Origin of the sequence: Winogradskyella sp. SYSU M77433, from assembly GCF_029911945.1 — a bacterium.
Classification (GTDB): Bacteria; Bacteroidota; Bacteroidia; order Flavobacteriales; family Flavobacteriaceae; genus Winogradskyella.
Genome location: NZ_JARYTG010000004.1, coordinates 57,672 through 288,357, shown reverse-complemented (window position 1 = coordinate 288,357; position 230,686 = coordinate 57,672). Strand labels below are relative to the sequence as shown.

General features: G+C 32.3%; 227 protein-coding genes, 2 tRNA genes and 1 pseudogene (2 of these 230 only partly in view). 148 read left to right on the top strand and 82 right to left on the bottom strand.

Going from position 1 to position 230,686, the window contains the following annotated elements; genetic code table 11:
- The 3 genes from QGM60_RS10135 to QGM60_RS10125 all read left to right on the top strand — a co-directional run.
- Nucleotides 1–212 carry the end of a type I phosphomannose isomerase catalytic subunit gene (locus QGM60_RS10135; protein WP_281140131.1) on the top strand. Its footprint begins 760 nt before the window's first position, so the window shows 212 of its 972 coding nt (coding positions 761–972); its start codon lies beyond the left edge, outside the window; it ends in the stop codon at nt 210–212.
- A 72-nt stretch (nt 213–284) separates the two neighbouring features.
- Complete coding sequence (locus QGM60_RS10130; RefSeq protein WP_281140130.1) at nt 285–554, top strand: hypothetical protein; 270 nt, start codon at nt 285–287, stop codon at nt 552–554.
- 48 nt (nt 555–602) lie between these two features.
- Nucleotides 603–676, top strand: a tRNA-Thr gene (locus QGM60_RS10125).
- A gap of 89 nt (nt 677–765) precedes the next feature.
- On the opposite strand, the gene QGM60_RS10120 is transcribed toward QGM60_RS10125, so the two are convergent.
- The 8 genes from QGM60_RS10120 to QGM60_RS10085 all read right to left on the bottom strand — a co-directional run bounded on the left by QGM60_RS10120 (nt 766) and on the right by QGM60_RS10085 (nt 6,756).
- Nucleotides 766–1,476, bottom strand: a complete 711-nt coding sequence (locus QGM60_RS10120) for a DUF4369 domain-containing protein (protein ID WP_281140129.1) — start codon at nt 1,474–1,476, stop codon at nt 766–768.
- A 51-nt stretch (nt 1,477–1,527) separates the two neighbouring features.
- Entirely contained in the window at nt 1,528–2,790 is a 1,263-nt protein-coding gene (locus tag QGM60_RS10115; protein WP_281140128.1) for a DUF819 family protein, read from the bottom strand.
- Between the two features lie 67 nt (nt 2,791–2,857).
- Nucleotides 2,858–3,037: an Arc family DNA binding domain-containing protein gene (locus QGM60_RS10110; RefSeq protein WP_281140127.1), complete on the bottom strand. Its 180-nt coding sequence runs from the start codon at nt 3,035–3,037 to the stop codon at nt 2,858–2,860.
- A complete protein-coding gene (locus QGM60_RS10105; protein ID WP_281140126.1) occupies nt 3,030–3,545 on the bottom strand; it encodes a hypothetical protein in 516 nt (171 codons plus the stop codon). The genes QGM60_RS10110 and QGM60_RS10105 overlap by 8 nt, the downstream gene beginning before the upstream one ends.
- The gene (locus QGM60_RS10100; RefSeq protein WP_281140125.1) at nt 3,545–3,712 is read right to left on the bottom strand and encodes a DUF4177 domain-containing protein; all 168 of its coding nucleotides are present in this window, start codon (nt 3,710–3,712) and stop codon (nt 3,545–3,547) included. Before QGM60_RS10100 ends, QGM60_RS10105 begins: the two co-directional genes overlap by 1 nt.
- 1 nt (nt 3,713) lies before the next feature.
- On the bottom strand, nt 3,714–4,574 hold the full coding sequence (locus QGM60_RS10095; protein ID WP_281140124.1) for an SPFH domain-containing protein: 861 nt from the start codon (nt 4,572–4,574) through the stop codon (nt 3,714–3,716).
- A gap of 286 nt (nt 4,575–4,860) precedes the next feature.
- Nucleotides 4,861–5,787, bottom strand: coding sequence for an alpha/beta hydrolase (locus QGM60_RS10090; RefSeq protein ID WP_281140123.1), 927 nt, complete (start codon nt 5,785–5,787; stop codon nt 4,861–4,863).
- 363 nt (nt 5,788–6,150) lie between these two features.
- Nucleotides 6,151–6,756 carry an alpha-ketoglutarate-dependent dioxygenase AlkB gene (locus QGM60_RS10085; RefSeq protein WP_281140122.1) on the bottom strand — a complete coding sequence of 202 codons (606 nt, stop codon included), beginning with the start codon at nt 6,754–6,756 and terminating at the stop codon, nt 6,151–6,153.
- A gap of 32 nt (nt 6,757–6,788) precedes the next feature.
- On the opposite strand from QGM60_RS10085, the gene QGM60_RS10080 reads away from it, so the two are divergent.
- Complete coding sequence (locus QGM60_RS10080; protein ID WP_281140121.1) at nt 6,789–7,469, top strand: M15 family metallopeptidase; 681 nt, start codon at nt 6,789–6,791, stop codon at nt 7,467–7,469.
- Between the two features lie 5 nt (nt 7,470–7,474).
- Nucleotides 7,475–8,479: a hypothetical protein gene (locus tag QGM60_RS10075; protein ID WP_281140120.1), complete on the top strand. Its 1,005-nt coding sequence runs from the start codon at nt 7,475–7,477 to the stop codon at nt 8,477–8,479.
- A gap of 16 nt (nt 8,480–8,495) precedes the next feature.
- Here QGM60_RS10075 and QGM60_RS10070 read toward each other — a convergent pair whose 3' ends face one another.
- The 3 genes from QGM60_RS10070 to QGM60_RS10060 all read right to left on the bottom strand — a co-directional run bounded on the left by QGM60_RS10070 (nt 8,496) and on the right by QGM60_RS10060 (nt 10,381).
- Complete coding sequence (locus tag QGM60_RS10070) at nt 8,496–8,852, bottom strand: DoxX family protein (RefSeq protein WP_281140119.1); 357 nt, start codon at nt 8,850–8,852, stop codon at nt 8,496–8,498.
- The gene (locus QGM60_RS10065) at nt 8,845–9,819 is read right to left on the bottom strand and encodes a hypothetical protein (RefSeq protein ID WP_281140118.1); all 975 of its coding nucleotides are present in this window, start codon (nt 9,817–9,819) and stop codon (nt 8,845–8,847) included. The genes QGM60_RS10070 and QGM60_RS10065 overlap by 8 nt, the downstream gene beginning before the upstream one ends.
- Nucleotides 9,820–10,039: 220 nt before the next feature.
- Complete coding sequence (locus QGM60_RS10060) at nt 10,040–10,381, bottom strand: DUF6249 domain-containing protein (protein WP_281140117.1); 342 nt, start codon at nt 10,379–10,381, stop codon at nt 10,040–10,042.
- A gap of 138 nt (nt 10,382–10,519) precedes the next feature.
- On the opposite strand from QGM60_RS10060, the gene QGM60_RS10055 reads away from it, so the two are divergent.
- Complete coding sequence (locus tag QGM60_RS10055; RefSeq protein ID WP_281140116.1) at nt 10,520–11,086, top strand: sigma-70 family RNA polymerase sigma factor; 567 nt, start codon at nt 10,520–10,522, stop codon at nt 11,084–11,086.
- Between the two features lie 3 nt (nt 11,087–11,089).
- Complete coding sequence (locus QGM60_RS10050; RefSeq protein WP_281140115.1) at nt 11,090–11,494, top strand: hypothetical protein; 405 nt, start codon at nt 11,090–11,092, stop codon at nt 11,492–11,494.
- Here QGM60_RS10050 and QGM60_RS10045 read toward each other — a convergent pair.
- Entirely contained in the window at nt 11,491–12,807 is a 1,317-nt protein-coding gene (locus tag QGM60_RS10045) for a hypothetical protein (RefSeq protein ID WP_281140114.1), read from the bottom strand. The genes QGM60_RS10050 and QGM60_RS10045 overlap by 4 nt on opposite strands.
- A 121-nt stretch (nt 12,808–12,928) precedes the next feature.
- Between QGM60_RS10045 and QGM60_RS10040 the strand changes: the two genes are divergently transcribed.
- From QGM60_RS10040 to QGM60_RS10025, 4 genes are all read left to right on the top strand, one after another.
- Complete coding sequence (locus tag QGM60_RS10040; protein ID WP_281140113.1) at nt 12,929–13,477, top strand: RNA polymerase sigma factor; 549 nt, start codon at nt 12,929–12,931, stop codon at nt 13,475–13,477.
- Nucleotides 13,461–13,973, top strand: a complete 513-nt coding sequence (locus QGM60_RS10035) for a hypothetical protein (protein WP_281140112.1) — start codon at nt 13,461–13,463, stop codon at nt 13,971–13,973. The genes QGM60_RS10040 and QGM60_RS10035 overlap by 17 nt, the downstream gene beginning before the upstream one ends.
- Complete coding sequence (locus tag QGM60_RS10030) at nt 13,957–15,114, top strand: hypothetical protein (protein WP_281140111.1); 1,158 nt, start codon at nt 13,957–13,959, stop codon at nt 15,112–15,114. The genes QGM60_RS10035 and QGM60_RS10030 overlap by 17 nt, the downstream gene beginning before the upstream one ends.
- 95 nt (nt 15,115–15,209) lie before the next feature.
- A complete protein-coding gene (locus tag QGM60_RS10025) occupies nt 15,210–15,911 on the top strand; it encodes a hypothetical protein (protein ID WP_281140110.1) in 702 nt (233 codons plus the stop codon).
- 133 nt (nt 15,912–16,044) lie between these two features.
- Here the strand turns inward: QGM60_RS10025 and QGM60_RS10020 are convergent, their stop codons facing one another.
- The 9 genes from QGM60_RS10020 to htpG all read right to left on the bottom strand — a co-directional run bounded on the left by QGM60_RS10020 (nt 16,045) and on the right by htpG (nt 25,927).
- Nucleotides 16,045–17,280, bottom strand: a complete 1,236-nt coding sequence (locus QGM60_RS10020; RefSeq protein WP_281140109.1) for a DEAD/DEAH box helicase — start codon at nt 17,278–17,280, stop codon at nt 16,045–16,047.
- Between the two features lie 83 nt (nt 17,281–17,363).
- Nucleotides 17,364–18,320, bottom strand: a complete 957-nt coding sequence (gene rlmF / locus QGM60_RS10015) for a 23S rRNA (adenine(1618)-N(6))-methyltransferase RlmF (RefSeq protein ID WP_281140108.1) — start codon at nt 18,318–18,320, stop codon at nt 17,364–17,366.
- A 212-nt stretch (nt 18,321–18,532) separates the two neighbouring features.
- A complete protein-coding gene (locus tag QGM60_RS10010; protein WP_281140107.1) occupies nt 18,533–19,108 on the bottom strand; it encodes a Crp/Fnr family transcriptional regulator in 576 nt (191 codons plus the stop codon).
- Between the two features lie 366 nt (nt 19,109–19,474).
- A complete protein-coding gene (locus QGM60_RS10005) occupies nt 19,475–19,906 on the bottom strand; it encodes a hypothetical protein (RefSeq protein WP_281140106.1) in 432 nt (143 codons plus the stop codon).
- Complete coding sequence (locus QGM60_RS10000) at nt 19,907–20,239, bottom strand: PadR family transcriptional regulator (RefSeq protein WP_281140283.1); 333 nt, start codon at nt 20,237–20,239, stop codon at nt 19,907–19,909.
- Nucleotides 20,240–20,335: 96 nt separating this feature from the next.
- A complete protein-coding gene (locus QGM60_RS09995; protein WP_281140105.1) occupies nt 20,336–21,355 on the bottom strand; it encodes a transglutaminase domain-containing protein in 1,020 nt (339 codons plus the stop codon).
- Between the two features lie 12 nt (nt 21,356–21,367).
- Nucleotides 21,368–22,051, bottom strand: coding sequence for a carboxypeptidase-like regulatory domain-containing protein (locus QGM60_RS09990; protein ID WP_281140104.1), 684 nt, complete (start codon nt 22,049–22,051; stop codon nt 21,368–21,370).
- Nucleotides 22,052–22,228: 177 nt separating this feature from the next.
- A complete protein-coding gene (locus tag QGM60_RS09985; RefSeq protein ID WP_281140103.1) occupies nt 22,229–23,881 on the bottom strand; it encodes a serine hydrolase in 1,653 nt (550 codons plus the stop codon).
- A gap of 138 nt (nt 23,882–24,019) precedes the next feature.
- Nucleotides 24,020–25,927, bottom strand: a complete 1,908-nt coding sequence (gene htpG, locus QGM60_RS09980; RefSeq protein WP_281140102.1) for a molecular chaperone HtpG — start codon at nt 25,925–25,927, stop codon at nt 24,020–24,022.
- A gap of 204 nt (nt 25,928–26,131) precedes the next feature.
- Between htpG and QGM60_RS09975 the strand changes: the two genes are divergently transcribed.
- The 4 genes from QGM60_RS09975 (at nt 26,132) to QGM60_RS09960 (ending at nt 30,792) form a co-directional block, all read left to right on the top strand.
- Nucleotides 26,132–27,142 (top strand): beta-ketoacyl-ACP synthase III, encoded by a 1,011-nt coding sequence (locus QGM60_RS09975; protein ID WP_281140101.1) that lies wholly within the window; start codon nt 26,132–26,134, stop codon nt 27,140–27,142.
- Between the two features lie 11 nt (nt 27,143–27,153).
- Complete coding sequence (locus QGM60_RS09970; protein ID WP_281140100.1) at nt 27,154–28,440, top strand: serine hydrolase domain-containing protein; 1,287 nt, start codon at nt 27,154–27,156, stop codon at nt 28,438–28,440.
- A 198-nt stretch (nt 28,441–28,638) separates the two neighbouring features.
- Complete coding sequence (locus QGM60_RS09965) at nt 28,639–30,153, top strand: hypothetical protein (protein ID WP_281140099.1); 1,515 nt, start codon at nt 28,639–28,641, stop codon at nt 30,151–30,153.
- Nucleotides 30,154–30,165: 12 nt separating this feature from the next.
- Nucleotides 30,166–30,792 (top strand): DUF6705 family protein, encoded by a 627-nt coding sequence (locus tag QGM60_RS09960; RefSeq protein ID WP_281140098.1) that lies wholly within the window; start codon nt 30,166–30,168, stop codon nt 30,790–30,792.
- A gap of 285 nt (nt 30,793–31,077) precedes the next feature.
- Here the strand turns inward: QGM60_RS09960 and QGM60_RS09955 are convergent.
- Nucleotides 31,078–33,504: pseudogene (locus tag QGM60_RS09955) on the bottom strand (outer membrane beta-barrel family protein).
- Nucleotides 33,505–33,623: 119 nt separating this feature from the next.
- Between QGM60_RS09955 and QGM60_RS09950 the strand changes: the two are divergent.
- Nucleotides 33,624–33,986, top strand: coding sequence for a CoA-binding protein (locus tag QGM60_RS09950; RefSeq protein ID WP_281140097.1), 363 nt, complete (start codon nt 33,624–33,626; stop codon nt 33,984–33,986).
- Here the strand turns inward: QGM60_RS09950 and QGM60_RS09945 are convergent.
- On the bottom strand, nt 33,983–35,428 hold the full coding sequence (locus QGM60_RS09945) for a sodium:solute symporter (RefSeq protein WP_281140096.1): 1,446 nt from the start codon (nt 35,426–35,428) through the stop codon (nt 33,983–33,985). The genes QGM60_RS09950 and QGM60_RS09945 overlap by 4 nt on opposite strands.
- A gap of 70 nt (nt 35,429–35,498) precedes the next feature.
- On the opposite strand from QGM60_RS09945, the gene QGM60_RS09940 reads away from it, so the two are divergent.
- The 4 genes from QGM60_RS09940 (at nt 35,499) to QGM60_RS09925 (ending at nt 41,322) form a co-directional block, all read left to right on the top strand.
- On the top strand, nt 35,499–38,039 hold the full coding sequence (locus QGM60_RS09940; protein WP_281140095.1) for a T9SS type A sorting domain-containing protein: 2,541 nt from the start codon (nt 35,499–35,501) through the stop codon (nt 38,037–38,039).
- An 83-nt stretch (nt 38,040–38,122) separates the two neighbouring features.
- The gene (gene recR / locus QGM60_RS09935; protein ID WP_281140094.1) at nt 38,123–38,740 is read left to right on the top strand and encodes a recombination mediator RecR; all 618 of its coding nucleotides are present in this window, start codon (nt 38,123–38,125) and stop codon (nt 38,738–38,740) included.
- Nucleotides 38,741–38,747: 7 nt separating this feature from the next.
- Nucleotides 38,748–39,848 carry a glycosyltransferase family 2 protein gene (locus QGM60_RS09930; RefSeq protein ID WP_281140093.1) on the top strand — a complete coding sequence of 367 codons (1,101 nt, stop codon included), beginning with the start codon at nt 38,748–38,750 and terminating at the stop codon, nt 39,846–39,848.
- Between the two features lie 91 nt (nt 39,849–39,939).
- Nucleotides 39,940–41,322 carry a dihydrolipoamide acetyltransferase family protein gene (locus QGM60_RS09925; protein WP_281140092.1) on the top strand — a complete coding sequence of 461 codons (1,383 nt, stop codon included), beginning with the start codon at nt 39,940–39,942 and terminating at the stop codon, nt 41,320–41,322.
- A 95-nt stretch (nt 41,323–41,417) separates the two neighbouring features.
- Here QGM60_RS09925 and QGM60_RS09920 read toward each other — a convergent pair whose 3' ends face one another.
- Nucleotides 41,418–42,071 carry an ATP-binding cassette domain-containing protein gene (locus tag QGM60_RS09920; RefSeq protein WP_281140091.1) on the bottom strand — a complete coding sequence of 218 codons (654 nt, stop codon included), beginning with the start codon at nt 42,069–42,071 and terminating at the stop codon, nt 41,418–41,420.
- A 432-nt stretch (nt 42,072–42,503) separates the two neighbouring features.
- Between QGM60_RS09920 and QGM60_RS09915 the strand changes: the two genes are divergently transcribed.
- The 10 genes from QGM60_RS09915 to QGM60_RS09870 all read left to right on the top strand — a co-directional run bounded on the left by QGM60_RS09915 (nt 42,504) and on the right by QGM60_RS09870 (nt 49,751).
- Entirely contained in the window at nt 42,504–43,280 is a 777-nt protein-coding gene (locus QGM60_RS09915; RefSeq protein WP_281140090.1) for a 3'-5' exonuclease, read from the top strand.
- A 111-nt stretch (nt 43,281–43,391) separates the two neighbouring features.
- Entirely contained in the window at nt 43,392–44,003 is a 612-nt protein-coding gene (locus QGM60_RS09910) for a fumarylacetoacetate hydrolase family protein (RefSeq protein WP_281140089.1), read from the top strand.
- Complete coding sequence (locus QGM60_RS09905; protein ID WP_281140088.1) at nt 44,004–44,345, top strand: Hpt domain-containing protein; 342 nt, start codon at nt 44,004–44,006, stop codon at nt 44,343–44,345.
- Nucleotides 44,345–45,589 (top strand): competence/damage-inducible protein A, encoded by a 1,245-nt coding sequence (locus tag QGM60_RS09900; RefSeq protein WP_281140087.1) that lies wholly within the window; start codon nt 44,345–44,347, stop codon nt 45,587–45,589. The genes QGM60_RS09905 and QGM60_RS09900 overlap by 1 nt, the downstream gene beginning before the upstream one ends.
- 79 nt (nt 45,590–45,668) lie before the next feature.
- Nucleotides 45,669–45,905, top strand: a complete 237-nt coding sequence (rpmB, locus tag QGM60_RS09895) for a 50S ribosomal protein L28 (protein ID WP_281140086.1) — start codon at nt 45,669–45,671, stop codon at nt 45,903–45,905.
- 26 nt (nt 45,906–45,931) lie between these two features.
- Entirely contained in the window at nt 45,932–46,114 is a 183-nt protein-coding gene (gene rpmG / locus QGM60_RS09890) for a 50S ribosomal protein L33 (protein ID WP_076616981.1), read from the top strand.
- A gap of 8 nt (nt 46,115–46,122) precedes the next feature.
- Nucleotides 46,123–46,275, top strand: coding sequence for a DUF4295 domain-containing protein (locus QGM60_RS09885; RefSeq protein ID WP_076616978.1), 153 nt, complete (start codon nt 46,123–46,125; stop codon nt 46,273–46,275).
- A gap of 141 nt (nt 46,276–46,416) precedes the next feature.
- On the top strand, nt 46,417–47,391 hold the full coding sequence (gene ftsY, locus QGM60_RS09880) for a signal recognition particle-docking protein FtsY (RefSeq protein WP_281140085.1): 975 nt from the start codon (nt 46,417–46,419) through the stop codon (nt 47,389–47,391).
- 29 nt (nt 47,392–47,420) lie between these two features.
- Entirely contained in the window at nt 47,421–48,053 is a 633-nt protein-coding gene (locus QGM60_RS09875) for a hypothetical protein (RefSeq protein ID WP_281140084.1), read from the top strand.
- A gap of 33 nt (nt 48,054–48,086) precedes the next feature.
- The gene (locus QGM60_RS09870; RefSeq protein WP_281140083.1) at nt 48,087–49,751 is read left to right on the top strand and encodes an amidase family protein; all 1,665 of its coding nucleotides are present in this window, start codon (nt 48,087–48,089) and stop codon (nt 49,749–49,751) included.
- Here QGM60_RS09870 and QGM60_RS09865 read toward each other — a convergent pair.
- Nucleotides 49,748–50,827, bottom strand: coding sequence for a serine hydrolase (locus QGM60_RS09865; protein ID WP_281140082.1), 1,080 nt, complete (start codon nt 50,825–50,827; stop codon nt 49,748–49,750). The two genes, QGM60_RS09870 and QGM60_RS09865, sit on opposite strands and share 4 nt — an antisense overlap.
- 85 nt (nt 50,828–50,912) lie before the next feature.
- Between QGM60_RS09865 and rimO the strand changes: the two genes are divergently transcribed.
- The 10 genes from rimO to QGM60_RS09815 all read left to right on the top strand — a co-directional run bounded on the left by rimO (nt 50,913) and on the right by QGM60_RS09815 (nt 65,099).
- Nucleotides 50,913–52,217: a 30S ribosomal protein S12 methylthiotransferase RimO gene (rimO, locus tag QGM60_RS09860; RefSeq protein ID WP_281140081.1), complete on the top strand. Its 1,305-nt coding sequence runs from the start codon at nt 50,913–50,915 to the stop codon at nt 52,215–52,217.
- A 202-nt stretch (nt 52,218–52,419) separates the two neighbouring features.
- The gene (locus QGM60_RS09855) at nt 52,420–54,606 is read left to right on the top strand and encodes a tetratricopeptide repeat protein (protein WP_281140080.1); all 2,187 of its coding nucleotides are present in this window, start codon (nt 52,420–52,422) and stop codon (nt 54,604–54,606) included.
- Complete coding sequence (locus QGM60_RS09850; protein ID WP_281140079.1) at nt 54,606–55,343, top strand: LytTR family DNA-binding domain-containing protein; 738 nt, start codon at nt 54,606–54,608, stop codon at nt 55,341–55,343. Before QGM60_RS09855 ends, QGM60_RS09850 begins: the two co-directional genes overlap by 1 nt.
- Nucleotides 55,344–55,567: 224 nt before the next feature.
- Nucleotides 55,568–56,158 (top strand): hypothetical protein, encoded by a 591-nt coding sequence (locus QGM60_RS09845; RefSeq protein ID WP_281140078.1) that lies wholly within the window; start codon nt 55,568–55,570, stop codon nt 56,156–56,158.
- 90 nt (nt 56,159–56,248) lie between these two features.
- Nucleotides 56,249–58,612, top strand: a complete 2,364-nt coding sequence (locus QGM60_RS09840; RefSeq protein WP_281140077.1) for a leucine-rich repeat domain-containing protein — start codon at nt 56,249–56,251, stop codon at nt 58,610–58,612.
- Between the two features lie 281 nt (nt 58,613–58,893).
- The gene (locus QGM60_RS09835; RefSeq protein ID WP_281140076.1) at nt 58,894–60,456 is read left to right on the top strand and encodes a DNA mismatch repair protein MutS; all 1,563 of its coding nucleotides are present in this window, start codon (nt 58,894–58,896) and stop codon (nt 60,454–60,456) included.
- A gap of 61 nt (nt 60,457–60,517) precedes the next feature.
- Nucleotides 60,518–61,846 carry a hypothetical protein gene (locus tag QGM60_RS09830; protein ID WP_281140075.1) on the top strand — a complete coding sequence of 443 codons (1,329 nt, stop codon included), beginning with the start codon at nt 60,518–60,520 and terminating at the stop codon, nt 61,844–61,846.
- A complete protein-coding gene (locus QGM60_RS09825) occupies nt 61,843–63,096 on the top strand; it encodes an erythromycin esterase family protein (RefSeq protein WP_281140074.1) in 1,254 nt (417 codons plus the stop codon). The genes QGM60_RS09830 and QGM60_RS09825 overlap by 4 nt, the downstream gene beginning before the upstream one ends.
- 17 nt (nt 63,097–63,113) lie before the next feature.
- Entirely contained in the window at nt 63,114–63,869 is a 756-nt protein-coding gene (locus QGM60_RS09820) for a hypothetical protein (RefSeq protein WP_281140073.1), read from the top strand.
- A 3-nt stretch (nt 63,870–63,872) separates the two neighbouring features.
- A complete protein-coding gene (locus tag QGM60_RS09815) occupies nt 63,873–65,099 on the top strand; it encodes a GNAT family N-acetyltransferase (protein ID WP_281140072.1) in 1,227 nt (408 codons plus the stop codon).
- On the opposite strand, the gene QGM60_RS09810 is transcribed toward QGM60_RS09815, so the two are convergent.
- The 4 genes from QGM60_RS09810 to QGM60_RS09795 all read right to left on the bottom strand — a co-directional run bounded on the left by QGM60_RS09810 (nt 65,096) and on the right by QGM60_RS09795 (nt 71,620).
- Complete coding sequence (locus QGM60_RS09810) at nt 65,096–65,467, bottom strand: VOC family protein (protein ID WP_281140071.1); 372 nt, start codon at nt 65,465–65,467, stop codon at nt 65,096–65,098. The genes QGM60_RS09815 and QGM60_RS09810 overlap by 4 nt on opposite strands.
- 43 nt (nt 65,468–65,510) lie before the next feature.
- On the bottom strand, nt 65,511–66,185 hold the full coding sequence (locus QGM60_RS09805; RefSeq protein ID WP_281140070.1) for an inorganic diphosphatase: 675 nt from the start codon (nt 66,183–66,185) through the stop codon (nt 65,511–65,513).
- On the bottom strand, nt 66,186–69,023 hold the full coding sequence (locus QGM60_RS09800; RefSeq protein ID WP_281140069.1) for a pitrilysin family protein: 2,838 nt from the start codon (nt 69,021–69,023) through the stop codon (nt 66,186–66,188).
- A gap of 116 nt (nt 69,024–69,139) precedes the next feature.
- Nucleotides 69,140–71,620, bottom strand: coding sequence for a M14 family metallopeptidase (locus tag QGM60_RS09795; protein ID WP_281140068.1), 2,481 nt, complete (start codon nt 71,618–71,620; stop codon nt 69,140–69,142).
- Between the two features lie 119 nt (nt 71,621–71,739).
- On the opposite strand from QGM60_RS09795, the gene bshC reads away from it, so the two are divergent.
- From bshC to QGM60_RS09770, 5 genes are all read left to right on the top strand, one after another.
- Complete coding sequence (gene bshC / locus QGM60_RS09790) at nt 71,740–73,341, top strand: bacillithiol biosynthesis cysteine-adding enzyme BshC (RefSeq protein WP_281140067.1); 1,602 nt, start codon at nt 71,740–71,742, stop codon at nt 73,339–73,341.
- Nucleotides 73,342–73,417: 76 nt separating this feature from the next.
- Nucleotides 73,418–74,953, top strand: coding sequence for a glutamine-hydrolyzing GMP synthase (gene guaA, locus QGM60_RS09785; protein ID WP_281140066.1), 1,536 nt, complete (start codon nt 73,418–73,420; stop codon nt 74,951–74,953).
- Nucleotides 74,954–75,008: 55 nt separating this feature from the next.
- Complete coding sequence (locus QGM60_RS09780) at nt 75,009–76,916, top strand: LysM peptidoglycan-binding domain-containing protein (RefSeq protein ID WP_281140065.1); 1,908 nt, start codon at nt 75,009–75,011, stop codon at nt 76,914–76,916.
- A 37-nt stretch (nt 76,917–76,953) separates the two neighbouring features.
- Entirely contained in the window at nt 76,954–77,496 is a 543-nt protein-coding gene (locus QGM60_RS09775) for a DUF922 domain-containing protein (RefSeq protein WP_281140064.1), read from the top strand.
- Between the two features lie 2 nt (nt 77,497–77,498).
- Entirely contained in the window at nt 77,499–77,726 is a 228-nt protein-coding gene (locus QGM60_RS09770; protein ID WP_281140063.1) for a DUF3820 family protein, read from the top strand.
- A gap of 4 nt (nt 77,727–77,730) precedes the next feature.
- Here QGM60_RS09770 and QGM60_RS09765 read toward each other — a convergent pair whose 3' ends face one another.
- Complete coding sequence (locus QGM60_RS09765; protein WP_281140062.1) at nt 77,731–78,096, bottom strand: DUF2200 domain-containing protein; 366 nt, start codon at nt 78,094–78,096, stop codon at nt 77,731–77,733.
- A 204-nt stretch (nt 78,097–78,300) separates the two neighbouring features.
- On the opposite strand from QGM60_RS09765, the gene QGM60_RS09760 reads away from it, so the two are divergent.
- Both QGM60_RS09760 and yidC read left to right on the top strand, forming a co-directional pair.
- Nucleotides 78,301–79,917, top strand: coding sequence for a CTP synthase (locus QGM60_RS09760; protein ID WP_281140061.1), 1,617 nt, complete (start codon nt 78,301–78,303; stop codon nt 79,915–79,917).
- 112 nt (nt 79,918–80,029) lie between these two features.
- Nucleotides 80,030–81,937 (top strand): membrane protein insertase YidC, encoded by a 1,908-nt coding sequence (yidC, locus tag QGM60_RS09755; RefSeq protein ID WP_281140060.1) that lies wholly within the window; start codon nt 80,030–80,032, stop codon nt 81,935–81,937.
- Between the two features lie 125 nt (nt 81,938–82,062).
- Here the strand turns inward: yidC and QGM60_RS09750 are convergent, their stop codons facing one another.
- On the bottom strand, nt 82,063–83,052 hold the full coding sequence (locus tag QGM60_RS09750; RefSeq protein WP_281140059.1) for a fasciclin domain-containing protein: 990 nt from the start codon (nt 83,050–83,052) through the stop codon (nt 82,063–82,065).
- A 67-nt stretch (nt 83,053–83,119) separates the two neighbouring features.
- Between QGM60_RS09750 and QGM60_RS09745 the strand changes: the two genes are divergently transcribed.
- The 17 genes from QGM60_RS09745 (at nt 83,120) to QGM60_RS09665 (ending at nt 97,145) form a co-directional block, all read left to right on the top strand.
- Nucleotides 83,120–83,830, top strand: a complete 711-nt coding sequence (locus QGM60_RS09745; protein ID WP_281140058.1) for a toxin-antitoxin system YwqK family antitoxin — start codon at nt 83,120–83,122, stop codon at nt 83,828–83,830.
- A gap of 159 nt (nt 83,831–83,989) precedes the next feature.
- Entirely contained in the window at nt 83,990–85,183 is a 1,194-nt protein-coding gene (mnmA, locus tag QGM60_RS09740; RefSeq protein ID WP_281140282.1) for a tRNA 2-thiouridine(34) synthase MnmA, read from the top strand.
- A gap of 86 nt (nt 85,184–85,269) precedes the next feature.
- Nucleotides 85,270–86,883, top strand: coding sequence for a S8 family serine peptidase (locus QGM60_RS09735; RefSeq protein ID WP_281140057.1), 1,614 nt, complete (start codon nt 85,270–85,272; stop codon nt 86,881–86,883).
- A 133-nt stretch (nt 86,884–87,016) separates the two neighbouring features.
- On the top strand, nt 87,017–87,958 hold the full coding sequence (locus QGM60_RS09730; RefSeq protein ID WP_281140056.1) for a nitronate monooxygenase: 942 nt from the start codon (nt 87,017–87,019) through the stop codon (nt 87,956–87,958).
- 11 nt (nt 87,959–87,969) lie between these two features.
- Nucleotides 87,970–88,902, top strand: a complete 933-nt coding sequence (locus QGM60_RS09725) for a hypothetical protein (RefSeq protein ID WP_281140055.1) — start codon at nt 87,970–87,972, stop codon at nt 88,900–88,902.
- 27 nt (nt 88,903–88,929) lie between these two features.
- Nucleotides 88,930–89,250 carry a hypothetical protein gene (locus QGM60_RS09720; protein WP_281140054.1) on the top strand — a complete coding sequence of 107 codons (321 nt, stop codon included), beginning with the start codon at nt 88,930–88,932 and terminating at the stop codon, nt 89,248–89,250.
- Nucleotides 89,251–89,334: 84 nt separating this feature from the next.
- Entirely contained in the window at nt 89,335–90,093 is a 759-nt protein-coding gene (bla, locus tag QGM60_RS09715) for a subclass B1 metallo-beta-lactamase (protein ID WP_281140053.1), read from the top strand.
- 68 nt (nt 90,094–90,161) lie between these two features.
- Nucleotides 90,162–90,551: a DUF1428 family protein gene (locus tag QGM60_RS09710; protein WP_281140052.1), complete on the top strand. Its 390-nt coding sequence runs from the start codon at nt 90,162–90,164 to the stop codon at nt 90,549–90,551.
- Between the two features lie 23 nt (nt 90,552–90,574).
- The gene (locus QGM60_RS09705) at nt 90,575–90,895 is read left to right on the top strand and encodes a hypothetical protein (protein ID WP_281140051.1); all 321 of its coding nucleotides are present in this window, start codon (nt 90,575–90,577) and stop codon (nt 90,893–90,895) included.
- A 21-nt stretch (nt 90,896–90,916) separates the two neighbouring features.
- The gene (locus QGM60_RS09700; RefSeq protein WP_281140050.1) at nt 90,917–91,390 is read left to right on the top strand and encodes a hypothetical protein; all 474 of its coding nucleotides are present in this window, start codon (nt 90,917–90,919) and stop codon (nt 91,388–91,390) included.
- On the top strand, nt 91,390–92,091 hold the full coding sequence (locus QGM60_RS09695) for a hypothetical protein (RefSeq protein ID WP_281140049.1): 702 nt from the start codon (nt 91,390–91,392) through the stop codon (nt 92,089–92,091). The genes QGM60_RS09700 and QGM60_RS09695 overlap by 1 nt, the downstream gene beginning before the upstream one ends.
- Nucleotides 92,092–92,110: 19 nt before the next feature.
- Nucleotides 92,111–92,275: a hypothetical protein gene (locus QGM60_RS09690; protein ID WP_281140048.1), complete on the top strand. Its 165-nt coding sequence runs from the start codon at nt 92,111–92,113 to the stop codon at nt 92,273–92,275.
- Between the two features lie 123 nt (nt 92,276–92,398).
- A complete protein-coding gene (locus QGM60_RS09685) occupies nt 92,399–93,859 on the top strand; it encodes a potassium/proton antiporter (protein ID WP_281140047.1) in 1,461 nt (486 codons plus the stop codon).
- Nucleotides 93,860–94,028: 169 nt separating this feature from the next.
- The gene (locus QGM60_RS09680) at nt 94,029–94,538 is read left to right on the top strand and encodes a DUF3124 domain-containing protein (RefSeq protein ID WP_281140046.1); all 510 of its coding nucleotides are present in this window, start codon (nt 94,029–94,031) and stop codon (nt 94,536–94,538) included.
- Nucleotides 94,539–94,842: 304 nt separating this feature from the next.
- Nucleotides 94,843–96,216: an MATE family efflux transporter gene (locus QGM60_RS09675; protein WP_281140045.1), complete on the top strand. Its 1,374-nt coding sequence runs from the start codon at nt 94,843–94,845 to the stop codon at nt 96,214–96,216.
- 96 nt (nt 96,217–96,312) lie between these two features.
- Complete coding sequence (locus QGM60_RS09670) at nt 96,313–96,540, top strand: hypothetical protein (RefSeq protein WP_281140044.1); 228 nt, start codon at nt 96,313–96,315, stop codon at nt 96,538–96,540.
- A 14-nt stretch (nt 96,541–96,554) separates the two neighbouring features.
- Nucleotides 96,555–97,145 (top strand): phosphatase PAP2 family protein, encoded by a 591-nt coding sequence (locus QGM60_RS09665; RefSeq protein WP_281140043.1) that lies wholly within the window; start codon nt 96,555–96,557, stop codon nt 97,143–97,145.
- 2 nt (nt 97,146–97,147) lie between these two features.
- On the opposite strand, the gene QGM60_RS09660 is transcribed toward QGM60_RS09665, so the two are convergent.
- The 5 genes from QGM60_RS09660 to QGM60_RS09640 form a co-directional block, all read right to left on the bottom strand.
- A complete protein-coding gene (locus QGM60_RS09660) occupies nt 97,148–98,767 on the bottom strand; it encodes a glycosyltransferase (RefSeq protein WP_281140042.1) in 1,620 nt (539 codons plus the stop codon).
- Nucleotides 98,760–99,383 (bottom strand): lipid-A-disaccharide synthase N-terminal domain-containing protein, encoded by a 624-nt coding sequence (locus tag QGM60_RS09655; RefSeq protein ID WP_281140041.1) that lies wholly within the window; start codon nt 99,381–99,383, stop codon nt 98,760–98,762. The genes QGM60_RS09660 and QGM60_RS09655 overlap by 8 nt, the downstream gene beginning before the upstream one ends.
- Nucleotides 99,384–99,393: 10 nt before the next feature.
- Entirely contained in the window at nt 99,394–100,110 is a 717-nt protein-coding gene (locus QGM60_RS09650) for a glycosyltransferase (RefSeq protein WP_281140040.1), read from the bottom strand.
- A gap of 80 nt (nt 100,111–100,190) precedes the next feature.
- Complete coding sequence (gene meaB, locus QGM60_RS09645; protein WP_281140039.1) at nt 100,191–101,276, bottom strand: methylmalonyl Co-A mutase-associated GTPase MeaB; 1,086 nt, start codon at nt 101,274–101,276, stop codon at nt 100,191–100,193.
- A 15-nt stretch (nt 101,277–101,291) separates the two neighbouring features.
- Nucleotides 101,292–101,867, bottom strand: coding sequence for a DUF2911 domain-containing protein (locus QGM60_RS09640; RefSeq protein ID WP_281140038.1), 576 nt, complete (start codon nt 101,865–101,867; stop codon nt 101,292–101,294).
- Nucleotides 101,868–102,147: 280 nt separating this feature from the next.
- On the opposite strand from QGM60_RS09640, the gene QGM60_RS09635 reads away from it, so the two are divergent.
- The 4 genes from QGM60_RS09635 (at nt 102,148) to QGM60_RS09620 (ending at nt 105,655) form a co-directional block, all read left to right on the top strand.
- Nucleotides 102,148–102,705 carry a sigma-70 family RNA polymerase sigma factor gene (locus tag QGM60_RS09635; RefSeq protein WP_281140281.1) on the top strand — a complete coding sequence of 186 codons (558 nt, stop codon included), beginning with the start codon at nt 102,148–102,150 and terminating at the stop codon, nt 102,703–102,705.
- On the top strand, nt 102,689–103,264 hold the full coding sequence (locus QGM60_RS09630) for a hypothetical protein (RefSeq protein WP_281140037.1): 576 nt from the start codon (nt 102,689–102,691) through the stop codon (nt 103,262–103,264). The genes QGM60_RS09635 and QGM60_RS09630 overlap by 17 nt, the downstream gene beginning before the upstream one ends.
- A gap of 42 nt (nt 103,265–103,306) precedes the next feature.
- Complete coding sequence (locus QGM60_RS09625) at nt 103,307–104,863, top strand: hypothetical protein (RefSeq protein WP_281140036.1); 1,557 nt, start codon at nt 103,307–103,309, stop codon at nt 104,861–104,863.
- Between the two features lie 96 nt (nt 104,864–104,959).
- Nucleotides 104,960–105,655, top strand: coding sequence for a peptidoglycan DD-metalloendopeptidase family protein (locus QGM60_RS09620; RefSeq protein WP_281140035.1), 696 nt, complete (start codon nt 104,960–104,962; stop codon nt 105,653–105,655).
- Between the two features lie 3 nt (nt 105,656–105,658).
- Here the strand turns inward: QGM60_RS09620 and QGM60_RS09615 are convergent, their stop codons facing one another.
- The 10 genes from QGM60_RS09615 to QGM60_RS09570 all read right to left on the bottom strand — a co-directional run bounded on the left by QGM60_RS09615 (nt 105,659) and on the right by QGM60_RS09570 (nt 116,831).
- Nucleotides 105,659–106,945, bottom strand: coding sequence for an APC family permease (locus tag QGM60_RS09615; RefSeq protein WP_281140034.1), 1,287 nt, complete (start codon nt 106,943–106,945; stop codon nt 105,659–105,661).
- Nucleotides 106,946–106,957: 12 nt separating this feature from the next.
- Nucleotides 106,958–107,485 carry a nuclear transport factor 2 family protein gene (locus tag QGM60_RS09610; RefSeq protein WP_281140033.1) on the bottom strand — a complete coding sequence of 176 codons (528 nt, stop codon included), beginning with the start codon at nt 107,483–107,485 and terminating at the stop codon, nt 106,958–106,960.
- Nucleotides 107,478–107,891: a hypothetical protein gene (locus tag QGM60_RS09605; RefSeq protein WP_281140032.1), complete on the bottom strand. Its 414-nt coding sequence runs from the start codon at nt 107,889–107,891 to the stop codon at nt 107,478–107,480. Before QGM60_RS09605 ends, QGM60_RS09610 begins: the two co-directional genes overlap by 8 nt.
- 212 nt (nt 107,892–108,103) lie before the next feature.
- Nucleotides 108,104–108,658: a hypothetical protein gene (locus tag QGM60_RS09600; protein ID WP_281140031.1), complete on the bottom strand. Its 555-nt coding sequence runs from the start codon at nt 108,656–108,658 to the stop codon at nt 108,104–108,106.
- Nucleotides 108,659–108,742: 84 nt separating this feature from the next.
- On the bottom strand, nt 108,743–112,102 hold the full coding sequence (gene secA / locus QGM60_RS09595; protein ID WP_281140030.1) for a preprotein translocase subunit SecA: 3,360 nt from the start codon (nt 112,100–112,102) through the stop codon (nt 108,743–108,745).
- Between the two features lie 170 nt (nt 112,103–112,272).
- Entirely contained in the window at nt 112,273–112,494 is a 222-nt protein-coding gene (locus QGM60_RS09590; RefSeq protein ID WP_006989959.1) for a DUF2795 domain-containing protein, read from the bottom strand.
- Nucleotides 112,495–112,648: 154 nt separating this feature from the next.
- Nucleotides 112,649–113,224, bottom strand: coding sequence for a cob(I)yrinic acid a,c-diamide adenosyltransferase (locus QGM60_RS09585; RefSeq protein ID WP_281140029.1), 576 nt, complete (start codon nt 113,222–113,224; stop codon nt 112,649–112,651).
- A gap of 159 nt (nt 113,225–113,383) precedes the next feature.
- Nucleotides 113,384–114,070 carry an ABC transporter ATP-binding protein gene (locus QGM60_RS09580; protein WP_281140028.1) on the bottom strand — a complete coding sequence of 229 codons (687 nt, stop codon included), beginning with the start codon at nt 114,068–114,070 and terminating at the stop codon, nt 113,384–113,386.
- Nucleotides 114,071–114,197: 127 nt separating this feature from the next.
- Nucleotides 114,198–114,968, bottom strand: coding sequence for a class I SAM-dependent methyltransferase (locus QGM60_RS09575; protein WP_281140027.1), 771 nt, complete (start codon nt 114,966–114,968; stop codon nt 114,198–114,200).
- Nucleotides 114,969–116,831, bottom strand: a complete 1,863-nt coding sequence (locus tag QGM60_RS09570) for an ABC-F family ATP-binding cassette domain-containing protein (RefSeq protein ID WP_281140026.1) — start codon at nt 116,829–116,831, stop codon at nt 114,969–114,971.
- A gap of 102 nt (nt 116,832–116,933) precedes the next feature.
- Here QGM60_RS09570 and QGM60_RS09565 point away from each other — a divergent pair, with 102 nt between their 5' ends.
- From QGM60_RS09565 to QGM60_RS09485, 17 genes are all read left to right on the top strand, one after another.
- Nucleotides 116,934–117,734, top strand: coding sequence for a polysaccharide biosynthesis/export family protein (locus tag QGM60_RS09565; RefSeq protein WP_281140025.1), 801 nt, complete (start codon nt 116,934–116,936; stop codon nt 117,732–117,734).
- A 1-nt stretch (nt 117,735) separates the two neighbouring features.
- The gene (locus QGM60_RS09560; protein WP_281140024.1) at nt 117,736–120,216 is read left to right on the top strand and encodes a tyrosine-protein kinase family protein; all 2,481 of its coding nucleotides are present in this window, start codon (nt 117,736–117,738) and stop codon (nt 120,214–120,216) included.
- A gap of 12 nt (nt 120,217–120,228) precedes the next feature.
- On the top strand, nt 120,229–120,819 hold the full coding sequence (locus tag QGM60_RS09555) for a sugar transferase (RefSeq protein WP_281140023.1): 591 nt from the start codon (nt 120,229–120,231) through the stop codon (nt 120,817–120,819).
- The gene (locus QGM60_RS09550; protein WP_281140022.1) at nt 120,816–122,111 is read left to right on the top strand and encodes a nucleotide sugar dehydrogenase; all 1,296 of its coding nucleotides are present in this window, start codon (nt 120,816–120,818) and stop codon (nt 122,109–122,111) included. The genes QGM60_RS09555 and QGM60_RS09550 overlap by 4 nt, the downstream gene beginning before the upstream one ends.
- A 20-nt stretch (nt 122,112–122,131) precedes the next feature.
- On the top strand, nt 122,132–123,109 hold the full coding sequence (locus tag QGM60_RS09545; protein WP_281140021.1) for an SDR family oxidoreductase: 978 nt from the start codon (nt 122,132–122,134) through the stop codon (nt 123,107–123,109).
- Nucleotides 123,110–123,187: 78 nt separating this feature from the next.
- The gene (locus QGM60_RS09540; protein WP_281140020.1) at nt 123,188–124,054 is read left to right on the top strand and encodes an ABC transporter permease; all 867 of its coding nucleotides are present in this window, start codon (nt 123,188–123,190) and stop codon (nt 124,052–124,054) included.
- Nucleotides 124,055–124,057: 3 nt separating this feature from the next.
- Nucleotides 124,058–125,320 carry an ABC transporter ATP-binding protein gene (locus QGM60_RS09535; RefSeq protein WP_281140019.1) on the top strand — a complete coding sequence of 421 codons (1,263 nt, stop codon included), beginning with the start codon at nt 124,058–124,060 and terminating at the stop codon, nt 125,318–125,320.
- Nucleotides 125,289–125,837 carry a DapH/DapD/GlmU-related protein gene (locus tag QGM60_RS09530; RefSeq protein WP_281140018.1) on the top strand — a complete coding sequence of 183 codons (549 nt, stop codon included), beginning with the start codon at nt 125,289–125,291 and terminating at the stop codon, nt 125,835–125,837. Before QGM60_RS09535 ends, QGM60_RS09530 begins: the two co-directional genes overlap by 32 nt.
- A gap of 32 nt (nt 125,838–125,869) precedes the next feature.
- The gene (locus tag QGM60_RS09525) at nt 125,870–126,619 is read left to right on the top strand and encodes an FkbM family methyltransferase (protein ID WP_281140017.1); all 750 of its coding nucleotides are present in this window, start codon (nt 125,870–125,872) and stop codon (nt 126,617–126,619) included.
- Nucleotides 126,582–127,643: a hypothetical protein gene (locus QGM60_RS09520; protein WP_281140016.1), complete on the top strand. Its 1,062-nt coding sequence runs from the start codon at nt 126,582–126,584 to the stop codon at nt 127,641–127,643. Before QGM60_RS09525 ends, QGM60_RS09520 begins: the two co-directional genes overlap by 38 nt.
- 56 nt (nt 127,644–127,699) lie before the next feature.
- On the top strand, nt 127,700–128,629 hold the full coding sequence (locus QGM60_RS09515) for a glycosyltransferase family 2 protein (RefSeq protein WP_281140015.1): 930 nt from the start codon (nt 127,700–127,702) through the stop codon (nt 128,627–128,629).
- A gap of 2 nt (nt 128,630–128,631) precedes the next feature.
- Complete coding sequence (locus tag QGM60_RS09510; RefSeq protein ID WP_281140014.1) at nt 128,632–130,071, top strand: MBOAT family O-acyltransferase; 1,440 nt, start codon at nt 128,632–128,634, stop codon at nt 130,069–130,071.
- A gap of 10 nt (nt 130,072–130,081) precedes the next feature.
- Nucleotides 130,082–131,008, top strand: coding sequence for a hypothetical protein (locus tag QGM60_RS09505; protein ID WP_281140013.1), 927 nt, complete (start codon nt 130,082–130,084; stop codon nt 131,006–131,008).
- On the top strand, nt 131,005–131,949 hold the full coding sequence (locus QGM60_RS09500) for a glycosyltransferase family 2 protein (protein WP_281140012.1): 945 nt from the start codon (nt 131,005–131,007) through the stop codon (nt 131,947–131,949). The genes QGM60_RS09505 and QGM60_RS09500 overlap by 4 nt, the downstream gene beginning before the upstream one ends.
- Complete coding sequence (locus tag QGM60_RS09495) at nt 131,946–132,833, top strand: sulfotransferase (RefSeq protein ID WP_281140011.1); 888 nt, start codon at nt 131,946–131,948, stop codon at nt 132,831–132,833. The genes QGM60_RS09500 and QGM60_RS09495 overlap by 4 nt, the downstream gene beginning before the upstream one ends.
- Before the next feature lie 55 nt (nt 132,834–132,888).
- Nucleotides 132,889–133,764 carry a glycosyltransferase family 2 protein gene (locus QGM60_RS09490; RefSeq protein ID WP_281140010.1) on the top strand — a complete coding sequence of 292 codons (876 nt, stop codon included), beginning with the start codon at nt 132,889–132,891 and terminating at the stop codon, nt 133,762–133,764.
- A 3-nt stretch (nt 133,765–133,767) separates the two neighbouring features.
- Nucleotides 133,768–134,775, top strand: coding sequence for a glycosyltransferase family 2 protein (locus tag QGM60_RS09485; RefSeq protein ID WP_281140009.1), 1,008 nt, complete (start codon nt 133,768–133,770; stop codon nt 134,773–134,775).
- Here QGM60_RS09485 and QGM60_RS09480 read toward each other — a convergent pair.
- Entirely contained in the window at nt 134,772–135,536 is a 765-nt protein-coding gene (locus QGM60_RS09480) for a class I SAM-dependent methyltransferase (protein WP_281140008.1), read from the bottom strand. The two genes, QGM60_RS09485 and QGM60_RS09480, sit on opposite strands and share 4 nt — an antisense overlap.
- A gap of 197 nt (nt 135,537–135,733) precedes the next feature.
- Here QGM60_RS09480 and QGM60_RS09475 point away from each other — a divergent pair, with 197 nt between their 5' ends.
- The 14 genes from QGM60_RS09475 (at nt 135,734) to QGM60_RS09410 (ending at nt 151,071) form a co-directional block, all read left to right on the top strand.
- Nucleotides 135,734–136,651: a hypothetical protein gene (locus QGM60_RS09475; protein ID WP_281140007.1), complete on the top strand. Its 918-nt coding sequence runs from the start codon at nt 135,734–135,736 to the stop codon at nt 136,649–136,651.
- Complete coding sequence (locus tag QGM60_RS09470) at nt 136,629–138,020, top strand: asparagine synthase-related protein (RefSeq protein ID WP_281140006.1); 1,392 nt, start codon at nt 136,629–136,631, stop codon at nt 138,018–138,020. Before QGM60_RS09475 ends, QGM60_RS09470 begins: the two co-directional genes overlap by 23 nt.
- Nucleotides 138,017–139,075, top strand: a complete 1,059-nt coding sequence (locus QGM60_RS09465; RefSeq protein ID WP_281140005.1) for a glycosyltransferase family 4 protein — start codon at nt 138,017–138,019, stop codon at nt 139,073–139,075. The genes QGM60_RS09470 and QGM60_RS09465 overlap by 4 nt, the downstream gene beginning before the upstream one ends.
- A gap of 4 nt (nt 139,076–139,079) precedes the next feature.
- Nucleotides 139,080–139,928: a sulfotransferase domain-containing protein gene (locus tag QGM60_RS09460; protein ID WP_281140004.1), complete on the top strand. Its 849-nt coding sequence runs from the start codon at nt 139,080–139,082 to the stop codon at nt 139,926–139,928.
- Between the two features lie 6 nt (nt 139,929–139,934).
- Entirely contained in the window at nt 139,935–141,122 is a 1,188-nt protein-coding gene (locus tag QGM60_RS09455; protein ID WP_281140003.1) for a glycosyltransferase family 4 protein, read from the top strand.
- Between the two features lie 67 nt (nt 141,123–141,189).
- Nucleotides 141,190–142,251 (top strand): exostosin family protein, encoded by a 1,062-nt coding sequence (locus QGM60_RS09450; protein WP_281140002.1) that lies wholly within the window; start codon nt 141,190–141,192, stop codon nt 142,249–142,251.
- A 147-nt stretch (nt 142,252–142,398) separates the two neighbouring features.
- Nucleotides 142,399–142,818: a DapH/DapD/GlmU-related protein gene (locus QGM60_RS09445; protein WP_281140001.1), complete on the top strand. Its 420-nt coding sequence runs from the start codon at nt 142,399–142,401 to the stop codon at nt 142,816–142,818.
- Nucleotides 142,811–144,133: a glycosyltransferase family A protein gene (locus QGM60_RS09440; RefSeq protein WP_281140000.1), complete on the top strand. Its 1,323-nt coding sequence runs from the start codon at nt 142,811–142,813 to the stop codon at nt 144,131–144,133. Before QGM60_RS09445 ends, QGM60_RS09440 begins: the two co-directional genes overlap by 8 nt.
- Before the next feature lie 2 nt (nt 144,134–144,135).
- Nucleotides 144,136–145,209 carry a glycosyltransferase gene (locus QGM60_RS09435; protein ID WP_281139999.1) on the top strand — a complete coding sequence of 358 codons (1,074 nt, stop codon included), beginning with the start codon at nt 144,136–144,138 and terminating at the stop codon, nt 145,207–145,209.
- 5 nt (nt 145,210–145,214) lie between these two features.
- Entirely contained in the window at nt 145,215–146,342 is a 1,128-nt protein-coding gene (locus QGM60_RS09430; RefSeq protein ID WP_281139998.1) for a glycosyltransferase, read from the top strand.
- Nucleotides 146,343–146,543: 201 nt separating this feature from the next.
- Entirely contained in the window at nt 146,544–147,275 is a 732-nt protein-coding gene (locus QGM60_RS09425) for a hypothetical protein (protein ID WP_281139997.1), read from the top strand.
- Between the two features lie 116 nt (nt 147,276–147,391).
- Complete coding sequence (locus QGM60_RS09420) at nt 147,392–148,660, top strand: O-antigen ligase family protein (RefSeq protein WP_281139996.1); 1,269 nt, start codon at nt 147,392–147,394, stop codon at nt 148,658–148,660.
- Nucleotides 148,614–149,621, top strand: coding sequence for a glycosyltransferase family 4 protein (locus QGM60_RS09415; protein WP_281139995.1), 1,008 nt, complete (start codon nt 148,614–148,616; stop codon nt 149,619–149,621). The genes QGM60_RS09420 and QGM60_RS09415 overlap by 47 nt, the downstream gene beginning before the upstream one ends.
- Before the next feature lie 55 nt (nt 149,622–149,676).
- Nucleotides 149,677–151,071, top strand: coding sequence for a sugar transferase (locus tag QGM60_RS09410; protein WP_281139994.1), 1,395 nt, complete (start codon nt 149,677–149,679; stop codon nt 151,069–151,071).
- A 3-nt stretch (nt 151,072–151,074) separates the two neighbouring features.
- On the opposite strand, the gene QGM60_RS09405 is transcribed toward QGM60_RS09410, so the two are convergent.
- A complete protein-coding gene (locus QGM60_RS09405) occupies nt 151,075–152,241 on the bottom strand; it encodes a DUF4105 domain-containing protein (RefSeq protein WP_281139993.1) in 1,167 nt (388 codons plus the stop codon).
- A 7-nt stretch (nt 152,242–152,248) separates the two neighbouring features.
- Nucleotides 152,249–153,235, bottom strand: coding sequence for a PorV/PorQ family protein (locus tag QGM60_RS09400; protein ID WP_348634906.1), 987 nt, complete (start codon nt 153,233–153,235; stop codon nt 152,249–152,251).
- A gap of 227 nt (nt 153,236–153,462) precedes the next feature.
- Between QGM60_RS09400 and QGM60_RS09395 the strand changes: the two genes are divergently transcribed.
- The 3 genes from QGM60_RS09395 to QGM60_RS09385 are packed head-to-tail and all read left to right on the top strand — an operon-like array spanning nt 153,463 to nt 155,391.
- Complete coding sequence (locus QGM60_RS09395; RefSeq protein ID WP_281139991.1) at nt 153,463–154,221, top strand: CDP-alcohol phosphatidyltransferase family protein; 759 nt, start codon at nt 153,463–153,465, stop codon at nt 154,219–154,221.
- Between the two features lie 40 nt (nt 154,222–154,261).
- On the top strand, nt 154,262–155,077 hold the full coding sequence (locus QGM60_RS09390; protein WP_281139990.1) for a tellurium resistance protein TerC: 816 nt from the start codon (nt 154,262–154,264) through the stop codon (nt 155,075–155,077).
- 8 nt (nt 155,078–155,085) lie between these two features.
- The gene (locus QGM60_RS09385) at nt 155,086–155,391 is read left to right on the top strand and encodes a hypothetical protein (protein WP_281139989.1); all 306 of its coding nucleotides are present in this window, start codon (nt 155,086–155,088) and stop codon (nt 155,389–155,391) included.
- Here the strand turns inward: QGM60_RS09385 and lptB are convergent.
- The 4 genes from lptB to QGM60_RS09365 all read right to left on the bottom strand — a co-directional run bounded on the left by lptB (nt 155,388) and on the right by QGM60_RS09365 (nt 158,357).
- On the bottom strand, nt 155,388–156,128 hold the full coding sequence (gene lptB, locus QGM60_RS09380) for an LPS export ABC transporter ATP-binding protein (protein ID WP_281139988.1): 741 nt from the start codon (nt 156,126–156,128) through the stop codon (nt 155,388–155,390). The two genes, QGM60_RS09385 and lptB, sit on opposite strands and share 4 nt — an antisense overlap.
- A gap of 73 nt (nt 156,129–156,201) precedes the next feature.
- On the bottom strand, nt 156,202–156,549 hold the full coding sequence (locus QGM60_RS09375) for a carboxymuconolactone decarboxylase family protein (protein ID WP_281139987.1): 348 nt from the start codon (nt 156,547–156,549) through the stop codon (nt 156,202–156,204).
- A 9-nt stretch (nt 156,550–156,558) separates the two neighbouring features.
- Nucleotides 156,559–157,392, bottom strand: coding sequence for a twin-arginine translocase subunit TatC (tatC, locus tag QGM60_RS09370; protein WP_281139986.1), 834 nt, complete (start codon nt 157,390–157,392; stop codon nt 156,559–156,561).
- Complete coding sequence (locus tag QGM60_RS09365) at nt 157,392–158,357, bottom strand: KpsF/GutQ family sugar-phosphate isomerase (RefSeq protein ID WP_281139985.1); 966 nt, start codon at nt 158,355–158,357, stop codon at nt 157,392–157,394. The genes tatC and QGM60_RS09365 overlap by 1 nt, the downstream gene beginning before the upstream one ends.
- 88 nt (nt 158,358–158,445) lie before the next feature.
- Here QGM60_RS09365 and recQ point away from each other — a divergent pair, with 88 nt between their 5' ends.
- Nucleotides 158,446–160,647 carry a DNA helicase RecQ gene (recQ, locus tag QGM60_RS09360; RefSeq protein WP_281139984.1) on the top strand — a complete coding sequence of 734 codons (2,202 nt, stop codon included), beginning with the start codon at nt 158,446–158,448 and terminating at the stop codon, nt 160,645–160,647.
- 348 nt (nt 160,648–160,995) lie between these two features.
- Here recQ and QGM60_RS09355 read toward each other — a convergent pair whose 3' ends face one another.
- Nucleotides 160,996–161,451: a hypothetical protein gene (locus tag QGM60_RS09355; protein WP_281139983.1), complete on the bottom strand. Its 456-nt coding sequence runs from the start codon at nt 161,449–161,451 to the stop codon at nt 160,996–160,998.
- A gap of 172 nt (nt 161,452–161,623) precedes the next feature.
- On the opposite strand from QGM60_RS09355, the gene QGM60_RS09350 reads away from it, so the two are divergent.
- The 3 genes from QGM60_RS09350 (at nt 161,624) to QGM60_RS09340 (ending at nt 163,861) form a co-directional block, all read left to right on the top strand.
- Nucleotides 161,624–162,556, top strand: a complete 933-nt coding sequence (locus tag QGM60_RS09350) for a peptidylprolyl isomerase (protein WP_281139982.1) — start codon at nt 161,624–161,626, stop codon at nt 162,554–162,556.
- A 106-nt stretch (nt 162,557–162,662) separates the two neighbouring features.
- Complete coding sequence (locus tag QGM60_RS09345) at nt 162,663–163,367, top strand: tetratricopeptide repeat protein (protein WP_281139981.1); 705 nt, start codon at nt 162,663–162,665, stop codon at nt 163,365–163,367.
- 74 nt (nt 163,368–163,441) lie between these two features.
- Complete coding sequence (locus QGM60_RS09340) at nt 163,442–163,861, top strand: hypothetical protein (RefSeq protein ID WP_281139980.1); 420 nt, start codon at nt 163,442–163,444, stop codon at nt 163,859–163,861.
- Nucleotides 163,862–163,910: 49 nt separating this feature from the next.
- Here QGM60_RS09340 and QGM60_RS09335 read toward each other — a convergent pair whose 3' ends face one another.
- Entirely contained in the window at nt 163,911–164,471 is a 561-nt protein-coding gene (locus QGM60_RS09335) for a type 1 glutamine amidotransferase domain-containing protein (RefSeq protein WP_281139979.1), read from the bottom strand.
- 288 nt (nt 164,472–164,759) lie between these two features.
- On the opposite strand from QGM60_RS09335, the gene QGM60_RS09330 reads away from it, so the two are divergent.
- Nucleotides 164,760–166,232: a T9SS type A sorting domain-containing protein gene (locus QGM60_RS09330; RefSeq protein WP_281139978.1), complete on the top strand. Its 1,473-nt coding sequence runs from the start codon at nt 164,760–164,762 to the stop codon at nt 166,230–166,232.
- 57 nt (nt 166,233–166,289) lie between these two features.
- Here the strand turns inward: QGM60_RS09330 and QGM60_RS09325 are convergent, their stop codons facing one another.
- The 6 genes from QGM60_RS09325 to QGM60_RS09300 are packed head-to-tail and all read right to left on the bottom strand — an operon-like array spanning nt 166,290 to nt 171,427.
- Complete coding sequence (locus QGM60_RS09325) at nt 166,290–166,646, bottom strand: hypothetical protein (RefSeq protein WP_281139977.1); 357 nt, start codon at nt 166,644–166,646, stop codon at nt 166,290–166,292.
- Nucleotides 166,639–169,050, bottom strand: coding sequence for a penicillin acylase family protein (locus QGM60_RS09320; RefSeq protein WP_281139976.1), 2,412 nt, complete (start codon nt 169,048–169,050; stop codon nt 166,639–166,641). Before QGM60_RS09320 ends, QGM60_RS09325 begins: the two co-directional genes overlap by 8 nt.
- A 57-nt stretch (nt 169,051–169,107) precedes the next feature.
- Nucleotides 169,108–169,590 (bottom strand): CIA30 family protein, encoded by a 483-nt coding sequence (locus QGM60_RS09315; protein ID WP_281139975.1) that lies wholly within the window; start codon nt 169,588–169,590, stop codon nt 169,108–169,110.
- Between the two features lie 29 nt (nt 169,591–169,619).
- Nucleotides 169,620–169,916 carry a DUF721 domain-containing protein gene (locus QGM60_RS09310; protein ID WP_281139974.1) on the bottom strand — a complete coding sequence of 99 codons (297 nt, stop codon included), beginning with the start codon at nt 169,914–169,916 and terminating at the stop codon, nt 169,620–169,622.
- A gap of 9 nt (nt 169,917–169,925) precedes the next feature.
- Entirely contained in the window at nt 169,926–170,351 is a 426-nt protein-coding gene (locus QGM60_RS09305) for a lipocalin family protein (RefSeq protein ID WP_281139973.1), read from the bottom strand.
- Nucleotides 170,348–171,427, bottom strand: a complete 1,080-nt coding sequence (locus QGM60_RS09300) for a DNA replication/repair protein RecF (RefSeq protein WP_281139972.1) — start codon at nt 171,425–171,427, stop codon at nt 170,348–170,350. The genes QGM60_RS09305 and QGM60_RS09300 overlap by 4 nt, the downstream gene beginning before the upstream one ends.
- Nucleotides 171,428–171,566: 139 nt before the next feature.
- Between QGM60_RS09300 and QGM60_RS09295 the strand changes: the two genes are divergently transcribed.
- The 8 genes from QGM60_RS09295 (at nt 171,567) to QGM60_RS09260 (ending at nt 178,218) form a co-directional block, all read left to right on the top strand.
- Entirely contained in the window at nt 171,567–172,331 is a 765-nt protein-coding gene (locus QGM60_RS09295) for a tetratricopeptide repeat protein (protein ID WP_281139971.1), read from the top strand.
- A gap of 3 nt (nt 172,332–172,334) precedes the next feature.
- The gene (gene ribH, locus QGM60_RS09290; RefSeq protein WP_281139970.1) at nt 172,335–172,841 is read left to right on the top strand and encodes a 6,7-dimethyl-8-ribityllumazine synthase; all 507 of its coding nucleotides are present in this window, start codon (nt 172,335–172,337) and stop codon (nt 172,839–172,841) included.
- A gap of 241 nt (nt 172,842–173,082) precedes the next feature.
- Nucleotides 173,083–173,298 carry a hypothetical protein gene (locus tag QGM60_RS09285; protein WP_281139969.1) on the top strand — a complete coding sequence of 72 codons (216 nt, stop codon included), beginning with the start codon at nt 173,083–173,085 and terminating at the stop codon, nt 173,296–173,298.
- 7 nt (nt 173,299–173,305) lie between these two features.
- Nucleotides 173,306–173,590, top strand: a complete 285-nt coding sequence (locus tag QGM60_RS09280; protein WP_281139968.1) for a riboflavin synthase subunit beta — start codon at nt 173,306–173,308, stop codon at nt 173,588–173,590.
- Complete coding sequence (mutL, locus tag QGM60_RS09275) at nt 173,590–175,452, top strand: DNA mismatch repair endonuclease MutL (protein ID WP_281139967.1); 1,863 nt, start codon at nt 173,590–173,592, stop codon at nt 175,450–175,452. The genes QGM60_RS09280 and mutL overlap by 1 nt, the downstream gene beginning before the upstream one ends.
- A gap of 3 nt (nt 175,453–175,455) precedes the next feature.
- Nucleotides 175,456–176,277 carry a rhomboid family intramembrane serine protease gene (locus QGM60_RS09270; RefSeq protein WP_281139966.1) on the top strand — a complete coding sequence of 274 codons (822 nt, stop codon included), beginning with the start codon at nt 175,456–175,458 and terminating at the stop codon, nt 176,275–176,277.
- On the top strand, nt 176,277–177,167 hold the full coding sequence (locus QGM60_RS09265) for a rhomboid family intramembrane serine protease (RefSeq protein WP_281139965.1): 891 nt from the start codon (nt 176,277–176,279) through the stop codon (nt 177,165–177,167). Before QGM60_RS09270 ends, QGM60_RS09265 begins: the two co-directional genes overlap by 1 nt.
- Before the next feature lie 25 nt (nt 177,168–177,192).
- On the top strand, nt 177,193–178,218 hold the full coding sequence (locus tag QGM60_RS09260; protein ID WP_281139964.1) for an endonuclease/exonuclease/phosphatase family protein: 1,026 nt from the start codon (nt 177,193–177,195) through the stop codon (nt 178,216–178,218).
- A 1-nt stretch (nt 178,219) separates the two neighbouring features.
- Here QGM60_RS09260 and QGM60_RS09255 read toward each other — a convergent pair whose 3' ends face one another.
- Genes QGM60_RS09255 through QGM60_RS09220 form a run of 8 tightly spaced genes read right to left on the bottom strand, consistent with a single transcriptional unit; the run spans nt 178,220 to nt 184,145 of the window.
- On the bottom strand, nt 178,220–178,528 hold the full coding sequence (locus QGM60_RS09255; protein WP_281139963.1) for a DUF6122 family protein: 309 nt from the start codon (nt 178,526–178,528) through the stop codon (nt 178,220–178,222).
- Nucleotides 178,529–178,530: 2 nt separating this feature from the next.
- On the bottom strand, nt 178,531–179,142 hold the full coding sequence (locus QGM60_RS09250; protein ID WP_281139962.1) for a WbqC family protein: 612 nt from the start codon (nt 179,140–179,142) through the stop codon (nt 178,531–178,533).
- Nucleotides 179,143–179,169: 27 nt separating this feature from the next.
- On the bottom strand, nt 179,170–180,783 hold the full coding sequence (lepB, locus tag QGM60_RS09245) for a signal peptidase I (RefSeq protein ID WP_281139961.1): 1,614 nt from the start codon (nt 180,781–180,783) through the stop codon (nt 179,170–179,172).
- A 35-nt stretch (nt 180,784–180,818) separates the two neighbouring features.
- Nucleotides 180,819–181,175 (bottom strand): four helix bundle protein, encoded by a 357-nt coding sequence (locus tag QGM60_RS09240; protein WP_281139960.1) that lies wholly within the window; start codon nt 181,173–181,175, stop codon nt 180,819–180,821.
- Nucleotides 181,176–181,188: 13 nt separating this feature from the next.
- A complete protein-coding gene (gene dapB / locus QGM60_RS09235; RefSeq protein ID WP_281139959.1) occupies nt 181,189–181,893 on the bottom strand; it encodes a 4-hydroxy-tetrahydrodipicolinate reductase in 705 nt (234 codons plus the stop codon).
- A 1-nt stretch (nt 181,894) separates the two neighbouring features.
- Complete coding sequence (locus QGM60_RS09230) at nt 181,895–182,485, bottom strand: DUF5683 domain-containing protein (RefSeq protein WP_281139958.1); 591 nt, start codon at nt 182,483–182,485, stop codon at nt 181,895–181,897.
- Complete coding sequence (locus tag QGM60_RS09225) at nt 182,475–183,377, bottom strand: ParB/RepB/Spo0J family partition protein (protein ID WP_281139957.1); 903 nt, start codon at nt 183,375–183,377, stop codon at nt 182,475–182,477. Before QGM60_RS09225 ends, QGM60_RS09230 begins: the two co-directional genes overlap by 11 nt.
- Nucleotides 183,378–184,145, bottom strand: coding sequence for an AAA family ATPase (locus QGM60_RS09220; protein ID WP_281139956.1), 768 nt, complete (start codon nt 184,143–184,145; stop codon nt 183,378–183,380).
- A gap of 244 nt (nt 184,146–184,389) precedes the next feature.
- Here QGM60_RS09220 and QGM60_RS09215 point away from each other — a divergent pair, with 244 nt between their 5' ends.
- Entirely contained in the window at nt 184,390–187,152 is a 2,763-nt protein-coding gene (locus tag QGM60_RS09215) for a pitrilysin family protein (protein ID WP_281139955.1), read from the top strand.
- 76 nt (nt 187,153–187,228) lie between these two features.
- Here the strand turns inward: QGM60_RS09215 and QGM60_RS09210 are convergent, their stop codons facing one another.
- The 7 genes from QGM60_RS09210 to QGM60_RS09180 are packed head-to-tail and all read right to left on the bottom strand — an operon-like array spanning nt 187,229 to nt 193,705.
- Nucleotides 187,229–188,158, bottom strand: coding sequence for an alpha/beta fold hydrolase (locus QGM60_RS09210; protein ID WP_281139954.1), 930 nt, complete (start codon nt 188,156–188,158; stop codon nt 187,229–187,231).
- A 21-nt stretch (nt 188,159–188,179) separates the two neighbouring features.
- The gene (gene scpA / locus QGM60_RS09205; RefSeq protein ID WP_281139953.1) at nt 188,180–190,297 is read right to left on the bottom strand and encodes a methylmalonyl-CoA mutase; all 2,118 of its coding nucleotides are present in this window, start codon (nt 190,295–190,297) and stop codon (nt 188,180–188,182) included.
- Nucleotides 190,294–190,932 carry a hypothetical protein gene (locus QGM60_RS09200; protein WP_281139952.1) on the bottom strand — a complete coding sequence of 213 codons (639 nt, stop codon included), beginning with the start codon at nt 190,930–190,932 and terminating at the stop codon, nt 190,294–190,296. Before QGM60_RS09200 ends, scpA begins: the two co-directional genes overlap by 4 nt.
- Before the next feature lie 9 nt (nt 190,933–190,941).
- Nucleotides 190,942–192,297: a methylmalonyl-CoA mutase subunit beta gene (locus tag QGM60_RS09195; protein ID WP_281139951.1), complete on the bottom strand. Its 1,356-nt coding sequence runs from the start codon at nt 192,295–192,297 to the stop codon at nt 190,942–190,944.
- Entirely contained in the window at nt 192,290–192,616 is a 327-nt protein-coding gene (locus QGM60_RS09190; RefSeq protein WP_281139950.1) for a septum formation initiator family protein, read from the bottom strand. The genes QGM60_RS09195 and QGM60_RS09190 overlap by 8 nt, the downstream gene beginning before the upstream one ends.
- The gene (udk, locus tag QGM60_RS09185; RefSeq protein ID WP_281139949.1) at nt 192,616–193,221 is read right to left on the bottom strand and encodes a uridine kinase; all 606 of its coding nucleotides are present in this window, start codon (nt 193,219–193,221) and stop codon (nt 192,616–192,618) included. The genes QGM60_RS09190 and udk overlap by 1 nt, the downstream gene beginning before the upstream one ends.
- A 46-nt stretch (nt 193,222–193,267) precedes the next feature.
- The gene (locus QGM60_RS09180; protein WP_281139948.1) at nt 193,268–193,705 is read right to left on the bottom strand and encodes a cytochrome c; all 438 of its coding nucleotides are present in this window, start codon (nt 193,703–193,705) and stop codon (nt 193,268–193,270) included.
- 103 nt (nt 193,706–193,808) lie between these two features.
- On the opposite strand from QGM60_RS09180, the gene QGM60_RS09175 reads away from it, so the two are divergent.
- From QGM60_RS09175 to QGM60_RS09025, 31 genes are all read left to right on the top strand, one after another.
- A tRNA-Pro gene (locus QGM60_RS09175) sits at nt 193,809–193,883 on the top strand.
- A 232-nt stretch (nt 193,884–194,115) separates the two neighbouring features.
- Nucleotides 194,116–195,369 (top strand): site-specific integrase, encoded by a 1,254-nt coding sequence (locus QGM60_RS09170; RefSeq protein ID WP_281139947.1) that lies wholly within the window; start codon nt 194,116–194,118, stop codon nt 195,367–195,369.
- 37 nt (nt 195,370–195,406) lie between these two features.
- A complete protein-coding gene (locus QGM60_RS09165; RefSeq protein WP_036124042.1) occupies nt 195,407–196,315 on the top strand; it encodes a helix-turn-helix domain-containing protein in 909 nt (302 codons plus the stop codon).
- 155 nt (nt 196,316–196,470) lie between these two features.
- Nucleotides 196,471–197,484 carry an efflux RND transporter periplasmic adaptor subunit gene (locus QGM60_RS09160; RefSeq protein WP_281139946.1) on the top strand — a complete coding sequence of 338 codons (1,014 nt, stop codon included), beginning with the start codon at nt 196,471–196,473 and terminating at the stop codon, nt 197,482–197,484.
- A gap of 15 nt (nt 197,485–197,499) precedes the next feature.
- Nucleotides 197,500–200,700, top strand: coding sequence for an efflux RND transporter permease subunit (locus tag QGM60_RS09155; RefSeq protein ID WP_281139945.1), 3,201 nt, complete (start codon nt 197,500–197,502; stop codon nt 200,698–200,700).
- Between the two features lie 107 nt (nt 200,701–200,807).
- Nucleotides 200,808–202,088 (top strand): TolC family protein, encoded by a 1,281-nt coding sequence (locus QGM60_RS09150; protein ID WP_281139944.1) that lies wholly within the window; start codon nt 200,808–200,810, stop codon nt 202,086–202,088.
- Nucleotides 202,089–202,116: 28 nt separating this feature from the next.
- On the top strand, nt 202,117–202,728 hold the full coding sequence (locus tag QGM60_RS09145) for a hypothetical protein (protein WP_281139943.1): 612 nt from the start codon (nt 202,117–202,119) through the stop codon (nt 202,726–202,728).
- Nucleotides 202,729–202,780: 52 nt separating this feature from the next.
- Nucleotides 202,781–203,545, top strand: a complete 765-nt coding sequence (locus QGM60_RS09140; protein ID WP_036124035.1) for a patatin-like phospholipase family protein — start codon at nt 202,781–202,783, stop codon at nt 203,543–203,545.
- A gap of 37 nt (nt 203,546–203,582) precedes the next feature.
- The gene (locus QGM60_RS09135) at nt 203,583–204,110 is read left to right on the top strand and encodes a DUF4833 domain-containing protein (RefSeq protein ID WP_036124034.1); all 528 of its coding nucleotides are present in this window, start codon (nt 203,583–203,585) and stop codon (nt 204,108–204,110) included.
- Between the two features lie 45 nt (nt 204,111–204,155).
- Nucleotides 204,156–205,262: a mechanosensitive ion channel family protein gene (locus QGM60_RS09130; protein ID WP_036124031.1), complete on the top strand. Its 1,107-nt coding sequence runs from the start codon at nt 204,156–204,158 to the stop codon at nt 205,260–205,262.
- Nucleotides 205,263–205,297: 35 nt separating this feature from the next.
- Nucleotides 205,298–206,956 (top strand): AarF/UbiB family protein, encoded by a 1,659-nt coding sequence (locus QGM60_RS09125; RefSeq protein WP_281139942.1) that lies wholly within the window; start codon nt 205,298–205,300, stop codon nt 206,954–206,956.
- A 15-nt stretch (nt 206,957–206,971) separates the two neighbouring features.
- The gene (locus QGM60_RS09120) at nt 206,972–208,207 is read left to right on the top strand and encodes a Pycsar system effector family protein (protein WP_281139941.1); all 1,236 of its coding nucleotides are present in this window, start codon (nt 206,972–206,974) and stop codon (nt 208,205–208,207) included.
- 149 nt (nt 208,208–208,356) lie between these two features.
- A complete protein-coding gene (locus QGM60_RS09115; RefSeq protein ID WP_281139940.1) occupies nt 208,357–209,238 on the top strand; it encodes a lysophospholipid acyltransferase family protein in 882 nt (293 codons plus the stop codon).
- A 14-nt stretch (nt 209,239–209,252) separates the two neighbouring features.
- Nucleotides 209,253–209,885 (top strand): TetR/AcrR family transcriptional regulator, encoded by a 633-nt coding sequence (locus QGM60_RS09110; protein WP_281139939.1) that lies wholly within the window; start codon nt 209,253–209,255, stop codon nt 209,883–209,885.
- A 276-nt stretch (nt 209,886–210,161) separates the two neighbouring features.
- Nucleotides 210,162–211,277: a hypothetical protein gene (locus QGM60_RS09105; RefSeq protein ID WP_281139938.1), complete on the top strand. Its 1,116-nt coding sequence runs from the start codon at nt 210,162–210,164 to the stop codon at nt 211,275–211,277.
- 291 nt (nt 211,278–211,568) lie between these two features.
- Nucleotides 211,569–212,015 (top strand): hypothetical protein, encoded by a 447-nt coding sequence (locus tag QGM60_RS09100; RefSeq protein ID WP_281139937.1) that lies wholly within the window; start codon nt 211,569–211,571, stop codon nt 212,013–212,015.
- 56 nt (nt 212,016–212,071) lie between these two features.
- Entirely contained in the window at nt 212,072–213,388 is a 1,317-nt protein-coding gene (locus QGM60_RS09095; RefSeq protein ID WP_281139936.1) for a TolC family protein, read from the top strand.
- 19 nt (nt 213,389–213,407) lie between these two features.
- Complete coding sequence (locus QGM60_RS09090) at nt 213,408–214,475, top strand: HlyD family secretion protein (RefSeq protein ID WP_281139935.1); 1,068 nt, start codon at nt 213,408–213,410, stop codon at nt 214,473–214,475.
- A gap of 4 nt (nt 214,476–214,479) precedes the next feature.
- Nucleotides 214,480–216,090 carry an MFS transporter gene (locus QGM60_RS09085; protein WP_281139934.1) on the top strand — a complete coding sequence of 537 codons (1,611 nt, stop codon included), beginning with the start codon at nt 214,480–214,482 and terminating at the stop codon, nt 216,088–216,090.
- Between the two features lie 32 nt (nt 216,091–216,122).
- Nucleotides 216,123–216,881, top strand: a complete 759-nt coding sequence (locus tag QGM60_RS09080; RefSeq protein ID WP_281139933.1) for a glucose 1-dehydrogenase — start codon at nt 216,123–216,125, stop codon at nt 216,879–216,881.
- Nucleotides 216,882–216,904: 23 nt separating this feature from the next.
- Nucleotides 216,905–217,378: a glutathione peroxidase gene (locus QGM60_RS09075; RefSeq protein ID WP_281139932.1), complete on the top strand. Its 474-nt coding sequence runs from the start codon at nt 216,905–216,907 to the stop codon at nt 217,376–217,378.
- A 77-nt stretch (nt 217,379–217,455) separates the two neighbouring features.
- The gene (locus QGM60_RS09070; RefSeq protein WP_281139931.1) at nt 217,456–218,226 is read left to right on the top strand and encodes a patatin-like phospholipase family protein; all 771 of its coding nucleotides are present in this window, start codon (nt 217,456–217,458) and stop codon (nt 218,224–218,226) included.
- Nucleotides 218,227–218,263: 37 nt separating this feature from the next.
- Nucleotides 218,264–218,791 carry a DUF4833 domain-containing protein gene (locus QGM60_RS09065; protein ID WP_281139930.1) on the top strand — a complete coding sequence of 176 codons (528 nt, stop codon included), beginning with the start codon at nt 218,264–218,266 and terminating at the stop codon, nt 218,789–218,791.
- Nucleotides 218,792–218,916: 125 nt separating this feature from the next.
- Nucleotides 218,917–219,765, top strand: coding sequence for an RteC domain-containing protein (locus tag QGM60_RS09060; protein WP_036124023.1), 849 nt, complete (start codon nt 218,917–218,919; stop codon nt 219,763–219,765).
- A gap of 146 nt (nt 219,766–219,911) precedes the next feature.
- A complete protein-coding gene (locus tag QGM60_RS09055) occupies nt 219,912–220,190 on the top strand; it encodes a helix-turn-helix domain-containing protein (RefSeq protein ID WP_036124021.1) in 279 nt (92 codons plus the stop codon).
- 147 nt (nt 220,191–220,337) lie between these two features.
- Nucleotides 220,338–220,874, top strand: a complete 537-nt coding sequence (locus QGM60_RS09050) for a hypothetical protein (protein WP_281139927.1) — start codon at nt 220,338–220,340, stop codon at nt 220,872–220,874.
- The gene (locus tag QGM60_RS09045; protein WP_281139926.1) at nt 220,871–221,554 is read left to right on the top strand and encodes an ATPase; all 684 of its coding nucleotides are present in this window, start codon (nt 220,871–220,873) and stop codon (nt 221,552–221,554) included. Before QGM60_RS09050 ends, QGM60_RS09045 begins: the two co-directional genes overlap by 4 nt.
- A gap of 83 nt (nt 221,555–221,637) precedes the next feature.
- Nucleotides 221,638–222,543, top strand: a complete 906-nt coding sequence (locus QGM60_RS09040) for a sce7726 family protein (protein ID WP_281139925.1) — start codon at nt 221,638–221,640, stop codon at nt 222,541–222,543.
- Nucleotides 222,504–223,439 (top strand): sce7725 family protein, encoded by a 936-nt coding sequence (locus tag QGM60_RS09035; protein WP_036124010.1) that lies wholly within the window; start codon nt 222,504–222,506, stop codon nt 223,437–223,439. Before QGM60_RS09040 ends, QGM60_RS09035 begins: the two co-directional genes overlap by 40 nt.
- Before the next feature lie 2 nt (nt 223,440–223,441).
- Nucleotides 223,442–224,482 (top strand): RES family NAD+ phosphorylase, encoded by a 1,041-nt coding sequence (locus QGM60_RS09030; RefSeq protein WP_281139924.1) that lies wholly within the window; start codon nt 223,442–223,444, stop codon nt 224,480–224,482.
- Between the two features lie 28 nt (nt 224,483–224,510).
- Nucleotides 224,511–225,545, top strand: a complete 1,035-nt coding sequence (locus QGM60_RS09025; RefSeq protein WP_281139923.1) for a DUF4238 domain-containing protein — start codon at nt 224,511–224,513, stop codon at nt 225,543–225,545.
- A 705-nt stretch (nt 225,546–226,250) separates the two neighbouring features.
- Here the strand turns inward: QGM60_RS09025 and QGM60_RS09020 are convergent.
- From QGM60_RS09020 to QGM60_RS09000, 5 genes are all read right to left on the bottom strand, one after another.
- The gene (locus QGM60_RS09020) at nt 226,251–226,577 is read right to left on the bottom strand and encodes a YegP family protein (RefSeq protein WP_281139922.1); all 327 of its coding nucleotides are present in this window, start codon (nt 226,575–226,577) and stop codon (nt 226,251–226,253) included.
- A gap of 65 nt (nt 226,578–226,642) precedes the next feature.
- The gene (locus QGM60_RS09015; RefSeq protein ID WP_281139921.1) at nt 226,643–226,825 is read right to left on the bottom strand and encodes a hypothetical protein; all 183 of its coding nucleotides are present in this window, start codon (nt 226,823–226,825) and stop codon (nt 226,643–226,645) included.
- Nucleotides 226,815–227,057, bottom strand: a complete 243-nt coding sequence (locus tag QGM60_RS09010; RefSeq protein WP_281139920.1) for a hypothetical protein — start codon at nt 227,055–227,057, stop codon at nt 226,815–226,817. The genes QGM60_RS09015 and QGM60_RS09010 overlap by 11 nt, the downstream gene beginning before the upstream one ends.
- The gene (locus tag QGM60_RS09005; protein WP_281139919.1) at nt 227,035–227,457 is read right to left on the bottom strand and encodes a DUF5675 family protein; all 423 of its coding nucleotides are present in this window, start codon (nt 227,455–227,457) and stop codon (nt 227,035–227,037) included. Before QGM60_RS09005 ends, QGM60_RS09010 begins: the two co-directional genes overlap by 23 nt.
- A 2-nt stretch (nt 227,458–227,459) precedes the next feature.
- On the bottom strand, nt 227,460–228,215 hold the full coding sequence (locus QGM60_RS09000; RefSeq protein ID WP_281139918.1) for a hypothetical protein: 756 nt from the start codon (nt 228,213–228,215) through the stop codon (nt 227,460–227,462).
- 224 nt (nt 228,216–228,439) lie between these two features.
- Between QGM60_RS09000 and QGM60_RS08995 the strand changes: the two genes are divergently transcribed.
- Complete coding sequence (locus QGM60_RS08995) at nt 228,440–228,637, top strand: hypothetical protein (protein WP_084176766.1); 198 nt, start codon at nt 228,440–228,442, stop codon at nt 228,635–228,637.
- A 295-nt stretch (nt 228,638–228,932) separates the two neighbouring features.
- Here QGM60_RS08995 and QGM60_RS08990 read toward each other — a convergent pair whose 3' ends face one another.
- Nucleotides 228,933–230,686: the 3' portion of a glycoside hydrolase family 3 protein gene (locus QGM60_RS08990; RefSeq protein ID WP_281139916.1), read on the bottom strand. Its footprint extends 877 nt past the window's final position; the window shows 1,754 of its 2,631 coding nt (coding positions 878–2,631); its start codon lies off the right edge, out of view; its stop codon occupies nt 228,933–228,935.

Here is a 230,686-nt window from a genome sequence, read left to right as displayed (position 1 = left end):
CTACTAACTTTTTAGAGTTAGATGCTTCAATGGAAATTAAAAACAAGCAGGATTCTTTCATGATTTATATGTGTGTAGATGGTGAAGTAGAAATATCAAATGATAATTTCAAAGAAACAATATCAAAAGGAGAAACTATTCTTGTTCCTGCTGCCATAGAGACATACAAATTAAGGTCAGGCTATGCTAAATTGTTACAAGTTTATATTTAGAAAACTTCAAAATAAATTAGATTAAATAACTAAAAGGATTTAGTACTTTTGCACAAATAAATTTTACGAATTATGGCGAATAAAAGAGATTTAAAAAAGGATATAAACTACGTTTTAGGTGATATTATAGAAGCAGTTTATGTTTGGGAGTTAGCTAATGCGCAGAAACCTACAAAAGAAAGTGAAGCTATTATTGACGAAGCTATAGCTACTTTTGATGAGCTTATAGCACGTGTAAACGATAGAAGTGTTGAAAATAAACAGGCACACTTTAAGGCTATAAATAATGATCTTGAGTCTAAAGGAAAAGATCTTATTGAAAAAATCAACAAATTAAAATAAATTGATTTGCAAATTTAAATTTCTAGTTTAAATTTGCGCTCTCAATTCGCCGATGTAGCTCAGCTGGCTAGAGCAGCTGATTTGTAATCAGCAGGTCGTGGGTTCGAGTCCCTCCATCGGCTCTAAAAAATAAAAAATCCAATCTGAATAAGATTGGATTTTTTTTATATAGGATTGTTTAGATTCTGAAATAAATTCAGAATGACAAAAGTTATTCTACAGAATTTCGTTTCGAAATCATATCTCCTAACTGCTTTCCATAAAGAGAACTCTTAACAGGCTCAGTTAAACTATTGTAAATGGAATCAATAAACTTAGGATTGGCTGCAGGAATTTCATAAACAGCTAAATATGGTGCTACTTCGCTATCTCTATTATTTAAAGCATATTGAATTGTAAATGAGTATTTGCGTTTTACCAGTTGATCGGCTTTTCGGTTTAATGAATCTATAACCAAACTATCATTATCTCTTTGAGCTAAAAAACTAGCTTCTATCAGGTCTAAATTTTGATTTTTAAAACCATCCATAATATCAAGGTATTCTTCTAAAACCTCTTGTTGTTTTGAACCTGAAATTTCAGCATCAAAATTGAAATTTTTCAAAGATGTATTGATTTCTGTAAGTCCTTTATCTGCAAAAAATGGGATGTAATGTTCTTCACCATCATTTTTAAAAAGCTTTAAATAAAGTAGACGAGGTTCTTCTAAATTAGTATGCAAAGTGAATTCTGATTCGCCAGAAATTTTCATGGAATCTAAATCTATTACAGAAGAATCACCATCTTTTTGAAGGTAAACAACTCCCTTTTTTAAACCTTTCACAGTCCCTTTTAAAGTAAAGTTTTTGTCCGAGTCTTTAGAGCAAGCCATCATTAATAGGGCTAAAATTACAAGGCTTAAATGTTTAGTGTATTTATTCATTTTAAAATTTAAAAATTGGTGCGCAAATATCATATTTTAGATTAAAAATTACTAACCTCCAGCAGCAATTTTCATCAACTCTGCACAAAGAATAGCTCCATAGGTTCCAACAACATAGCCAAAGACAGCTAATAAGGCACCTACAGTTGCTAATGATGGGTGGAATGCTGCTGCTACTACTGGAGCTGAAGCTGCACCACCAACGTTAGCCTGACTTCCAACGGCCAAAAAGAAATAAGGAGCTTTTATTAATTTAGCTATTAAGATTAATAATCCGGCGTGGATTGCCATCCAAACAAGACCAATAAGTATTAAACCAGGATTATCAAGAATTTTTCCTAAGTCCATCTTCATACCAATAGTAGCTACAAGAATATAGATAAAAACACTACCAACTTTACTTGCACCAGCACCTTCAAAATTTTTAGCTTTAGTAAAGGATAATAAAACACCTATTAGAGTAGCAATAGAAATTAACCAAAAGAAACTACTTCCGAATGATGATAAAGCACTTTTAGGATTTCCAACAGCATCAAATGTATCTTTTAAATAAGTGGAAATATGTTCTGAACCAAAATGGGCAATACCAACAGCACCAAAAGCGAATGCTAGAATAATCATTAAGTCTGGTACGCTAGGATTTCTGGTCACTTTTTCGCTAAAAGCTTGTACTTTATTTTGAAGGTCATCTATAGCTGAGTTATCAGCTTTTAGCCAATTATCAATTTTTTTGCGTTTACCGATACCTAGTAAAATAATAGCCATCCAGATGTTAGCAACGACAATATCTACAAGTACCATTCCTCCATAAAGTTCTTGATTGAACTCATAAATTTCTAACATTGCAGCTTGGTTGGCTCCACCACCAATCCAACTTCCAGCTAAAGTGGCTAAACCTCTCCAAGTGGCATCAAGACCAATACCACCAACGGTTTCTGGTGAAAAAGTAGAAATTAGTAATATGGCTAACGGTCCACCAATAATAATTCCAATAGTTCCTGTAAAAAACATAACTAAAGCTTTCCAACCTAAATTAAAAATGGCTTTTAAGTCGATACTTAAGGTTAATAAAACTAATGAAGCAGGTAATAAATAACGGCTTGCTATAAAATAAGTTTGAGATATTTCATCTGATATTAAACCAAAAGAGTTGAATATAGCAGGAATAAGATAGCACATTAGTAATCCTGGTATTATACGGTAAAATTTATACCAAAATCCAGATTTTTTAGATTCTGTAAAAAAGACAAAACCTAAGGCTACCATGAGTAAACCAAATACAATAGCGTCGTTAGAAAATACAGGTTGATTCATATAAGTGTTAGTTTAGACTCTGCAAAATACCAAATTAATAGCGCATAAAAAAAGTGATCATTTCTGATCACTTTTCACCCTTTGGATTATCTTTCTTTTTTGGTTGTCTATTGTGCTCTTTAAGGTATTGCATTAGCATCCATTCTATCTGGCCGTTAGTACTGCGAAATTCGTCTGCAGCCCATTTTTCAACAGCTTTTAGCATATCTTCATTGATTCGTAATGCAAATGCTTTTTTCTTAGACATCGTTAGTTTGTATTGTTTGTGTTTTATAATATGAAAGAACCGCTTCAACTTCACTTTGTTTTTGAGTGCCAATGAGTAATTTTTTGCCATCTTTTAATTCGAGCTGTATACCAATATCACCTGAAACATTAATGGCTTTGCCTTTCTCTTTTTTCCAGAAAAAACCACCTCTTAAACCCCAACCACCATATTCACCAATTGGATCGTAAGTTCTGATATAGATTTTATGAATGTCTTTCCAAGGTATCGTTTTAAATTTAAGATAAAAAGGGAAAAACTTATAGTGAATCCCAAAGTCATCAATCCTAGTGGTAAGTTTGAAAATAAAGATAAAACAAGGAGCAGCTATCATTAAACTCATAAAAATCATTAACTCACCAACAGAATGTTTTGAAGGATCTTTTAAATATTCATTTAGATATATGCCAATTGGGACTATAGTACTTGAAACGATAAGTACTATAATCCATAATTGGGTAAAGCGTTGCTCTTCTTTAAAAATTCTCATTATCTATTTTTATCACGTTCAAAAACAATGAAGGAAATCATATGCTGATTCGGTGTAATTTCTAACAATCGCCATCCTTCTTTGGCATATTTATTTAACAGTTCCTCCAACTTTTCGGTTTGGCTTCTCCAACCTAATTTTGGTTTTATAACTTTATATTCTTTCATTTTAATGGCTTAAGGTTCCTGTGTTAACAACTGGAGAAGCGTCTTTATCACCACAAAGTACAACCATAAGATTACTTACCATAGCGGCTTTGCGTTCTTCATCTAAAACAACAACGTCTTTTTTATTGAGTTCTTCAATCGCCATCTCTACCATACTTACAGCACCTTCAACAATTTTATGTCTAGCAGCAACAATGGCAGTAGCTTGTTGGCGTTTTAGCATGGCATTTGCAATTTCGTTAGCATAAGCTAAATAACCTATTCTAGCTTCTAGAACTTCAATACCAGCAATGGTAAGCCGTTCATCAATTTCTCTTTCTAAAGCTTCGCTAACCTCATTTACACTAGAGCGTAATGTAATGTCTTCATCTACTCCTTCATCTGCAAAATTATCATAAGGATACATACTTGCCAATTTACGAACCGCAGCATCAGTTTGTACTCTAACAAAGTTTTCGTAGTTATCAACGTCAAAAGCTGCTTTGTAGGTGTTTTGAACACGCCAAACCAAAATGGTGCTTATCATAACTGGGTTGCCAAGTTTGTCGTTTACTTTGAGACGTTCACTATCAAAATTACTGGCTCTAAGCGAAATTTTCTTTTTAGTGTAAAATGGGTTTACCCAATAAAACCCATTCTTTTTTACAGTACCAACGTATTTGCCAAATAGCAATAAAACGCGTGATCCGTTAGGTTGCACCATTAAAAAACCAAAGGCAAGTATTATTGCGCCAACAATACCAAATACAGACCAGCCAGTCATTGTAATTGGAATAAGCGCAATGCTTCCAAAGAATAATATTAAAAATAAAAATAGCATTAAGTAGCCATTAGCCGGAACAATAATTTTCTCTTCTTTCATGAGTTCTAAATTTAATTGGTTAATCATTTAATAATTTATATTGATATTAAAATGATATCATAAAGATATAATTTATATAATTAGTATCCAAATCAAAAATTTTGTTACAGATTTAGAAAAAATAAAGTTTGGCATGGGTATTGTATGTGTAAAAGTGTAATGGTTACAGCGAGAGTTACGATAGTAACAACACTACAAATCGCGACATTACATTTTGGTTGGTTAGTTAATAAAAAAGCATCTCAATTTTGAGATGCTTTTTTTATTTAGTAATGTGTTCTGTAGATTATTCTTTGATAAAATCCGTGATACTTACAATAAGCTCTTCAGAAATTGGTCTAAAAGATTCGTTATAGGATTTAGAGTTTTCTAAATCATCACCTTCTATAATAAATAATACGTGATTCATGTTTTCTACAATTTTTAACTCGGCATTTTCATTCGCTTCTTTTAATAGTTTAGCTTCTTCTTCAGAAACTTGCAGGTCTTTTGTACCATTAATAATAAGTACAGGCATTTTTAAGCTTTCAATAACTTCAGTAGGGTTATATGTCATCCAATTAATCATGAATGGTTGTAAGTCTGGTCCAAATAATGATCCAAGAGCAGGAGGGTAGTCGGTTGTTGTTTTCCCATTTTTTAATGTGTCAACTACGCGTTGTGCTTCCTCTCCAAGTTTAGGTGCCATTTTTGTGACTTGCTCAACTAAAACATCACCAATATTATTTCCAGCACCAGCTAAGGATATAAATCCATCAGTTTTTTCTTTTGCGGCTATCATACCTACTAAACTTCCTTGGCTATGGCCTATAACATAGATTTTTGCAAAATCATTTGATGTTTTAAAATAGTCTATAACATCTGAAGCGTCATTAACAAAATCATTAAACATTATATCTTTATCAACATTGCCTTGTCGAATTTGTTTTACGATTCGCTTATCATATCTAAATGATGCAATACCATTATTAGTAAGACTTTCGGCTAGCTTTTTTAACGAGTTATTTTTAACAAAGTTCTGATTGCCATCTCTGTTTGTAGGACCTGAGCCAGCAATAATAATGGCTAAACTAGGCTTTTCAACTTCTGATGGTACTAGCAAAGTTCCATCTATCCATTTAGAAATTGATATATCTTTTTCAGAATAACTTTTTTCCTGTCCTATAATAATGGATGACCAAATAATACATAAGAAGATTAAGTACTGTTTCATTTTTTATTTTTTAAATCCGAATTAAAATTAAATGATAATGTTTAAACGTAAAACTTTATAGGAAATTTTAAAGAGAATTGAGGTGTACTTATTTAAATTTTAACTTGCATTTTATCGTTGAAATGCATGATTTCATCTAAAAATGTTAAAATTAAATGTATTTCATCGATTAAATGTGTTTTTTAGCGTTGAATTTAAAACCTAATTTTATATTTGACTCGTACTAAAATTTAGTTTTTAGTTCAATGGATTAATTAATTAATATTTGCATTATGTTGTGTTGACTTAGAGACCCTAAATCTACTTACATAATAAAAAGCAAATTAAGAAAAACCGAGATTGAGGGATCTCGGTTTTTTGTTTTTAGACCTTAACCAAACTTCTAAATGTAAGGTTAATTCTAGGTTGTATTTGTCGTTTTGTTTTAGCGATTTGGTGTAGCCAATAATGTTGCATTTTGCCTTTCATAAGCAATAAACTACCGTGTTGTAATAGTAACTTGTGACGCTCAGTTTTAATGGTTCTGTGTTTAAAATGAAAAGGACGTTCTTCACCAAAACTAACCGAAGCAATTACAGGATTTTTACCTAATTCTTTTTCATTATCTGCATGCCAACCATTGCTGTCGTTTCCATTACGATAAAGGTTAATCAGTAATGTGTTGAAATGATAATTTGAAAAACCTTCAACCTTTTGCTTTATATCGTTCAATGTTGCAGTAAAAGGATTGGGATACATTGTGATATTTGAGTAGCTATAAGTTTGATTAGATTCTCCAAAAAGGGCAGTTAACCTTGGTTGTTTATAGGTTTTGCCAAAAACGGTAATATCATCATGTTGCCAATTGGTTTCGGAATTTATGATTTTAAAATAGTTGTCGGCTTTTTCTTTGGTAAAGAAGTTAGGCACATAAATCAATTCAGCATTTGGAAGATTAAAAAATTGTTTCTCATCAGAAAACAGGTCCATAGGATAATTTTTCTCTAAATTAGTACTTCATTATGAAAAATAAAATTCTCTTTTTCCTGATTGCTTCAGCGGTCTTAACTTTAGGTTTTGAGCAGAAGCAAGATTTGCCCGAAGGTTTTGTGTATGCCAAGAACATTATTCCTGATTTAGATGTAGAGCTTCGCTATTTTGGAAGCTATAATTTTGTTGGAGATACAATAGATGGTTATAATGCCAATACGCTTATAATTACTAAAGTAACAGCAGAAAAACTAAAGTTAGTTCAAGATGAATTGCAGACACAAAACTTATGTTTAAAAGTTTATGATGGTTATAGGCCACAACGTGCTGTGAACCATTTTGTACGTTGGGCAAAAGTGCTAGACGATACATTAATGAAGTCGGATTTTTACCCAAAGGTTAAAAAGCAAAATCTATTCAATTCTGGTTATATTGCTTCAAAATCTGGACATAGTAGAGGGAGTACTTTAGATTTAACCATTGCTGATGGCGAAACAGGTGAACCTTTGGATATGGGTAGTCCGTTTGATTTTTTTGGAGAACAATCTTGGGTAGACTATTCAAATATTACTGAAGAGCAAAAGCAAAACCGACAATTATTACAAACCGTAATGCTAAAACATAATTTTAGAAACTATCCTAAAGAATGGTGGCATTTTACGTTACGTTGGGAGCCTTTTCCTAAAACATTTTTTGATTTTGAGGTGGAATAGAATATATGATTAAACATTCATTAAATTTTAGAGAAGCTATTAAGCATATAGAAAGGGAATTAGAACTTGTTGTTCGTATAGATAAATTAAACTCTAAATTATGTAAGTATAATTGGGTTTTCGTACATCCATATAGTCAAGGTTTTGAAATTACTTTTTTTGAAAAATTATTAGAAAATGAAGATGATAATTTTATTGAAGAGAAAATATTTGAAAGATTTGCTAAAAAGTTTCTTGACCTAAAATTGACTATTACTTTTATCGAAGGATTTTATAGGAAAAGACCTTATTTGAATACATTTAAGACTCAGATAGAAGAATCTGTAATACTCTGTATACAAAAAGATTTTTCAGGAGCAATTAGCTTATTACTTCCTGTAAATGAAGGTGTCCTTAGGAGTTATTTGATTTCTAAAAGGGGCGAAAATGCAAAGCGCATAATTAAAATGTCAGAACTTAGCTCAAAAGCATTCATGGAAATGTCAAACGAATATGAAGATAAAATAAAGACTTCATTTTCAGAAACAGACAATGTTTACTTTTACGATAAAAACCAACAGAAACAAGTATTAATAAAGCACAGAGAATATTTTAAACTTTGGATAAAACAATTAAATGATTATTTGAACAATAATTTATATTTTGATACTAGAAATTCCGAAATTTTAGACGATCCATTTAATAGACATAATATGGTGCATGCTTTTGAAAAAATAGATTATAGCTTCAAAAACTACTTGAGGCTTTTTAATTGTGTGAATTATCTTTCATGGGCTTTTGGAGTTATATCAGAAAAGTGTTCAGTATTTCCTGAAATTGATGAAAAAAATATAAATGAAAAATGGGTTGAATATTTTAAAATTCTAATAGTTTCGGAATCTATTACTGAAACTAAGTCTAAAATCCATCAATATGAAATTGAAACTTTCAAAAAGTATATTGATGAACCATATCTTAATCTATTGTTGATTTCAGAAACTTTGCATAAAAAACTTTTGAAAATAAAATGATATGTTTAAAATACGCCTAACCCAAATAAACCCAAGCCCAATACATCAATAAAAACTGAAGTGGAATTCGTAAAATTAAAATCCATTTAGGTATTCCTGCAGCAGCCTTTTTACTGCTAAGCATATAAAAGTGGACCAAAAGAAATACTAAAAGCATAGCGATAATGCCATAAATAGCTATTACCTTAAGTGTAGGAATACACAACGCAACGCCAAGTAATATTTCTGCAATCCCACTCCAAAAAACCAAAGCTTTATGGTTTGGTAAATATCTAGGCATAATACGCATATACATTTTTGGTTTTACAAAATGCATTACACCAGCTAAAACATACATAGCTGCCATGATATATAATCCTATAGGTTCATTCATCCTTGTAGGTTTTGTAAGTGATGCCAATACCATAGTTGAACAAATTCTTGTCTAATAAACTAGATTTAAATCCGTTGCCATTATCAAATCGTAACCAATTATTTCCATTGATAAAAACACGTTTTATGTACGTGTTTTTATTATCCATTTCGTCCGTAAAAGGTAATAATGGCCTAAAGTTGGTCGGTATTTTTACAACGCTTCCATCTCTAGATTTTATCTCTTTATATTTTTTGTTTGGTAATAATTTTCCAGAAGTATCTGTATAGCCTAATACTTGTATCGATACAAAAAAGCCGTTTTCAGGAACGTAGATATTATAATCATCAACATTAAGTTCATAGAAGTCTCCATTTTTTTCGGTAGCTCTAAAAACAATGGTTTCATAGGTAAGGACTTTTCCAGGAACGCCATCAGTGCTGTTGTAAAACTTCACTTTAAATAAGGTTGAAAACTTTTTCTTTTCACTATTAGAACGTTTGCGTTTGTTCCAATCTTTAGATTCTAAAGCAATAGGAAAGGTTACTGTTTTAATTTCTTGGTCTTGTTCTGTAGTTTTTGGAAAATACACTGCAATTTCAGACTCAATTGTAGGTAACCAGCAATTATAATAATCGTCGTCTAAGTACGGTTTTAGCGTTTCTTCTTTAAATTTTCGATCTAGTGTGACTCCCAGTAAAACTTCATCCAATTCATGAGCTTCTGGTTGAAGTAGAAGCGTTTGAGATAGGTTTTCAGTAGCAATATTCAAATCCTTAAAGCCTATGGCTGAAATGAAGAGCGAATCAATATCTGGATATAATTTTTTTGTGAAGTAAAATTTGCCTTCATCATCGGCAAAAATTCCATTACCGTTACCAAAGGAAACTGTAGCATAACTTACAGGAAATTTGCTTATGCTGTCTAAAACTGTGATTTGGGAAAAGCTCAGTTGGGAAAATAAAAGTATGAGTAGGTATTTGTACATTTTATTGTAATTATTCAATTTCTTGTGTCGCTTTTATGGCTTAAAACTATCGAGTTAAAATTTTATCGACTTTAAAATTGAAATTTAATTGAACTAAAGATGCTGAAATTAATTCAGCATGGCAAATTATTCTATAATTACATGAGTTGTAAGCACAAAAAAACGCCTCTTTTTTACAGAGACGTTTTAATGATTTTGATTGATTGAAAGTTCTTTTTTCTTAGTCGTCTAAAGCTTTTTTTGTCTGTGTATAGCCAACATAAAGTCCTAGTCCTGCCATTAAGAAAATCATTGCAGGATAAACCGTACCATCGTTTAAGCTTGTGTAAGTTTCTAAGATATGTGCAATAAATACGCCTAAACCTATACCCATTAATAGAAATGCTAGGTTTAGTACTACAACTTTCCAGGCAGATCCAGATCTTTTGCCAATATTAAAAATACTAGCGTCAGCACCTTTTTCTATTAAGGCTAAACGTTCTTTATTTCTGGTGGAAAAATAAAGATAAACGATTCCGAAAATCGCTAGAAATAAACTGATTGGTATTAGAATCTCTTCCATAATGTTTGTTTTTTAATTGATTAATTTTATTTGTTTTTAATCTATGACGACAGCTTTTTGATTTAGGTTACACTTTTTTGAAAAAAAATTTTTGTGCAAGTGTAACCTTATTAAGATTATAGTCGTCTTAAATACAAAATGACCACCAACAACGAACAAATATTAATCGACGCTATTAAAAATGGCGATACTAAAGCGTATGCAACATTAGTTGATCGCTATAAGGATTTAGTATTTACTTTGGCGTTGCGAATGCTTAAGCATAGAGAAGAGGCAGAGGAAGTAGCTCAAGATACCTTTGTAAAGGTTTTTAGATCTTTAAATAGGTTTAAAGGGGATTCAAAATTTTCAACATGGATTTACAAAGTCACCTACAATACGTGTTTAGATCGTATAAAAAAGAATAAAAAACATCAGAGTGATGTTGCTATAGACGATTACACATTCAATAAATTAGATACTATAGACAACGCCTTAGAGAATTTAATTACAAAAGAAAAGAATACTTTAATAAGACAATGTATAGACAAGCTACCCGAAGATAGTAGTGCGTTATTAACTTTGTTTTATTTTGAAGAGTTATCTTTAGAAGAAATTTCTAAAATTATAAATGTTGAAGCCAACACTGTTAAAGTAAAGCTCTATAGAGCACGAAAAAAGTTGGCGGTTATTTTAGAACAGTATTTTCAACCTAAAACAGTTTGAACGATGGAAAAGGATGATAAAAAAATAGAAGAATTAGTAGATAAGTTAATGTCTGTAGATCGTTTAGAACAACCTTCTATAGATTTTACAACAAATGTAATGTCTAAGGTTGAAGCCATCTCTAACTCTAAAGTTACGGTTTACAAACCATTGATTCCTAAATATGTTTGGTATATGGTGTTTTGTAGCTTAGGTGCTTTGGTTGCTTATGTTTATTTAAAAGATCCTGTGGTAAATAGCGAGTGGTTGAAAAAAATTGAATTCTCAAAATTAGCGTTCAATCCTTTTGAAAATTTATCTGTTAACTCCTCTAAAACGATGATGTATTCTTTGGTTTTATTAGCGATTATGGTTGGAGTGCAAGTTCCTTTGCTAAAGAATTATTTCAATAAAAAAGTACTTTTTTAATCAGGATAATACCAAAAAGGAATATTGGCATCTAGCACAGAAGTTGTGTCCGATTTTTTGATTCGTTTTCTAATAACTTTCATTTGATGTTTACCTTCATTAAGGTTTTTTATTCCAATGTAGGTTTCAAACCCTTTTTGATTTTTAGTGGTTTTTCCAAGAACAAACTCAGAATCAAAATGAGTGGAATCAATTTTTACGGAATAAATTGAGTTAAAAGTCTTTAAATAGTCCTTTTGTAAAGTTTTGTTATCAGAGAGTTTATTGCCATTTATAATGATAAATTTCGACTTTATGCCTCTATCATCAGACTCTGGTTTTAGTTTTGGGTTAAACTTGTAAAGTTCATCTTCTATATAATCATCAAAAACAATAAAGACTTTTACGTAGGGCTCAGAAATAACTTTACTATTTATAGCGATATCTTCAATAAAGTCAGATTCGTCAATAAGTTCACTTTCATAATTGTAAGAATTAGCGACAAAGCTGTTGGAGTTCTCATCAAATTCAAAATAGTTCGAATGATTATAATTCAAAGTTGTAATCATTAACAACGCAAAATAGACAGGAACCAAAAGAAAACTCAATCTTTTGCCAAATTTGTTATCTAGGAAGTTGTAAACTAAAGGTCTGTATAAAAAGGCAAGTGTTATAAAGCTAAACACCCAATAAAATGGGAAATATAGTTTACTAATCCAATTTTTCTTTTTTAATAAACCGAGAGATAAAAAGTCAAAAAAGGTGAGGAACATCCCAATAATCATGAATATTAATAGCGGAATTCCAATCCATAGAAGTACAGAACTTGAGTCATTTCCGTCAATCATTAAACTTATTATTAAGCCAATGATTGTAAAGATTAAAGCAAATGCAAGAACGTAAAAGATTAATAGAAATGAGATCGCAAAAATAACACTACAATAGTTTTCTAATCTGGCAATGTAACGATCAAACGATCCGACTTTCTTTTTTAAGTATCCTGAAAACTTTTTACCGTAATTTAATTTTTCATAATCAATATCACCAGAAACGTAGCGCAAGCCCAATGCACCAATCCATAAACCACGTAAAAGGACATGGAGCAAGAGATTGAAAATTAATATAGAACAGGCAGCTAATGCTATAAATAAGAAAATAGTGAACTGAGTATTATTGTCATTTTGAGCAGCTTTTGAAGCCACTTGTAGCGTTGGATATGCCGAAAACAAACCAAAAATGGCAAAACCAGAAATCAATAATTCTAGTTGCCAGCTTTCTTCCTGTAGTTTTACTAATAATTTTTTAAACGCAGGATTATTGTAATCTTGGCTCATGTGGGTTGGTTATTTTTACCCTAATTTAGGCATAATCAATTAATTTTAATCTTTTTTCAAAAAAAATGAAACCCTTCTAAGTTTTTATCGTTTTTTAAAATAGAAACCACTAACTAATCAAATGCATCACCAACATCAAAGTTTAATAGAACGTTGCAAAACAGGAAATCAAGTTGCCCAAATGCAGATTTATGACCTTTATGCTAAAGCTATGTTTACAGTTGCATGTCGTTATTTGGGTAATGAAGAAGATGCGAAAGACGCGATGCAAGATGGATTTTTAAAGGCGTTTTTAAATATAGAAAGCTATAGGCCAGAAGCGGCTTTTGGCGCTTGGTTAAAGCGGATTATTATCAATCAATGTTTAGATGTTTTAAGAAAAAATCAACTGCAATTTAATGATATAGAAGTTTCAGAATTGAAAATTGTAGATGAAGATGATTGGAATTTTGATAGCAATTTAACCAAAAATGACATCTTAAAGGCTGTTGAACAGCTTAGTGAAAATCACAAAGTAGTAGTAAAATTATATCTCATAGAAGGTTACGATCACTCTGAAATTTCAGAAATATTAGACATACCAGTCAAAACGTCTAGAACACATTTAAGGAGAGGAAAATTGAAGTTACAAGAACTTTTAAAACCGAAGTACAATGCAGCAAGATATTAGAGAATTTTTTAAAGCGGAAGAAGAATTGAAAACACTTCCAAAAAATCATAGAAAAGATTTTTTGGATAAGTTAAATGCGCAAAAAGACACTAAAAAGGTAAGCTATTTATGGTTGAAAATTGCCGCTGTAGCCATCGTTGCATTAACTGTTGGATTCAGTTTGTTTTATAACCAACCAACCGAAGAGATTTCTCCGATGATAGCTCAAGTTGAAGCCGTAGAGGATAAGTATTTAAAGGAAATTAATACAGAATGGGAAAACTTTATAGCCATTGCAGATGATGAGGTTCTTATTACAAGATTTGAAAAACGGCTAAAGGCTTTGGATGACGATTATCAAATAATTTCAGAGCAGTTTAAAAACGATTCCAATAATATTTTAGTCGTAGAGGATTTGGTGGAAAACTTGCAAACACGACTTCAAATTTTAAAAGACATACAAGAACACATCAAAATTTTAAATCAAAAAAACGAGCAGAATGAAAAATCAATTTAAGCTTCTATTGCTGACGCTCATCACATCAGCAATGGGTTTCGGGCAAGTCAAGGAAATTTTTAAGAAAAGTTATGATGCTAAGAATTTAAAGTCTATAAATCTTCAACTCAATGGCACTTACGTAGAATTTTCTGAGTCTGAAGATGATAAAGTGCATTTCGATTACACTTTAGAATTTGAAAACTATTCAAAAAAAGAGTTGGAAAGTAAGTTGAATGAGATTGAAACAGAAGTCCAAATTGTAAATGGAATTTTAGAGTTTAAAACTAGTGGTAGTGAAGCTAAAAGTGATATCTCGTATAGTCTAGAAACACTTTATGGAATAACGTTTGAAGGCGATTTTATAAATTTTAAAGAAGAAACAAATCGAAAATTTAGAAAGTCTAAACAGTATTTTTTAGCTATAAACAGTAGCTCTAGAGGTAAAAGTATTAAGGAGTATTTAAAAAATCTAAGAGAATTAGATGATAAAGGAAATAAGAGAAAAATCAACACCAACAATGTGAAGATTTTAAAGACCAAATTTTCTATAAAATTACCTCCTGAAATTATGCTAAAAATAATGGCAGAAAACTCTAGTTTAACTTTTCAAAATGATTTAAAAAATCAATTGGTTATGAATACCAGACATTCAAGTCTAAAGTTTCAAAACATAGAGAACCCTCTAAATGTACTTGATGTGGTAAACGGAAGTTTTAGAGCAAACGTTTTAGAAGGTGGTAGTTATAAATTTACACATGCAGATGAAGTACAAGTAGCACAATTAAAAAGTGTAAATATTGATACTGAGTTTAGTGATGTAAAAATAGGTGAAATAGCAGGAAATGTAAGAATCGTGGACTTTAATAGTAAGTTCTGGTTTCATAATTTCTCTCAAGATTTTAAGGAATTTAAAATGGAATCAGACTATTCAGAGATTAATTTGTTTTTCCCAGAAAAGTCCAGTTTTTTTATAGAAACTTACGGATATAATACTGTACATTATTGGGGAGATATTATAACAGAAATTCCACCAAGCAGAAAAAAGGAACGTTCTAAAATGATGTTAATAGGAGAGGAGGTAAATCCTAATAAAATAAAGATTAACATCACTAACGGTATTATTAGGTTTGGTGAGGATTTTATTGATGTTAAAAAATGAGCAGGCCATTTATATTACAACATTGATTAATTTTAGGATTAAAAAAAAATCACTAAAAAAACACTCAAATACTATTATTGTAATCAAGTTAAAAAATGATAAAATCACTGACAATATTTACAGTTTTAATTTCTATAGCCAGTTTTGGACAAAGTGAATTAATAATGCCTAATAAAGGAAAAACTCTTGAAAAAATAATTCCTCATAATTGGAAACTACTAGACTCTACTACAGGAGATCTAAACAAAGATGGAATTTCTGACTTGGTTTTTGCTATTCAAAAAACTACTAAAGAAAATATTAAATTAAATGAAGGGCTTGGGACAGATACTATTGACCTTAACCCAAGAATACTAGCTATTTATTTCGGAACAGAATCTGGTGCTTTCAGGAAGAAATTAGTCTCCGAAGATTTTATAATCCTTAGAGACTCACCAACAATGGATGAACCACTTGAAGGCTTCAGTATTAATAAAAAGGGAATCTTGGACATTAATTTTAGATTTTGGTATAGTGCAGGAAGTTGGAGTATGTCAAATCACAAATATAGATTTCGCTTTCAAAATAATGATTTTGCATTAATCGGATATGAATCAAACGAAGCACACAGAGCAAGCGGTGAAACAACAGACTACAGTATTGATTTTCTAACAAAAAAAATGAAAATAACTAAAGGAAATTTTTCTAATAATAATACTGAATCTGTAGAATGGAAAGAATTTGACCTAGAAAAACTTCTGACCGTAAAGTCAATTAAAAAACCTTTTGAATTAGAATTTCATGGAATATATCTGTAAGGGAAAGCTTATAGATAGTGCTATAATTTTATTATTTTAAAATTATAAAGAAAACAATCCTTAAATTTTCAGTAATATATCCTAGCTAAATAGTTTAGTACTTTACTCTTATTACTTAGACTATACATGCTAATTAGTACCAACGTCTTTTCTTCTTTTTAGATGCTTCACTTTTACGACCCTTTTTGTACTTACTGCCTTTCTTTTTGTGAATAATAGGTTTGGCATTTGGGTCTAAAGGGTAAGGATGCTCTTTCTCTACAGGAATTTGAACATTGATATAGTTTTCAATCGTTTTTATATAACTTTTTTCGTCTGCAGAACATAATGAATATGCGGAACCTATATTACCAGCACGACCAGTTCTACCTATTCTATGAACGTAAGTTTCGGCAACGTTTGGCATATCAAAATTAAGTACGTTATCTAGCTCATTAATGTCTATACCTCGTGCAGCCACATCTGTAGCGATTAAAATTTTAGCATAACCATTTTTGAATTTGTTTAAGGCTGTTTGTCGGTCATTCTGATTTTTGTCACCATGAATACTATCGACTCGATAGCCTTTTTCTGCCAAGCGTTCCTCAAGCTTCTTTACACCAAATTTGGTGCGTCTAAAGATGATAACATTTCCTTTTACCGTATTTCGAAGCAAATGCAAACACAATTCTATTTTTCTGCGTTTTGGCACGTAGTACAATACCTGACTTACATCTTGGGCTACAGATTGCGTTGGAGTAACATCAATTCTTTCAGGATCTTTTAAAATTGAATTAGCAAGCTCTTCTATTTTGTATGGAATTGTTGCAGAAAATAATAAGGTTTGTTTTTCCACTGGGCAAAGGCGTTCTATTTTTTTTACATCATCAATAAAACCCATGGCTAACATTAAATCAGCCTCGTCTAATACAAAAGTTTCAACCTTATCTAAGTTGATATAATCTTGTTTGTGTAAGTCTAAAAGACGACCAGGAGTGGCAATAAGAATATCAACACCTTTTTTTAGAACATCAACCTGAGGTTCAATAGCAACACCACCAAAAATAACTAGTGATCTAAGGTTGGAAAACTGCGCATAGTTTTTAAAATTCTGCTGAATCTGTAGCGCCAGTTCTCGTGTAGGACTAATTATTAAAGCCTTTATTTTTTTACCACGTTTTGGTGCGTCTTGTTTATCAAACAACTGCTGTAAAATTGGTAACGCAAAAGCTGCTGTTTTCCCTGTTCCGGTTTGGGCAGAAACAATAACGTCTTTACCTTCTAATATTACAGGAATAGTACGTTCCTGCACCAATGTAGGTTCTGTGTAACCTGAAGCGTCAATGGCTTTTAGAAGAGGTTTAATGAGTTTTAGATCCTTAAATGACATTTGTTTGAATTATGTTTAAAGTGGTTTTGTTATTCTACACTTGATGCAGCATGACAATGGTAAAACAAAGGTAGAATAAAATTTTACCAACGGTTTTTTGCCCACTGTTTTTGTTCGTGTTCCGTCAAAAATGTCCAAGCTATAAAACGACTTCTTTTTTGACCTTGTCCCATTTCTATAGTTTTTACGGCCGTAGCCTCAACATTTTCAAGGATTTTATATGTAGGCTTTAAAGTAGCCTCTTTAGACACTAATGTTGTAAACCATAGACATTGTTTACTAAAGTTTCTACTTTCAAAAATCATATCTTTTATAAAACGAGCTTCACCACCTTTGGTCCACAATTCATTATGTTGCCCGCCAAAATTCAATTTGGTTTTTCCTTTAGTTTTACCTTTCAGGTTTTTAAGCTTTCTTAAGTTAGCTTTTTCAGCCTCTTCTTTTGAGGCATGAAAAGGAGGATTACAAATACTAAAGTCTATTTTTTCATCTTCAGAAAGTATACCATTAAAAAACGCTTTACGTTGTTTCTGAAGTCTAAGGTCTATGTAAGAAGAAAGATTTGAATTTTGATCAACAATTTGTTTAGCAGACTTTATAGCATTTTCACTAACGTCAGAAGCAATAAAGGACCAACCATATTCTTGATGTCCTATAATTGGGTAAATGCAATTAGCACCAACACCAATATCTAAAACTTTTATTTTAGAGCCTTCAGGGATTTTTGTGTACGTCTCTCCAAGTAAATCGGAAATGTAATGTAAATAATCTGCTCTTCCTGGAATTGGTGGACATAGATAATGTTTCGGAATTTCCCAGAAATCAATATCATAATGGTGTTTTAACAAAGCTTTGTTTAGTGTTAAAACCGCATCAGGATTAAAAAAATCAACTGAGTCATCACCATATTTATTTTTAGAAACGTATTGAGATAGCTCAGGTAAACTCTTAATGAGTTTAGAAAAATCATAACGTGTGTTATGCTTATTTCTGGGATGCAGTTGCGTTTCTATATTTGAAAGTTTGTTCTCTGGTTTCAATTTTATATCTATTGTAAGGCAAAGATAAATGAAACAAAATGTAATCTGTAATTTGATTTTTCAACAAAGAAAAAGCGCAAGTTTCATCAACCTGCGCTTTTCAAGCTATTAATCCATTAGTTAGGATAAGAGATCAGTTCTCTTTGTTAGGGGTTACAAATTTAAATTCAAAATATTTTAAAAAAATTGATGTATGATAAGAAATGCAAATTTTACATTTCTTTTCGTATTCTGCTGAGGCTCTCGGTAGTTATGCCCAGATAAGATGCGATATGATAGTTTTTTACAATCTTCTCAATATCAGGATATGTTTTTATAAACAACAAATAACGTTCTTTGGCAGGTTGCGATAAACCGGATAATATTCGTCTTTGAAAAGCGGAAAAAGCACTTTCTAATTTTCGTCTAAAGAAGGTTTCTACTTTAGGTATTTTAGAATAAAGGTCATCTTTCTGCTGCTGAGTGATTTTGTATAAAGTTGAATTTTGAAGCGCTTCAACCGTCATTACTGCTGGTGAAGCTGTAAAAAAAGCAGTGTAATCACTGATCCACCAGTCTTTTGTTCCGAATTGTAATGTGTGTTCTTTTCCTTGATAATCTACATAGAAAGATCTAAGACATCCTTCCAGGATGTAGTATTGAGAGTCGGCAGTATCTCCAGGAACAATTAAGGTGTCTCCCTTTTTTACTGTAACTTTTTGAAAAACAGCACTTATAGTCTCAATTTCTTTTTCGGAAAAAATAAGATTTTTGAAAATATGACTAATATATAGACTACTCTTTTGCAACTTAAATTGATATTAAACTACGATAATTTACAAAAATAATTTTGAAGCCGTAATTTAAAATCGATGTGACAAACGTTTATGTGGTTGATTGATAGGTTTCTATAGTTGAATGGTAATAAAACAAAAACCACCTCGATTTGAAGTGGTTTTAGCTTTTTGAGTTTTAATATTTACTGTTTGTATAACTTGAAAAATAAGGTTGGAAGGAACCCTAGGTTCAAGATTATAAATCCTGTAAACATTAAGATGTTAGCAAATGGCCAATGCATCATTTTGAATAAAAATGAGGTGCTGAGAATAAACGCGGCTATAAAGCCTAAGACATAAACTGATTTTTTCATAATTAATTGGGTTTATGGTTAAAATTTAAGATTGATATTTTACGATACGGTCTTTGTATCTTGAATAGAAATAAATAGGAAGCGTAAGAAATATTAAAAAAGCAAAACCAACGACTAAGAGTATACTGGCAAAAGGCCAGTGCATAAACTTAAAAACAATACCTACAAGAATACAACCTGCGGAAATATAACTCAGTATAAACAAGAGTTTATTTCTGTTTTTAGAAGCATTAAAATACAATTGAAGATTGGTTTGGTGTTCAATATGATTTAGATTGAGATGTCCACCAAATTCATGGATTGCTTTTTTATAAGCCATTTCAAAATCTTGCTCATTAGAATTTTCGATGTGAGTACAAATATGATCTAAGAGATCTTCCTTTAACTCATTGTTTTTTAGGCCATATAAATCCAGATTTTTGGAAATAAAAGCTATGTGTTGGTCTGTAAGAGTCATTTAGCTTGTTTTAGGATTAAAAATTAGTGATAAGGTATCTATAAAATCATTGATTTGTTTGGTCTGCTCTTCTATAACATGTTTGCCGGATTTGGTAACGGAATAGTATTTTCTAACACGTTTACCGATGTACACTTTTTCAGTTTCTAATACCTTTTTGTGTTCTAGTTTGTGTAGAATAGGGTAGAGTGCGCCTTCTGAAATATCAATTTTACCTTTGGTGAGTTCTTTTACCTTTTGGGTAATCTCATAACCATACATTTTATCATGCTCGCTTAAGAGCTTTAAGATGATAGGTTGTAATGTGCCTTTAGTGAGTTCTTTACTATACATGAGGCTAATATACATATTTTTTAAATACATTTTAATAAAATGTATTTATTTTTTTGTTTTGAGCATAAAAAAACCACTTAGAATTTTCTAAGTGGTTTAATGTAATGTTTTATTTTTTAGAACTTTTATGGAATATGAAGCGACTATGTCTGACTTTATTTTAAGGTGTACATCATAAGTTCCTCTATGCTTAAATATGTATTTAAAGGAAACCTTTCCGTTTTCATTCTTTAAATTATAAATTTTAAAGGCTTTTTGTTCTTTTTCTAAAACCTGAACTAAAGAAATATCTTTGTCTTCAATTTTCTCTAAACTTTGAAATGTAAAAACGACTTCCTCATTTTTAGGTATACTAGTGTATAATTTTTTTGGTGTTTTTGGAATAATTTGGTGCTTAAATGTTTCTCCGTAAACTATCGGTTCAGCTTCGAATTTGTTTTTAATAAGGCTATCATTTAAAAACCATTTTTCATGTACTGGAAAATGATTTTTGGCAAATAATATCGGTTCGGTTAAAAAATACCCATCATTATAATCCTTAATGAAAAAATACCCATTTAGCATATAACCACTGGACCAAGTGGCATCGGATAAATACCATTTATTGTTTAACTTAACAACATTCCAAGAATGGTTTACATATTCTAACTTTTCAACGTTTGTCTCAAATGATCTTGCATAACCCTCAATAATTTTACATTCAATATTAGCTATAAAACATAGTTCTTTGATTAAATATGCATAACCAGTACACATTGTTTTTTTATCTTTTAATAATGTTTTAAAAGCCTCTTTTTTAAATTCATCGTTCCATTTGATATAACCTAGGCTATCATTCTTAAGATCAACTAATTTTTTACTAACCTTATTATGTTGCTTATAATCACCACTAATATTTTCGCAGACCCATCTGTATATGGCTCTGAACTTTTCTACATCTGTTTCTAATTTTGAAGTAAGTTCATGAGCTAAGAGCGGTAAGTTATCTAGACTTTTCCCTTTATTTAATTTTACTATATTTTCAGCTTTTGTGAAATCTATATGTTCAAAATCTGAAGCTTGACCACTAGATGTCCAAGAATAAATAAATACAAAAATTATGATGAACACTTTCATAATTGCGTTGTATTAATTCTTTTTTGACTTAAAGATTTCTTTTACTGCTACTTCACCTACAATAACGCAGGAATCATAATCCATGTTGATTTTCAATTCTATTAGTGATGCGGACTTTTTATTCTCAATTACAATTTTTTGTGATTCCATACCTATATAACTAACAATTAAAACATCGCCTTTTTTTAGTTTATTTGGAAATTCAAAATTCCCATCAAAATCGGTTTGTATTCCTTGGGATGTACCTTGTAAAACAACACTAGCTCCAGGTAAAGGTAAACCATCACTTTCTGTTGTTATTGTACCTTTAACAACTATGTTGTTTTTGTTTTTTAATGTATCAACTATGGTTCCTTGCTTTATTTTGTCTTTAGATTTTTTTAATTCTTGAGCTTTTGCGGTTGAAACGGAAAAAAAAGCTAAAATGGAAAGACAAATGCCAGTAAATAGACCTAGTCTTTTTCTTTTGGGTTTAACTTTTAAAGGTGTTTCTAAATGTTCGATTTTTAATCTGCCGCAAGTATTTTGTGTTTGGTTATTTTTAAAAAAAGTAATGATATCATCCGTATTCATTTTTGTAAAGTCAATCACTTCTTTTTGACAAGCGTCGCAAAATCCTCCTTTTTGAGTTGGGCTAAAGGAACTAAAATCTTCATTGCAAGGTCTATTGATACTTAAACTAATTTGATTTTCCATGGTTTAAAGGTTTTATGTTAGTACAGATCAAATCTATCAAAATCACTATTTTTAAAGAATAAGCACTTAGTCTACACGCTATATGGATGAGCGAAATCTGTTTTTCAATGAGTTTGGTGAATAATAAAAAAACCACTTAGGATTTTCTAAGTGGTTTTTATTTACAATTGGTTAATGCTATTCTATTTTTTTAGCAATCGTTTCTTGTCCGCCTTGGTACAAAGTAAAACTTTCTACTTTTCCTGAAGCATTTTTATTAAATACCATTTTAAGAGCTGTAATTTTTGCAAAGAAAGTAGTTTCATTTTCAGCAAAAAGCGGAAACTGTCCTTGTCCTGTAGCTTGAGCATAGATTTCATTACCTTTTACAGTAATAACCACATTAAAGTTTGGTGCTAATTGGTACTTACCAGCATATTGACTCAAAATGGCGTTAGATAGTTTAATTTCTTTTCTTGCTTCTGGCATAGCTTTGTCGATTTGTTTACCGATATTTTCAGAATCAGTAATAAATATGGCTTGTTTTTTACCATCAGCAGACTTAGAAAATTTGTATTCTATATTATTGTCTTTAAAAATAAATCGATTTTCAGAAAGTGGAAAAATATCAAAAACAGTATTTGTGTCAGATTCTCTCATACTCTTTAGAGCACCATCTTTAAAGAAAATATGTCTTACAGATCCATCTTCAAATTGATAAGCTCCTTCCCATCTTTTTAGCTGATCTTCATTTAATTTTATCACATCTTTCATTGAAGGGAAAGGCTTACCAATGGCAGTAGCAGCTAATTGTTTTGTTACAGTACCAATATTATTACAGCTACAATTGCTTAATCCTATAACATAAACATCTTCATCTATTAAGTAAATACCGTCTGTTGAGGTGCCAAAAATACCACCACTATGTGTATAACCTTTAGAACCCTTAAGCATTAGTTCACCTAATCCATAGCCATAATCAATGTGTTCACCATTGTTTAACTTAGAACCATTAATCGCTTTTTGAAATGTAGATGCTTTTATCAATGTATTATTGGTCAAGGCATTTTGCCATTTTAGCATATCATCGATAGTTGAAGTAAGCGCACCAGCAGCATGTGGTAAAGACATACTTAGGTAACTTGCATTAACATAACCATTGTCTGTTTCTTCATAAGGCATAGCTCTATTTTTAATGATTTTACGATGACTACCGTATTGGGAAGCATTCATATCTAAAGGTTGAAAAATATGATTACTAATAAAGTCTGCATAAGTTTCACCAGATACTACTTCTATAATTTTACCAAGTAAAACATAGCCAGAGTTATTATAACGATAATCTTCACCTGGATCAAAATCCATTGGTTCATTTTTAAAGAAATCTATTAGCTCATCTAAGGTTTTGTCTTGTCTGGCGACTTGTCTTAAATCACCTATACTTGTATAGCTTTTGATACCAGAGGTGTGATTAAGAAGGTGGTGAACGGTTATATTTTTTCCATGAGTAGGATAATCTGGAATAAACTTAGTAATAGGATCATCTAAGCGTAGCTTGCCTTGTTCTTCTAGCATTAAAATAGAAACTGCTGTAAACTGTTTTGTGATTGAAGCCAGCATAAATACGTTTTCTGGAATCATATCTACACCTAATTCTAAATTAGATTTACCAACAGCTTTTCTATATATGGTTTTTCCGTTTTTTGCGACTAAAATTGTAGCACCAGGTGCATTAGAATCATTATAGAATTGTGCTACAATATCATCGAATTGTTGAGTTAAATTTTGGTCTTGAGCAGTTGTAAAAAGGAAGCTAAATACAACAACAATTAGTGAAATCTTTGTTTTCATTGTATAATTTGATTGATTGTTACTTTAGTAAGACGACGTCTCAGATTTAAAGTTACAAAAAAACCACTTAGGATTATCTAAGTGGTTTTGTATCAGTGGTTATACTAAAAAAAGTTCAGTATGACATATCATTCAAGGTTACTTTATCATCTCGTAACTACGCTTAATAAAGTTTGTTAACTCTTCACCTTTAAGTAAGCCTTGCGATAAACGTGCTAAATCTAAACTTTGATTAATTAAACGTTCTTTGTCTTCTTTAGCTTCGGTATTTAAAATATCATTGATTAAATCATGGTTTGTGTTCACTATCAAATTATACATTTCTGGCATATGACCCATACCAAACATACCACCGCCAGTTTGTTGCATTTCTTTCATTCTGCGCATAAACTCAGGTTGTGTAATCATAAAAGGTGATGCGCTACTATCCATAGCTTCTAACTGTACCATGAATTTTTCAGAAGGCACAACTTCTTTCAGTAATTCGTCTAATTTTGTTTTTTCGTCTTCAGACAATTTAGAAATTACCGTATCGTCTTTCTTAATTAAGTTATCAATATGATCTGCGTCAACTCTAGCAAACGAAATGTTTTCTTTTGTTGTTTCTAACTTCTGCATTAAATGACTTACAATTGGAGAGTCTAATAATAAAACTTCATATCCCTTAGCTTTTGCAGATTCTATGTAAGCATGTTGCTCATCTTTGTTAGACGCATAAAGAATAACCATTTTACCATCCTTGTCGGTTTGTTTCGCTTTAACTGCGTTAGTTAACTCTTCAAACGTGTAGTATTTACCATCAACCGTTGGGTAAAGTGCAAAACTATCTGCTTTTTCAAAGAATTTTTCTTCTGAAAGCATTCCGTATTCAATAACAATTTTGATGTCATCCCATTTCTTTTCAAAATCTTCACGATTACTATTGAAAAGTGATTTTAATTTATCGGCAACCTTACGTGTAATGTAAGATGAAATCTTTTTAACTGCACCATCAGCTTGTAAGTAACTACGCGAAACGTTTAGCGGAATGTCTGGAGAATCAATAACACCTCTTAACATGGTTAAGAATTCAGGAACGATACCTTCTACATTATCCGTTACAAAAACTTGGTTTTGGTACAGTTGAATCTTATCCTTTTGCATGTTAAGATCATTCGTCATCTTAGGGAAATACAAGATTCCTGTTAAGTTAAAAGGATAATCTACATTAAGATGAATGTGGAAAAGCGGTTCTTCAAACTGCATAGGATACAGTTCTCTGTAGAAACTTTTGTAATCTTCATCCTCTAAATCTGTTGGTTGTTTTGTCCAAGCCGGATTCGGATTATTGATGATGTCATCAACAGTTATTTGTTTGTGAGGCTCAGTAGTTTCTTTACCGTCTTTATCTGTTGTTGTTTTTGGTGTAAAATCTGGATCGTTTACTTCTTTAGTTCCAAACTTAATTGGAATAGGCATAAACTTGTTGTACTTGGTCAAAAGCTCACGGATTCTTCCTTCTTCCAAGAATTCTTCTTCACCTTCAGAAATGTGTAAAATAATTTCTGTTCCTCTTTCTGTTTTGTCAGACGCTTCTAAAGTGAATTCAGGTGAGCCATCGCATGTCCAATGTGCTGCTGGAGCGTCAGTATGAGATTTGGTAATGATTTCTACTTTTTCAGCAACCATAAATGCTGAGTAGAACCCTAAACCAAAATGACCGATAATACCAGAATCTTTAGCAGTATCCTTATACTTATCTAAAAATTCTTCAGCACCAGAAAAAGCAACTTGGTTAATGTACTTTTCAACCTCTTCAGCTGTCATACCTAAACCTTGATCTATAATATGAAGCTTTTTTCCTTCCTTATCAATTTTTATTTCAATCTTAGGATTGCCATATTCAACTTTAGATTCACCAATGCTAGTAAGGTGTTTTAGCTTTAAAGTTGCATCTGTAGCATTACTGATAAGTTCACGTAAAAAGATTTCGTGATCTGAGTACAAGAATTTTTTAATTAATGGAAAGATATTCTCTACCGATACATTAATACTTCCTTTTGCCATTTTTATGTTGTTTTTATTAGTCCTGAATTAACAGGAGTCTGAATTAATATATTATTTATAATCTGCGTAGCTTTAAACAAATAGAATACCAAGGCAGAAAATGTGACAAACTGACACAGGTATTATGCGCGCATAACGAATATGAATTTTAAAGAAGTGTAATTCCTTTCGTATAGATTAAATTGCATTACTTAAATAAATACTATGTATAATTCAAAGATAATAGGCTTAGGCAAGTACGTGCCAGATAATGTAGTGACTAATGATGATTTGTCAAAAATCATGGATACAAATGACGAATGGATACAAGAACGTACAGGAATTAAAGAACGACGTTGGGTAAAGGAAGGTGATGGAGATACTACAGCAACAATGGGTGTAAAAGCTGCTAAAGTGGCTATAGAACGTGCAGGAATTGACAAGGACGATATTGATTTTATCATTTTTGCCACCTTAAGTCCAGATATGTATTTCCCTGGTCCTGGTGTACAAGTACAACATGCTTTAGATATAAAAACGGTTGGTGCTTTAGATGTACGTAACCAATGCTCTGGTTTTGTGTATGCTATTTCTGTGGCTGATAATTTTATAAAAACAGGTATGTACAAAAATGTACTTGTTATTGGTAGTGAGCTACATTCTCATGGATTAGACAAAACCACTCGTGGTAGAGGTGTGTCAGTTATTTTTGGTGATGGAGCAGGAGCGGCGGTTTTAACACGTGAAGAAAATACAAGCAAAGGCATTCTATCAACGCATTTACATAGCCAAGGAGAACATGCTGAAGAATTAGTGGTAAAAGCTCCTGGAATGGGAACACGTTGGGTTACCGATATTATTGAAGATGATAACAAAGATGACGAAAGTTATTTCCCATACATGAATGGTCAGTTTGTGTTTAAAAATGCAGTAGTGCGTTTTAGCGAAGTGATTATGGAAGGCTTAATGAAAAACAAATTAAAGCCTGAAGATATAGATATGCTTATTCCTCACCAAGCGAATTTGAGAATAGCTCAATTTATTCAGAAGAAATTTCAGCTAGGAGACGATCAAGTGTTTAATAACATACAAAAGTATGGTAATACAACAGCGGCTTCAATTCCAATAGCTTTAACCGAAGCTTGGGAAGAAGGCAAAATAAAAGAAGGAGATACCGTTGTTTTAGCTGCATTTGGTAGTGGTTTCACTTGGGGAAGTGTCATTATGAATTGGTAAAAACTTAAATTATGAAAACTGTTATTGCAATACTTTTCAGTCTTTGTTTTCTGATTACTTCAGCTCAAACAAAGTCGATAAAAAATTCTCCACCACTAACAACTGCCAGTCCTGAAAGTGTTGGGATGTCTGCAGAACGTTTGGCACTTATAGATTCGGTTTGTCTTGAGGCTATTGAAAAATCTCAAATTCCAGGAGCAGTAGCTTTGGTGGCAAGAAATGGCAAAATAGTTTATCATAAAGCTTTTGGTTATGCTGATAATGATTCAGGTAGAAAGCTTAAAAAAGATGATATTTTCAGAATAGCGTCACAAACTAAAGCGATTACTTCTACTGCAGTAATGATGTTGTGGGAAGAAGGAAAATTTGGGTTAGATGAGCCAGTTTCAAAATATATTCCTGAGTTTGAAAACGCCCAAGTATTAGATACACTTTATGAAGATGGTACATATAAAACTATACCAGCTAAAAGTCCTATAACCATAAAGCATTTATTAACGCATACTTCAGGACTTGGTTATGGTGTTATTGATGGTGATAAAAGATTTCAACGCCTATATAAAGATGCTGGTGTCACAGATTTATTTACTACCAAAAAGATAACTATTGAAGAAAGTGTAAAGAAACTTGCAAAGTTGCCTTTACATCATCATCCAGGTGAAAAATTCACTTATAGCGAAGGTTTAGATGTGTTAGGTTATTTTATAGAAGTAGTATCTGGTATGTCATTAGATCAGTTTTTTAGGGAACGTATTTTCAATCCACTAGGCATGGACGACACTTGGTTTTATTTACCAAGGGAAAAGCATAATCGATTGGTAAGCCTTCAAACCAGAAAGGATGGTAAATGGACTAACTATGCTGAAGATTTTTACGATCCTAATTATCCAATTAAAGGTGCTAAAACATTTTTCTCGGGTGGTGCAGGTTTGTCGAGTACGGCAAAAGATTATGCTACGTTTTTACAGATGTATCTTAATAACGGTGAGTTGAATGGAGTACGTATTTTAAGCAGAACAACAATTCAGAGTATGATGGCTAATCAAATTGGCGATTTATGGGAAGGCTCTGGTGCTTATTACGGATTGGCTTTTGGTGTACTTAATGAAAAAGGACAAGCTAGTGGTGGAAGAGGTAGCGCAGGTACATTTGATTGGGGAGGTTACTTCAATACCCAATATTTTGCAGATCCCAAAGAAAACATCATCGGAATTATAATGAAACAAACCGGAAATACCAATGATGATGAAACCGGTTGGAAATTTAGGCAAGTTGTTGGCCAAGCGGTTGATGATTAAGTGGATGAAAAGAATCTAATTGAAGCTTAAAGAGAAAGTGAAATAGTTTCATTTTCTACAAAATTGGGATTAAATAGGCATTAAAAAGCATGTGTTATGTTTCACTGAAAAACTACGTTTAGAAAATACGTAAAGTTACGTATTGACTTAATAAGTACTATATATTAAGTTTGTTGAAAAAAATAATTAATTTAAAAAATGAATTTAATCGTTAGGGAATTTAAGAAACTAATTTTTTTGATAGGAATGCTTCTTTTCACTTATTCCTGCCAGAAAGAATCCATAAATAGTTTTCAAGAAGAATTTTACGAAAAAAGAACATTAACTAGAATTTGTTTGCCTGATTTTAAAGCTAATATGGGAAGTAATAAAGACTATTTAAAACTAAGTGAGTTTTTTGATACTAAACAAAATAATAAAGGTGAAAAAAATATAAATTTATTTAATAATTTTTATCTGTCAACAGACGAAATTATAATGATTGAAAGTGAAAATTTAATATTTTATACTTTTAAAATTGAAACTGGAACAGAAACTGATGAGTTTTATAATCTTGTGATAGCAACAGATGATAGTAATATTATAACCTCAAAAATACTGGAATATATTCCATCTAATAATTGGTTGCAAGATAAGTCTCAACCTTTTAATGGTCAAGTGCAAATTCATGATAATAGTTTTTTTTCTACTAATGGTTTTAACGAATTATTCACCAGTAAATCTAACAATCAATGTGTAACTGATGTAGAAGGTGATTGGGTGTGTACAGGAGGTTATGAGAATGTACCCAACCCACCTGGAACAGAATGTCAAGGTTGGGACTATTTCGTTACAATATTTTGGGGACCTTGTGACCAAACTATAGATGCAGGTGATTCGAATAGTGGTGGATACCCTATAGGAGATGAGGGTGGTACATCTGGCGGAGGAGGTCAAACACCTAATGATGGTAATGATGATAGCAATACTACAGTTATTACCTCACCAATAATCCAGACTCATTTAGATAATTTAACAGAACAGACTAAGGATAGTCAAGTAAAGAATAGATTACAGCAAATGGAGGGGGATTTGGATACATCAGTAAAGGAGCAGGGAAGTGAATTTAGGCGAGTCGCAAATGGTGAAACAATTGGGGAAGATGTTTATTCTGAATATCAAATACCTGAGTCGCAAACTAATTTTAGTGGTACTTATTTTCCACAAGCACAGGCAAATTCTGAAGTTAGAGTGCATATGCACCATAATAATACACAAATTAATGAAGACGGAGAGGAAGAAGGATTGTCACCTGTATTTAGCATGGAAGATGTTTTTGGTATGGCAAGTTTTTATAAGGATGTAAAAGATGCTAACTCTGGTACTTTGAGTAGAAATGATAATATATCTTCAGTACTAGTATCCAGACGAGGTCTCTATGCATTAAGAGTTACAGATGTTGATAAAGCTACAGAGTTTAATGATTTTTTGACAAGTGATTCGACAAATGATGAAGGTCAAACGTATATTGAATTTTTATCAGAATTATTTGAAAAAAATGTAATAAAAAAAACGAACCAAATGTGTGAGAGTTGCACAGATGCATATTATGATGCATTGTTTGAACGTAACTTTAAGAACTTTTTTAAATTACTAGATACAGGTTTAAGTCTTTTTGTTTCTTATGAAACGGATGAGAACGGAAATTATATTTGGACATTCTTAACAAACTAAAAAAAGAATATTATGAGAACATACTTAAGTGTATTTTTAATATTTAGCTTTTTTACAATAAAAGCTCAAGAAACTATTGTACCACTCGAAGAAGAATTAACTTATGAGGGTGAATCAGGTACACCAATCTACTTCAAAGACGTTAACAACATCCTTGATAAATATACAGGTAATTGGGTTTTTGATGATGGTACTTATTATTTGAAAATTTCGATTACAAAAAAAATGCATAAAGCAAAAGGTTGGTCACCTCATTATAATGACCCTAATTTCGAAGACTATTTATCTGTTGTAATAATATACAAAGTAAATGGAGTTGAAATTTATAACACTTCGACTACACCACCTGTTGATAGCTTAATATATGGTAACATAATAAATAGTTCAAATGAAATAGAGTTGTTTTACAATGAGCCAACGGACAGCTGCCAAAGACAAAAAAACGCTGATTTATTATTGGAGTTTATTCCCGATGGAATGATAGGTTCAAACGGAAGTTTACCGAGCGGAACACTAAAATGGACTAGAAAAAATAGGCTGAGTTACATATCACCGCACAAAGAATGCCCAGATGGTAGTCTTGTAGATTCCTCAGAATTTAAAATCCCAGCTGATTTAATCCTTGAAAGGGAACAGTAATAAGCTATAAAAAAAAGCCCTGACAAAATTTGTCAGGGCTTTTTCAGCTATTAACCAACTTTAACTAACACTATGTTATAGAATATGAAAAATTCTAATAACTATTATTATTTAAAACTTATCATCTATATAGACGTAAGAGTTGGGTTTTTATTTCAAACTTTAACACATTTAACGGCTATTTAACAAAAACCCGAAACTTTACGTTTCGGGTTTTCTTTATTTAATAGTCCAAGCATTAACACTAACCATCAACTATTTATGTTGGCTATCAAATATGTTTTATTAGAATAAACCTCCTCCATCTTTTTCATTATCATCTCTTTGTTTACGAGATTTTGCTCTGTATTTTCCTCCACCAAAACGGTAAGATAATCGTCCTGAAATTTGTTGACTTTCCCAGTTAAATGTGCCTCTTTGTAAATATGGTCTTTCACCATCAAACTGTGCATACATGGTATTGAAAATATCATTATAACTTAAGCTAAAGTTAGCTCTACCTTCCATAAAGTTATAACGCATGCCTAAGTTTACCATAAGCATTTCTCTCATTTCAAACTGAATATTTCTGTTTTTAGCTCTATACATTCCAAATGCTGAAAAACTTAAACTTTTGCTTACTTTAAAATTGTTGAAAGCTCTTAGGTTCCATGCTACGTTATCAACTTCAACAGTGTTTAAAACTATGTTTTGGTCGTCATCAAAAGACTCAGCTACACTTTTTTGAGTTTGAGAAAACAAATCGAAACTAGCATTAAAACTCCATCATTTTGTTGGTCTATAATTAGACGAAACTTCAATACCGTAAGATGAAGAATTGTCAAAGTTAAGATTGGTTAAGATCAATCGGTTGGTATCCGCTCTATCGATTAAAATAGCTTGTTGAATTTCATCTTCAATCATTCTATAAAACACGCCAGCTGTAATACTTCCTTTTTCAAATTGTCTTGTGTAATTTGTTTCAATAGAATTGGTAAATTGCGGACGTAATTCCTGATTTCCAAATTGAGAAATTAAAGGTGTATTAAATTCTGGTAAAGGGTTTACTTGTCCTATTCCTGGTCTATCAACTCTTCGGCTATAACTTAATTGGTATGAGTTTTTATCCGAAGGAGAATAGGTGAAAAATGCTGAAGGATAAAGTTCAATATAATCGTTTTCAAATGGAATAGTTAATTCCTCATTACTAGATAAATCGATTTTATAAGCTTCAGAATCTACATTTACAGACTCCGCTCTTAGACCAACTTGGTAACTCCATTTTTCCATCTTCTTACCATAAGTCGCATAAGCTGAGTAAATATCTCTTGTATAGTCAAAATTAGTTGTAGTAGGTATGTAATCTCCAAATTCGTTTTGCTCGCGAGCATTAGATTCGTAAAAAATATTAGTATCAAATAAACGTGCTTGTAACCCTAATTCTAATTTTGTGGTTTCCGATAATGGATTCACATAGTCTAAATTTATCGTGGTATTGTCACGCTCAGTATCTGTAGCTTCAAAGAAATTTGGACGTTGCGAACTGAAGAATACGTTGTTGGTGTCCCCAAAACCTTCAAAAGTATTATAGTCTACTTCAAGTTCTATATTATGACCTTCTTCGTTAAAATCGTGCTTATAATTGAAGTTGTATTGGTTATTATCATTTTCATTATCTGTTCTAGTATTTTGTGACTCATTTAGTGATGTATCGTTGAGATATTTAATTCTAGAATTTACATCTCCCCAGCCATCATACATGTTTTGATTTGTAAAGATTGAAAATGTGTTCTTATCGTCGAGATAAAAGTCTAATCCAACTTTAAAAAGATTCGACTTATTATTGTTAAGAATGTCGAAATTCTGCTGAATGTCTTGTTCAAGTCTATCGATTTGACCATAGTTTACATTTTTAGCAACACTATTACTATATGAACCGAATAAATTAAATTTTCCGTTACGGTAGTTCGCATCAATTGAACTGTTAAATTTTGGTTCTATATCATAAGCAAGACCTACATTGATATTACCATTAAATCCAATTTGCGTGTTTTTGTGCAAAACAATATTAATGATACCACTCATGCCTTCAGGATTATACTTTGCTGAAGGGTTAGTAATCAACTCTATACTTTTAATAGAAGTTGAAGGAATTTGCTTCAATAGCTGATCGGCAGGAATGTTAGACAGTTTTCCATCGACCATAACGCGAACATTTTGATTACCGCGAAGGCTAATAGATCCTGTTTGTTGGTCAACGCTTACCGAAGGCAAATTGTTCATAATTTCACTAGCCGTTGCACCAGCCGTTTGTAAATCCTTACCAATGGTAATCACTTTTCTATCCACTTTTTGTTGAATAGTTGAGGTTTCAGCAACAATGGTAACTTCATCCAGTCCGGTAGCTTCTTCCTCTAATTTTATATCACCAAGGTTTACTTTGTAGTTGCCTTTTGCTATGGTTACAGATTGATTTATGGTTTTGTAACCAATAAATTGAATAGAAACAATAACATTGCCTTCAGGTATGTTTTCAATAGCAAATGTACCATCGTCATTAGTGATTCCGCCTGTTAAAACTTTTTCATTATTGTCTTTAATAACAATATTAACGTAAGGTAGAGGCTGGTTAAGAGCAGCGTCAATAACGCGACCTGAAATAGATCCGTTTTTAAGTTCTGAATTCGAATTGGGTTGTGAAAATGCTATTCCAGAACATAGAATAGCCAACATTACAAATAAATGTTTCATTTGATTGATCGTTTTTTGATTGATTGAAAGTTCGTTTAAGGATAGACGACTATATTTACGGAATGTTACTCTATAAATTTAACTTAACATCTTTTTAACATATGAATAAAAAAACATTGGTCATTGGAGCTTCTCTGAAACCAGAGCGTTATTCAAATATTGCCATCAACAGATTGAAAGGGAATAATCACGACGTCAAAGCTTTTGGATTAAAATCGGGAACTGTAGCAGGAATTGAGATAGATACGGAATTAATGCCTTATAAGGGTATAGATACCGTAACTCTTTACTTAAATCCTCAGCGTCAAAAACCATACTATGATTACATAATGGAATTAAAACCCAACCGTGTGATATTTAATCCAGGAACCGAAAATCCAGAATTTTACAATCTTTTGAATCAGAATAATATCAATTATGAAGTGGCTTGCACATTGGTGTTGTTGGGAACGGGTCAGTATTAAGATTTCTTTTTAAGAAGTAATAATCCTATGAACATTAAAAGCCCATTAATTATCAAAATTTCAAAACCAATTTCGTAACCATTGAATAATTCTTTAGAATAAAGGTTTAAAATGTAAGATACTATTGGTGAAACAATGGCTATAACCCAAACAAGTTTATCTTTAATTTGATATTTGGTAAATAACCCGAAAGCAAAAAGTCCTAGTAAAGGCCCATAAGTGTAGCCAGCAGCTTTAAATAATTCCCATATTACGGAAACATCTTTAAAAATTAAATCAAATAAGATTATTACAAAAACTAACACTACACTAAATCCGACATGTGTTTTTTTTCTGATCCCTTTTTTTGACGCTTCAGGTTTGTTTTCAATATCAAGAATGTCATAACAAAACGAAGTGGTAAGGGATGTTAGTGCAGAGTCTGCACTTGAGTAGGCAGCAGCGATAAGCCCAAGCAAGAAGAAAGCTGAGGTTATAATGCCAATTTCAGGTAACATGGCTATGGTAGGGAATAAATCATCCTTAGTCGCTGTGATGCCATTTTGAGCAGCGTATTCTGTAAGCATTAAGCCCAAAACTAGAAATAAGATATTTACAAAAATCAATACGATACTAAAGGAAATCATATTTTTCTGAGCATCTTTCAAGCTTTTACAGGTCAGATTTTTTTGCATCATATCTTGGTCTAAGCCAGTCATAGTAATAGTAATGAAGATTCCAGAAAGAAAACTTTTCCAAAAGTATTGTGGATCTTTGCTGTTTTCAAAGAAGAAAACTTTACTTAAATGACTCTCTTTAGTATAAGAAATAACATCTCCTATACTATTAAAATCTAGTGCAGATGCCAGAAAAATAATGGTGACAACAACCGATATTAACATGAAAAGTGTTTGTAGCGTATCTGTAAAAATGATAGTTTTTATACCTCCTTTAAAGGTGTATAACCAAATTAGGGCTATTGTTATAACCACAGTAATGGCAAAAGGAATATCAAAAAGGTCAAAAACCAATAGTTGTAAAACTTTAGCTACTAGGAACAAACGAAATGCAGCACCGACAGTTCTTGAAATAAGAAAAGCAATAGAACCTGTTTTATAACTTGTACTACCAAAACGGTCTCTCAAGTAGGTGTAAATAGAGGTGAGGTTCAATTTGTAATATAAAGGTAGCAATACATAGGCTATGATTAAATAACCAAAGAAGTAGCCAAAGACTACCTGTAAATAACCAAACTGTTTCGTCTCTATAGCGCCAGGGACAGAAATAAATGTTACACCAGATAACGAAGCTCCAATCATTCCAAAAGCCACTAAATACCATGGTGCAGACTTGTTAGCTTTAAAAAAGGCAGCATTAGAATCTTCTTTTCCGGTGAAGTAAGAAATTAAGATAAGTACGACAAAGTAAGCAGCAATTAAAATAAGTATTGACGTTGGAGTCATAAAGGTGTGTATAATAAATTACTTAAAAATACTATTTTTGGTGAAAATAGCTAAACAATAAATAACAACTATGAAAAAGATTTCTACTCTAGTTTTGAGTTTGCTTTGCATTTCAATTTTGAGTGCTCAAGATTTTAAAGAATTAATAGCAGAAGGTACACATACTGTTCAAAGTGTGGTTCAAGTAGCGGAGACGCATTTTGACTCTGTTGGTCGAGGGAGAGGTACAGGTTATAAACCTTTTAGACGTTGGCAATATTTTGCCGAAAGAGCTATGGATGAAACAGGAAAGTTAAAATCCCCACAGTTTTACTATGACGAATTATTGAACTATAATTTATCTAATAATGATGAAGGTCTTGCAGCAAGAACCGTTGTAGGTACATGGGAAGAAATGGGGCCAACCTATTGGAATGCTACATCAGGCTACAATCCAGGTGTTGGTAGAATAACATCAATGTCGGTAGATCCGAACAACATGGATCATATTATTGCTGGTGGAGAAACTGGTGGTGTTTGGAAGAGTCTAGATGGTGGTGTAACTTGGATTGTTCTTACAGATAACCTTTCCAACATGGATGTATATTCTCTAGCGATAGACCCTCTAAACAGTTCAAGATACTTTTGGGGATCAACGAGTGGAGCAATATTCAGGTCAGAAGATGGTGGATCTACTTGGACGCTTCATGGGAATCTTCCAGGAGGAACGGTGAATAAGATTTTAGTTCATCCAACAGATTCTAATATTTTATATGCCAGTTCACAGGGAAGCGGCTTGTATAAATCAACAAATGGAGGAAGTACATGGACTTCAATTTACTTCGTTTCAACAGGAAATGGTTTTGATTTTGAATTCAAGCCAGGAGATCCCAATACAATATATGCATCAGGAAATAAATTTTATTTATCAACTAATGGAGGAATGAACTTTACAGAGGTTTCTGGAACGGCTTCAAACCAATTTTCTAACGGGCCAAAGATGATAGGAGTTTCTGAAGATAATCCATCAGTTGTTTATGTAGTAGAGGCTTTTAATGGTGCTTTTGGAGGTTTATATAAATCCACAGATAGTGGTTCAACTTTTGTCAAATTAAACCATGTAGGAAAGAATTATTTTGGATATAGTACTGATCCTCAAGATCCGAGTGATGCAGGTGTGGGGCAAGCACCTAGAGATATGGATATTGCTGTTAATCCCAATGATATTAATGATGTCCACATAGCCGGAATAAATACTTGGAGGTCTACAGATGGTGGTTTAAATTTTACAAACTCGTCACAATGGACACCTTACGGTGCTTCAATAAATAATATAGGCTATTGTCATGCGGATGTAGATTTATTACAGTTTGCTGGCTCAGGTGCTAATGCAAAATTGTTCGTTTGTACAGATGGTGGTATTTATAAAGCGGAAAATCCAACTTTAGTTAATAGTAATTATTATACAGATCTAACCCCAGGTATGGGTATTCGACAATTTTATAAAATTGGTGTAAGCCAAACTAATCCAGTGGTTGTTACAGGTGGTTCTCAAGATAACGGTTCTTCTGTCCTTGGATCAGATGGGAATTGGACAGATTGGTGGGGAGCTGATGGTATGGAAGGGTTTGTGGATAAAAATAACACGCAAATTATGTATGGTACTTCCCAGTTTGGATCCTTTATAAAAACATTTAATGGAGGTCTTAGCATAAGTGGTGTTTCTCAACCAGACGGTAAAGGCGGTGATTATAATTGGAATTGGATAGTACCGTTTGAACAAGATCCAATTGTTCAAAATACCATTTATTGTGCTTTTGATGAAGTTTATAAATCTGAAAATGGTGGTAGTACATGGACGTCGATTTCTCAAAATTTTGGTGATGATATTGATCATTTAAAAATAGCTCCATCTAACAATAATTTTATGTATTTAGCTATAAATGGCAGTTTTTGGTATACTGTTAATGGAGGAGGATTTTGGTCTCAATCAAGTTTTAATGGCGGCTGGATAAATTCTATTGCTGTTCATCCAACTGATCCTACAAAAATTGCTATAGCAACTACAAACAACCAAAAAGTTTATGTAAGTACAGATAATGGTGTCTCTTGGACATCAATAAAATGGGATTTGCCATCATTTGCTTCTCAGGCTGTAGTTTGGCAAGACAACGGAAATGATGGCTTGTATGTCGGTATGAATTACGGGATTTATTATACAGATAATGATTTAGGAAATACATGGACAGCTTTCAATAATGGTCTTCCAAATGTTAGAATAAATGAGCTTGAAATCAATACAGCTGATGACAAAATCTATGCAGCGACATACGGTAGAGGTTTGTGGAGATCAAATGTGTATGACGAATCCTTAAGTGTTACGAATTTTGAATTTGAGGATTTTGCGATGTTTCCAAATCCTACTTCAGGTGAAGTAAATTTAAAATGGGATAGTTCGGAAGATGTGAGTGTTAGAATCTTCAACTCTTTAGGAAAGATAGTGTTTTATGCTAAAGGCTTAAATTTACAAAATGGCCAAGAAATAGATGTTTCATCATTTAATTCAGGAGTGTATTTTGTGAAATTGAATAGCTCAAAAGGAGAAATAACCAAGAAGCTTATTTTAAAATAGACTTAAAATTATAATAAAAGCCTAATCATAAATCTTAATTTGGTTGGGCTTTTGTGTATACAAAATTCAGTACCTTCGCAACTATGGAATTTTCATCAAAACTTCTTGAAAATGCGGTTAACGAAATGTCACAATTACCAGGTATAGGTAAGCGTACCGCTTTGCGTTTGGTTCTGCATTTATTAAGGCAGCCACAGCAACAAACGTTACAATTATCAGAGGCATTATCTAAGGTGAGATCTGAGATTAATTTCTGCAAATCCTGTCATAATATTAGTGATAAACCACTTTGTGAAATTTGTGAAAACCCATTGCGAAACGATGAAATAATCTGTGTGGTAGAAGACATAAGAGATGTTATGGCAATTGAAAATACAAGCTCTTTCAAAGGGTTGTATCATGTTTTAGGCGGAAAAATATCACCTATGGATGGTATTGGTCCTCAGGATTTAAACATAGCAACGTTGGTAGAAAAAGTAAAATCGGGTAAGGTTAAAGAGTTGATTTTTGCCATGAGTCCAACGATGGAAGGCGACACAACTAACTTCTATATTTTTAGACAAATTCAAGATTTTAATGTTTCAACATCTACTATTGCTCGTGGTGTTGCTGCTGGAAATGAATTAGAGTATACCGATGAAATTACTTTGGGACGAAGTATTATTGATAGAGTTCCTTTTGAAGCATCCTTAAAATCATAGGGCAAACATGAAGCTCTCAGTTGTTATCCTTAATTATAATGTGCGTTATTTTTTAGAATTGTGTCTAAAAAGTGTTGAAGCTGCCATTGAAGATATTGAAGCGGAAATTATTGTAGTAGATAATGATTCGTCTGATGATAGCTGTACAATGGTGAAGGAACTATTTCCTAATGTAATTCTAATCGAAAATAAGAATAACTATGGGTTTTCGAAAGGAAATAACATTGGTGTCGCAAAAGCAAAAGGTGAGTATATATGCATTTTAAATCCTGATACGGTAGTTGCAGAAGATACCTTTTCTCGAATTTTAAACTTTACCAAAACAGAAGATAATCTAGGAATTGTTGGTTGCCAACTTATAGATGGATCTGGGCATTTTTTACCAGAAAGTAAGCGTAATGTTCCTAAGCCTAAAGTCGCTTTAAAAAAACTCTTAGGTAATTCCAATGGCTACTACGCCAATCATTTCGAAACGAATTCAATAGGTGAAGTTGATATTCTCGTTGGTGCTTTTATGTTGGTGAAAAAGAAAGTATATGATATTGTAGGAGGTTTTGATGAGGATTATTTTATGTATGGTGAGGATATTGATTTATCATATAAAATTTTAAAAGTAGGTTACCAGAATTTTTATTTTGGACAAACAACTGTAATTCATTTTAAAGGTGAAAGCACATTAAAAGATGCAAATTATGCCAAACGTTTTTATGGTGCTATGCAGATATTTTATAAGAAGCATTTTAAACAAAATATTGTTTTTAACGCTATAGTTTGGTTGAGTATTAAGTTGGCACGTGGCTTAAGTAGTGTGCCTAAAACAGCTAAGAAAAATTACCTAAAAACAATTGTTTTTTCAGATAGGTCAGATGAAACTTTAAAACACATATTGCCTCAACCTGTTGAGCTGTTAAAGGAAATTGAGGCTGATTTAGATCCTAATACACTTGTTTTGTATGATTTTAACTTGTTGAAAGCTAAGGTTGTTATTACTGATATGAAGAAAAAATCGCAACAAGAAACTATAGGCTTTAGATTATTACCGAAAAACAGTAACTTTATCCTCGGAAGTGATAGTGCGGTGGATAGAGGTGAAGTTATCCACTTCTAAAAAATGGTTTGTTGAATAAAAATCAATAAAATATCTGTTTTTTTATTAATTTTGCACTCGATTAGCGAATAAAGACCTTCAAATTATATATATGGCAAAGTTTGAACTTAAGTTACCTAAAATGGGAGAAAGTGTTGCGGAAGCAACCATAACATCATGGCTTAAAGAAGTTGGAGATACCATAGAAGCTGATGAAGCCGTTTTAGAGATTGCAACAGATAAAGTAGATAGCGAAGTACCAAGTGAGGTAGATGGTGTTTTGGTAGAAAAACTATTCAATGTAGATGATGTCGTTCAAGTTGGGCAAACTATTGCTATAATAGAAACAGAAGGAGCAGATACGCAACAAGAGTCAGCGCCAGCAGTTGTAGAGCCTGTTTCTGAGCCAGAACAATCTAAAGAAGTAGCAGAGGTTGCTCAAACAGTCGTGGCTGCAAAAGAATCAGTAGAGCCTGTGATATCTTCGGGTGATCGTTTTTACTCACCGTTGGTTAAAAATATTGCGAAACAAGAAGGAATTTCACAAAATGAGCTCGACGCTATTCCTGGTACAGGAAAAGATAATCGTGTTACTAAAAACGATATTAAAGCTTATTTAGAATCTAGAAGTAATGGTGCTGTAGTACAACAGCCAGAAGCACCAAAAGTTGAAACCCCTAAGCAACAACCTGTAGTTGAGAAAAAAGTTGAAACTCCAGTTGCGGCTCCTAAGACAGAAAAGCCTAAGGAAGAAAAACCAAAAGAGCAAGAAATAAAAGTATCTGGAGGTGACGAAATCATTGAGATGACACGTATGGGCAAGCTTATTGCTAAGCATATGGTAGATTCTGTTCAGACTTCGGCTCACGTACAATCATTTATAGAGGCTGATGTTACTCATATATGGAATTGGAGAAAACGTGTAAAAGATGAGTTTAAAAAACGTGAAGGTGAAAACTTAACCTTCACTCCGATTTTTATGGAAGCTGTAGCCAAAGCTTTAAAGGATTTCCCTTTAATGAATATCTCGGTACAAGGCGATAAAATTATAAAGAGAAAATCTATAAATCTTGGTATGGCGGCTGCATTGCCAGATGGAAATTTAATTGTGCCTGTAATTAAAAATGCAGACGAATTGAATTTGTTTGGTATGGCTAAGCGTGTTAATGACTTGGCAAACCGAGCTAGGGAGAACAAACTTACTCCAGATGATATACAAGGTGGTACATACACAGTAACCAATGTAGGAACTTTTGGTAGTATTATGGGAACACCAATAATAAACCAACCGCAAGTGGGAATTTTAGCATTAGGAGCTATAAGAAAAGTGCCTGCGGTAATAGAAGGTCCTGAAGGGGATTATGTAGGTATACGTTACAAAATGTTCTTATCGCATTCATACGATCATAGGGTGGTAAATGGTGCCTTAGGCGGACAGTTTGTAAAAGCTGTTAAAGATTACTTAGAAGCTTGGGACGAAAAACGTGAGATATAAATTAATATGTCATTCTGAGCGATAGCGAAGAATCTTATTATAAAATAGAAAGCACAGTTTTTAAAACTGTGCTTTTTTGTTGAGGTAAACTTAGGTTAAGCAGGTATATAACCTAACTCACTCAATTCGTTTTTATCAATTGTTTTTAGGTAACCTCTATCTAAGTAAACTAAATTATCAGCAAGTTTTATGATATTAGTGTAGTCATGATCTGTAATTATAAATCCTTTAGAAGTTTTATTTTTATTAATGTAATCAATAATATAGTCTCTCATAATAGGACTCAAGCCATTAAAAGGTTCATCTAATAAAATATATTTTGCTTGTGAATGTATTATTAAAAGAATTTCAATTATTCTTTTTTCTCCACCAGAAAGGTGTTGGTTTTTCTTCCTTAATAGAGGTCTTACATATTCATTTTCTAATACAATTTTTCTACTCTTTTTATCAAGAAATAAACTTATAAGTGTTTTAATAGACGTATTATTTGGTAGAAAGTTTTCTTGTGGCAAGTAATTGATTAAATACCTTCTATCTGTCACATTTTTTATAATTTTATTATTTGCTCTTATGAACTTAAAATCGGATTTCTCGGTGCCAAAGATAATCTTTAAAAGTGTAGATTTACCTGAACCATTTCTTCCTATTAAACCTTTAACTTCTCCAGGTTTACAATTTAAATAAACGTCACTTAATACAACTTTTCCGCTGTACGACTTTGTGACGCTGTCTATGTGTAGCTCACTCATACTAATACTAAGATCAAAAAGTTAATTGTTCCCGTAAAAAGAGTTGAGAGCCAGAGCCTATTTCTGCTTATACCTAAATTGTAATAATAATAGTATTCAGATTTATCTTTTATGTCATAGAAAAAATAATGTAATAAAGGTAGGATTGTAAAAAAGCTAATCCCAATAACATTTAATTTAAGTCCGAATATTATACCAATGATAATTGAAATAAAATATGCGAGAAATATTATTTTTTTCTGAAATAAAAATATGGTTTTCAATAGCTTCATACGAGATTATCTAAAATTACAGAAATTAGTTTTGTATCATGCTTATTTTTCTGTAAAACCTTAACTTATATAAATGAATATTACTTATAGTTATCCTTTTGCTTTACATACAACGTCATTTTAGGATTTCTAAGTATCTTTGATTTTCAAAATCAAAATAATGCAACTCAATCTCACTAAGCCCATTTGTTTTTTCGATTTAGAAACTACAGGTGTGAATATATCCAATGATAGAATAGTAGAAATTTCTGTTCTAAAAGTACATCCAGACGGAAAGGAAGAAAGTAAAACCTGGTTAGTAAATCCAGAAATGCCAATACCAGCAGAAGTTACAGCTATACACGGCATTTCTGATGCTGATGTGGCTGATAAACCAACGTTCAAAGAGCTTTCTAAAGAAATCTATAATATGATTAAGGACTCCGATTTAGGTGGCTTTAATTCTAACCGGTTTGATATTCCACTTCTAGCAGAAGAGATGCTACGTGCAGATGTAGATTTTGATATGAAAAACCGTGTAGCAGTAGATGTTCAGACTATTTTTCATAAAATGGAACAACGCACACTAAGTGCTGCATATAAATTTTACTGTGATAAAAATTTAGATGATGCCCATAGTGCAGAAGCAGATACCAGGGCAACTTATGAGGTGTTAAAAGCTCAGTTATCTAGATACGATGAGTTAGAAAATGATACTAAATTTTTGGCAGAATTTAGTTCTAGAAAAAAGTTCGCTGATTTTGCTGGATTTATCATTTTTAATAAAAAAGGTGAAGAATGTTTCTCTTTTGGAAAACATAAAAACAAAAGAGTAGTAGATGTTTTAGAGCAAGAGCCAGGTTATTTTGGTTGGTTGCTTAATGCAGACTTTCCGTTATACACCAAGAAAATATTAACAGCTATAAAATTAAGACAGTTTAATAATAAATTGAGTTAATAATAAAGTGTCACATAGAACTTGTCGAAGTGTAGATTTTTTCTAATTATATCTTGATAATTAACTAAAAAAAGATTCCGTATCAAGTACGGAATGACAAACAAACCATGAATGAAACTCATCTGCATAGGTCGTAATTACACCGACCATATCAAAGAACTAGAAAACGAAAAACCAACAGATCCAGTTGTGTTTTTAAAACCAGATACAGCTATTTTATTAAGTAAGCAACCTTTTTTTATTCCAGACTTTTCAGATGAAGTACATCATGAAGTTGAAGTTTTGGTAAAAATCAAAAAAGTAGGAAAATACATTGACCGAAAGTTTGCTCACAAGTATTATGATGAAATAGGGCTTGGTATAGACTTTACAGCCAGAGATCTTCAAGCACAATTAAAATCTAAAGGATTGCCATGGGAAAAGGCTAAATCTTTTGATGGAGCTGCCGTGATAGGAAAGTGGTTGCCAAAAACTAAATTTAAGGATGTTAATACTATGAACTTCAGTTTAGAACGCAATGGAGAAGCGGTTCAAAAAGGAAATACGGAGTTAATGTTGTGGAAAATAGATGAATTAATAGAATATGTGTCAAAATATTTTACTTTAAAAATTGGAGATGTTATCTTTACGGGCACACCAGCAGGAGTTGGTAAAGTTTTTGCAAACGATGAACTAAAAGGATATCTTGAAGACCAAGAAATGTTTTCAATAAAAATAAAATAAATGCCACAACATTATAAATTAGATAGAGTAAGAGAAATGGCTGATAACGATGAAGATTTCGTTGCAGCTTTAGCAGCAGCTTTTTTAGAAGAAGTACCAGAGGATGCTCAAAGATTAAAAGTTGCAGTGCCTAATAAAGATTATCGTGAGACTTATCAAGCAGCTCATAAGATGAAGCCAACAATTGAGCTTTTTGACCTTGGAGTGTATGACCAACTTATAGAAGTACAAGATTGGGGTAAGTTTGAGCAACAAGATAAAAACGTAGAAAAGCAGTTGCAAGATGTTTTAAACGCTGTTGAAAACGCAACTAACGAAATAAAGTCTGATTTCGGTTTATAATGCAAGCAGAGATAATCACCATTGGAGATGAAATTCTAATTGGTCAGATTGTAGATACAAATTCCGCTTTCCTAGGTAAGGAGTTCAATAAAATTGGAGTTTCAGTTTATCAGATTACTTCTGTACAAGATGACAAAGCTCATATTCTAAAGGCTTTAAAAGAAGCAGAAGATAATGCAGATATCATTATAGTTACAGGAGGTCTGGGTCCTACTAAAGATGATATTACCAAGCATACTATTTGCGAATACTTTAATGATACTCTAGTTGAAGACAAAGCTGTTCTGGCAAATGTTGAACAGATATTCAGCAAATATAAAGCGCCACTTTTAACGGTGAATAAATATCAGGCTTTAGTGCCTTCTAAAGCTAAAGTTCTTATGAATCACTACGGAACGGCTCCAGGAATGTGGTTAGAAAAGAATGGTAAAGTGTTTGTATCATTACCAGGTGTACCATTCGAAATGAAGGCATTGATAAAAGACCAAGTCATTCCGCAACTTAGGGAAAAGTTTCACTTTCCATACATTAAGCACAAAACAATATTAACCTACGGATTAGGTGAAAGTGCTCTCGCAGACCGTATTGAAGCTTGGGAAGATGCTTTGCCAGCTTATATTAAATTGGCCTATTTACCAAATTTAGGACGAGTGAGACTGCGTTTGTCTGCCAAAGGAATGGATAAAAATATTATTGAGTCTGAAGTAGAACATCAGGTTCAGTTGTTATTGCCTCAAATAGAAGATGTCTTTGTTGGATTTGAAGAAGATAAATCCATAGAAGCTGTAATAGGTATGCAATTAACAGCTATGGAAAAAACGTTGGCTGTAGCAGAAAGTTGTACTGGTGGAACCATAGCACAGGCCATTACAGCAAATGCTGGAGCTTCAAAATATTTTAAAGGAAGTGTAGTAAGCTATGCTACAGAATCTAAGGTTGATATTTTAAATGTTCCAGAAGTAGCCATTGAAGACCATTCGGTTGTGAGTAAGGAAGTTGCTGAAGCTATGGCTAAGCAGGTTAGAGTATTGTTTAAAAGTGATTATGGAATTAGTACTACAGGAAATGCTGGTCCTTCAAAAGGAGATTCTGATGCTGAAGTAGGAACTGTTTGGATTGCAATAGCCACTAAAGACCATATTTATTCAGAGGTTTTTAACTTTGGAAACCATAGAGAAAAGGTAATTATGAGGGCTACAAACAAAGCCTTTGAAATGCTTCAAAAAGAAATTTTAAAAAAGTAGAGTTTTATGTTTGTTGAAATGTAAAGTTTTATTAAATTTGCACCCTGTTTTAAAATAACATACCTAAAGAAAGAAAACAATGTCAAGAGTTTGTGAACTTACTGGGAAAAAAGCGATGGTTGGAAACAACGTTTCTCACTCGATGAATAAAACGAAACGCAAGTTTAATGCAAATTTGATTAAAAAGCGTTTCTACATTCCTGAAGAAGATAAGTGGGTAACATTAAAAGTTTCTACATCTGCATTAAAGACTATCAATAAAATTGGTATTTCTGCTGCATTAAAAGAAGCTAGAGAAAAAGGATTTTATAAATAAAAGCATACGCTTAAAGTCAAGATAAAATGGCAAAGAAAGGAAATAGAATACAAGTTATCTTAGAGTGCACAGAGCACAAAGCTTCTGGTATGCCAGGAACTTCTAGATATATTACAACAAAAAACAAAAAGAATACGCCAGACCGTATGGAGATTAAGAAATTTAATCCTATCCTTAAGCGTATGACAGTTCATAAAGAAATTAAATAAGAGGAATCATGGCAAAGAAATCAGTAGCATCTTTACAGACAGGATCAAAGCGTTTGACAAAAGCTATTAAAATGGTGAAATCACCAAAAACTGGAGCTTACATGTTCGTAGAATCAGTAATGGCACCAGAATTTGTCAATGACTTTTTAGACAAAAAATAATACTTCGTATTTATTATAGATTTATAAAACTGCTTTCATTTGAAAGCAGTTTTTTTATATCTATATTTGATGACGTATGACAACTTTACAGCTAGTTAGAATAGGCAAGGTTGTTGCTATTAGCTAACCAAATACAATAGGATGAGTTTTTTTAAAAAAATATTTTCTTCTGAAAAAAAAGAAACATTAGATAAAGGACTTGAGAAGTCCAAAACATCTTTTTTTACCAAATTAAATAAAGCAGTTGCAGGAAAATCTAAAGTAGATGATGATGTTTTAGATAATCTTGAAGAAGTACTAGTAACTAGTGATGTAGGTGTTAATACAACCCTTAAAGTTATTGAGCGTATTGAAGAACGTGTGGCTAAGGATAAATACTTAGGAACGTCTGAATTAAACCAAATTTTAAGAGAGGAAATAGCAGGATTATTATCGGAAACAAATTCTGGTGAAGAAACTGAATACACCATTCCAGAATTACCTAAGCAGGATGATGGTAAAAAGACGCCTTATGTACTTATGGTTGTTGGTGTCAATGGTGTTGGTAAGACAACAACAATTGGTAAACTAGCCTATCAATTCAAGAAAAAAGGATTAAAAGTTGTTCTTGGTGCAGCCGATACTTTTAGAGCTGCGGCGATAGATCAATTACAAGTTTGGGCAGATAGAGTTGAGGTGCCTATGATACGACAAGAAATGGGAAGTGATCCGGCTTCTGTGGCTTTTGATGCCTTACAATCTGGTGTTAACCAAGATGCTGATGTTATTATTATTGATACAGCTGGTCGTTTACATAACAAAGTAAACTTAATGAATGAGCTTTCAAAAGTAAAGCGTGTGATGCAAAAAGTAGTTGGTGAAGCACCACATGATGTACTTTTAGTTTTAGATGGTTCTACAGGGCAAAACGCTTTTGAGCAAGCTAAACAATTTACAGCCGCAACTGAAGTAACCTCTTTGGCAGTAACCAAATTAGATGGTACAGCAAAAGGAGGAGTGGTTATAGGAATCAGTGATCAATTCCAAATTCCTGTAAAATATATAGGAGTTGGTGAAGGTATAGAAGACCTACAGGTATTCAATAAATATGAATTTGTGGATTCCTTTTTTAAATAACAAATTCCTGTGTATACAGGAATCTTATAATGAATTTTTATTCACTTTTTAATATAGAGCATTTATCTAATCTTAATGTTCCTAGTGCTGAAAAAATAGAAAGCATCCTCAATGAATTACTCACGCCAAAACTAAATCAATTAGGTTTAAGTAATTCTGCTAAAAAATACATTTGGCAGAGTGATTATAATTCAAATGGTATAAAAAGTATCGTTCGGTTTTCATATAGAGGAACGCGAGGAAATCTATTTGTAGGTACTAATTGTAAGTTTGTCCCATCCATTACAAAAAACAATGATTTGGTTTATTACAACGATAAGCTACATGTTTTTGAAAATAGTACTTTTTTTGATGAAAGGAGTTCGATTTCTCTCTGGAATGATAGTTTTTTTAGAAAATCATTGAAGAAATATTTAGATAATAATTTAAATAAAATTACTCACTTTATTGAAACCCTTAATTCTTTTGAAGAGAACATAAGTTTGCTTCAAAGGCAATTGAAAAGTGATAAGTTTCAATATAAAATGCAAAACCCTAGTCCAGCATTTGTTTTAATATACTTATATCAAAAAGTTGGTGATAATTGCAGCGCAAAAAAGATAAAAGATGAACTCATTTTGAGTAATCCTGATTATAAAAGTTTTTTTAGTAAAACCGAATAGTAGCTTTTCGTATTTTTATAAAAAATACTAAACATGCGCCATACCTTCTTTCTTTTAATTTTTTTAGTAGTTCTTTCATGTAAGGATTCAAAATCAAGAGAAGCACGCGAACCGATTTCAAAATCAGAAACGGTTGAAAGTATGAAAACTGTAGATTCTGGATTAGATGCAATTTCTACTAAAGATTTTACAGATTTTAAGATTTTAGATTCTAAAAACTTAACTAAAGCAGAAATTTGGGAAACTATTAACCCTCAAATGGAAGACTTTACTGAGAACGACTACAATAGATTAAAGCCTTTTATTTTAGAAAAATCAATCACAGAACTTCAAGAGAATAAATCTGCAGGAAAGTTTAGTTATGAAGAATTAGTTAAGTTTTATCTCTATCGTATTAGAAAATTTGATAGAGAAAACAAACTGTCTTTAAATGCTGTGATTTCTATTAATTCAAAAGTTATTGAACAAGCTAAGATAGCAGACAAAACTAATTTTATTCAAGCTCCGCATCCTATTTTTGGGATGCCAATCCTCTTAAAAGATAATATCAATGCTTCGGATATGGTAACAACAGCAGGAGCTGTCGCATTAAAAAATAATATTACAAACGATGCTTTTATTGTCAATCAATTAAAATCAAAAGGGGCTTTAATTTTAGGTAAAGCTAACCTGAGTGAGTGGGCTTACTTTTTTTGTAATGATTGTCCTAGTGGATATTCTGCAATTGGTGGACAAACTTTAAATCCTTACGGAAGAGGAACTTTTGATACAGGTGGCTCTAGTTCTGGAAGTGGAGTCGCAACTTCAGCTAATTTTGCTGCAGCTACCATTGGTAGTGAAACTGCTGGTTCAATTTTATCTCCAGCAAGTCAGAATTCTGTTGTGGGTTTAAAACCAACAATTGGTTTGGTTAGTCGAAGTGGTATAGTGCCAATTTCTTCAACCTTAGATACAGCAGGTCCAATCACAAGAACAGTTTTGGATAATGCTATCGTTTTAGACGCTATACACGGTTATGATTCCTCAGATTCAAAGTCTTTAAATACAAGTAAAGCATCTTATTTTAACTTTTCAAAGGAGAAGGGACTTCAAGGAAAACGTTTTGGTGCACCTAAGCGTTTATTGGAGGATACATTATATACCAAGGCTCTGAATGTTTTAAAAAATCAAGGGGCAACTATAGTTGAAATAGAGGAGGAAAAACTCGGTTTACCTAATTTTTTAAGATTACTTAATATCGATATGAAGAAAGATTTACCAGAGTATTTTTCTAGAGCAGCGAATAGTAATCTAAAAATGAAATCCGTAGATGATGTTATTGCATTCAATAAACAGGATTCTGTAAATAGAATGCCTTATGGACAAAGTTTGTTTCATGGAATAGCCAATGATAAAGGTGATAGTAATTATTTAGAAGCCATAAAAGACACCTTAAAAACTAACGGTATGGCTTATTTTAATAAACCAATGAACGCTTATAATTTAGATGGTTTCCTCTCTATTAATAACTACCATGCTGCGTTTGCTGCTGTTGCCGAGTTTCCAGCACTAACCGTGCCTATGGGTTATACAAAAGGGGGTGAACCGAAAGGGCTTACATTTATAGCGAGACCTTTACAAGAAAAACAATTGTTAGAATGGGCTTATAATTACGAACAAGCTTCTAAAGCTAGATTAGCACCAAAGAATTATAACTAATTAATTAAAGCATCAATTTTCTCCCATAAATCATTGTCAAAACTAGAAAGTGCAAAATTTTCACCTTCAGCAGATTCTCCCATACGTATCACAACTAGTTTTTTACTTGGTACTACATAAACTTTCTGGTCGTTTTTACCCAATCCAGAAAACATATCGTCTGGTGCATTCGGAATCAATTCGCCAGGAAAAGAAAATTGACTTTGTGGCAAGTGATAAGACGATTTTCCATTAAGCCACCAAAGATAACCGTAAGCTAAATTGATATCTTGAGAAGTATTTGTACCTTCATTAAGGTAAGCTTCATTTATGATTTCTTGATTTTCCCACATCCCATTGGCATAGATCATTAAACCAAATCTTGCCATACTCCTAGTGTTACTCCAATAAACATTCAAATTATCTAGGTTTATCCAATTGCCATTCATCCCTAAAGGTTCTTTTAATTTGGTGTTGAAATAACTGTTCCAAGTTTCATTTGTAGCTTCAGAGACGACATCTTGTATTTTTACATAAACATTATGATAAGCCCAACGTGTTCCTGCATCTGCCACATAATTTAGATTTGAAGGAGAAACATCATCACCTGCTTCATCATCAAGGCCACTGGTCATAGATAATAAGTGTTTACAGGTAATTAAATTTTCTTTTTCTAATGGTGCGCTTGTCCAGCCAGTTCCTAAGTAATCAGAAACTTTATTGTTTATGTTAAGGTAACCTTCCTGTTCGGCAATACCTGTAACAGTTGCAGAAAGCGTTTTACCTGCACTAGCCCAATACCAAATAGAACTGCTACTGTGGCCATTCATATATTCTTCAACAACAATTTTACCATCATGGAGTATTATAAAACCCTTGGTGTTCTTTTCTTCTAAAAAATTCAGTAAAGGTTGCAATTGATCGCTGTTCCAGTTTAATTCAGAAATAGACTTAGTTTCCCATGTGTCAGAATCATTGGGAGGAAAGTAAATGTCTTCATTTTGAGGATCCGGATTACTAGGAGCATCACTATCGTCTGAACATGAGAATAGAATCCAAAAACTAAGTAGTGTTAGGGCTAGTGGTAAAGATTTCATGGTTAAGTTTTTATATAAGACACATAAATATACTAAAAGGTTTAATTTACGTTGTATCTTTGCAAACTGATTTTTACAAAAAAGCATGAGAACTAAAACGCTAAAGAAGAATAGAATTAATGTTGTAACTCTTGGTTGTAGCAAAAATGTGTACGATAGTGAAGTGTTGATGGGGCAACTTAAAGCTAGTGGTAAGGACGTTGTACATGAGCAAGAAGGCAATGTTGTAGTTATAAACACCTGTGGTTTTATTAATAATGCAAAGGAAGAAAGCGTGAATACAATTCTGGAATTCATGCAGAAAAAAGAGGCTGGTGAAGTAGATAAAGTGTTCGTAACAGGATGTTTGAGTGAGCGTTATAAGCCAGATTTAGAAAAGGAAATTCCAAACGTAGATCAGTATTTTGGTACTACGGAATTACCAGGATTGCTTAAGGCATTAGGAGCAGATTATAAACATGAATTGATAGGCGAGCGTCTAACGACGACACCAAAAAACTATGCCTATTTAAAAATTGCGGAAGGTTGTGACAGACCTTGTAGTTTTTGTGCCATTCCGTTAATGCGAGGTAAGCATAAAAGTACACCTATTGAAGATTTGGTTGTTGAAGCTGAAAAATTAGCGGCATCTGGTGTTAAGGAGTTGATTCTTATTGCTCAAGATTTAACCTATTATGGTCTCGATTTATATAAAAAGCGAAACCTTGCAGAATTACTTGAAAACCTAGTAAAAGTTGAAGGTATAGAATGGATTCGTTTGCATTATGCATTTCCAACAGGTTTCCCAATGGATGTGTTAGATATTATGAAACGAGAGCCTAAGATTTGTAATTATTTAGACATTCCTTTGCAACATATATCCGATGCTATTTTAAAAAGTATGCGTCGTGGTACCACACAGGCAAAAACAACAAAACTTTTGGAAGACTTTAGAGTTAAAGTTCCAGAAATGACTATTAGAACTACCTTGATTGTTGGTTATCCTGGGGAAACAGAAGAAGATTTTCAAACCTTGAAACAATGGGTAAAACACATGCGTTTTGAACGTTTAGGTTGTTTTACTTATTCACACGAAGAAAACACACATGCCTACAACCTTGAAGATGATGTGCCAGAAGAGGTAAAACTTGAGCGTGCTAACGAGATTATGGAAATTCAATCTCAGATTTCTTGGGAACTTAATCAAGCTAAAATAGGGCAGGAGTTTAAAGTCGTAATTGACAGAAAAGAAGGTAATTACTTTGTGGGTCGTACAGAATTTGATTCGCCAGACGTTGATAATGAAGTGTTGATTGATGCTTCAAAATATTATTTAAAAACAGGAGAATTCACCACAATAAAAGTCATAGAAGCTGAAGACTTTGACCTTTACGGTGAGGTTGTTAAATAAATTAGCTTTCCTTTTCAATTTTATAAAAGAATCCATCATATTCGGAATTTAAAATACAAATATGGATTGATGCTACACGAATATAGCTTAAAACAAAACGAATATTTATTCTTGCAGTAAAGTTTTATGTAATAACATTAATTTGATTATTTATGCGTATTATTAATCAATCAATTAGCATAAACATCAAGTTGCTACCTTCATGAAAAGGAAATTAGTTGTTATTCTTCTCTGTTTTTCATTGTTACCATTTATTGGTTTATCTCAAAATGCAAAAATCGATAGCCTAGAAAATATCTTAATAACTCACAAGCAAAAAGATACCATAAGAGTAAATGCATTTGATGAGTTATCCTTTTTATATTATCGAAAGGATATAAAAAAGGCCAAGGAATATACTGATAAAGCAGAAGCTCTTTCCGAAGAATTAGGTTTTATAAAAGGCAAAGGTAATGCCTTATATATGCGTGGTGTTTTAGAGTTGACGCAATCTAATTTTGATTTATCAATAGAGTATTTTAAAAATGCAGCACAATTATTTACAGATAATGGATTTAAAAAGAATATAGCAGCTTGTTACAATGGGATAGGTGTGATTTATTTTCGACAAAGTGATTATTCTGATGCCTTGATATATTTTGAAAAAGCACTCAAGGCAGACGAAGATGTTGGTATAAAAAGAAATATACCTAACTATTTGACCAATATTGGAAATATAAATATGAAAATAGGCAAATATCCAGAAGCTATAGCTTATTACAAAAAGGCATTAAAACAATATAAAGAGGCAGATTATACACTAGGTATTTCTGCATGTCTAAAAAATATTGCATCTATTTACAATAAACAGGGCAATTATCCACTAGCATTAGAATATAACAGTGAAGCGCTATCATTAGCAGAGAAGATACAAGATTCATTAGGTATTTCCAATTCTTTAAACAATATGAGTCTCATATATAAAAACCAAAAAAAATATGATAAAGCTCTAGAATTACTAAATAAATCATTGGCAATTCACCAAAGCAGAAAAAATAATTCAGGAATTGCAGGAGTGAAAAATAATATTGCAGCTATTTATATGATAAAAGAAGAGTTTAATATAGCTGTAAAATTTTTAAATGAATCTTTAGAATTAAACAGAAAAACTGAAAGTAAATCCCAAATATCAGAATGTTTAAATAATCTAGGTGATTGTCATACATCTCTTAAAAACTACACAGGAGCTTTAAGATATTTTGAGGAAGCAAAAAAAATTAACATAACCATAGATAACCAAGAAGGATTAAGCTTTTCATATTTAGGATTGGCAGATTGCTATGTGGATCAAAAGAAGTACGACGAAGCCTTTCCGAATATTTTAAAAAGCTTGGAAATTTCAAATAGACTTGAACTTTTAGACTATCAAAGTAATGCCTATCAATTACTTACGGAAGTATATGAAAATAGAGGGGATTATGAAAAAGCACTAGAAAATCACCAAAAATTTAAAGTCCTTAATGATAGTCTTTTTAATAAAGAAAGTACAGAAAAAATTGCCCAATTAGAGTACGAATACAAATACAAACAAGCATTAGATTCTGCAAGTATTAGAGAATTAAAACTTACCAAAACTGTTATAAGTACATCTCAAGATTTACAAAAATCTAAGCGTAATCTGTTTTTAGGTGTTATTGGCTTTTTAATTACAATAATAATCTTGGGAGGAATCATTTTCTCTTTAAAGTTAAGGCACCAAAAAGCCAAAACTCAAAATATTGCCATCGAACAGAAGTTGTTGCGTTCGCAGATGACACCACATTTTATCTTTAATTCGCTTTCTGTTTTGCAAGGGATGATTCTAAATAAAGAAGATAAAAAATCAGTGTTTTATTTGTCCAAATTTTCAAAATTATTGCGATTAACTTTGGAAAACTCAAGGGACAAATTAGTCCCTCTCAACCAAGAATTGGAAGCTGTGAATAGTTATTTAGAACTTCAAAACCTAGAAGAGAGTGAATCTTATGATTATACAATTTTAGTAGATAAAACTATTGATGAAACATTGTATAAAATACCACCAATGCTTATTCAGCCCTTTATAGAAAATGCCATTGAGCATGCTTTTGAGGATAAAAAGGAGAATAGAAAAATTGATATTCAACTTAAATGTATAAATAACGAATTGATTTGTACTATTAAGGATAACGGTATTGGCATTGATGCACAAAACGGACATAAACGAAAAGATAAAAAGTCCTTAGCAACCACTATAACTTCTGAACGATTAAAGATGCTATCAAAAGATTTCAATATTGTGGGATCGGTAAAGATTGAAGATAGAAAGCTATATAACGAAGAAGGTACTTTAGTTACTTTAGTAATTCCTTATAAAAAAGAAGTAGCCTAATGCAATCAATTATAGTAGAAGATAAAGCCTATATAAGAAAAGGTTTGCTCAACCTTTTAAAACTTATAGATACAGATGTAAAAGTAGTTGGTGAATGCGAATCTGTCAGAGATGCGGTTGTCGTTGCAAATGCTTGTAAACCAGAGCTTATTTTTTTGGACATTAATTTAACCGATGGTAACGCCTTTGAGTTTTTAGAACAAACAAAGCACCTTAATTTCAAAGTAATTTTTATTACGGCTTACGAAGAATTTGCTTTAAAAGCTCTGAAAATGGGAGCTGTGGATTATCTACTTAAACCCGTTGATGTTGAAGAATTAAAGATAGCCTTAGATAAGGTTAAACAACTATCGGTAACAGAACAAAAAGAGCAAATCAACGTTGCTAAACAAGTATGGAATAATCAGGAAGATAAATTAATACTTTCGCTACAAGATAGTTTTCAGGTTGTTGACTTAAGTGAACTTATGTATTGTGAATCAGATAAAGGTTATACCACGTTTTATTGCAATGATGGTAAAAAGCACTTGGTTTCAAAAACGTTGAAAGAATTTGAAGAACGGCTTACTAAGGCCAATTTTATAAGACCGCATCAATCCTTTATGGTCAGTTTAAAGTTCATAGATAAATATGATAAGTCGGGTGTTATCCATTTAAAAAATGGAAAAAAGATTCCTGTCTCTTCCCGTAAAAAAGAACAGTTTGTCACAGCTTTTCTAAATCGAGATTCTAATTGAAATAATCGATCTTATTGAATATTTAGTTGAGTTTATAACGTCAGTTCGAGTGATTTTGAGACACGAAAAAATTGTACCGAGAACTTTTAGGTAAGTTAAATTCTCAGTTTTACGAATATTCTTTAAAGCATGACGCTTATTGATTAATAAGTGTTAGAAATAGTTTCGGTATTTCTTTCTTCATAATAGGGACATACATTTATTCTATTAAATCTAAAAATAGAATGAAACACAAAGCCCCAAAATTAAAGACTCTAAGTATAGTGGTCGTCGTGTTATTGCTCGTTTTGCAAATAACATCTTGCAGTAGCTCAACCAATAATCAACCTGCAACAGCAGAAGGTTTCCAGAATATTGAAAAAGCGCTAAAAGATCAATTTGGTAAGGATGCTTATTACACAGACCTTACTGTTACCTATAACAAATCTATTGGTAATATCGTGGGTGTTACTGTTACAGAAAATCCAGAATCTTTAAAAATGGGGCAATGGAATCTTACCCAAGATACTTGGCAACAAAATTCAGATATCACAATAGAAGTTCCTGCAGGAACTAAAGCATCAGATTATATGTTTCAGCTAGGTGAAGCTATAAGTCTTTCAAAATTAGGTGGATTGGTTGAACAATGCCTACAAAAATTAAAAGAGGAAAATAACCTTGAAAATCCAACTTTAAGTATCGCTGGTTTAAACTTCCCTGATAATGGAGATATCTCAAAAGCACAATATGTGATTAATCTTCAGCCAGAAAACGGAGGAACTACCTTTAGCTTTTATTACTCACTTTCTGGTGATTTAATTAAATCAGATTACTAAAACTATAAATCAAATTTACCATAACCTTAAATCTTTAATATTATGAAAAACTTTACACATTTTCACGAACACTTAAGTAATAGATGTTACATGAGTAAAAAACAAGTACTTATTTTTATGACTCTGTGTATATCTACAATAGGGCTTTCTCAAACTGTTGGTGATACGTTTGTCGACAATTTTATAACCTATGAAGTGACTTCTATTTCACCAAATACAGTAAGCGTTACTAATTATGACAATAACAATGCTGGTACTGATGCAGATATACCTGCTACAGTTACAAATAGCAGTTTAACTTATAGTGTTACTAGTATTAGTGATTTAGCTTTTGAATTTAATGGGCCAACAGCCTTACGATTAACAAGTGTTATTATTCCTAATAGCATTACATCCATTGGAAATAATGCTTTTAGTGCTCAAAATTTATCAAATGTTACGATACCAAGTAGTGTGGTAAGTATTGGAAATTCAGCTTTTGTGAACAATGATTTAACCAGCATTACTCTTGAAATGGGTTTGGTAAGTATTGGTGATAATGCTTTTCAAGGTAATCAAATAGTAGATGTTGTTATTCCAAATAGTGTTACTAGTATTGGTCAGTTTGCTTTTTCAGGTAACCAATTAACTAGTGTGACACTTTCAAATAGCTTAACTACTATAGAATGGGGTACCTTTTCAAGTAATCAATTACAAAGTGTCGTAATTCCTAATAGTGTAACAAGTATTGGTAATAGTGTGTTTAATAACAATCAAATTACAAGTCTTACATTATCTAATAGTTTATTAACTATCGGCAATGGTACTTTTAGAGGTAATAATCTAACTCATGTTACGATTCCAAGTAGTGTTACTGATATTGATTTTGCTGCTTTTAGAGACAATCCTTTAGCAACAGTGACATCGCAAGCGATAAATCCACCAACTATATATGTGCCTGGTATTAATGATTCATTTTGGAATCGTAGCGTTATTGACTTAACGATTCCAGCGGGAACTTCAGCTGCTTATGCAGCAGGCGGTTGGACTGGTTTTAACTCTGTGACTGAGGCTACAACACCTTCGGTAGGTGATACCTTTATTGTTGATTTTATAACTTATGAAGTTATGTCTTTAGCTCCTAATAATGTTAGAACTATAGATTATGACATTACTGGTGGTAGTACAGTTGATATACCAGATACTGTTACTCATACCGTAACCACATATAGTGTTACTAGTATTGGTCTTCAGGCATTTACTAATAAGGGTTTAACAAGCGTAACTATTGGTAATAATGTTACGGGAATCGGATTCAATGCATTCTTTCAAAATCAAATTTCTAATACTATTATTATACCAAATAGTGTTACAACTATTGAAGGTCGTGCTTTTGATGATAATTTAATTACGGATGTAATGATTGGTACTAGTGTAACAACAATAGAATTTGGTGCTTTTAGAAATAACCCATTATCTACTGTTACCTCATTAGCAGTTACACCTCCAACAATAATTACTGACCCAGGTGCTGTTGATTCTTTTAGTCATGATCGAAGTAATATTAATTTGGTTGTAACCAATAATACTACAGACGAATATGTTACAGATTCTGGAGCATTATGGACAGGATTTAAAATGGTTTTTGAGGCCACTTCACCAACCACAGTTGAAGTTTCAAATTACGACCCAGCTAATGGTACTAATGTGGTTATACCACCATCTGTTACAGCAGGTTCAAACGTATTTGATGTCGTTAAAATTGATGATTCATCATTTCAAAATATTGGATTAACGAGTGTTACTATTCCTAATAGTGTTACTGAAATTGGAATTTCAGCATTCGAATTAAATAACTTAACAAGTGTAACTATTCCAGATAGTGTTACACTTATTGGGACTACTGCATTTGCAACTAATTCTATATCAAATCTAACATTAGGAGCTAACCTAACTGATATTGGTATTGGAGCTTTTGTAGATAATAATTTATCTGATATTACCATTCCTAGTAATGTTACTTTTATAGGTCTGTTAGCCTTTGGTAATAATCCATTAGCTAGTGTAACCTCTCTTGCTACAACACCACCAACAATTACTACAGGGACTAATGATACATTTGCCTTTAATAGAAATAATATTCACTTACACATTCCAACAGGTACAATGGGAGCTTATGTTACCGATCCTGGTGCTTTATGGACAGGCTTTAATCCAGTAACCGAAGACGCTCTGAGTGTAGATGAATTTGACTTAGCAACTACTGTTAAAGTTATTACCGCTACAAATGCTGTGAGAATTATTTCAAACCAAAGTCTACAACTTCAAGATTATACAATGTATTCAATTTCAGGAATGGAAATAGTTAGAGGAAAAGAAAGTACTATACCTACAAGCAATTTTGCAAGTGGTATTTATATCCTAAGAATCAAATTTGATAGAGGAACTGTGGTTAAAAAATTTATTCTCAAATAATTGAAATTTATATTAAAACATAAGCTAGAATTGTTTCTAATAGTATTTTATTCAATTCTAGCTTTTTTGATTTTTGTTATTACTTAAAAATAAAAGGATTTAGAATAAAAATCTATCTTAAATTAGTAAAATGCTGAAATTCAATTCTAAATTTAGAAAATGTCTTGTAACATTTAATAGATAGACTGCACTTATATTTTATGGTAAAGGATATTTTATATCAAATTAAATTTTCGTTTTCAAAACTAAAATTTAATAGTAAAAAAGAAACAACTAATAAGTTGAAAGCATCATTCGGAAAGCTAAAGGATGATGCTTTTGACTTTGATTACATTCAAAAATATTTCAGGAATAAGGACCATTCAGAGGCTTTTCAAGTTTTATCTGATAAAACCTGTAATGATTTAGACTTTGAGGACTTATTCATTTTACTAGATCGCACGCATTCCAAAGTTGGTCAGCAATATCTTTATAATCAACTTCGTACAATAGTAGTAAATGAAAATAAAACTAGTTTAAACGAAGCGCTGATTAAAAAAATTACTGAGGATTCTGATTTTAGATTATCAGTTCAAAAAAGGCTTGATAAATTAAACCGGAAAGAAGCTTATTACATAAGTACACTTTTTCAAGAGGAACATCTACATCCTCCAAAATGGTTTTTCGTTATAAAATTATTGTCATTTACAAGTTTGATATCTTTGATATTAGCCTTTTTTAATCCCATATTTTTCATGGTATTATTGGCTGTGTTTTGCGTTAATTTTATACTTCATTATTGGAATAAAAAGAATATTGTGGAGTATGTTGGTTCTATTCCAGAACTTTTAAAACTCAATAGTGTAGCCTCTCATTTGTATGTTTATGACCAGTTTAAAAAGCTAAGTACAGATTTACCAAAGTCTATGGCAATTATCAATGAGGTTAAAAGTAGGATGCGATTTTTTCAATTAGAAGCCAAACTTCAAGGTGAATTGGAAATCATTCTATGGTTTGTGTTTGAGATTATTAAAACCATGTTTTTGTTAGAACCACTTTTGTTATTTGGTGTTCTCAAAAGATTAAACACTAAAAGAAATCACATAGATAATGTCTTTCAATTTGTAGGTCATATAGATATGTTGATTTCTATAGCTTCGTTAAGAGAAGGATTGAATGTTTATTGTTTACCAAATATTAATACAGAAAACCAAATAATAGCAAAAGAAATGAGTCATCCTTTGGTTTTTAATTGTGTAACTAATGATGTTCACCTATCTGAAAAATCTGTATTGTTAACAGGCTCTAATATGTCTGGTAAAACAACGTTTATAAGAGCATTAGGACTTAATATTATTACAGGATTAACGATTAATACCTGTTTTGCAAAAGCAATGACATTTCCATTGCTTAAAATATTTTCGGCAATTAGAATTAGTGATGATTTGCTTAATGATAAGAGCTATTATTTTGAGGAAGTTTTGACCATTAAAGAGCTATTGAGCATAAGTCAAGATGGAAACAACTTATTTTTATTAGACGAAATTTTTAAGGGAACGAATACTGTAGAGCGTATTGCAGCAGGTAAGTCTGTACTGTCAGCTTTGGCAAGAAACGGTAATAAGGTATTGGTGTCAACGCACGATATTGAATTGACAGATATGCTTTTAAATCAATATGATTTATATCATTTTAGCGAAACTGTTAATGAAAATACGGTTGGATTTGATTACAAGTTAAAAGAAGGTAAACTAAAAAATAGAAATGCTATTAAAATTCTTGAGATAAATGATTACCCGAAAGAAGTTATAGAGGAAGCTATGGAAATTTCTAAGGAAATGGATAAGATTTACATTATAAATTAACGATCCCTAAATAAGGCCTAATAACTATTTTGAATAAAGTTTAATGATTTAAAGATAATTTATGAGACAATTAATTATTCTTCTAGCAGTAAGTTTAATGATGTTATCAGCTTGCAAAAATTCTGAAAAGACAAATCAGAAAAACGGTAATGTTATCACAACAGACATTACTAACTTTTGGAATGCTTATGACAAAATCATCACAACCCAAGATTCTGTGTTGCAGTACAAATACCTAGATAGTTTGTATTTAGATAAAGGAACAGCTGGTTTAGAAGGGATGATTAATGCTAGAAGTTATACAGCAGCAGAATATATCAATGCGATTAATAATTATCCTGAATTTTGGAATTCAATAAGAGAAAATACATTACAAGCAAATAATGTCAGCTCGCAATTACAAGATGGCATTAGGAAACTCAAATTAATCTATCCAGAACTAAAACCAGCAAAAATCTATTTCTCTATTGGAGCTTTTCGTACACCTGGTACAACTATGGATAGTTTGGTACTTATTGGTTCTGAATTAGCCATGGCAGATGCTAATACTGTAACAAGTGAATTTCCTGAAAATCTAGCACATTTAAAAACTTATTTTTCTACAAATCCCAATGAAAACCTAGTGTTTTTAAATATCCACGAGTTTGTGCATACACAACAAAAGCCTAGGGTTTATAATTTATTATCTTCAGTTATTTACGAAGGCGTTGCCGAATTTGTGTCTGCAAAAACATTACATCAGTTGTCACCTAATCCACAAATTGAATTCGGAAAAAATAATGCAAAACGAATTAGAGAAGTCTTTGAAAACGAAATGTTTTACGTCGCAAATTTTGGCAAATGGTTAAATAGTAATGATACTAATGAGTTTGATATGCGAGATCTAGGTTACTATGTTGGCTATCAAATTTGTGAAAATTATTATAACCAGGCAGAAGATAAAAAAGTAGCTATCAAAACTATGATTGAATTGGATTACGAAAACGAATCAGAAATTGAGGAGTTTATCAAAAAATCTAATTATTTCTCAACGTCTTTAGAAGAGCTAGAACAAAATTTTGAAAGCAACCGTCCAACAGTTACAGGTGTTGAACAATTTGAGAATAAGAGTGACAATGTATCACCTAACCTCAAGGAGATTACCATATTTTTTTCTGAAGCCTTGGACGGTTATCGTACAAGTGTAGATTTGGGTGAATTAGGACGCGATGCATTTCCAAAAGGAACTTTAAATGGTAGAAAATGGGGTGAAGACAACAAATCTTGGACAATTCCCGTTGAATTAGAGCCTAACAAAACGTATCAAATATTTATTACTAATAATTTTAGAACAAGAGACAATAGACCTTTAAAGCCTTATTTAATAGAATTTAAGACAAAAAAACTATGAAACAATATTTGCTTTTAATGCTATTCGTATTGGTAACAAAGTTAAGTGTTGCGCAATGCCATACAGAATTAGAAAATTATACTACAGCATTTGATACCATTCAAGCCAAATCATTTTCCTTTTTAGATGATGCACTCAATGATATAAGAATTGTTGGCTATGGTGAAGATACTCATGGTACAGCTGAATTTACCTTACTTGCCAAAGAGTTAATGCAATACCTTAACGAAAAGCACGACTTTAAGACTCTAATTATAGAAACAGGTTTTGGTGAAGGGCTTTATCTCAACGATTATATACAAGGAAAAAGAGATGATTTAAAGTTTGTTTTGAAAAACATCAATTCAACTTGGCGCTATAAAACAAAAGAGTTTGAAATCTTAATGAATTGGTTAAGAGATTTTAACCATAAAAATGAAGATAAAATTTATATATATGGTTGTGAAATGCAATATGTGCGTTCTGAAATCGACCGAATCAAGGACTATTTAAAATCAGTCGAGTCCAGTTATAAAATCGAAGGGTTTGAAAAGTATGAGTTATGGAATAATTTTGATGAAAATGAAAAAACGGATCACTTCATTGCTTATGCGAAATTGAAAAAATATTTCATTGAGAATTCTGAAGTGTTTAAAAGTAAAACTTCCGAAGAAGAATTTAATATAGCTTATCATTTAGTTGAAATTTTAGGGCAGTTTGTAACTACCATAAATCAAAATAATGGGCAGCGAAAAGCAGATTTTCGGGATATTTATATGGGAGAAAATATCCTTTGGATTATGAATTTTTATGAACACAACAAAAAAGCAATGTATTGGGCTCATAATGCGCACGTAGGCGATTGGGTAGATAATGGTATAGTGGATGTAACAGGTCATCAATTAAGAAAGCTTTATGGTGAGTACTACTTTAATATTGCTACAGATTTTGGAACAGGAAATTTTATAGCATACCCTAATGATGCTAATAAAACAGGTAATTGGCGTTTTAAAACCTTTACAGTTGATAAAGTAGTTGAGAATACATTTACAGAATGTTTAAAAAACTACGGTAAACCAAATACATTTCTAAATTTTAGAGCAACAAGGACCAATGAAAAACTGGCTTACTATATCAATTCAGAACTAACGTCAATGAGTGGAGCAGGAGCACGAACAAGAAGCAGCGAGACAGAAACTAAAGTATTAGGAAGAGCTTTTGATGCGATAATTTATATTGATAAAACAAGCGAAATTACTTGGGCTGATTAATAATTAAATTTAAAGTCATGAAAAATATAGTTGTAATTCTATCTCTTATAATACTTGGTTGTAGCAATGTAGATAAAACTTCTAATGTAGAAAGTAATATAGTTAAAACAGGTTGGAATCAGCAAAAGAGAGAACAGTATCTAAATAATCGAAATGATTCTACAACTTGGGACAACGAAATGCTTAATAACGATAAACAATTAATTGGCATTAGTGAACTCGGTCCTTTTGAGCTTGGTGTTTTTCCGGTCCCTAAATATGAACTTTTAGGAGAAGGAAGTTTTAAAGGTTTAGGTAATACAAATGAAGACTTTAAAGCAGGAAATAAAACTGTTGTAATGAATAGCTTTTTTGTTGCGAAAAACGAAATAAACAAAGAAAGATTAGATGATAAAGGTAATGAAGTGTTTTTTCAACTTTTGGTGTTAACCGATACTTTAGATACTGAAAATTATAATTTAAATAAAAGTATAGCCATATCCAGGAATCATCCAGATTATGTTGGGCAAGGTTTTGTAAAGACGAAAAGTAATACTATAGATTACGTTGCTTTTGATACTGCTGAAGGTGAATCTTATGCTATTATAAATACCAGATTATTCAATCTTAATTTTGGAAAAACGATACTTATCGCACCTCAAAAAGATGGAACATTTCGATCGTTACAAGTTAAAAGTCCAGTTTTAACTTCCGAAACCATCATAGAATACACAGAATCTATTTTAGAAGAAGATACGATGCTTAAGTTCTTTAATGGCAAAGACGTTATTTAATTTATGAAAATCTGCTTAGCTCAAACTCAATCCAAAGCAGGTAATATTCAAGAGAATATTGCTAATCACTTAAAATTTGTTGAGCGAGCGATAGTATACAAAGCAGACCTTATCATATTTCCTGAGTTATCGATCACTAATTACGAACCTCAATTGGCCAAAACATTGGCCACCAAAGTAGAGGATAACATATTCGAACCGTTTCAGATGTTGTCTAACGAACATGGAGTGGTTGTAGGTGTAGGTATGCCAACAACTACAACAAATGGAATTAACATAAGCTTGCTTATTTTTCAACCTAATAAAGAAAGAGACATTTACTCTAAACAATTACTTCATCAAGATGAAGAACCCTATTTTTTAGCAGGTTATAAACAAACCATGCTCACCATAAAAGGAAAGAAAATAGCTTTAGGTATTTGTTATGAAACTCTTCAAGAAGACCATTTTGTAAATACGATTCAGCAGGGAGTAGATGTTTACTTGGCTAGTGTAGCCAAGTCAAATAAAGGCATTGAAGAAGCAAGTGAATTTTTTTTCAAAATGGCAAAGGCTCAAGGTTTGCCAATTATGATGGTTAATTGTATAGGAACTTGTGATGATTTTGTAAGTGCAGGTCAGAGTGCTGCTTGGAATGCAAAAGGCGAATTGGTTTCTCAATTAGATGCAACAAATCAAGGTATTCTTATTTATGATTTTGAAACAGAGCGGTCAGAAAAAGAACAGCTCACTATTGAAAAAGGAAATGCATCAGATTTAGATAGTCTATTCAAAATCTATAAGGCTGCAAAAGAAACCTTAGAAGATAATAATATTTATCAATGGACCGACAATTACCCGACACGCCAAATTATTGGGAATGATATTGAAAGCGATGTTTTATATGTCTTGAAAAGCAATAATGAAATCATTGGAGCTGTAAATATTAGTGAAGATCAAGAGGCAGAATATGAGGCTATTGATTGGCAGTTTAATCAAGCCAAAGTTTTAGTAATACATAGATTGGTCATTCATCCAAAGAGTCAAAAAAGAGGCTACGCTAAACTTTTGATGGATTTTGCGGAAAAATATGCAAAGCAAGATAACTTTACATCTATTAGGTTAGATGCTTACAGTAAAAATAAACGTGTTGTAGAGTTTTACAAAAGGCGACACTATTTTATCCGAGGTGAGATTTACTTTCCAGAACGCGAATATCCGTTTTATGGTATGGAAAAGGAAATCACTTAAATATGCTGATCTATCAAAATAGTATTACCATCAGGATCTAAAACCACTAAACTCGCTGGTCCAGTTGTGGATTCATCGGCTTCAGAAGTCAGAGTGATATTATTAGATTTTAGATGTTTTTGAATTGCTCTAACATCATCATAATTTTCTAATGTATTAGCATCTTGATCCCATCCAGGATTAAAGGTTAAAATATTGTTTTCAAACATGCCTTGAAACAAACCAATTAAAGTGGATTCGTTTTTCATGATAAGGTAGTTTTTCTCTAAATCGCCAGCAAAAACTTTAAACCCTAAAGTCTCATAAAATGCTTTTGAGGCTTTAATATCTTTTACGGCTAGGCTAACTGAAAATGCTCCGAGTTTCATAATATTATTGATTTAATTAGTTTTTTCAAATTTTGAGATGAATTTATCTTTTGTGTTTTACTCGATAGGCTTCTAATGACTTTTCGAGAATTTTCATAGCTTCAGTTCTTGATTTAAATCCTTTTGTTGTTACAATGTTTTTGCCTTTGTAATTAGTGAACCAAGTTTCAATAATCTCTGTAACACCATTATAATTTTCCTTCAAATCTTCAATATCATTAACTCTAAATAAGTCAGAATTTACCGAAATACCGATAATTTTATCATCATTTTCGCCACCATCTTCAAGGTTCAGAACACCAATAATTTTACATTTTAAAACATCACCACGATTTACAGGAGGACCAATAACAAGTATGTCCAACGGATCTCCATCACCGCCATCTTCTTTTGATAGTAGTGTTTTGGGTATCATACCATAATTTCCAGGATAACCAATGTATTTTATAGTTCTAGGCTTTCCGTTAATAGAATCTCTTTCTATTTTACCAGTTGTTTTGTTAGTTTCCCATTTTTCTAGAGTACCAGCAGGAATTTCTATTATTGCATTTACAATACTATCGTTTACGATTGGGTCAATAGCATTAAGTAAATTAATGTTTTTATCGATCACTATTTCTTTTGTAGCAATAGCTTTTTTATCCTCTCGTTTGGAATTACAGCCTGTAAGTCCAAACGAAAGGATTAAAACAATGTATAAATGAATTTTGTATGTCATTTACTCAACATCTTCAGTGTTTAATAACACAGGTTTTCCAAAACCTAAAGCTTCCAACTTATCTAATTGTGTTGCAGCATCACCAACTATTAAATAAATCATCTGGTTAGGTTTAATGTATTTTTCAACTAAAGCTTTTATATCTGCTACAGTCATAGCTTTAACCAATTCTTCTTGCTGTTTAGCGTAGTTATCATTGTAATCGTAATTACTAATATTCGTAAGCATATTCAGCTTTGCACCTAAAGTTTCAAAAGCTCTGGCACTACTTTTTATGGTAAAACCTTTGGTAACTTCTAAGTCCTCATCATTATAGTTTTTACCATAATTCTCTAGAATTTCTTTCACTAAAGCTGCCGATTCGTAGGTCACATTACTACGCACACCACTGCTTATTACAAATTCCCCTTTGTTGGCAGTGCCATCAAAACGCGAGCGAATACCATAAGTATAACCTTTACTTTCTCTTAATTCTTGTGTGAGTTGAGAAGCAAAACTTCCTCCACCCAAACGGTAATTCATCACTGAAGCAGGATAATAATCTTTGTGTGTAGCTTTTAGTGCAGGATATCCAAAACGGATGACAGATTGTTTTGCACCAGGTACATCATAAAAGTATACCATTGATTCTTCAGGATATAAAGGCAATGCTAATTCAGGAATAGCGACATCTTTTGGTTCCCATGTGGTGTTAATTTTGTTTAAAGCTTTTACAACTGCGGTTTCTGAAATAGCGCCTACAACATGAATGTTAGTAAGCTTTGGTGTAAGATTAGTATTGTAATAATTTTCTAAATCTACAATAGAAATGCTTTCTACTGAATCTTCTGACCCACTGCTGTTATAAGCTAAAATGTTATCCTCTCCATATAGTAATTTTGCAAATTGACTATATGCAATACTATTTGGAATAGCCTGTTGTCTTTGGATATTACTTATAGTACTTTGTTTTATTAATTCAAATTCGGTTTCATCCCAACGTGGTTCTAAAAGAATTTCGGTTACTAAATCCATCGTTGCATCAAAATGCTTTGATAAAGTAGATCCAGCAATAACAATATTTTCTTCTGTAGCATAGGCATAGATGTTGGCTCCAAGACTTTCAATAGCATTTTCTAAATCTTCAGGTGTTTTGTTTTTGGTACCTTTAGTCATAAGACTAGCCATAAGATTAGATACTCCTATTTTGTTAATGTTTTCTAGCATTAATCCACCATCAATTTGAATTTCGAATTCCACTAAAGGGACTTCATTGTTTTCTATACCGAAAACTTTAATACCAGAATCTAATTCCTTTTTCCAAACCGTTGGAATGTTTAACTCTGGACTTTTACCGTAAGGAGGCTCAACACTTCTGTCAAAACTACTAGGTGTTTTTTCATAAGTAGCAGCAATACTTGGGTCGAAAGATTCTTCGGCACCTTCAATAATTTTTTCTTCTACAATATTTGCAAGTTGCGAATTATCAAGCACCAAGTCTATTTGCCCCTTCGGAACAAAGCTTGTAGCGATATAGTTTTTGTCTTTAATATAAGTATTGTAAACACGCATAATATCCTCAGTAGTTACTGCAAGGATATTCTTAACATCTTGATTAATGAATCCAGGATCACCAGCAAAAATTTCATATTGTGCTAACTGGAAACCTTTTCCAAGAACACTAGATAAGCCTTGGTAGAATTCAGTTTCTTGTCCTGCTTTTATACGTTTTAAATCAGCTTCAGAAATGCCGTTCATTTCAAAATCTCTAAAACCATCTTCTATGGCATTCGCAACAGCGTCAAGGTCAACTTGGTTAAAGGCTGTAACGTTTAGCATAATCTGACCAGCAATTTCGGAATTGTATTGATAGAACGATACATTGTCAGTTAATTTTTGATTGTCAACTAGCACTTTGTTTAGCGGTGCTTTTTTTCCGTTAGATAGATAATCCGTTAAAATACTCAAAGCATAAGAATCTTTATCGTATTCTGGTACTCCAGGCCAAGTCAATGTTAGGCTAGGTAAGCGTGCAAAATTATCTTCATAATATAAACGCTTAGAGTTTTTGAGGCTAACAGGTTGCTTTTCCATTTTAGGAATATCTTCACCTCGTGGAATTTCATCAAAATATTTTTTAACCCAAGCTTTAGTCTGTTCAACATCAATATCACCAGCAATCGTTAAAGTGGTATTGTTTGGAGTGTACCAACGTCTGTAAAATTCTTTGACATCAGCTAATGTGGCATTCTGTAAATCTTCAAGAGAACCAATGACTTCCCAACTATATGGATGACCTTCAGGATATAGATTACTGTTAATAACAGCCGAAGTATGTCCGTACGGTCTGTTGTCTACACTTTGGCGTTTTTCATTTTTAACGACTTGTTTTTCCTTTGCTAAAACAGGTTCGGTAACGGTATTAATAAAGAAACCTAATTTATCTGCTTCAGCCCAAATCATTTTTTCTAAAGCGTCCTTTGGAACCGTTTGAAAATAATTGGTACGATCTCTATTGGTAGAACCATTAGCGCCAGAACCGCCAATTCGTGCACTCATTTGGTCTAAACCTCCTTTACCTAAATTTTCGGATTCTAAAAATAAAAGGTGCTCAAATAAGTGTGCAAAACCAGTTCTGTTTTCTTTTTCTCTTGCAGAGCCAACATGAGCTGTTAAAGCAACAGCTGCAACAGGATCTGAGCGGTCTACATGTAGTATAACTTGTAAACCATTATCTAAAGTGAATTTTTCAAAATCGACTTTAAATTCAGGTGTAGTTTCTTTAGTTTCGTTTTGTTTACATGCTGAAAAAGCTACTAAAACAAAAAAACTTAGAAGTAAGGATTTAATTGGTTTCATAATGTATTTTGATTGATTAAGTATAATTAAAATGTTATATCACATTGAGCCTGTCGAAATGTATTTTTCATACAAACTATCATGGTTTCGACTGCACTCAACCAGACAGAAACAATTTACAGTTCAAAAGTATTGTTGTTCACAAAGAAAACGGAGTTCACAAAAAATAATTTTCCGTTTTCCCAAAAACTTCTAAATAAGGTGTTATCTACAAAATAGATAAAACTACCGCTTCCCATGCGCTCTTCACCAAATACTAGCGTATCTCCTAAATCTGCAAGTGCTTTTTTTCCTGCAAAACCAGAATATACTTTAGCGTCATTGAGGTAAGCTACATTGTAACCACTATCTAAAAGACTGTAAGCTGAACTTCCTAATTTAAGCGTGAAGTATTCACTGTCATAACCAAAAGCCATTGGGTGTGTGTTGTCTACTTTGGTTTTAAAAATTGCACCAGTAATTAGGTTGTTGGTATATTCACGTTCACGATCAGCATAAGAAATTAAGTTATCATCTGTGTCTTCGCTTTCCGAAGGTTTGTAATTAAGACTAAAACCGTCTTTACCAGCAAAATTTCTCAAAGCACCATCAATGGCAATAACTTTTCCGCCGTCGCTAACCCAGTCTTTAATTTGAGACATAGTATCATCATTCAGAACTTTTCCGTAATACCCATTTGGAATGATTAGAACATTGTATTTGCTTAAATTAGTTTCGCTAAGATCATCAGTATGAATCGATGTTAACGGATATTGTAATTGTTGCTCAAAGAAATGCCAAATTTCACCATAACTTAGCGATGATGTGCCTTCATTAGAAAGTACAGCCACTTTTTGTTTGTTCACCAATTTAATGTCAGGCGAACCAATATCTGGTGTCATTTGCGAAAATCCAGAGGTGATTTCAGTTAAAGGCTGTGTAAACTCTTGTGCTACGGTATTTAATTTCGAGACAAAATCTTTAATGTGCTTGTTGTCTCCTTTAGTGATGATTAGAGATCCACGATCAAATTTAGAACCGTTAGAACTGAATGGTTTTTCGGTAAAGCGAACTTTGAAATCTTGTTTTAGTAATTCAGCTAAAAATTTAGCATCGTTCATAGAATTCCATTTGCTAACATAGCCATAAGCATCATTTAGGGTTTGAACTGTTTGGCGTTCCATCAATTTAGAACTTAAAACTTTTGATGTGCTTGCATAAGCGTCCAATCCGTAAGCATAAGGAATAGACCAAGCTGTAATATCATACGTAAGGGAATCTGTAAGTTTAGCGTTCGGTTCAAAAAGTACCTTAACCATTTTTCCTTTAGGTTGATTGGTATGCACAACTAATGAATTCGCATCAGCTGTGAAACTCCCTTGTTGACCAGTTTTGTAATTATAACCAGATACTTTGGTGCTGTTGGCATTTTCAAACTGAATATCATGCTTGTTGAGCAATGTTTTTAAGCTATTGATTTTATCTTCATTTCCTGTTAAAACATAGCTCTTGTATTTTAAATCTGAATTATTAAAGAACTTAGCAAATTCTGTATTTAGTTTTGAAGCATTTTTCGAAGCGATTTCAACAGTTGAAAGTCCTGTTGTAGTATGATGGGTTAAACGCTCAACAAGAGTTAGTTCGTGACTCTCATCATTTAGGATGCCCAAACCTGAGATACCATGACCGCCTTGTTCGTAGGTCATACCAATAGATCCCATATAAGTTGGATAAGTATCTCCATAACTTGGATAAAATAAATCAAAACGCTCTCTAGTAAAGAATAACCAACCCTCAGCGTCAAAATATTTGGCGTGGTTTTGTCCTATTTGTGTCTGAAAATCACTTTGCCAATCACTAATAATTTCATGAAAAGGCTCTGCTGCAGGTGCAAAATAATAGGGTTCATTTGGCCCTTGTTCATGAAAATCGACATGAATATGTGGCATCCATTTATTGTATTTTTCTAAGCGTTGTTGAGTTTCAACCTGTGTAGCCCAAGCCCAGTCTCTATTCAAGTCAAAAAGATAGTGGTTTGGTCGTCCGCCAGGCCAAGGTTCATTATGTTCACTGGCTTGTACGTCTGTATCGTAAGGTTGACTTGCTGTTTTGTTATACCAATTAACGTAACGATCTCTTCCATCAGGATTAAGACAAGGATCAATAATCACTATGGTATTTTCAAGTAGATCTTTTCTCTCGGTAAGTAATTTGTATAGTGTAAGCATCGCAGCTTCACTGCTAGATGCTTCGTTACCATGAACGTTGTAGCTTAACCAAACAATAGCAACATCAATATTTGTAGGCTCTCCATCTAAAAGTCCTGTGTTTTTTAAATTATTCTCACGGATGGTTTCTAAGTTTTTGATATTTTCTTCAGAAGACACATAAGCTAACATGAGCTTCCTGCGCTCATTGGTAGTGCCATATTGTTCTAGTTTTACTTGATTAGGAACAGCGTCGGCAACAGATTTAAAATAATCTACAACTTGGTGGTGTCTGCTAAATTGTGTGCCAATATCATAGCCTAAAAAATCACTTGGTGATTGTAAGTTTTGAGCTGTTAATAAGCTTGGATTACAGATTAGAACAAAAAAGATAAGGAGAAACTTTTGCATGTAATACACTTGTTTTTTGGTTGAAAAGCTAGTAAAGATAGTTAGGGATTCTGAATTAACTAAAAATTAGCAGTTAAAAAATAGAAGTACCTTATCTTTATGCCATAATTATTATTTGTATGCCAACCGACTGTATTCCGTTTAGAGCAACCGGATATTTTTCTGATTTTATTTGTGATTATTTAGATCAAAAAGCTGAGCTTAAACCATTATATAATCGTTTTCCAACTTTGGAAAATTTTAAAGCTCAGATAGAGGAAAAGTATCATTCTGAACATGTTTCAGAATCTAGTCGAAAGGTACTTTCTGAAACTTTGGTAAATCAATATGCTAATATTGAGGCTTCTCAATTAACTTTAAATAATATTGAAAGCTTAAAATCAAAAAATACATTTACCATAACCACAGGTCATCAACTTAACCTGTTTACAGGGCCTTTGTATTTTCTTTATAAGATTATTTCAACTATAAATCTCACTGAAGAATTAAAATCAACGTATCCTGATTACAATTTTGTACCAGTATATTGGATGGCTTCGGAAGATCATGATTTTGAGGAAATCAATTATTTCAATTTTAAAGGCAAAAAAATACAGTGGAATTCTAAGCAAACAGGCGCTGTTGGTCATTTTAATACAAAAGGACTAGAGGATGTTTTTGAAGTTATTTCGGCTGAATTTGGTTCTGGTAAATTTGCTGAACAACTAAAAACTTGGTTTAAAAATGCTTATCTCAATCACGAAAACTTAGCAGATGCTACACGATATTTAGCAAACGAACTTTTTGCAGATCATGGATTGGTTATAATTGATGCTGATGATAGAGAATTAAAGCGTTTGTTTATTCCGCAAATGCAAAAGGAACTGTTTGAGCAACCAGCTTTTAAAGCAGTTTCAGAAACCAATAAAATTTTGGAAGATTTAGGGTTGAAAATTCAAGTAAATCCTAGAGAGATTAATTTATTTTATATTCATGAAGGTTTGCGTGAGCGTATTGTTGAGATAGATGGTGTGTTTTCGGTTTTGGATTCACAATTTCAGTGGACTAAAGAAGAATTGATAGCGCATCTCAATGAATATCCTGAACGTTTTTCGCCAAATGTCATTATGCGTCCGTTATATCAAGAAGTGATTTTGCCAAATTTATGCTACATAGGTGGTGGTGGAGAAATGATTTATTGGTTACAGTTAAAATCTAATTTTGAAGCTCAAAATGTTACTTTTCCAATGCTATTATTACGTAATTCAGCTTTGGTGAAAACAGAAAAACAAGCACAAAAATTAGAAAAACTAAATATTTCTGATGCGGACTTATTTTTAAACAGAAGTTCATTTATCAATAAAAAGGTTAGAAAAATTTCAAACATCGATATTGATTTTTCAGAACAAATACAGCATTTAGAACAGCAGTTTAAGGATTTACATCAATTAGCAGAACAAACCGATAAATCTTTTTTAGGTGCCGTAAAAGCACAAGAGGTAAAACAAATAAAAGGCTTAAAACATCTTGAAAAACGTTTGCTTAAAGCTCAAAAGAAAAAATTAGCTGATGAAATAGAGCGTTGTACAGAATTGCAAGAAGAGTTATTTCCTGGGCAAAGCCTACAAGAACGTAACACTAATTTCTCGGAATTATACTTAGAATTTGGCGATGAATTAATTCCTGAGTTGATGAAAGCCTTGCAACCACTTCAAAATGAATTTACAATAATTACCTTGTAAATAAGTCGTTAAAAAAAATATTCAAAAAATAGCAATTGGTAAATCTTCAATCTGAAAGCAATTGTTATTTTTGCACATGCAACACAACAAAGTCCTTATTTTAGATTTCGGATCGCAGTACACACAGCTTATTGCACGCCGAGTTAGAGAGTTGAATATCTATTGTGAAATTCATCCATTCAATAAAATTCCAACCGATTTAGAGAGCTACAAATCAGTAATTCTTTCAGGAAGTCCTAATTCTGTAAGAGGTGAAGATGTTTTACATCCAGATCTTTCAGAAATAAGAGGGAAAAAGCCTATGCTTGCAGTTTGTTACGGAGCACAATATTTGGCACATTTTTCAGGAGGTGAAGTCGCAGAATCTAATACACGAGAGTATGGTAGAGCTAATTTAGCTTATGTAAAACCTGAAGAAGATTTCTTTGAAAATATTCATGAAGGTAGCCAAGTTTGGATGAGCCATAGCGATACAATAAAGAAACTACCAGAAGGTGGCGTTTTATTGGCAAGTACATCAGATGTGGAGAATGCCGCTTATAAAATTGAAGGTGAAGATACCTATGCGATTCAATTTCATCCAGAAGTGTACCATTCAACAGATGGTCATCAATTATTACAAAACTTCTTAATTAAAATAGCCAAAGTAGAGCAAGATTGGACTCCACAGTCTTTCGTGGAGGAAACTGTTGATGAATTAAAAGAAAAACTTGGAAATGATAAAGTGGTTCTTGGTTTGTCTGGTGGAGTAGACTCGTCTGTAGCTGCAATGTTATTGCATAAAGCTATTGGAGAAAACCTTTACTGTATCTTCGTTAACAACGGTTTACTTAGAAAAAATGAGTTCGAAGATGTATTGCATCAATACGAAGGCATGGGATTAAACGTTAAAGGTGTAGATGCTTCGGCACGCTTTTTGGATGCTTTAGCAGGAAAGAGCGACCCAGAGGAGAAAAGAAAAACTATAGGTCGTGTGTTTATTGAGGTTTTTGATGATGAAGCGCATCTTATTAAGGATGTAAAATGGTTGGCACAAGGTACAATCTATCCAGATGTTATTGAAAGTGTTTCAGCAACAGGAGGTCCAAGTGCAACGATAAAAAGTCACCATAACGTAGGAGGTTTACCAGACTTTATGAAACTAAAAGTGGTAGAACCATTAAAAACGTTATTTAAAGATGAGGTAAGACGTGTAGGTGCTTCCATGAATATGGATAAACTATTATTAGGTCGTCATCCATTTCCTGGTCCAGGTTTGGCCATTAGGATTCTTGGAGATCTAACACCAGAGAAAGTACGTATATTACAAGAAGTAGATGCTATTTTTATCAATAACCTACGTTCTTGGAATTTGTACGACAAAGTATGGCAAGCAGGAGCAATGCTACTACCAGTTAATAGTGTTGGTGTAATGGGTGATGAACGTACTTACGAAAAATGTGTAGCTTTAAGAGCGGTAGAAAGTACGGATGGAATGACAGCAGACTGGGTAAATTTACCATATGAGTTTTTACAAAAAACCTCAAATGAAATTATAAATAAGGTGAAAGGTGTTAATAGAGTAGTGTACGACATTAGTTCTAAACCACCAGCAACTATAGAATGGGAATAGTAAGTGACTGATACAGATTTTCGGTTTCTTAAATTTATATAAGCAACATAGATATATGAAGAATATTATAACTGTTATTTTAATTGCATTTTCAATTTATGCAAGTGCACAAAATTACAAAGAGCATAAGGTTAAAGAAGGTGAAACTATAGAAAGTATTGCTAAACAATACTTGGTAACTCCTTTTGATATTTACGCATTAAACCCTGATGCTAAAACAAATTTTAAGCCTAATACAGTTTTAATAATTCCTACGTCAAAGGTAAAGAATGATCCTATTGAAGCAGAAACTAAAGAGCTTATCGGTTACAAAACTCATAAAGTAAAGCGTAAAGAAACGCTTTATGGTTTGTCTAAAGAATATAATGTTAGTGAAGACGACATAAAGAAAGCAAACAGATTTTTGTATTCTGAAAATTTAAAGAAAGGAGATAAAATCAAAATTCCTAGATATAGAACGATTGTATCTAAACAGACTTTAAACAATACAGTTAAGAAATACAAAGTTCAGCCTTCTGAAGGTAAATGGAGAATAGCATACAAATTTGGTATTACGGTAGAAGAGTTAGAAGCTTTAAACCCAAATATGAATGAAGTCATTCAACCTGGTGATGAGCTTAATGTTCCAAATATTAAGAATGAAGAGGAAAAAGCTATAGAGCCAACTTTTGGTTATTATGAAGTTTTACCAAAAGAAGGATTTTACAGATTAAAAATTAAGTTAGGTCTTACACAAGAAGAATTAGAAAAACTCAATCCTGAATTAAAGGAATCTGGTTTAAAGGCTGGAATGATTTTGAAAGTACCTGCAGATGCTGATGTTTCTGTTGATGTTAAAGATGTAAATATTACTAACCTTAAGTCTAATTTAACGAATTTTAAAACTAAAAAATTAGCGTTAATGATGCCCTATCGTTTAGATAGAATAGATACAGATTCTATCGAAGAGGCAAAGGAAATGATTAGGACAAGTAAGTTGCTTTCAATTGTTTTAGATTTTCATGAAGGAGTTACAATGGCATTAGATTCTGCGAAACAATTAGGTATTTCTACGGAGTTAAAAGTATTTGATACACAATACCAACCTTCAAAAACTAGAGAACTTTTACAAGACAATGACTTTTCGGATTACGATGCTATCATTGGACCTATGGAAGAAAATAGTTTCGATAGAGTAGCTTCAACTTTAAAAACTGATAGAGTTCCTGTTGTTGCTGCTATGAATAAACCAAAGAATCTGTATAATAATGTTTTTCAATCTGTTCCGGAAGACAAATTGTTACGTCAAGCAATGATAGATTTTGTTAAGGCAGATAGTTCTAAAACAAAGGTGGTTATTATTTCAGATCAGGCACATAGAAGTTCTAGTGAAGCACTGAAAAATGATTTTCCGACAGCAAAAATTATTTATTCGAGAATGGATAAAAAGGATGCAACGAAAGATGCTTATTTCATTTATCCAACAGAGTTACAAAATGTTTTCCCTGTAGGTAAAACAGTAGTATTTCTACAAACTACAAGTAACTCTTTTGCATCAAGTGTTATTAGTATGCTAAATGGGCAAACTAATAATAAGTCAGAAATAGTTTTAGTAACTTTAGATAGAAACAAGGCTTTTGAAGGAAAGAATATTGATAACTATCATTTGTCAAACCTAAAATTCCATTATCCATCTGTTAAGAAAGATTTTGATGAGTCTAAATCAAATGGTTTTGTTTCTAAATATCGTGAGGCCTATGGTGTATCGCCAAGCAAATATGTAGCGAGAGGATTTGATATTACTCTAGATTTATTATTGCGTTTGGCATCAGCAGAAAATTTGTATGAAGCTTCTAATGATACGATAGAAACAGAGTATGTAGAAAACAAGTTTAGATATAATAGATCTATGTTTGGCGGTTATGTTAATGAAGCAGTTTATATCGTAAAATATGATGATCTTAGAATAGTAAAGGCTAATTAGGATAAAATATTAGCTATTCATTTTACGTTAAACCCATATGCAGATTAAATACCTTTTCATCATAATGTTGTTGTTTATTGGGAACAATCCTGATGAAGAGGTAATCTCTTGGAGTGAAACTAAAAAATTAACATGGAAAGATTTTAAAGCAGAACCAAATCAAAAGTCTGATGCTGTAGCTTTAACAGCTTCAGGAATAACTTTTGGATTTTCAATTAAAACTTCAGATAAAAGAGTTGTAGATTTTTCAACTACGGTTGAGTCACATTTCTATCCGAATAAATCTTGGTATTTTAAAGAAAAGTGTAGTGATCTTATTTTAAGACACGAGCAATTACATTTTGATATTACTGAGTTGTACGCTCGAAAGTTTCGAGAGAAAATAAGCAATCTACAAGCAAACCGAAATATCAAAAAACAACTTAACGGACTTCACACCTCAATAAACAATGAGTTGAACAAAACTCAAAAACGCTATGATGAGGAGACGGACCATTCTATAAATGAAGCAGTTCAGAACCATTGGGAGAATTTTATAGCCGAAGAGTTAATGAAGTTAGAACAATTTAAGTCTAAATAACATTGGAAGGAAGTAAAGAAGCGTTAATTGAACTCGCCCATTACAAAATGCCTTTCGGTAAATACAAGGGTGAATACTTAGTGGCAATACCAGAATATTATTACACTTGGTTTAAACAAAAGGGATTCCCAGAAGGAAAACTTGGACGAATGATGCTACAAATGCATGATATTAAAATCAATGGTTTAGAAGAATTGATTTATAATATTCAAAGAGAATTTAAACGCTAAGACTTTAAGCGCTACGCATTATTTTATCGAGTTTTCTTCCTTTAGCCAACTCATCTACTATTTTATCTAAATATCTAGTTTTTCTGGTAAGTGGATTTTCAATATCCTCAATTCGGTAACCACAAATTACACCTTTTATTAGTTCTGCTTTTGGGTTTAGTTCAGCTCTTTCAAAAAAAGTTTCAAAAGTTACCTTCTCTTCAATGAGTGCTGCTATCGCTTTAGCATCAAAACCCGTTAACCATTCAATTACAGTGTGGAGTTCTTCAACAGTTCTATTTTTCTTCTCTATTTTATTGACATAATGTGGGTATACAGAAGAAAAAGTCATTTTTGCAATACGTGCATTATGTTCAGGTGTTGTTTTCATGGTGTAAAAGATATAAAAGTTTTGAAAAATTTTTAGAAGTTTTTACGAATGAAATTTCATGTTTTTAAAAAGGATAAGTTTGTTGTAATGATTTTATTATCAATAAAATAAAAAAATGCAACACCTTTCTTTAAGATTGCTATTGTTATACTTGTACTTAAGCGATTTTTTATTGTAAATTTGCCTGCGTTTAACAGCGCAACAATGACCACAGACCCTAAGTATATTTTTGTAACTGGCGGAGTTTCTTCTTCTCTAGGAAAAGGAATCATAGCAGCCTCTTTAGCTAAACTCTTGCAGGCTCAAGGTTACAGAACTACTATTCAGAAATTAGACCCATATATTAATATCGATCCAGGAACTCTAAATCCTTACGAACATGGCGAATGTTATGTTACGGATGATGGAGCAGAAACCGATTTAGATTTAGGGCATTATGAACGTTTTTTAAATGTACCGACTTCTCAGGCTAATAACGTAACAACTGGTAGAATTTATCAAAGTGTTATCGATAAAGAACGAAGAGGTGAGTTTCTGGGTAAAACGGTTCAGGTTATTCCTCACATTACAGACGAAATAAAACATAGAATCCAAATTTTAGGTAATTCGGGAGATTATGATATCGTCATTACAGAAATAGGAGGTACTGTTGGTGATATTGAATCCTTACCATATATTGAAGCTGTACGTCAACTACAGTGGGATTTGGGTGAAAATAATGCTTTGGTAATTCACTTAACGTTGATTCCATTTTTATCAGCAGCAGGTGAATTAAAAACCAAACCAACACAGCACAGTGTAAAAACGTTGATGGAAAGTGGTGTACATGCAGATATCTTGGTATGTAGAACAGAGCACGAATTGCATGATGGATTAAAAATAAAGCTAGCGCGTTTTTGTAACGTAAAAAAGGAAGCTGTAATTCAGTCTATTGATGCTTCAACGATATATGATGTGCCTAACTTAATGCTTGAAGAAGGCTTAGATAAGGTCGTTTTAGAAAAATTAGCTTTAAAAAGTGATGTGCCAGATTTAAAACGCTGGAACGAATTTTTAGACAGACATAAAAACCCTAAGAGTGAAGTTACTATTGGTTTAATTGGTAAATATGTAGAGCTTCAAGATTCTTACAAATCTATACTAGAAGCTTTTATTCACGCAGGTGCCGAAAATGAAGTAAAGGTTAATGTAGAGCCAATTCATTCAGAATATCTTAATGAAGACAATATAGAATTCAAACTTGGTCATCTTGATGGTGTTTTAGTCGCACCAGGATTTGGTGAACGTGGTATTGAGGGTAAAATCGATGCTGTAAGATACGTACGTGAAAACAATATTCCATTTTTAGGCATTTGTTTGGGTATGCAAATGGCAGTGATTGAATATTCTAGAAACGTATTAGGTCTTAAGGATGCCAACTCTATTGAGATGGATGAAGCGACATCAAACCCAGTGATAAACTTAATGGAGTCTCAAAAAGATGTTGTAGATAAAGGAGGTACAATGCGTTTGGGAGCATGGGATTGTAACATTGTAAAGGACAGTATTGCCTATAAGGTTTATGGTACTGAGTCCATAAAAGAAAGACATAGACATCGTTTTGAGTTTAATGAAGCTTATAAATCTCAAATCGAAGCTGCAGGAATGAAAGCTACAGGTTTTAATCCTGAAACTGGATTGGTGGAAATTATCGAAATTCCAAGCCATAATTGGTTTGTTGGTGTGCAATACCATCCAGAATATAAAAGTACGGTAGCAAATCCGCATCCATTGTTTGTTGCTTTTGTAAAAGCTGCATTAAAGTTTAAGAATAAAAAATAATATGCCACTTTGGCGTAAAATATAGTTTTGGATACACATTTGAATATCCAACAAAAATACTACAAAGACCTGTTAGATTTAAAAATCTGGCAGGTCTAAAACTGAGAAATAGATGGAAGAAAAGAAATTAGACATCAACTCCATAATAGGTTTTATCCTCATTTTTGGAATAATGATTTGGTATTTATACCAAAACCAACCAACCGAAGAAGAGATTGCAGAGCAGAAAAAAGCAGAGCAAGTTGAAGCTGAGAAAAAACAAAGCAAGCAAAATGAAACGCTCGTAACCACAGCTGCAGATTATTCTAACGCGAAACAATTAGACTCAACACAACTTGTAGATCTTAAAAATAAAGTTGGAGATTTTGCTTATGCATTAACTTTGCCTTCTGCTTCCGAAGATCAAACTACGGTAGAAACTGAAGTTTTTGAATTAAAGTTCAATAATAAAGGTGGACAATTATCTCAGGTGAAACTTAAGAAGTTTGTAGATTATGATTCGGTGCCCATCTATTTGGTAAAAGACGACAACAGTCTTTTCAATATTACTTTTGGTACTTCAGATAATAGAACATTAAATACACAAGACTTTCCTTTTCAACCTTCGGTAACAAAAAGTGGCGAAAACACGGTTGTTTCTATGAAGTTGAAAGTTTCGGAAACAGCTTTCTTAGAATATCGTTATGAGTTAAAACCTAACGATTATATGATAGATTTCTCTATTAAATCTCAAGGTTTAAATGGTGTTTTCAATACATCACAACCAATAGATTTAGATTGGAAACAGAAAGGAATTCGTCATGCAAAAAGCATCACTTACGAAAATCGTTATACGCGTCTAACGTACATGTATGATGGTGATAGAGTAGATAAACTGTCTCAAGCTAGTGATGATGAAGAAACTATTGAAGATGTAGAATGGTTATCTTACAGACAGCATTTCTTTAGCTCTATTATGGTTACAGATAATGGACCATTCAAAAAAGTATCGATCACCTCTAAAGATTTAGTTGAGGATGAAGAAGTTGATACAATGTATACGAAGCTTTACACCTCTAAAATTCCATTAGCGTACAATGGAGGTGAAATCAATAGAAATTTAGGCTTGTATTACGGACCAACAGAAAGTAAAACGCTTAAGGCTTATGATAAGGACTTAGAAAAAAGTATTCCTTTTGGTTGGGGGATTTTTGGATGGATAAACAAGGCTTTGTTTATTCCTTTATTTAATTTCTTGAGTGGTTTCTTACCTTACGGTATTGCAATTATTGTAATGACTGTATTGGTGAAAATTATGCTATCATTTGTGCAATATAAGCAGTTCTTATCTCAAGCGAAGATGAAAATTCTTAAGCCAGAGTTAGAGGCGATCAGAGAAAAGTATAAAGACAACAAATTAAAAGCACAACAAGAAACTATGGCATTGCAAAGTAAAGCTGGTGCAAGTCCTCTTAGTGGATGTTTGCCTGGTTTAATGCAAATTCCTGTATTCTATGCTTTGTTTATGTTCTTCCCTACGGCTTTCGCATTACGTCAAAAAAGCTTCTTGTGGGCAGATGATTTAAGTTCATATGATTCGGTAATAGATTTACCTTTCAACATTCCATTTTATGGTGATCACGTAAGTTTGTTCCCAATTTTAGCAGCTATAGCTATTTTCTTCTACATGAAGATGACAACAGGACAACAAACTGCTATGCAAGCTGCGCCACAAGAAGGTATGCCAGATATGAGCAAGATGATGAAGTACATGATTTACTTCTCACCATTATTAATGCTCATTTTCTTTAACAACTATGCTTCTGGTTTAAGTTTGTATTATTTTATTTCTAACTTAATTAGTATTGGAATTATGTTAGTCATCAAAAACTACATCATTGACGAAGAGAAAGTTCTAGCTAAAATAGAGGTGAAAAAGAGTAAGCCTAAGAAAGAGAATCGTTTCCAAAGAAAGATGAAGGAAATGATGGAGCAAGCTGAGCAACAACAACGTCAAAATCAAAGTCGTAAAAAGAAATAAATTGATATTTTAACTGAACTAGATTCAGAATATAAATAGATTACAAATCAAAAACCCAAGCATATCGCTTGGGTTTTTTACTAACTTAATCAATCAATATAAAAATGAGGTTTGACCTCTTACTTTTAGTTTGAAGTTGGTAATATTACAGTATCAATTACATGTACAACACCATTAATACCTTGGATATCTACAAGAGTTGTTACAATATTACTTTCTCTTCCATTACCATCAGTTAATGTAAAATCACTTGTGTCTGCACTAATGTCTCCACCAAGAGTACTTACTGTTCCTGTACTTAATTCATTAGATTGAACATTAGCACTTACTATATGGTGTAATAGTACGGAGTCTACAGTATCAGTATCTAAATCAGTAAGTGCAGAAATTTCCAATTCCGTTAACAAATTAGCAAATGCGGTGTTAGTTGGTGCAAAAACAGTAAATGGTCCTGCTTCAGAATCTGTAACAGTTGCCAGATATGGAACTGTTGGAGTTCCAGAATCAGCATACATAATTGCATCAACTAGTATTGATAATGCGTCATTAGAAGTTGCAAAAGTGCCAATAGTTGGTAAATCAATAACAGTATCGACGATATGAACAGTTCCATTTGTTGCGGTATTATCAGCATCTGATACTGTTGATATGCCATTAACCATCACACCATTTGTCGTATTAAAATAAAGACTTAAATTTTCTCCATTCGGACCTACTGCAGCTGTATTAGTATATCCAGAGCCAGCATTGACTAAATCTGTTGAGCTTAAGCTTTCACCAATAATGACATGATTTAATAATACATTTCTAACTAAAGCTTCTTCATCTGCAGTAAGATTATTTAAATCGATATTAGCAGAAGTTAAAAATGTAGAAAAAGCGTCATTAGTAGGAGCAAATACTGTAAATGGTCCTGAACCCTGTAAGGTTGTTACTAAATCCGTAGCTTCTAAAGCTGCAGCTAGGGATGTGAGATCATTAGCCAATGCGACGTCAACAACAGTAGTGGATTGTATAGGATTTCCATTGTTATCATCATCATCGCTACAAGAAGTTAAACCTAAAACCAGCAGAAATACTGGTAATAATTTGAGAGTTTTTGAAATAATTTTCATTTTTTTGAGTTTTTAAAATTAATTGTTCATCATTGCAAACTTTAAGTTTGTTTAACTAAATTACAAAATGATTAAACAAAAAGGGTTTTGTACCCTCCTTTTTACAATAATTTTAACAACTGTTTTTGCTCAAAAACCAGTAAATCAATTCGATAAAAACGGAAAACGTCACGGTATATGGACAAAGAACTACTATCAGACAGACCAAAAACGTTACGAAGGCCAGTTTGTTCATGGAAAGGAAGTAGACACCTTTAAATACTACACCTTATCAGAAGGTAAAAGTGTGTTGAGCGCTATTAGAGTATTTAATAAAAAAGATAGTCTAGCTGATGTTACCTTTTATGCATCTACAAAGAAAATCATTAGTAAAGGGAAGATGAATGGCAAAAGGTTTATTGGGCAATGGGTGTATTACCATAAAGATGCTGATGCCAAAATGATTGTTGAAAATTTCAATGATGAAGGAAAATTGGAAGGTGAGAGAAACGTGTTTTATAAAAATGGACAAATGGCAGAGAAAGCTTTTTATAAAAACGGACTGCTTCATGGTGAAGCTAAATGGTTTTCTGAAGATAGTACCTTAATAAAAGTATCTCATTATAAAGATGACAAACTAGAAGGGAAAACTATTAATTATGATGGTTCTGGAAAAGTTGCTTCAGAAGGAGAGTATGTCAAGAATAAAAAACATGGTATTTGGAAGTATTATGAAGATGGAGAACTCATCAAGGAAATAGACCATACCAATGAAACGGTTCGGCGTATTAAACAATAGTTTTAGGCTATGAATTAAATAGCATTTAGGTATAGCAATCTTTCTGAGATTGCTTTTTTTATTTTGTAATTTTGCCGATGTTTTTCAGACAAAGGTATTGCTCATCTTTTTAACTAGTTCAATTTAGATGAGTATATAAGCGTAAAAATAATCAGGTCAATTAATATGAAACGAGTTATAGTAGGACTTTCAGGTGGTGTAGATTCTAGCGTTGCAGCTTACTTATTAAAAGAGCAAGGCTATGAAGTTATTGGCTTGTTTATGAAAAACTGGCATGATGATTCCGTAACCATTTCAGATGAGTGTCCTTGGTTAGAAGATAGTAATGATGCCATGTTGGTGGCAGATAAATTGGGTATTCCGTTTCAAACCGTAGATCTAAGTGTTCAATATAAAGAACGTATTGTAGATTATATGTTCAATGAATACGAAAAAGGACGCACACCAAATCCTGATGTATTGTGTAATCGTGAAATAAAATTCGATGTCTTTATGGACATCGCCATGGAACTTGGAGCCGATTATGTCGCTACAGGTCACTATTGCCGTAAAGCTACTATTGAAAAAGAAGGAAAAGAAATCCATCAGCTTTTGGCAGGTGTAGATAATAATAAAGATCAGTCCTATTTTTTATGTCAGTTATCTCAAGAACAATTAACGAAAGCTTTGTTTCCTATAGGCGAATTAACTAAACCTGAAGTTAGGGAAATTGCCAAAGCACAAGATTTAATTACGGCTGAAAAGAAAGATTCCCAAGGCTTATGTTTTATTGGTAAGGTGCGTCTTCCAGAATTCTTACAACAACAATTAAAGCCTAAAGAAGGTGTTATTGTTGAGGTTGAAGAATCTTTAGATGTGTATAATAAAAGTGTACCTAACTTTGACACGAAAGAAAACGAATTACAATTCTTGGCCCAAAAACCAGTCTATAACTTAGCTGATGGAAAAGTTGTAGGCAAACATCAAGGAGCACATTATTTTACTAAAGGTCAGCGTAAAGGTTTGGCAGTTGGTGGTACAAAAGAACCTCTGTTTGTCATAGAAACAGATGTAGAAGATAATATTATCTACACAGGTCAAGGGAAAAACCATCCAGGTTTACTGCGAAACGTACTTTTTGTAAGTAATGACGAATTGCATTGGATTCGTGAAGATCTAGCTCTCAATGAAGGAGAAACAATGAATGTTATGGCAAGAATTCGTTATCGTCAACCTTTAGAAAAGGCTATACTTCATAAAGTGCCATCAGGCTTGTATGTGGAATTTGAAAACAAACAGTCTGCCATTACTGAAGGTCAGTTTGTTGCTTGGTATAATAATGATGAATTATTGGGTTCTGGGGTGATATCTTAATGTCCTTTGTGATAAGGAATGTATCATTATTTTATGATTTTTAAGTATATTATCACAAATCCGTAAATTGCAATAAAAGAAAAGCTATGGTTAAAAATTTACTTCTATTTTGTGTGTTTCTTTTTACCATAAATATGCAAGCACAAGAAGATGCTTGGGTATATTTTACTGATAAACCAAATGAGGCTACAGCTTTAGCAAACCCACTGTCAATATTAACTCAAAAGGCAATAGACCGAAAACAAAATCATGGTGTGGTCATTGACTCACGAGATGTACCAGTTCACGAACCCTACATAACCGATTTAAAAACACAGCCAGGTATCTTGGTTTTAGCGAAGTCAAAATGGTTTAATGCTGTTTATGTAAGAGGAAACGATGTACAAAGCATTAACGACTTACTTAATCTCCCTTATGTAGATAGTATAGATTTTGCAGATAATAGTTTAGATACAGTGTCGCGTCCCTTCACGGTCCAAGATAAAACTAATATTGAAGACGAAGCCATAGTTTTCAATTATGGTGATACTCAAAATCAGGTTGAGATGATCAATGCTGACGATTTGCACTTGGATAATTTTACAGGTGAAGGTATTACTATTGCTGTAATGGACGCAGGTTTTCCGAATGTGAATACTATGTCAGGTTTTCAACGTCTAAGAGATAACAACGATTTATTGGGTGGGTACGACTTTGTAAATCGTAATCCTGATGTGTATGCTAATACATCGAGTTCCCATGGAACAAAAGTTTTGAGTACTATGGCAGGATTCGTTCAAGATCAATATGTTGGGACGGCACCAGATGCTTCTTATTATTTATTCATCACAGAAGATGTTACTAGTGAAATGCCAGTTGAAGAAATGTATTGGGTAGAAGCTGCAGAACGCGCTGATAGTTTGGGAGTAGATATGATAAATACTTCTTTAGGATATACGGTTTTTGATAATTCAAATTACGATTATACACCTTCCGAAATGGACGGAAATACAGCTTTTATCACACGTGGAGCATCAATCGCTGTGGAAAAAGGTATTTTAGTCGTAGTGAGTGCTGGTAATTCAGGTGCGACATCTTGGCAAACGGTAGGAGCTCCAGCAGATTCACCAGATGTTTTATCAATAGGTGCTGTAGATGCTGCTGAAAATTATGTAGCCTTCAGTTCACAAGGTAGCAGTGCACAAGTTGGCTATCAAAAACCAGATGTAGTAGCTCGTGGAGGAGCTGCATACGTCATTAGTGAGAATGATAATATTGTTCAAAATAATGGTACATCCTTTAGTGGGCCAATTGCTTGTGGTGGTATTGCCTCGTTATGGCAAGCTATACCTGAGGCATCACCAACTGAAGTAATGGAATATGTAAGGCAATCGGCATCGCAATATACCTCTCCAGATAACTTTTTAGGTTATGGTATTCCTGATTTAGCATTAGCAAGAACGTTGAGTTTGGAAGAATCTGTATTGGAAGATTTTCGCTTTTATCCTAATCCAGTGCAAACAAACTTACATGTTGAAATATCAACACAATTTACAGAAGTAGAGCTCAAAATCTATAATCAATTAGGTCAAAAAGTATTGCAAACAGACTTAACTTCAGAATCCAACACCATTGATGTTTCTAGTTTGTCATCAGGAATTTATCTTTTGAAAATTTCTACAGGAAATCACTCAAAAACTTATAAGTTTATTCATTCTTAAATAAAACTTTTAGCGTCGAATTGAGCTTATCGAAGAACTTGTCCTTAGATAGTGGAGTTTGATATATTATACCTTAAATAAGGTGCACTTATTTAAGAATATTAATATCTTCATACTCTAAATAAAACTAAAGATGACAAACAGAATCACAGAACTCTTCAATATAAAATATCCAATTGTACAAGCAGGAATGATATGGAACAGCGGTTGGAGACTCGCCTCAGCTGCAAGTAACTCAGGTATATTAGGGCTTATCGGAGCAGGTTCCATGTATCCAGATGTGCTACGCGAACATATTCAAAAATGTAAAGCCGCAACAGATCACCCTTTTGGTGTAAATGTGCCAATGTTATATCCAAACATTGAAGAAATCATGAACATTATTGTTGAAGAAGATGTGAAAATAGTTTTTACTTCTGCCGGAAACCCAAAAACTTGGACCAAATGGTTACAAGACAAAGGAATTACAGTAGTGCATGTAGTAAGTAGTTTGAAATTCGCTCTTAAAGCACAAGAGGCAGGCGTTGATGCAGTAGTTGCTGAAGGTTTTGAAGCAGGTGGCCACAATGGACGAGATGAAACCACAACACTAACGCTTATTCCTATGGTAAAGGAGTACTTGCAAATTCCATTGATTGCGGCTGGTGGAATTGCTACAGGTAAGGCCATGTTAGCATGTATGGTTTTGGGTGCAGATGGAGTACAAGTTGGTAGCCGATTTGTAGCGAGTGAAGAATCTTCAGCACATCAAGCTTTTAAACAAGTCGTGGTTGATGCTAAAGAAGGAGATACACAACTTACACTAAAAGAACTAGCACCTGTAAGACTTATAAAAAATAAGTTTTTTAATGAGGTACAAGAGCTATATAAAACCGCTCCCACACCTGAGCAACTCAAGGAACTTTTAGGCAGAGCGAGAGCCAAGCGTGGTATGTTTGAAGGAGATTTAGAAGATGGTGAACTCGAAATCGGACAAATAGCTGGCTTAATTCATGATATAAAACCTGTTGCTGAAATTGTAGAGAATATGATGACAGAATTTGAAGAGGCAAAAAGTCAAGTGTTACAGTTTTAGTAGGCTAATTAATGAAAAGAGCATCAATAATATTTGTCCTAATTCTTTGCACGTTTATTTCCTGTAGACAAAGTGAAGAAAAAAAAGAACCAGTAATTTCTGATAATTCAGAGTTTACCAAAATCATAAAGGAAGATTACGAACTTTATATACCACAGGAGGAAATTAAAGCTGTTTTAATTTTATTTGGTGGTTACCCTGAAGTCGCAGAAGATATTAAGAGAGAATTTAAAATATTAGATACTACAAGACAAAACGGTATTGCTGTAATACTATCTAATTTTAATCAAAAGTTGTGGCTTGAGGAAAGTGAAAAGTACCAACTAGCAAAAAGTTTACAAAACATAATTGTACAAAATCAATTACCAACCGATAATATCTATATTGGTGGCTTCTCAAGCGGAGGAGTTGTAAGCCTTTTAATAAGTGACTTTATAGTCAGTAGGAAACAGTTCTACATCGACCCCAAAGGAGTCTTTATAGTAGATTCACCAATAGATTTAGTTGCCTTATATCAGTCTTCAGAAAAAAATATAAAACGAAATTTTTCACAAACATCAGTTGAAGAAAGCAAATGGTTAATAGCAACTTTGGGAGATAGTTTAGGAAACCCTAAGGGTGATATTAAAAATTATGAAGACAAATCTGTATTTACATTAAAAACTGATAACACCTCCAATTTAAGAAAATTAAAATCAACAAAAATCAGACTTTATACAGAACCAGATACGCTTTGGTGGAAAGAAAACCGCATGGCAGATTATGATCAAACAAATGCATTTTACATCAAAGAATTATCCAAAAGTTTGAATGATAAAGGCTACAAGAATGTTGAGTATATTGCTACAAAAAACAAAGGATATAGGGCAAGTGGAGAACGACATCCTCATAGTTGGTCTATTGTAGATAAAAAAGACTTGATAAATTGGATGATGAGTAAATGAACACTCTATAAGTAAATTAAAAGTTTTATGGAAAACACATTTAGTGGCTTAACTAGTTTAGTAATTGTTATACTAATAATAACCTTCCTTTGGATTATCCCAATTTGGTTTGGCTTAAAATGGGCAAGGATTAAAAAAGTTTCTAAACTTTGGATGCTTTTTGGCATACACCCAATGACAGGTTGGATTGCATACTTAATTTTGAGATACGGAATTGACCCAAGAAAACAATGTAACAAATGTAAAGAATCAATTAAACTTGAAGCTGAAATTTGTCGTTATTGCGGTAATCAGATGAGTCCAGAGGAAATAAGAATGACAGTAAGAGATTATGAAGAAAGAAAATAAAAAGGTTATAAGCTAATCTTATTAAGAATCAAGTGTTTTTATAAAAATTAATAGCTAAACATCAGCTATTAAAATATTATTAAAATGAAAAAGAAAATAAAAACACTATTGATAATTTTAATTTCAATAGTTATATCAAGTTGTAGTTCTCATAAAAATAATGAGCTCACATCTAAAACAATTTATGAATCCGAAAATTTGATTATTGTTCAAGTTTCTGAAAATGTTTTTCTTCACACATCTTTTTTGAGATCTAAAAATTATGGTAAAGTTCCATGTAATGGCTTAGTAATAGGTAATAAAAAAGAAACAATAATCTTTGATACTCCAATAGATAATGATAGTTCAGAAGAACTAATAAAATGGATTGACCAAACACTTCACTCAAAAATTACAGCGATCATTCCTACACATTTTCATGACGATTGTTTGGGAGGATTGAAGATTTTTCATAAGTATCAAATTCCTTCATATTCATATTATAAGACTATAAAATTTGCTAAAGAAAAAAATTATGAGGTTCCTCAAAATGGGTTTAAAGATACTCTTGTTTTCAAAATTGGTGATAAAGAAGTTATTGTAAAATATTTTGGAGAAGGGCATACAAAGGATAATATAGTTGGCTATTATCCATATAAGAGTATTCTGTTTGGTGGATGTTTGATGAAAGGAATTAATGCCAAAAAAGGATATTTAGGTGATGCAAATCTCAGCGAATGGTCTAATACTGTAGAAAAAGTTAGCTTAGAATATCCTAACGTAAAAATTATTGTTCCGGGACATGGAAAGTATGGTGGTAAAGAACTCTTAGATTATACAATTAACTTATTTCAAAATGAATAAATTAGTACGTGATATAGAAATCTATAATTTCTCTTTTGTAACAGATAATCAAAACCATCAATCATAAAATGCCTAACATCCAAAACAGTCAAGCAAACTACATAGACGGCTTTGTTTTTCCAATACCAAAACAGTATATAGAAGACTATAAAGTCATTGCACAGCAAGTCGCAGAGATTTGGAAAGCGCATGGTGCCTTAGCTTATTTTGAATATATTGGAGATGAATTAACTTTAGAAGGTGTAAAATCTTTTACCGAAACTCTACAAACAAAAGACGATGAGGTTGTAATATTTGGTTGGGTAGTGTTTCCATCAAAAGATGTACGAGATTTGGCAAATAAAAATGTACCAGAAGACCCTAGGATGGCAGATTTAGTAGCACCATTAATTAATCCAAAACGATTAATTTTTGATGCTAGTAGAATGGTTTATGGAGGTTTTAAGCCATTGATATAGTAAAAAGGAAAAAAAATCAATAAATGGGAATAGTTGATGAAATAATACCTTTAAAGGATATAGATAATGACAAAGAGTTTTACAAAGGAACAAGGTTTCGTCAATACGAAATAGGACTAAATTTTACTAAGAAAGAGGATAATTTCTATGAGTATATGTTAGCTGAGGTGCCTGGTAATAATGATTATATGTTATTAACGTGTGTGGTAGGGCATAAGTCTGGAAGTGCCTTAGCTTGGGTTAAAACTATAAGTGACAAATCAAGGTTTGTGGTTAATGCAAAAGCGTTAAAATATTCAATGGGAACTGAAAATACATATTTATCAAAACCCAATAATATTTAGGTTACTAAACTTTTGAATAAATTGAAGAATATACTCGTAATATTATTTATTGCAATTTTTGTAGTCTCGTGTAAAAAGCAGAATATAAAACCGTTAAATCAAAGAATTGAAAACTTCAAAGTTTCTGAATGTAGAACGAATTGCGGAATAGACTCAATTGGTGTTTCAACAACTAAAAGTAAAAGTGACTTATTTGTTAAATTCGGTTATATAGTAAATTGTTGTTGGGATCAAGCTGTTTTTAAAGATATAGAAGAAGTTAATGACACTTTAATAGTTGAGTTTGATAGACCAAATCAAAACGGAGAGTACCCAATATGTGAATGCGATTGCTTTTTTTATTTTACATTCACCATTAATAATTATACTAAAAAGCCTAAAGCAATTAGGGTGAAAGATATTTTTACGGAACATAAGTTCTGGGATGAAAGGAGTTTTGAACATATGGTTATAGAAGAAACCATTATTGATACGACTAATATTTATTTTAATTAATGAAAAATATAACCTTATTAGCTTTAGCTATTTTAATTCCTTTTTTAAGTTTTAGTCAAAATTTTGAAGGAACACTTACTTACCTAAACGATGTTGAGATAGCAGAGAAGTTTTCTGAACAATTTGGTATGACAAAAGAGAAATTAATAGAAACCGGACAGTTTTTTGAAGAAATGGAGATAACTTATAAGGATAATAACTATTTAGTGAGTCAGTCTAATAGTAAAACTAAAGTTGTATATAACCCAGAAAGAAATGAAATTTTAACAATAGATAGAAAATCTGATTTGGTTACAGCTATAAAAGCAGGTATAGATTTGCAAACTGAGACGAGAGGAATAAGTCCAAAAATAACGGTTGAGGATACTGAAGACATGGTTATGAATATAAAATGTTCTAAAGTAGTTGTGGAATGGGAAATGGGTACATATGAATATTATTTTAATTCAGAATATTTGAAAATGGATCCAGAATTATATAGTAATCATAAATACGACATGTGGTCTGAATTTTTGAAATTATCTAATGCATTACCTTTAAAAATTGTAAAAATCATACCTAATATGATGACAATTACAATGACGCTAAATAAAATAGATGAACACTCAGTAAATGATAAAGTTTTTAAATTGCCTAAACTAAAACTTAGTGAAGAGTTTACAATTGATAAAGGAAACCAAGTCTATTATGAAAAACAATAGCTTTTAATATTAGTAATCCATGAAAAAAAACTTACCAGTAATTCTAATTATAGTCAGTGTTATTCTAATTCTTATCAATATTATTACTTTAGAAAAGTTAGACAAAACCTTTTGGACATCCATAACATCTAGTGTGCTTATTATCATCGCTATGATTTTAACTATAAAAGATAGAAAAGGGTAAAATAACAGCTAAGAACTTTACTTTAAATACAGTATTATATTTTATAATTCTTTTAAGGTATCAACACATTGCAACAATTGTAAATGCACTACATTTGTCTTGTCTTAAACGAGATAAAGACTTATGAACTTAACCACCGAAAATATACTTTTAGTAGGCTCAATATTACTTTTTATAAGTATTGTGGTGGGTAAGACATCCTATAGGTTTGGAGTGCCAACCTTACTCTTATTCCTAACAATTGGTATGTTGGCTGGGTCAGATGGTATTGGTGGTATTCAGTTCGATGATCCTAAATTGGCACAGCTCATAGGTATTGTATCACTCAATTTTATATTGTTTTCGGGTGGATTAGATACCAATTGGGATGCGGTAAAACCAGTGCTTAAACAAGGTTTTGCATTATCCACGCTTGGTGTGTTTTTAACAGCAATTACCTTAGGTACTTTTGTATTTTACATCACAGATTTCACCATTTACGAGAGTATGCTCTTAGGATCTATTGTCTCTTCAACTGATGCGGCTGCGGTATTTTCAATCTTACGATCAAAAAATATTGCACTAAAGAACAATCTAAGACCAACTCTAGAGCTCGAAAGTGGTAGTAACGATCCCATGGCTTATGTACTAACTTTAGCATTTTTAACCTTGGTAATCAATCAAGATCAAAGCTTGGTGTCTATAGTACCAATGTTTTTTCAGCAAATGATTTTAGGTGCTATTGCAGGTTTTGGTTTTGGTAAACTAAGTAAGATTGTCATTAACAATATACAATTAGGTTTTGAAGGACTCTATCCTGTTTTGGTAATAGCCTTAATGTTTATCACATTTTCAGCAACGGATTTTGTAGGTGGTAACGGATTTTTGGCTATCTATATTTGTGCAGTGTATTTAGGAAATCAGGATTTAATCCATAAAGGAACCATTCTAAAAATGTTTGATGGTATTGCATGGCTCATGCAAATAGTATTGTTCCTTACGTTAGGTTTATTGGTATTTCCATCTCAAATGATTCCATATATGGGCATCGGATTGCTCATTTCAATATTTTTAATTCTAGTTGCTAGACCTGTAAGTGTATTTGTAAGTCTATTGTTTTTTAAGATGAAACTTAGAAGACGTTTTTATATTTCTTGGGTAGGCTTGCGTGGTGCAGTACCAATTGTATTTGCTACTTATCCTTTGTTGGCAGGAATTGATAAAGCCAATGTAATTTTCAACATTGTATTCTTTATTTCGGTAACCTCTGTTTTAATTCAAGGAACAACATTGTCATTATTTTCAAAATGGTTACATGTAGCTTTACCAGAAGAGATAAAGAAAGTTACAGAGAGCGACCGCTATATATTAAACCTTCCAAAATCCGCAATGGAAGAAATGACGATTTCAGAACATAGCGATGCTGTAAATAAACGAATTGTAGACTTACATTTCCCGAGTACAGCGTTCATCGTTATGATAAAACGAAACAATAAGTATGTGAGACCAGGCGGCGCAACAATCATTGAAGCCAATGATACTTTAGTTATTCTTCTGGATGATAAAGAGAGCTTACTTGAAGTAAGAAGAATACTTTACGGTTAAGCAAGTTTAGTGCTTTAACGGATTTGATCCGTGATACTTTAAGTGACATACAAGGCTTTCGTTGTAAGATAAATAAGAACAACCACAAATTTCATTATTTTGAAATTATTTCTAAAAACTAAATCCAATCCGCTATTTTTGTAATAATGGACTTTAAACCCGTTAGACTATGAAAAAGATTTTCGTTTTGGTATGGTTAGTTTTGGTATGTGTGTCTTGTGAAAATGAAAACAAGCAAGACGAACTCAAAAAAGTCAACTGGAAAAACCGAGTCGCTAAAGTATCTCCAACAGATTCATTAGAAACAGGTGAGTCTTATTTATCCATCTACTCGCAGATCTATAGTTTGTCCCAGCACAAACGTTATAATCTAACAGCTATGGTAAGCCTTAGAAATACGAGTAAAAAAGATACCATTTATTTACTAAAAGCCGATTACTACGATACACATGGCGAACTTATAAAAACCTATTTCGATCAGCCAGTGTACGTATCGCCAATGGAAACCTTGGAAATTGTAATTGATGAAGGTGATATTTCAGGAGGAACAGGTTCTAACTTCCTTTTCGATTGGCAAATACCACAAAACTGTCCAGAACCGCTTTTTGAAGCTGTAATGTCCTCAACAGTAGGCTCACAAGGTTTATCATTTACCACACAAGCCAAACGTATCCAATAAATCTAAGGACGAATTAATATAATTTGATGGTCGCACTGAGCTTAGTGAGAGGAGAAAGCTACTCATAACTTTCATTGAGCATAACTACATTAATCCCGAAAACATATCAAAACATATTAAAAATTAACCATATTTAAATAGTAAGCTCCTTCGGGTCTTATCCGTATCTAAGTCGGGTCTAAAGCGGGTCATATTCGGGTAAGCTATGGATTTTTCTTACACCTTTATTTTTTGAACCAAATTATTGATAAGTTTTATTGAAAATGACATTCAGTTCTAAAGCCTAAAGAACTACTTTTGCAAAATGGTATTGAGCAACTACACAAAAGAATTCAGATACAACCTTAGACTAGCGTCACCAGTGATTTTAGGTATGCTTGGGCATACTTTTGTCAGTTTTATAGACAATGTTATGGTTGGGCAATTAGGTGCAGCAGAGTTGGCTGCAGTGTCTCTAGGTAATAGCTTTATCTTTATAGCTATGTCGCTAGGTATTGGGTTTTCAACGGCCATAACTCCATTAGTTGCAGAAGCCGACACAGAAAAGAACTTTAAAAAAGGAAAACTAGTCTTTAAACACGGTTTATTTCTGTGCACGGTTTTAGGTTTGTTGTTGTTCATAATGTTATTATTTGCTAAGCCTTTAATGCACATCATGGACCAACCTGAAGAAGTAGTAGAGTTAGCTTTACCATATTTAGACTTGGTGGCTTTTTCGTTGGTGCCACTTATCATATTTCAAGCGTTTAAACAGTTTAGTGATGGACTGTCGTTAACCAAATACCCAATGTATGCTACTATTTTAGCCAACGTTATCAATGTCGCCATAAACTATGTACTCATCTTCGGGAAGTTTGGTTTTCCTCAAATGGGTATTGTTGGTGCAGCAGTTGGGACTTTAGTCTCACGTATTGCTATGGTCGCTTTCTTATGGTGGTTACTGGCAAAACGCGACAAGTCGAGTGCCTATGTAACCAATATAAAAATCTTTCAACTTAGTAAGCAACCTATTAGAAAGCTAATCAATTTAGGTTTGCCAAGTGCCATGCAGATGTTTTTTGAGGTTGCAGTGTTTACTGCTGCCATATGGCTAAGCGGTACACTTGGAAAGAATGCTCAAGCGGCTAATCAAATTGCGTTAAACTTAGCATCCATGACTTTTATGGTGGCTATGGGACTTAGTGTAGCGGCAATGATTAGAGTTGGTAACCAAAAAGGCTTAAAAGATTACGTGAATTTAAAACGCATTGCCGAATCTATATTTTTGGTAGGTACCATTTTTGCCATTGTTTTTGCCTTGTTTTTTGTGGTATTTCACGAGTTTTTACCAAAACTGTATGTCGATTTAGATGATCCTACAAACGCAGTAGATACCGCTGAAGTAGTGAAAATTGCAGCCACTTTATTATTGGCTGCGGCAGTATTTCAAATTACGGATAGCTTACAGGTTATAGTTTTAGGTGCACTTCGTGGACTTCAAGACGTTAAAGTGCCAACTATAATCACTTTTATAGCCTATTGGGTGATTGGTTTTCCTATTAGTTATTTCTTAGGAAAAGAAGAAGCGTATGGCAGTTTAGGTATATGGATTGGTTTGTTAGCAGGATTGAGTTCCGCAGCAGTACTATTATTCATAAGATTTCATGTTTTGACCAAAAAGTTAATTGTAAAATCTTAGGTTTTACGATTGTGTTCGTCAGGTCTAAGCAAATTTGTATTTTTGTAATCTTAATAAAAACTTCAAGCGTCTTGCTTCGAACTTCAAATTAAACGAATGGAACTACCAAAATTCATACTTGGCGATAACACCGATTATCCTGATGCTATTTTCATCATTCATACTGAATTCCCTCGATTTATCATTAATTTAGAAAATGATGAGGTAGAGTGGTTTGAAGAATTTGATCAGCATGATCAAAAAGAGCTTGAAACCGAAATGGAAAATTATATTCAACAGGCAACGGATTTCTACGATAGAGAAATTGCCAGATATGATGAATAGTTAAACAAACTTACATGATTGAAAGATTGATAGAGCTCGATCAAGAGCTATTTTTATACCTAAATGGACTTGGAAATGTGTATTGGGATGCTTTTTGGATGGCTTATACAGCCAAGCTACATTGGATTCCACTTTATGCTATCCTTCTGTATTTATTGTACAGACGTTTAGGAACTAAAATGGTGCTTTTAACTATTTTAACAACGGTTTTGATGGTGTCTTTTACAGATCAAATTACCAATCTTTTCAAACATGGTTTTGAACGTTTTAGACCATGTCATCAAGAAGGCATCAAAGAAGTGATGCGTGTTGTTAAAGATGGTTGTGGTGGACGTTTTGGTTTCTTTTCAGGACATTCAAGTAATTCAATGGCACTTGCTATATTAATAGGAATGACACTGCGTGATAAGTACAAATGGATGGTTTATGCGTTAGTCATTTGGGCACTTCTTATGGGCTACAGCCGAATCTACATTGGAGTGCATTATCCTTTAGATGTACTTTGTGGCTGGACTTTCGGAGCGATTTCTGGTTACGGATTCTACAGATTAGATAAATACTTACAATCTAGATTTACGCTTAAAGAAAAAGATAAAGGCATTTAAACCTACTTTCTACTTAATTTATAAAGTTGATTGACTAAACGTTTTTTATAACCTTTTCCTCCTTCTTCAGGAGTGTTGAGGTCGTAAGTTTCAACAAATTCAATAGTATAATAATCTGAAAGTTCTTCAAAAGCTTCAGGTTTTGGCTCGTCAGTTAGTAGAAAAAAGGTGTTTTCAAAAGGTAAGGTGAATCCTTCTTCTGTTCTAATATCAGGAATTTTATCTCCATAATCGTAAATGACCTCAGGAGCAACATAACCTAATCCGTATAAAGGTGTATCATTTGATTTCAAATCTGAAACGGATTTGTAATTAGCTTGTGTGTGGACTTTAGCAATAGGAAGCGCAACAAAACCGACTGTTAGCATGAAAGCTATGGAAAGGTAGAACAGAGACTTTACATTTTTAGACCTTAGATTTTTAAATAGCAATAAGCCAATGCCAAATAGCAATATACCTGTAATAATGAATCTCACTAAGGCTATACCATGAAGTACATCAGAAGAAAAGAAACCTATAATCCAAAATACGCTCGCTACTGTAGCAATAAGTCCAAATTGAAAATACACAGGAAAGGTTTCCTTTTTGTCTTTTAAATTTTTAAACTCACGAATTAAATAGTCAATATAAAAACCAATATTAATCGCCAGAGGAATTAAAACTGGCATTAAATACCTTGATTTTTTTTCTGGGATGATAGACAATAAAATAACAGCCAAAATCGTCCAGAAGAAACTAAATTTATAAGCCTTTAAATCAGAAACTCTAGATTTCAAATACGGATACAATAAACTTATAAAAGCAGGAATGGTCCACAAACCACTTTGTACAAAAAAGCTCCAGTAATAATAAAACGGTCTTACATTATAGCTTCCCCAATTTGAAGTTTCTCTAGTTGCAATTCTAGCAAAAGTTTCAGGATCGGCAACCCGTACATGAAAATACCACCAACCACCTAAAACAATTCCAAAAACAAGAAGGCTAAACAGCTTTAAAAAGTGAAGCACATTGCCTTTAAATCTAAATGCAATACCATAGGAAATAACAAATGGTAAAAACAAAACATAAAGTGATACAGGTCCTTTCGACAATACAGAACCAGCCAAAAATAGAACAAAAAGTAAGCTTCTAACGATGGAAGTTTTTTGTTCTTTGAATAGTATGAATAATTGGTACAAGGCCATAATCATAAAGCCATGGGTGTAAATATCCCAAGGAGCTTCAATGGTAATACCAATAGCATAAAATGAAGTTAAAGCAATAAAACCATTAATTAGGCTGTGTGTTTTAGAAAGTTCAAGTTTTTTAGACAATAGATACACAGAAACACCAATACTCGCAAGAAAGAGTAGAGCAGGCCAACGTAAAGCGAGAACTGAGGTTATGCCAAAAATATATCCAAAAAAAGCTGTGATCCAAGTTGGTAAAGGTGGTTTTTCATATCTAGCTTCGCCATTCATAGTAGTTAAAATCCAGTTATCGTCAGTAAGCATTTCTCTTGCTGAAATAAAATTTCGAGCTTCCATAATACTCACAGGAATGGCATCAATTGTAAAACCAAGCATGATAATTACAAAGAAGATCAAACTAGGTATTGGATATTTTTCTATGTATTTAATCATTGGTTTTTCGAATTAAATAAGCATTTCTAGCATAAATAATCATTCCGAAGAAATGACCAAAAAACAGAACGGGATCTCTTCTAATAATAGCATAGGTTAAAATTAAAGACGCACCAACCAAACTCAAAACCCAAAAACCCAAGGGGAGCGATGATTCTTTTTGTCGTTCGGAGTGAACCCATTGATAAATAAAACGTAAAGTAAAAATCACTTGTGCAAAAACACCAAGAACTAATAACCATGTCGGAATCTCTTCATTTTTGAAGAGCAATTCCATATCTATCTGATTGTTGTTGTAATAAAAAATAACAATAAGAATTGGGACGAAGAATAATAAATATTGAATCAACTTCGGAAATTTCTGCCATTGACCTTGCAACTGTAGATTCCTTATGTAAATAAAATATGTTAAACTCTGACCGAGCATAATGGAAAAATCTAAGCGTAGATAGCCATAAATAAATAATAAAAATGAGGCTATTAGGCTAAGAATCCAAAAGGTAGTTGGTGTAATAACTTTGCGTTGGCGCTCTGAAGTAATCCATTGAATAATCAGCCGAGACGAAAATAAAATCTGAGCTAAAAATCCGATGCTGTAAATAATCCAATCTTTCAAATTACAATAGTTATTTACTAGATTTCTCTACTTCGTAATTGATATACTTTTTCTTCATCCATAGGTAAGCAAAACAATCCATAAGAGGTCCTAAAAGTCTATTCCAAACTCCAAAATTCGCAGTACCAGCAATTCTTGGAAAGTGTCTTACAGGAATTTGGGTAATACGTCCATTTTGTAATAAAATCATTGCAGGAAGAAAACGATGCAAACCTCTAAACATAGGAATACGTTTCGCATAATCCGCTTTGATAACTTTTAAAGGACAACCTGTGTCGTCCATACCATCATGCGTAAAAGCACGTCGTATGCCATTGGCAATTTTAGACGACATATTTTTTACAAAAGAATCTTTTCTGTCAGCTCTAACTCCCGTAACTAATTCATGGGAGTCAATATGCTTTAAGAGCAGATTAAAATCTTCTGGTGAGGTTTGTAAATCAGAATCAATGTAACCGACTAGTTCGCTATCAACATGATCAAAACCAGCTTTTATAGCTGCGCTTAAACCTCTATTTTCTTTAAATGAAATATATTCAAAAGCATCATTACGATTACAAATAGCTTCAATCAATGTCTGACTTTTGTCTTTAGAGCCATCATTTACAAATAAAATTGAAGTAGGAACAATAGCAATATTTAGATAGTTAGAAAGTTCCTTTTCTACACGTTCTAGATTGTCTTCTTCATTGTAAACAGGAACAACTATTGTAAACTTATAGGTCATGCGATAATTAGCTTAGTCAGCACAAAAGTATTGTTTTTTTATTTCACAGCGAAAGACTTCATATCTAAAGCGAATCAGTCTCAATTTGAAAGTCCAAGCAAATAATCCGCTGCTGCAAAAGGAGTAGTTTTTCCTGCTTCAATCAATTCTATTTGAGCCTTTAATTCAGACTTGATTTTAGGAGAATTATAAAAATCAGATTTTAAACGTTCTTCAATGGTTTGTAGTAACCAAAACTTATTCTGGTCATTACGTCTGTGTTCAAAATAACTATTAGAGGTTGTAGTTTCGATATAGCTTTCAACAATATCCCAAACATCAGAAATGCCTTCTTTTTTTAAAGCACTACAGAGTGAGACTTTAGGCGACCAACCCGATTCTTTTTCAGGATACAAATGCAAAGCTCTATTAAATTCTACTTTTGCAGATTTAGCTGCTTTAAGGTTATCTCCATCTGCTTTATTGATAACAATAGCATCAGCCATTTCTATAATACCGCGTTTTATACCTTGTAATTCATCGCCAGCACCAGCTAACTTCAACAGTAAGAAGAAATCAACCATACTGTGTACGGCAGTTTCACTTTGGCCAACACCAACGGTTTCAATAATTATAGTGTCAAAACCAGCAGCTTCACAAAGAATTATGGTTTCTCTAGTTTTTCTAGCAACACCTCCAAGTGAGTTTCCAGAAGGAGAAGGACGAATAAAAGCATTTTTGTCTTTTACCAAATCTTCCATTCGGGTTTTATCTCCAAGAATACTTCCTCTGCTTAAAGTACTACTTGGGTCAACTGCTAAAACAGCGACTTTTTTTCCTTTACCTGTAAGGTAACTTCCTAAAGCTTCAATAAAAGTACTTTTACCCACGCCAGGCACACCTGTAATGCCAATCCTTATAGAGTTATTGGCAAAAGGCAGGCAAGCCGTTATAATATTGTGTGCTTTTTTAGTGTGTTCTAGATTGGTACTTTCTACAAGTGTAATGGCTCTGCTAAGATCCGTAATATTTCCTTTGGTAATACCTTTAACTAACTCATCAGCCGAAGGCTGTTTTCGTCTTTTAGCCTTGATGTTTTTTGCTGAGTTACTGTTGAGGATATCGGGAGATTCCACACCATCCTGTTCGTGCAAAGCAGATTTATATGTGTCTTCTTTTTTAGCCACCTTGCAAAGGTTTTCTTAGGATTTAGTTGCTTCGTAAATAGAAATTGGAATTTCAATTAATGTATCGTCCCAAGCCATGGTGAGTTTTAAATTGCCTGTAGTATTATCGAAAGCAATAGTGAATTTTTCAACTACGGTATCTAAGTCTTCAGAAGGAACTTCAATTTCCATAGCATCATAATTAGGATCCCACATTGGCTCCATTTTCTCGTTAACTCCCCATTCGTATTGTTTAGAGTTAAACATTACCTTCCAAGCGTCTTCCATAGGAACCGTCCAAAGTGTATACTTCCCTTTTCTAAGAACCATGCCTTCAATCATCAGATCTTTATTGGTTTCAAACGTGGTGGCCTCATTAGCACCTGTTCGCCAAACCTCATTATATGGTACTAAAGCACCAAATATGTCACGCTCACGTTTAGACGGTCGGTTGTATTCTACTTTAATATCCAAATCGTTCAAGGATATTTTAGCCGAATCTTTAGGACTCAGACGCTGAGAAAAAATATTCTCTACAAATACAGAATAAACTAATAATCCTAAGGCTACTATAGCCAAGATAATTAAAAGACGTTTTAAGAAGGTGTTCATGTAATGTTATAACAGTTTAGTTCGTTAATTTGATGAAAGTTTAAATATAAATCAAATAGCTAAATTTATAGAATGTAACGCTGATTTTTAAGTAAATCTTATAAAATTGAAAAATTTTGAAATTTTTTGCAACACTCAAAATTTTGTGTCGTCTTTAAGGTGAAATGATTTTAAAATAAGATATGGGAATTCCAAAAAAGCAATATCTTAAATCAATGATCAGGTTCAATAATTTAAATCTCGATTTATCGAGTACAACCAATCAAAAATCGAAACCAAAATTAGTTCATTTCAAATTCATATTGTAGAGAAGTGCAAGCAAAATGATAGGCAAGCACAAATGCAATTGTACAATCAGTATTGTAACGGTATGCTTGTCGTTGCTTTTAGGTTTGTAAAAGATACCATGGAAGCTGAAGATATTGTACAAGAAGCATTTATAAGGGCATTTTCAAAATTAGATCAGTATGAGGCTCAAGTTAGTTTTGGTGCTTGGTTAAAACGTATTGTTGTTAACCGATGTATTGATGTTTTAAAATCGAAACGTAAGAGATTGATAGAGCTCGAAGAGCATCATCTCAGTGTCATAGATACAGATTATGAAAGTGATTGGACAATTGATGATGGTATAAGTATAGAAAATGTAAAACAAGAAATAGAGCAATTACCAGAAAAATACAGATATGTTGTGATGTTGTATTTAATAGAAGGCTATGATCACAAAGAAATCTCTGAAATATTAAACATTTCGGAAGTAGCCTCTAGAACACAACTATCTCGAGGAAAACAAAAATTGCTAAACAAATTAAAATTGCAGAAAAATGGCACAAGATCTTAGGAAATTATTTAATGAAGAGGCAAAGGATCAGAACGTGAAAATGTCTGAAGGACATGAAGCACGCTTTTTACAAAAGCTAGATAAAGCTTTGCCAGAGGATAAAAAATCATCCAACCGTTTTGGGTTTTTCAATATTGCGGCAAGTGTTGTGGTGCTGTTAGGGCTGAGTTTTGGAGCTTACAAATATTTTCAAAAGCCAACTACAGTAATTCCTAAAACACCAGAAAAAGTTGTGACTAATGAGATAAAGAGTCTAGGAGATGTCTCTCCAGATCTTAAGAAAGTAGAAGATTACTACCTCGCAAGTATCAATTTAGAGTTGTCTAAAGTAAAATTAACTCCAGCAAATAAAGAATTGTTTGATGGTTATGTACTTCGTCTCAAAGAATTGAATGACGAGTATGACAGGCTAACCGTAGAGTTAACAGAAAATGGACCAAATGAAGAAACTTTAGATGCTTTAATAGATAATCTTAAATTCCGATTAAACCTTGTGATGCGATTAAAAGAAAAACTTCAAGAGTTTAATGATGAAAGTTATAATCAAGTAAACGCATAAATTCAATCATAAATCAAAAAACGAACAGTTAAATCAAAAATCATGAACAAAATTAGAATTTTAGTATTGTGTCTTATAACCACATTTGGTTATGCACAGAAAAAGTTGAACAAAACATCACAATCCGTTAAGGTTAATAAAGATGTTGTTGTAGACTTAAATACAAGTTATGTAGAAATAGAAATCGACACTTGGAATAAAGATGTTGTTGAGGTAGAAGCGTATTTGGAGAGTTCAAAATTATCTGAGGAAGAGTTAAAAAAAGCATTAGCAGCTTGGAATTTAACCATAGATGGCTCTAGTGATAAAGTGGTAATTTCCTCATCAGGAGGTCGAAGTTTTGGCCTGCATAATGAAGGAGATTACTCTGTGCTTTTGAAGGATTTAGAATTTGAATTGGCAAATATTCCTGATATTCCAGAAATACCTGAGTTGCCAGATTTACCAGAAATGGCCGAATTTCCAGCAATGCCAAAAATGCCAAAGTTACCAGAATTGCCAAGTGGTATAAAAGCTGTTCATTTTGATTACGAAAGATATCAAGAAGAAGGCGAAAAGTACTTAGCAGAGTGGAGCAAAAAGTATGAAGAAAAAGGAGGTAAAGAACTTCAAAAACGTATGGAAGCGTGGGCTAAAAAATTTAGTGAATCGGGTTACCAAGAAAAAATGGAAAAATGGGGAGAAGAATTCGCAAAAAGTTTTGAAGGGGAATGGGCTAAGGATATGGAAAAATGGGGAGAAAAGTTTGGTGAAAAGTATGGTAAAGACATGGAGAAATGGGGAGAGGAATTCGGTGAGAAATTTGGTGAAGAATGGGCTGAAAAGATGGAAGCTTGGGGAGAGCGTTTTGGAAAACAAATGGAAGAGCATGCTAAAGCTATGGAAAAGAGAACTGAAGCTATGGCAAAACGCCAAGAAGAGCAAGCAAAGCGACATGAAGAACGTGCAAAGCGCCAAGAAGAAATGGCTCACAGAAGAGCAACTACGTTAAGAAGTAGAGCAGATTTTGGTAGCAATAGTAATGTTAAAAAAGTCATCAAGATTAAGATTCCAAAAAAGGCTAAACTTAAGACCAACATAAGACATGGTGAGTTAAAACTGTCTTCTGTAATATATAATATGAAAGGGGAATTATCTCATTCGTATTTGGTAGCAGAACACATTGATGGAGGAGATACCTCCATCAATGTATCTTATTCTCCTGTGGTTATAAATAATTGGAATTTAGGAACACTAAATCTCAATTTTGTAGACAAGGCACAGATAACAAAAGCAACACATTTGGTATTGAATTCAAAATCGTCTAATGTTAATATAGTTCAGTTATCAGATACGGGAATTATTGATGGGAGTTTTGGTGATTTGACGATTTCTGATCTTACATCTACATTCAAAAATTTAAATTTAGTTCTGGAGAATAGTGATGCTTTGGTAAACTTGCCAAAAAACATCAATTATAGTCTGTACTTTAAAGGTAACAGATCTAAGTATAATAATCAGTCGACAACACAGAAGACAGTTCGTAATTATCCTGATGGACAATCTTCAGGTGGAAATATCATTGTAAATGCTAAGTTTAGTAATGTAATTATGAATTAAACTTGGATTCAGTTCCATAAATGGTACTGATCAAAATTTTATTTCCTTTGTTGTTTCCATAAAGTAGATTTGTAATTTTATGGAAATTTTATTTTTATGTCCTTTTCTTCTTTTGAAACCTTTTTAAAGTCTTTAAATCCCTTTCCTGTTCTAGGAAAACATATTTCAAAAGAATCCTACATTCCTTTAGACTTATCCATTCATAATACCGAATTACAAACGGTTGATTTATCGTCTTCTTCAGATTTAGAAACCTATATCTGGCATTTTATGAAAGCTCAAAATGCTAAAGTGGCTTATGGAGGCTATTTAGAGCAAAGGGGAATTTATCAGCGTAGTGATTATTTTAATGCAAGTCAGACTGAGCAAAGTCAACAAGAAGAACGAAATATCCATTTGGGAATCGATCTTTGGATTGAAGCTGGTTCACCAATTTATGCACCTCTCAGAGGAGAAATACATAGTTTTAAAAATAATACCAACTATGGCGATTATGGCCCAACTATAATTTTAAAACACCATATAGAAGGCAAAACGTTCTACACACTTTATGGACATTTAAGCTTGGATTCTATTGAACATTTAAAGGTAGGAGTAGAAGTGAAGCAAGGCGAACAAATTGCGACTTTAGGTAAGGCTGAAGTTAATGGAGATTATCCACCACATTTACATTTTCAGATCATTAAAGATATTCAGGATTATATAGGTGATTATCCAGGTGTCAGTAGTGCAAAGGATTTAGAGTTCTACAAAACGAATTGCCCAGATGCTAATTGGCTTCTGCGACTTTGATTCTTAATTGTTTTTCTTCTTTTCTGAAGTTTTGAAAATCCATTCTACAACAAAGCAAAGTTCTATAATTCCTATAGAAACTAAAACTCCTGTTAGATTAGATTGGTATTGTTGGTGAATAAGAATAACTAATGCTGCAAGACACAGAATAAAGCCTAAAAACGGAATCATTTTATGACTTTTCGTGTCCTTGGCGCATTTATAGCCGACTAAATTCACGATACCAAAAATCAAAATAAACCCGACACTTCCAGCGGTAGAAATACTTTCTAGGTCTAAAATATTCACCAATACTAAAGTCGCAATGGCAGTGATGAGTAAACCAATGGGTTGATTCCAAAATTTAGATAAGAAGTGGTTTGGTAATTCATCATCTTCAGCAATTTCGAAGTTGACACGACTTCCTCCATATAAAGAAGCATTAATAGCGGAAAATGTAGATATCAAAGCAGCAATGGTAATAATGGTAAATCCAATTTGCCCTAACATAGGTTTAGCAGCTTCAGCTAAAACATAGTCTTCAGCTTTTGCAATTTTATCAAAAGGAAGTGAGCCAACCGTTACAATGGCAATTATGATATAAAGTACAATGACAAATAATACCGAGTAATAATAAGCTCTAGGAATATTCTTCTCAGGATTAACAATATCTGGAGCAGCATTAGCAATAAGTTCAAAACCCTCATAGGCTACAAAAATTACCATGCCAGCGGCAAACAATTGTACTGGATTTTCCCAATTGGATATGGCTAACTGGGAAAGACTTTCATTGCCTATAAGACCATAAGCACCAATACCTATAAAGCCAAGAAGTATGACTAATTTTATGATTACGGCATAAGATTCAATTTTACCAACTATAGCAATACTGTAGTAATTAATGATGGTTGCAAATACAATAATTGCACTAGCATAAATATGAAAATCAATAGTCTTGTTACTAGTAATTTCTAATAAATTTGGTGCATAAGATCCAAATGCTGAAGCGTATAAAGACAGCATAATAATGTAGCTTATCCAAAGCAGATTATTAATGGCTCCACTAAAAATAGAAATGCCAAACCCTTGATTAATAAACTTAACGGTTCCTCCTCTGTCAGGATATTTTTGAGAGAGTTTTACATAACTGTAGGATGTAATTAAAGCCAAAGCTCCTGCAAAAAGAAAGGCAACAGGTGTACCACCTTGAGCTATAGAAACAGCCAGACCCAAAACGGCAAAAATTCCACCACCAACCATACCACCAATACCAATGGAAATAGCTTCTTTTAAATTTATTTTGTCAGACATTGAGCTGCTCGTTTAGTTCTTTAGAAATTCATCAAAATCGTCAATTGCAAAAGCTTTATTATAATCTGCTTCTCCGATAGTTCCATTTTCAGAAGAATCGTAGTCTAAAGTGATTTTCCAATGATCATCTCTTTTCTTCATGATAACATGAAATTGTCCATAGTAGGACTCTTCATTCTTAGTTCCTTTATTGCGTGTTAGCTTATATATGCCGCGTTCACTAGCAGTAGTATTAGTATTGAGACGTTCAAAAAAGCGCAATGAAATCTCACTAATTTGATGACTTTCTTTATCACGTTGAAAACCAATTTTATAATTATTGATGTAGGTGTCATAATCTAAAATTCGTTGACCACCCGAAATACGCACTAAGTCTTTGGCATGAATATCTGCCATCAGAGTATAATCTAACGTTTCAAAAGCCTTATAGAATTTTTGCCAAGTCTCATTGATAGCCTTAAGATTTTCTAGGCTTTGAGCTTCAATAGATGTATTGCTAAAGAACAATAATATCAATATGAAAATGGGTTTTTTATACATTTTTAGTAGTGATTCGTTTTTGAGCTAAGGTTTTTCCAATAAAGAATCCGGCTATAGTAAGAATACCATCATTTAATGTAAACCACAGTTCCTTAGGAAGCAAAATGATATTAAAAACTGTTGCGGCAAGCATAAATACTCCAACAATATAACTTGGTATCATGCTCTTTTTTGAAATTAAAGCAGCAACCAACATTCCCACAACTATTCCTGCAAAATGGGCAATAACAACAAAGACTTTAGAACCTACAGGAATTTTATCCATATTGTTTTTTATCCATTCCATATCCATAGCTTGAGCACCTTCCGGAAGCGGAAATAGGTTATGACCTATAAGCGTTTCGAAAATATAAACCGTTACTGAAGCAGCTATTAAGCCAACGATTGTTGCTAATACATTTTTCATAATTTTAGTTGTTTAGTTAGTGTTATCAAGGTAATAAAAAAATCCTGATGGTTTAGCATCAGGATTTTTTAGATTCTGAAACAAATCCAGTGTGATAGTTAAGAATGACAAGCCTTTTATTTCGCCAGTTTGAGTGAATTTTATGATAGGAATGAATAAAATAAGTATTTCGATAAGCTCGGCAGAACTATCGAGAATTTTTAAAAAGCACATCATTCACACTCAGCCTGCGTAACTTTATTTTTCCATTGTATCCAATATTCTTGTAAGCCTTCTTTTGTAGTTTTTAAGTCGCTGATGTCTAATTCTTGGCCATTCATTAAAGCTCCTTTTAGTTGTTCTTTTCTTTGGGAAAGAGCAGGAGTGTGGTTCCAACCACCAACATGATCAAAAGAGGTAAACGCATCACAATTTTTATCTACTTTTTTAAAAGGAATAGACAGATAGTAAGTTACCATACCAGAACCCATACCTTCTGTAGTCATTACAATTTTAGAGAAATCTACTTTACTATAGTTACCAGCTTTGTATAAGGCTTTTAGTTGATCCCCAACTTTAGCGGACATGCTATTTGAGAATTGATGCGCTACATCATTACCATTTATAAATTCTTTGCCTATATATGTGCCTTGGCAGTTATTGTCTGTACAGGTGATTGTGTTTTTTTGAGTTTGATTAGTTGTTTGGTTTTTCTTTGGGTTGTGTAAAGAAACAGTGATAGTAATTAGTGCGATAAGATGGATCGATAAAAATTTTAAGTATTTCATAACTCTAAAATAAAAAATCCTGATGGTTTGCATCAGGAATTTAGATCCTGAAATAAATTCAGGATGACAATATTTGTTTAAGGTTTAGTCGTTAACCAAAACCCATTCGCCTTTGTCGATTAAAGGAATAGCTTGTTTGTATTTTACTTCTTTACTTTCGCCACTCATTACATGCTTAATGGTAACTTTATCATTACGACCAATTTTTGGTTGCTCTCTAACAATAGTTTCAACGACTTGTTGCTGTTGACGTGAAGCTCCTTGTCCTGCAGCTCTGCTTTGAGCAGCGCGTTCGTCCATATTAGGGATTTCCTCTTTCTGAGTTTCAAGCTTCTCTTGCTTACGTTTTTTAGCTTCTTGAATCGTATCAGCCGTTTCTTGAGGAATTTCACCTTTAAATAAGAATGAAATTACATCTTTATTCACTTGGTCAATCATACTTTTGAAAAGCTCAAAAGCTTCAAACTTATAGATTAACAACGGATCTTTTTGCTCATGTACCGCTAACTGAACAGATTGTTTTAACTCATCCATTTTACGTAAATGTGTTTTCCAAGCGTCATCTACAATGGCTAACGTAATGTTCTTTTCAAAATCATTGATAAGCTGCGTTCCTTTGGTTTCGTAGGCTTTTTCTAAATCAGTAACCACTTGAAGGTTTTTAACCCCATCCGTAAAAGGTACAACGATACGCTTAAATCTATCACGTTGTGTATTGTAAACATTCTCAATAACTGGGAATGCTAAATCAGCAGCACGCTGCATCTTTTCACGATAGTGTTTAAAGGCTTCTTTATAAATCTTACCAGCAATTTCTTGAGCTCCCATTTTTGCAAATTCGGCTTCAGAAATTGGTGATGGCATTGAGAAATAACGAATCAATTCAAATTCAAAGTTCTTGAAATCGTTAGCATCTTTATTACTGATAGCAATACCTTCAGACGTATCAAAAATCATGTTTGCTAAATCCACACGAAGACGTTCTCCATGTAAGGCATGACGACGACGTTTATAAACCACCTCACGTTGTGCATTCATAACATCATCATATTCTAACAAACGCTTACGAACTCCAAAGTTGTTTTCTTCTACTTTTTTCTGAGCACGCTCAATAGACTTAGAAATCATGGAATGTTGAATTACTTCACCTTCCTTAAGTCCCATTCTATCCATCATTTTAGCAATACGCTCAGAACCGAATAAACGCATTAAGTTATCTTCTAGAGATACGTAGAATTGCGAACTTCCTGGATCTCCTTGACGACCAGAACGACCACGTAGCTGTCTATCTACACGACGAGAGTCATGACGCTCCGTACCAATGATGGCTAATCCTCCAGCTTCTTTTACTTCTTTACTCAATTTAATGTCGGTACCACGACCAGCCATGTTGGTAGCAATGGTAACTTGACCAGCATTACCTGCTAAAGCTACAATTTCAGCTTCTCGTTTGTGCTGTTTCGCGTTAAGTACGTTGTGAGGGATCTTACGAATACTCAACATTTTACCTAATAGCTCAGAAATTTCAACATTTGTTGTACCAATAAGTACTGGTCTTCCTGCATTAGAAAGGCTTACTACCTCGTCAATTACAGCATTATATTTTTCACGTTTTGTTTTATAAACTAAATCGTCTTTATCGTCTCTGGCAATTGGTCTGTTAGTTGGAATTTCAACCACATCCAATTTGTAGATTTCCCAAAACTCACCAGCTTCAGTAACCGCAGTACCTGTCATACCAGACAGTTTACGGTACATTCTAAAGTAATTTTGAAGGGTAACAGTTGCAAAAGTTTGCGTAGCTGCTTCAATCTTTACGTTTTCTTTAGCTTCAATAGCTTGGTGAAGACCGTCAGAATAACGACGACCGTCCATAATACGACCAGTTTGCTCATCTACAATCATTACTTTGTTGTCCATAACAACATATTGTACGTCTTTTTCAAAAAGAGCATACGCTTTAAGTAATTGATTTAAAGTATGAATACGTTCCGATTTTACACCGAAATCTCTAAATAAGTCTTCCTTAAGATTTGCTTCATCTTCAGAAGATAAACCTTGACTTTCAATTTTAGCAATTTCAGTTCCCATTTCTGGCATCACGAAGAAATTAGGATCATCTTCACCTGAAAGGAAATCAACACCTTTATCAGTTAATTCAACTTGATTGTTTTTTTCATCGATAACATAATAAAGCTCTGCATCAATTTTGTGCATTTCTCTGTTGTTATCTTGCATGTAGAAGTTTTCAGTTTTTTGAAGTAATTGTTTGATACCTTCTTCACTCAAAAACTTAATTAAAGCTTTATTTTTAGGAATACCTCTGTAAACACGCAACAGTTGGAAACCACCTTCTTTAGTATCTCCTTCTGCGATTAATTTTTTAGCTTCTGCTAATACACCAACTAAATACTTGCGTTGTACTTCTTCAATTTGCTGAACTTTTGGCTTCAGTGCATCAAATTCATGTTCATCACCTTTTGGAACAGGACCAGAAATAATTAATGGTGTACGTGCATCATCAACCAAAACAGAATCCACCTCATCCACAATAGCATAATGGTGTGGGCGTTGTACTAAATCTTCTGGTGAATGTGCCATGTTATCACGTAAGTAATCGAAACCAAATTCGTTGTTAGTTCCGTAAGTGATATCTGCATTGTAAGCTTTGCGACGTGCATCAGAGTTTGGTCTGTGGTAATCGATACAATCTACACTCAATCCATGGAATTGGAAGATTGGTGCCATCCAAGCGCTATCACGTTTTGCTAAGTAATCGTTTACTGTTACAAGGTGAACACCTTTACCAGCAAGAGCATTAAGATATACAGGAAGTGTAGCCACTAATGTTTTACCTTCACCAGTTTGCATCTCGGCAATTTTACCTTGGTGCATTGCAATACCACCAATAAGCTGAACATCATAGTGAATCATGTCCCAAGTGATTGGCTTACCTGCAGCATCCCAAGAATTGGCCCAAACAGCTTTGTCGCCATCTAGCGTTACATAATCGTTTTCACCAGAAACCTCACGGTCAAAAGCGTTTGCAGTAACTTCGATTTCTGTATTATGTACAAAACGTTTAGCTGTTTCTTTAACCACAGCAAAAGCCTCAGGAAGTATGTCGTTTAAGACGTCTTCTGTAACTTCATAAATCTCATCTTCGATTTTATCTGCTTCAAGGTAGATGTCCTCGCGTTCATCAATATCTTCGGTGTTTTCAGCTTTAGCTAAAAGTTCGTTTTGCTTTTCTAAAAGTGGTTTGCGAGCTTCGGCAATCTTTTCTTTAAACTCAATAGTTTTTGCTCTTAGTTCGTCGTGAGATAAGGCTTCCAGTGCACTTTCAAACGTTTTTATTTTATCTACGATTGGTGTTATAGCACTAACGTCTTGTTTGGATTTGTCACCAACAAAAACCTTTAGTACTTTGTCTAATATACCCATGTTATATGTGTTGTAACGGTTTGATTGATGTCAAAACCGTGTATTAATTTCAGTAAAATTTGGCTAGCAATAATGTGCTAGAAGTTGTATCGAATTACAAGAATTCGAAAATAAAAAAAAGTCTCTTAGTTAAGATAACGCAAGAGACTTTTTTATACTATTTTTATATGTTAATATTCGTCCTCGTTCCAGAGGTAATCTTCGTCAGTTGGATAGTCTGGCCAAATCTCTTCAATAGAATCATACGAATCTCCTTCGTCTTCTATTGATTGTAAATTTTCTACAACTTCTAAAGGTGCTCCAGTTCTAATTGCATAGTCTATAAGCTCGTCTTTTGTTGCTGGCCAAGGTGCATCACTTAAATAAGATGCTAATTCTAATGTCCAATACATTTGCGTTGTGGTTTTAAATTTTTGCAAAAATAATTTTTTAGTTGAATTATTCAAGAAAAAATTAAATTAATTATTCATTAATAAAAAGAACGTACAATGTTTTCAGTTTTTAGGTCTAAAAATTGAAATATTCTTAATCAGTAAGCTAAAAGTTTTAAGAATCCTTTCTAGGAATCCATTTTATTTCTTCAGCTTGCAAGTCATGTGACAACTTCCGTGCCAATACAAAAAGATAGTCAGATAGTCTATTGATATACATTAATGTTTCAGGTTGGAAAGGCTCTAGGTCATTGAGATGCGATGCTAAACGCTCAGCTCTACGGCAAACCGTACGTGCTATGTGACAGAATGACACAGTTTGATGACCACCAGGTAAAACGAAGTGTGTCATTGGAGGTAATTCGGTTTCCATGGCGTCCATTTGTTTTTCTAGGAGTTCAATATCTTCTGAAGATATTTTTGGAATCTTTAGGCGTTGTTCACCATTTTTTAAGGTTGCTTTTTCTGGGTCGGTTGCTAAAATAGCTCCGATAGTAAATAAGCGATCTTGAATTTCCATTAACGTGTTTTTGTATAATGGATTAATCTCTTGATCTCTAATTAAGCCAATGTGAGAGTTAAGTTCGTCAATAGTACCGTAACTTTCTATTCTGATATGATGCTTAGGTACTCTTGTCCCACCAAATAGAGCAGTGGTACCTTTGTCACCTGTTTTTGTGTATACTTTCATAGAAACAAAGTTACAAGTTAAAAGTTGTAAAGTGAAAAGTTGGTTGAATTGTTTATATATTGAATTGTGTATGAGGTTAACTGTTTATTCGTTGAGTTGTCAAGAAATTTATGGGTTATGGCCTTTATGAATTTATATGATAGTTTGTTTTACTAACAACTAATTATAAGTATCACTTTCAATTAGCCCATCACGTAAACGGATAACACGTTTGGCATGTTCTGCAATTTCTTCTTCGTGTGTTACCATAATTACAGTATTACCAGATGCATGAATTTGATCAAATAAAGCCATAATCTCAGTTCCAGTTTTAGAATCTAAATTTCCAGTTGGCTCATCCGCTAAAATTATAGACGGTTTGTTAACCAAAGCTCTACCAACAGCAACACGCTGACGTTGTCCACCAGAAAGCTGGTTAGGTTTATGATCCATACGATCTGCTAAACCAACATCAGTCAAAACTTCTGCTGCACGTTCTTCACGTTCTTTTTTAGATTTTCCAGCATATACCATTGGTAATGCCACATTATCTAAAGCCGTGGTTCTTGGTAACAAATTGAACGTTTGAAAAACAAAACCTATTTCCGTATTTCGGATATCAGCTAGTTCATCATCGGTCATTTGGCTTACATCTTTACCGTTTAGAATATAACTTCCGGCAGTAGGTGTGTCTAAACAACCCAATAGATTCATAAGTGTAGATTTTCCTGAGCCTGATGGACCCATGATGGCTACATATTCACCACGTTTAATGTCTAAATCTATACCTTTTAAAACATGAACGGTTTCTTGTCCTAATTTAAAATCTCTTATGATATTTCTTATTTCGATGACATTGTCACTCATACTAATTTGCAATTTAAAAGAGGTTTCGACTGCGCTCAACCTGACATGGAAAAGATGATTTAAATCCTTTGCAAGATAAAGAATTTAAAAATCTGTTTGTGAGTTAGACGTTAAAGTTATGGAGTTGTTACAGTCTAATTTTAAAATGTTCTTCAACTTGTTCTCGTCTAAAAAACACAAAACCTAAGTGAAAGCAATCTACAGTTACACTAACAGAATTGTGATTTTTTATGTATTCCCATGCCTCGCTCATGCCTTTAGACCAATAGATGTCATCAAAAATAAAAACCGAATCGTTATGTGCTTTAGGTAAAAGTGATTCAAAATATTTGATGGTGGCTTTTTTGTTGTGATGACCGTCAAAATAAATGCAATCAAAATTATCTTGATCTAAGTTTTTAATTTCAGATGAAAAAGATTCTGACTTAAAACTTACATTCTTAACCTTTAATTTATTCAATTGTGATTCGGTATAAGATGAAGTGTTTTTGCAACCTTCAACTGTTATGATTTTAGAGTTTTCATTGCCAAGTGCAAAAGCATAAGTTCCCACGCCTAAAGATGTGCCTAGTTCTAAAACATTTTTGAAATTGAAGTATTTTGAAATTCTAAAAAGTAACTCGGCTTCCTTTTTTGAGCTACTTGAGGTTTTTACCATAGCACTGACTTTTCGCTTTTTGGAATCTAAAACTTTTGAGCCTTCCCCTAAATCTGTGATGTCTAATTCAACTTTTGAGGTTTTTAGAATGTTTCTGTAGTACTTTAATTTTGAATAGGCTTCATATTTCTTTTTATCGTATAGACATTTGGTAACAAATTCATATACAAAAGGTGAATGTACACCATGTTGGTTGGTAGCGGTAAATAGAAACTTTATGTAGGAAATGAGTTGGTACATTTACCCTTCTAACTTTTTAGAAAGTTCAAACCAACGCAATTCTTTTTCTTCAATAGTATCTAATATCGCTTGAAGTTCTTGTGAGAGTTTATTGATATCATCTTGAGATAAATCAGGATTGTTGAATTTAGCTTCTAAAGCCACTTTATCTAATTCTAACGAACGAATTTTAGATTCTAGATTTTTGTATTCCTTTTGTTCGTTATATGAAAGTTTGTTGGCTTCATTTTGTTTAATAGCTTCGGTATTTACTGTCTTCTCTACGGTTTCAACTTGTTTTGGTTGACTGCTGTCGTAAGCTCTAAAATCTGAGTAATTCCCAGGGAAATCTTCAATAACACCTTCACCTCTGAATACAAATAGATGATCTACAATCTTATCCATAAAATAGCGGTCGTGGGATACCACTAAAAGCACTCCAGGGAAATCCATTAGAAAATCTTCGAGGACATTTAAAGTCACAATATCCAAATCATTTGTTGGCTCATCGAGAATTAAGACGTTCGGATTCTGAATTAAAACCGTACATAAATATAGGCGCTTTTGTTCGCCGCCGCTTAGTTTTTCAACGAAGTCGTATTGCTTTTTACGATCGAACAAAAATCGTTCTAGTAACTGCTGAGCACTTATTTGGCGACCTTTTGCCAGAGGAATGTAGTCTCCAAACTGACGGATAACATCGATAACCTTTTGTTCTGGTTTTACGGTAATACCACCTTGAGTATAATACCCGATTTTTACGGTTTCACCAATAACTATTTTACCACCATCAGCGTTTAAACTGCCGGTAAGAAGATTTAAAAATGTAGATTTTCCTGTACCGTTTTTGCCAATAATACCAATACGTTCTCCTTTTTTAAAAGTATAATCAAAGCCGTCTAAAATGGTTTTTTCTTTGAAGGATTTAAAAACATTATGAAACTCTATAATTTTGCTGCCAAGACGTTCCATATTGATTTCTAATTGAACTTGGTGATCTTTTCTGCGTTGATGGGCTTTTTTCTTTATTTCAAAAAAATCATCAATTCTACTTTTAGATTTAGTGGTACGCGCTTTTGGTTGGCGACGCATCCAGTCGAGTTCTTTTTTATAAAGTTGTTTGGCTTTACCGACTTCAGAAGTTTCGCTCTCTATTCTAGCTTCTTTCTTTTCTAAATAATAGGAATAATTGCCTTTATAGGTGTATAATTCACCATGATCTAATTCAATGATTTCATTACAAACACGCTCAAGAAAATAACGGTCGTGAGTGACCATAAAAAGGGTTTGCTGATTTTTTGCAAAATAGTCCTCTAGCCATTCAATCATTTCAAGATCGAGATGGTTGGTAGGCTCATCTAATATTAATATGTCAGGTTTGCTTAGTAACGCTTGAGCAAGCGCTAAACGTTTTTTTTGTCCACCAGAGAGTGTAGAGACTTTCTTAGATAAATCATCTAGCTTTAATTGTGATAATGCTTGTTGGTATTGTGTTTCAAACTCCCAAGCATTGTTGCGGTCCATAGCTTCAAAAGCTTTTTGATAAGCTTCTGTGTCTTCAGGATTTTTTAGAGCTTTTTCGTAAGCTTCAATCGTTTTTAGAATGGGTATATCTGAAGCAAAAATGGTTTCTTCAATAGTGAGTTTAGGATCTAAATCTGGTTCTTGATCTAAAAAAGCAAGTCGAAGCCCTTTTCTAATCACAATTTGACCATCATCAGGAGTATCCTTTCCAGATAAAATATTGAGAATAGAAGTCTTACCACTTCCGTTTTTGGCAACGAACGCAATCTTTTGGTCTTTATGAATGCTGAATGACAAATCTTTAAAGAGTACAAGCTCTCCGTAAGATTTTGATATGTTTTCTACGTTAAGATAATTCAAACTGTATTTTTTGCAAAGAACGTAAATAAACCAAAAAGAATATCAATAGTTTTGTTATTGATGTTGATACATTATATTTGTCTGTAAACATCTATTATAAGCATGAAGCGTCTAAAGCTTTTAATTATTCTTTTGAGTTGTATTGTTATTAGTTCTTGTATTCCTCACAAAGATACAATCTACCTTCAAAATAAGGAAAATGCAACAAATGATACTATCCAAAATAATCTTAGTGAAGTTCAGAAACCGTATAGGGTTCAGGTGAATGACATACTCAATGTAAGGGTAAAAGCGTTAGATCAGGAAACGGTTGAGATTTTAAATCCAATAGGGGAAGGTAATTTAAATGCAAGTGGTGAAGAGCGTGCTTATTTTGATGGTTTTACTGTAGATAATCATGGTAATATTAGAGTGCCTACTTTGGGATATATTAATGTTTTGGGCTTTACTACTGAAGAGATTGAAAAAATGATTGAGAAAAAACTTTTAGATGAGCAATTTAAAAGTACAGCTAGCATTTTTGTCACTGTGAAGTTGGCAGGCTTAAGATTCACAGCCAATGGAGAAATAGGAAGACCTGGAACAGTTGTTATTTTTAAGGATCGTGTAAATATTTTTGAGGCTATTGCGAATGCAGGTGAGATTCCTATAACTGGAAATAAAAAGGATGTTTTGATTATAAGACAATATCCACAAGGACAAAAAATTCATCATTTAGATCTTACTAATATAGATGTGATGAAGTCACCTTATTATTATATTCAACCTAATGATATTATCTATGTTAAACCCTTGAAGCAGAAATCTCTGGGAACAGGGGAAACTGCAGTTTCAAGTTTAGCTACACTTGCTACTATAGCTTCTTTGATGACATCTGCGATTCTAATTTTTACAAGACTTTAATATGGGGAATAGGGATTTTGAAGATTTAGATATACAAGATTCTCAACGTATAAATTTCGACTTTAAGGGTTATTTGTTTAAAGCGTTGAGTCTTTGGAAATTAGTCCTCTTTTCTGTTGGTTTAGCTTTACTTATAGCATACTTTATAAATGTAAGACAAGAAAATATCTATAGACTAGATTCTTTAATAACTGTAGATAATGATCAAAATCCATTCTTTACAGCAAATACTAGTATATCCTTCAATTGGGGTGGAGTTTCTGGAAAAGTAGGGAGTATATTAACAGAAATAAAAACAAGAACTCATAATGAGTTTGTGATAGACTCCCTTGAATACTATAAGCAATATCTCAAGCAAGGTAAGTACCATTTGATAGATGTTTATAAAAATACACCTTTCAATGTTCAGTTAGATAAGACTAAACCTCAAATATTAGGCAAGGCTTTAGGCATAAGAATTTTAGATAGTAATAAGTACGAACTTTATTATGAATTTGAAAATGTAAGGGCATTAGGTCAAATTTATGAGTCAAAAGAAACCGTAAATATTGTATTAACACCAGGTGTGTTCTCTAAGATATATGCTTCAGGGGAAACTGTAAATACTCCTTTTTTTAATGGTAAAATTAATATTGAGGCCAATGCTTCAATAAATAAAGAAGAGGCTTTCTTTGTTAAATTTTTAGATTTCGACAGGGTAGTAGAGCAATATAGAAATGCTATCCAAATAGGGCCATATTCTAGAGAATCTTCTTCAGTTTTAAAACTATCACTTATTGGAAAAAATAAGTTAAAAATCGTTGATTTTCTAAATACAACTTCAGCAATTCTCAGTAGAACAGAATTAGAAAGAAAAAACCTTTACGCTACAAATACCATTAAGTTTATTGATAGTAGCTTAGGAACCGTAAATGATAATTTGAAAAGTGTTACGGACGAAATGAATGACTTTAGAAAACTAAATAAAGTCTTTAATGTAGAGGAGGAAATAACGCAAATATCTGAGCAATTAAAAGGATATGACCAAGAAAAACTAGTTGAGGAATCAAAACTGAATTATTTAAATAGTTTAGAAAGCTATTTAAAAAATAAAACGGATTATACTAAAATAGCTGCTCCAACTTCTGTTGGGATTGAAGAAGCAAATATATTGTCTGGGGTAAGTAGGATAATTGCATTATCTGCTCAAAGACGTAATTTAGAATATTCAACTAAGGAAGGTTCTATTTTATTTGAAGATTTGGATCGTCAAATAGATACAGAAAAGGATGTCTTGTTGGAAGCAATAGATGTTACCAAAAATACTATAGGCATTCAGCTAAATACGATTAATAGAAAAATAGCTAATCTTGAAGCTAAACTTATAGATCTTCCTGAAGATCAGCAAGAATACCTTAAAATTCAGCGCAAACTTGATTTAAGTCGTGAGGCATACGATATTTATCAAGCCAAAAGAGGAGAAGCTGCAATTGTTAAGGCTGCTAATGTATCTGATATCACTGTTATTGATGAGGCAAAAGATATAGGTAACGCTCCAATCGGACCTAATAAGTCATTGAATTATATGATGGCTTTGATGATTGGCTTTTTCTCTCCAATGTTTCTGATTTTTGTGGTTTATCTTCTAGATAATACTATTCACGGTTCTGATGAAGTAGAAAAAATGTCTAGTATTCCAATTTTAGGATTGATAGGTAAATACAGGTATAAAAACAACTTAGTGGCTTATGAAAAGCCAAAATCTGCAGTTGCAGAGTCATTCAGAGCTATACGTTCTAGCTTACAATTTATCTTTAAAAATAAAAATCAAGATGAAGATAAAGCTAAGACTTTGATGATTACATCTTCAGTAAGTGGTGAGGGAAAAACGTTTACTTCAATTAATGTCGCAACTGTTTATGCTTTATCTGGAAAGAAGACAATTCTTTTAGGGCTAGATTTGAGAAAACCTAAGATTTTTGATGATTTTAATATCACTAACGAAAAAGGTGTTGTCAATTACCTAATTGAAGAAAGTAGTATTGAAGAGATTACGGTAAATACTCATGTGGAAAATTTAGATTTAATCACTTCGGGACCAATACCACCCAACCCATCCGAACTATTGATGGGAGATAAACTAAAAGAGTTAATAAATGAGCTTAAGTCTAATTATGACATTATCATATTAGATACACCTCCATTAGGCTTAGTAACAGATGCTTTGGAGTTGGTTCAGTATGCAGATGCAACATTGTTTATGGTGAGATTAGATTACACTAAAAAAGGTATGCTGCAATTGGTTAATACAAAGTACAAAACAGGAGAACTCAAAAACGTGAGTTTTGTATTGAATTTTTATAAACATAAAAATAATCACAACTATGGTTACGGCTATGGTTACGGCTATGGTTACGGTTATGGTGTGTATGGAAATGCTTATCATGAAAAGGATAACGTTTCTATATTAGAGAAAATCAAAATCTTCTTTAGAAGGTTTTAATACTTCCTTATTTTGATTACAAAAACACAGTTAAGACAAAAGCGGATATTTGACTTAGTTTTGGTCTTATTGCTTTTGCCATTTCTGCTTGTGCCTATTATTATTTTAGTTCTCATTTCTACTATAGATACAGGAATGTATGGTATCTTTTCTCAATTACGTGTTGGACAACATGGCAAACTTTTCAAAATTTATAAAATTAGAACACTTAAGGAAGGGATTCATCAATTGGGGCATCTAGAAAAAAGCGCCACAACTTTTGGAAAATATCTAAGAAAAACCAAATTAGATGAATTACCTCAATTGTTTAATGTTTTAATTGGAGATATGAGCTTTGTTGGGCCACGCCCAGATTTACAGGGTTTTGCAGATAAGTTAGAAGGTGAAGATAGAACTGTCTTGATAGTAAAACCAGGTATTACAGGTGAAGCAACTTTAAAATATAAAGATGAAGAACGTGTATTAGAACGACAAAAAGATCCAGAACATTACAACAGAACGATTATTTGGGTAGATAAAGTGAAAATCAATAAAAACTACGTAATGAATTATAGTTTTTATTTAGATTTGAAACTCATTCTAAAATCTATTTTTAACAGATGACACATTCTGAAGATAAAATTGCAATCATAGGCTTAGGTTATGTTGGTTTACCATTGGCTGTAGAATTTGCAAAACAATTTTTTGTTGTTGGTTTTGATATTAATAAACAAAGAATCAGTGAGTTAAATTCTGGTGTAGATAAAACATTAGAAGTTGATAACGATAATCTCAAATCTGTTTTAACTTCAGATCTAAGTGCCAATCAAGGTTTATTTATAACAGATGATTTAGAAGCCTTAGCAGTAGCTAATTATTATATCATTACTGTACCAACACCTACAGACGAGTTAAAGCGTCCTGTATTTACACCACTTATAAAAGCAAGTGAAACCGTAGGTAAGGTTTTAAAGAATGATGATATTGTTGTTTACGAATCTACAGTATATCCTGGAGCAACAGAAGATATATGTATTCCGGTTTTAGAAAAAGTATCAGGTCTTAAGTTTAATAAAGATTTTTATGCAGGATATTCTCCAGAACGAATTAATCCTGGAGACAAAAAGCATACGGTAACTAAGATATTAAAAGTAACCTCTGGTTCAACCCCTGAGATTGCTGAAAGAGTAGATCAACTTTATAAAAAGGTAATCACTGCAGGAACGCATCTAGCTCCTTCAATAAAAGTTGCTGAAGCGGCCAAGGTTATTGAAAACTCTCAGCGTGATATTAATATTGCTTTTGTTAATGAGTTGTCAAAAATCTTCAGGCTTTTAGATATAGATACCAAAGCAGTTTTAGAAGCCGCTGGTACAAAATGGAACTTCTTGAAGTTTTCGCCTGGATTAGTAGGTGGACACTGCATAGGTGTTGATCCTTATTATTTAGCACAGAAAGCTATCGAAACAGGATATAATCCTGAAATTATTTTAGCGGGTAGGAAAATGAATGACAGTATGGGAAGCTATGTAGCAACTGAAACTGTCAAAATGATGATTAAAAAAGGAGCTACCATTAAGGGGTCTAACGCATTAGTTTTAGGTATCACTTTTAAAGAAAACTGTCCAGATATTAGAAACTCTAGAGTTATTGATATTATAGAAGAACTACAATCCTATCATGTTAATGTTGATGTTTACGATCCTTGGGCTTCATCTGAAGAAGTGAAACATGAATACAGTTTAGATTTAAAATCCTCTATGGATGATTTACAATCTAATTATGATGCTATTATTTTAGCAGTGTCTCATAATGAATTTTTAGAATTATCTATTGATAATATTAAATCTGATAACTGTGTAGTATTTGATGTTAAATCGTTATTACCAATCAATTCAGTAGATGCTCGTCTATAAATCTTAAACACAACCTTATCATGTACTCCAATCAATATCATAATCAAGATTTAACGCAATTAAGTTTTTTAGTAACAGGTGGTGCTGGCTTTATAGGCTCTAATATTTTAGAGTATTTATTAAAGTATGGTGCCAAAAAAGTTAGAGTACTAGATAATTTTTCTAATGGTTATCGCGAAAATTTAACTGAGTTTATGGATAATCCTTCTTTTGAATTATTGGAAGGAGATATTAGAGATTTGGAAACCTGCAAAGAAGCAATGGATGGTATAGATTATGTGACGCATCAGGCAGCATTGGGTTCTGTGCCTCGTTCTATTAATGATCCTGCAACTTCAAATGAGGTAAATATTTCAGGATTTTTAAATATGCTAATTGCTTTAAAGGAAAGTAAGACTGTAAAGCGTATGATGTATGCTGCATCAAGTTCAACGTATGGAGATAGTAAATCCTTACCAAAGGTAGAAGATACTATAGGGAAACCTTTATCGCCTTATGCGGTAACAAAGTATGTGAACGAATTGTATGCAGATGTTTTTGGAAAAACTTATGGTACAGATGTTATAGGATTACGCTATTTTAATGTTTTTGGACCAAAGCAAAGCCCAAATGGCGCTTATGCTGCGGTAATTCCACTATTTATGCAAGCGTTGAAAGACAATAAGCCATCTAAAATAAATGGTGATGGAGAGCAAACTAGAGATTTTACTTTTGTAGATAATGCAGTACAAGCTAACATTAGAGGATTCTTTGCGCCAAAAGAAGCAGCAAATGAAGTGTTTAATGTTGCGTGTGGCGAACGTATTTCAGTAAATTACCTTTGGGATTCACTTAAAATTGCAGCGGGTTCTGAGTTGAATGCAGTCTATGGGCCAACAAGGCAAGGAGATGTAAGAGACTCATTGGCAGATATTTCTAAAGCAGAAAAGCTATTAGGTTACAAACCTCAATATACGGTTAGAGAAGGTTTAAAAATTACTTGGGATTACTTTAATTAGTACAGCAAATACTCCCGTCTTTATTATAAAAATTCTGAATAAATAGTATATTAGCAAGACTAATTAAAACACGCTAAATTGTTAACTAATAAGGAAGATGAATGGCTTTATACCATCTCTGCAAAGAGAAAACTCATCGACTTCAATTTTAAAGAAATTTGGCGTTATAGAGATTTATTGTTTCTGTTTGTAAAACGCGATATTGTAACGCTTTACAAGCAAACTATTTTAGGACCGCTTTGGTATCTCATTCAGCCTTTATTTACTTCTGTAATTTTCACTTTAATATTTAATAATTTAGGTCAAATAAAAACAGGGAGTGTACCACCTTTTTTATTCAACCTAGCAGGTATTACCGCTTGGAATTATTTTAGAGACTGTCTTAATAATACGTCGAGCACCTTTACAAAAAACCAGAATATCTTTGGTAAGGTTTATTTTCCAAGAGTAATATTACCAATGTCTATTACGATTTCCAATCTTTTAAAGTTTGGTATTCAGTTGCTGATTTTTGTAGGATTTTTTATATACTATTATGCAACAGGTTACAAATTAAGTATAAACTCTAATATTGTATTATTTCCAGTTTATGTGGTTATTATGGCAATGTTAGGTCTTGGTTTAGGTATGATTTTTTCATCCCTTACCACTAAATATCGAGACTTAACGGTGTTATTAACTTTTGCAGTACAACTACTCATGTATGTGTCTGCCGTGCCATACCCAATGTCTGAAGCTAAATCAAAATTTCCGCCATTGGTAGCGAATATTGTAGAGTATAATCCTTTAACTCAAATTATGGAAGGATTTAGATATATGCTACTTGATATTGGTGAATTTAACCTAGTTAGATTTTTATATACATTAGGTATAAGCTTGTTTATATTTTTAATTGGATTAGTTATTTTTAATCGTACCGAAAAATCCTTTATTGATACCGTGTAGAAAATGTCTGAAGTAATCCTAAAAGTAGAACATATAAGTAAGCAATACAGGTTAGGTCTCGTAGGTACAGGAACACTTAGTCATGATCTAAAACGTTGGTTTTATAAACTTAGGGGAAAAGAAGATCCTTATCTAAAAATTGGTGACACCAACGACAGAAGTAAAGCCGCTGAGAGTGATTACGTTTGGGCAATTAAGGATATTAATTTTGAAGTTAAACGAGGGGAGGTTCTTGGTATCATAGGGAAAAACGGTGCAGGTAAATCTACTTTACTTAAAATATTGTCTAGAGTTACTAGTCCAACTACAGGTCAGATAAAAACCAAAGGTCGTATCGCTTCTTTGTTAGAAGTAGGTACAGGCTTTCATCCAGAGCTTACAGGAAAAGAAAATATTTATCTCAATGGTGCCATTTTGGGAATGACCAAAACCGAAATAAAAGCTAAAGAACAAGAGATTATAGAATTTTCAGGATGTCAACGTTATATAGATACTCCAGTGAAAAGATACAGTTCCGGTATGCGTGTGCGTTTAGCCTTTGCAGTAGCAGCATTTTTAGAACCTGATATTTTAGTGGTAGATGAGGTCTTAGCAGTTGGTGATGCAGAGTTTCAGAAAAAGGCCATTGGTAAAATGCAAGATATTTCTAAAGGAGATGGCAGAACGGTGTTGTTTGTTAGTCATAATATGGCTGCTGTTGAGAATTTATGTACAAGAGCTATTTTGCTTGAAAACGGAAAAGTAAAATTTGAAGGAGGTACAAAAGATTGTATTCAGATTTACTTGAAAGGAAAAAAAATAACATCTAGCGATTTTGATTCTAAGTTTATCAAGAAAGTTAGAATGCTGAACAAAAATAATGAAGTGTCTAATCAATTTGTTATGGGTGAGGATTTTACATTAGAAATAACAAGTTCAGGTATTAAAAATACAACTGGATTACATTTAGGTTTTTTTATTAAAGACACTTACGAGCAAAAACTTACTGCCTTTAGTACAGCAATGAAAAGTGTGGTTGTTGAGCAGAATAAAGGTCTAGATGAAGAAGTTTTTCTGTTTAAAATAAGAAAGCCTAATTTAATTGAAGGGGATTATATAATTGATATTTCTGTGTCTTTCAAAAAAGGTGGTAGGCTAGATTTTATAGATTCTGCAATTTCTTTTAATGTTATAGCAAGTGATATCTATGGAAATGGAGTATTATTAAACAGTCACTTTGGAAAAATTTATTTAGATGTTGAAACGACTCTTAAAATTAATAGCTAAGTTTAGAGCTACTGAATATAAGGTAAAAGGTGACCCCAATAGAATTATCATTGGTAACAATACCTCAATTGATCCATCGGTTATATTAAATAATTCCAAAGGCGGTACTATTGAGATTGGAGATAATTGTCACATTTTTGAAAATGTTATAATTGCGACTTATGGTGGAAATATTAAAATTGGAAGTCAAACTAGTATTAATCCATTTTGTGTGTTATATGGACACGGAAATCTAACCATTGGGGATGATGTTCGAATTGCAACTCAGAGTGTATTTGTTCCGGCAAATCATAATTATGATGAACTAGATATTCCTATTAGAAAACAAGGCTTAACTAAAAAAGGAATAACAATAGAAAATAATGTTTGGATTGGTGCAGGAGTTAAGGTTTTGGATGGAGTATATATTGAGGAAAATGTTATAGTAGCGGCAGGTTCGGTTGTTAATAAGAAAATTCAAAGAGGACTAATTGTTGGAGGAGTACCAGCTAAATTGATTAGAAATAGGAATAAGTAATGGGGCTGTTAAAGAAAATTATAAAAAGATTAGTGAAAAATCAGCCAAAAGATGATTTTAAGTTAAGCGGCGATTTTTATTATAAAGATTTTGAAGGACTAAAGATATATTCACACAATAGAGCATGTATTGAAAGAGCTTTTACTCAAATTTTTAATCGACATGTGTATAATTTTAATTCAAAAACAGAAGAACCTTTTATAATAGATGCAGGTGCTAACATAGGAATGGCAGTATTGTATTGGAAAAAAAGATATCCAAAAGCAAAGATTATAGCTTTTGAGCCCTCAAGAGAGGCTTATAAATCACTGGTTAAAAATGTAGAAGCAAATAATTTGAAAGATGTCATATGTATAGATAAAGCATTGTCAAATACAAATGGAACACAAAAATTTACTACTAATGAGGTTATTTCAGGTTCTTTAATTTTAGAAAAAGACTTGGCAAATAATTATGATGTAGAGACCACAACCCTCAGTGAATATCTTAAAGATGAAGTTGATTTTCTTAAAATTGATATTGAAGGTGCAGAGAAATTAATCTATGATGATGTAAAAACTAATTTACATAAATTAAACCATGTTTTTTTAGAGTATCATTCATTTATAAACGAAAATCAATATCTATCTAAATTTTTAGATTTATTTGAAAAGAATAATTTTAGATATTTTATTGAAGGTGAATATAATAAGACAAATCACTTTGTAGAACCAAAAGTATCTCTTAATCAAGATATGCAATTAAATGTTTGGGCAAAGAAAGCATCAATCGATGATGAGTAATGGACTAAAAATTGATATTCCTATTAGTAAGAGCCATCATGTAAAGGGAAATCTACAATCATTAAAAAAGATACTGTCTATTGATTCTGGGAAACTTTCTGTTGTTAATGGTGTAGATATTTTTAAAACTAATAGATCTGTAGAGTCGTTACCTAAAAACTTTAAATCTGTTGTTTGCACCACTTATTTTAGTTCTAAAAAAGATCCACAGCGAGAATTAAAAATAGATTCTAATGACATAAGTTATATAGCTCCATGGTATAACAGTATGCTAAAACTAAAGCTAGAAGGAATAGTTTTTTATGACCATTTATCAAGTGATTTTATTGAGAAGTATAAGACAGATCATATCTCTTTTGTAAAATGCCAGTTAGGAAATTATAGCCTTAATGATGAGCGTTTTATAATATACTACATGTTTTTTTTAAAGCATAAAGCAGAACAAATTCTTCTAACTGATGGTAATGATGTTGTTATAAATAAACCAGATTTATTTAACTTTTTTACTACAAAAATCAACTCTACCCTATTCATTGGTAGAGGGAAAGAGAACAGAATTTATCAGTCTAAATGGAATATGATGCTTGTAGATAAATTTGAAAAAGGTCTAGAAACAAAACTACCAAATAACTTTTTTAATATGGCAGTTTATAATGCCGGAATAGTTGGTGGTAGCCAAGTTACTATGTTGTATTTTTTAAGGCAGATATCTTCTATTCTTTTAAAAATAGATAATGATAACAATAATAATATGACAGCTATGCATTATGTTGTTTATCATTTCTTTTATCCCAAATGCCGTAAAGGCTTGCTAGGTGTTTTAAATAAAACTATTGATAGAGATATAAAAATAAGATTAGCTAGAAAATTAAAGAAATGGAATTTATCATTTCTTGTAGATGATGGCATAAAATATCATGAAGATAAGGCTGCAATTTCAAATCATATATTTTCTGGATACCCTTTGAACAGTAGGTTCAATCATTTTGAAACAAACAGCAACGCATATATTATACACAAATAGCGAATAAAATTTTTTCAAACATAGTTTATGGCTATACTTAAAATTATTTTATATAGATGAAGGCATTGGTTTCAATAATAATTCCAACTTATAATAGGGCTCATATTATTGGTGAAACTCTAGATTCTATAATAAAACAAACATACAGTAATTGGGAGTGTATTGTAGTAGATGATGGTTCGTCTGATAACACAAAATCTTTGCTAGAAACTTATAGTTCTAAAGATAATCGGATTCAGTACTATACCAGACCCAAAAATCATTTGTCAGGTGGTAATGGATCTAGAAATTTTGGGTTAAAGCTTAGTAGAGGCGAGTATATTCATTGGTTTGATAGTGATGATATAATGAAACCAAATAAATTAGAGTTGTGTATACGAGCTATTGAAGAAAACAAGAAAGATTTAGTGATATGCAATTTTAGTATACTAAATAATGAAACAAAAACAATCAACTTAGAGTTTGATAATTTATTAAAGTTTCTCATCACTGATGGCACAATTAATACACCAATGTGTTTCTTTAGAAAAGAAGTTGTAGAGGGATATACTTTTAATGAAACTTTAGTACGTAGTCAAGAATTTGAATTTTTTACAAGGCTTTTTGGCTCTAAACAGTTTAGCTTTTGTGTAATAAAAGAACCGTTGTCCGAAATACGATCTCATGAAGATTCTATAACAGGACGTTTTGAAAAAGGTGATAAAGACACTATAGCCTCAATGCTCTTTGCTAAGTTTAGTGCTGTAAAATACGCCAAAGATCTTGGTGTAGAAACAAAGAATATTGTAAATGTAAACTTTGAAAAAGCACTTTGGAAATCATTAATTTTTAGACACGAAAAATTATATTGGAAATATCTAAAGCTATACACAAGAGAAAGTACTGATATAAGATTGGTAAAAAGAATGAGGCTAAATATATTTGCTTATTTGTTTTTTAAATTTAATAGAGGAGGGCAATTTATAAGAAAGTATTTTATCCACTAAAGATGCTATTCAATTCAATAGATTTTGTAATTTTTATCCCAATAGTATTTCTAATTTATTGGTTATTAAACTCTCATCTAAGGGCTCAAAACCTGTTTGTAGCCATTAGTAGTTATGTGTTTTATGGATGGTGGGATTATAGGTTTTTGTTTCTAATTTTCTTTAGCACTGTTGTAGACTTTTATATTGCAAAGAATATGCAAAAATATAGGGATCCAAAAGTTAGAAAACTTCTCTTAGTATGCAGCCTTTTTACAAATTTAGGATTATTAGGTGTCTTTAAATATTATAACTTTTTTGTTGAAAATTTTAATCAGGCGTTTACTTTTTTAGGATACCATGTTAATGGTAGTAGTTTAAATATTGTTTTGCCAGTAGGAATTAGTTTTTACACGTTTCAGACCCTCAGCTATACCATTGATGTTTATAGAAGTAAGTTACAGCCAACACCTAATTTTGTTTCTTTTGCGGCATTTGTTAGTTTTTTTCCTCAGTTAGTTGCAGGACCCATAGAGCGCGCAACAAACTTATTGCCGCAATTTTATAAATCTCGAAAATTTGAGTATACCAATGCTGTTGATGGGTTGAGACAAATTTTATGGGGATTATTTAAGAAAATGGTAATAGCCGATAATTGCGCTTTGTACGCAGATATGATTTTTAATAATTCCGAAAGTTATTCTGGGAGTACCTTAGCTTTGGGTGCTGTCTTTTTTGCTTTTCAAATTTACGGAGACTTTTCCGGATATTCTGATATAGCTATAGGAACTTCAAGGTTATTTGGTTTTAACTTAATGCAAAATTTTGCTTTTCCATACTTTTCTAGAGATGTTGCAGAGTTTTGGAGACGTTGGCATATTTCGCTTTCTACATGGTTTAGAGATTATTTATACATACCCTTGGGAGGATCTAGATATCATAAGGTTAGAAATGTGTTTGTTATATTTTTGGTCAGTGGTTTTTGGCATGGAGCTAACTGGACATTTATTATTTGGGGAGCAATAAATGCACTGTATTTTATACCACTGCTCTTAGCAAAGCGAAACAGAGTTAATACAAGTATTGTTGCAGAAAATAAAAGATTACCAAGTCCAAAAGAGCTCTTTAATATTATAACTACCTTTAGTCTTGTAACAATTGCTTGGGTGTTTTTTAGGGCAGAGTCTATATCTCATGCACTAATTTTTATAAAGGATATGTTTAGTTTAGATTTATTGAGTTTACCAGTCTATAGTATTAGAAAATTAATATATCCAATAGTTGTGTTACTTGCTTTTTTTGTAGTAGTAGAGTGGTTTGGAAGAAAAGATAAATATGCAATAGAGAATCTCTTGAAAAATAAATTTACACCAATACGTTGGGCATTTTATACATTAATCATTTTTTTAATAGGAATGTATATGCAAACAGAAGAGACTCCATTTATTTATTTTCAATTTTAGTTGTTTTATAATGAGTATTCAAATAATTAGTTTAATTAAGAGGATTTTAATCTTTTCTGTTTTTCTAATTATAGGATATACATTATTATTGTTTTTGTTTGGTAATGTATTAAAACCTAAACATGTGCCAAACTTAGTGTACAAAGTAGGTCATAATTATTTAAGATTACAGGAAGTAAAACAAACGTCTAACGTTGATTTGTTGTTTTTAGGGTCTTCACATGCCTATAGAGGTTTTGATACAAGAATTTTTAGTGCGTCAAACTATAAAGTTTTTAATTTAGGTTCTAGTTCTCAAACACCTATTCAAACATTAATTCTAATAGATAGGTATTTAAAAAAATTAAATCCTAAGCTTGTTGTATTTGAAGTTAATCCAATGGTCTTTACTTCAGATGGTGTAGAATCTGGACTAGATTTAATTGTGAGTGATAACAACGATAGACATTCATTAAAAATGGTATTTAATCAAAAAAACATAAAGTTATATAACACCTATTTGTATACACTGGTAAATAGTATTTTTAACGATACAGCATATGTAAAGAATAAAGCTTATAAAAAAGGAGGATATGTTGCCAAGTTAAAACCAGCATACTTTAATGGAGAGGTACAAGATAAAACTTTAATTACTTTTAATGAAAATCAAATTAAAAGCTTTGAAACTATATTAAGAAGATTAAATAAAAATAGCATAAATTATATATTGGTACAAGCCCCTGTGACATCTCTAAAATATAATTCATACTCAAATATCAAAGGGTTTAATAGTTTAATGGCTTCTTATGGCGATTATTATAATTACAATGAAGTTTTAAATCTTAACGACACCATAGATTTCTATGACAGTCATCATCTTAACCAAACAGGTGTTAATGTTTTTAATAAAGCTTTTATTAACTTTTTAGATAACAACTTTCAAGATTTAAAAGAATGACTCCGTTAGTATCCATAATTATCCCAACATTAAATCGCGCATATTTAATAAACGATACGTTAGATTCTGTCTTAGCGCAAACGTATACAAATTGGGAATGCATTGTAGTCGATGACGGAAGTACAGATGATACAGAAATTTTAATACAAGAGTTTATTAATAAAGATAATAGGTTTCGGTATTTTAATAGACCAAAACACCACCTGTCAGGAGGTAATGGTGCGCGAAATTATGGTTTTACAGTAAGTAAAGGAGATTATATACAATGGTTTGATAGCGATGATATTATGAAACCTGAATTTCTTGAAAAAAAACTACAACCCTTTATTACTAATAACTCTGTAGATATTGTGTTTTCTGCTTTCGAAAATCTAAATAAACACGGAAAACGAACCAGACTAGCCAACCAAAAATTTAGTGGTAACATACTTAACGATCTTGTAGATGGTATTGTATCCTTTGGTCCATTATCTTTTCTTATAAAGAGAGAGTTGCTAGTAGGTTATAGTTATGATGAAACATTGACCAAAAACCAAGATCTCGATTTTTTCTTTAGGTTTTTTACCTCACAACCTAGTTTACGTGTAGAGCATGTGAGTGATATACTTTATACAGTAAAATCTCATAAGGGTTCAATGACCTATAGTACAAGTAAAGACATTTCTAAAATGGCTTCCACCTATAGGGTTTATCTTATGGTGTTGAATTACTTTAAAGAACACAAACATACTAAAGGTGTTTTAAAATATAGATACCATTGCTTAAATACCTTAAAGGTTATGTTGAAAAATGGCTTTTATAATGATGTTTTAAAACGGCTAATGCCCTTTGAATATATTAGTTTGAATGAAAAAATTTATCTGGTAGGCTGCGTGTTTTCGCAATTATTCATAAAAAGAGGATCTAATCAATTTATTAAATTAAAGAGTTTGAAGGAATGAGAAAAAGTATTTTGGTTACAGGCTCTCATCGCTCAGGATCAACTTGGACCGGAAAAGTTATATCTAAAGCACCAAAGGTTAGATATGTACAAGAACCTTTTAATATTGCAATTAAACGCTACAAACCTCCTTTTAAATACTGGTTTCAATATATTACCAGTGATGTAAAAGATCAACAAGATGTAAAGAATTATATAGATTCTTTTTTAAGAATTTTTCATATTTCAAGTCTTACGAGGTTCTTTAAAGTAAGAACAGTAAAAGGGATATATGGACATTTTTTAGATTTAAAGAGAAGAGCAACAGATAGAACAATTATAAAAGATCCAATAGCAATTATGTCTGTAGAGTGGCTATATAATAATTACAACTTAGATATTGTAATAATTATGAGGCATCCTGCAGCATTTGTGGCAAGTTTGAAAGTAAAGAAATGGGAATTTGATTTTAATAATTATTTAAATCAACCAATGTTAATGAATTCTTACTTAAAAGACTATGAAGATGAAATTAATGATTTTTCCAGAAATCAAAAAGATATTATAGACCAAGGTATTTTACTATGGAAGACAATCTATGGAACGGTATCATATTATCAAAAAAAATATAAAGATGATTGGTGTTTTGTAAAACATGAAGACTTGTCTATAAATCCAAATGAAGAGTTTAAAAATATCTTTTCAAAAATTAATTTAACTTTCAGTGATAACGTAAAGAGTTATATTTTTGAAACAACTAATAGTGGAGTAAAATCTGATTTAAAAAGGAACTCAAAAGAAAATGTAAAGACTTGGAAAAATAGATTAACAGAAGAAGAAATCGAAAGAGTAAAGATAGGAACGAAGACAGTATGGGACAATTTTTATACAGAAAATGATTGGTAAGTTCTCTGTTCTAGCTTTTCTAATAAGAATTTTAGACTTCAATGCTTTATTATAAATGAATATTCAGAACCTCCAATTAGTATCCATAATATTACCTAATTACAATCATGCAGATTATTTAGCCTCTCGTTTAGAAAGTATTTATAACCAGAGTTATCAAAATTTTGAAGTTATTCTCTTAGATGATTGCTCAACAGACTCAAGTCTGTCTATCTTAAGTTTGTATAAAGATCATTCAAAAACGTCACATTTTATAGTAAATAAAATAAATAGCGGAAGCCCATTTAAACAATGGCAAAGAGGATTGAGCTTGGCAAAAGGACAATTCATCTGGATTGCGGAGAGTGATGATTATTGCGATCTTAATTTTTTAGAATCTCAACTTCAACACATACAGCAAAGAAGCTTAGATGTTGTGGTTGCTGAAACCAAAGTTGTAAATAAAGATTCAATCACAGGACGTACAGAGCACCCAATATTTAAGCAAAAAGATGAATTAAAAATAACATTAGATTACTTTCTGTATTGCCCAATTTTAAATGTAAGTTCTATCATTTTTAAAAAATCCTTAATTAAGGATGCTTTTAGATATACAAATTATAGATTAATAGGAGATAGAGTCTTTTATTTTGAAGCCTTTCATAAAAAAAAAATAGCTTTAAATACATTAACACAATCGTACTTTAGAAAAGAAGGGGAAAGCGTATCTACATTAAATTCCAAAGGGTTAAATTATTTAATTAATTACTACAAAGAGCATCAGCGATTTGCAGAGGAGGCTTACAAAGCCAATAAAATAGATAGCAAATTGTATAGGTCTTATGTGCAGCGTTTTTTTAATAGAGTAAACAATAGATTGAGTAAAGCGGAAAAACTAAATTTGAAATATCTTTTGATGCGCCTTAAGTATTACAAGGACATAAAAAAATAATACATGAAAGCAGCAATAGTTATGACCGTAAAAAACGAAGCACGCTTGCTAAAGCAAAATGTGTGCTATCACTTGGGTATTGGAGCTACTAAAGTGTTTGTTTATTTTGATAATACTACAGATAATGGTCCTCAAGTAATAAAAGATATAAAAGGTGTAGAAATTAGTAACTCTGTAAAAGCAGAAACCTACAGCAATATCCCAGCTTTAGAAAAATTTTGGAGTAATGCAGAGGAACATCATACTGCAAGGCAATGTTTAAATACGTTTGATGCATTACAAAAATGTAAAGAAGAGCGTATAGACTGGCTAATTTCTATAGATGCTGATGAATTATTTTTAACTTCAAAAGATGGAGCTGTATCTATTGAAGATTTCTTTAGTATAGCAGAAATTCAGAATGCAACTATAGTTAATTTAAAACCTTTAGAAGTTATATCTAGAAAGGTAGCCTATAATAATGTAATGCTAGAGGAAACATTATTTAAAACACAGAAGAACTTTGCTTCTAAATTAGACCAGATTTATAATAAATTATACGACCCTTATAAAAAAGAAAACAGGATTGTATCTTATTGGTTGGGACACACTATGGGTAAATCTGCAATTAAGGTGAATAGTGCTGTGATTCCATATAATGTACATCGTTATACATCTAGTTATAATGAAGAACTAATAGTTGTTAACTCAGGTTATGTATTGCATTATCACATCTATGATTATGAGGATTTTATTAAGAAATTTAAAAATTTTAAGAACCATCCAGATCATTTTCTAAGTGGTAATAAAATAGAGGATCTTAAAAGTTTATTGATAACACTTGTTAATGATAAAAATAATTCTGAGGCGTTTTTAAAAACCTATTTTAAAGAGAATTTACTATATCATCAGAACAAGTTGAAAAAGCTATATGAAACAAGATTGTTCAATATTTTAAAGCGAAAAGAAAGTGCTGTCGTAGAAATTGATTATCCCAACAAAATTCTAACTCATCTAAAGAATAAACTTTAGAACAATTGTTTAAGTGACTCAAAGTCAATAAGATTTAAGTGTTCTTTTCTGTTTTTTTCTAAGGTTTTATATTCGTAAAAAGTATTAACGGTTGTTATACTTTTTCCTAAAGGATGATGTTTAGAAATAATACCAACTCCCCAATCACTATCTATACAGCAAGAATGTACAGAAGAGTTACCTCTCCATTTTAAAAAAGCCTTCCAGGTTGTGCCATTCCAGTAATCACCAGCAGGTGTGTTTTTGTATTGAAAATTTTCTCTTGCATGCCATTCAGTAGGAGGGTTGCAGTCGTGCAAAACTATAAAGCCGTCATCTTTAATATACTTTAGTGCATTTTCAATATCTCTATCTACTTGTTCTGCTAAGTGCAGTCCATCAATAAAAATAATATCAAATCTTATTTTATTAGTGAGGATTTCATCTTTGATAAGTTTGTCAAAAAACATATCACTTGTCATTTTAAAATCCACAGGATTTTTTTTGAATTCAATACCAGGATCAACACTATACTTTATGTTAGCAATAATGTGATTATAGTTATGTTCTGGGTTTCTTACACCAATTTCTAAATACGTAGTATCTCCCTTTTTTAAGGATAAAAGGTAGTTTATGATTGTAGTACGAGAAGGCTTTTTTAAGATTTCTTTTTTACTTTCTTGTTGTGTTTTGAGATATTCAAGATTATTGAGGTAAGCTTTCCCTTTCCTATAATATCTTACAACTCTTCTGTTGTAAAAGAAACGTTTAATTTTTGTCATTTTATTTTTAGTAACCTATTGAAAATAAATCTGTATTGGCAATGTACATTATATTTTGGTTTTTCAATGGTTAGATATGGTATAAAAATTATATGATAAAAAGCTCTAATCATAAAAATGTAAAATAGTCTATCTTTACGCATAAAACGTATTGTAATTATTGTTGGCTTAAACGCTTCAACATTTTTAACTTCACTATGATTCACTACTTATATAGTTATCATTTAAATAAAAAACGAGATAAAAGGAGAACTAAATTTGGTAGATGGATTAATTGGCAACTTTACAAATATTTAAAAATCAGCTTGGTTAAGTATTATAAAAATCTTCCTCTAAAGTCGCTTAAAATCGATACAGAAAGTACTGTAATAGTTAGCTTAACCACAATACCTAATAGGATTGAGTATGTCTATTTACCAATAAAAAGCCTTCTTAACCAAACAGTGCCTCCAAAGAAAATTGTTTTGTGGCTTGGTGAAGAATTTTTCACTTCTAAAATAGAAGATTTGCCTAAAAATTTACGAGAGCTTATACCATTTGGTCTAGAAATTGAATTTTGCAAAGATCTTAAAGCACATACGAAATATTATTACACTTTTCAGAATTATAAAGAGAATTTGGTGTTAACGATAGATGATGATATTCTATACCCCAAAAATTTAATAGAAGTCTTACTTAATAAGTATAATGAGTTTCCAAAAAGTGTTGTAGCTAATAGAGTCAGAAAAATAGTTGTCGATGAAAATGGTGTAAAGCCCTATAGAGATTGGAAAATTAATGTACCAAAGTCTTCTAGAGAACCATCTCATCTTTTACTAGCAACAGGAGTTAGTGGTGTTTTATATAAACCTAGCCTTTTTTCAGAATCTACTTATGATACCGAGGGCATGGAAAAAACTAATTGTATAGGTGATGATATTTGGTTAAAAGCAGCACAAATAGATAGTGATCTAAAAGTAGTTAAGACAGACCAATTTGCTAGGGCTTTTATTGAAATAGAGGAAGCTCAAGAGCAAAGTTTGTATAAAGCCAATGTTTTTGAAAATGAAAATGATAGACAAGTAAAAGAAGTCTTTAAATATTTTAATATTGATGAAGAAATCTTTAGAAATTAGGATACCTATCATTCCCAAAAGTCAAACCTTTGCTAAGGTCAAAGGAGAACATGTTTTAAATTATGAAGCCATATGCGTGTTTACAGCTATTGGTTTTTTTCTAGATGAGGATACATATTATAAAGATGAAGTTTGTTTAAAGCCAGGTACAATTAATACTATTGATGAATCTGGTTATTTGGTGAAAAGTGAACCTTGGTTTAATTGGCATTACTCACCAAGAGATATTAGTTTCGAGGATGCTCTTAACGAGTTTTCTGAACTTTTTGAATCTATTATAGACCAACAAGTAGGAGACAAGAAAGTTATATTGCCATTATCAGGAGGATTAGACTCTAGAACACAAGCGGTAGCTTTAAATCATTTGGACAAGAATGTTGAAGCTTACAGTTATTCATTTGAGAATGGGTATAATGAAGCTAAAATATCCAAGCAAATTGCTGATGCTTGCAAATTTAAGTTTGAAGCATTTAAAATAACCAAAGGATATCTATGGGATAGTATAGAAGAATTGTCTAAAATAAACGGTTGTTATGCTGAGTTTACTCATGCTAGACAAATGGCTGTAATCGATTCATTAAAATCTAAAGGAGACGTGTTTTCTCTCGGTCATTGGGGAGATGTGTTATTCGATTCTACAGCAAAGACACAGTTATTTATCGAGGATGAGGTAAATTTAATTTTGAAGAAAATAATTAAACCTGGTGGATTACAATTGGCAAAAGCACTTTGGGAGTCTTGGAGTCTAGAAGGTGATTTTGAGTTGTATTTAAGAGATAGAGTTAAAAGTTTGCTGTCACAAATAAATATCGAAAATTCAAGTGCAAAGATTAGGGCATTCAAATCTATGTATTGGGCACCAAGGTGGACGACAGCTAATTTATCTGTTTTTGAAAGTGTACATCCCATCAAACTGCCATATTATGATAATGAGATGTGTAAGTTTATATGTACTATTCCAGAAGATTATTTGGCAGATAGAAAACTTCAAATAGCTTATATAAAAAAGAGGAATAAAAAACTTTCGAAAATTGTCTGGCAAGAACAAAAACCCTTTAACCTAAACAACTTTAACTTTAATAAGTCACCTTATAATTTACCATATAGAATTAGTAATAAATTACATAGAACACTTAAAAGTATTGTTGGTGAAAATTATGTTCAACGTAATTGGGAATTACAGTTTTTGGGTAAAGAAAATGCTAAAAATCTAGAGGAGTATATCTTTAATAAAGATTTCTATGAATTAGTTTCAAAACAAATTATTGAAAATATTTATGATAGTTTTAAAGAGGTTGATAATGTCAAATTTTCACATCCTTTAAGTATGTTATTAACCTTATCTTTATGGCAAAAGAATAATAGTTGAGTTTGAAACCAATTAGAATATTATATACTATTCCTAATTTTAAAACGGCCGGAAGTCAAAATGTTTTACTTTCAATATTGCGAGGGTTAGATTCAGAAAAATTTGAGGCCTTTATAGCTGTAGAAAAATTTCCTGAACTCATACCTGATGATATACCCATTTCAAATCAAATACATATTCAATACACAGGTAAGCTAAAAAAAGATGTTAGCCAGTTCTTGCAAATTTTAAAAACACATGCTATAGATATTTGCCATTCTTGGGATTATAAATCTACCTCTGTTGAAGTGTTAACTTGTAGATTGAGTGGAGTAAAATATTTATATACTAAGAAGAATAATGCTTGGTCTAAGCGATGGTTACTAAAAAGTATATTAGCCAATTACATCGCTTATGATAATCCTGAGATGAAATCTCGTTTTTTCCACGCTTTTTATTTAAGATCAAAAATTACGTTCATTCCTCATGGTGTTGATTTGAATAAGTTTAGTGTCAAAGAAAACCAGACAAGTGATGTTTTTAACCTCTGCTGTATTGGAAATATTGTCGCAAACAAAAACCAAAAGCAAATCATTGAAGCTTTGCTAAACTTGCCTAATGATGTTCATTTAAATTTATACGGAAAAGAAGACGAAGCCTATAAAGATCAACTTGTTCATTTTATAGAGGAAAATCATCTCCAAAAACGTGTATCATTCAAAGGTTTTGTAAAAAATGATGATATACCACAGGTGCTTTCTCAACAACATATTTTTGTCTTATCCTCAATTCAAGAAGGATTGCCAGTGAGTATTCTTGAAGCTCTGGCTTGTGGAGTTCCTGTTTTGAGTTCAAATTCAGGTGGAGGCGCTAAATATATTTTAAAAGACGAAAAAGGAGGCTTTATATTTAATTCAACAAATGAGCTAGTAGAAAAAATTGAAATACTATCAAACAATAAAGAATTGTACAGTAAATTAAAACAAGAAGCTGTAGAAAATGTGAAGTCTCGTTTTTCATTAATAAAAGAGATTAATGCATACAAAAATTTATATTTGAAACTTATCGGAAAATAGAATTTTGAAATCATATAATAAACATATTATCATCGCAGGTTCTGCTCGAAGTGGTACTAGTTGGTTGGCCGAAATTATAGCTTTACAATTTCGCTACAGACTTTTGTTTGAGCCAGAGCATGAGTATCAAACCCAAGAAGGTCATCTCATTTGTGACAAATTTATTACTGAAGGAATTTTACAAAAAGAACAAGAAGAATATTTCAAAAAGATTTTTAAAAACAAAATAGATAGCGATTGGATTGCACAGATAAGCAACAGAAAATTGAAGATGCATTTATGGCCTGTTGTTCCTAAAAAGTATGTGATAAAATTTGTACGTTGTAATTTAAGTGCTCATTTTATGAGTTCGTATTTTGAAATCCCATTGTTGTTTATAACTAGAAATCCTTATGATGTCATACTATCTCAAAATAGAGTAAAATTTAATTGGCTATATAACCTCAATCATTTCAAGCGTCAAAAACCAATTACAGAGGTTTTAGAATCTAAATATAACTTTAGCTGGGATGAAGCTGATGATTATTCTGAAATCGAAACCTTATCGCTAAGATGGTGTATAGAAAATAAAGTAGTTTTTGATTTACATGAGGAGGATAATTCTAATTTGAAAATTGTAAAGTATGAGGATTTGAAGTCAGATATTAATTTGTTTTATTATTTGTGCAAAGCCTATGACTTAAAACCACTATCGAATTTAGAAGAACTCTACAGTAGACCTTCCTCTAAAACGCATCCAGAAAGTAATATAAAATCGGGTTCTGAAAATGTCCAAAATGTAGATGCATATAGCTTTGAAAGCATTAAAAAAATATTAGATAGGTTTAATGTGGATAATTATCAGATACCTTAATTCCAAATGAGAATAGGACTTGTTATACCATCTACACCAGGTTATTCAGAAACCTTTTTTAATAGTAAAATTAAAGGGCTATTAAACAATGGGTTTGAAGTTTTAATTTTTACACAGACAATAGAACCAACTTTTAATCTGTGTAAAGCCTATAAACATCCAAAAGTTAAAGGAAACAAGCTTTTGGTTTTGTTGAGTACGGTTAAAGTCTTTTTAAGATTAGTATTTCATTTAAAAAAGGTAATTAAATATTATAAATTATTGAAAAACTCGGGTTTATCTTTTAAAGAAATTTTAAAGCGTGTTTACTTAAATAGTCATATTTTAAGCAACAATGTAGATTGGTTACATTTCGGTTTCACAACACAAGCTATAGGAAGTGAATATGTGGCAAAAGCGATTGGCGCAAAAATGGCTGTAAGTTTTAGAGGGTTTGATATTAATGTTTATCCTTTAAAACATGAGAATTGTTATTTAGATGTTTGGAAAAATGTGGATAAAATCCATTCTATCTCCCAATATTTAGTTGATGAAGCTTATACTTTGGGATTACAAAAATCGGTCCCAGTTTCTATTATCACACCTGCTGTCAATGAGAAAAATATAAATGAATCTAAAGGCAGTCAATATTTCATAGATTTCAAATCACTTACAATATGCACTGTGGCAAGATTAAATTGGATAAAGGATTTAACAACAGCTATAGAAACTATAAAGATTTTAAAAGAAACTTATGAGCATATTAATTACCATATTATAGGAGATGGAGATCTTAAGGAAAGAGAACGTTATCTATTTATGGTAAACCAACTTGGTCTAGAGAAAAATGTTATTTTCCATTGGAAGTTAAATCATAATGACACACTAGAACTTGTTAGTAGGTCAGATATTTATTTGCAGACCAGTTTAAATGAAGGGTTCTGTAATGCCGTTTTAGAAGCTCAGGCTTTAGGGAGGTTATGTGTTGCTTCAAATGTTGGTGGCCTTAAGGAAAATATAGTTGATGGAGAAACTGGATGGTTAGTTAAGCCACAACAGCCAGAATTATTTGCAAAAAAAATTGTTGATGTTATTCAACTCTCTGATAAGGAGAAAATAGCTGTTTCTCAAAATGCGATAAGTCGAGTTCAAGAGAATTTTCTATTGAGTGACCAAAATATAAAATTTGTTGAGTTTTATAAAGCTAAAGAATAAGAACTGAATAGACTGGATACTACTAATTAATGATTAGTTTTACGCAAAAGCATAGCATTATTTCCTTATGAAATTGTTTTTTCCTAAAAATTATTATGATAGTAATTATAGAAGGCATTTGTTTGCTTTGCTCAAGCCTTTTATAAAGGAAGAAGGGTTTAATGATAAAGATCGAATCTCAAATTATGGTATTTCAGAGAAGGATGTTGATTTTACAAGTAAACTTGAAGAAGCAGATTTTGTGATATTAACAATGTCTTGGATGTATTACAAAATGACTGATCAACTTGATAAGGCTATAACGTTTATTCAAAAAGCAAATCAATTGGGAAAAAAGGTCATTATATCATTACCAAGTGATTTTGGTATAAATATTCAGGAAGATTTGGATGTTATTGTGATTAGAGAGCAAGGTTATAGGTCTAAGTTAGATGAGTGTCATTACTGTGTGCCAGTATTTGTTGAAGATCCGTTAAAAAAGTACTATAATAAATCAACAATTTTCAAAAGGCAATTTAGTTCTCAGCCAACTGTAGGTTTTTGTGGACAAACAGATGATAGTATAACTGAAGCACTAAAAGAGCTGGCTAAAATCATGGCTAGAAATCTGCTCTATTATTTAGGTTTGCGATACCAAACACCTCATCAGTTTATTACAACCAAATATTTAAGGTCAAGGATGTTGAGTTTATTTCAAAATAGCTCTAGCATAAAACCTAACTTTATATTGAGAAAACAGCACAGAGCTGGTGTTGAGAGATTAAAAAATAGAGACACACATAAAACAACCTTAGAGTTTTTTGATAATATAAAGAATTCAGATTATGTTTTGTGTGTTAGAGGTGTAGGCAATTTTTCAGTAAGATTTTATGAAACTTTAGCAATGGGAAGAATACCAATTTTTGTAAATACAGATTGTATTTTACCGCACGATACTTTTTTGAATTGGAAAGATCATGTAGTTTGGGTAGAGTATAAAGATAGGCATCGAATAGTAGAAAAAGTGATGGATTTCCATAGTAAACTAGATGATAAAAAGTTGAATGACTTATTTGAGGCAAACAGAAAACTATGGGAAGATAAATTAAAGTTAAAGACTTACTTTCAAAATTTATTTCAAAATCTATAATGTTGTAGTTTTGAAAACAAAGTAGACTGAATATTGAAACAGTTAAAATATTTCATAGCAGATGTCAAGAGGGCAATCGGTAGAAAAAAGCTTCGGATTTTCACTGTCTTTTTTACACGATCATTTTGGGGGCTTTTTAATTATCGTTTGGAACGTTGTGGTTATGATTTATTCGGTGGTTTGTACCCTGTGATAAGAATACTCTATCTTCCTTTTTCTTTTGTATTTCAAATAATATCTAATATAGACATACATTATAAAGCTGATATTAGAGGAGGGGTGTTGATTCATCATCCTGCATTAGGAATTGTAGTTAATGGCGTCTGTATAATTGGGTCTAACATAACGTTGACAGGAGGAAATGTGTTAGGAATAAATAAATCATGTGAAAAAGGCGATTTTACAATTGGTAATGATTGTAATCTTGGAGCTAATGCAACCATAATAGGTCCTTTAAAATTAGGAGATAAAATTAAAGTTGGTGCAAATGCATGTGTTGTAAATTCGTATACAGATTCAGAACTCGTACTTGTTGGAGTTCCTGCAAAACCTTTAGAAAATGTTTAATTTTCTAAAGTACATACAGCCCACACATTACTTTGCATTGCCATCAAAAACAGCATATATTTTTCCTATATATGAGAAGTTGCCAGTTGAAATGAAAAATCAGTTACAACCTGATGAAAACTTCACTTCGGAAAACGCAAAGTTATACGATTTGTCCTGGCAAGCTATACAGTTGGGTTACATAGGTAAAACTGAAACCTACAGTAGCTTTATTAGTATTTCTGTAAAGGATAATTATTATTTTTTAAGGAAGTATTTCAGTGCATTTTGGAGTATTTATGTTTTGATGATTAGAATATTGAGTTTTAAAAACCCAATAAAGGAGTTTAAAGGATTTTATAAAAGTAAACACATAAAACGTTCTCAATATCTCAAGAAACCTATAGCTTATGATAATTGGGATACTTTTAAGTCTTCTTTAATTGAGAAAAATCCCAAGTTAAGTGTTATAATCCCAACGCTAAATAGATACAAGTATTTACATGATGTTTTAAAGGATTTAGAGCAGCAGGATTACTCTAATTTCGAAGTTATAATCATAGACCAATCAGAGCCTTTTAATGCATCATTTTACGAGTCTTATAATTTAGATATTACAGTTGAATATCAACAAGAAAAAGCACTTTGGTTAGCACGAAATAGGGCTATTAAATTAAGTAAAGGGGAATTGATATTGTTGTTTGATGATGACAGTAGAGTAGAGTCAAATTGGATTTCAAATCATTTGAAATGTATCGATTTTTTTAATGCAGATATATCGTCAGGAGTATCTTTGTCAGTTCTTGGTGATAAAATTCCTGATAATTATTCGTTTTTTAGATGCTCAGATCAATTAGATACAGGCAATGTTCTTATAAAAAAGGAAGTTTTTAAGGACATAGGACTCTTTGATAGGCAATTTGAAAAACAGCGAATGGGTGATGGTGAATTTGGTTTAAGAGCTCATAAAAAAGGTTTTATTAATGTTTCTAATCCATACGCTAAAAGAGTACACTTAAAAGTTGGTTCAGGTGGTTTAAGAGATATGGGAAGTTGGGACGCCTTTAGACCAAAAAATGTTTTTGCGCCAAGGCCAATTCCTAGTGTTTTGTACTTGTATCGCAAATACTATGGTAATCATAGAGCAAGGCTAGAGTTGATAAGAACTGTACCTTCATCTGTAATGCCTTATAAATTTAAAGGAAATAAAGCGCTTAAGATTGTAGGTGTATTTTTTTCAATCTTAATTTTTCCACTTATCTTATTTCAGGTGTTGAAATCTTGGAGGCTAGCTTCTGTTAAGCTTAAAGAAGGTTCAAAAATAGAGCAGTTGTAGTTATGAAAATTGTTCAGGTGATAGATAGGTTAGAAGTTGGTGGAGCAGAGCGTGTTCTAGTAGATCTCACAAATTTATTACACGAAAGTCAGCATGATGTTAGTGTAATTTGTCTTTTGCAAGAGGGGCAACTAGATGCTCAGTTAGATTCTGAAATACCTATAACTTATATACATAGAAAGAATAAATTTAATCCTATCTACCTCTTTAAACTTTATAAAGAGTTAAGTAAATATGATGTTATTCATATTCATCTGCGGCAAGTCCTTAGATATGTGTCTTTACTTTTTTATCTGCCTAGATTACATAAAAAAAGTGTTGTTTTTTTCCATGATCACTTTGGGAAAATTTCAGAAAATAAATCTATCAATAAGAGTATAAAAGTAGCAATAAAAAAATGTTCTGCTTACATAGGTGTGAGCGAAGAATTAGTATTGTGGGCAAGAGAAAATAGTTTGAATACTAATATCTATAAATTAGCTAATATTATAAGGAAAAGTGAAATTAGCATAAAAGATAAAAGAACTTATAACAACAAAGTAGAAATAGTTTCGGTTGGTAATTTTAGACCTCAAAAAAACTATGAGTATCTGTTGGATGTGATAAAAAGTAGCCCAGATAATTATCATTTTACAATTTACGGTCAACCTGTTGATAAGTCCTATTTTGAGAAGATTAAAGCACAGATTGAAAATTTCAATATCGCTAATAAAATAACTGTCATCACTGATTGTAAAGATATTAAGAATGAATTACACAAATATGATATAGGGATGCATACCGCAAAATCTGAAACAGGCCCTTTAGTTGCGATAGAGTATCTAAGTGAAAACCTACCTTTTGTGGCATATAATACAGGTGAAGTGGCTGATAAGGTAAAATTAGAATTTCAAGAATTTATTCAAAACGATTTTGAGGTAAACAATTGGTTAAAGCATATAGATGTGCTTTTGAAAAGTAAAAATGAACTAGAAGCTAAAATAGAGTTGTTTTACAATCAAAATTTCTCAGAAGAAACTTACCTTAAATCCTGTGTTTCTATTTATGAAGAATTATTAAATTCAGCCAAAAAATAAATTAATTGAAACTTGCTATAATATCACATACAGAGCACTATAAATTAGCAGATGGAACTATAGTAGGTTGGGGACCAACCATAACCGAAATCAACTTTTTAGCTCAAATTTTTGATGAAATCTATCATATTGCAATGTTTCATGATGTTGAGGCGCCAGATAGTTCGTTACCTTATATAAGTGATAAAATTAAATTTGTACCCATTAAACCCTCAGGAGGCCATTCAGTATTAGATAAAATTAAAGTAGCCTTATCTGCACCAAAAGTTGTAAAGACGGTAAACTCGGTGCTAAAAAAAACAGATTGTTTTCAATTAAGAGCACCAACAGGAATAGGTGTTTTTTTAATTCCATATTTAACACTTTTTTCTAAGAAGAAAGGTTGGTATAAGTATGCTGGTAATTGGAATCAAGAATCTCCACCCTTGGGTTATGCTTTACAACGGTTTATGCTAAAACATCAAAGTCGTAAGGTAACCATAAATGGAAGTTGGCCAAATCAAAAAACACATTGTTTGAGTTTTGAGAACCCATGTCTTACGGAAAGCGATTTGAAAAATGGATCAAAAGTACGAAGCGCTAAAAGTAATAATGTTCCAATTAATTTTTGTTATGCCGGAAGATTAGAACGAGAAAAAGGGGTTGAGCGTATCATTAAAGCTTTTAATTGTTTAGATGAAGAAATGTCTAATAAAGTCGGGACTGTACATTTGGTTGGTAATGGTTCTGAGATAGAGTATTTTAAAAGCTTAAGTACGAATAGTAAAATTGATTTTATTTTTCATGGCTTTTTGCCGACAGATAAACTATTTAAAGTTTATGAAAAGTCACACTTTTTTATAATGCCAACCACAGCTTCTGAAGGTTTTCCTAAAGTTATCGCGGAGGCTATGAATTTTGGCTGTCTTCCAATTGTTTCAAATATATCTTCCATTGGTCAATATGTCAAAGACGGTGAAAATGGATTTTTAATTACCCCTATTAATGAGGGTAATGTTTTGAAAGTCATTACTAAGACCCTTTTAATGTCATTTGATTCTTATACGCAAATGGTAGAAAGTAATACTGAAAATGTAAGAAAATTCTCTTATTTATATTATATTGAGCGAATAAAAATGTTATTAGGCGAATAAAAGGCCGTTTAATTCAATTGAGAATTTATTCATTGACAGACAATGTTATATTTGTGTAAAATTAATGGGCCCTACCTCGTAATTTATAATATTATAACTAATTAGCTAAATATTAATAAATTCAACTTCATGGTTTTTGGACTTAACAAAATCTCATGGGCTCTGCGTAGACATCCACTATTGTATATTACAAGATTTAGGTTGCTTTCAAAAAATTCAACTATAAAAAAGCTTGATGACGATTATTATAATATCGAAAACAAAAAAGCTACAATTCCAAGTTTGTTTTATGAAGTAAATGAAATAATTTTTAAGGAAGGAAAACCTAATTCTGACTTAGATAAAGCTATTTCTATAGCACTCTGGCTTAAAAAAAACATTAAAGGAGGTAAAGGACTGAGTCTAGCATCTGAAGAAGCTTTAAAAGCTATGATTAATGGTAATGGAGGTGTTTGCAGTGATATGTCTCAAATTTTTAACAATTTTTGTGTAATTAATGATATTAAGGTTCGTGAATGGGGGATTACTATGATTCCATTTGATAAAAAGTATGGTGGACATTCTACCAATGAAATTTTCTCTAAAGAGCTAAATAAGTGGGTGCTGATAGATGTTTCTAAGTCTATACTTTTTTACTATGAAAAGAAACGAGAGCCATTATCTTTATTTGAAGTTTATACATCAAATTTCTCTCATAACTATTATACTTTTCTAGAGAAAAATATTGATGATGTTCAAATACAAAATTATTACTACAATAAAAAGGCATCTCCTTTTTTAATAAGTAAGTATAATAACTCTATTTATGATAAATATTTAAAAAGTTTGGATACTAAATTCCCAGTTTTTGTAATACACTTTTTTATTTATTTATCAGGAAAAAGTTACAGTTATAAATTTCCATTAAATGATTATAAGAATATGTTTCGTTAATTTTGTGCGAAACCTATTAAAGATTCTTATTGAGATCTGATAATAAATATATTTTTCTAGTACTTTTTCATGTGCTGATAGGTATTTTAGTATACCTAGTCAAACCATTATCAAATGTGTACTTTTTTACGGCTCTTATTTATTTCTTAGGAGGGTTGATTTTGACCGGAAATAAGAACAAACTTTCTTTTGTATTAAATGGTTGTGCATATTTTGTAGGCGCCGAGGTTTTATTCAGGATGACAAAAGGAGGCTTAGCATACGAAAGCTCAAAATATCTTGTTATCTTATTTGTTTTGATGGGAATGTTCTTCAAAGGTATTTCAGGCAAAGGTTTTCCATATTTTGTATATTTAATTCTTTTGGTTCCAAGTGTATTAGTTGCATCTGTAAACCTAGATGTAGATGCAAATTTTAGAACAAATATTGCATTTGCATTGAGCGGTCCAGTGTGCTTAGGGTTAGCCTCTTTATTTTTTTATAACAAAAAAGTAAGTAATGGTGATATTATTGATATGTTGGCTTACGCTTCTTTACCAATAGTTAGCATGACAACATATCTTTTTTTATATAATCCAAGTATAAAAGAAACAATCCATAATACAGCTTCAAATTTTCGTACTTCAGGTGGTTTTGGTCCTAATCAGGTAGCTACTATATTAGGGTTGGGAATGTTTACATTTACAGTTAGGATACTTCTGAAATCTCCTAATTTATTTTTAAAAATATTCAATATGGTATTTTTAGGTTTGTTATCTTACAGGGCTGTTATAACCTTTAGTAGAGGTGGTGTGTTTGCTGCTGTAATAACAATTGCTGCATTTTTATTTTTTATATTCATTAGAGCTAAGCCAAGATTAAAAAATAAGATACTTAGTTCATTTTTTTTATTAATTGTTTGTTTAGGATTAACTTGGTTTATAAGTTCTTTAAATACAGGTGGATTGATTGATAAGAGATATGCTAATCAAGATGCGTTGGGTAGAGATAAGGGAGATGTTAGTACAGGAAGAGTCGAATTGTTTTACAATGAATTACAAGGCTTTGTAGAAAACCCTTTTTTAGGTATAGGCGCGAGTAATACAAAATATAATAGAGAAGAGGGAGTATCAGTGGTTACTCATAATGAAATTAGTAGGCTTCTTTCAGAACATGGGATAATGGGTATTTTGATTATTATTATATTAATTTTCACTCCTTTATCTTACAGATCGATTAATAGAAAGAATTTATTTTTTTATGCGTTTCTCTCATTTTGGTTTGCAACCATAAATCATTCTGCAATTCGGCTAGCAGCACCTGCATTTTTTTATAGCTTAGCCCTCCTAAATATTAAAAATGAAAAACGTCCTATACATAGGAAACGCCTTATCAAAAACAGGTAAGACAAAATCTACCATAGATACCTTAGGTGTACATCTAGGCGAAAACTATTCAGTAAAAATAGCTTCCGATAAGTCTAATAAAGCCCTTCGTATTTTAGATATGGTTTGGTTGGTTATTACTAATTCAGCTAAAGCAGATATTGTGCTTATTGATACATATAGTACAGTAAATTTTTATTATGCTTTAATAATAAGCCAATTGTGTAGAGTTTTTAATATTAAATATATAAATATACTTCATGGTGGTAATTTAGAATCAAGGTTAAAAAACAATCCTAAATTGAGTGCTATGATTTTTAAAAATGCGTATAAACTTGTAGCACCATCAAATTTTTTGAAATCTGTATTTGAACATTATGGATATAAGAGTGTTGATTACATCCCAAATACTATTGAAATTGAAAAATATGATTACAATGAAAGAAAAATAGATAGTATAAATTTACTTTGGGTAAGATCATTTTCTGAAATCTATAATCCAGAATTAGCAGTTTTAGTTTTGGAAGAGTTACTGAAAAAAGGCTATGCAGCAAAATTGACTATGGTAGGGCCTGAGGTTGATGGTTCACTAAACGAAACAAAGAAACTAGCAACAAACAAAGACCTAGCTGTAAATTTTACAGGAAAATTGACAAAAGAAGAGTGGATTAAATTATCCCAAAAATCTAATGTTTTCATTAATACAACGAACTTTGATAATACGCCTGTTAGTGTTATAGAAGCTATGGCTTTAGGCTTACCTATTGTGTCAACAAATGTCGGAGGAATCTCTTTTTTGATTAATAATGAGGAAGAAGGGCTTTTAGTTTCTCTAAATAATGTAGAGGAACTGGTTCAAGCAATCCTAAAATTTAAAAATAATGATGTGTTTAGATTAAAGACAACTAAAAGCGCTCGTCTTAAAGTTGAAAATTTTGATTGGAATAAGATAAAACCCTTATGGAAAAAGCTTTTAGCTTAACATAATGCTATAAATCAATTGTAGTTGTTATCTTTACCCTATAGTTGTCCCTTAAATGGCTAAGAAAAAAGGAATTCATTTCGAAGTTTCAGAACGTAAGATTCTACTTAGAATAGTAGATCTTATCATGGTATTCTTAGGTCTTTACATCATTAGCCTTTCTTCTGAGATTGAATATTTAGAAGTAAGTTCTAATAATTCTACAGCTCTCATTTTACTTGGATTTTATATAACAGTTTTTGGAACTGTTTTTGAAATCTACGACCTTCAAAAAGCTAGTCAATTAGATTCTACTTTTAGAAATGTAGTTATAACCACATCCACGGTTGTTTTATTTTATCTGTTAACACCAGTGTTGTCACCTTATCTACCGGAAGAACGTATTCAAATAGCCTATTTTTACTTAACTATAATTGCCTCAATTTTACTTTGGCGTTTTCTATACATTTATTTGATTGAATCTCCTCGTTTTTATAAGAGAGTTTTAGTTGTAGGTGAAGTGTCTAATATAGATAGTCTGGTTAAATCCTTACGTAATTCAGATCCTAATTACAAAATAGTTGGTTTTATAAATAGTGAGGAAACGACTTCGGAATCTGTAAAATTCAAAGGTTTAAAGGAGTTTGAGTCAGCTGACTTTCTAGACATCATAGAAAAAGAAAAAATCTCAGAGATTTTAGTTGCTAGCTTTAATACAGAAGCAATAACGGCTGAGGTTTATCATGATTTAATGCTTTTACTAGAACGTGGATTTAAAATTCGTGATTATACTCAGGTTTATGAAGAAATGCTTCTTAGAGTTCCAATTCAATTTGTAGGAAAGGATTTTTATAAGTATTTCCCATTTAGTAGAAGCAATGAGAATCAACTATACATTTTCTTTCACCGTTTGTTTGATATTTTGTTCTCAATCGTAGGTGTCTTATTTGGTATTATTTTACTACCATTAATTTACATAGGTAATTTGTTAGGTAATAAAGGACCTTTGTTTTATTCTCAAGAACGTGTTGGTAGAAATGGGAAACCATTCAATATTCTGAAGTTGAGAACCATGATAGTGAATGCTGAGGCTGATGGTGTAAAATGGGCAAAAAAAGATGATAAGCGAATTACAGCTTTTGGGAAATTTCTTAGACGTTCTAGGTTAGATGAAATACCACAATTCTACAATGTTTTAAAAGGAGACATGAGTATTATTGGACCAAGGCCAGAACGACCATTTTTTGTAAATGAATTATCGCGTATAATTCCATTTTACGAAACACGCCACATTATAAAACCAGGTCTTACAGGTTGGGCTCAAGTTAAGACCAGGTATGGGGCTTCTGTTGATGATAGTCTTTTAAAATTACAATATGATTTGTTCTACATTAAACACAGAAGTGTCTTTCTCGACTTCAATATTGCTATTAAAACCTTAAGCACTATACTTTATTACAGAGGTCAGTAATTATCAAGAATTTAAGCACTTTAAAAGGTAAACGTATCTTACCAATAAAGCAATTATTAGAGGAATAAGACCAATCGTGAAGGCTTGGATTCCTATAATCCAATGTAAAGTCATTAGGCAAAGCATAATAATTAAAAACTTAATGTAACTCTTAACCCAATTTTTTTGTTTGTTTTTAACGATGGCTCCAATTACAAAAAGATTAAGCGGAAATGCCCATAGTAGATTATAATTTTGAGCAGTAGCTGTATGGTCGGTAGCAAACCACAACAGTAAAAGAATAATACCAATTATTCCGGTGATACTAAATAGAATAATATCTAGCCATCTACTTCTTTTCTCTGTTTTAAAATCTTTATAGGTGATGTATAGAATTACAATAGAAATAATACCTACAATCATTAGTGGACTCAACAAAAAGTTAGAACTAGAATTACTTGGTTTCTTTTGTAAAACGACAGATGAATATTTAACCAAATCATCTGAATTATTGATTTTTGCATTTTCAAAAAACTCATGAATATACTTTGGTAAGAACATAAACTCTCTAGGTGTCGCCTCCTTATCAACAACGGAACCAAGCGCGATATCAATACCAAAACTTCCCCAAGAATTAAGCTTTACGTGTTCATGAATAAGTTCTCGAAATGTCTTAGATTCAAAATTCTTAGGAGTATCAAATTGTATAGAACTGTTGGTTGCAATTTCACTAACATCTCTTATTCGTGTTGCACAGTTATCATAGAAAAAATCGTAGAGATACCTTCTGTTTTCAGGTTTGTAGTTGTTTTCTAAGTAATCAAATAACCTTTGTTTTTGTTCAGGAGAAAGGTTTAAAACTTGTTCTTCTATGGTTCTATTATAATACAGGTAATGATTATAAAAATCTCTAAAACTGTCTCTACTTATGAGGTAGTTTAATTTTCCACGTGCAAACTTTAAATAAAAATTTGGTGCACCGAAGTCATATTCACCGTAGCCATAAACAATATCAACACCTAAGGTTCTATCTTTAATTCTGAAAGCATTATGTCCAAAAGCATCATTCAAAGATTCACCAGATCCAACTGTGAGTACGGATACTTCTGCGCTTGGTGATAGTTTGAATTGTTGTGCGGAAAGCGAAACAATAGAAAAAGTTAGAAGAAGAAATAAAGCGTTTAGTCTCATCACTTGTTTATCTGAAAATGCTAAAGTCTATTTTTAGTGAAAACACATTAGAATATAAGGCTGCACTTTGGTCGCCAATATCTGTAAAGGCATAATCTATGTGAATACCTTTGTATTTAAAACCGACTCCAAAATTAGGCTGAAAAGTAACTTTTTCAGAATCGTCAATCTGAAGTTCATTCTGAAAATTACCAACACCACCTCTCAAAAATACTAAATTTGTATAACCGAATTCAAAACCTAAGGCAGGATTTATACTTGCAAATGATGTTGAAATAATATCATTGTTTTCAGCAAAACGAATATTTAAGTTAGCAGCAGCAAGTAAGGAATAGTCATAATGAAAAATCCATTTTTTAGATAGTCCAAATTGTAATTTAGGTATGGTGATTTCTGTCGTTTCAGGAAGTTCTTGGTTTTGACCATCAATAGCGCCACTAATTTGTTCAAACTTTTCTTCATCTATAGACCAAGCATTATAAGTTGTGGTTATGTCACGTGCCATCAATCCAAATTTCCAGCCATTATTTCCTTCAAATTGAATGCCAGCATCAAGACCAAAACCCCAAGCTGAGGCAAAGTCACCGATGATACGTCTTATTATTTTAGCGTTTACTCCAAAGTTCAAACCATCTAAAGGTAATTTTCTAGCATAAGAAAAAGTTAACCCATAATCTGCGGTTGAAAATGTACTTATCCTATCGTAATTAATATTGCCTTGGTCGTCAATTAATTGTGTAGTATCCAAAATGTCATCTACACCAAACCTTATTAAAGATATTCCAACAGCGCTTCTGTCATCTAAAGACATTCCGTAGGCGATGTAATTATAATTGGCAATATTGGCAAAATAACTAGAATGCATTAGAGCAAGCTGGTTGTCTTCTAAATGTACTAATCCTGCAGGATTCCAGTAGCCAGAATTGACATCGGAAGTTAGTGAAACCACGGCATTGCTCATACCCAAAGCAGCAGCATCTACACCAATATTCATAAATTCATTAGAATATTTTCTAGTAGTTTGAGCTGAAACAAGAAATGTAGCGAGAGTTAAGAGAATTACATAGTAATTTTTCAACAGCAAAATTTTTTACAAAGATGCACAATATTTTTCTATCTATTTAACTGTAAAATAGCCTTCTTATTGTTTTATTTTGGGTCAAAATAGAAAATAATAAGATTAGACTGAAATACTTTTTTATTTTTACATAAACTATTTCGATGAGCCTAAAACATCATATTCCCAATTTAGTAACCTTACTAAATTTATTTTCAGGTTGTATTGCCGTAATTTTTGCAGTCCATGGTAATTTTGTTAGTGCTGCTTTTTTTGTTTTTCTAGGTATATTTTTTGATTTTTTTGATGGACTTTTAGCACGCAAATTAAAAGTGCAAAGTCCACTAGGAATTCAGTTAGATTCTTTAGCGGATTTGGTAACGAGTGGAGTTGTACCTGGAATAGTGATGTTTAAATTAATTTCATTAACTGTAGATGCTCCAGATTACGCAATGTATAATGATAGTTGGAATTCAGTTTTTCACTGGCAAGGTTTTAAAATGTCAGTTTTGCCATTAATAGGGTTATTGATTCCTTTAGCATCAGCATTTCGTTTGGCAAGATTTAACTTAGATGAAGATCAGCAAACATTTTTTAAAGGTCTTCCTACTCCAGCAAACACTTTATTGATATTTTCCCTACCATTAATTCTAGAGTTTCAGAACAATGATATTATGAACAATATCATTATTAATAAATGGTTTTTGATTTTTATAACCTTATTAAGTTGTTATCTACTAAACTCAAGTATAAAGTTATTTGCCTTAAAATTTAAAAACTGGAGTTTTAAAAATAATGCAATAAGATATATCTTTCTAATACTTAGTGTGGTATTATTAATTATATTGCAATTCGCTGCAATACCCATAGTGATAATTATGTATATACTATTATCATTATTGGATGCGAAAAACATAAACTAAACCTTATATAACTAACCAAAAAAAACCGTCTTGCTAAACTATGGCTCAAGTTATTTTTACACTATTAATGCTTGTGATGTTACAAGCAGTCTTAGGGTTCGATAATCTACTTTACATATCTCTAGAATCTAAAAAAGCTCCAGAAGCCGATCAAAAAAGAGTAAGAAAAACAGGAATTTTGATAGCAATTGTACTTAGAATAGTACTGTTATTTATTCTTGTACGTGTTATAGGTTTTTTTCAAGAACCATTTTCATTTCTAACTGGTGAAATTGAAAACGTATTAGATTTTGCTTTTAATGGCCATAGTATTATTGTACTTGTCGGAGGAGGATTTATCATTTATACAGCGATTAAAGAAATTTGGCACATGATTTCATTACCTAACTTAGATCATGATGTAGAAGATGATAAAAAGACAAAAAAGTCAGCAAATGCAACCATTACTAGTATAGTTATTATGAATTTGGTGTTTTCTTTTGATTCTATATTGGCAGCAATAGGTCTAACAAGTGAAATTGAAAACTCAACAACAGCATTTATTGTTATAGCTATAGCTATTGTTGCTAGTGGCTTATTGATGCTTTTCTTAGCAGATAGAATCTCAGCGTTCTTAGCAAAAAACAGAATGTATGAGGTTTTAGGTTTATTTATATTGTTTATTGTTGGTATAATGCTAGTGACTGAAGGAGGTCATTTAGCACATTTAAAGATTTTTGGAAACGAAATAGTACCGATGAGTAAAACAACTTTCTATTTTGTAATAGCAGTGCTTGTGATTGTAGATATTGTTCAAGGACGATACCAAAAGAAATTATTGAGTGAAGTTGAAGCTAATAAGTCGAACATTAAATAATATTAAAAATGAAAAAGTTTAAATTAAAATCTTTCCTCATTGTCTTTTTTGTTTTAATGGTGATTGAGTTTCTTGTTGGTTTAGCAGATGTGTTTTTGCACCGCTCCAAAAATGAATTGTTTACGGTAACTTCAATTATAATGTCAGTTTTTAGCTTACCTATAAGTTTAATTAATAGAAATTTACCTTTTTATGTGGCTGAAGATTTATATATGCGAGTTGTTTTTTGGACTATCAATACATTAATACAAGCCATGTTTGTATATGGCTTTATAGTATTCGTAACCAGACTTAAAAACAGGGAAAAAATCTAAAATTCTAATTTCTTTTTACGTAGCTCAAAGTTTTGACCTAAATAAACTTTACGAACCATTTCATCACTGGCTAACTCTTCAGGTTTACCAGCTTTCAGGATACCTCCTTCAAACATAAGGTAAGTTCTGTCTGTAATAGCCAATGTCTCTTGTACGTTGTGGTCAGTAATAAGAATGCCAATATTCTTCTTGGTAAGTTTAGCAACAATACGCTGAATATCTTCAACGGCAACAGGATCTACGCCAGCAAAAGGTTCATCTAAAAGAATAAAATTAGGATCTGTTGCTAATGCACGAGCAATTTCAGTACGTCTACGCTCGCCACCAGACAATAAATCGCCGCGGTTGGTTCTAATATGTCCTAAACCGAACTCTTCAATAAGCGACTCCATTTTTTCATGTTGTTCTTTCTTACTCAATTTGGTCAATTGGAGTACACTAAGAATGTTGTCTTCAATACTCAGTTTTCTAAACACAGAAGCTTCCTGAGCCAAATAACCTATACCGTTTTGAGCTCTTTTGTACATTGGAAACTTAGTAATGTTGGTGTTGTCTAAAAAGATATTACCACCATTAGGTTTGATGATACCAACTATCATGTAAAAAGAGGTTGTTTTACCTGCACCATTTGGTCCTAATAATCCAACAATCTCTCCTTGGTTAACTTCCAAAGAAACATCCTTTACTACTTTTCGTCCACTGTAGGACTTCATTAAATGTTCAGCTCGTAATTTCATAGGTAATCAAAGAACGCTAAAAATAACAAAATCATATAGATTATACTTTTTTAAGCAATGATTTATAAAAAGTTTAACCTTGATTTTCTATGGCTTCCCAGTATTCGTGGGCTCTTCTCAAATGAGGAATAACTATAGTTCCTCCAATCAAGGTAGCTATACCTAAAGCTTCACTTACTTCAGCTTTAGTGACACCTTCATTATACGAAGATTCAAGGTGATATTTTACACAATCATCACAACGTAATACAGTTGATGCAACCAAACCAAGAAGTTCTTTCGTTTTTTTATCTAAAGCACCTTCAGAAAAAGCATTAGTGTCTAGGTTAAAAATGCGCTTAACAATCTTATTGTTATCAGCTAGAATTTTATCGTTCATTTTAGAACGGTATTCGTTGAATTCTTTTACGATATCAGACATAATTTAGGGTTAATTTTTGTTAGCTCTCGAGGATTTTCGAGATTGATTTTTCACTACAATAGCAGAGATATAAATACTAATTTGATATAATATCAAAATAGGAATCGCTACAATGACTTGGCTGGCAATATCTGGTGGAGTAATAATAGCAGAAACTATTAAAACAATAACCAATGCGAATTTTCGATATTGTTTCAAAATTTTAGGGGTTACCAATCCTACCTTAGTTAGGAAATAAATAATTATAGGTAATTCAAATACAAAACCAGAAGCAATAGCAGAAGATCTTACAATTGCAATGACAGAACTAACATCAAACTCGTTTTGTATTTGCTCACTAATTTGGTAGTTGGCCAAAAAGTTTAGGGATAAAGGTGTAATAATATAGTAGCCAAAGAGTACTCCTATAAAAAATAGAAGAGAGGCAACTACCAAAAAACCTCTTGAGTTTTTGCGCTCATTAGGTTTTAAACCTGGGCTTATAAAGCTCCATAATTGGTAAAGAACGTATGGAAATGAAATAATAAAACCAGCATAGATAGAAGTCCATATATGTGCGGAAAACTGACCAGCAACAGTTCTGTTCTGTATGATGAAAGGTAACTTTTCAGCACAAAAGGTTGTATCGGTCATACCCAAAAATTCAGAAGCTTGACAAAGCCACTGATATGTTGGGAATGTCATTACAGTTGGTCCAAAAATGATAACATCAAAAATGAACTTTTTAAATATAAAGGCCAATGTTGCAGCAACAACAACTCCTAGTGTAGCCCTAATTAAATGCCATCTTAAGTCTTCAAGATGGTCTAGAAATGACATTTCGTCAACCGTCTTCTTTGCCATTATATTATACCTTCTTTAATTAAGTCGTGTAGATGTACAACTCCAGCATATTCACCATCTTGTTCTACTAAAAGCTGAGAGATACCAAATTCTTCCATGAGTTCTTTGGCATCCACAGCCATAGCATTCTCATCGATTCTTCTAGGGTTACTACTCATAATGTCTTTTGCTTTTAGACTCGCAATATCATCACTTTTGCTTAGCATACGTCTAAGGTCTCCATCAGTGATAATACCTGCGATTTTGTTATTGTCGATTACAGCAGTTACACCTAACATTTTTTCAGTAATTTCTACAATAACTTCTTTTAAGCTTGTTTCTAAACCGACTTGCGGTTTTTGGTTTTGAGAAGATAAATCGTTAACTCTTAGATATAAACGTTTGCCAAGTGCTCCACCAGGATGGTATTTGGCAAAATCTTTACTTGAAAAGCCTCGTAATTCTAACAAACAAATAGCAAGAGCATCACCCATTACCAATTGAGCGGTAGTACTAGTAGTAGGAGCTAAGTTATTTGGGCAAGCCTCTTGTTCTACATAAGTATTAAGAATATAATCAGCTTGTTGACCTAAGAAGGAATCTTTATTACCTGTAAGCGCAATCATTTTATTCTTTGCGTTCTTAATAAGTGGTACTAGAACCTTAATTTCTGGAGTATTTCCACTTTTTGAAATACAGATAACAACATCATCTTTTAAGATTAATCCAAGATCACCATGAATGGCATCTGCAGCATGCATAAAAACGGCAGGTGTTCCAGTAGAGTTTAATGTTGCTACAATTTTATTAGCAATGATGGCACTTTTACCAACGCCAGTTATAATAACGCGTCCTTTAGAGTTGTAAATAAGCTCAACGGATTTAGCAAAATCATCGGTCAATAATTCCGCTATATGGTCTATGGCTTTGCTCTCTAATTTTATGGTGTTTTTTGCAGTATTTAGTATCGATTGTGTAGTGTTCAAAACTTATTCTTTATTGAATTTTTTAAGTTTAAAGAAATTGTTATCTTTAAACTTGTTGCAAATGTATATAAAATACTAATAGGGATTAATGAGTATTGCAGAAATTGACTTACACTCCGCGCTAAAAAAATACTTTGGTTTTTCAGAATTCAAAGGTCTTCAAGAGGAAGTTATAAGAAACGTTGTGGCAGGAAATAACACTTTTGTTATTATGCCTACAGGAGGCGGAAAATCATTGTGTTACCAGCTACCAGCTTTAATAAAAGGAGGTACTGCTATAGTGGTTTCTCCACTTATTGCTTTAATGAAAAATCAAGTGGATGCTATAAGAGCTGTGTCTGAACATGAAGGTGTAGCACACGTATTAAATTCATCTTTGAATAAAACTGAAGTAAAACGTGTTAAGGACGATATTGTAAACGGAATTACAAAATTACTTTATGTAGCGCCAGAATCTTTAACGAAGGAGGAATATGTAGATTTCTTAAAATCGGTTAAGATTTCTTTTATGGCAGTTGATGAAGCCCATTGTATTAGTGAATGGGGACACGATTTTAGGCCAGAATACCGAAATTTAAGACAGATTATAAAACGAATTGGTGAAGATATTCCGATTGTTGGACTAACTGCAACAGCGACTCCGAAAGTTCAGGAAGATATTCTAAAAAGTTTGGGAATGACGGATGCGGTGACTTTTAAAGCCTCCTTCAACAGACCAAACTTATTTTACGAAGTACGACCAAAAACCAAGAATGTCGATGCCGATATCATTCGTTTTATAAAACAAAATGAAGGCAAGTCTGGTATTGTATACTGTTTAAGTCGAAAACGTGTTGAAGAATTAGCACAAGTCCTTCAAGTCAATGGTATTAAAGCTGTGCCATATCACGCAGGTTTAGATGCTAAAACTAGAGTAAAACATCAAGATATGTTCTTGATGGAAGACACTGATGTGGTGGTCGCTACGATTGCATTCGGAATGGGTATCGATAAGCCAGATGTGCGTTTTGTAATTCATCATGATATTCCAAAGAGTATAGAAAGTTATTATCAAGAAACCGGAAGAGCAGGTAGAGATGGTGGAGAAGGTCATTGTTTAGCCTATTATGCTTATAAGGATATAGAAAAGCTAGAGAAATTTATGTCTGGTAAACCAGTAGCAGAACAAGAAATTGGTCATGCACTATTGCAGGAAGTAGTGGCTTTTGCTGAAACTTCAGTTTCTAGAAGAAAATTCATTCTTCATTATTTTGGTGAAGAGTTTGATACTGAAACAGGTGAAGGAGGAGATATGGACGATAACGTTCGTAACCCTAAAAAGCAAGTGGAAGCTAAAGATCAGGTTAAGATACTTCTCGATACAGTAGAAAAAACAAACGAAAAATATAAAGCTAAAGATTTAGTACAAGTAATAGTTGGTAAATCCAATGCTTTAATTGCATCTCACAAAACCGATACACAGCCATTTTTTGGAATAGGCAAAGATAATGATGCTAGATATTGGATGGCCTTAATTCGTCAAGTGTTAGTCGCTGGTTATCTAAAAAAAGATATTGAGACTTATGGAGTTTTAAGACTAAGTGAATCTGGTAGTGCTTTCCTAAAGGATCCAAAATCATTTATGATGGCTGAAGATCATGTTTATGATGAGGAAGCAAATGATGGTATTGTAACCAACGCTAAAGGAGGTAATGCTGTAGCAGACGATAAGTTAATGACAATGCTTAAGGATTTAAGAAAGCGAAATGCTAAAAAGCTAGGTGTACCACCATTTGTTATTTTTCAAGATCCCTCTTTAGAGGATATGGCTTTAAAATATCCAATTAATATAGATGAGCTTACAAATGTACATGGAGTAGGAGAGAGTAAGGCCAAAAAATATGGAAAAGATTTTGTGGCTTTAATTGCAGACTATGTTGAAGAAAACGACATTGTTAGACCCGACGATATGGTGGTAAAGTCTACAGGAAGTAACTCAGCTATTAAGCTATACATCATTCAGAATGTAGATAGAAAATTACCACTCAGCGATATAGCTTCGTCTAAAGGCATGGAAATGCCAGAATTCATCAAGGAAATGGAATCCATTGTATTTTCTGGTACAAAATTGAACATAGATTATTGGATAGACGAAATTTTAGATGAAGACCAACAAGAAGAAATCCACGACTACTTCATGGAATCTGAAAGCGATAAAATTTCTGATGCTATAGATGAATTTGATGGAGACTACGACGATGAAGAACTGCGTCTATACCGCATTAAATTTATGAGTGAGGTCGCAAACTAATAAAAAATAGACATACTAAAAGTCCCTAATATCCAAATTAAAGGAATGGATATTAGGGACTTTTTTACTATGTAAGATTTTGTAACCTATTTACGAATTAACAATTAAAGAAATATTAAATAGAACAGAGCACTGACTTTGTAAGCTTCCAATTGAAAAATGAAATTTTTATCAAGAATGGAATGATGCAATATTTATTCATTATATGAAGTTGATTCAAGTCGGATAAAAAAATGTTGATGCCTAAAGTTCTCTATTTAAGTGTGGAACTTAGCGTTAATGAATTTAGCATATAATAATATTACCTTATTTTTTGCAATGATGTAATTTTCAATGCTAAAAAGAAATTTAGCTTACTGAATCAGCAATATATTTAGAAAAATTAATATCCTGCTTTTTGGAAGTTAGTCGAATTTCAGTAAGCTTTTTGTCTTTCAGTGTTTCTATATCAGACTTTTCTATTTCAAAATCAATCTTGGTAATATAGCGTTTAGATACATTAGAATAATCAGATTCTAGCTCAGACATGTCAGAATTCAAATTTAGATCTATACCATCACCTTTTAGACGCAGTTTAGCACCATTAAAAGTCTTTACCTTAAAAGAACCAACTACAACGGTTTGTAAAAAATAATAACCGCCAAGCTCATTAAATCCAGCATAGAGTATATTACTTTCTGATACAGCAAACGGTTCATTTTCAATATCGTTTATTATCGCTTCGGTATGGTCATCAACATGGAGTTTCTCCATAGCTCTTATATTTCCAAATGCTGCGAGTAGTTTTGTTAATGAGAATGCCATATCTATTTTGGTTTCTGGCAAAACTAGCCAAAAAAGTTTGCATTTATGTAAAGTGATGTTTATGTCTTCTATGAAATGTTATTTCCAAACCCCAAACTTAGACTTCATACTTCAAGCTTCCTACTTAAAACAGAACTTCGTATCTTTGCAGCCTGAAACAAAAGAAAATAAAATGCAAGACGGTTTATACGCAAAATTCAACACCTCTAAAGGTGAGATAATAGTAAATTTAGAGTTCGAAAAAACACCTGGTACAGTAGGTAACTTCGTGGCTTTAGCAGAAGGAAATTTAGAAAATTCAGCGAAGCCTCAAGGTACACCGTACTACGATGGATTAAACTTCCATAGAGTTATACCAGACTTTATGATTCAAGGTGGTTGTCCTCAAGGTACAGGTACAGGAAATCCTGGTTACAAATTCGATGATGAGATTCACCCAGATTTAAAGCACGATGCTCCTGGTAAATTATCTATGGCAAATGCTGGTCCTGGTACTAACGGTAGCCAATTCTTTATTACGCACGTAGAAACACCTTGGTTAGACGGAAAACATACGGTTTTTGGTAGTGTTGTTGAAGGCCAAGATATCGTTGATGCTGTTGCGCAAGGAGATAAAATAGAGAGTTTAGAGATTATTAGAGAAGGTGAGGCGGCAAAGAACTTTAATGCAGTTGAAGCATTTAGAACCTTTGAAGGTGCTCGCGAAAAGCGTTTAGCGGCAGAAAAAGAAGCTGCAAAAGCTGAGTTAGATAAATTAGCAGCAGGTTTTGAGGAAACAGCTTCAGGTTTGCGTTACCAAATCATTCAAAAAGGTAATGGTAAAAAAGCTGAAAAAGGAAATATGGTTTCTGTACACTACAAAGGTCAGTTAGCTGATGGTACAGTATTCGATTCATCATACAAAAGAAACTCTCCAATAGATTTTCAGGTTGGAGTAGGACAAGTAATTCCAGGTTGGGATGAAGGTATTTGCTTATTAAACGTAGGCGACAAAGCACGTTTGGTAATTCCAAGTAACCTAGGTTATGGAGCTGCTGGTGCAGGAGGTGTAATTCCACCAAATGCAACTTTAGTTTTTGATGTAGAGCTAATGAACATAAAATAAGCCGAATTCAACACAGAATACGGTAACAAAATTGAATAAAAATCGTCTCACTTTATAGTGGGACTTTTTTTATGCCTATATTATAAACAATCCACATTTTTCTAAAATGAAAACCAATACATTACTCTTTACGCTATTACTATTTGCTGTTTTCAGTTGTTCTAAAAATGTTGAATATAGTGAAGCTTTCAAAAAGGAAACTTCAGGTAAATATTTATACACCCAAGATGATCTTCTAGAAGTTTATTATGAGGACAATGATCTTTATTTAAAATGGCGTGGTGCAGAAAAGATTAAGCCTGTAGTATTGAGTAGAGATGAATTTTTTGTAGCAGATATGTATAAAAAATTACGTTTCACAAAACATCCTGATACTAAAGAACACTACATATCCATTGTGCCTGAAGAAGAAGGAAAAGCTATAACTTATGACTATCTCAAAGTTTCAGACAATTATAAAACTCCAAGTCAATATTTGCAAGATGGCAATTATGAAAAAGCATTACAAGGTTTTCTAAAAATAAAACAAGCGGATTCTACGAGTATTGCAATAAGAGAACGTAGTTTTAATCAAATAGGTTATGATTTTTTAAGAGATAAAAAGTATGAGGAGGCCATAGAAGTTTTTATAATCAATAAGGAATTATATCCTAATAGTTCTAATGTCTACGATAGTTTAGCTGATGCCTATTTACGAAATGGTGATAGCCTGAAAGCTTATGAAAATTATAGCAAGTCTTTAGAGTTAGGAAACCCTAATATGAAAGCTATTAATTTTGTAGATATATATCGTAAGAAACTAGAAGAGTAAGAAATTTTCTAAACAAAATTACACTTAAGCGAAATAATTTTTATTTAAGTCTTAAATAGGCTTTATTTGAGCCTATGCAAAGTATTAAAGATACGGACTTCTACGATGATGTCCTTAAGGAGTTGAATTATAGTTTTGGTAATGTCTTTATTTTATCAGGAATTATAGTATCAGAAATGAATGAAGGAGTTGTTTTCTCATGGGAGGAACATGCTAATCAAATAGTTAAGGATGTTATCAATTTTACAGGTTCTGATGGAAGTGATATAGTTTATATTTCTCATAGAATTAATTCCTATTCGGTAGTACCGACAGATTGGTTAAAGTTTTTTAAGAATTTTAGCTTAAAGGGATATGGGATAGTTTGCTATAAGAATGTGGGTTTTTTTAATGTCGTGATAGAGAATCTTTTCTTCACCAAAAAAATCAGGAGATTTGGTAATTTAGAAGAGGCTTTATTATGGGTGAAATTTTTGGATACCGTTGAAACATAAAAAAAGTGGATGATATCATCCACTTTTAATTTGTCTATAGTTTAAAGGCTTACGCCATCTGCATTTCATGCTTACCTTCGTTAACTTCTTCAATTAATTTAGAATTGAAAATAGGCAAATCATTAGGGTTTCTGCTTGTTACTAAACCTTCGTCTACAACAACTTCACTATCTTCCCATTTAGCGCCAGCATTAACCATATCTCTTTTAATTGAACTGAAAGATGTAATTTTACGACCTCTTAAAACGTCTGCTTCAGCTAAAATTTGTGGTGCGTGACAAATTGCTCCGACAGGTTTTTTAGCATCAAAAAATGATTTTACAAAACGTATTGCTTTTTCATTTCTTCGTAATTGATCTGGATTAATGACACCTCCAGGTAACATTAAAGCATTGTAATTTTCTTGTGAAACTTCATCTATAGTCTTGTCAACTTTGTATTCGTTACTCCAGTTTCCATTTGCCCATCCTTTAATGTTTCCAAGCTCTTCTGAAACAATATGGACTTCAGCACCTGCTTTTGTTAAGGCTTCCATAGGTTCTTTAAGTTCGCTTTCTTCAAATCCGTTTGTGGCTAATATAGCAACTGTCTTTTTATTTAAATTTTCCATGATATTATTGGTTTTATAGTTATTAATTCGATTCATTATAAAGTTACTAACATCATAACTTAAATACGAATTTATAAGGAGGCTTAACGTGGATTTAGTATGGTTTGTTAAAGCTTATATATAATGTGTTAAATTATCAAGTAAGTGTTAAACAAATTAACTTATTGAAGTCGATAGTTTTTCGATGGTATATTGAATATTCAGAAAATTCCTATAAAAAATTGCTTTTTTAACAGTTCTTCTAAGCATGATTCTATAACTTTAGAAAAAACTTAAAAATTATTTAATATGAAAAAAATTCTACTCAGTTTATTTGTAAGTATTTGTTTTGGTAGTGTCTTGATTGCTCAGGGCTACACAACTCCAGGCACAGGTTTGGTGTATAGCTTAGATGACCTTGTGACGGACAGCCCATCAACTATTTCGGTGTCAGGCACAACTTACACATTAGTTGACGACCTTACCATTTCCGCAGGTGATACATTACTAATAGATTCAGATATTACCTTAGAAATAGGAGAAGATATAAGAATCACTGTTTTTGGTGTTTTTAATGTTGATTCGAATAGTGTAGTGTTCACTGCAATAGATCCAACCTTACCTTATGATGGTTTTAGGTTTGAAGAGTTTTCGGATATCAATATTCAAAATGCTACAATACAATATGGTGGTGGACTACGTGTACTTACGGAAACGTTTACGATAAATAACTCTACACTGACTAACAATGTTTCTGGTGTATCTACAGGTAGTGTTATTTCACTTTCAAGGGGAATGCCACAAATTACTAATAACACTATTACTTTTAATGAAACACCAGCTATAAGTTCTGGTGCAACTAATCAGGTGTCTCCTTATATTTTTAACAACTATATAGAAGGCAATAATCAGGCTAATAGTAATCGTCCGCAAATAAATATGGGAACAACTTTACCAGGCGACCCTATTCAAATTATTCAAAATACAATTAAAGGTGATCCTAATATAGATCAAGCTGGAGGTATAGCAGTATCTAATTTTGTAGGAGGTGCTATTAATGCTATTATAGATGATAATATAATTTATGATAATCGTTATGGTATTGCTATTATGGGTAATAACTCTTTTGCATATATAAGAAATAACATTATTGAGGATAATAACACTCAAGGTAGTCCTAATTTAGGTGGTAGTGGAATTTCATTAAACACGTCTTCTGCAGGAATGGATGTTATTGCCAGTGGTAATCAGATTAGAGGCAATCTTTGGGGAATCACATTGCAAGGAGAAGCTTCTATTAATTTAGGAGATGGTTCTAGTAATGTTGGTGAAAATGTGTTTTCTGATAATGGTAATGGTGGTGTTATATATGCGCTTTACAACAACACTTCCAACCCTATTATGGCAATGGGTAACTGTTGGGATGAAGACAATGCGCCAAACACACTGGCAGATGCTGAAGCTGTAATTGTGCATCAAAATGATATTTCATCATTAGGTTTGGTAACATTTGATCCTGTAAACTGTGCATTTTTATCTGTTGATGAAGTTAGTGTAAATGATATCAAGATATTTCCAAATCCGACTTCTGGTCAAGTAACACTTTCAAATAATATTGATTATAACCAAGTGAATGTTTATAGTGTTGAAGGTAAATTGATTCTTAACAAATCATTAGTTGTTGGAGATAATAATTTAACCCTAAACTTAAATTCAGGTTTGTACTTATTAGAATTTGAAGGTTCAAATACAAAATCAACCCAAAAGTTGATAGTCCAATAGTAACCCGTTAAATTCAATCAAATTAAAAAAAGCTTTACTTTTTACGGTAGAGCTTTTTTATTTTTTGTTTAAAATCGTTTTTATTTGCTTTCCTAAAATAGCAGATATACCAGCTGCTAATCCTCCAACTATTCCGCTAACTAGCATCAGTAAATAAGGATTACCACCTAGAGGTAATAACACAGCAATTTTCTTAGCAAGAAGAAAATCATTTGCACTACTTAATATAAAACTGTAGCAAAACCAAAACAGCAGAATTGCTAAAAACGGAGTGAAAAACACACTAAACCTTTTCAGTGGAATTAACAAAGCGGTTACAAAAGAAGCAACCATTACAGACCACCATGGCAAAACCAATGCTAATAAATAAGCAAGTACAATAGTGAGTATAAAGTTTAAAATATTCTTATTCATGAGGTACTAGTATTTGAGTGCCTATAATAGCATCTGTTTTCTGATTGTTTTGTAAAAAGTTTAGGCTGTGGTATTCTCCCTTTGCCCAATCATCAATAAAATTATCATAGTATTTACTGCCTGGGTTTCCAGATTGTCCACCAGGATAAATGCCTAAAGCTGTTGGTGGTGATGTCATTTCAACAATCATTCGCCATGATGGGCCCCAATTTTCAGAAGTTGCATTTACGATATTTTTTCCACCACCAATAGGAATGTCAAATCTAGAAAATGCAGGAAGTGCTTGTAGCAAATGACCAACAAAAGTACCTTTATAATTCACCCATTTTAAATTCCCGTGCTCTTTCTTCCGAGCAGTAAGTTCCTCTACAGCTTTAGAAAAACTAATTCTGAACAAATCTTCGGCATTTTCTTTTTTAGGTGTGTCAACAATATCCATAAACGCATCATCACCTTTATGTTTTAAAAGATAAATAGATTGGTAAGTGTAAGGTGACATTAGTGCAGTGCTATCAACTTCAAATTCATCCCAAAGTGTGGTGTAAAGCTCTTTCCACCAAGTACTCCAGATACTTGGACCAACTTCATCCATATCATTATTATACTGCCATTTTTTTGCCATATCATAGATCTTCTTTTCTTCTTTTGAAAAATTAGACGTATCCATATGCTCTAGCATATATGGCATAAGTTCAGCAGCTTTTAGATTGTAATTATTGTTGTGTAAATCCTTGAAATCTTGAATAGAGAAAGTTTCCTTTGAATTAAAAAAATCATTAATAACACGATTTCTATAGGTTTCATAACCGTCATTGTAAACAAAATAAGGATAGGCTTCATCAACAGGATGTTGATTGGCAGAACTAACAAAACCGCGCTCAGGATTTTTAGTATGAGCATTGAATTGCTGAGGAATAAAACTTTGCCAGTCATTTTCAGATTTGCTTCCATCCATAACAAATTTACCCTGACCTTCCCATTTGTTAGGAAACAAGCCTTGAATCCAAAGTGCTATGTCTCCTTCTGTGGAGGCAAAAACAAAATTTTGAGCTGGTGCAACCCAATGGCTTAAGGCATCAACATAATCATCATAATTTTTTGCCTTGTTAAGTTTCAAAAAGGTTTTTTGTCCATTTCCAGGAATGTAGCCTGTCCATTGCATAGCATAACCGGCTAATTCTTCTTCAGATTTAAAGTTTTTGTCAAAGACCACAGGTCCGTGATGTGTGTATAAAACCGAATCCTTAAAAGAAGGTTTCCCTTTAATTTTTATGTCTTCAACTCTTACGGTTACATCTTTCCATTCGTCATCAAATTTATATTTTGTTCGGTCCTCGTTAAATTCAATTTTATACCAATCAATAACATCTCTTGTTGCATTTGTTTCTCCCCAAGCTATATGCTGATTAAAACCTGATATTACAGCTAAAGCTCCCGGAATTGTAGCGCCAAAAGCATTGTGATTAGGTGTGCTCAATTGCATAACATACCAAATAGAAGGGAGGTTTAAACCTAAATGAGGGTCATTGGCTAAAATTGGATGACCAGAATAGGATTTTTCACCCGAAACAGCCCAGTTATTACTACCGTAGTTTGGATCAGGTCGGTCAATATTTTCGGAAATGGAATCTATAAGAATTTCTGAATCAGGATGTGGTGTTTGAGGTGCATCAATAAAGCTCCAGTCCGTTTCCTTTGGAATGATAGGATCCGTAACATCAAAAAAATCAGGGAATAATAAATCGAAGCGTTCTTTTCCGAATAATCTTAAAGCATTTGTGTTTTCTATATCTTCATCACCACCAGCAAGCATTTTTGTCATGTACATTAGCAATAATGCTGTTTTTTTAGGTGTCCAAGCTTCGGGTTTGTAATCTAGTAATTTGTATTCTACAGGATAATCTTTCGGGTCTAATTGATTGATATAGCTATTAACACCAGCAGCATAAGCCTCTACAATGGCCATTGTTTCTTGGTCTTGAGACATCTTTTTAACGGTTTGCTCAGCACCATAACCCATACCTCGTCGTCGTTCTTGTCTGTCGTAGTTTAAGGCGGCTTCACCTATAATTTCAGATAAGCGACCTGCAGATGCATAAGTTTGAAATTCCATCTGCCAAAGTCTATGTTTAGCAGTGAGGTAGCCTTGAGCTCGGTATAAGTCCAAATCATTTTTTGCAAACACATGCGGAATCAATTGCTCATCATAATGTACGGTAACTTCCTCTTTTAAATCAGGAATTTGAATTTTTCCACTGGTGGTTTCGTCAGTTTCATTTTGCCACACACCAGAATAAGGGTTTAAAAACTTGCCAATTGGCGGAATTGATCCCAGCTTGGTGTTCAGTGCATAAAAAATGCCTATAGTTAAAACTAAAGACACTATAAGTTTAAAGTACTTCATATGTTGAAATGAATAAGTATCTAAAAATACAAATATTATGGATAAATGTAATAGCTCTTATTCTAAGCTGATGGAATCAATAAGTAACTTAAAATTTTCAGCTTTTTTATTACTAATTAGAAATGAGACTTCTTCTATTTGTTGACCTTCAAAATTTGGAAGGTCCAGTGATTTACCTCGGTAAGTGGCCGACATTTTAGAAAAAGGAATTTCAATAGTTTGCCATTTTTCGTTGGTAGAAAACTTGTACTTATAGGAGTGATTATTGCTTTGTTTGTCCTTTACTCTTAATTGATAATCCTTGCCATCACCTTTAATTTTTATGATGAATTTTGAAAAAGAAGACGTATTTAAGGTATTGAACTTGTAGTGTAAAGAAGAAAAACCACCATTGTTTTCAAGAGAAACTTTGCCTGAGAATTTACCATGCCCATTCTTGCTCAGAGAAAATGTTCCGTTGGATTCTCCTCCCATTACAACATCATCAATAATAGTCCAATCGTTTATATCAGTAAAGGTGTTGAAGTTGAAGAGGGTCATTTAAAAATGTAGTTTTTTTGAAATTTAATCTATCTCAAAACAAGCTTTTTAACCACATCTTTGCCAATAGATTCATTAAGCATTTTTACAATCTTTTCGTTGCCATAGCTCAACTCTTCACGTAAAACACTACTACTTAATTGTACGTATAGTGTTTCGTGTTTTAATTCAATAGCTGTAGTGTAGTTGTTAACACCGTTGCCCATAAGATTGGCCCAAGCTTCACGAACGTTGACTTTATCCAAGCCTTGTTCCAAATTATTAGTCTGGACAAATTCTTTAAGAATATCTTCAATCGATTGGTTGTCGTTGTTACGTTTAGACATAGCTTTTTTTTATTCCTCTACATCCAATTGTATTGGATTGTAGCGTTTATATAAATATACGATTTTGTTTTTGTTTATCACTTTTAGGGTTTCAGAAGAGGCATCCAAAACGGTTTCTTTCCAATTATCGTAAGGTGTACTGTAATATAAGTTTAAACTATCGTTTTCAATTTTTAGGATTAATTTTTCGGCATCATCAGAAGTGAAATACGTATCATTAATACCTGGTTTTAACTTTTTTCTGTAACCTTTAAGACTGTCTTGATCAAGATGAATATAATCAACAGTATCACTGAATTTATATTCCTTTTTGTCGCCTGTAGGCATAGTCACCGATTCAATTTCCCAATAGCCTTCAAGGAGAGGAACAAATTCTTCAGGATTTTTTGAACAGCTTAAAATTACTAAGCATAATAGCCATAAGTAATGTCTCATAACTTGAAAATTTTATAGGATTGGTGCGTTTGTTTTATCACGTCTTCGGTACGCTCGGCATGTGTGTCGCTAATAAATATTTGTCCAAAATGATCATCGTCCACAAGGTTAATAATTTGAGCCACTCGGTTTTCATCGAGTTTATCAAAAATATCATCAAGCAATAGAATGGGTGAAACACCACTTTGTTGTTTTATAAAATCGAACTGAGCCAATTTTAAGGCAATAAGAAATGATTTTTGTTGTCCTTGACTTCCAAACTTTTTAATAGGGAAATCATCAATAGTAAACACTAAATCATCCTTGTGAGTACCGACACTAGTGTATTGTAAAGCTTTGTCTTTGTTGAGATTTTGAGCTAGTAATGTGCTTAGTTCATTATCAAATAAATCACTTTTATACTTCAGGTCAATAGCTTCCTTACTTTGACTAATGGCTTCATAACGTTCCTTAAAGATAGGAATGAATGTGTTTAGAAAAGCATCTCTTTTTTTGAAAATTTCAGTACCATAAGTATGCAATTGTTCATTGTAAATAGAAAGCGTATCTGCATTAAACGTATTGTTTAAAGCAAAATATTTCAATAAGGCATTACGTTGCGAAAGTACCTTGTTATAATTGATTAATTCCGATAGATAAGTCTTATCACTTTGAGAAATTACACTGTCTATAAACTTACGTCTGGTGTCACTGCCTTCAATGATTAAGTCTCGATCGGCAGGAGAGATAATTACTAAAGGAATAAACCCAATATGCTCACTAAACTTTTCGTAAGGTTTACCGTTTCTTTTTATAACTTTTTTCTGTCCGCGTTTTAGGGATACGATTATTTTTTCCTCACGCTCATTCTTCGTGAAATTACCATCTACTACAAAAAAATCAGTGTCGTGCTTTATATTTTGAACCGCAATAGGATTAAAATAACTTTTACCAAAAGCGAGGTGATAAATAGCATCTAAAGCATTGGTTTTTCCTATTCCGTTGGCACCAACAAAACAATTTATTTTGGTGTCAAAATCAAAAACCTGACTTTCAAAATTCTTATAATTAACTAAAGATAACGTGTTTAGATTCATAAAAGAGGAACGATTTTCCTATTTTTAGAGGTGTAGCAAAGCGTTTTTTTCTCTCAAAAATTATTCAAAAATAACAAATAAATAGGCTTTTAAATCCCAATAAAAATTTTATTTTTGCGCACGCATTAAACGACAAGATATGGCAACGTATAAGAAAAGAGGCTATAAACCAAAAACTCAAAAGGAGAAGGAAGAAGTTGTAGAGGAAGCTTCAACAACAGCAGAGGTATTTAATACTTTAGATGAAGGTGCTTCTAAAACCGAAGAGTGGGTTGTTAAGAATCAAAACTACATAATTGGTGTTATTGGAGCGATTGCTGTAATCGTTTTAGGTTATTTAGGTTACGAAAAATTTGTAGCAGAGCCAAACCAAAAAGAAGCTATGAACGAAATGTACACAGCTAAAAAGTATTTTGATGATGCAGCAAGTGGTATTTCTTCAGATTCACTTTACCGTATGGCCATTGAAGGTGGAGAAGGTAAGTTTGGTATGACGGATATCGCAAGCGAATATAGTGGTACACCAGCTGGAAATCTTGCAAACTATTATGCAGGTATGGCTTATTTAAATCTTAAAGATTACCAACAAGCTATTGAATATTTAGATGCATTTTCTAGTGATGATAAAATGTTAGGACCAATTGCTAAAGGTGGTATTGGTGACGCGTTTGTTCAATTAGATCAATTAGATAAAGGTTTAGAGTATTACGAAAAAGCCTTTAAAGCAAATACTAACGACTTTACAACTCCGCTTTATTTATTAAAAGCAGCTAGAGTAGCGCTTGATTTAGGTGAAAATCAAAAAGCATTAGATTATCTAAAACGTATAGAATCTGAGTTTTCTGAGTCTACTGAAGCAGGTCAAGTTGAGGTTTTAATAGGAAAAGCAGAAGCAAGCTTATAAAATATGGCTACGGCAAATCATAATTTATCGAACTACGATAAAGCAACAATCCCAAACGCGAAAGACTTTCGGTTTGGGATTGTTGTTTCAGAATGGAATGACAATATAACCGAAGGACTTTGGCAAGGTGCTTTTGATGCCCTTATAGATTGTGGTGCGGTAAAAGAAAATATTGTCCGTTGGAATGTTCCTGGAACTTTTGAATTAACCTACGGAGCTGCCAGAATGTCTAAAAGCATTTATGCCGATTCTGGAATGTTAGACGCTATTATTGTAATAGGTTGCGTTATTCAAGGTGAAACCAAACATTTCGATTTTGTTTGTGAAGGTGTTACCCAAGGTATTAAAGATCTTAACTTAACAGGGGATATTCCTGTTATTTTCTGTGTGCTAACAGATAATAATATGCAGCAGTCTATTGATCGTTCTGGTGGAAAACACGGTAATAAAGGCACCGAGGCAGCTATTGCAGCTATAAAAATGGCAGAGCTAAGAAAGCAGACGAAGTAGTTTCCAGTTTTTGGTGTTTAGTTCCTGGTATTCTGTGTAAAACATAGGCTTAATAATTAGCCTTTTAATAAACAACTTTACACTTTAAACTCTACACTTAAGACTTTGTTACTATAATACTTTTCAACCTTCCAACTTCATAATGGCATCCTTTTTGTTAATAATTTTAAGGAATCCTTAAGTGAATTTTCCTTGTATTTTAAGTACTTTTGGGGATATTTCAGGTTTAAATAATAGGTGTTTGTTCAATCAAAGAAAAAATAAACGTTTTACTTATAAACCTCGCTTTCAGGATTCTGATGAAAAAGAGTCGAAAGACGACTTCGAGACTAAATGGAATAAAGCTAAAGAAAATAATAAACGACGCGGTAATATCTTTACCTCATTACCAGCTTTAATTATCATGTTAGTATCGCTTTTTGTTTTAATGTATATTCTTGAAGGATATATAAAATAAGGATATTATGGGATTAATGAAATTGAAAAAAAATAAGAAGTTTAATTATAAGCCTCGTTATTATAAAGGAGATGGAAATCCTTATGAGCTAAAACATAAGTTTGATGATTACAGAACTACTGTAAATCCAGCAAAAGGTCTTAAGGGGAAATTTAACGCAGCCATAGATGATTATAATCATAATAGAGATGAAAACGTTAACAGACGTGTTCTTATTATTGTCGGCATTTTAGTGTTGTTATTCTTGCTTATCATTGGTTTCGACCTTTCTATTTTCTTGCCCAATAGCTAATGACAGATATTATTCAACTTTTACCAGATCATGTTGCTAACCAAATTGCGGCAGGTGAGGTGGTACAACGACCAGCTTCTGTTGTTAAGGAACTTTTGGAAAACGCGATTGATGCTGAAGCTTCTGAAATTAAATTAATTATAAAAGATGCTGGAAAAACGCTTGTTCAAGTCATTGATAACGGCAAAGGCATGAGCGTTACTGATGCGCGACTGTGTTTTGAGCGTCATGCAACTTCAAAAATTAAATCTGCTGAGGATTTATTCCAATTGAATACAAAAGGGTTTCGTGGTGAAGCATTAGCTAGTATTGCTGCTATTGCGCATGTGGAATTGAAAACCAAACGACCAGATGATGAGTTGGGTACAGCTATAGAAATCGAAGGAAGCAAAGTGACTTCTCAAGAGGTTACGGTAACTCCAACCGGAACTTCAGTCGCCGTAAAAAACCTTTTTTTTAATATACCTGCTCGTCGTAATTTCTTAAAATCAGATACTGTAGAATTGCGTCATATCACAGATGAATTTCATCGTGTAGCATTGGCGCATCCCTCTATTGCATTTGCTTTTTATCATAACGGTAGTGAATTATTCAACGTGCCACAAGAGAATTACAGACAACGTGTGGTTCATATTTTTGGTGCTAAAACCAATGAAAAATTAGTGCCTGTTGAAGAAGAAACCGAAGTCCTAAAAATTTCAGGATTTGTTGGTAAACCTGAGTATTCCAAAAAGACCAAGTCAGAGCAATTCTTTTTTGTGAATCAGCGCTTTATAAAAAGTCCGTATCTCAACCACGCCCTTAGTTCAGCTTTTGAAGGTCTATTGAAAGATGGTTATCACCCAAGCTATTTTTTGAATCTTACGGTAGATCCAAAATCTATAGATATTAATATCCATCCAACAAAAACAGAAATAAAATTTGATGATGAGCATACACTTTATGCCATATTAAGATCGGCTGTAAAGCATAGTTTAGGCCAATTTAATATTGCACCTGTGTTGGATTTTGAACAACAAAGTAGTTTCGACACTCCATATAATTATAAAGATAAAGTAGCTACTGCACCAAAAATAGAAGTCGATAGAAGTTTTAATCCGTTTGCAGATGACAAGCCTATAGAGCGTAAGCAATCATCTTTTCAAAGAACTGCTTTTAAACAAGCGCCTACAGCATCTTGGGAAAGTTTGTATGTTGGTTTAGAATCAAAAGGTAACGGGTCAGATGACGATTTTAGTCAAGTTACTTTTGAAAGCGATTCTAAAACAGCTTCTGTTTTTGATGAGAATTCTGTAGAAACAACAAAGACAACCTTTCAGTTACAGCAAAAGTATATTGTAAGCACGCTTAAATCGGGAATGCTTGTTATAGATCAAAATAGAGCGCATCAGCGTATTTTATATGAAAATTTTCTAAAGCACATAACTATTAAAGAAGCAACAAGTCAGCAGTTATTGTTTCCGCTTCAGTTGCACTTTACACCGAATGAGACTAAAATTATAGAAGAATTAAAAGAAGATTTAGAGCATACGGGTTTTGTGTTTTCAGAATTAAATAACAAAGAAGTTACCATAACAGGTGTGCCAATTGGTGTACCCGAAAGTGAAGTGTCTATCATTTTAGAACAACTTATTAGCGATGTGGAAAATGATGTGCCAGACGCTAGTTTTAGTGCTGCAGATTTATTGGCAAAATCTATGGCAAAAAGTTTAGCCATTAAAAATGGACAAACGCTTAACGGAACTGAACAGGAGCATATGGTAAACAGTTTGTTTGCTTGTAAGGAACCTAATGTATCACCAACTAACCGACCAACATTTATCACAATGGCAGTTGAGGATATTGAAAAGAAATTTATGTAATATATGAGATTTAATATAACAGATGCGGTTAAGCATCTTATCATAATTAATGTTGTGATGTTCATTGGAACAATCACATTAGGTAATGGTCATTTATTTGATACATTATTTACAATGTATTTTCCTACCAATGATTTATTTAAGCCTTGGCAGGTTATAACTCACATGTTTATGCATGGCGGACCAGCTCATATTTTTTTCAACATGTTTGCCCTTTGGATGTTTGGTACACCTGTGGAGCAAAGATTAGGGACTAAAAAATTTTTATTTATATATTTTTCAGCAGGTTTTGGAGCACTTCTTTTTCAATTAGGTTACTATTACTATGATTACTTTTCTGCAATGCAGGTAGTATCAGAGCTAGGAATGAATAGTGAGTTATTGCATAAGATTATGAATATAGATGCATTAGATGGAGAATATATAAGAGGAGAAATATTACATCAAAAAATGATACCTTTTCTGAACGAGTATAACTTTACTAATAATATTAATGATAATCAATTTAAAGCATTATTTGACTTAAACATTGTTAATAGAAGCGCCATGGTTGGTGCATCTGGTTGTATTATGGGAATATTAGCAGCCTTTGGTATGATGAATCCTAATGCAAAGTTGATGCTTATATTCCTACCTATTCCTATTAAGGCTAAGTATTTTATACCTGGATTAATTCTTCTAGATATAATATCAGCACTTACAGGTCAATCTTTCTTTAGTCCAAGTAATACAGCTTATATGGCGCACGTAGGTGGAGCTGTAATTGGATTTATAATCATGTACTTCTGGAAAAAGAATGATATGAATAAATACCGTTGGAATTAATGAGTAGTTTAGATAATATAAAAATTAAACTAACTAATTTTTCAATTAGTGAAAAGTATATCATTATAAACTGTGCTGTATTTGCAATTATTGCTATTGTAAATGCATTGTACTTTCTTTTTGCGGATAATCATTTGAGATTTTTTCAAGATTTTTTTGCATTACCAGCAGATATTGGAGTTTTAATAACTAGGCCTTGGACACTATTTACATATTTTTTTACTCATTTTAGCTTTAGACATCTATTTTCGAATATTATAGCTCTGTTCTTTTTCGGAAGGATATTTTTGATTTTTTACAATAGTAAACAGTTTTTAAAGCATTATATATTTGGTGGGCTTTTTGCAGGTTTAATATTTATAATTTCGTACAATTTATTTCCAGCACTAATAGAAAAAAAAGCAATACTTGTAGGTGCTTCAGCTTCCATTTTTTCAGTTCTTTTTGGTGCTACAGCTACTAGCCCATATTATAATTTTAACTTATTGGGGATATTCAAGATACCACTTTGGGTAATTTCATCCTTATACACTTTGTTATTTATATCTTCTTTACCCTATGCCAATTCTGGCGGAGAATTAGCACATTTAGGAGGTGCATTTTTTGGATATTTTTATGCTTTAGAATTAAAAAAAGGAAAAGATATTGGCTCAGGTTTTGAGCGTATGATGGATACTATCGCTAGTTGGTTTAAACCAAAATCTAATCTAAAAACTGTTCATAGAAGGCAAGGTAGGTCTAAAACCAAAATGGCTGGTAAAACTAAGCAAGAGTTTGATACGTATAATAAGCAAAAGAAGATCGATTTAATTCTTGATAAAATAAGCAAAAGTGGCTACGAAAGTTTAACAGCTGAGGAAAAAGAGTTTTTGTTTCGAGCAGGAAAGTAACAGTATTTTTGTTTAAAAAACTAATATGAAAAAGCTGAAATTTGTAAATAAAATAATTTTTGTGGTCAATTCATTGGCAGCATTTTTATTGCTTATTTCATATATTTTACCGTACATACCTCCAAAAAGTTTTGCAACATTATCCGTTTTAAGTCTTAGTGTCCCCTTGCTTATAATACTCAATCTTTTATTTTTCTTGTATTGGTTGCTTAAGGTGAAAAAACAGTTGCTTCTTTCACTCATTGTACTACTTCTTGGTTGGAGTCATATTACTTCTATGTATAAGTTTTCTAGTTCTAAAAATGTTAAAGACTCGGATGATTTTTCTGTGATGACATTTAATGTTAGGTTGTTCAATAGATTCGGTTGGTTGCCTAATATACATGTAAAAGAGGATATTGTAAAGCTTATTAAAACAGATAAACCAGATATTGTTTGCCTTCAAGAATATAGTAGAGGAAAAAACCCGATAAAAAATCTTGATGGCTATTATAATTTTAATGCAACTTATACAAAAGATGCGAAAGGTGGTCAGACTATATTTTCGAAATTTCCTATTATAAATTCAGGTTCATTAGAATTTCAAAACACATATAATAATGCCATTTTTGTAGATGTAGTTAAAGGGAAAGATACACTTAGGGTTTATACTTTACATTTACAATCTGCTGGTATTAGGACAGATGTAGATAATCTAAAACGAGAAACTTCTAGTCATTTATTTAAGCAAGTTGGAGCAACTTTTAAAGCTCAACAAGAACAGGTGGAATTGTTTTTAGATCATAAATCTAAATGTAAATACAAGACCATAATAACAGGTGACTTTAATAATACGGCATATTCTTACATCTATAAAGAAATAAAAGGTGAAGACTATGTAGATACGTTCGAAGAAGCTGGTAATGGTTTTGGTAGAACTTTCGATTTCAAATTCTTTCCCTTACGTATCGATTTTATTTTAGCGGATGAAGATTTTACAGTTAATGGTTTTAAAACCTATGATGTAAAACTCTCTGATCACTACCCAATTAAAGCAACGCTCAAACTTTAATTCACATTAATAGGCAATCTGTTGTGTCAGCTAATATGTGAATGGTTAGCCCAATGCCTATTAATCTAGTTTTTTTAGGAATGAGTAATAAGCAATAGATAATGATGGCGTAATACGAATGTAACGGATGAAAATTGATACTACATCTGTTGGAATTAAAAATAGGATTTGCAAGAAGGTGATCTAAATCAATTAGCATTCCTAAAAGCATTATGCCATAAGCTTTCAACCAAAAACTTCTGAAAAATAATACCGCTATCAAAAGCGGTAATCCAAAATGGATACCATAATGAATTGTAGATTGAACCATTATTAAGGCTTTTGTTTTTGTAGATACAATTCTGTATTGGGGCCTTTATTAAATAACAAATCTAGTATGCTCAAGTTAGTTATAAACCCATGCTTATCAGTGAAGACTTGAGTGTATGGTGAAAGTGTCTCTGCTTTATAGTTTCTATTGACTAAGTTTCTGAAATCAGTTACTTGATCTGGATCTTTTTCAAAAACTTTAGTTTTGGTTACGTTGATTTCTAATTGAAGGCAATCCTTTAATATTTCAATACAATTCAAATTTAGGTCTAATATGAAGTCGAATTGATTCTCAAACAAAGGCATTAAATCATCAATATAGTATTCATAAAAAGGCGACATACTATAAGCCGATTGTAATGATTTAAGATGCTGTTGTTGCCATAATCCGTCGTTAGCTATGGCAACATCTTTGTAGAGCTGCCTATTCTTTTGAGTGTAACTCACAGGAACAGTTAATGCCAGTTTACCGTTAGCTGAATATATTTCAGCTCTATTTCTAAAGCTTTGTTTTTGATAATTATCGCAGACTTCAAAAATAACTCCATCAGAATTAACCATAGCCACAAAATGAGCAACATTAGGAAAATATGTAGGATGTAGAAGACAACTCATCTTGTCTTTTTAGTTTAGAAATGAGATTTAGGCTTTGGCCTTCTTTTTCTTTCTCCATTTGTTGAAAAAGGTAAGTCCTAAAACAACAACTATAAAAGGAATGAAATAAGAGGTGCGTTCACCATTTCCGCTTACAGTTGTAAAGATTCTGTCCCATCTGAAACTCCAGTTTTTTATACCGTCGTTTATACCATCAATGCTCATCCAAATGAATACAGGTTTACCAAAAATATGATTGTAAGGTACAAATCCCCAAAATCTACTGTCAATAGAATTGTGTCTATTATCTCCCATCATCCAGTAGTAATCTTGCTTAAAGGTGTAAGAAGTTGCAGGCTGGTCGTTTATAAAAATCTGATTTCCTCTAGTAACTACAGTATTACCTTCATATTCTGATATGGCACGTTTATAAAGCGGTAGATTTTTAGAAGTTAAGTTAACCGTTTTACCTTTTTTAGGAATCCAAATGGATCCAAAGTTGTCAATATTCCAATTGTAACTTTGGTCTTGAGGAAAGATATTTTCTCTTTCTCCAGAGGCTCTTCTAACAGGTTTTGTACTTGCAACGTTTGGTTGGACTTTTAACTGATTTATAGCCTCTTCTGTTGCTGCAAAAATTCTATAGGTACCATCATTATTTAATCCAGCTCCATCAGTAATACCTAATTTCTTTAATAATTCAAAAAATCTAATTTGTTCGCCTTGACTTCTAATAGGTTGTTTCAATGTAATATCATAAGAAAATTGAAGCTTAGCTCTATTTGGAAGTACATTCTGTTTTCCATTTATAAAAACATAACCATTTTTTATTTCGAGAGAATCACCAGGTAAACCAACACATCGTTTTACTAAATTAGTTTTCTTGTCTATTGGCTTGTAGTAATTACGATCTGGATTAAAAACATTCATATCCAGAAGCGTATCTGCAGGCTGATTGAACACTACAATATCGTTGCGTTCTACATCTTCAAAACCTGGTAGTCTGAAATATGGTAACTGTAGCTTATTCATCCATGATGTATTACGTTTTCCGTATTCATCATTGAATAAATAAGATTTGATACCTAACTTAGGAATAGTATCGTGTACCATTGGTGCAGCGACAGTGGTCATAGGTGTTCTTGCACCATAATGAATTTTACTTACTATTAAAAAGTCGCCAACCAAGAGTGATTTTTCCAAAGACGAAGATGGAATAACAAACGGTTGAAAAAAGTAAGTATGTACTATTGTAGCAGCAACTATAGCAAATAGGATAGAGGTGATCCATTCGCCAGTAGAGGTCTTAGGTTTTAGCTTTCTGTCTTTGATAAATTGAACATCAGTTGCATAATTCAAATAGTATAAATAAAAGCCTAGAGTTACAATACACAAAAGTGCATCAACTTTAGAATCTTTACCAAAAGCTCTTGCAGTTTCTACCCAAGCAGCTGGAATCATGATAAGATTTACAATTGGTAAAAACATTAAAATAACCCACCACCAAGGACGCGTTATAATTTTCATTAGAACGACTGCATTATACACAGGAACAAATGCTTCCCATGCTTGTCTTCCTGCTTTTATGTAGAGTTTCCATGTGCCTAAACCATGGATGATTTGTAATACTATTAGAAAAATAAACCACTGCGTCCAGCTCATAATTTTATAAATGATAATTGTCTAATGACAAATGATTAATTGTTAAGGTTCAAATTTGCAGTTTTTCTTGATGATATAAAAATCCTTGTAAGTTCATCTGCTTCATTTAACAAAGATTTACAATTGCTCGAAGGTAAGAGTTTTTCGTCAATAATGAATTCTAGCCAGAAATGACTTTCATCAATTTCTTCTATAACAATACTTATTTTAGAAATAAAACTACGCTTAGACTGAGCAATACAAGTAGCTCTGTAATTGGCAGCTACAGATGTAGAGCATCTAATAAGTTGCTTTTTTATATGGTTGGATAAATAATTATCTGGTAATATTGAGGCTAACTTTACAACATTGTGCGCAAAGATTTTTGTTCTATGCTTTAAGTCATTCTTCATTAAACATTAGTCATTAACCATTAATATTTAACACATCTTTCATATTAAAGATGCCTTTTTTTCCTTGTATCCATTCTGCTGCAATAACAGCTCCCATAGCAAAACCTTGTCTGCTGTGCGCTGTGTGCTTTATGCTTATGGAATCTATTTCAGAATTATAAGTGATTTCATGAGTACCAGGAACACCTTCAATACGTTTGGCTTCAATGTGTATTTCGTTAGATTTAGGAAGGTCTAATGTCCAATTCGTATATTCAGTTTGCTTTATAATATCTTCAGCTAAAGTTATAGCTGTTCCACTAGGAGCATCTAGTTTTTGTGTATGATGAATTTCTTCCATTTCAGTAGAGTACTCTGTGAAATTAGACATCATCTCTGCTAATTTTTTATTAATCTCGAAAAAGATATTGACTCCCAAACTGAAATTTGAAGCATATAGAAAAGCTCCATTTTTTGAATTGCAATACGCAACAATTTCATCATACTTATCTAGCCAACCTGTTGTACCCGAAATAACAGGAACATTAGCATCTAGAGCGCGTTTAATATTGTCAATGGCAGTTGAAGGTAAACTAAAGTCGATAGCAACATCTGTTGTAGAAAAATCAAAGTCGTTTGTGCTGCTAGTAGCTTTTAAAGAAATGTTATGATTACGATCTATGGCAATAGCTTCAATGCTTTTACCCATTTTACCGTAGCCTAATAATGCTATATTCATTTTAAAATTTAAAATTCATAGTTAAACCCAAATCAGATGTGTTTTCCATCTGATTATATTGGTAATGTGGTCTGAAGCTTAAGTTTTCGTCAACATTAAACTGAAGTAAATGCGCATCAACATTGGCATCGATGATGTTTAGTGCGTATAGACCAAAAGTAACCAATAAGGAAACCTCCTTGTTTCTTCGGAATTGTTCTTGTGCTCTAATGAGACCTTCGTCGGAAACAACATTTTGAAATTCATCGTCTGTAAAACCAGCTAAACGTCTTTTATAAGCATCTCTATAGCGGTCGAACTGTTTGTCATTTCTAACATAGAAATAAATACCAGTACCAATAGCACCCCAAACAAGTGGGATTTTCCAATATCTTTTATTGTAGGCTTGTCCTAAACCAGGTAAGATAGCAGAATAAAAAGCCGCTTTAGAAGGTCTTAAAGGATCAATTTCTTTTTTGGTAACAAGATCTTCCTCAAGAACAACAACCTCATTAGTTAAACCAAGACTATCTTTTACTTTTTCCTGTTGTGAAAAAGCATAGAATACTGAAAAAAGACACAGTAAAACAGTGAAAACATGTTTATTTGGCACTTTGTACTAATTTTTTAATACGATTAAAATCTTCCTCAGAATGGAATGGAATAGAGATTTTACCACTACCATTCTTAGACATTTTAACGTCTATTTTATGTCCAAAGTATTCAGAGAATTCTTTTATTCCTTTTTTAATATGTTTAGGAACTTCTGTAGGTGTAGATTCTGTTTTTTCAGGACTTTCAGAATTTAAGTTTTTAACTAATTGCTCTGTTGCTCTAACAGATAGTTTATTACTAATAATTTTTTCATAAACTTCTAACTGATCCACTTGGCTTTCAATATTTACCATGGCTCTACCATGTCCCATACTTATAAAACCATCACGCATTCCTGTTTGAATGATTGGATCTAATTTTAATAAGCGTAAGTAGTTGGCTATTGTAGAACGTTTTTTACCAACACGATCACTCATTTGTTCTTGTGTTAGATTAATCTCATCAATAAGTCTTTGATAAGATAAAGCAATTTCTATTGGGTCTAAATCTTGACGTTGAATGTTTTCAACCAATGCCATCTCAAGAGACTCTTGGTCGTTAGCAATACGTATGTAAGCAGGAATAGCTTCTAGACCAATTAATTTAGAAGCTCTAAAACGACGTTCACCAGATACTAGTTGGTATTTGTTAAACGCTAATTTTCTAACCGTTATTGGTTGTATAACACCAAGTTCTCTAATTGACGACGCTAATTCGCGTAGTGTTTCTTCATTAAAATTTGTTCTAGGTTGAAAAGGGTTAACCTCAATACTGTCAATTTCTAGTTCAACAATATTACCTACAACTTTATCTGCGTTAATATCTTCAGCAGAATTTATATCATTTTCTGGATCTTTCAATAAAGCAGAAAGTCCTCGTCCTAGTGCTTGCTTTTTCGTTGCCTTCGCCATTTACTTTTCATTTTTGTTTATCAACTCCTTGGCTAAATTCAAATAATTTACTGCTCCTTTACTGCTTACATCATAGTTGATTATACTTTCTCCATAACTTGGTGCTTCACCCAAACGTACATTACGTTGAATGATAGTATCAAAAACCATATCACTAAAATGCTTTTGTACTTCTTCAACAACTTGGTTAGATAAGCGCAAGCGCGAATCGTACATGGTCAGTAGCATACCTTCAATGTCTAACGATTGATTATGGATTTTCTGTACACTTTTAATAGTATTTAACAGTTTGCCTAAACCTTCAAGTGCAAAATATTCACATTGAATAGGAATAATCACTGAGTCAGATGCTGTTAAAGCATTAAGTGTTAATAAACCTAAAGAAGGCGCACAATCAATCAGAATATAATCATATTCCGATTTTAAGTCAACAATAGCCTTCTTAAGCATATACTCACGTTCGTCCTTGTCTACCAATTCAATTTCAATAGCAACAAGATCAATATGTGCAGGTATGACATCAACGTTTGGAGCGTTAGAAGCTACAATAGCTTCTTTAGCAGTTAGTGTGTGTTCTAATACCTGATACGAGCCAATCTCTACCGTGTCTACATCTAGACCAAGACCAGAACTGGCATTGGCTTGAGGATCAGCATCTATAAGTAGGACTTTTTTCTCTAGAGCTCCCAAGGAAGCAGCTAAATTTACTGAGGTTGTTGTTTTACCAACACCACCTTTTTGATTAGCAATTGCAATGATTTTACCCATTAAATGATTTGGTTTATTAAGGGTTTAAAAATACGATTATTTATCATTTTAGGAAATCGAAGTTGTTAACAGTTGGTTTTATTATTAATAAAAAATGGTTTTTAGCCTAAATCTTTTTTAAAGAAGTGAGAATGATACTTACTAAAACTTGTAAAAGTTTTGTTAAATGCTCTAATAGTCAATTTTTTAACATCATTTTAAATCTGAATTTTTAACTTTATAACAATTCTAAAAATTATCAATCATGAAATTAAACATTCGTACTACACTAGTACTGGTTGTGTTATTTTTAATGTCATTTGGCATAAATGCACAACCAAAACAAACAGCTTCCGTAGAGGGAATTACCGAGTATGTCTTGGATAACGGACTTAAGGTCTTATTGTTTCCAGACAACTCATCTCAGACCATAACCGTTAATATTACCTACAAAGTCGGCTCTAGACATGAAGGTTATGGTGAAAAAGGTATGGCTCACCTCTTGGAGCATATGGTTTTTAAAGGCACCCCAAATCATCCTGATATTCCAAAGGAATTAACCTCTCATGGTGCGAGACCTAATGGTACTACTTGGTACGATCGTACAAACTATTTTGAAACCTTTAATGCTACTGACGAAAATTTAGATTGGGCATTAGACTTGGAGGCCGACCGAATGGTGAATTCTTACATCGCAAAAAAGGATTTAGAATCTGAATTTTCCGTTGTGAGAAATGAGTTTGAATCAGGTGAAAACTCTCCAACAGGTGTTTTGATGGAGAAGGTTATAAGTTCTGCTTTTCTATGGCATAATTACGGACAGTCTACTATTGGAAATAAATCCGATATTGAACGTGTGCCAATAGAAAACCTTCAGAATTTTTATAAAAAGTATTACCGTCCGGATAATGCTGTATTAATGGTAACGGGAAAGTTTGAAAAGGATAAAACCTTGGCTTTAATTCAAAAGAAATTCGGTAGTATTAAAAATCCTGAAACACCTTTAAAAGATGTGCCAACAGTAGAGCCACCACAAGATGGTGAAAAACGAGTTGAGCTAAGTAGAGTAGGAGATTTACAATTGGTTTCAGCTTTATATCACACTGCAGCAGGTTCACATGAAGATTATGCCTATTTAGCGCTTATAGAAGATGTGTTAACCGATCAGCCTTCGGGCCGTTTGTATAAAGCTTTGATAGAAAGTAAAAAAGCCTCTTCAATATGGAGTTTTTCACCTTTTACCAAAGAACCAGGATTTATGTACTTTAATGTTGATGTGCCTTCCGATAAGTCATTAGCCGAAGCAGAATCTACTTTACTAAACATTTTTGATGGTCTAAGAGATAATCCTATTACTGAAGAAGAATTAAAGCGAGCTAAGTCTAATTTAGGTAAGCAAATGGACCAAATACTAAGAAATTCGTCTTATCTAGGCACTTATACAAGTGAGTTTATTGGTGCCGGAGATTGGAGGTTGATGTTCATTTTTAGAGATCGTGTAGAGAATGCGACTTTAGAAGAGGTTAACAATGCGCTTAGCCGTTATTTTATTAAAACCAACAGAACTGTTGGGAATTTTATTCCGACCAAAAAGCCAATGCGAATTGATATTCCGCATACTGAAGGTTTAGAAGATTTAGTATCTAATTACAAAGGTAAAGAAGCGTTGAGTGCAGGTGAAGCTTTTGATGTGTCTTATGCTAATATTCAAGATCGTTTAGAGACTGGTGAAATAGGAGGAACAGGTATTGAGTATGGGTTCATCAAAAAAGATAATAGAGGAGAAACGGTAAATGTCACCTTTACTTTTAGAAACGGAAGTGTTGATGACTTAATGAATAAGGGAGATGTGGCAAGCTATACGGCTAGAATGCTTAACAAAGGGACTAAGTCTAAATCGAGACAAGAAATTGAAGATAAACTGAGTGAATTGAAATCGAGTGTTTATTTCAGTGGTAATAATGGTAGAACCTATGCTTCCGTAAGTTCCACTAAAGAAAATTTAATGGAAACAATTAAGTTAATGACAGAAATGCTGAAAACACCAGCATTTGACCAAGAAGAACTCGATAAATTAAAGACTCAGGATATAGCTAATATTGAACGTAACAAAACCGAACCTCAATATTTGGTTCAAAAGAAATTAGGTCAGATTAATCAGAATTATGAAAAAGGACATCCTTTGTATAATATGACAATGGAAGAGGAGCTTCAGGCAATAAATGATGTTACTGTAGAAGCTATTCAAGATTATTATAATGATTTTTATGGTATCTCTAATAATGCCACATTAGTAGCTATAGGTAATATTGATGAAAAAGAATTAAAGGATTATTTTGAAAAAGAGTACGCTGATTTTAAATCAGATTTACCATATTCTGAAATTAAGGATCCATTTAAGGTTAATAATCCAGCTAATGAAAGCATTAAAACACCAGACAAGAAAAATGCTTTTACTCTAGGTTTCTTAAATTTTGAATTAAGTCAGTACGACGATGATTATGCAGCTTTACAAATTGCAGGAACTGTGTTTGGTGGTGGTTTCTTAAACTCTCGTATTGCTACAAGATTGCGTCAACAAGATGGAGTGAGTTATGGCGCAGGTGGTGGCGTTAATGTGGATAGCAATAAAGATGATAAAAACTCAGGTATGTTTATCTATGCTATCTACGCACCAGAAAATGAGGCTAAAGTACAGCAAGGCTTTAGAGAAGAAATAGCACGTTTTATAGAAGGTGGTATTACACAACAAGAATTAGATGATGCTGTTGCCGGTTGGGTGCAAGCACAGAGTGTTTCTAGAGCAAAAGATGGTGAATTGGCAAGTACAATTAATAACAATTTGTACTATGATAGAGATATGATGTTCCAAAAAGAAATTGAAGAAAAAGTAAAAAAACTTACGGTCGAAGATGTAAACAAAGCCATTAAGACCTATTTTAAAGAAATGGATAAATGGTCGGTAGTAAATGGTGGAGATTTTAAGGAATATGATATTAAAAATGAAGATAAAGACGTTGAAGACTAGACATAATTAATATTCATGAAAAGTAAAGCCCTTCAACAGAAGGGCTTTTTGTTTTAATATTCTTAAATGAAATTATTCAATGGTTTTGATTATCTAAAAATTGAATAACTTCATTGAAGTAATTATCGCCTCCAATTTTCCATACGTTAAGGTGATTTGCGGACTCTATTTCTTTGAAAATTTTATCGGAACTTTTTATTTTAGAGAAGTTTTGTTTGCCGTATTTAATGTTAATTCTATCATCTTTATTCCCATGAACAATAAGTATTGGTTGTGTAATATTACTGCAGTATTTTATTGGTTTGGCATCGTTGGGGTCAAATCCTGCAATAGAAGCCGCTCTGTTGGCTAGGTAATTCGAAAAAGGAGCAAAGCTAAAACCTGTATTTAAATGAAAATAATCATTAACAATAGTTTTGTAATCTGTAAATGTACTTTCAATTATTCCAAACTTAATCCGATTGTCATATCCAAGAGCTTGAAGTGCAACAGCTCCACCTAAAGATTGTCCCCAAATTCCAATATCTTCAATGTCTTCATTTTTGATTAAATAATCCATTAAAGCTTTTACATCTTTCTTCTCTTTCACACCAAAAGTACAAAACTGACCTTCGCTTTCTCCATGAGCTCTTAAGTCTAGTGCAACAGAGTTATAGCCATTTTTTGAAAGGAAAGTACTTAATTCTAAAAAATGATCTTTACTAGAGCGAATACCATGAAGTAATATAAGTGTGCCTTTGGCAGAGTCTTTAGCAGCATATGTTAAAAGTGCAGATAATTTTATGTTATCGAAAGATGTAATGTCTAAATCTTTGCGTATAATTTCAGAATAATTATCAGCTACTAATTCAACTTTGACAGGTTTGTTTCTTTTAATTAAGCCAACAATAGGGTTTCTTATCTCCGTGATAAGTCTAGGAACAAAAAAGTGTAAAATCAAAAAGCCGAAAACTAAAACTGTTAGAGCAAGTCTTTTTATTGTTTTAGTTTTCGGCTTTTTTATCATTAAAAATGAGTTATTAATTTTTTAATCAATCAAAATTTCTAAAATTTTAATAGCGGCATCACTGATTTTAGTTCCAGGACCAAAAACGGCAACGGCACCAGCATCAAAAAGATATTGGTAATCTTGTTTTGGAATCACTCCACCTACAATCACCATAATATCATCTCTACCGTAAGCTTTTAGCTCTTCAATTACTTGTGGAACTAACGTTTTGTGTCCTGCGGCTAAAGAGGATACGCCCAAGATGTGAACATCGTTTTCAACGGCTTGTTTAGCGGCTTCCTTTGGAGTTTGAAACAATGGACCAATATCTACATCAAAACCAACATCAGCATAACCAGTGGCAACAACTTTAGCGCCTCTGTCGTGCCCATCTTGCCCCATTTTTGCAATCATAATGCGAGGTCTTCTACCTTCTTGCTCTGCAAATGTGTCGGCTAGTTCCCTTGCTTTCTTAAAACTTTTATCGTCTTTTACTTCTTTGCTATACACTCCACTAAATGATTTAATTTGTGCTTTATGCCTTCCGAATTCCACTTCCAATGCGTCACTAATTTCGCCTAAAGTAGCACGTTTTCTGGCGGCATCTACAGCTAAAGCTAGTAAATTTTCGTCACCTGTTTTAGCGGCTGAGGTCAATTTGTCTAAAGCAGCTTTAACTTCGTTAGTGTTTCTGGTAGATTTTATACTATTTAAACGCTCTATTTGTTGGTTGCGAACCGTTTGGTTATCTACTTCCAAAATTTGAAGCGGATCTTCTTGTTCAAGTTGGTATTTGTTTACACCAACAATAATATCTTTACCAGAGTCTATTCGTGCTTGTTTACGTGCAGCAGCTTCCTCAATTCTAAGTTTCGGAATTCCAGCTTCAATAGCTTTGGTCATGCCACCTAACTCTTCAACTTCCTGGATTAATTCCCATGCCTTATGAGCAATATCATGGGTTAGTTTTTCAACATAATAGCTACCTGCCCAAGGATCAACCGTTTTGGTGATATGTGTTTCTTCTTGAAGATAAATCTGTGTGTTTCTTGCGATACGTGCCGAAAAGTCTGTTGGTAATGCAATAGCTTCATCTAAAGCATTGGTGTGTAAACTTTGTGTGCCGCCAAAAGCAGCAGCAGAGGCTTCAATACAGGTTCTGGCAACATTGTTGAATGGATCTTGCTCAGTTAAACTCCAACCTGAAGTTTGACAGTGTGTTCGTAACGCTAAGGATTTTGAGTTCTTTGGGTTGAATTGCTTCACTAATTTTGCCCAAAGCATTCGCGCAGCACGCATTTTAGCAATTTCCATAAAGTGATTCATTCCAATAGCCCAGAAAAAGGATAGGCGAGGAGCAAAGGTATCAATATCCATTCCTGCGGCTAAACCTGTTTTAATATATTCTAAACCGTCGGCAAGCGTGTAGGCTAGCTCAATATCGCATGTGGCACCAGCTTCTTGCATGTGGTAGCCAGAAATACTGATACTATTGAATTTCTGCATATTTTGACTTGTATATTCAAAAATGTCCGAAATGATTTTCATAGATGGAGTTGGTGGGTAAATGTAAGTGTTACGCACCATAAACTCTTTTAAAATATCGTTTTGAATGGTTCCTGCAAGTTGCTCTGGTTTTACACCTTGTTCTTCGGCAGCAACAATATAAAATGCCATAATTGGTAACACAGCGCCATTCATGGTCATTGAAACCGACATTTTATCTAAAGGAATTTGATCGAAAAGAATTTTCATATCTTCAACCGAATCAATGGCAACTCCAGCTTTACCAACGTCGCCAACAACACGCTCGTGGTCTGAGTCGTAACCTCTGTGTGTTGCTAAATCAAACGCAACGGAAAGTCCTTTTTGTCCAGCCGCTAAATTGCGTCTGTAAAACGCGTTACTTTCCTCTGCGGTAGAAAAACCAGCATATTGTCTTATGGTCCAAGGTCGACGAACATACATAGTTGAATATGGACCGCGTAGATTGGGTGCAATACCAGCCACAAAATTAAGGTGTTCAACATCTCTTAAATCATCTTTTGAATATGTAGATTTTACCTTGATATCTTCTGCGGTAAGAAAATCAGTATTGTCTTTTTGTGTATTGCTCTTTTTTTCTAGAGTAATATTTTGAATATTTTTTCGTGTCATAATATCATCTTTTCTAAAAACGGATCAAAGTAAATTTCGAATGGAGCTATAAGGTGAATTAAAACCGTTTTTTCGTTAGAGGAAATATAATAGGCGTGTTGGTATATTTCCTGGTTCAATTTGGTATCCTTAATCTTAAAAATGGCTTTAAATATTTGTGTTTTGCCATTGTTGTTGTGTTTTGCTGTAACCTTTTCAAATTCCAAATCACTATAAAGAGAGGTTTGCTCTTGCGATTGTCTTATCATACCCAATATAAACTTTGCATCTTGACGAGAAATAGGTAAATACGGAATGGTGTTTAGGGTATATGTTGCATTAATGGTATTGTCAAAAAAGATATAGTGATTGCCTTCCATTTCCCGCATGAATTTTAAACGCTTACGCTCGATTTCCATCTTTTTGTCATCCTTGACAATGGAATCTAAAAGCTTTAAATATTCTATTGAAGTATGCCTTTTGAATGTATTTGGAAGAAAGAGTCTAATGCCATCATCACCAAGGTAATGCGTTTTACCATCTACTTGATTTATGTCTTCAAATTGTGTCCAGTTTTTTAATTCTTTGGCAACTTCAAGACAGGAAAAAAGAGAAAGCGTAATACATGCTAAAAAAACAGCTATAGATTTTCTCAATACCATGTTTTATTCTTCTTTTAATCTTTTGGTTTCCAATTTCTCAGACAACCTTTTTTGTAGTATTGGTTCAATAATAGTTTTGCGCTTTTCGATTTTTAAAAACGGACTGATTTCTAGATTGTTTTTCATTTTGTCATTAGGATTTGGATGTTTATTTGTTCCTAATAATACTAATTTTTCAGCATCAAAATCAGCTTGTTCTTTAGCAGCACTTTCTTTAATTTTTCTTTGAATTGTTCCTTCTTTTAACTGATGTAAAAAACCACCATTAGCTTCAATGTCTTTAAAAAGAACTAAGGCTTTTTCTGCTAATTGCTCAGTAAGGTTTTCAATGTAATAAGCTCCATCGGCAGGATTATTAACCTTATCAAAATAACTTTCATTTTTTAATACTAAAAGTTGATTTCTAGAAATGCGCTCACCAAATTCATTCGACTTATGATATAGCGCATCGTAAGGTGAATTACAAACTACATTAGCTCCTCCTAAAACTGCACTCATACATTCTGTGGTGGTACGTAAAAGATTTACGTTATAATCATATATGGTTTTGTTTCTTTTGCTTGGTGTGGCTATAATTTTGCAATCGGTATTTATGCCATATTCATTTGCTAATGCAGACCACAGCTGTCTTAAGGCCCTTAATTTGGCAATTTCAAAAAAGTAGTTAGAACCTTCAGAGACATTGAAGGTTATATGAAGAGTCGATTTTGCTTCACTTGAGATGATACTGTCTAAATGATTTAGATACTCGTTTGCATGAGCCATTCCGTATGCCAACTGCTGAATTATTGATGCACCAGCATTTTGATACAAGCTTAAATCAACTGAAAATTGATTTGTGGTTTTTACAATAGCGTCAAATTTTTCGTTATCTTCTTTAAGGTTACTGTACCAATTGCCAGTTTTAGCAAGGTTGCCAATAATATCTGTATGTAAAGTAAGTTCACTATTGATTGCCTTAAGGTTTGTCGAAAAACTTTCAGAAAGAAATTCGCATTTTAATTCTATAGGGCAAGTAATGTTTTTCAATAAATCTTCAACAGAAACATCCTTAGAAGGAACAATAAATAAAATACTTTCTGCGCCACGTTCTATAGCATTAATAGCTGTTTTATTAGCTTCTTTGGCATCTTCTACAGTAATAGACTGACAGATTTTCCATTCCGTTGCTTTTGAATTTGAAACTTCTGGTAAACTATCAAATTCATCAGGATGATAAAAAGGTTTTACATCTATGCCTTCGTTGGTTTTCCATATAAGCGTGTCGTTGTAATCGGCACCTTTGAGGTCTACTTGTATTTTTTGTTTCCAGGCTTTTGAGGAAACTCCTTCAAAATCATTAAATAAAGATTTACTCATCTTCTTGTTGTTTAGCTATACTGTCTTCGTATTCTATTATAAAAATATCTTCGTCAGGCTTTTTCATGTAATAGTTTTCGCGTGCTGTACGCTCAATACCTTCCTCAGTGCTTAGTTCTTTTATGGCTTTATCGTCTTTAGCCATTTCATTTTTATAATGTTCTTTTTGATATTCTAACTCTTCAATATCAGAATTTAATTCATGATGAAAAAGAAGTGAATGCGCATCAAAAAACAACATCCAAATTACAAAAACTATTAAAACTAATAGATAAATGTTCTTAAATGGTTTTAGATATTTTGAATCGAAAAAAGCCATTATAAACGTTCGTTAATTATTGTTTTAACGATATCTACCGCAACTGTGTTGTATTTGTTATTAGGAATAATGATGTCCGCATATTCTTTCATCGGTTCTATGAATTGCTGATGCATAGGTTTTAGAGTTGTTTGATAGCGGTTTAAAACTTCATCAATATCTCTGCCACGTTCAGAAATATCGCGTTTTAATCTTCGGATTAAGCGCTCATCAGAATCGGCATGAACAAATATTTTAATGTCGAATAAGTCTCTAATTTCAGGGTGTGAAAGTATTAAAATACCTTCTACAATCATTACTTTTCTAGGTTTGGTAACTATAACATCTCCTGTACGATTATGCTTTACAAATGAGTACACAGGTTGATTTATGGAGTTTCCTTTTTTGAGTTCTTTAAGGTGTTCTTCTAATAACTCAAAGTCAATTGAACGCGGATGGTCAAAATTGATTTTTACACGTTCTTGAAAACTCAGGTGAGATGTGTCTTTATAGTAAGAATCTTGTGAGATTACGCCAACTTCACCCTCAGGCAGTTCACTCAATAGCGTATTTACAACTGTTGTTTTTCCACAACCGGTACCTCCAGCAATTCCGATTATTAGCATTATAAATTTTAGATTAAGTTAGTTGCACAAAGTTAGTTAATTAAGGCTATTTTTTAATGACTTTTGTTACTTCTTCTGGCGATATAAATTCACCATAATCATTTCCCCAGCTATTATTGATGTAATTCATCACATCAGCTACTTCTTCATCTGATAATCCTAAAGGAGACATTACACTATTGTATTTAGTACCGTTGACAACAATTTTGCCATTCATGCCTTTTTTTACAGCAGTAATACTTTTGTCTTGGTTTTCTTTTAAAAAATCAGAACCAGCTAATGGAGGAAATGCTTTAGGAACTCCTTTGCCATTGTCTAAGTGACAAGTGGTGCACATGCCTTGATACACAACTTTACCACGTTTAATGCTAGCTTCTATATTGCTAGGTTCTTGGCTATATGTAACTTCCTGATTTTTCTTTTTGTTTGAGTCACAAGAGGTCAATAAAAAGACCACTAGAATGAGTTTTATTGATAATTTCATTTTTTAAAAGGTGTAAAATAAATAAATTTTAAAGTTAGGAAAATGTTATTGGTTTCTAAAGAAATATTCTATATTTGCAGTCCGAAAAATGATAACCAAAACTCGGGGTGTAGCGTAGCCCGGTTATCGCGCCGCGTTTGGGACGCGGAGGTCGCAGGTTCGAATCCTGCCACCCCGACAAAAATTAATACTAATAGGAACTAAAACCTTGTAAACTGTATGATTTACAAGGTTTTATGGTTTTTAGACTATCATAAGAATTGAATTAATATAGTTTAATTCGGTTAACAATTCGGTTAACAGTTAGCAATGTAAAAAAGTGTTAACCGAATAGACGCTTAAAACACTGTAATTGAAATAGTTGATTTGACTTTCGTCTTGAATAAATGTTTAACAAAAAGACGACAACTATGCAATCACAAACAACCTTTAGCTTATCATTTTGGGTAAGTGCTACACGCAAAATCAATAACCAAGTTTCTGTTTATGCTCGAATAACAGTAAATGGTAAACGTGCAAATATTAGTCTGCAACGAAAAGTAATACTTTCCGAATGGGATTCTAACAAAGGAAGAGCAAGAGGGAATAAACAAGAATCACGGCTACTCAACAGATATTTAGACCAGGTTAAAAATAGAATCTATGAAGCTCACGATGAACTTGTAAAAGAAAAAGCGTTTATTTGTGCCCAATCCATTAAAGCAAGGTTTCTAGGAGAAGATAACGAAGAATATTCTCTACTTACATTGGTTGATTACCACAACACCCAAATGAGTGAATCTTTAAGTTATGGTACTTTAAAGAATTACTTCACAACTCAAAAGTATGTCAAACTATTTCTAATCAAAAAGAAAATCCAAGATATATACTTGTCTCAATTAACATTCCGTTTTCTGGTTGACTTTGAAAAGTTCTTACGTTCCTATGTTCCAGAGGACCATCAAAAGCAAATGGAAAACAATACAGTTATGAAGCATATCCAAAGACTTCGTAAAATGGTAACATTAGCGTATAAAATGGAATGGATAGATAAAGATCCTTTCATAAAATTCAAACCAATATACATTAAAAATGAGCGCGAGTTTTTAAGTGAAAATGAACTACAAACTATTATTGAAAAAGAATTTGAAATTGAAAGGCTGGAGCTCGTTAAAGATTTATTCGTTTTTAGTTGTTATACTGGCTTATCGTATATTGATGTAATGAACCTCAACGAAGATAATATTACGTTTGGTATCGATGGTGGAAAATGGATAATAACAAGTAGACAAAAAACACATAACAAAGTGAAAATCCCGTTACTTCCAATTGCTGAAGAATTGATAGAAAAATATAAAAGCCACATCAAAACCAGAAAAATAGAAACCTTATTTCCTAATATTTCAAATCAAAAGCTCAATTCTTATTTAAAAGAAATTGCAGATTTATGCAAAATCAAAAAGAACTTGACCTTTCACATGGCTAGACATACATTCGCTACCACTATAACTTTAAGTAATGGTGTACCAATAGAAACTGTTTCTAAGCTACTCGGTCATACCAAGATTGCTACTACTCAAATTTATGCCAGAGTGATTGAAAGAAAAGTAAGTGAAGATATTAATACTTTAAAGATTAAGATGATTAATAAAAACAATCAAAAGATTCATTCTAAATCAAAATAAAATAATACAGTATATTTGAGTACAAAATCTACTCAAAATGTATCCACAATCTTCAATAAAAAGTCTTACAATAGATGATTTGGTGGAAATTATTGGAGATATACCACAAGAAGAAAATGGATTACATGTTCATTTATCAAAAAATAAGTTTAAAGAAATTCCTATAGGTTATCCTTTTAGAGGTAATTCTTATGCTTTTTTACTAGTAGTTAAGGGAAGTTTAAAAATCCAATTAAATCTACTGAGATATACTATAAAAAATTCAGAGATAATAGTTATAAATCCACAAACGGTTACTCATATTCAAGAAATGAGCAAAAATCTTGAAATAGCAACTATTAGCTTTAATGTTGATTTTATATTGAGAAACTCAATTAACAAAAATGATATTGATACTTTAGACTTTTTTACGGCAAATAGTATCCCCAAGTTAAAATTATCTAAGGAGGATTTAAAAACGTTTATTTCTGTTTCAAAAATTTTAGAAAAAAATAATCGACTTGGAAAAAATAACCCATATAATAATGAGATAATAACTCATAGTTTTAACTTATTAATGTATCATTACGCTTCATTATTAAAGATACAGTTTCCTAATCTAGAAGCAAATTTAACAAGACAGGAAAAATTAGCACTTCGTTTTTTGAAATTGTTAAATGAAAATTTTAAGCAAGAACGAACAGTTCAATTTTATGCAGATATTTTATGTTTAACACCTGGTTATTTGTCTAAGGTTTTAAAAATTATTTCAAAAAAAACAGCAAGTCAATTAATTGATGAAGCGGTAATAATGGAGGCAAAACTACTGTTAAAAAATCAAACCTTATCAATCTCGGAAGTTGCAAACGAGCTTCAATTTAGTGACCAATCTTTCTTTGGTAAATATTTCAAAAAACACACGGGTTACTCACCTTCTAAGTTCAGAGAGATTAAGTTTAAAAGTTAAGTTTTGACCAACAAACTTCCTTAATAGTGCATTTTTTTTATTTTTTTTAATAAAAATAACTGATTTTGACCAATTTTTCCTTTTTGTAGACCTGTTGTAATTATATCAATAATAGGACTTTTGTAACCTATTATTATAAAATTATAGCAATAAATATGAAGCAAATTATCACCTTTACAACTTTGGCTTTATTATTAGTAGGTTGTTCAGAAAAAAAGGAAACTGTAAAAGAAGTTGTGATTCCCAAGGTCACTGTTAAAAAAATTAATTCAACAGTAGAAAAGGAATCCCTAACATATAGTGGAACCATTGAAGCAGATAACACAGTATCTTTAGGTTTCTCAGTTCCCGGTAGAATTTCAAAAGTTTATGTTCAAGAAGGTCAAAAAGTAAACAAAGGGCAGTTACTAGCAACAATAGACCAAACCACCTATAAAAATGCATTTGATATAGCAAATGCAGGCTTAGAACAAGCAAATGATAACTTCAAAAGATTAAATAGTTTATATCAAAAAGGTAGTTTGCCAGAACGCGATTTTATTGCAGTTAAAGTGGCTGTAGCCCAAGCAAACGCAAACAAAAATTTAGCAGCAAAAAATTTAGCAGACACTAAACTTTATGCCCCTTTTTCTGGAATGATTACAGCTAAAATGACAGAAATAGGTGCTACAGCAGCGCCCGGTGTTCCTGCTTTTACTGTAATGAAAACAGATAAAGTATACGCTAAGGCTTCTATTACTGAATCTGAAATATCTAAACTCAAAATAGGTACAGACGCTAAAGTTGAAATCTCTTCATTAAATGAAACTTTTAATGGTAAAGTAGCTATTGTAAATCCAAGTGCAGATGCTGTAACCAGAACTTTTAATGTAAAAGTACGTCTTGATAATAAGGATGATAAACTATTACCAGGAATGATTAGTAATATAAAAATCAATACAGGTAATACTGTAGATGTTATTACAGTTCCTTCAGAAAGTATTATAAGAGATGCTAACAATATACTATATGTATTTGTCGTAAAGGAAAATAAAGCCATTAAAAAAAGGGTGTCTCTTGGTAGTTTTAAAGGAAATGAAGTAATAGTTACCAATGGCTTGTCAATAGGTGATTCAGTTGTAATTGCAGGAAACAAAAATTTAAAAGACGGGCAAACAGTGTCTCTATAAAAGAACTGAATAAGGATGATGAAAAAAGTAAAAATAAACTTTATAGAGGCTGCAATGAAATACCGTCAGGTAACCATTGTACTTACGATATTGTTAATGATTTTGGGAATATATGCTTTAGCGACTATGGCTCGAAGTGAAGATCCACAAATTACGGTTCGTAAAGGTTTGGTAATAGCAGCTTTTCCTGGCGCAGACGAGTTGCAGGTAGAACAACAATTAACCAATCAGATTGAACAGTTTTTATTTGGTTTTGAGGAGGTTAGAAAGGAAAAAACAATTTCTGAAACAAAAGAAGGACAAGTAATTGTAACAGTTGAGTTAAATGAAAATGTAAAAGATACTGATGGTTTTTGGGCGACTTTACAACATGGTTTAAATACCACATTTAGGCAAAATTACACACTTCCTCAAGGAATGATTGGCCCAATAGTAAATAGTGACTTTGGAGACGTAGTTGCACAAATGATAACAGTTTCCGCACCAGGACGCAGTTATGCAGAAATTGAAACGTATTTAGATGAGTTAGAAGATGGTTTAAAAACCATTAACGAAACATCAAAAATAAAACGTTATGGAGGACAAAAACAGCAGATTTACGTAACGGTACAAGACGAAAAAATGAAACAATATGGTTTCGATTTTTCAACTATTGCTCAAGTTATTCAAATGCAAAATAATACTGGATATTCTGGTGGTATTACTTTAGAAGATTCTGAGGTCTCTGTTTTTGCCAAAAATCAATATAAAAATGAAGCTGATTTAGGTAATCAAATTGTGTATAGTAGTCCAGATGGTAAAGTGGTTCGCTTAAAAGATGTGGCATCTATTGAACGTCGTTACGAAGAAGTGTCAAGCTTTATTAAAGTTGATGATCAAAAAGTAATGATGTTAACTGTAGAGATGCAACCAGGTAATAACATCGTCCAATTTGGAGAGAAAATAACAGAAAAAATCAATGAAGTAAAAAAACAATTACCTCAAGATGTTCAAGTTACTACTATTGTAGATCAGCCTTCAGTTGTAAAAGGAAGTATTAGCCACTTTATGCTAGAATTTGTTATTGCAATTGTAGCAGTAATTATTGTGGTAATTCTGTTATTACCATTCAGGGTGGCAATAGTTTCGGCAGTGGCATGTCCTATAGCTATTGTTATAACATTTGGAGTTTTAAATGTTATTGGTATAGAAATTCATCAGGTAACATTAGCAGCCTTAATTATAGTATTGGGTATGGTAGTGGATAATGCCATTGTAGTTGTAGATAATTACATTGAAAAATTAGATGAAGGAGAAGATAGATGGACAGCTGCTTGGCAAAGTGCTACTCAATTAATGGTGCCAATTTTTACAGCAACCATGGCAATTATTTTTGCTTTCTTACCATTAGCTTTTTTCTTAAATGGCTTAGCTAAGGAATTTATACAAGCTTTACCTATTGCTGTTGCTGTTGCACTATTTGCTTCGTTGTTAGTAGCATTATTGTTAACACCATATATGTGCTATGTCTTTATAAAAAAAGGATTAAAACACAAGGTAAGTGATGGAGATAAAAAAAGTATGTTAGATAGGTTGCAGCATGTATTTAACAATGCACTAGATTATAGCTTTAGATGGCCAAAAGCAACATTATTTATTGGTTTTTTATCTGTTGTATTAGCAGTTTTAGTAGCAATGGGATTAGAGCAGGAATTGTTTCCAACTGCAGAAAGAAATCAGTTTAACATAGAAGTTTGGTTACCTAATGGAGGAAATTTAAAACAAACGGAAGATGTAGTAACACGTGTTGAGAATGAAATAAAACAAGATGAAAGAGTTTTGGGTGTAGCTAGTTTTGTTGGTACTAGTTCCCCAAGATTTCATTCTACGTATGCACCAGAATTTCCTCGTAAAAACTTTGCCCAAATATTTATAACTACAACAGGTAAAGAAGCCACACAAGAATTGGCAGATGAGTACATTAAAAAATTCGAAGGTTTTGTTCCAGATGGTTATATACGTATAAGACAACTTTCAATGAAAGAAACACCGGCACCTGTTGAAGTAAGAATTGTAGGTGAGGATTTAAACAAGCAAAAACAAGTAGCTGAGCAAGTAAAAACAATTTTAGAAGATGCACAAGGTACAAACTGGGTAAGAACATCGTATCAAGATGATTATTATGGAGTAAAAGTAAATTTAAATGACGATAAGGCAAATCGTTTAGGAGTAACAAATGCAATGGTTTCGCAAACTTTGGGAGCAGGCTTAAAAGGATATCCAGTTTCTACGTTATATGAAGGAGATAAAGCTATTGATATTCTTTTACGTTTTGATGCTGAAAACCGTGAAAATTTTAACGATTTAGGAGCTTTAAACATACCTACAGTATTTGGTACAAAAGTGCCTTTAAGAGAAGTGGCAGACATTACACCTGAATGGCATACAGGAGCCATTACACATAGGAATGGTTTAAGAACATTAACGGTTAGAGCTGAAGCACAATTGGGTATAAAAGCTGCCACAATACAGAATGATATTATGCCTAAAATTAATGCATTACAATTACCAGAAGGCATATCAATCAACTATGGAGGTGAGTACGAAAGCACCAATGAAACTGCACCACACATGATGGCTTCTTTAGGTATAAGTTTAATTCTCATCTTTTTAGTGCTTTTATTTCAATTTAAGGATTTTACAAAAGTATTAATTGTTTTAGCAACATTTCCGTTGAGTTTATTAGGAGCATTCTTGGGGCTGTTACTTACAGGGAATCCAATTGGTTTTACGGCCTTTATGGGAATTATCAGTTTAATAGGTATCGTAGTAAGAAACGGAATTATTTTGGTGGATTATGCAGATGAATTGGTATTAGAACACGGTTATACCGTAAAAGCAGCAGCTAAAGCTTCAGGTAAAAGACGAATGCGTCCAATCTTTTTAACATCTGCAGCAGCAGCTATTGGTGTGGTTCCAATGATAGTGGGTAAATCACCGCTATGGGCACCTTTAGGAAGTGTATTAGCAGTTGGTTTAATAGTTTCTATGGTATTAACCTTATTTATAGTACCTATACTCTATTACAAATTTGTTAATCCTCAACCAGATGAAGTACATCCTCATCCTAATGCAGAAGTATTTGAAACCATCTTGTATAAACCTAAAAAGAAGAGTAGAACACTTCGCAAATTAGAAGTGATGAAGCATAAATTAAAAAAACGAATCAAGAAATAAATAAGAATACTATAGGACTACTGTTTTAAAAGATTAATAGCAATAATCCCTCTTTTTATATAAAGCAGTAGTTTCTATAGTTCTTTTAGAAAAACTTAAAACAAATTATGAGTACATATAAATATACGCTATCAATAGTTTTTTTGTTGGTTTTCACCACTTTTCACCAGGCTATAGCCCAAGATAGGTTGTTGAGTTTAGAAGAAGCAAAATCATTGGCCTTATCTAATAATAAAAAAATTAAAAAAGCAGATAAGACCATTGAAGCAGCCAAAGCTGCGAAGTCATCGGTTTATGCATCAGACAAACCCTTCGTAGAAGCAAGTGGTATGGGAGTTCATGTTGGCGACCCATTAAATACATTACTGCCAGAGTTTTTCGCAAACGCCTCTTTAGGAGTTACTCAAGTAATTTATGCGGGTGGTAAAATAAACACGGCTAAACAAATGAGTTCTACAGCAGTGGATTTGTATACTTCACAAAAAGAACTAACAGATAGCGAAGTGCTTTTAAATGTTGAAACAACGTATTGGCAAATAATAAATGTAAAAAGCAAAGTAGAGTTAGCTAATAAATATAAAGCGTTATTAACAGAATTATTAAAGGATTTAACTAACTCATACAATGCCGGTATTATATATAAAAACGATGTTTTACGTGTACAAGTACAATTAAACCAGGCAGAACTAGATTTAACAAAGGCAAAAGATGGGCTTAAACTGCTAAAACTGAAGATGGCACAATTAACAGGTATGCCCAACATAGATTTTTTAGTAAAGGACACTATTAGTAATAATGTTATTTTATTAGATGAAGTTTCACAATCAACAGCAATTGATAATAGACCAGAAATAAAAATGCTTAAAAAAGCTGTTGAAATTGAAGAGTTACAATCTAAAATTTTAGAAGCTGACAGAAAGCCAACAATTGGACTTAATGTAAGCGGAATCTATGCTAATGGCAAACAAATTAATTTCACAGATGGAAGTAATGATTTAACCTCTTACTACGGTTTGTTAAATGTCAATATACCCATATTTGATTGGGGAAGCAGAAAGAAAAAAGTGAAGGAACAAGAATTCAAAGTCGAAGCACAAAAATTAGAATTGGAAGAAACCGAAGAATTATTGTCACTTCAAATTCAAAATGCCTATTTAGAGCTTCAACAGGCAATACAAAAAGTTGAAATTACAGAAAAATCGTTACAACAAGCTGATGAAAATTTAAGATTAAATCAAGATCGCTTTGATGTTGGAACCGTAACGGGAAAAGATGTTTTAGAAGCTCAAGTGCTCTGGCAGCAAGCATATTCAGACGTTATAGATGCTAAGGCAAATTATAGAATTAATGAAGCCAATTATAAAAAAGCAATTGGAGATTTTAAATAAATACAGATTAACCTTAAAAATAAATAAAATGGAAAAAAAATCACAAAAACCAATTAGAGTAAGAATAGCTGAAAAACTAATAAAAGATCAACAAGAATTAGACCGTTTAGCGGTTCAAGTTTCTCTTGGTAAAGCAGAAATGAATGATGAATTTAAAAAGGCAAAAGCAGATTTAAAGAAAAATATTCATGAAGTTAAAATTGAACTAGCTCACGAACTTAAAGAAACAGAGGTGTTTATAAAAAACAATTTAGAAAAAATTGAAGAACACTTAGATGAAGATGCTACTTATTCAAAAGAAGCTTTTGAAACGCAAAAGAAAAATATTGTTAATGCTATTAATGATGCGAAGAAAAGTATTAAAAATAGCCCTCAAACTAAAAGAACAAATCAATTATTTAATGCTATTTCTCAAAAATCCAAGTTACAACTAGAACTTTTGGAAAAAAACATATCAGGAAAAAAAGTTGAACTAACACAAGAATATAAGAATAGTATGGAAGCAGCTACCGAAAAATTCAAAGAATTTGCTTCAAAACTTGATGAGGAAAAAGAACAGGCTACAGAAAAGTTGGACAACTTTAAAAAAGAAGTATCACAATCTTACAAACATTTAAAAAAAGCGTTTAAGTCTCTATAATAAAAAACAATCCTTGTCATTAAAACGTCAAGGGTTGTTTTAAAATAATAAAATGAGTAAACTAGGTTTAGCACTTTCTGGAGGCGGTATTCGTGGTATGGCACATCTTGGCGTGTTACAGTATTTAACAGAGTTAGGCATAAAACCTTCTGTTATTTCTGGTACAAGCGCAGGTGCTTTAGTTGGAGCATTTTATGCAGCAGGCTTTGAGCCTAAACAAATTTTTAAAATAGGAAAATCTGAAAAATTCTTTAATTATTCAAGCCTATTTAAACGACAAGGTGTAGGATTATTTTCAACAGATATATTCGAGAATATAATTAAAAAACATATTGCTCAGGAAACGTTGGAGTCATTAGAAATTCCATTATTTATCACAGCAACAGATTTGAATAACGGAAAATTAAAAATTTTTAATGAAGGTTCATTAGCCACAGCTGTAAAAGCTTCTTGTTGTGTACCATTGGTTTTTCAACCTGTTTTATTTGAAGGAATCTACCTTAGTGATGGTGGTATTTTAAATAATTTTCCTGTAAATATTTTAGAAGGTAAAGTCGATAAAATTATTGGCGTCAATGTAAATCGCATAAACACCATAGAAGGTAAAATAGGTTATAAACAAATTATTGAAAGAACAGTTCAAATAGCAATTGGCAACTCTGTAGAAACTCAAAAATATAAATGCGATGTATATATAGAACCACCAAGTATTAGAGACTATGGAATTTTCGATTTCAAAAAAGCAGATGAAATATACCAGACTGGGTATGTTTATGCTAAAGAAAAAAAGAATGAATTGTTACGTTTCCTTGATTAATTTATTTTCTATTGAAAACAAACAAATAGAATTTTGTATGAAAACTTTTTTTTCTTTTTTCTTTTGCTTTTTTATTAATTCCATCCTCTTTTCACAGGAAAATTACCCGGTACCTGAAAAAACAGCATCAAGACTTTTTTATATACAACATAGTAATAACTATAATACTTATGTATATGATGCAAATATGGAAGGAGATTTTATTAGCACTGAGAATCCAATTAATGAGTATAGAATAGTCTATACAGAAGACGGTGCTAAAAAACCATTGAATAAAATTCAAAAGCAATTTGCTTACGGAATGATTACGAAATTAATTGCGCCAAATCTTATAGAAATGCATTTGGCAGCATCATCAAAGTTAAAATTCTATCTCACTTTTAGTGATAAAGAAAAACCTAGAGTTTATGTAACTATAAACAAGTGTAAACTATACTTAGATAGCATGTTTGTTCAACTTAAAGAAGGTTCAACTTCCCTAAAAACAAAAGCTAAATATGTTTTGTTCTCAGGAAAAGATTTTATTACCGGCGAAAATGTAGTAGAAAAATTAATAGTAAAATAACTTCAAAATTCTATGAAGTTATCTAAGACATAATAACAAAACCATATGATAGAATTTTACAACAACTATAAGCAGTCCATTTTTTATATGTTTATCGTAATTGCTGTGGTGGTGTTTTTACGTTTTTTAACAAAATTATTGCACAATAAACTTGAAAAGCTAGCGCTTAAAAAATACCCTAATGAAGACCCAAAAACAATCCATTTAACCAAACGTATTTTAAATGCACTTTGGATCGTCTTAGGGATTATGGCTCTTGCTTTTATTTTTATCGATGAAGAACATTATAAGACGGCCACAACCAATTTTTTCCTTGTCTTGTATTTGGGTGTTATTGCAGTGCTAACCCTAGTAATAGCCTCTTTTGTGCAATTATGGTTTTCTAAAAAAATAAAAGAAAAGACAGCACAACAACAAGATGCTACAAGTTATAAGTTTTTAAGGTATGTAGCAATTGTTTGTGTTTACTTTCTTGGAACATTATTAGCAATACTAGCTTTTCCATCATTAAGAGATATAGCTCAAACCGTTTTAAGTGGAGCAGGTATTATTGCTATTATAGCTGGAGTTGCTTCTCAAGAAGCACTAGCAAACCTTATAGGCGGTTTTTTTATTGTTTCGTTTAAGCCTTTTAAGATAGGAGATATTATTAAGGTAGATCAAACCATGATAGGTACCGTTACCGACATTACATTGCGCCATACTGTAATTAGAGATTATGAAAATAAGATGATAGTAATTCCTAATGCCATTATAAACAAAGAAAAATTAGTCAATTATGATTTAGGGGAACGCAAGTGTTGTCAATGGATTGAAATAGGTATTTCTTATGACAGCGACATCGATTTGGCAAAACATATCATAAGAGAAGAATGTGAAAGCCATCCATATTTGATAGACAATAGAAGTGAATTAGATAAATATAATAATGAAAAAAAAGTAAAGGTACGTGTTATTGGTTTAAATGATTCTGAGGTTACTTTAAGAGCTTGGGCTTGGGCAAACAATTTTGAAGAAGCATTTGCAATGAAATGTGATCTCTACGAAAGTGTTAAGAAACGTTTTGATAAAGAAGGTATAGAAATACCGTTTCCACATCGCACTTTGGTTTTTAAAGATAAGGTCTCACAAACAACACAAAGCTCAAGTTAAATCTATAATAGGCAAAACAAAACATATAAATCATAATGGGAAATAATACTAATAAAATAACTAGAACTATTAAAATAGCTTCGGTACTCTCAAAATATGGGTTCGAAGATATTATTTCACATAGTAGTATTGACAAGATAATACCTAAGAAATTTATTCATGCAAATGAAAAAATAGATAGAATAAAATCACTTTCTGTTTATGCACGTATTAGAATGGCTATTTCAGATTTGGGACCAACTTATATAAAATTAGGGCAATTATTTAGTGATAGAGATGATTTATTACCCTCAGAACTTACCGCAGAATTAAAAAAACTTCAAAATAATGCTGGCGAAGATTTTATAAATGTAAGAGAAAAAATAGGTAAAGAATTACAAATTAACCCAGATGATTTTTTTGAATCTATAGATGAAAAACCTTTTGCAACAGCTTCAATATCCCAGGTTTTTAAAGCGCAATTAAAAACAGGAGAAAAAGTAGTCTTAAAAATAAAAAGAGAAAAAATTCAAGAAATAATAGAAGCAGATCTTTTAATAATGAAAGACCTTGCCAAAATACTCGAAAACTATAATGCAGAAAGTAAGAAGATAAATTTATATAAAATTGTTCATACGTTTGAAAAATCAATCCATACAGAACTTTCATTCTTGCAAGAATTCGATAATATTGAACGCTTCAGAAAAGATTTTCAAGAAGATGAAAACTTGTATGTGCATAAAACATTTAAGCATTTGTCTAATAATAATATTCTGTGTTTAGAATTTATAGAAGGCATTAAGATTACGGACATATCTTCACTAGAAAATCAAGGGTTTGATACTAATCAAGTAGCTATGGTAGGCTTTGATATGTATATGCAACAAGTATTAAAGAATGGTTATTTTCATGCAGACCCACATCCAGGAAACATTTTTGTAACATACAAAGGAGAGATTTCTTTTATAGATTTTGGTATTATGGGAAGGTTAATGCCTTCAGATATCGAGCATATCGAAGATTTCTTACAATATCTTATAAATAAGGATGCTAAAAAATTAATATCTACGCTAAAAAAAATAGCGGTATCATATTCTGTAAAAAATCAAAAACAATTAGAACGAGATGTTTATCAAATTTTTGAAATTGTGGATGAGTCTTCATTAAATAATATTGATTTAACCGTAATTATAAAAAAATTAAAAGAAATATTTAAACAAAATGAAGTAGAGTTTCCTGATTACGTTTATCTTTTAATGAAAGGGATTGCATTAATTGAAGGGATTGGTAGAAAATTAAACCCAAATATTAATGTTTATCAAATAATAGAACCATATGCTATTGAAGTTATCCAAAAAAAACTTTCCCCAAAATATAACTTTTTTAAAGGTATAAAAAGACTACAAAATGTTTCAGAACTTCTAGGGGATTTACCTAATGAAATACAATCTCTAGTTCACAAAATTAAAGAGAACGATATAGAAGTATCGCACAAGATAAAAGGTATTGAGTTAGTTGCAAGTACAGTAGATCGTCTAGTAATAGCAATAATTTTAGCAGCACTTTCAATTGGTTCTGCAATACTAGTATTAGCAGACATGCCCCCTAAAATTTACAACATACCTGTTCTAGGTTTTTTAGGTTTTACAATTTCATTATTTCTAGGGATATACATAGTTATTTCAATGTTGAAAAAGGGTAAATCATCGGTTTAATATTGTATATATCTTATGATAGTAAATACCAACATATCTCAAATAGTAAATAACATTAAGGATTATACTTTTGAAATTATAGATAAAGAATCTGATAAAAATTTATACACTACAATTAGTAGAGTGTATAGGATTGAAAAAAATATCAACACAATAATTAAAGAGGATAAAATTGAAAATATTGATATAGATTGTTTATACCTAGCTAATTATGTGTTAAACATAGAACAAGCCACTACAAAAGCTAATACATTAAATTTTAAGGACAGCGAAACATCAATAAATGAAATATTAGATAGTCTTAGATTAAAATTCAAATTAAATAGTGAAACTGTAAATAGAGTAAAGACAATTATTATAGAATCATTTCCTTTTAATGAAACAAAATTATTAGAGTCTAAAATCATTTCAGATGCTAACATCATGGATTTTGCTGGCAATCAAGGAAGAGATAGGTTAAAAAAAATGTATGAGCAGATGATTTTAAAAGATTTTAAACTATCTAAAAGCAATTGGTACGATACGCTTATAGGTATTTTAGATGCTTATAGAATAACTACCCATTTTGGTCAAACCCGTGTACAGCCATCAATAGATAAGCTTTACAAATCTTTAAGAAAAGAAAGAAAGGATCACAAAAATCATACAAATTTAATTTTACAAAAAGAGTTAAAAATTAGTGATCAAGAAATTAAAAAGTTAAAAAAAGATATAAGTAAAATTAAGGGTAGAGATGATAGAGGCATTCAAACTTTATTCAGAAATACCTCAAGAAACCATTACACCTTAAATAAGATGGTTGACGGAAAAGCACGTATAATGATTACGATAAACTCAATTATACTATCTCTAATATTAGGAGGTATTATAGGTAAATCTTCTAATGAAGTAGTTTTAAATATTCCTTCAATCATTTTTGCGGTAACTAATTTAATATCCATAGCATTTGCTATTATTTCTATAACACCTAATAAAACACAAGGAAACTTTACCGAAGAAGATATAAGAAGTAAAAAAGGAAACTTACTCTATTTCGGAAACTTTCATAACATGCATTATCGTGATTTTGAATGGGCTTTTTTGCAGCTATTACAAGATAAAGATTATTTGTACACATCAATGATCAAAGATTTCTACTATCAAGGTCAAATCTTGCAAGTAAAAAACAAGCTAATTAGAATATCTCTGTATTCATTTCTAATAGGTTTGGTAGTAGCAATAGTTTCTCATTTTGTTATTTACTGGTTATGATTTATATACAAGCAAAACAAATTCTTTTTTAAATTTTTAATATGAAGAGAAATAGTAAAAATATCATTTTAGAATATTCTAAGAACAAGTGTTTTAGTCATAAAATATACTTCATAAATGTAATACACCTTTAAATTAAACTCTAACGTATGCTTTACAAAATATCATATGCGTTTTCACTTCTACCGTTAAGACTGTTGTATCTGATATCAGATGTCTGTTATTATTTGTTGTATTATGTTGTAAAATATCGTAGAAAAACGGTATCAGAAAACATTAAGAATTCATTTACCAGTCTAAACAAAAAAGAAAGGCTAATTATTGAGAAAAAATTTTACAGAAATTTCTGCGATAATTTTATTGAGACATTAAAACTTTTGTCGATATCAAAAGAAGAATTGCATAGCAGGATCTCTGTAGATTACTCTGAATTAATAAACATAAAATCTCAAAATAAAAATTGCCATATTTATTTAGGACATCAGTTTAATTGGGAATGGGCGAATTTGCATATTTCAAGTGTATTAGAAGACAATGTTATAGTTGCCTATAAACCTATAAAAAATAAAAAATTTAATAGCTTAATGAAGAAAATGAGGAGCCGATTTGGTTCAAAATTGGTTTCATCAAAAACATTAAAACGAGAGATTGAAAAATTCAAAGACAATCCACATGTATTAGTTTTAGTTGCAGACCAAACCCCAAAAATTTCAATAAAAAGTTATTGGACAAATTTTTTAAACCAAAAAACAGCCTTTTTAAGTGGAGCTGAACTTTATACGGCATCAAACAAAACCACTTCTTTTTTTGCAAACATTATTCGTTTAGATAGAGGTTATTACAAATTTGTTATAACACCTCTTTTTAATTTTTCAGAACAATATCAAGTTGGATTAATTACACAATTCTATGCCAAAAAATTAGAAGAATCAATAAATAAAAACCCCGAAAACTACCTCTGGAGTCATAGACGTTGGAAACGAAAATATAAAGATGAATATAAAAGACGATGGATTGGAAATTTATCATAACAAAAAAATAGAGTATGGCTTTTAAAAGAAAAAAAATGATTTTAGAACAGTCTGCCAATATGTTTTTTAATTATGGAATCCAGCATATTACAATGGATGATATTGCAAAAAAATGCGGTGTGTCTAAAAAAACAATTTATAAATATTTTGAAAATAAAGACGATTTATTACATCAAGTTATAGAATTACAAATAAAAGAGCTGAAAAAAGAAATTTTTGAAAACAAACAAATAAGCAAAAATGCATTACAAGAATTAATACTTTTTTTTGATTATATAAATGAGCTTTCTTTTAACATATCTGCTTCATTTGGCAAAGAATTAAAAAAATACTATCCAACAATTTTCTTAGAAGTTGTTAAACACAAAAATAGTATAGTAATACCTTTTCTTAGAGAAAATATCATTAAGGGTAAACAAGAAGGGTATTATAAAATGGATATAAACACAGAAGAAATTTGTGAATCTTTTAATGATATTTCTAAAATTATTTTTTTGAATGGTTTTTTCTACAATTTAGGAACAAACCAAAATACCCTTAAGTTTTTAAATTCATTGTTTTTGCATAGGTTAGTGTCGGTAAAAGGATTAGAAACGTTAAATGAGTTTAATGAAAAACCTTCAAAAAAGCGTATAAAGAATCATTAATACGATATTATTATGGTAGAACTTATACAAAGTAAATTAGATTTCGTAACTCAATATAGTTCAATAGAATTTTTACTCTTAGCTCATGAAAAACATAAAACGAGAAATGATTGACATTAATAACGATATTAAAAAATAGAGATTAATCATTATCATAAAAATATACCAATCTCTAATATAAACCTTAAAAATAAATACATGAAAACTTAACTAAAATTTTATATTAAAAATCGTTCATTAACTAACTTTATATAAGTTAACTAAACACACAAACCTATGAAAACAAAAACGCTACACCTTTGGTCTACACTACTCTTAATTTTAACATTAAATTCTTGTGGTGACGATGATAATAACGACAATAACAATAATTCTGGTGGAGACACCGAAATTGTTGGAGAAGCTGGCATTATGCAAAACATAAATACAACCAATTTGAGTACTTATGCTTTCCCTTGGTATTTTCAAGATGATGTTAACGATACAGGATGTGGATATGCCGAATTAACCGATGGCATACTAAAAAGATGGGATAAAGATCATGATGGATTAATACCTGTAAAATTTGACAATGTACCTTTTGAGGTTGAAGCCTTAGATGCTATTGAAGATAAATTGGGTTTTATCCTATTTGACAGAACAAGCATAGCCTTTACACCTAACGACCAAATTTCCAGAGGAATAATTTTTAGCGAAGGTACAGCTTCAGGACCAAATCCAGCAACAGATTGTGGTCATGTATCAGAAGGTGTTGGTACATTTAGTTATCCTTATTACGGAGAAAACACAGAATCCTCTTCTGAAAATATTTATTTAGAATATGACAATGATGGAAATATTATTGGTTATGATTATCCGTTTATAGAATCTGCTTACGATGAGGAAGGCAATACAGTAGGTAAAGTATTAGACGGTACACCTTATATTTTTGATGACAATAACCTGGTAATTGGTCTTGTAGCCCAAGAAGATGAGTTAATCTATGATATTATTGGTAATGCCATTTGTACCACACTTTACAATAGCAGTTTGTATGATGCTAATGGAATAGTTATTGGTGCTTATGTTTATATTGTGGGAAACCAAGAAGACATGGATGATGGTGCTTATGTAATTAAATACCGTGTAGTTGAAGATCCTTTCTATGAAACTACTGGTCGCATTAATACCGTTCTTTACGTGCACATTGGCTCATCAGAATGCCAAAATGAAATCACGCTAAATTTAGTGATACATGAGGTTGGGCATGCATTAGGTTTGGGACCTCATTTTGAAGGGTTTGGTTATGGTCCAGCCGTAGATGGCAATTTTTGGAACGTACTTTATACCCTTTACCACAATCCAGTAGCTAGTGATGAAGATAGTATTGAAATTATGCAAATAGAGTTTTAAAAGTTAAGCATTGCTTTTTGATACATACATACTTCTTGAATTTTACAATTATTAATTGAAGCAATACCAAATGCCTTATTTTGGGTAGGTTAAATAATCACTTGTAATTAAAATGAAGATTTTCACCCTAGTATGCTTTAATGTCATATAGAGGTAAAAGTAGTAGTGCTTTTACTTATTTTTTAATATGACCAGATATGTCAATCTTTTAATGATATTTCAAAATTATTTTAGTTCTCTATTTACAGAACTAAAAAAACTTTATATATTTGCACTTTAATAATATACAATATGGATAATTTAAAACAACGTGTTGAAGATATTGGAGTTGTTTATGAGCAATTCGGAAAAACACCCATGGCAAGCAGAGTATTTAGTTTTTTGTTATTGGCCGAACCTTCTTATAAAACATTTGATGAAATTAGAGAATTTTTAAACGCAAGTAAAAGTGCTGTTAGCAATGCAATAAACAGTCATATACAAGATGGTACAATTAACTATAAAACATTTAGTGGTGATAGAAAAAGATACTTCTATCTAGATTTAGAGAATTGGAGAAAAAGAGTTGAGGAATATGCTAAAAAACTTTATGATTTTAACAATGTAATGGAAGATGTTTTAAAACATCGAAGCAATAGCGACGTAGAATTTAACAACAAGCTAAAAGAGGTCATTGATTTTCAGAACTTTTTAAATCAAAAAATAGATGAAGCAATTATAAAGTGGAAAGAAAACTAAAAAAAAATTATCCAATAAGTTCTTTTTGTTAAGAACTAAAATAACTAAAAATATCTATGCATTATATAAAACAAACAGTAAGCCTATTACTAATATTTGTTTATGGCTTTGGCTTTTCACAAGAAGCTGTTCCTAAACAATATACGATAGACCAAATTGTACAATTGGCTTTGGAAAACAATCAAAAGCTAAAAGTGTCAAAAAAATCGGTGGAAATTGCCAAACAACAGACCGACGTTTATAAACAACTTCAACTGCCCAATATTTCTTTAGGGGCAAGTGCTATGTATTTGGGCGATATAAACATTTTAGATACCGATTTCTCAAAATTAATGACTGTTGATATGCCCCATTTTGGCAATAACTTTTCATTGCAGACACAACAATTGATTTACAAGGGCAAAACCATAAACAATACTATTAAGGTTGGTACCCTACAGGAGCAGTTGGCAAGTTTAAATGTGGAAAACGATGAATTGTCAATTAAGTTTTTGGTGATTTCCAATTATTTAAACTTGTACAAATTATACAATCAAAAACAAGTTTTTTTAGATAATATAGAATTGGCGAAAAAACGTATCGATAATGTTACAAGTTTTTATAACCAAGGAATGGTTACGCGTAATGAAGTCATTCGTGGTGATTTGCTTTTGGCGTCATTAAACCAAGCCGTTGTTACCATTAATAATAATATAGACATTTTAAACAATCAACTTACTGTAGCTTTAGGATTGCCAGAAAACGAGCAAATTATCCCTGTGGATGACACCTTGCAATTAGATACCACATTACAGGATTATGGTGTTTATAAAGAGGAAGCAACAACAAACCATCCCTTAATAAAATCCATAGATATACAGAAAGACCTTGCAGAAACTAGCTTGGACATCACCAAAGCTGAAAAATTGCCAACATTGGCTGGTTTTGCAGGTTACAATATGCAACGCCCATTAACAAATTCTTTTCCTATTAACGATGTCTATTTCAACAACTGGCAAGTAGGTGTCTCTTTAACATACAACATAGAATCATTGTATAAAAACAAAAGCAAACAGTCTTTGGACAAGCTAAAAGTGGAACAAGTAGAAGAAGCTAAAACCTTAACGCAGCAAAACCTACAGGTGGCTACCAAAGCAGCGTACTTAAAATACAACGAAGCCATTTCGCAAAGAGAAACTTACCTTGAGAGCAAACATTTAGCTGAAGAAAATTATCGAATTACCGAGAAAAAATATTTTAACCAGTTGGCGCTCATAACCGAAATGTTGGATGCCAGCAACTCAAAGTTAGATGCGGAGCTGCAATATGTTAATTCAGAAATAAATATCCTTTACGCCTACTATAATATATTAAAAACCGTAGGACAACTATAACCATTATAAAACGATTAAAATGTCAGATAACAATACACAGATAGAAAAAAAAGCGGGCAAGAACAAAAAGCTGGCTTTAGTAACCAATATACTTGTTTTTATAGCGGCACTTGTTGCCTTACTTTTTGTTGTTAAGCACTACTTTCATATAGGGGATAAAAATTTTACCAATGATGCCCAGGTAGAAGCTTATATCAATCCCATAAACACAAGGGTTTCAGCCTACATAAAAGAAATTAGGTTTGAAGAAAACCAAAAAGTAAAAAAAGGCGATACCTTGGTTATTTTGGATGATAGTGAAATAAAAGCTAAATTATTGCAGGCAGAAGCTGCATATCTCAATGCCTTGGCAGGAGATAAAACAACCAAATCTTCCGTAAACACTATTGCCAACAACACCTCTATTATCGAAGCTAATATGGCTGGGGCAAAATCCAATTATGAAAATGCGGCTAAAGACTTGGAGCGTTTTAAAAACTTGTTAAAAGAAGAGGCGGTTACCCAACAACAATATGATGGTATAAAAACCAAGTACGATGCTGCCAAAGCACAATACGATGCCTTGTTAGGACAGCGAAAATCTGTTAATTACTCGCTTCGTGAAATGGGCGGTAGGATAGAAATGAGTCAAGCTGGTATAAAACAGGCAGAAGCTGCATTAGAATTGGCAAAACTGAATTTATCTTACACTATAATTACTGCACCTTACGATGGTTTTATGGGAAGACGCAAGGTAAACGAAGGACAATTACTAAATCCAAGTCAGCAAGTAGCCAGTATTGTAACAGACGATAAAAAATGGGTCATAGCCAACTATCGCGAAACACAAATGGAAGACATTGCGGTGGGTAAAGAATTGACTATCGAAGTAGATGCATTGGGAGGAAAGGAATTTAAAGGTGTTGTTACTTCAATTTCAGCAGCAACAGGATCAAAACTATCAACCATTCCAGTAGATAATTCAACCGGGAATTTTGTTAAGGTACAGCAGCGTATTCCTGTTCGCATTGATTTTTCAGAAGAAAATAATGCAGAAGATTTAAAACTATTACGTGTAGGAATGAATGTAAATGTTACCGTAGATTAATTATATGTACAACCAAGGACTTTTTAAAGATTGGGTGCCAAAACCCGTAATGTTATTGCTTATCCTGGCATATCTATTCCCTATTTTAATAGTTGGCGGAATCTATACTGCCAATTTTAGTGAAATGATGAGCGATTTGGCAATCTATTCCGAGTACTTATCTTTTGCCAACTACGCCTCTTTTATAGGTATGGGTACTGCCTTGCCCCTTTTATTACGTTTTAAAATGCGTTTTAGAAGCAAGGAGTTAATGATTACCAGTTTATCAATCATTGCGTTGTGTTCTGTGGTTATTGCAACTACGGATAGCCCGTATGTTATTATATTTTCAAACTTCGTAATTGGTTTTTTTAAGATTATTGCCATTATTGAATTTGTGCTACCGCTGCTGTTTATTTTGAGTCCAGATGGAGACCGTACAAAATTCTACACCATTTTTTATCCTTTGAGCATTACTACCGCTCAATTAAGTTCTTATCTATTTGCAAAAATCGCCTATAATTTAGAATGGGAGTCGGTATATCTAGTAATGGCCATTATTATGTTGGTTTTGGTGTTAATATCGGTCATTTTTATGCACGATTTGCGCTTTTCGAGAAAGTTGCCATTATATCAAATCGACTTGTTAAGTATGCTTTTGTTTGTGGTTTCTTTCTTTTTATTAACCTATGTGTTCGTTTTTGCAAAGCAACAAGATTGGTTTGCTTCACCATACATACAAGGAGCTACCATTGGGTTTATTGTCACCTTCGCTGTTTTTCTATGGACGCAAAAAGGTGTGAAACGACCATTTATGCCACTAACCATATTTAAAAAGAAAAACTTTATTCAAGGACTTATATTGATGATGGGTTTAGGAATGTTTTTGGCCTCGGCAACTATTCAAAATACCTTTACCGTTGGAATTTTAAGGTATAATTCACTTACAAATAACTTATTGAATTATGCGATGGTTCCCGGTATAATTTTAGGTGCTATCTATGCTCGCAAATGGTATGCAAAACGATTACCTACCAAATTTTTGATTATTTCTGGTATGCTGTTCTATACCTCACATTTTATAATGATGTACTTTTTAATCAGTCCAGAAGTAGATATCTATTATTTAATGGTTCCTTCTATCTTAAGAGGAATGGGTATGGTGATTCTCTTTATAAGCATTTGGTTTTACACATTGGATGGTTTTGATATGGCGGAAACATTGGCGGTGGCATCTTTGGCAATTGTAGTGCGTTCTATGGTAAGTGTAGCCTTTGCTGGAGCCATTTACTCTTGGCTCTTTTATAAGTTACAAGTACAAGGTTTGGTTAACATTGCAGACAAATTGGATGCAGTAAGTCTATCGCCTTATAGAGGTGGAGGATTGGCGGTATATGGGCGTTCTAGAATACAAGCTGTGTTAACGGCATCCAAAACATTATATGGCTACTCTATAATTGCGAGTATTATGCTAATGATTTACACTTTGGCATTGCGGTTTGAAAAAACACATTACCGCAGATTGATTTTAGTTCGTAAACTACTGAAAGGAGAATCTGTAAAAGGATATAACGCAAGAGTAAAAGAAAATACCGTTGAATCCATCTCTTCAGGAACAGGTGCAGTAGCAGTATAAATAACAGATATTAACAATTAAATATAATACAAATGAACAGATTGGAAAACAAAGTCGCTCTTATTACAGGAGCTGCAAGAGGAATGGGAGAAGCCCATGCCAGAGAATTTATCAAGCAAGGAGCTAAAGTTATCCTGGCAGATATTAGAGAAGAAATGGGACAAGCTTTAGCCGAAGAACTAGGCGAAAATGCCCTTTTTGTTAAATTGGATATTACCAAAGTAGAAGATTGGGAAAATGCTGTAAAATTAGGTGAAAATAAATTTGGAAATATCAATGTATTGGTTAATAATGCAGGGATTTTAGGTCCAGTAGCAGGAGTAATGGAAATAAAATATGAAGACTACCTTAAAGTCATTGATATTAACCAACACAGCATTCTGTTGGGGATGCAAGCTGTCATCCCTTCAATGTTGAAAGCTGGAGTAGGCTCAATAATCAATGTATCATCTATAGCAGGAATTGTTGCCTGTTTTGGATTCCCAAATATTGCCTATATGGCCAGTAAATTTGCTATTAGAGGTATGACCAAAGCTGTTGCATTTGAGTATGGACCAAAAAACATCCGAGTAAACTCAATGCATCCTGGATTTGTTCTTACACCAATGATGATAGAAGCTACAGATGAAGATGCGTCTAAAGAAGGAAGAAGTGCTTTGGATGAAATACCGTTGGGCAGAATTTCTGAAACTAAAGAATTAACAGGTATTGTAGTCTTTTTGGCATCAGATGAAGCCTCATTTATTACAGGGCAAGAACATATTGTTGATGGTGGAATGACCATACATTAAAATAGTAAATAAGCTGTATTACTATGACCTTTTATGATTTAGAAGCAAAACTATTGCAAGGAGAATCTATTTCTATGAAACAGTATCAAGGAAAAACGATTGTTGTTGTAAATACAGCCAGTAAATGTGGTCTTACACCACAATATGAAGGTTTAGAAGCACTTTATACGAAGTACAAAGATCAAGGACTTGTAATTCTCGGTTTTCCTTGTAATCAATTTGGAAAACAAGAACCAGGACAAGCAGATGATATTAAAGAGTTTTGTGAAATAAATTATGGTGTAAGTTTTCCAATGTTTGCAAAAATAGATGTTAATGGTGATACAACACATCCTATATTTAAATTCCTTAAATCCAAATTAGGTGGTTTTTTAGGTAAAAAAATCAAATGGAATTTTACAAAATTTGTAATTGATAAGAATGGTAAACCAGTAAAACGGTTTGCACCAATTTCAAAACCTGAAAGTATGGAAACGTATATAAAATCTATTTTGTAACATTAAAAAATAAAGTCATAATCTTACAATTTAGTAAATTTAGTGCTTGAAAAAAATGCCATAAAATAAAATAGGAAATGAGCAAAAAATCTATTGGATTAGCACTTTCTGGAGGAGGCATTCGAGGAATGGCACATCTTGGTGTACTTCAATACTTATATGAAATAGGAATACAACCAACAGTAATTTCGGGCACAAGTGCTGGCTCACTAGCAGGTGTGTTTTTAGCTGCAGGATTTGAACCTAAAGAAATTTTAGAAATTGGAAAAAAAGAAAAGTTTTTTAGCCGTTCCAGTTTAAAATTAAAATCAGGTGGATTATTTAGCACATATGTTTTTGAACGTATTTTAAATAAATACATTCCACATGACGATTTCGATCAATTAAATATTCCTACTTATGTTACTGCAACTAATTTAGTTAATGCAGAATTGGTTGTTTTTGATAAAGGTTCTATTGCTACAGCTGTAAAGGCTTCTTGTGCAGTACCTTTAGTTTTTGAACCAGTACATCTTAAAGATGCCTATTTATGTGATGGTGGACTATTAAATAATTTCCCTACAAATTTAATCAAAGATAAATGTGACAAAGTTATTGGTATAAATGTATCCAATATTCCAAAATCATCTATTGTAAAATGGAGTTATAAAACTATTATTGAGCGTATTGTAAAAGTTTCAATTAATTATAATGTTGAAGACAAAAAACAACTTTGTGATTTGTATATAGAGCCACCAAAAATTGAAACATATGGAACATTTGATTTTTCAAAAATCGATGAAATTTACAAGGCTGGATATGACTATGCTAAAGAAAGAAATGATGAGCTTTTAAGTTTTCTTAACTAATTTAATAGCTTCATAAAATTAAACACAAGTATTATTTATGAATCCCATTTATTCTTTTTTCTTTAGCATAGTTATTTGTACTACAGTATTTGCTCAAAAAAAGTATCCTGTGCCAGAAAAAACATCAACAAGATTATTTTATATTCAGCATAGTAAAAACCACAACACTTATGTATATGATGTAAAAATGGAAGGTGACTCTATTAATTTGGAGAGCTCTATTGATGAATATCGCATTGTCTATACAGAAGGAGGCGTTAAAAAACCATTGAGTAATATCCAAAAGCAATTTGCTTACGGAATGGATACAAAAATAATTGCACCAAACCTTATAGAAATGCATTTGGCAGCATCATCAAAATTAAAATTTTATCTCACTCTTAATACTGATAAAAAGCCAAGAGTTTATATAACAATAAATAATCGTAAACTTTATTTGGAAAACATTTTTGTTGAACTTGAAGATAGTTCTACTTCCATAAAAACAAAAGCAAAATATGTTCTGTTTTCAGGAAAAGATTTTATTTCTGGTGCAACTGTAACAGAAAAATTAATAGTGAAATAACATTTCTACAATCTTTGATAAATAATTTAAAAATACCCTTGAATTTTTGAATTTATTGTTTCACATGAGTTGGTGTCGGTAAAAGGATTAGAAATGTTAAATGAGTTTAATAAAAATAAAACTATTTGAGTTCAAAAATAAATAACCTACTAACTAATCTTAATGATCAATTAAACTTCATAGATTTAGAAATCGATAATCAATCTACTCGATGTGAAAAAGCAATAGAAATCATTCTAAAAACTATAGACTCATTAAGAGGCGTTTTGTTAAAAACAAAGTTTAAAACAGATGCAGAAGAGATAAAATTCTTTAAAGAAATTAAACCCCAGTTTACATCCAAGTTAATTTATTACAATACAATTTTTAAAATTGAAATGAAAAGACCAAACGGAGGTAGCCGAATTGTAAAAAAATATTATAACAATGAATTGGTTAAACTGAAAGCATTTTTTGACAATGAATTAGAGTTTTATAAATACTACCGTTCAGGTAGTACCTACCTAGATCATAAATACTTTTTACGTAGCAAGTTCGACATTAAAATGTCGTTATCTAGCTACTACTTTGAAGCAGATACAAACTTTTCAACTTCACATGATTATAAAGTAGCTAAGATACTAGCCAACGATTTAATTCAATTGTATTTAGAAAATAATTTAGTATTAATTGGTAGTAAAGACAATGGCGAAAAATCACAACGCAAACCGAACTTGAAAATGATTTGGACAAGCCCAAAAGTAGCCTTAATTGAGCTGGTTTATGCATTACACACAGAAGGTGTCTTTAATAATGGTGCTGCAGATTTAAAAGACATTGCAGAATATTTTGAACATATTTTTGAAATAGATTTAGGGCAATACCGTCGTACATTCCTTGAAATTAGGACTCGGAAAGCCGATAGAGCAAAATTTCTTACCACATTAAATAAAGGATTGCTAAAACGAATGGAAGATACTGATGAAGGGATTTAGGTAAAATCGTTCACAACACAATCCCCGTTGTGAATAAACTTAACTAATCTACTTCATATTTGCCAAACGAAAGTCAAATCACATTAATAGCTGCTGCCGAGAATGAGAGTTCGAGGCGGTAGCTATTTTAAACTAAAAACTTTACTATGGCAGCAACAATTATCACTACGGAAGATCTTCGTGAATTCAAAGAAGAATTACTGGAAGATATTAAAGCAATCATTAACCACCAATCAGGTTTTGCACCTAAAAAATGGCTCAAATCACCAGAGGTTCGCGATCTATTAAGTATCTCACCAGGAACATTACAAAATCTTCGCATAAATGGTACATTACCATACACAAAAGTCGGTGGAGTCATCTATTACGACTACGAAGAAATCCTTAAAGTAATGGAAGAAAACCGCATTCATAATAAGTTTTAATTCCCGCAAAGGCGGGAATCTCATTAATGCTAACTTAAACTGTCACCTTGAGCGCAGTCGAAAGGTTGTTTCAGTATCTCATAAAAATGAAAGGTAACGTCACTTCGAGTGATTTTGTTTCACAAAATTGTATCGAGAAGTCAACTTATGCAAGAAATAAATTACATCAAACATCTCAACGCAGTTTTCAGTCAATTTTCTAAAGACAGTCGCTTAAATCCAACCCACATAAGCTTATATATAGCCTTATTCCAGTTGTGGAATTTAAACCGATTTTTAGAAGAGTTTTTTATAAACCGTGATGAGGTTATGCAATTATCTAAAATAGGCTCAAAATCCACTTATCACAGATGCATCAAGGAATTAAATCATTGGAAATATATAGTGTATTTCCCATCTCACAATCCGTATCGTGGTAGTAAAATTAAGATGTTCAAATTTGGGACAAGTTCTGGACAAGTAGTGGGATACAACTCTACTCAAATCGAGACAAGTAGTGGACAAGCACTGGTACCTATATATAAACATATACAAACTATAGAAAACAAAAACATTAATAAACAGAAAAATTTAAAAAATTTAGATTTTAATGATTCTGAAAATGTTTCAAAACAAAACAGCAGTGTTCCAAATACGGACAACCTAAAGACTACTAAAAACAAAAACTACAATGAACCTTTATGAAAAATGAGAACCCGCATATCATTGTTGAGAAAGGTGTCCAATACAAACTTGGAGAGTTAAAAGATAATTGTATTCAATACGATTTCAAAAGCATACTCATTTACCTCGATGCAAAAGGAAAGTTGTTATTTGGCAAAAACTTCAAGATTTATGAAGAAGATGAGGTTGTCCTTTATAAGCTGTGTATTTATTTCATTCGCGATTTTGAAGCCTGTGCAAAATTAAATATCGACCCCAACAAAGGCATTCTTTTATCGGGTCCAGTGGGTTGTGGTAAAACCAGCTTAATGAAATTATTAAGGCACATCGTACCACATCAAAAATCTTACGAACTAATTCCAGCAAGAAACATCACATTTGCTTTCAACAATATTGGCTACAAGACTATTCAAGAATATGGCAACAGTAATTTCTATTGTTTTGATGATTTAGGAGTGGAAACAACCGGAAGGCATTTTGGAAAAGACTGTAATGTTATGGGCGAAATCCTTTTATCTCGTTACGATTTGTTTGTAAGAACCTGTCACCCCGAGCGCAGTCGAGGGGTCAAAACCCACGCAACTACAAACTTAAACGCCCAAGAATTGGAAGAACGTTACGGGAACAGAGTGCGTTCCAGAATGCGACAACTATTCAATTTAATTGCTTTTGATAAGGAAAGTAAGGATAAAAGAACCTGATTTAAAGACTTATACTCAATAAAAAATCTTAAAAGTCGTTAGAAATACGACTTCTTTATGAATTTTGTAGATTTGTAAAAATAATGGAGATAACTAAAGATATAAACCAGATTAGGAGTTTAGCTCAAATTTTTTCTACCGCTAATTTTAAAAAAATAGTGAGAGACGAAGATTATTTTGATACATTTTATCGTGTCGATAGATATACAAAAGTCAAAGAGAGTACTACTAATCTTCAGGTTCTAAATCAAATTTACAAATCCTTACTTCGCAATTATAAAAATGAGTATGTTTATAAGAACATTCTTATCAATAAGCTTTTATTGAGAAAATATAGTTTGAAAAGCACTATAGCATTAAATGAATTTAAAATAGGTAATTCAATTGCTGACTTTGTTCTTTTAAACGGTGAAGCTCGCATATATGAAATCAAAACAGAATTAGATGGTCTGGAAAAGTTAGATAAACAGTTATCTGATTACGAAAAATTTGCAGATAAAATCTATATAGTTACAAGCTCAAAGCATATACCAAACCTATTAATGAAATATTATAATTCTAATATTGGTATAATTGAGTTAACTCAACGAAATGCACTAAAAACTGTAAAAGAAGCTAAAAAAAACACCTTTACTTTCAAGCACGATGCTCTTTTCAAGACATTACGAAAAGATGAATACATTAGTTTGATGAGATCTTATTTTAAATTTGTGCCTGATGTTCCTAATACCCAAATTTTTAGAGAATGTCTTAAGATGTCAAAAAAAATAGATATTTTAGAATTTCAAAAATTAGTTGTACAAAAATTAAAATATAGGAACATTTCTAATCCGGAAGTTTTTAAAGAAAGACAAATCCCAGAATCGCTTAAGCATATTTGTTATTCTTTGGATTTTTCAGATATTGAATACCAACAATTAGAATATTTCTTATCACAAAAAAGCAAAGTATGTATTTCCCATATGTCAGAGGTAAACAATTTGAGTTAATCGCATTAAGAGATTTATGTGGCTTATTTCCAAACGATATTTTAAAGACTTCACCAGTAATAGAACCTGTGAAGAGTTCTTCCACATTAAAATCTTCTTTAAAGGAACTGGCTTCTAAAAATGTCAACTTTAATGTTGTTATTAACCCTAGAGTTGGAGATTTAAAAAACAACCGTCAAGTAATAATTGATGTTCTTACTGAAAATCTAAATCATTACAAAAATTATCAATTAGCTGTAATTATCGATGCTTTTTCATCAAGACAATTAGATACTTTAATTCCATTTATTGAGGGTTTAAACCTAGATTATAATGGCGTAACTCTGATTCATAATGCTGAAACAACAACAGAAAACATTGAGTTGTTAAGTTCAAGCCTAAATGTTGTTTATAATTTAATTTACTTCTCTAAAACAAGTAGAAGATATTACCGAGAATTTGAACAAAATACAAGGGTGTCTCTTGATGATTATTTTAAGGAGTTATCTAAAAATGCTGATTATTTAGACCAAGAAAGTAGTTTTTCTGAAGAATACAGATACTATCAAGAAGACGGTTTCGTTGGATTTGGTGACTTTATCACAATAGGTGACAATTATTCTGATTCTGGATTTTTACCAAGAGCTGTAGCAATTCATTTATCCTATATTGATGGCACAGGTAAAATTAAGGTAAAACATTTTGTTTCAGATTCAAATGGTGACACTTCAGATATCGGAGGTAAGTTCGCTGAAGCTTTAGATAAATTAGTGGCTTGGTGTAATCAACAAAACATTCATACCCGAGCGGTAGAAATTTTTAGGGACTTGAAACAGAGAGGTCATTTTCCTGGTCTTGGAACTCTTAAAAAACTATCCATTATGAACCACATCGAACTGGTAATTACTAATATATAGTTATGAATTGTTGCATTAACTGTTTTACCAGTGACTATCTCATTAACATTATAAATGCAGATGACAGAGTCGGTGATTGCAATTTCTGTAAATCGACTAATGTATCCATATATGCAGCTAGGGAACTTGCACCATTTTTCAGAAATATCATATCGCTTTATACAGTTGATGAAGTTTCAGAACTTGATCTACCACAATCTTTGAAAAAAGACTTTAATCTTACTACAGATAAAGTTGTAAACGCTAAAGAACTTTTTCAAGCAATTTTTGCAGATGAAATGGAAGACTTTGAAGATTTATTTGATAATAATGTATCTTCAGGAATTAAAATTGAGTTGCTTACCGAAACAAACCAAATTCACGGTATTTGGGAAGACTTTAAAGAGGAAATAAAATATACAAACCGTTACCACATTCAAAACACAATTGACTTAAATAAGCTTACTAACTTTTTTATGCACGAAAGCTTCTATAAAGAAATTAAAAAAGGGAGAATATTTTATAGATGTCGTATTTCTGATAAAAATGGTTTTCCGCCTGATAAAATGGGAAATCCGCCTAAAGAGTTAACAACTGGTGGTAGAGCTAACCCTAAAGGTATTTCATATTTATATGTGGCAGATTCGTTAAAAACATCATTGTATGAAACAAGGGCTTCACTATTTGATTATGTTACTGTAGGAGAATTTCAGTTAGAAGAAGATTTGAGAATTTTAAATTTAAGAAACCCTAAAGATGACCCTATTCCCTGGTCAGAAAATGAAGCGATAGAAGACTTCTTAATTTATGTTCCTTTCATACAAACACTGCAAAAGGAAATCTCATTACCTATCAGAAAATTAGATAAACAGTTAGATTATATCCCAACACAATATATTTCAGAATTTATAAAATCTTTGGGATTTGATGGAGTTGAATATCAAAGCTCACTATATTCAAGTGGTTACAATTTAGCAATTTTTAATCCTGAAAAACTAAATTGTAGAACTACCCAAGTCTATGAAATTGAAAATATTGAATTTTATCATAAGGAAATAAATTAACTACACTTTTTTTTCCTGTTTATCCAAGATGTCAAAAAAGAAGAAGCATCATTATATCCCAAGATTTTACTTAAAAAGGTTTTCCATTGGCGAAACAGGTAAAAACATAGGCTTATACAATCATAAGAATAAAATTTTCATCAAAGCAGCACCAATAAAACATCAAGGTTGTGAAAACTATCTATATGGAGAAGATGAGGTAATCGAAAATGCTTTGGCCAAAATGGAAAGTGAGGTTGCTAAAATGTTTTATTATTGGACTGAAGAAAAGTTATTATACCCGCCACCAAAAGGTACAAATGGCTATATACTATTAAAGAGGTTTATAATTTATCAAGCCTATAGAACCCCTAGTTCCGGGAGACAAATAGAAGATAGTGTCAATGAAAGTATGAAAGCAATGTTAAAAGCATACCAACCAAGTATGTGGCAAAAATTAAAAGATAATACTATTGGTTTTAATAATCCGGTTCTGACGGCATTAATAGGTGCAATCGAAAATGAAAAACTATTAGATTTTCTCGATTTTGGTTTTGTTGTAAATCTTTCTCTTTTACCATTTGTTACGTCAGATTCGCCAGTTGTTTTATATAACCAGTTAATGGAAAAAGCTGGTAATTATATTGGTGCAACTGGATTGGTTGCAAAAGGGTTGCAAGTGTTTTATCCAATTCACCCTAGATTAATGATATGTTTGTACGATTCCAATGTATATGAGTTTAATAATGGGGAAAATGATTGCGGTTCAACAGAATCTATCGACGAAGTTCATCAGTTAAATTCTTTACAAATAATCAATAGTGATACTCAAATTTTCTTTAATGATTTTGTCAATAAAGAATATGCTGAATTACTTTTTGAAGGAAATGAAAGCTACAGAAATGATTTTAAGAATATTAATACGGCTTTTACAAGAGAAGGGAGAAATTTTTTCTTTATGAGTTCAAAAGACCCACATATAAATTTAAGTTTAGATTTTTTCAAATTGAAAGTAAACCCAAAGGATTTTAATGGAGAAATAGCACCATTGAGACACCCATCATTAGATACGAGAAGTGATTAACTTATAGTTTATTAATTCCCCACAAACCAAAACCCAGTTTGTTGCAAAAGCAAAAACCCTCTGTCTTTTGGTTTGTTCCGCTCGCCAACGCTATTGTAGTTTTTGGCTGCCAACACGCACACAGCACATTGCTTATTTTGCTTATAGGAATTATTTTCAAAATTGGTACAGCAAAAAAGCAAAGAGCTGTTTCCAACCCTCTCACCAAAAACTACCCAAAGCTATGTTTACATAACGGGTAGTTATAGTAGCATTCATTCACTTTCTGTACTATAACGCCATTATGTAAAATAGCTCTTTATCCACAGCTCAAATACGTTCTCAAATTAAAATGAGGGCTATTCACGAGCACCATAAAAAACAATAGAAATGAAGCGAGTAAATATCCGACATTCCCCACGCTCAATTCAGAACTGACATTGAAGTTTAGAACACACAATTTTTCCATCTTTTCCCCACCACCCATTTCAACGGTGTAGGTTACAGCAATTATTAATGTTTTGCCTTGTGTCTGCGGTAGGATGCATTACATTCGCTCAACCCCTTATCAGGGAATCGCTCTTTCCATTTACCCACCTCAACACCGCGCATAAAAAAAGAGCATTTTTAGAAAATGCCCTTTATTTATCTTTCCCACCGCTCAACATCAATAATCACTTCCACCTACGACACTTTGCCCCGAGAAAAGCGGTAGTCAATGTATATTTAAACTTCTTCGACTGGTGCGCTTGGAGCGTTTGTTTTAACGGATTCAATTCCATTTTCCATTCCGGAAAATCCCTCGTACATTTCACTTGTGCCAATTACCTGACCATTACTTGCTTTTAGATTAAAATAATGTTTACCGTTACTGGAAACCTTTCGGTCAAATTTACTATCATCTTGTGAGTTGGTTCTAACGGATTCTATACCGTTCATACAACCTGCTTTTGCAGAATATCCTTCACTTGCTAAAATTTTTTGACCATTGCTTGCTTTTAACCTAAAACGGTATTCAGATCTTGCGTCTTGATAAACTTCGAATTTTCCCATAATAATATTTGATATAATTTGTATCTAAATATACTAAAAAAGTGCTTCATTTGAAGCACTTTAGATTATGGTTTCCCTCTTTTCCGAATCCTTTGATGAATCCACTTAATTAAAATGGAAACTATGTAACTAACGACAGCACCAACAATAGCCAAAACAATGGTAGTAATCAAATCCTCAACACCAATATTCACAATGGATGAAAAGAAAGTACCACCAATAATGGCAGATTTGGTGTTATAGTCCATCGTCAACCTCATCAGTTTCTGTGTTTTCATCATCTGTGACAACTGCTTGACTTACTGCGGTGGCCACAGTTCCGGCAACGGTCATATAAGTAGCAATGGTTACCACAATGGCAGGCATCGAAATCGGTGCAGCTATGATAGCACCACCTGCAGTAGCCAATGCAATACCAATATTTCGTAAAGTCTTGAAAAATTTGGGAGTTGGTTTTTTATAACGTTCTACAATGTTCATAATTCTGTGATTTAATAGTTAATAAAATAGGTTCTTTTCGGTCTTTAGCTTGATACACCAAAGACAACAGTTTTTGCATAGCATTTTTAGAGTAAACGCCCTTTCCTATATCACTCAAATACGTTACTGGAGCAATACACCCTTGAAGCTCTTTTAAGGCATCATTGGCAGGATGAAACAAAATGAAACTTCTGTCTTTTACAGCCTTCAAAATCAAATGATGCTTAAACCGTTTAGAAAAACGCGGCTCAATTTCATAAACACCTTCAGGAATGCAGGAAATGTTTCGCTTGTTATCGTTCCAGGGCAATTCGATGGTATAGCAAAGGAATTTGTTAGAATTAAAGAGAGCACCATTGGTGCCCTCTTCAAAATAGGCTCTATGCAGCACTAATTCCATACTTAAGGAGTATCTACGATAACAATTGCCAAAGCGTTGTAAGCACCGTTCTTAAGCTCGTACATTTGTCCGTTTACCTCTTGGTAAAACTCAACACCAAGCACCTGAACAACAGGAAGCGTAGAGTTAGCAGTCAAAGAAGCGGTCAAGGCAATGGCGGCAGTATCAGCAGCTGTATATGGAAGAATAGCAGTCTCATCATTTTCAAATGTTGAAGTTTCATTCTCAAAATCCAATTCAGAAGCACCCATTACCACCTTAAAATGAGTTGTTCCAGTTGGAGCTGCAACCCTAACCGTTGGAGAAAATGCATCAAGGTTTACAGTAGCATCACCAGAAACACGGTCAAAAGCATTTGTAAACGGAGCAAAAAGTGTTGTGCCTAACTTTCCATTCAAATTGAATTCAAAGCTATTTAACAAGCTTAAATCACCATCTTGTAAGGTTCTCAAACCTCTTTCATTGGTTGTGTCTGTTTTGGTAACCGCAACAAGTGTTTTCGTCAAACGAGAAACCACACGTTTGTCTTTTGCATTTTGCAAAAGAATACGAATAGCATTTCTTAAGAGCTTACCACCTTTACCAGCGCGCCCAAATTCAGACCCATTTTCGCGCGTTCTCTGAAACGCAGGATCATTTGCAATACGATTGGCATCCACACCCCCTTTTTCACGTGCCAGATGTCCGTCAGTCGTTTTGTAAAAGGAAATACCACCGATAGTTCCTTTTAGTTTAATAATTCCAGTTTGTTTTGCCATAATAATTCGTTTTTTGATTTAACTATCCAAATCAACTAACTTTACAGCATCCAAGGAAAAACAGGATTCCGTTTTTGGACATTCATTCCGATACAGCCAAAAACGTCATTAAAATATTGAAAACCCTATCGGGATTTCCAACATTTTAACAACGCATCACCATCACCATAATCATAAAACAATGAAGTATGGATGATGTACGGATAAAGCATAGATAAAGTATTATGACCCCAAAAAGAGCTTGCATATACCCAAAAGATATTCAGCGTATCACAGGACGAAGTGAACGCTATGGGCGTAAGCTTTTAAATGATATTAGAAACTACTTTGGAAAAGAATCCTACCAATTCGTCACAATAAAAGAGTTTGTTGAATACAGCGGAATAGAAGAGGAAATTGTCAACAAATATTTAATAGATTAATCATAATATTTGATACAAATTGACTGGTTTTAATGGAGTTAAAATTGTAAATTTGTAGTAAGACGTTCAGATAAATAATACTATTTCAAACTAACAGATAGGTCTACAATTCGGTTAACACTGTTTTAGTCTGCTTCTGGAAGTATTAATTTTACTACATAGTGGCAGTTTAGTTATCATCCTGCCACCCCGACAAAAAGCCTAAGACAATATGTTTTAGGCTTTTTTTATTTAAAATCACAGGTTAGTTGATGCTGTTGTGTTTTATAAAAATTTTAAAGAGTCACTGAGTGAATTATAGATTTTTCATTTCTAAAAAGCCTTTAATTTTGAATTTCTCGGAAATAACTTCGGTAGAAGCTGTGTGGTTACTGTTTTTAAAACCAGGTTGTTCGCCACCTACATACAGCGTGAAATTGCCTTTCTCAATAACTCGTTTTGTTTCCTTGTTTATAATAGAAAGCTGTCTTGGTGTTATTGTAAAGTTAACCGATTTAGATTCGTTTGGTTTTAAATGAATACGGTCAAATCCAACAAGTTGTCTTATTGGTCTTGGGGTAGAGGCTTTTTCATCTGTAATGTAAACTTGAACAACTTCATCACCTGCATAATTTCCAGTATTGGTAACCGTTACCGATAGGTTTAGATTTTCACCAGCATGAATTTGTTTTTCAAATTTCAGATTTGAATAGTTGAAGGTTGTATAGCTTAATCCATATCCGAAAGGATATAGAGGTTCTCCTTCAAAATAGCGATAGGTTCTACCTTTCATATTGTAATCTTCAAAAGCAGGTAAATCTTCCAAGGCATTATAATACGTAATTGGTAATCTTCCTGCAGGATTATAGTCTCCAAAAAGTACATCAGCTAGAGCGTTACCACCTTCTTCTCCAGGGTAACCAACATTAATAATACCATCGATATGTTCTTTAGCCCAGTTTATAGCTAAGGCACTTCCTGCATTAATAACCAGAATCACAGGTTTACCTGTAGCTTTTATAGCTTTTAGTAATTCGGTTTGTTGTTTTGGTAGATCCAAATCTTTTTTGTCACCACCTTCACCTTCCAAACGTTGAGATAAGCCTAAAACTACAATGGAAAGATCTGCTTGTTTTGCTATTTTAACAGCTTCCTGAATGTTGTCGGTATCTGTTTTTGCCCATAACATTTGAGCCAAAGCATTGGTCTCATCACTAAAATAGGAAACTTCTATCTCATACTTTTTTCCTGCCTCTAGATTTAAAACACTTGTAGCATATTTGGGATGATGTGCCGATCCTTTACCATTGTTAATGTCTTGCCCTTCAATTTTTAAAGACATACCACGTTTTGATAAAATCGCTAATTCATAAGAACCAGATGTTGCAGGTACCAAATAGCCTTTCCATAATACAGAGAAATTATCATCTAAATCTTTAGAAATAGGATCATTTTGCCATGAAAAATCAATGTTATCATCAATACGTTGTAGTACAGGTTTGCCTTCCCATTTTACGTTGTTAAAGTAAGACGCTTCTAAACCTTGTTTACCATCCATGGTTTCAAAAAATACAGAAGGAATAGGTTTTAAATTTAAAGCATCTTCTGAAAGATGGCAGCCTTCAGCATATGAAATATTAATAACAGGTTCAACTTTGTTTTTTAATCCGGTTAAAAATGTAACAGGATTTTTTGGTGTGCCATGGTAGTTTCCTAAAAGCGATTCCCAGTTATCGGCATTCGGGCCAATTATAGCAATGTTTTTAAGTTTGGTTTTGTTTAAAGGCAATACATTATTGTCATTTTTTAAAAGTATGATGCTTTCTAGAGCAGCCTTTTTAGCCAAACTATTATGTGCATCAGAGCAAACAATATCATAAGGAATTTTAGAATATGCTACTTTACTATCATCATCAAACATGCCTAATTTAAAACGAGCTAACATAGTTCGCTTTACAGCGATATTAATATCTTCCTCACTAACTAAACCTAACTTTAAAGCTTCGATTAAATAGTTGTAGTATCTACCACAGTTAAGATCGCAACCACCTTTTAGGCCAATTGAAGCGG

What these genes read in the sequence shown, in the direction of transcription:
- QGM60_RS09105 (WP_281139938.1), top strand. Translation starts at nt 210,162, where the DNA reads ATGAAAACAAAAACGCTACACCTTTGGTCTACACTACTCTTAATTTTA.
- QGM60_RS09320 (WP_281139976.1), bottom strand. Translation starts at nt 169,050, where the DNA reads ATGAAGTACTTTAAACTTATAGTGTCTTTAGTTTTAACTATAGGCATT.
- QGM60_RS09355 (WP_281139983.1), bottom strand. Translation starts at nt 161,451, where the DNA reads ATGGCATTCTCATTAACAAAACTACTCGCAGCATTTGGAAATATAAGA.
- QGM60_RS09495 (WP_281140011.1), top strand. Translation starts at nt 131,946, where the DNA reads ATGAGAAAAAGTATTTTGGTTACAGGCTCTCATCGCTCAGGATCAACT.
- QGM60_RS09815 (WP_281140072.1), top strand. Translation starts at nt 63,873, where the DNA reads ATGAAAATCTGCTTAGCTCAAACTCAATCCAAAGCAGGTAATATTCAA.
- QGM60_RS09855 (WP_281140080.1), top strand. Translation starts at nt 52,420, where the DNA reads ATGAAAAGGAAATTAGTTGTTATTCTTCTCTGTTTTTCATTGTTACCA.
- QGM60_RS09500 (WP_281140012.1), top strand. Translation starts at nt 131,005, where the DNA reads ATGACTCCGTTAGTATCCATAATTATCCCAACATTAAATCGCGCATAT.
- QGM60_RS09605 (WP_281140032.1), bottom strand. Translation starts at nt 107,891, where the DNA reads ATGAAAAATGTATTAGCAACAATCGTTGGCTTAATAGCTGCTTCAGTA.
- QGM60_RS09510 (WP_281140014.1), top strand. Translation starts at nt 128,632, where the DNA reads ATGCTATTCAATTCAATAGATTTTGTAATTTTTATCCCAATAGTATTT.
- lepB (WP_281139961.1), bottom strand. Translation starts at nt 180,783, where the DNA reads ATGAGCTGGACGCAGTGGTTTATTTTTCTAATAGTATTACAAATCATC.
- QGM60_RS09405 (WP_281139993.1), bottom strand. Translation starts at nt 152,241, where the DNA reads ATGAGACTAAACGCTTTATTTCTTCTTCTAACTTTTTCTATTGTTTCG.
- QGM60_RS09260 (WP_281139964.1), top strand. Translation starts at nt 177,193, where the DNA reads ATGAAAAAGCTGAAATTTGTAAATAAAATAATTTTTGTGGTCAATTCA.
- QGM60_RS09440 (WP_281140000.1), top strand. Translation starts at nt 142,811, where the DNA reads ATGTTTAATTTTCTAAAGTACATACAGCCCACACATTACTTTGCATTG.
- QGM60_RS09045 (WP_281139926.1), top strand. Translation starts at nt 220,871, where the DNA reads ATGAAAAATGAGAACCCGCATATCATTGTTGAGAAAGGTGTCCAATAC.
- QGM60_RS09820 (WP_281140073.1), top strand. Translation starts at nt 63,114, where the DNA reads ATGAAAAATATAGTTGTAATTCTATCTCTTATAATACTTGGTTGTAGC.
- QGM60_RS09280 (WP_281139968.1), top strand. Translation starts at nt 173,306, where the DNA reads ATGGGATTAATGAAATTGAAAAAAAATAAGAAGTTTAATTATAAGCCT.
- recQ (WP_281139984.1), top strand. Translation starts at nt 158,446, where the DNA reads ATGAGTATTGCAGAAATTGACTTACACTCCGCGCTAAAAAAATACTTT.
- QGM60_RS09255 (WP_281139963.1), bottom strand. Translation starts at nt 178,528, where the DNA reads ATGGTTCAATCTACAATTCATTATGGTATCCATTTTGGATTACCGCTT.
- mutL (WP_281139967.1), top strand. Translation starts at nt 173,590, where the DNA reads ATGACAGATATTATTCAACTTTTACCAGATCATGTTGCTAACCAAATT.
- QGM60_RS09210 (WP_281139954.1), bottom strand. Translation starts at nt 188,158, where the DNA reads ATGATAAAAAAGCCGAAAACTAAAACAATAAAAAGACTTGCTCTAACA.
- QGM60_RS09520 (WP_281140016.1), top strand. Translation starts at nt 126,582, where the DNA reads ATGTTTGGGCAAAGAAAGCATCAATCGATGATGAGTAATGGACTAAAA.
- QGM60_RS09825 (WP_281140074.1), top strand. Translation starts at nt 61,843, where the DNA reads ATGAAACAATATTTGCTTTTAATGCTATTCGTATTGGTAACAAAGTTA.
- QGM60_RS09415 (WP_281139995.1), top strand. Translation starts at nt 148,614, where the DNA reads ATGAAAAACGTCCTATACATAGGAAACGCCTTATCAAAAACAGGTAAG.
- QGM60_RS09810 (WP_281140071.1), bottom strand. Translation starts at nt 65,467, where the DNA reads ATGAAACTCGGAGCATTTTCAGTTAGCCTAGCCGTAAAAGATATTAAA.
- QGM60_RS09845 (WP_281140078.1), top strand. Translation starts at nt 55,568, where the DNA reads ATGAAACACAAAGCCCCAAAATTAAAGACTCTAAGTATAGTGGTCGTC.
- QGM60_RS09675 (WP_281140045.1), top strand. Translation starts at nt 94,843, where the DNA reads ATGGTATTGAGCAACTACACAAAAGAATTCAGATACAACCTTAGACTA.
- QGM60_RS09315 (WP_281139975.1), bottom strand. Translation starts at nt 169,590, where the DNA reads ATGACCCTCTTCAACTTCAACACCTTTACTGATATAAACGATTGGACT.
- QGM60_RS09325 (WP_281139977.1), bottom strand. Translation starts at nt 166,646, where the DNA reads ATGAATAAGAATATTTTAAACTTTATACTCACTATTGTACTTGCTTAT.
- bshC (WP_281140067.1), top strand. Translation starts at nt 71,740, where the DNA reads ATGCCAACCGACTGTATTCCGTTTAGAGCAACCGGATATTTTTCTGAT.
- QGM60_RS09065 (WP_281139930.1), top strand. Translation starts at nt 218,264, where the DNA reads ATGAATCCCATTTATTCTTTTTTCTTTAGCATAGTTATTTGTACTACA.
- QGM60_RS09340 (WP_281139980.1), top strand. Translation starts at nt 163,442, where the DNA reads ATGCAAAGTATTAAAGATACGGACTTCTACGATGATGTCCTTAAGGAG.
- QGM60_RS09925 (WP_281140092.1), top strand. Translation starts at nt 39,940, where the DNA reads ATGGCAAAGTTTGAACTTAAGTTACCTAAAATGGGAGAAAGTGTTGCG.
- QGM60_RS09335 (WP_281139979.1), bottom strand. Translation starts at nt 164,471, where the DNA reads ATGGAAAATTTAAATAAAAAGACAGTTGCTATATTAGCCACAAACGGA.
- rpmG (WP_076616981.1), top strand. Translation starts at nt 45,932, where the DNA reads ATGGCAAAGAAAGGAAATAGAATACAAGTTATCTTAGAGTGCACAGAG.
- ftsY (WP_281140085.1), top strand. Translation starts at nt 46,417, where the DNA reads ATGAGTTTTTTTAAAAAAATATTTTCTTCTGAAAAAAAAGAAACATTA.
- QGM60_RS09600 (WP_281140031.1), bottom strand. Translation starts at nt 108,658, where the DNA reads ATGAAATACTTAAAATTTTTATCGATCCATCTTATCGCACTAATTACT.
- QGM60_RS09450 (WP_281140002.1), top strand. Translation starts at nt 141,190, where the DNA reads ATGAAATTGTTTTTTCCTAAAAATTATTATGATAGTAATTATAGAAGG.
- QGM60_RS09850 (WP_281140079.1), top strand. Translation starts at nt 54,606, where the DNA reads ATGCAATCAATTATAGTAGAAGATAAAGCCTATATAAGAAAAGGTTTG.
- QGM60_RS09130 (WP_036124031.1), top strand. Translation starts at nt 204,156, where the DNA reads ATGATAGAATTTTACAACAACTATAAGCAGTCCATTTTTTATATGTTT.
- QGM60_RS10085 (WP_281140122.1), bottom strand. Translation starts at nt 6,756, where the DNA reads ATGGACCTGTTTTCTGATGAGAAACAATTTTTTAATCTTCCAAATGCT.
- QGM60_RS09225 (WP_281139957.1), bottom strand. Translation starts at nt 183,377, where the DNA reads ATGGCGAAGGCAACGAAAAAGCAAGCACTAGGACGAGGACTTTCTGCT.
- QGM60_RS09475 (WP_281140007.1), top strand. Translation starts at nt 135,734, where the DNA reads ATGATTCACTACTTATATAGTTATCATTTAAATAAAAAACGAGATAAA.
- QGM60_RS09565 (WP_281140025.1), top strand. Translation starts at nt 116,934, where the DNA reads ATGAAGCGTCTAAAGCTTTTAATTATTCTTTTGAGTTGTATTGTTATT.
- QGM60_RS09050 (WP_281139927.1), top strand. Translation starts at nt 220,338, where the DNA reads ATGCAAGAAATAAATTACATCAAACATCTCAACGCAGTTTTCAGTCAA.
- secA (WP_281140030.1), bottom strand. Translation starts at nt 112,102, where the DNA reads ATGGGTATATTAGACAAAGTACTAAAGGTTTTTGTTGGTGACAAATCC.
- QGM60_RS09125 (WP_281139942.1), top strand. Translation starts at nt 205,298, where the DNA reads ATGGGAAATAATACTAATAAAATAACTAGAACTATTAAAATAGCTTCG.
- QGM60_RS09505 (WP_281140013.1), top strand. Translation starts at nt 130,082, where the DNA reads ATGAGTATTCAAATAATTAGTTTAATTAAGAGGATTTTAATCTTTTCT.
- QGM60_RS09910 (WP_281140089.1), top strand. Translation starts at nt 43,392, where the DNA reads ATGAAACTCATCTGCATAGGTCGTAATTACACCGACCATATCAAAGAA.
- QGM60_RS09310 (WP_281139974.1), bottom strand. Translation starts at nt 169,916, where the DNA reads ATGTCTAAACGTAACAACGACAACCAATCGATTGAAGATATTCTTAAA.
- QGM60_RS09905 (WP_281140088.1), top strand. Translation starts at nt 44,004, where the DNA reads ATGCCACAACATTATAAATTAGATAGAGTAAGAGAAATGGCTGATAAC.
- QGM60_RS09735 (WP_281140057.1), top strand. Translation starts at nt 85,270, where the DNA reads ATGGTTAAAAATTTACTTCTATTTTGTGTGTTTCTTTTTACCATAAAT.
- QGM60_RS09120 (WP_281139941.1), top strand. Translation starts at nt 206,972, where the DNA reads ATGATAGTAAATACCAACATATCTCAAATAGTAAATAACATTAAGGAT.
- QGM60_RS09550 (WP_281140022.1), top strand. Translation starts at nt 120,816, where the DNA reads ATGACACATTCTGAAGATAAAATTGCAATCATAGGCTTAGGTTATGTT.
- QGM60_RS09385 (WP_281139989.1), top strand. Translation starts at nt 155,086, where the DNA reads ATGAAAAAGTTTAAATTAAAATCTTTCCTCATTGTCTTTTTTGTTTTA.
- QGM60_RS09865 (WP_281140082.1), bottom strand. Translation starts at nt 50,827, where the DNA reads ATGAAATCTTTACCACTAGCCCTAACACTACTTAGTTTTTGGATTCTA.
- QGM60_RS09990 (WP_281140104.1), bottom strand. Translation starts at nt 22,051, where the DNA reads ATGGAAAATCAAATTAGTTTAAGTATCAATAGACCTTGCAATGAAGAT.
- QGM60_RS09515 (WP_281140015.1), top strand. Translation starts at nt 127,700, where the DNA reads ATGAAGGCATTGGTTTCAATAATAATTCCAACTTATAATAGGGCTCAT.
- QGM60_RS09870 (WP_281140083.1), top strand. Translation starts at nt 48,087, where the DNA reads ATGCGCCATACCTTCTTTCTTTTAATTTTTTTAGTAGTTCTTTCATGT.
- bla (WP_281140053.1), top strand. Translation starts at nt 89,335, where the DNA reads ATGAAAAAGAAAATAAAAACACTATTGATAATTTTAATTTCAATAGTT.
- QGM60_RS09295 (WP_281139971.1), top strand. Translation starts at nt 171,567, where the DNA reads ATGGCAACGTATAAGAAAAGAGGCTATAAACCAAAAACTCAAAAGGAG.
- QGM60_RS09490 (WP_281140010.1), top strand. Translation starts at nt 132,889, where the DNA reads ATGAATATTCAGAACCTCCAATTAGTATCCATAATATTACCTAATTAC.
- QGM60_RS09620 (WP_281140035.1), top strand. Translation starts at nt 104,960, where the DNA reads ATGTCCTTTTCTTCTTTTGAAACCTTTTTAAAGTCTTTAAATCCCTTT.
- QGM60_RS10000 (WP_281140283.1), bottom strand. Translation starts at nt 20,239, where the DNA reads ATGTATAGTAAAGAACTCACTAAAGGCACATTACAACCTATCATCTTA.
- yidC (WP_281140060.1), top strand. Translation starts at nt 80,030, where the DNA reads ATGGAAGAAAAGAAATTAGACATCAACTCCATAATAGGTTTTATCCTC.
- QGM60_RS09020 (WP_281139922.1), bottom strand. Translation starts at nt 226,577, where the DNA reads ATGGGAAAATTCGAAGTTTATCAAGACGCAAGATCTGAATACCGTTTT.
- recR (WP_281140094.1), top strand. Translation starts at nt 38,123, where the DNA reads ATGGAATTTTCATCAAAACTTCTTGAAAATGCGGTTAACGAAATGTCA.
- QGM60_RS09375 (WP_281139987.1), bottom strand. Translation starts at nt 156,549, where the DNA reads ATGTCTGATATCGTAAAAGAATTCAACGAATACCGTTCTAAAATGAAC.
- QGM60_RS09795 (WP_281140068.1), bottom strand. Translation starts at nt 71,620, where the DNA reads ATGCAAAAGTTTCTCCTTATCTTTTTTGTTCTAATCTGTAATCCAAGC.
- QGM60_RS09995 (WP_281140105.1), bottom strand. Translation starts at nt 21,355, where the DNA reads ATGAAAGTGTTCATCATAATTTTTGTATTTATTTATTCTTGGACATCT.
- QGM60_RS10100 (WP_281140125.1), bottom strand. Translation starts at nt 3,712, where the DNA reads ATGAAAGAATATAAAGTTATAAAACCAAAATTAGGTTGGAGAAGCCAA.
- QGM60_RS09580 (WP_281140028.1), bottom strand. Translation starts at nt 114,070, where the DNA reads ATGAGTGACAATGTCATCGAAATAAGAAATATCATAAGAGATTTTAAA.
- QGM60_RS09090 (WP_281139935.1), top strand. Translation starts at nt 213,408, where the DNA reads ATGTCAGATAACAATACACAGATAGAAAAAAAAGCGGGCAAGAACAAA.
- QGM60_RS09985 (WP_281140103.1), bottom strand. Translation starts at nt 23,881, where the DNA reads ATGAAAACAAAGATTTCACTAATTGTTGTTGTATTTAGCTTCCTTTTT.
- QGM60_RS09965 (WP_281140099.1), top strand. Translation starts at nt 28,639, where the DNA reads ATGAATTTAATCGTTAGGGAATTTAAGAAACTAATTTTTTTGATAGGA.
- QGM60_RS10070 (WP_281140119.1), bottom strand. Translation starts at nt 8,852, where the DNA reads ATGAATGAACCTATAGGATTATATATCATGGCAGCTATGTATGTTTTA.
- QGM60_RS10090 (WP_281140123.1), bottom strand. Translation starts at nt 5,787, where the DNA reads ATGAAACAGTACTTAATCTTCTTATGTATTATTTGGTCATCCATTATT.
- udk (WP_281139949.1), bottom strand. Translation starts at nt 193,221, where the DNA reads ATGCTAATAATCGGAATTGCTGGAGGTACCGGTTGTGGAAAAACAACA.
- QGM60_RS10040 (WP_281140113.1), top strand. Translation starts at nt 12,929, where the DNA reads ATGCATCACCAACATCAAAGTTTAATAGAACGTTGCAAAACAGGAAAT.
- QGM60_RS09300 (WP_281139972.1), bottom strand. Translation starts at nt 171,427, where the DNA reads ATGAATCTAAACACGTTATCTTTAGTTAATTATAAGAATTTTGAAAGT.
- QGM60_RS10080 (WP_281140121.1), top strand. Translation starts at nt 6,789, where the DNA reads ATGAAAAATAAAATTCTCTTTTTCCTGATTGCTTCAGCGGTCTTAACT.
- QGM60_RS09545 (WP_281140021.1), top strand. Translation starts at nt 122,132, where the DNA reads ATGTACTCCAATCAATATCATAATCAAGATTTAACGCAATTAAGTTTT.
- QGM60_RS09780 (WP_281140065.1), top strand. Translation starts at nt 75,009, where the DNA reads ATGAAGAATATTATAACTGTTATTTTAATTGCATTTTCAATTTATGCA.
- QGM60_RS10055 (WP_281140116.1), top strand. Translation starts at nt 10,520, where the DNA reads ATGACCACCAACAACGAACAAATATTAATCGACGCTATTAAAAATGGC.
- QGM60_RS10065 (WP_281140118.1), bottom strand. Translation starts at nt 9,819, where the DNA reads ATGTACAAATACCTACTCATACTTTTATTTTCCCAACTGAGCTTTTCC.
- QGM60_RS09240 (WP_281139960.1), bottom strand. Translation starts at nt 181,175, where the DNA reads ATGAAGAATGACTTAAAGCATAGAACAAAAATCTTTGCGCACAATGTT.
- QGM60_RS09720 (WP_281140054.1), top strand. Translation starts at nt 88,930, where the DNA reads ATGGAAAACACATTTAGTGGCTTAACTAGTTTAGTAATTGTTATACTA.
- QGM60_RS09250 (WP_281139962.1), bottom strand. Translation starts at nt 179,142, where the DNA reads ATGAGTTGTCTTCTACATCCTACATATTTTCCTAATGTTGCTCATTTT.
- QGM60_RS09830 (WP_281140075.1), top strand. Translation starts at nt 60,518, where the DNA reads ATGAGACAATTAATTATTCTTCTAGCAGTAAGTTTAATGATGTTATCA.
- QGM60_RS09695 (WP_281140049.1), top strand. Translation starts at nt 91,390, where the DNA reads ATGAAAAATATAACCTTATTAGCTTTAGCTATTTTAATTCCTTTTTTA.
- QGM60_RS09470 (WP_281140006.1), top strand. Translation starts at nt 136,629, where the DNA reads ATGAAGAAATCTTTAGAAATTAGGATACCTATCATTCCCAAAAGTCAA.
- QGM60_RS09945 (WP_281140096.1), bottom strand. Translation starts at nt 35,428, where the DNA reads ATGACTCCAACGTCAATACTTATTTTAATTGCTGCTTACTTTGTCGTA.
- scpA (WP_281139953.1), bottom strand. Translation starts at nt 190,297, where the DNA reads ATGACACGAAAAAATATTCAAAATATTACTCTAGAAAAAAAGAGCAAT.
- QGM60_RS09035 (WP_036124010.1), top strand. Translation starts at nt 222,504, where the DNA reads ATGTATTTCCCATATGTCAGAGGTAAACAATTTGAGTTAATCGCATTA.
- QGM60_RS09100 (WP_281139937.1), top strand. Translation starts at nt 211,569, where the DNA reads ATGGATAATTTAAAACAACGTGTTGAAGATATTGGAGTTGTTTATGAG.
- QGM60_RS09940 (WP_281140095.1), top strand. Translation starts at nt 35,499, where the DNA reads ATGAAAAAGATTTCTACTCTAGTTTTGAGTTTGCTTTGCATTTCAATT.
- QGM60_RS09395 (WP_281139991.1), top strand. Translation starts at nt 153,463, where the DNA reads ATGAGCCTAAAACATCATATTCCCAATTTAGTAACCTTACTAAATTTA.
- QGM60_RS09345 (WP_281139981.1), top strand. Translation starts at nt 162,663, where the DNA reads ATGAAAACCAATACATTACTCTTTACGCTATTACTATTTGCTGTTTTC.
- QGM60_RS09075 (WP_281139932.1), top strand. Translation starts at nt 216,905, where the DNA reads ATGACCTTTTATGATTTAGAAGCAAAACTATTGCAAGGAGAATCTATT.
- QGM60_RS09485 (WP_281140009.1), top strand. Translation starts at nt 133,768, where the DNA reads ATGAAAGCAGCAATAGTTATGACCGTAAAAAACGAAGCACGCTTGCTA.
- QGM60_RS09195 (WP_281139951.1), bottom strand. Translation starts at nt 192,297, where the DNA reads ATGAGTAAATCTTTATTTAATGATTTTGAAGGAGTTTCCTCAAAAGCC.
- QGM60_RS09145 (WP_281139943.1), top strand. Translation starts at nt 202,117, where the DNA reads ATGGAAAAAAAATCACAAAAACCAATTAGAGTAAGAATAGCTGAAAAA.
- QGM60_RS10050 (WP_281140115.1), top strand. Translation starts at nt 11,090, where the DNA reads ATGGAAAAGGATGATAAAAAAATAGAAGAATTAGTAGATAAGTTAATG.
- guaA (WP_281140066.1), top strand. Translation starts at nt 73,418, where the DNA reads ATGCAACACAACAAAGTCCTTATTTTAGATTTCGGATCGCAGTACACA.
- QGM60_RS10060 (WP_281140117.1), bottom strand. Translation starts at nt 10,381, where the DNA reads ATGGAAGAGATTCTAATACCAATCAGTTTATTTCTAGCGATTTTCGGA.
- rimO (WP_281140081.1), top strand. Translation starts at nt 50,913, where the DNA reads ATGAGAACTAAAACGCTAAAGAAGAATAGAATTAATGTTGTAACTCTT.
- QGM60_RS09915 (WP_281140090.1), top strand. Translation starts at nt 42,504, where the DNA reads ATGCAACTCAATCTCACTAAGCCCATTTGTTTTTTCGATTTAGAAACT.
- QGM60_RS10115 (WP_281140128.1), bottom strand. Translation starts at nt 2,790, where the DNA reads ATGAATCAACCTGTATTTTCTAACGACGCTATTGTATTTGGTTTACTC.
- QGM60_RS10130 (WP_281140130.1), top strand. Translation starts at nt 285, where the DNA reads ATGGCGAATAAAAGAGATTTAAAAAAGGATATAAACTACGTTTTAGGT.
- QGM60_RS09630 (WP_281140037.1), top strand. Translation starts at nt 102,689, where the DNA reads ATGGCACAAGATCTTAGGAAATTATTTAATGAAGAGGCAAAGGATCAG.
- QGM60_RS09180 (WP_281139948.1), bottom strand. Translation starts at nt 193,705, where the DNA reads ATGAAATTATCAATAAAACTCATTCTAGTGGTCTTTTTATTGACCTCT.
- QGM60_RS09750 (WP_281140059.1), bottom strand. Translation starts at nt 83,052, where the DNA reads ATGAAAATTATTTCAAAAACTCTCAAATTATTACCAGTATTTCTGCTG.
- QGM60_RS09690 (WP_281140048.1), top strand. Translation starts at nt 92,111, where the DNA reads ATGAAAAAAAACTTACCAGTAATTCTAATTATAGTCAGTGTTATTCTA.
- QGM60_RS09775 (WP_281140064.1), top strand. Translation starts at nt 76,954, where the DNA reads ATGCAGATTAAATACCTTTTCATCATAATGTTGTTGTTTATTGGGAAC.
- QGM60_RS09400 (WP_348634906.1), bottom strand. Translation starts at nt 153,235, where the DNA reads ATGAATATTGGTGTAGATGCTGCTGCTTTGGGTATGAGCAATGCCGTG.
- QGM60_RS10105 (WP_281140126.1), bottom strand. Translation starts at nt 3,545, where the DNA reads ATGAGAATTTTTAAAGAAGAGCAACGCTTTACCCAATTATGGATTATA.
- rpmB (WP_281140086.1), top strand. Translation starts at nt 45,669, where the DNA reads ATGTCAAGAGTTTGTGAACTTACTGGGAAAAAAGCGATGGTTGGAAAC.
- QGM60_RS09710 (WP_281140052.1), top strand. Translation starts at nt 90,162, where the DNA reads ATGCCTAACATCCAAAACAGTCAAGCAAACTACATAGACGGCTTTGTT.
- QGM60_RS09455 (WP_281140003.1), top strand. Translation starts at nt 139,935, where the DNA reads ATGAGAATAGGACTTGTTATACCATCTACACCAGGTTATTCAGAAACC.
- QGM60_RS09330 (WP_281139978.1), top strand. Translation starts at nt 164,760, where the DNA reads ATGAAAAAAATTCTACTCAGTTTATTTGTAAGTATTTGTTTTGGTAGT.
- QGM60_RS09665 (WP_281140043.1), top strand. Translation starts at nt 96,555, where the DNA reads ATGATTGAAAGATTGATAGAGCTCGATCAAGAGCTATTTTTATACCTA.
- QGM60_RS09170 (WP_281139947.1), top strand. Translation starts at nt 194,116, where the DNA reads ATGCAATCACAAACAACCTTTAGCTTATCATTTTGGGTAAGTGCTACA.
- QGM60_RS10005 (WP_281140106.1), bottom strand. Translation starts at nt 19,906, where the DNA reads ATGACTCTTACAGACCAACACATAGCTTTTATTTCCAAAAATCTGGAT.
- htpG (WP_281140102.1), bottom strand. Translation starts at nt 25,927, where the DNA reads ATGGCAAAAGGAAGTATTAATGTATCGGTAGAGAATATCTTTCCATTA.
- QGM60_RS09110 (WP_281139939.1), top strand. Translation starts at nt 209,253, where the DNA reads ATGGCTTTTAAAAGAAAAAAAATGATTTTAGAACAGTCTGCCAATATG.
- QGM60_RS10045 (WP_281140114.1), bottom strand. Translation starts at nt 12,807, where the DNA reads ATGAGCCAAGATTACAATAATCCTGCGTTTAAAAAATTATTAGTAAAA.
- QGM60_RS09350 (WP_281139982.1), top strand. Translation starts at nt 161,624, where the DNA reads ATGCAAGACGGTTTATACGCAAAATTCAACACCTCTAAAGGTGAGATA.
- QGM60_RS09190 (WP_281139950.1), bottom strand. Translation starts at nt 192,616, where the DNA reads ATGGCTTTTTTCGATTCAAAATATCTAAAACCATTTAAGAACATTTAT.
- QGM60_RS09765 (WP_281140062.1), bottom strand. Translation starts at nt 78,096, where the DNA reads ATGAAAACAACACCTGAACATAATGCACGTATTGCAAAAATGACTTTT.
- QGM60_RS09085 (WP_281139934.1), top strand. Translation starts at nt 214,480, where the DNA reads ATGTACAACCAAGGACTTTTTAAAGATTGGGTGCCAAAACCCGTAATG.
- QGM60_RS09005 (WP_281139919.1), bottom strand. Translation starts at nt 227,457, where the DNA reads ATGGAATTAGTGCTGCATAGAGCCTATTTTGAAGAGGGCACCAATGGT.
- QGM60_RS09530 (WP_281140018.1), top strand. Translation starts at nt 125,289, where the DNA reads ATGTTGAAACGACTCTTAAAATTAATAGCTAAGTTTAGAGCTACTGAA.
- QGM60_RS09095 (WP_281139936.1), top strand. Translation starts at nt 212,072, where the DNA reads ATGCATTATATAAAACAAACAGTAAGCCTATTACTAATATTTGTTTAT.
- QGM60_RS09140 (WP_036124035.1), top strand. Translation starts at nt 202,781, where the DNA reads ATGAGTAAACTAGGTTTAGCACTTTCTGGAGGCGGTATTCGTGGTATG.
- QGM60_RS09950 (WP_281140097.1), top strand. Translation starts at nt 33,624, where the DNA reads ATGAATAAAAAAACATTGGTCATTGGAGCTTCTCTGAAACCAGAGCGT.
- QGM60_RS09680 (WP_281140046.1), top strand. Translation starts at nt 94,029, where the DNA reads ATGAAAAAGATTTTCGTTTTGGTATGGTTAGTTTTGGTATGTGTGTCT.
- QGM60_RS09270 (WP_281139966.1), top strand. Translation starts at nt 175,456, where the DNA reads ATGAGATTTAATATAACAGATGCGGTTAAGCATCTTATCATAATTAAT.
- ribH (WP_281139970.1), top strand. Translation starts at nt 172,335, where the DNA reads ATGGCTACGGCAAATCATAATTTATCGAACTACGATAAAGCAACAATC.
- QGM60_RS09745 (WP_281140058.1), top strand. Translation starts at nt 83,120, where the DNA reads ATGATTAAACAAAAAGGGTTTTGTACCCTCCTTTTTACAATAATTTTA.
- QGM60_RS09000 (WP_281139918.1), bottom strand. Translation starts at nt 228,215, where the DNA reads ATGGCAAAACAAACTGGAATTATTAAACTAAAAGGAACTATCGGTGGT.
- QGM60_RS09435 (WP_281139999.1), top strand. Translation starts at nt 144,136, where the DNA reads ATGAAAATTGTTCAGGTGATAGATAGGTTAGAAGTTGGTGGAGCAGAG.
- QGM60_RS09055 (WP_036124021.1), top strand. Translation starts at nt 219,912, where the DNA reads ATGGCAGCAACAATTATCACTACGGAAGATCTTCGTGAATTCAAAGAA.
- QGM60_RS09410 (WP_281139994.1), top strand. Translation starts at nt 149,677, where the DNA reads ATGGCTAAGAAAAAAGGAATTCATTTCGAAGTTTCAGAACGTAAGATT.
- QGM60_RS09610 (WP_281140033.1), bottom strand. Translation starts at nt 107,485, where the DNA reads ATGTATAAAAAACCCATTTTCATATTGATATTATTGTTCTTTAGCAAT.
- QGM60_RS10095 (WP_281140124.1), bottom strand. Translation starts at nt 4,574, where the DNA reads ATGAAAGAAGAGAAAATTATTGTTCCGGCTAATGGCTACTTAATGCTA.
- tatC (WP_281139986.1), bottom strand. Translation starts at nt 157,392, where the DNA reads ATGGCAAAGAAGACGGTTGACGAAATGTCATTTCTAGACCATCTTGAA.
- QGM60_RS09135 (WP_036124034.1), top strand. Translation starts at nt 203,583, where the DNA reads ATGAAAACTTTTTTTTCTTTTTTCTTTTGCTTTTTTATTAATTCCATC.
- QGM60_RS09575 (WP_281140027.1), bottom strand. Translation starts at nt 114,968, where the DNA reads ATGTACCAACTCATTTCCTACATAAAGTTTCTATTTACCGCTACCAAC.
- QGM60_RS09390 (WP_281139990.1), top strand. Translation starts at nt 154,262, where the DNA reads ATGGCTCAAGTTATTTTTACACTATTAATGCTTGTGATGTTACAAGCA.
- QGM60_RS09670 (WP_281140044.1), top strand. Translation starts at nt 96,313, where the DNA reads ATGGAACTACCAAAATTCATACTTGGCGATAACACCGATTATCCTGAT.
- QGM60_RS09840 (WP_281140077.1), top strand. Translation starts at nt 56,249, where the DNA reads ATGAGTAAAAAACAAGTACTTATTTTTATGACTCTGTGTATATCTACA.
- QGM60_RS09590 (WP_006989959.1), bottom strand. Translation starts at nt 112,494, where the DNA reads ATGTATTGGACATTAGAATTAGCATCTTATTTAAGTGATGCACCTTGG.
- QGM60_RS09730 (WP_281140056.1), top strand. Translation starts at nt 87,017, where the DNA reads ATGACAAACAGAATCACAGAACTCTTCAATATAAAATATCCAATTGTA.
- QGM60_RS09875 (WP_281140084.1), top strand. Translation starts at nt 47,421, where the DNA reads ATGAATTTTTATTCACTTTTTAATATAGAGCATTTATCTAATCTTAAT.
- QGM60_RS09040 (WP_281139925.1), top strand. Translation starts at nt 221,638, where the DNA reads ATGGAGATAACTAAAGATATAAACCAGATTAGGAGTTTAGCTCAAATT.
- QGM60_RS09265 (WP_281139965.1), top strand. Translation starts at nt 176,277, where the DNA reads ATGAGTAGTTTAGATAATATAAAAATTAAACTAACTAATTTTTCAATT.
- QGM60_RS09010 (WP_281139920.1), bottom strand. Translation starts at nt 227,057, where the DNA reads ATGAACATTGTAGAACGTTATAAAAAACCAACTCCCAAATTTTTCAAG.
- QGM60_RS10020 (WP_281140109.1), bottom strand. Translation starts at nt 17,280, where the DNA reads ATGTCATTTAAGGATCTAAAACTCATTAAACCTCTTCTAAAAGCCATT.
- QGM60_RS09900 (WP_281140087.1), top strand. Translation starts at nt 44,345, where the DNA reads ATGCAAGCAGAGATAATCACCATTGGAGATGAAATTCTAATTGGTCAG.
- QGM60_RS09800 (WP_281140069.1), bottom strand. Translation starts at nt 69,023, where the DNA reads ATGAAACCAATTAAATCCTTACTTCTAAGTTTTTTTGTTTTAGTAGCT.
- QGM60_RS09015 (WP_281139921.1), bottom strand. Translation starts at nt 226,825, where the DNA reads ATGGACTATAACACCAAATCTGCCATTATTGGTGGTACTTTCTTTTCA.
- QGM60_RS09685 (WP_281140047.1), top strand. Translation starts at nt 92,399, where the DNA reads ATGAACTTAACCACCGAAAATATACTTTTAGTAGGCTCAATATTACTT.
- QGM60_RS09115 (WP_281139940.1), top strand. Translation starts at nt 208,357, where the DNA reads ATGCTTTACAAAATATCATATGCGTTTTCACTTCTACCGTTAAGACTG.
- QGM60_RS09970 (WP_281140100.1), top strand. Translation starts at nt 27,154, where the DNA reads ATGAAAACTGTTATTGCAATACTTTTCAGTCTTTGTTTTCTGATTACT.
- QGM60_RS09080 (WP_281139933.1), top strand. Translation starts at nt 216,123, where the DNA reads ATGAACAGATTGGAAAACAAAGTCGCTCTTATTACAGGAGCTGCAAGA.
- QGM60_RS09165 (WP_036124042.1), top strand. Translation starts at nt 195,407, where the DNA reads ATGTATCCACAATCTTCAATAAAAAGTCTTACAATAGATGATTTGGTG.
- QGM60_RS09305 (WP_281139973.1), bottom strand. Translation starts at nt 170,351, where the DNA reads ATGAGACATTACTTATGGCTATTATGCTTAGTAATTTTAAGCTGTTCA.
- QGM60_RS09155 (WP_281139945.1), top strand. Translation starts at nt 197,500, where the DNA reads ATGATGAAAAAAGTAAAAATAAACTTTATAGAGGCTGCAATGAAATAC.
- QGM60_RS09615 (WP_281140034.1), bottom strand. Translation starts at nt 106,945, where the DNA reads ATGTCTGACAAAATAAATTTAAAAGAAGCTATTTCCATTGGTATTGGT.
- QGM60_RS09070 (WP_281139931.1), top strand. Translation starts at nt 217,456, where the DNA reads ATGAGCAAAAAATCTATTGGATTAGCACTTTCTGGAGGAGGCATTCGA.
- QGM60_RS09220 (WP_281139956.1), bottom strand. Translation starts at nt 184,145, where the DNA reads ATGGGTAAAATCATTGCAATTGCTAATCAAAAAGGTGGTGTTGGTAAA.
- QGM60_RS09560 (WP_281140024.1), top strand. Translation starts at nt 117,736, where the DNA reads ATGGGGAATAGGGATTTTGAAGATTTAGATATACAAGATTCTCAACGT.
- QGM60_RS09160 (WP_281139946.1), top strand. Translation starts at nt 196,471, where the DNA reads ATGAAGCAAATTATCACCTTTACAACTTTGGCTTTATTATTAGTAGGT.
- QGM60_RS10110 (WP_281140127.1), bottom strand. Translation starts at nt 3,037, where the DNA reads ATGTCTAAGAAAAAAGCATTTGCATTACGAATCAATGAAGATATGCTA.
- QGM60_RS09760 (WP_281140061.1), top strand. Translation starts at nt 78,301, where the DNA reads ATGACCACAGACCCTAAGTATATTTTTGTAACTGGCGGAGTTTCTTCT.
- QGM60_RS09705 (WP_281140051.1), top strand. Translation starts at nt 90,575, where the DNA reads ATGGGAATAGTTGATGAAATAATACCTTTAAAGGATATAGATAATGAC.
- QGM60_RS09480 (WP_281140008.1), bottom strand. Translation starts at nt 135,536, where the DNA reads ATGACAAAAATTAAACGTTTCTTTTACAACAGAAGAGTTGTAAGATAT.
- lptB (WP_281139988.1), bottom strand. Translation starts at nt 156,128, where the DNA reads ATGAAATTACGAGCTGAACATTTAATGAAGTCCTACAGTGGACGAAAA.
- QGM60_RS10030 (WP_281140111.1), top strand. Translation starts at nt 13,957, where the DNA reads ATGAAAAATCAATTTAAGCTTCTATTGCTGACGCTCATCACATCAGCA.
- QGM60_RS09805 (WP_281140070.1), bottom strand. Translation starts at nt 66,185, where the DNA reads ATGACATACAAAATTCATTTATACATTGTTTTAATCCTTTCGTTTGGA.
- QGM60_RS08995 (WP_084176766.1), top strand. Translation starts at nt 228,440, where the DNA reads ATGACCCCAAAAAGAGCTTGCATATACCCAAAAGATATTCAGCGTATC.
- QGM60_RS10035 (WP_281140112.1), top strand. Translation starts at nt 13,461, where the DNA reads ATGCAGCAAGATATTAGAGAATTTTTTAAAGCGGAAGAAGAATTGAAA.
- dapB (WP_281139959.1), bottom strand. Translation starts at nt 181,893, where the DNA reads ATGAATATAGCATTATTAGGCTACGGTAAAATGGGTAAAAGCATTGAA.
- QGM60_RS09930 (WP_281140093.1), top strand. Translation starts at nt 38,748, where the DNA reads ATGAAGCTCTCAGTTGTTATCCTTAATTATAATGTGCGTTATTTTTTA.
- QGM60_RS09585 (WP_281140029.1), bottom strand. Translation starts at nt 113,224, where the DNA reads ATGAAAGTATACACAAAAACAGGTGACAAAGGTACCACTGCTCTATTT.
- QGM60_RS10120 (WP_281140129.1), bottom strand. Translation starts at nt 1,476, where the DNA reads ATGAATAAATACACTAAACATTTAAGCCTTGTAATTTTAGCCCTATTA.
- QGM60_RS10025 (WP_281140110.1), top strand. Translation starts at nt 15,210, where the DNA reads ATGATAAAATCACTGACAATATTTACAGTTTTAATTTCTATAGCCAGT.
- QGM60_RS10075 (WP_281140120.1), top strand. Translation starts at nt 7,475, where the DNA reads ATGATTAAACATTCATTAAATTTTAGAGAAGCTATTAAGCATATAGAA.
- QGM60_RS09640 (WP_281140038.1), bottom strand. Translation starts at nt 101,867, where the DNA reads ATGAACACCTTCTTAAAACGTCTTTTAATTATCTTGGCTATAGTAGCC.
- QGM60_RS09975 (WP_281140101.1), top strand. Translation starts at nt 26,132, where the DNA reads ATGTATAATTCAAAGATAATAGGCTTAGGCAAGTACGTGCCAGATAAT.
- QGM60_RS09660 (WP_281140042.1), bottom strand. Translation starts at nt 98,767, where the DNA reads ATGATTAAATACATAGAAAAATATCCAATACCTAGTTTGATCTTCTTT.
- QGM60_RS09030 (WP_281139924.1), top strand. Translation starts at nt 223,442, where the DNA reads ATGAATTGTTGCATTAACTGTTTTACCAGTGACTATCTCATTAACATT.
- QGM60_RS09535 (WP_281140019.1), top strand. Translation starts at nt 124,058, where the DNA reads ATGTCTGAAGTAATCCTAAAAGTAGAACATATAAGTAAGCAATACAGG.
- QGM60_RS09885 (WP_076616978.1), top strand. Translation starts at nt 46,123, where the DNA reads ATGGCAAAGAAATCAGTAGCATCTTTACAGACAGGATCAAAGCGTTTG.
- QGM60_RS09725 (WP_281140055.1), top strand. Translation starts at nt 87,970, where the DNA reads ATGAAAAGAGCATCAATAATATTTGTCCTAATTCTTTGCACGTTTATT.
- QGM60_RS09625 (WP_281140036.1), top strand. Translation starts at nt 103,307, where the DNA reads ATGAACAAAATTAGAATTTTAGTATTGTGTCTTATAACCACATTTGGT.
- QGM60_RS09960 (WP_281140098.1), top strand. Translation starts at nt 30,166, where the DNA reads ATGAGAACATACTTAAGTGTATTTTTAATATTTAGCTTTTTTACAATA.
- QGM60_RS09025 (WP_281139923.1), top strand. Translation starts at nt 224,511, where the DNA reads ATGTCAAAAAAGAAGAAGCATCATTATATCCCAAGATTTTACTTAAAA.
- QGM60_RS09920 (WP_281140091.1), bottom strand. Translation starts at nt 42,071, where the DNA reads ATGAGTGAGCTACACATAGACAGCGTCACAAAGTCGTACAGCGGAAAA.
- QGM60_RS09215 (WP_281139955.1), top strand. Translation starts at nt 184,390, where the DNA reads ATGAAATTAAACATTCGTACTACACTAGTACTGGTTGTGTTATTTTTA.
- QGM60_RS09150 (WP_281139944.1), top strand. Translation starts at nt 200,808, where the DNA reads ATGAGTACATATAAATATACGCTATCAATAGTTTTTTTGTTGGTTTTC.
- QGM60_RS09650 (WP_281140040.1), bottom strand. Translation starts at nt 100,110, where the DNA reads ATGACCTATAAGTTTACAATAGTTGTTCCTGTTTACAATGAAGAAGAC.